The organism is Capnocytophaga sputigena, from assembly GCF_900446695.1.
Classification (GTDB): Bacteria; Bacteroidota; Bacteroidia; order Flavobacteriales; family Flavobacteriaceae; genus Capnocytophaga; species Capnocytophaga sputigena.
In genome coordinates this window covers 1-230,686 of record NZ_UAVP01000011.1, presented here as the reverse complement: position 1 = coordinate 230,686, position 230,686 = coordinate 1, and the positions used below count along the sequence as shown (strand labels likewise).

193 protein-coding genes, 7 tRNA genes and 1 pseudogene (1 of these 201 cut by a window edge) are annotated in these 230,686 nt (G+C 36.0%); 124 read left to right on the top strand and 77 right to left on the bottom strand.

The genetic code is table 11. From position 1 onward, the window contains the following. From gmk to DR017_RS13005, 13 genes are all read right to left on the bottom strand, one after another. Positions 1-107: the 5' portion of a guanylate kinase gene (gene gmk / locus DR017_RS13065; protein WP_002678115.1), read on the bottom strand. The gene continues 460 nt to the left of window position 1, outside the view; only the first 107 of its 567 coding nucleotides appear in the window; its start codon is at positions 105-107; its stop codon lies off the left edge, out of view. A 27-nt stretch (positions 108-134) separates the two neighbouring features. Beyond that, the gene (locus DR017_RS13060; RefSeq protein WP_002678248.1) at positions 135-989 is read right to left on the bottom strand and encodes a YicC/YloC family endoribonuclease; all 855 of its coding nucleotides are present in this window, start codon (positions 987-989) and stop codon (positions 135-137) included. Positions 990-994: 5 nt separating this feature from the next. Continuing rightward, positions 995-1,948, bottom strand: a complete 954-nt coding sequence (locus tag DR017_RS13055; protein ID WP_002678081.1) for a transketolase family protein — start codon at positions 1,946-1,948, stop codon at positions 995-997. Between the two features lie 71 nt (positions 1,949-2,019). Further along, positions 2,020-2,550, bottom strand: a complete 531-nt coding sequence (gene rimM, locus DR017_RS13050) for a ribosome maturation factor RimM (protein ID WP_002678153.1) — start codon at positions 2,548-2,550, stop codon at positions 2,020-2,022. A 9-nt stretch (positions 2,551-2,559) separates the two neighbouring features. Continuing rightward, positions 2,560-3,093, bottom strand: coding sequence for a 30S ribosomal protein S16 (locus tag DR017_RS13045; RefSeq protein WP_002678283.1), 534 nt, complete (start codon positions 3,091-3,093; stop codon positions 2,560-2,562). Between the two features lie 96 nt (positions 3,094-3,189). Further along, a complete protein-coding gene (locus tag DR017_RS13040; RefSeq protein ID WP_002678169.1) occupies positions 3,190-5,706 on the bottom strand; it encodes a TonB-dependent receptor in 2,517 nt (838 codons plus the stop codon). A gap of 75 nt (positions 5,707-5,781) precedes the next feature. Next, a complete protein-coding gene (locus DR017_RS13035) occupies positions 5,782-7,953 on the bottom strand; it encodes an endonuclease MutS2 (RefSeq protein WP_002678165.1) in 2,172 nt (723 codons plus the stop codon). Further along, positions 7,954-8,550, bottom strand: a complete 597-nt coding sequence (locus tag DR017_RS13030; RefSeq protein ID WP_002678119.1) for a lipoprotein signal peptidase — start codon at positions 8,548-8,550, stop codon at positions 7,954-7,956. 9 nt (positions 8,551-8,559) lie between these two features. Continuing rightward, positions 8,560-9,582 carry a uroporphyrinogen decarboxylase gene (gene hemE / locus DR017_RS13025; protein WP_002678214.1) on the bottom strand — a complete coding sequence of 341 codons (1,023 nt, stop codon included), beginning with the start codon at positions 9,580-9,582 and terminating at the stop codon, positions 8,560-8,562. A gap of 179 nt (positions 9,583-9,761) precedes the next feature. Continuing rightward, a complete protein-coding gene (gene tpiA / locus DR017_RS13020; protein WP_002678074.1) occupies positions 9,762-10,511 on the bottom strand; it encodes a triose-phosphate isomerase in 750 nt (249 codons plus the stop codon). 31 nt (positions 10,512-10,542) lie between these two features. After that, complete coding sequence (gene ychF / locus DR017_RS13015) at positions 10,543-11,634, bottom strand: redox-regulated ATPase YchF (protein ID WP_002678189.1); 1,092 nt, start codon at positions 11,632-11,634, stop codon at positions 10,543-10,545. A 61-nt stretch (positions 11,635-11,695) separates the two neighbouring features. Then, a complete protein-coding gene (locus DR017_RS13010) occupies positions 11,696-13,087 on the bottom strand; it encodes an MATE family efflux transporter (RefSeq protein ID WP_002678257.1) in 1,392 nt (463 codons plus the stop codon). A gap of 95 nt (positions 13,088-13,182) precedes the next feature. Continuing rightward, on the bottom strand, positions 13,183-15,318 hold the full coding sequence (locus DR017_RS13005; protein ID WP_040360844.1) for a S46 family peptidase: 2,136 nt from the start codon (positions 15,316-15,318) through the stop codon (positions 13,183-13,185). Positions 15,319-15,504: 186 nt separating this feature from the next. Here DR017_RS13005 and gldA point away from each other — a divergent pair, with 186 nt between their 5' ends. Further along, positions 15,505-16,404, top strand: a complete 900-nt coding sequence (gene gldA / locus DR017_RS13000; RefSeq protein WP_002678287.1) for a gliding motility-associated ABC transporter ATP-binding subunit GldA — start codon at positions 15,505-15,507, stop codon at positions 16,402-16,404. Positions 16,405-16,438: 34 nt separating this feature from the next. Here the strand turns inward: gldA and DR017_RS12995 are convergent, their stop codons facing one another. Beyond that, on the bottom strand, positions 16,439-18,028 hold the full coding sequence (locus DR017_RS12995) for a peptide chain release factor 3 (RefSeq protein WP_002678154.1): 1,590 nt from the start codon (positions 18,026-18,028) through the stop codon (positions 16,439-16,441). 177 nt (positions 18,029-18,205) lie between these two features. Between DR017_RS12995 and DR017_RS12990 the strand changes: the two genes are divergently transcribed. The 4 genes from DR017_RS12990 to DR017_RS12975 all read left to right on the top strand — a co-directional run bounded on the left by DR017_RS12990 (position 18,206) and on the right by DR017_RS12975 (position 24,038). Further along, positions 18,206-18,649, top strand: a complete 444-nt coding sequence (locus tag DR017_RS12990; RefSeq protein ID WP_002678276.1) for a hypothetical protein — start codon at positions 18,206-18,208, stop codon at positions 18,647-18,649. Positions 18,650-18,786: 137 nt separating this feature from the next. Beyond that, positions 18,787-20,232 carry an SWIM zinc finger family protein gene (locus DR017_RS12985; protein ID WP_002678101.1) on the top strand — a complete coding sequence of 482 codons (1,446 nt, stop codon included), beginning with the start codon at positions 18,787-18,789 and terminating at the stop codon, positions 20,230-20,232. Between the two features lie 134 nt (positions 20,233-20,366). Then, the gene (locus DR017_RS12980) at positions 20,367-22,196 is read left to right on the top strand and encodes a HEAT repeat domain-containing protein (RefSeq protein WP_002678035.1); all 1,830 of its coding nucleotides are present in this window, start codon (positions 20,367-20,369) and stop codon (positions 22,194-22,196) included. A gap of 9 nt (positions 22,197-22,205) precedes the next feature. Further along, positions 22,206-24,038 (top strand): HEAT repeat domain-containing protein, encoded by a 1,833-nt coding sequence (locus tag DR017_RS12975; RefSeq protein ID WP_002678061.1) that lies wholly within the window; start codon positions 22,206-22,208, stop codon positions 24,036-24,038. Positions 24,039-24,069: 31 nt separating this feature from the next. Here DR017_RS12975 and uvrA read toward each other — a convergent pair whose 3' ends face one another. The 13 genes from uvrA to DR017_RS12910 all read right to left on the bottom strand — a co-directional run bounded on the left by uvrA (position 24,070) and on the right by DR017_RS12910 (position 39,315). Next, positions 24,070-26,907 carry an excinuclease ABC subunit UvrA gene (uvrA, locus tag DR017_RS12970; RefSeq protein ID WP_002678083.1) on the bottom strand — a complete coding sequence of 946 codons (2,838 nt, stop codon included), beginning with the start codon at positions 26,905-26,907 and terminating at the stop codon, positions 24,070-24,072. Positions 26,908-27,032: 125 nt separating this feature from the next. After that, positions 27,033-28,004 carry a hypothetical protein gene (locus DR017_RS12965; protein WP_002678227.1) on the bottom strand — a complete coding sequence of 324 codons (972 nt, stop codon included), beginning with the start codon at positions 28,002-28,004 and terminating at the stop codon, positions 27,033-27,035. 115 nt (positions 28,005-28,119) lie between these two features. After that, positions 28,120-28,800, bottom strand: a complete 681-nt coding sequence (locus tag DR017_RS12960) for an Imm43 family immunity protein (protein WP_002678144.1) — start codon at positions 28,798-28,800, stop codon at positions 28,120-28,122. 92 nt (positions 28,801-28,892) lie between these two features. Next, positions 28,893-29,525, bottom strand: a complete 633-nt coding sequence (locus DR017_RS12955) for a hypothetical protein (protein ID WP_002678080.1) — start codon at positions 29,523-29,525, stop codon at positions 28,893-28,895. A 5-nt stretch (positions 29,526-29,530) separates the two neighbouring features. Next, on the bottom strand, positions 29,531-29,812 hold the full coding sequence (locus DR017_RS12950; protein WP_002678172.1) for an immunity 17 family protein: 282 nt from the start codon (positions 29,810-29,812) through the stop codon (positions 29,531-29,533). Positions 29,813-29,926: 114 nt separating this feature from the next. Beyond that, positions 29,927-33,259 carry a transcription-repair coupling factor gene (gene mfd / locus DR017_RS12945; RefSeq protein ID WP_002678032.1) on the bottom strand — a complete coding sequence of 1,111 codons (3,333 nt, stop codon included), beginning with the start codon at positions 33,257-33,259 and terminating at the stop codon, positions 29,927-29,929. Positions 33,260-33,275: 16 nt separating this feature from the next. Beyond that, positions 33,276-34,178 (bottom strand): NifU family protein, encoded by a 903-nt coding sequence (locus tag DR017_RS12940; protein WP_002678149.1) that lies wholly within the window; start codon positions 34,176-34,178, stop codon positions 33,276-33,278. Between the two features lies 1 nt (position 34,179). Then, the gene (locus tag DR017_RS12935) at positions 34,180-34,821 is read right to left on the bottom strand and encodes a ribonuclease H1 domain-containing protein (protein WP_002678211.1); all 642 of its coding nucleotides are present in this window, start codon (positions 34,819-34,821) and stop codon (positions 34,180-34,182) included. Between the two features lie 78 nt (positions 34,822-34,899). Next, on the bottom strand, positions 34,900-36,591 hold the full coding sequence (ettA, locus tag DR017_RS12930) for an energy-dependent translational throttle protein EttA (RefSeq protein ID WP_002678046.1): 1,692 nt from the start codon (positions 36,589-36,591) through the stop codon (positions 34,900-34,902). 107 nt (positions 36,592-36,698) lie between these two features. Continuing rightward, positions 36,699-37,535 carry a hypothetical protein gene (locus DR017_RS12925; RefSeq protein WP_002678037.1) on the bottom strand — a complete coding sequence of 279 codons (837 nt, stop codon included), beginning with the start codon at positions 37,533-37,535 and terminating at the stop codon, positions 36,699-36,701. 26 nt (positions 37,536-37,561) lie between these two features. Beyond that, the gene (queA, locus tag DR017_RS12920; RefSeq protein ID WP_002678200.1) at positions 37,562-38,611 is read right to left on the bottom strand and encodes a tRNA preQ1(34) S-adenosylmethionine ribosyltransferase-isomerase QueA; all 1,050 of its coding nucleotides are present in this window, start codon (positions 38,609-38,611) and stop codon (positions 37,562-37,564) included. Positions 38,612-38,637: 26 nt separating this feature from the next. Further along, entirely contained in the window at positions 38,638-39,204 is a 567-nt protein-coding gene (locus DR017_RS12915) for a hypothetical protein (protein WP_002678120.1), read from the bottom strand. 38 nt (positions 39,205-39,242) lie between these two features. Continuing rightward, positions 39,243-39,315, bottom strand: a tRNA-Pro gene (locus DR017_RS12910). 263 nt (positions 39,316-39,578) lie between these two features. Between DR017_RS12910 and mgtE the strand changes: the two genes are divergently transcribed. Then, positions 39,579-40,934 carry a magnesium transporter gene (mgtE, locus tag DR017_RS12905; protein WP_002678011.1) on the top strand — a complete coding sequence of 452 codons (1,356 nt, stop codon included), beginning with the start codon at positions 39,579-39,581 and terminating at the stop codon, positions 40,932-40,934. Positions 40,935-40,975: 41 nt separating this feature from the next. On the opposite strand, the gene DR017_RS12900 is transcribed toward mgtE, so the two are convergent. The 9 genes from DR017_RS12900 to DR017_RS12860 form a co-directional block, all read right to left on the bottom strand. Further along, the gene (locus tag DR017_RS12900) at positions 40,976-42,190 is read right to left on the bottom strand and encodes a bifunctional folylpolyglutamate synthase/dihydrofolate synthase (RefSeq protein WP_002678089.1); all 1,215 of its coding nucleotides are present in this window, start codon (positions 42,188-42,190) and stop codon (positions 40,976-40,978) included. A gap of 102 nt (positions 42,191-42,292) precedes the next feature. Further along, a complete protein-coding gene (locus DR017_RS12895) occupies positions 42,293-43,117 on the bottom strand; it encodes a TonB C-terminal domain-containing protein (protein ID WP_002678076.1) in 825 nt (274 codons plus the stop codon). 8 nt (positions 43,118-43,125) lie between these two features. Next, a complete protein-coding gene (locus tag DR017_RS12890) occupies positions 43,126-43,512 on the bottom strand; it encodes an ExbD/TolR family protein (protein ID WP_002678130.1) in 387 nt (128 codons plus the stop codon). Positions 43,513-43,536: 24 nt separating this feature from the next. After that, positions 43,537-44,235 (bottom strand): MotA/TolQ/ExbB proton channel family protein, encoded by a 699-nt coding sequence (locus DR017_RS12885; protein ID WP_002678171.1) that lies wholly within the window; start codon positions 44,233-44,235, stop codon positions 43,537-43,539. Between the two features lie 169 nt (positions 44,236-44,404). Continuing rightward, a tRNA-Val gene (locus DR017_RS12880) sits at positions 44,405-44,479 on the bottom strand. Positions 44,480-44,517: 38 nt separating this feature from the next. Next, positions 44,518-44,595: transfer RNA gene (locus DR017_RS12875), tRNA-Val, on the bottom strand. 34 nt (positions 44,596-44,629) lie between these two features. After that, positions 44,630-44,704: transfer RNA gene (locus tag DR017_RS12870), tRNA-Val, on the bottom strand. A 119-nt stretch (positions 44,705-44,823) separates the two neighbouring features. After that, the gene (locus DR017_RS12865; protein ID WP_002678105.1) at positions 44,824-45,081 is read right to left on the bottom strand and encodes a hypothetical protein; all 258 of its coding nucleotides are present in this window, start codon (positions 45,079-45,081) and stop codon (positions 44,824-44,826) included. Further along, complete coding sequence (locus tag DR017_RS12860; RefSeq protein ID WP_040360845.1) at positions 45,042-45,566, bottom strand: putative periplasmic lipoprotein; 525 nt, start codon at positions 45,564-45,566, stop codon at positions 45,042-45,044. The genes DR017_RS12865 and DR017_RS12860 overlap by 40 nt, the downstream gene beginning before the upstream one ends. A 298-nt stretch (positions 45,567-45,864) precedes the next feature. On the opposite strand from DR017_RS12860, the gene DR017_RS12855 reads away from it, so the two are divergent. Next, positions 45,865-48,243, top strand: a complete 2,379-nt coding sequence (locus DR017_RS12855) for an alpha-ketoacid dehydrogenase subunit alpha/beta (RefSeq protein WP_002678059.1) — start codon at positions 45,865-45,867, stop codon at positions 48,241-48,243. 50 nt (positions 48,244-48,293) lie between these two features. Here the strand turns inward: DR017_RS12855 and DR017_RS12850 are convergent, their stop codons facing one another. Continuing rightward, on the bottom strand, positions 48,294-48,677 hold the full coding sequence (locus DR017_RS12850; RefSeq protein ID WP_002678233.1) for an RNA-binding S4 domain-containing protein: 384 nt from the start codon (positions 48,675-48,677) through the stop codon (positions 48,294-48,296). 86 nt (positions 48,678-48,763) lie between these two features. On the opposite strand from DR017_RS12850, the gene DR017_RS12845 reads away from it, so the two are divergent. Both DR017_RS12845 and DR017_RS12840 read left to right on the top strand, forming a co-directional pair. Further along, complete coding sequence (locus DR017_RS12845; RefSeq protein ID WP_040360846.1) at positions 48,764-49,600, top strand: FKBP-type peptidyl-prolyl cis-trans isomerase; 837 nt, start codon at positions 48,764-48,766, stop codon at positions 49,598-49,600. 1 nt (position 49,601) lies between these two features. Then, positions 49,602-50,306: a CDP-alcohol phosphatidyltransferase family protein gene (locus tag DR017_RS12840; protein WP_002678275.1), complete on the top strand. Its 705-nt coding sequence runs from the start codon at positions 49,602-49,604 to the stop codon at positions 50,304-50,306. Here the strand turns inward: DR017_RS12840 and DR017_RS12835 are convergent. The 20 genes from DR017_RS12835 to cdd form a co-directional block, all read right to left on the bottom strand. Next, the gene (locus DR017_RS12835) at positions 50,292-52,202 is read right to left on the bottom strand and encodes a ComEC/Rec2 family competence protein (protein ID WP_002678072.1); all 1,911 of its coding nucleotides are present in this window, start codon (positions 52,200-52,202) and stop codon (positions 50,292-50,294) included. The two genes, DR017_RS12840 and DR017_RS12835, sit on opposite strands and share 15 nt — an antisense overlap. Next, positions 52,199-53,074: a C40 family peptidase gene (locus tag DR017_RS12830; RefSeq protein ID WP_095909081.1), complete on the bottom strand. Its 876-nt coding sequence runs from the start codon at positions 53,072-53,074 to the stop codon at positions 52,199-52,201. The genes DR017_RS12835 and DR017_RS12830 overlap by 4 nt, the downstream gene beginning before the upstream one ends. A 21-nt stretch (positions 53,075-53,095) precedes the next feature. Next, entirely contained in the window at positions 53,096-55,633 is a 2,538-nt protein-coding gene (locus tag DR017_RS12825; protein WP_002678017.1) for an ATP-dependent Clp protease ATP-binding subunit, read from the bottom strand. Between the two features lie 99 nt (positions 55,634-55,732). After that, positions 55,733-57,631, bottom strand: coding sequence for a RecQ family ATP-dependent DNA helicase (locus DR017_RS12820; protein WP_002678263.1), 1,899 nt, complete (start codon positions 57,629-57,631; stop codon positions 55,733-55,735). Between the two features lie 10 nt (positions 57,632-57,641). Then, positions 57,642-58,403 (bottom strand): endonuclease I family protein, encoded by a 762-nt coding sequence (locus DR017_RS12815; RefSeq protein WP_002678027.1) that lies wholly within the window; start codon positions 58,401-58,403, stop codon positions 57,642-57,644. A 49-nt stretch (positions 58,404-58,452) separates the two neighbouring features. After that, complete coding sequence (locus DR017_RS12810; protein WP_002678085.1) at positions 58,453-59,496, bottom strand: heparan-alpha-glucosaminide N-acetyltransferase domain-containing protein; 1,044 nt, start codon at positions 59,494-59,496, stop codon at positions 58,453-58,455. 111 nt (positions 59,497-59,607) lie between these two features. Next, positions 59,608-61,239, bottom strand: coding sequence for a mechanosensitive ion channel family protein (locus DR017_RS12805; protein WP_050772785.1), 1,632 nt, complete (start codon positions 61,237-61,239; stop codon positions 59,608-59,610). A gap of 123 nt (positions 61,240-61,362) precedes the next feature. Beyond that, positions 61,363-63,456 carry a carboxy terminal-processing peptidase gene (locus DR017_RS12800; protein WP_040360864.1) on the bottom strand — a complete coding sequence of 698 codons (2,094 nt, stop codon included), beginning with the start codon at positions 63,454-63,456 and terminating at the stop codon, positions 61,363-61,365. Positions 63,457-63,554: 98 nt separating this feature from the next. Continuing rightward, positions 63,555-64,505 (bottom strand): hydrogen peroxide-inducible genes activator, encoded by a 951-nt coding sequence (locus DR017_RS12795; RefSeq protein WP_002678255.1) that lies wholly within the window; start codon positions 64,503-64,505, stop codon positions 63,555-63,557. 13 nt (positions 64,506-64,518) lie between these two features. Next, on the bottom strand, positions 64,519-65,586 hold the full coding sequence (locus tag DR017_RS12790; RefSeq protein WP_002678126.1) for a YARHG domain-containing protein: 1,068 nt from the start codon (positions 65,584-65,586) through the stop codon (positions 64,519-64,521). A 4-nt stretch (positions 65,587-65,590) separates the two neighbouring features. Continuing rightward, the gene (locus DR017_RS12785; RefSeq protein WP_002678221.1) at positions 65,591-66,505 is read right to left on the bottom strand and encodes an LLM class oxidoreductase; all 915 of its coding nucleotides are present in this window, start codon (positions 66,503-66,505) and stop codon (positions 65,591-65,593) included. A gap of 84 nt (positions 66,506-66,589) precedes the next feature. Beyond that, the gene (locus tag DR017_RS12780; protein WP_002678117.1) at positions 66,590-67,651 is read right to left on the bottom strand and encodes a nucleoid-associated protein; all 1,062 of its coding nucleotides are present in this window, start codon (positions 67,649-67,651) and stop codon (positions 66,590-66,592) included. Positions 67,652-67,665: 14 nt separating this feature from the next. Then, positions 67,666-68,175: an IS1096 element passenger TnpR family protein gene (locus DR017_RS12775; protein ID WP_002678228.1), complete on the bottom strand. Its 510-nt coding sequence runs from the start codon at positions 68,173-68,175 to the stop codon at positions 67,666-67,668. Positions 68,176-68,206: 31 nt separating this feature from the next. Further along, on the bottom strand, positions 68,207-69,337 hold the full coding sequence (locus tag DR017_RS12770) for a peptidylprolyl isomerase (RefSeq protein WP_002678250.1): 1,131 nt from the start codon (positions 69,335-69,337) through the stop codon (positions 68,207-68,209). A gap of 28 nt (positions 69,338-69,365) precedes the next feature. After that, positions 69,366-69,938, bottom strand: coding sequence for a gliding motility-associated peptidyl-prolyl isomerase GldI (gene gldI / locus DR017_RS12765; RefSeq protein WP_002678223.1), 573 nt, complete (start codon positions 69,936-69,938; stop codon positions 69,366-69,368). 9 nt (positions 69,939-69,947) lie between these two features. Next, a complete protein-coding gene (locus DR017_RS12760) occupies positions 69,948-70,955 on the bottom strand; it encodes a DHH family phosphoesterase (protein WP_040360869.1) in 1,008 nt (335 codons plus the stop codon). A gap of 71 nt (positions 70,956-71,026) precedes the next feature. Beyond that, complete coding sequence (gene rlmD, locus DR017_RS12755) at positions 71,027-72,439, bottom strand: 23S rRNA (uracil(1939)-C(5))-methyltransferase RlmD (protein ID WP_002678045.1); 1,413 nt, start codon at positions 72,437-72,439, stop codon at positions 71,027-71,029. Between the two features lie 31 nt (positions 72,440-72,470). Beyond that, positions 72,471-73,646: an alpha-hydroxy acid oxidase gene (locus tag DR017_RS12750; RefSeq protein WP_002678184.1), complete on the bottom strand. Its 1,176-nt coding sequence runs from the start codon at positions 73,644-73,646 to the stop codon at positions 72,471-72,473. 27 nt (positions 73,647-73,673) lie between these two features. Continuing rightward, on the bottom strand, positions 73,674-74,636 hold the full coding sequence (locus DR017_RS12745) for a KpsF/GutQ family sugar-phosphate isomerase (protein ID WP_002678106.1): 963 nt from the start codon (positions 74,634-74,636) through the stop codon (positions 73,674-73,676). Between the two features lie 27 nt (positions 74,637-74,663). After that, the gene (cdd, locus tag DR017_RS12740) at positions 74,664-75,146 is read right to left on the bottom strand and encodes a cytidine deaminase (RefSeq protein ID WP_002678225.1); all 483 of its coding nucleotides are present in this window, start codon (positions 75,144-75,146) and stop codon (positions 74,664-74,666) included. 455 nt (positions 75,147-75,601) lie between these two features. Between cdd and DR017_RS12735 the strand changes: the two genes are divergently transcribed. The 7 genes from DR017_RS12735 to DR017_RS12705 all read left to right on the top strand — a co-directional run bounded on the left by DR017_RS12735 (position 75,602) and on the right by DR017_RS12705 (position 82,050). Next, on the top strand, positions 75,602-76,549 hold the full coding sequence (locus DR017_RS12735; protein ID WP_002678176.1) for a polyprenyl-phosphate transporter: 948 nt from the start codon (positions 75,602-75,604) through the stop codon (positions 76,547-76,549). Positions 76,550-76,552: 3 nt separating this feature from the next. After that, entirely contained in the window at positions 76,553-77,881 is a 1,329-nt protein-coding gene (locus DR017_RS12730; protein WP_002678281.1) for an MFS transporter, read from the top strand. A gap of 2 nt (positions 77,882-77,883) precedes the next feature. Continuing rightward, positions 77,884-78,105, top strand: coding sequence for a hypothetical protein (locus DR017_RS12725; RefSeq protein ID WP_002678124.1), 222 nt, complete (start codon positions 77,884-77,886; stop codon positions 78,103-78,105). A 182-nt stretch (positions 78,106-78,287) separates the two neighbouring features. Next, positions 78,288-79,724, top strand: coding sequence for a copper-containing nitrite reductase (nirK, locus tag DR017_RS12720; RefSeq protein ID WP_040360871.1), 1,437 nt, complete (start codon positions 78,288-78,290; stop codon positions 79,722-79,724). An 85-nt stretch (positions 79,725-79,809) separates the two neighbouring features. Beyond that, entirely contained in the window at positions 79,810-80,508 is a 699-nt protein-coding gene (locus tag DR017_RS12715; protein WP_002678098.1) for a formylglycine-generating enzyme family protein, read from the top strand. A gap of 460 nt (positions 80,509-80,968) precedes the next feature. Continuing rightward, the gene (locus DR017_RS12710) at positions 80,969-81,418 is read left to right on the top strand and encodes a hypothetical protein (protein ID WP_002678043.1); all 450 of its coding nucleotides are present in this window, start codon (positions 80,969-80,971) and stop codon (positions 81,416-81,418) included. Next, on the top strand, positions 81,418-82,050 hold the full coding sequence (locus DR017_RS12705; RefSeq protein WP_002678179.1) for an SCO family protein: 633 nt from the start codon (positions 81,418-81,420) through the stop codon (positions 82,048-82,050). Before DR017_RS12710 ends, DR017_RS12705 begins: the two co-directional genes overlap by 1 nt. Positions 82,051-82,127: 77 nt before the next feature. On the opposite strand, the gene typA is transcribed toward DR017_RS12705, so the two are convergent. From typA to DR017_RS12685, 4 genes are all read right to left on the bottom strand, one after another. Further along, entirely contained in the window at positions 82,128-83,933 is a 1,806-nt protein-coding gene (gene typA, locus DR017_RS12700) for a translational GTPase TypA (RefSeq protein ID WP_002678025.1), read from the bottom strand. 92 nt (positions 83,934-84,025) lie between these two features. Beyond that, the gene (locus DR017_RS12695; protein ID WP_002678112.1) at positions 84,026-84,151 is read right to left on the bottom strand and encodes a FeoB-associated Cys-rich membrane protein; all 126 of its coding nucleotides are present in this window, start codon (positions 84,149-84,151) and stop codon (positions 84,026-84,028) included. Positions 84,152-84,158: 7 nt separating this feature from the next. Beyond that, the gene (locus tag DR017_RS12690) at positions 84,159-84,836 is read right to left on the bottom strand and encodes an SIMPL domain-containing protein (RefSeq protein WP_002678114.1); all 678 of its coding nucleotides are present in this window, start codon (positions 84,834-84,836) and stop codon (positions 84,159-84,161) included. 85 nt (positions 84,837-84,921) lie between these two features. Then, positions 84,922-86,970 carry an HD family phosphohydrolase gene (locus DR017_RS12685; RefSeq protein ID WP_172458411.1) on the bottom strand — a complete coding sequence of 683 codons (2,049 nt, stop codon included), beginning with the start codon at positions 86,968-86,970 and terminating at the stop codon, positions 84,922-84,924. A gap of 416 nt (positions 86,971-87,386) precedes the next feature. Between DR017_RS12685 and DR017_RS12680 the strand changes: the two genes are divergently transcribed. The 17 genes from DR017_RS12680 (at position 87,387) to DR017_RS12600 (ending at position 107,766) form a co-directional block, all read left to right on the top strand. Beyond that, positions 87,387-90,113 (top strand): putative LPS assembly protein LptD, encoded by a 2,727-nt coding sequence (locus DR017_RS12680; RefSeq protein WP_050772787.1) that lies wholly within the window; start codon positions 87,387-87,389, stop codon positions 90,111-90,113. 37 nt (positions 90,114-90,150) lie between these two features. Beyond that, positions 90,151-92,142 (top strand): NAD-dependent DNA ligase LigA, encoded by a 1,992-nt coding sequence (gene ligA / locus DR017_RS12675; protein ID WP_002678147.1) that lies wholly within the window; start codon positions 90,151-90,153, stop codon positions 92,140-92,142. Positions 92,143-92,216: 74 nt separating this feature from the next. Then, positions 92,217-93,332, top strand: coding sequence for an N-acetylmuramoyl-L-alanine amidase family protein (locus DR017_RS12670; RefSeq protein ID WP_040360847.1), 1,116 nt, complete (start codon positions 92,217-92,219; stop codon positions 93,330-93,332). A 22-nt stretch (positions 93,333-93,354) separates the two neighbouring features. Continuing rightward, on the top strand, positions 93,355-94,305 hold the full coding sequence (locus DR017_RS12665; RefSeq protein ID WP_002678062.1) for an MlaD family protein: 951 nt from the start codon (positions 93,355-93,357) through the stop codon (positions 94,303-94,305). Between the two features lie 8 nt (positions 94,306-94,313). Beyond that, the gene (locus DR017_RS12660; RefSeq protein ID WP_002678252.1) at positions 94,314-95,630 is read left to right on the top strand and encodes a 4Fe-4S dicluster domain-containing protein; all 1,317 of its coding nucleotides are present in this window, start codon (positions 94,314-94,316) and stop codon (positions 95,628-95,630) included. Between the two features lie 91 nt (positions 95,631-95,721). Next, complete coding sequence (locus DR017_RS12655) at positions 95,722-96,417, top strand: cell division ATP-binding protein FtsE (RefSeq protein ID WP_002678073.1); 696 nt, start codon at positions 95,722-95,724, stop codon at positions 96,415-96,417. Between the two features lie 42 nt (positions 96,418-96,459). Then, the gene (locus DR017_RS12650) at positions 96,460-97,419 is read left to right on the top strand and encodes a D-2-hydroxyacid dehydrogenase (RefSeq protein ID WP_002678078.1); all 960 of its coding nucleotides are present in this window, start codon (positions 96,460-96,462) and stop codon (positions 97,417-97,419) included. An 8-nt stretch (positions 97,420-97,427) separates the two neighbouring features. After that, positions 97,428-97,823: a DUF937 domain-containing protein gene (locus tag DR017_RS12645; RefSeq protein ID WP_002678182.1), complete on the top strand. Its 396-nt coding sequence runs from the start codon at positions 97,428-97,430 to the stop codon at positions 97,821-97,823. A gap of 72 nt (positions 97,824-97,895) precedes the next feature. After that, complete coding sequence (locus DR017_RS12640) at positions 97,896-98,330, top strand: nucleoside deaminase (RefSeq protein WP_002678202.1); 435 nt, start codon at positions 97,896-97,898, stop codon at positions 98,328-98,330. Next, complete coding sequence (locus DR017_RS12635) at positions 98,327-100,213, top strand: BamA/TamA family outer membrane protein (RefSeq protein WP_002678008.1); 1,887 nt, start codon at positions 98,327-98,329, stop codon at positions 100,211-100,213. The genes DR017_RS12640 and DR017_RS12635 overlap by 4 nt, the downstream gene beginning before the upstream one ends. A 281-nt stretch (positions 100,214-100,494) precedes the next feature. Then, positions 100,495-101,370, top strand: coding sequence for an IS5/IS1182 family transposase (locus tag DR017_RS12630; protein WP_002678186.1), 876 nt, complete (start codon positions 100,495-100,497; stop codon positions 101,368-101,370). Between the two features lie 246 nt (positions 101,371-101,616). Continuing rightward, positions 101,617-102,600 (top strand): nucleotidyltransferase domain-containing protein, encoded by a 984-nt coding sequence (locus DR017_RS12625; protein WP_002678075.1) that lies wholly within the window; start codon positions 101,617-101,619, stop codon positions 102,598-102,600. Then, positions 102,527-103,522, top strand: coding sequence for an S-4TM family putative pore-forming effector (locus tag DR017_RS12620; RefSeq protein WP_040360849.1), 996 nt, complete (start codon positions 102,527-102,529; stop codon positions 103,520-103,522). Before DR017_RS12625 ends, DR017_RS12620 begins: the two co-directional genes overlap by 74 nt. 317 nt (positions 103,523-103,839) lie before the next feature. After that, entirely contained in the window at positions 103,840-104,127 is a 288-nt protein-coding gene (locus DR017_RS12615; RefSeq protein ID WP_002678235.1) for an ATP-dependent Clp protease adaptor ClpS, read from the top strand. A gap of 47 nt (positions 104,128-104,174) precedes the next feature. Further along, positions 104,175-104,951 carry a 3'-5' exonuclease gene (locus tag DR017_RS12610; RefSeq protein WP_002678103.1) on the top strand — a complete coding sequence of 259 codons (777 nt, stop codon included), beginning with the start codon at positions 104,175-104,177 and terminating at the stop codon, positions 104,949-104,951. 72 nt (positions 104,952-105,023) lie between these two features. Further along, on the top strand, positions 105,024-107,222 hold the full coding sequence (locus tag DR017_RS12605) for a RelA/SpoT family protein (protein ID WP_002678047.1): 2,199 nt from the start codon (positions 105,024-105,026) through the stop codon (positions 107,220-107,222). A 1-nt stretch (position 107,223) separates the two neighbouring features. Then, complete coding sequence (locus DR017_RS12600) at positions 107,224-107,766, top strand: RNA methyltransferase (RefSeq protein ID WP_002678141.1); 543 nt, start codon at positions 107,224-107,226, stop codon at positions 107,764-107,766. 63 nt (positions 107,767-107,829) lie between these two features. Here the strand turns inward: DR017_RS12600 and DR017_RS12595 are convergent. From DR017_RS12595 to DR017_RS12565, 7 genes are all read right to left on the bottom strand, one after another. Then, positions 107,830-107,902, bottom strand: a tRNA-Gly gene (locus DR017_RS12595). 113 nt (positions 107,903-108,015) lie between these two features. Then, a complete protein-coding gene (locus DR017_RS12590; protein ID WP_002678108.1) occupies positions 108,016-108,429 on the bottom strand; it encodes a hypothetical protein in 414 nt (137 codons plus the stop codon). Positions 108,430-108,436: 7 nt separating this feature from the next. Next, the gene (locus DR017_RS12585) at positions 108,437-108,967 is read right to left on the bottom strand and encodes an STM3941 family protein (protein ID WP_002678198.1); all 531 of its coding nucleotides are present in this window, start codon (positions 108,965-108,967) and stop codon (positions 108,437-108,439) included. Between the two features lie 4 nt (positions 108,968-108,971). After that, positions 108,972-109,919: an NAD(P)H-dependent flavin oxidoreductase gene (locus tag DR017_RS12580; protein WP_002678039.1), complete on the bottom strand. Its 948-nt coding sequence runs from the start codon at positions 109,917-109,919 to the stop codon at positions 108,972-108,974. A gap of 91 nt (positions 109,920-110,010) precedes the next feature. After that, positions 110,011-110,544, bottom strand: a complete 534-nt coding sequence (locus DR017_RS12575; protein WP_002678170.1) for a hypothetical protein — start codon at positions 110,542-110,544, stop codon at positions 110,011-110,013. 6 nt (positions 110,545-110,550) lie between these two features. Further along, the gene (locus DR017_RS12570) at positions 110,551-111,720 is read right to left on the bottom strand and encodes a hypothetical protein (RefSeq protein WP_040360852.1); all 1,170 of its coding nucleotides are present in this window, start codon (positions 111,718-111,720) and stop codon (positions 110,551-110,553) included. 72 nt (positions 111,721-111,792) lie between these two features. Further along, complete coding sequence (locus tag DR017_RS12565) at positions 111,793-113,277, bottom strand: cellulose synthase family protein (protein ID WP_002678183.1); 1,485 nt, start codon at positions 113,275-113,277, stop codon at positions 111,793-111,795. A 395-nt stretch (positions 113,278-113,672) separates the two neighbouring features. Here DR017_RS12565 and gyrA point away from each other — a divergent pair, with 395 nt between their 5' ends. From gyrA to murC, 8 genes and pseudogenes are all read left to right on the top strand, one after another. Further along, positions 113,673-116,186 carry a DNA gyrase subunit A gene (gene gyrA / locus DR017_RS12560; protein ID WP_002678087.1) on the top strand — a complete coding sequence of 838 codons (2,514 nt, stop codon included), beginning with the start codon at positions 113,673-113,675 and terminating at the stop codon, positions 116,184-116,186. A gap of 106 nt (positions 116,187-116,292) precedes the next feature. Beyond that, positions 116,293-118,632 (top strand): hypothetical protein, encoded by a 2,340-nt coding sequence (locus DR017_RS12555; protein ID WP_002678253.1) that lies wholly within the window; start codon positions 116,293-116,295, stop codon positions 118,630-118,632. 15 nt (positions 118,633-118,647) lie between these two features. Continuing rightward, positions 118,648-119,868: pseudogene (locus DR017_RS12550) on the top strand (alpha/beta hydrolase). 130 nt (positions 119,869-119,998) lie between these two features. After that, positions 119,999-120,715, top strand: a complete 717-nt coding sequence (locus DR017_RS12545) for a copper homeostasis protein CutC (protein WP_002678208.1) — start codon at positions 119,999-120,001, stop codon at positions 120,713-120,715. 44 nt (positions 120,716-120,759) lie between these two features. Next, on the top strand, positions 120,760-121,971 hold the full coding sequence (locus DR017_RS12540) for a metallophosphoesterase (RefSeq protein ID WP_002678095.1): 1,212 nt from the start codon (positions 120,760-120,762) through the stop codon (positions 121,969-121,971). Between the two features lie 9 nt (positions 121,972-121,980). Further along, positions 121,981-123,060: an undecaprenyldiphospho-muramoylpentapeptide beta-N-acetylglucosaminyltransferase gene (gene murG, locus DR017_RS12535; RefSeq protein ID WP_002678209.1), complete on the top strand. Its 1,080-nt coding sequence runs from the start codon at positions 121,981-121,983 to the stop codon at positions 123,058-123,060. Continuing rightward, a complete protein-coding gene (locus DR017_RS12530; RefSeq protein ID WP_002678014.1) occupies positions 123,057-123,902 on the top strand; it encodes a hypothetical protein in 846 nt (281 codons plus the stop codon). The genes murG and DR017_RS12530 overlap by 4 nt, the downstream gene beginning before the upstream one ends. Further along, positions 123,899-125,245 carry a UDP-N-acetylmuramate--L-alanine ligase gene (gene murC / locus DR017_RS12525; protein WP_002678143.1) on the top strand — a complete coding sequence of 449 codons (1,347 nt, stop codon included), beginning with the start codon at positions 123,899-123,901 and terminating at the stop codon, positions 125,243-125,245. The genes DR017_RS12530 and murC overlap by 4 nt, the downstream gene beginning before the upstream one ends. A gap of 62 nt (positions 125,246-125,307) precedes the next feature. Here murC and DR017_RS12520 read toward each other — a convergent pair whose 3' ends face one another. Both DR017_RS12520 and fumC read right to left on the bottom strand, forming a co-directional pair. Beyond that, the gene (locus tag DR017_RS12520) at positions 125,308-128,235 is read right to left on the bottom strand and encodes a M16 family metallopeptidase (RefSeq protein WP_002678137.1); all 2,928 of its coding nucleotides are present in this window, start codon (positions 128,233-128,235) and stop codon (positions 125,308-125,310) included. A 96-nt stretch (positions 128,236-128,331) separates the two neighbouring features. Beyond that, on the bottom strand, positions 128,332-129,729 hold the full coding sequence (gene fumC / locus DR017_RS12515) for a class II fumarate hydratase (RefSeq protein WP_002678021.1): 1,398 nt from the start codon (positions 129,727-129,729) through the stop codon (positions 128,332-128,334). A 174-nt stretch (positions 129,730-129,903) separates the two neighbouring features. Between fumC and prfA the strand changes: the two genes are divergently transcribed. Then, on the top strand, positions 129,904-130,977 hold the full coding sequence (gene prfA, locus DR017_RS12510) for a peptide chain release factor 1 (protein ID WP_002678204.1): 1,074 nt from the start codon (positions 129,904-129,906) through the stop codon (positions 130,975-130,977). 95 nt (positions 130,978-131,072) lie between these two features. On the opposite strand, the gene DR017_RS12505 is transcribed toward prfA, so the two are convergent. The 4 genes from DR017_RS12505 to DR017_RS12490 form a co-directional block, all read right to left on the bottom strand. Continuing rightward, positions 131,073-132,977 (bottom strand): S9 family peptidase, encoded by a 1,905-nt coding sequence (locus DR017_RS12505; RefSeq protein WP_002678187.1) that lies wholly within the window; start codon positions 132,975-132,977, stop codon positions 131,073-131,075. Next, positions 132,974-134,113 carry a heparan-alpha-glucosaminide N-acetyltransferase domain-containing protein gene (locus DR017_RS12500; protein ID WP_002678019.1) on the bottom strand — a complete coding sequence of 380 codons (1,140 nt, stop codon included), beginning with the start codon at positions 134,111-134,113 and terminating at the stop codon, positions 132,974-132,976. The genes DR017_RS12505 and DR017_RS12500 overlap by 4 nt, the downstream gene beginning before the upstream one ends. Before the next feature lie 149 nt (positions 134,114-134,262). Further along, positions 134,263-134,808 (bottom strand): DUF4199 domain-containing protein, encoded by a 546-nt coding sequence (locus DR017_RS12495; RefSeq protein WP_002678168.1) that lies wholly within the window; start codon positions 134,806-134,808, stop codon positions 134,263-134,265. A 28-nt stretch (positions 134,809-134,836) separates the two neighbouring features. Beyond that, positions 134,837-136,105 carry an acetyl-CoA hydrolase/transferase family protein gene (locus DR017_RS12490; RefSeq protein ID WP_002678044.1) on the bottom strand — a complete coding sequence of 423 codons (1,269 nt, stop codon included), beginning with the start codon at positions 136,103-136,105 and terminating at the stop codon, positions 134,837-134,839. Positions 136,106-136,220: 115 nt separating this feature from the next. Here DR017_RS12490 and DR017_RS12485 point away from each other — a divergent pair, with 115 nt between their 5' ends. Beyond that, on the top strand, positions 136,221-136,631 hold the full coding sequence (locus DR017_RS12485) for a BrxA/BrxB family bacilliredoxin (RefSeq protein ID WP_002678174.1): 411 nt from the start codon (positions 136,221-136,223) through the stop codon (positions 136,629-136,631). 82 nt (positions 136,632-136,713) lie between these two features. Here DR017_RS12485 and DR017_RS12480 read toward each other — a convergent pair whose 3' ends face one another. Beyond that, positions 136,714-139,890, bottom strand: coding sequence for an efflux RND transporter permease subunit (locus DR017_RS12480; RefSeq protein ID WP_002678107.1), 3,177 nt, complete (start codon positions 139,888-139,890; stop codon positions 136,714-136,716). A gap of 333 nt (positions 139,891-140,223) precedes the next feature. Between DR017_RS12480 and lon the strand changes: the two genes are divergently transcribed. Then, on the top strand, positions 140,224-142,680 hold the full coding sequence (gene lon / locus DR017_RS12475) for an endopeptidase La (RefSeq protein WP_002678236.1): 2,457 nt from the start codon (positions 140,224-140,226) through the stop codon (positions 142,678-142,680). Between the two features lie 37 nt (positions 142,681-142,717). Next, entirely contained in the window at positions 142,718-143,389 is a 672-nt protein-coding gene (gene folE, locus DR017_RS12470) for a GTP cyclohydrolase I FolE (RefSeq protein WP_002678274.1), read from the top strand. A 56-nt stretch (positions 143,390-143,445) separates the two neighbouring features. Here the strand turns inward: folE and DR017_RS12465 are convergent. Continuing rightward, positions 143,446-143,519, bottom strand: a tRNA-Ala gene (locus tag DR017_RS12465). Positions 143,520-143,610: 91 nt separating this feature from the next. Here DR017_RS12465 and DR017_RS12460 point away from each other — a divergent pair. The 31 genes from DR017_RS12460 (at position 143,611) to DR017_RS12305 (ending at position 177,903) form a co-directional block, all read left to right on the top strand. Next, on the top strand, positions 143,611-144,378 hold the full coding sequence (locus DR017_RS12460; RefSeq protein ID WP_002678185.1) for an enoyl-CoA hydratase/isomerase family protein: 768 nt from the start codon (positions 143,611-143,613) through the stop codon (positions 144,376-144,378). Further along, the gene (gene alr, locus DR017_RS12455; RefSeq protein ID WP_002678030.1) at positions 144,375-145,484 is read left to right on the top strand and encodes an alanine racemase; all 1,110 of its coding nucleotides are present in this window, start codon (positions 144,375-144,377) and stop codon (positions 145,482-145,484) included. Before DR017_RS12460 ends, alr begins: the two co-directional genes overlap by 4 nt. A 69-nt stretch (positions 145,485-145,553) precedes the next feature. Further along, a tRNA-Met gene (locus DR017_RS12450) sits at positions 145,554-145,626 on the top strand. Between the two features lie 124 nt (positions 145,627-145,750). Continuing rightward, positions 145,751-146,974 carry a tyrosine-type recombinase/integrase gene (locus tag DR017_RS12445; protein ID WP_232755726.1) on the top strand — a complete coding sequence of 408 codons (1,224 nt, stop codon included), beginning with the start codon at positions 145,751-145,753 and terminating at the stop codon, positions 146,972-146,974. Between the two features lie 1,051 nt (positions 146,975-148,025). Further along, entirely contained in the window at positions 148,026-148,406 is a 381-nt protein-coding gene (locus DR017_RS12435) for a hypothetical protein (protein ID WP_002678242.1), read from the top strand. After that, positions 148,387-149,898, top strand: a complete 1,512-nt coding sequence (locus DR017_RS12430) for a relaxase/mobilization nuclease domain-containing protein (RefSeq protein ID WP_002678099.1) — start codon at positions 148,387-148,389, stop codon at positions 149,896-149,898. The genes DR017_RS12435 and DR017_RS12430 overlap by 20 nt, the downstream gene beginning before the upstream one ends. A 1-nt stretch (position 149,899) precedes the next feature. Further along, on the top strand, positions 149,900-150,538 hold the full coding sequence (locus DR017_RS12425; protein ID WP_002678284.1) for a ParA family protein: 639 nt from the start codon (positions 149,900-149,902) through the stop codon (positions 150,536-150,538). Beyond that, entirely contained in the window at positions 150,525-150,809 is a 285-nt protein-coding gene (locus DR017_RS12420) for a hypothetical protein (RefSeq protein WP_040360857.1), read from the top strand. The genes DR017_RS12425 and DR017_RS12420 overlap by 14 nt, the downstream gene beginning before the upstream one ends. Positions 150,810-150,820: 11 nt before the next feature. After that, on the top strand, positions 150,821-151,357 hold the full coding sequence (locus DR017_RS12415) for a hypothetical protein (RefSeq protein ID WP_002678175.1): 537 nt from the start codon (positions 150,821-150,823) through the stop codon (positions 151,355-151,357). Positions 151,358-151,383: 26 nt separating this feature from the next. Then, positions 151,384-151,707, top strand: a complete 324-nt coding sequence (locus tag DR017_RS12410) for a DUF4134 family protein (protein WP_040360859.1) — start codon at positions 151,384-151,386, stop codon at positions 151,705-151,707. 14 nt (positions 151,708-151,721) lie between these two features. After that, positions 151,722-152,030: a DUF4133 domain-containing protein gene (locus tag DR017_RS12405; RefSeq protein ID WP_002678238.1), complete on the top strand. Its 309-nt coding sequence runs from the start codon at positions 151,722-151,724 to the stop codon at positions 152,028-152,030. A 2-nt stretch (positions 152,031-152,032) separates the two neighbouring features. Then, positions 152,033-152,473, top strand: coding sequence for a DUF3127 domain-containing protein (locus DR017_RS12400; RefSeq protein WP_002678093.1), 441 nt, complete (start codon positions 152,033-152,035; stop codon positions 152,471-152,473). An 18-nt stretch (positions 152,474-152,491) separates the two neighbouring features. After that, the gene (locus DR017_RS12395; RefSeq protein ID WP_002678240.1) at positions 152,492-155,524 is read left to right on the top strand and encodes a TraG family conjugative transposon ATPase; all 3,033 of its coding nucleotides are present in this window, start codon (positions 152,492-152,494) and stop codon (positions 155,522-155,524) included. Further along, entirely contained in the window at positions 155,505-156,170 is a 666-nt protein-coding gene (locus tag DR017_RS12390; protein ID WP_002678188.1) for a hypothetical protein, read from the top strand. Before DR017_RS12395 ends, DR017_RS12390 begins: the two co-directional genes overlap by 20 nt. Beyond that, positions 156,170-156,871, top strand: a complete 702-nt coding sequence (locus DR017_RS12385) for a hypothetical protein (protein ID WP_002678230.1) — start codon at positions 156,170-156,172, stop codon at positions 156,869-156,871. The genes DR017_RS12390 and DR017_RS12385 overlap by 1 nt, the downstream gene beginning before the upstream one ends. After that, positions 156,868-157,548 (top strand): hypothetical protein, encoded by a 681-nt coding sequence (locus tag DR017_RS12380; protein WP_002678194.1) that lies wholly within the window; start codon positions 156,868-156,870, stop codon positions 157,546-157,548. The genes DR017_RS12385 and DR017_RS12380 overlap by 4 nt, the downstream gene beginning before the upstream one ends. Positions 157,549-157,558: 10 nt before the next feature. After that, positions 157,559-158,401, top strand: coding sequence for a hypothetical protein (locus DR017_RS12375; RefSeq protein WP_002678052.1), 843 nt, complete (start codon positions 157,559-157,561; stop codon positions 158,399-158,401). Between the two features lie 4 nt (positions 158,402-158,405). Then, the gene (locus DR017_RS12370; RefSeq protein ID WP_002678023.1) at positions 158,406-159,737 is read left to right on the top strand and encodes a TraJ family protein; all 1,332 of its coding nucleotides are present in this window, start codon (positions 158,406-158,408) and stop codon (positions 159,735-159,737) included. Between the two features lie 15 nt (positions 159,738-159,752). Next, a complete protein-coding gene (traK, locus tag DR017_RS12365) occupies positions 159,753-160,367 on the top strand; it encodes a conjugative transposon protein TraK (RefSeq protein ID WP_002678207.1) in 615 nt (204 codons plus the stop codon). A gap of 1 nt (position 160,368) precedes the next feature. Next, entirely contained in the window at positions 160,369-160,806 is a 438-nt protein-coding gene (locus DR017_RS12360; protein WP_002678180.1) for a hypothetical protein, read from the top strand. After that, entirely contained in the window at positions 160,803-162,017 is a 1,215-nt protein-coding gene (gene traM, locus DR017_RS12355; RefSeq protein ID WP_002678012.1) for a conjugative transposon protein TraM, read from the top strand. The genes DR017_RS12360 and traM overlap by 4 nt, the downstream gene beginning before the upstream one ends. After that, positions 162,007-162,888 (top strand): conjugative transposon protein TraN, encoded by an 882-nt coding sequence (traN, locus tag DR017_RS12350; RefSeq protein ID WP_002678288.1) that lies wholly within the window; start codon positions 162,007-162,009, stop codon positions 162,886-162,888. Before traM ends, traN begins: the two co-directional genes overlap by 11 nt. A gap of 39 nt (positions 162,889-162,927) precedes the next feature. After that, positions 162,928-164,922 (top strand): type IV secretion system DNA-binding domain-containing protein, encoded by a 1,995-nt coding sequence (locus DR017_RS12345; RefSeq protein WP_172458413.1) that lies wholly within the window; start codon positions 162,928-162,930, stop codon positions 164,920-164,922. 28 nt (positions 164,923-164,950) lie between these two features. Continuing rightward, positions 164,951-165,757, top strand: a complete 807-nt coding sequence (locus DR017_RS14470; RefSeq protein WP_002678205.1) for a M23 family metallopeptidase — start codon at positions 164,951-164,953, stop codon at positions 165,755-165,757. 7 nt (positions 165,758-165,764) lie between these two features. Next, a complete protein-coding gene (locus DR017_RS12335; RefSeq protein ID WP_002678111.1) occupies positions 165,765-165,965 on the top strand; it encodes a hypothetical protein in 201 nt (66 codons plus the stop codon). 6 nt (positions 165,966-165,971) lie between these two features. Then, positions 165,972-168,104: a type IA DNA topoisomerase gene (locus tag DR017_RS12330; RefSeq protein WP_002678088.1), complete on the top strand. Its 2,133-nt coding sequence runs from the start codon at positions 165,972-165,974 to the stop codon at positions 168,102-168,104. After that, positions 168,101-168,391, top strand: a complete 291-nt coding sequence (locus DR017_RS12325; RefSeq protein ID WP_002678286.1) for a hypothetical protein — start codon at positions 168,101-168,103, stop codon at positions 168,389-168,391. The genes DR017_RS12330 and DR017_RS12325 overlap by 4 nt, the downstream gene beginning before the upstream one ends. Positions 168,392-168,403: 12 nt before the next feature. Continuing rightward, positions 168,404-169,102 carry a hypothetical protein gene (locus DR017_RS12320; protein ID WP_002678067.1) on the top strand — a complete coding sequence of 233 codons (699 nt, stop codon included), beginning with the start codon at positions 168,404-168,406 and terminating at the stop codon, positions 169,100-169,102. 20 nt (positions 169,103-169,122) lie between these two features. Beyond that, complete coding sequence (locus DR017_RS12315) at positions 169,123-171,144, top strand: hypothetical protein (protein ID WP_232501545.1); 2,022 nt, start codon at positions 169,123-169,125, stop codon at positions 171,142-171,144. 18 nt (positions 171,145-171,162) lie between these two features. Beyond that, positions 171,163-171,831 (top strand): hypothetical protein, encoded by a 669-nt coding sequence (locus DR017_RS12310; protein WP_002678077.1) that lies wholly within the window; start codon positions 171,163-171,165, stop codon positions 171,829-171,831. 9 nt (positions 171,832-171,840) lie between these two features. Continuing rightward, complete coding sequence (locus DR017_RS12305) at positions 171,841-177,903, top strand: DUF8464 domain-containing protein (protein WP_002678050.1); 6,063 nt, start codon at positions 171,841-171,843, stop codon at positions 177,901-177,903. 46 nt (positions 177,904-177,949) lie between these two features. Here DR017_RS12305 and DR017_RS12300 read toward each other — a convergent pair whose 3' ends face one another. Beyond that, positions 177,950-178,546 carry a hypothetical protein gene (locus DR017_RS12300; RefSeq protein ID WP_002678177.1) on the bottom strand — a complete coding sequence of 199 codons (597 nt, stop codon included), beginning with the start codon at positions 178,544-178,546 and terminating at the stop codon, positions 177,950-177,952. Positions 178,547-178,882: 336 nt separating this feature from the next. Between DR017_RS12300 and DR017_RS12295 the strand changes: the two genes are divergently transcribed. The 48 genes from DR017_RS12295 to DR017_RS14535 form a co-directional block, all read left to right on the top strand. Beyond that, on the top strand, positions 178,883-179,950 hold the full coding sequence (locus DR017_RS12295) for a PKD domain-containing protein (RefSeq protein ID WP_002678277.1): 1,068 nt from the start codon (positions 178,883-178,885) through the stop codon (positions 179,948-179,950). Between the two features lie 25 nt (positions 179,951-179,975). Next, positions 179,976-182,453, top strand: coding sequence for an AAA family ATPase (locus DR017_RS12290; RefSeq protein WP_002678192.1), 2,478 nt, complete (start codon positions 179,976-179,978; stop codon positions 182,451-182,453). A 5-nt stretch (positions 182,454-182,458) separates the two neighbouring features. Next, positions 182,459-183,097: a C40 family peptidase gene (locus DR017_RS12285; protein WP_002678065.1), complete on the top strand. Its 639-nt coding sequence runs from the start codon at positions 182,459-182,461 to the stop codon at positions 183,095-183,097. Between the two features lie 78 nt (positions 183,098-183,175). Then, positions 183,176-186,550 (top strand): type VI secretion system Vgr family protein, encoded by a 3,375-nt coding sequence (locus DR017_RS12280; RefSeq protein WP_002678270.1) that lies wholly within the window; start codon positions 183,176-183,178, stop codon positions 186,548-186,550. Positions 186,551-186,633: 83 nt separating this feature from the next. Beyond that, on the top strand, positions 186,634-187,422 hold the full coding sequence (locus tag DR017_RS12275; protein WP_174888850.1) for a hypothetical protein: 789 nt from the start codon (positions 186,634-186,636) through the stop codon (positions 187,420-187,422). Between the two features lie 30 nt (positions 187,423-187,452). Then, positions 187,453-187,806: a DUF4280 domain-containing protein gene (locus DR017_RS12270; protein WP_002678173.1), complete on the top strand. Its 354-nt coding sequence runs from the start codon at positions 187,453-187,455 to the stop codon at positions 187,804-187,806. Between the two features lie 61 nt (positions 187,807-187,867). Beyond that, a complete protein-coding gene (locus DR017_RS12265) occupies positions 187,868-188,806 on the top strand; it encodes a type VI secretion system baseplate subunit TssG (RefSeq protein WP_002678196.1) in 939 nt (312 codons plus the stop codon). Next, positions 188,803-189,771, top strand: coding sequence for a TssN family type VI secretion system protein (locus tag DR017_RS12260; RefSeq protein ID WP_002678128.1), 969 nt, complete (start codon positions 188,803-188,805; stop codon positions 189,769-189,771). The genes DR017_RS12265 and DR017_RS12260 overlap by 4 nt, the downstream gene beginning before the upstream one ends. A 53-nt stretch (positions 189,772-189,824) precedes the next feature. Further along, complete coding sequence (locus DR017_RS12255) at positions 189,825-190,976, top strand: hypothetical protein (protein ID WP_002678295.1); 1,152 nt, start codon at positions 189,825-189,827, stop codon at positions 190,974-190,976. Between the two features lie 29 nt (positions 190,977-191,005). Further along, complete coding sequence (gene tssO, locus DR017_RS12250) at positions 191,006-191,527, top strand: type VI secretion system TssO (protein ID WP_002678041.1); 522 nt, start codon at positions 191,006-191,008, stop codon at positions 191,525-191,527. Positions 191,528-191,553: 26 nt separating this feature from the next. Continuing rightward, complete coding sequence (locus DR017_RS12245; protein WP_002678166.1) at positions 191,554-192,114, top strand: hypothetical protein; 561 nt, start codon at positions 191,554-191,556, stop codon at positions 192,112-192,114. Positions 192,115-192,127: 13 nt separating this feature from the next. Continuing rightward, complete coding sequence (locus DR017_RS12240) at positions 192,128-192,826, top strand: hypothetical protein (RefSeq protein WP_002678110.1); 699 nt, start codon at positions 192,128-192,130, stop codon at positions 192,824-192,826. Between the two features lie 103 nt (positions 192,827-192,929). Further along, complete coding sequence (locus DR017_RS12235) at positions 192,930-194,840, top strand: type VI secretion system Vgr family protein (protein WP_095909085.1); 1,911 nt, start codon at positions 192,930-192,932, stop codon at positions 194,838-194,840. A gap of 2 nt (positions 194,841-194,842) precedes the next feature. Beyond that, entirely contained in the window at positions 194,843-195,967 is a 1,125-nt protein-coding gene (locus tag DR017_RS12230) for a DUF2931 family protein (RefSeq protein WP_040362006.1), read from the top strand. A 5-nt stretch (positions 195,968-195,972) separates the two neighbouring features. Continuing rightward, a complete protein-coding gene (locus DR017_RS12225) occupies positions 195,973-197,112 on the top strand; it encodes a DUF2931 family protein (RefSeq protein WP_002682201.1) in 1,140 nt (379 codons plus the stop codon). Between the two features lie 16 nt (positions 197,113-197,128). Further along, entirely contained in the window at positions 197,129-199,105 is a 1,977-nt protein-coding gene (locus DR017_RS12220) for a phospholipase effector Tle1 domain-containing protein (RefSeq protein WP_002682190.1), read from the top strand. A 2-nt stretch (positions 199,106-199,107) separates the two neighbouring features. Then, positions 199,108-199,707, top strand: a complete 600-nt coding sequence (locus tag DR017_RS12215) for a hypothetical protein (RefSeq protein WP_002682187.1) — start codon at positions 199,108-199,110, stop codon at positions 199,705-199,707. After that, positions 199,668-202,055, top strand: a complete 2,388-nt coding sequence (locus DR017_RS14440) for a polymorphic toxin type 23 domain-containing protein (RefSeq protein WP_002682203.1) — start codon at positions 199,668-199,670, stop codon at positions 202,053-202,055. The genes DR017_RS12215 and DR017_RS14440 overlap by 40 nt, the downstream gene beginning before the upstream one ends. Beyond that, positions 202,052-202,729: a hypothetical protein gene (locus DR017_RS12205; RefSeq protein WP_002682195.1), complete on the top strand. Its 678-nt coding sequence runs from the start codon at positions 202,052-202,054 to the stop codon at positions 202,727-202,729. Before DR017_RS14440 ends, DR017_RS12205 begins: the two co-directional genes overlap by 4 nt. Positions 202,730-202,920: 191 nt before the next feature. Next, positions 202,921-205,119, top strand: coding sequence for a PA0049 C-terminal domain-containing protein (locus tag DR017_RS14435; RefSeq protein ID WP_002682191.1), 2,199 nt, complete (start codon positions 202,921-202,923; stop codon positions 205,117-205,119). Continuing rightward, entirely contained in the window at positions 205,106-205,609 is a 504-nt protein-coding gene (locus DR017_RS12195; protein WP_002682193.1) for a hypothetical protein, read from the top strand. Before DR017_RS14435 ends, DR017_RS12195 begins: the two co-directional genes overlap by 14 nt. A 117-nt stretch (positions 205,610-205,726) precedes the next feature. Then, positions 205,727-206,746, top strand: a complete 1,020-nt coding sequence (locus tag DR017_RS12190) for a hypothetical protein (RefSeq protein WP_232755727.1) — start codon at positions 205,727-205,729, stop codon at positions 206,744-206,746. 201 nt (positions 206,747-206,947) lie between these two features. Beyond that, the gene (locus tag DR017_RS14130) at positions 206,948-207,121 is read left to right on the top strand and encodes a hypothetical protein (RefSeq protein WP_157753333.1); all 174 of its coding nucleotides are present in this window, start codon (positions 206,948-206,950) and stop codon (positions 207,119-207,121) included. Between the two features lie 27 nt (positions 207,122-207,148). After that, a complete protein-coding gene (locus DR017_RS12180; protein ID WP_002682310.1) occupies positions 207,149-207,577 on the top strand; it encodes a GPW/gp25 family protein in 429 nt (142 codons plus the stop codon). Between the two features lie 41 nt (positions 207,578-207,618). Continuing rightward, the gene (locus DR017_RS12175) at positions 207,619-209,445 is read left to right on the top strand and encodes a type VI secretion system baseplate subunit TssF (RefSeq protein WP_002682302.1); all 1,827 of its coding nucleotides are present in this window, start codon (positions 207,619-207,621) and stop codon (positions 209,443-209,445) included. Positions 209,446-209,689: 244 nt separating this feature from the next. Then, entirely contained in the window at positions 209,690-210,130 is a 441-nt protein-coding gene (locus DR017_RS12170; protein WP_002682314.1) for a hypothetical protein, read from the top strand. Positions 210,131-210,162: 32 nt separating this feature from the next. Continuing rightward, complete coding sequence (locus DR017_RS12165) at positions 210,163-211,530, top strand: DUF5458 family protein (RefSeq protein ID WP_002682304.1); 1,368 nt, start codon at positions 210,163-210,165, stop codon at positions 211,528-211,530. Between the two features lie 137 nt (positions 211,531-211,667). Next, positions 211,668-212,054, top strand: a complete 387-nt coding sequence (gene tssD / locus DR017_RS12160) for a type VI secretion system tube protein TssD (RefSeq protein ID WP_009411176.1) — start codon at positions 211,668-211,670, stop codon at positions 212,052-212,054. A gap of 51 nt (positions 212,055-212,105) precedes the next feature. Next, positions 212,106-212,492 carry a type VI secretion system tube protein TssD gene (tssD, locus tag DR017_RS12155; protein WP_016479764.1) on the top strand — a complete coding sequence of 129 codons (387 nt, stop codon included), beginning with the start codon at positions 212,106-212,108 and terminating at the stop codon, positions 212,490-212,492. A gap of 91 nt (positions 212,493-212,583) precedes the next feature. Continuing rightward, on the top strand, positions 212,584-212,979 hold the full coding sequence (tssD, locus tag DR017_RS12150; RefSeq protein ID WP_095909087.1) for a type VI secretion system tube protein TssD: 396 nt from the start codon (positions 212,584-212,586) through the stop codon (positions 212,977-212,979). Positions 212,980-213,017: 38 nt separating this feature from the next. Beyond that, a complete protein-coding gene (locus DR017_RS12145) occupies positions 213,018-214,916 on the top strand; it encodes a type VI secretion system Vgr family protein (RefSeq protein ID WP_232755728.1) in 1,899 nt (632 codons plus the stop codon). Between the two features lie 11 nt (positions 214,917-214,927). After that, positions 214,928-215,989 (top strand): LysM peptidoglycan-binding domain-containing protein, encoded by a 1,062-nt coding sequence (locus tag DR017_RS12140; RefSeq protein WP_002682339.1) that lies wholly within the window; start codon positions 214,928-214,930, stop codon positions 215,987-215,989. A gap of 28 nt (positions 215,990-216,017) precedes the next feature. Then, positions 216,018-216,626, top strand: a complete 609-nt coding sequence (locus tag DR017_RS12135) for a hypothetical protein (RefSeq protein WP_002682328.1) — start codon at positions 216,018-216,020, stop codon at positions 216,624-216,626. 61 nt (positions 216,627-216,687) lie between these two features. Next, positions 216,688-217,278, top strand: a complete 591-nt coding sequence (locus DR017_RS12130) for a hypothetical protein (protein ID WP_040362039.1) — start codon at positions 216,688-216,690, stop codon at positions 217,276-217,278. A 98-nt stretch (positions 217,279-217,376) separates the two neighbouring features. Then, positions 217,377-217,754 (top strand): hypothetical protein, encoded by a 378-nt coding sequence (locus DR017_RS14430; protein WP_256587582.1) that lies wholly within the window; start codon positions 217,377-217,379, stop codon positions 217,752-217,754. Between the two features lie 142 nt (positions 217,755-217,896). After that, entirely contained in the window at positions 217,897-218,466 is a 570-nt protein-coding gene (locus DR017_RS12120) for a hypothetical protein (RefSeq protein WP_002682341.1), read from the top strand. 14 nt (positions 218,467-218,480) lie between these two features. After that, complete coding sequence (locus DR017_RS12115) at positions 218,481-219,716, top strand: hypothetical protein (protein WP_002682336.1); 1,236 nt, start codon at positions 218,481-218,483, stop codon at positions 219,714-219,716. Between the two features lie 110 nt (positions 219,717-219,826). After that, on the top strand, positions 219,827-220,222 hold the full coding sequence (gene tssD, locus DR017_RS12110) for a type VI secretion system tube protein TssD (protein WP_088594442.1): 396 nt from the start codon (positions 219,827-219,829) through the stop codon (positions 220,220-220,222). Between the two features lie 38 nt (positions 220,223-220,260). Further along, the gene (locus tag DR017_RS12105; RefSeq protein ID WP_232755729.1) at positions 220,261-222,153 is read left to right on the top strand and encodes a type VI secretion system Vgr family protein; all 1,893 of its coding nucleotides are present in this window, start codon (positions 220,261-220,263) and stop codon (positions 222,151-222,153) included. Between the two features lie 19 nt (positions 222,154-222,172). Then, the gene (locus tag DR017_RS12100) at positions 222,173-224,836 is read left to right on the top strand and encodes a zinc metalloprotease (protein WP_002682179.1); all 2,664 of its coding nucleotides are present in this window, start codon (positions 222,173-222,175) and stop codon (positions 224,834-224,836) included. After that, positions 224,827-225,513 carry a hypothetical protein gene (locus DR017_RS12095; protein ID WP_040361995.1) on the top strand — a complete coding sequence of 229 codons (687 nt, stop codon included), beginning with the start codon at positions 224,827-224,829 and terminating at the stop codon, positions 225,511-225,513. Before DR017_RS12100 ends, DR017_RS12095 begins: the two co-directional genes overlap by 10 nt. Positions 225,514-225,560: 47 nt before the next feature. After that, positions 225,561-226,178, top strand: coding sequence for a hypothetical protein (locus DR017_RS12090; protein WP_002682176.1), 618 nt, complete (start codon positions 225,561-225,563; stop codon positions 226,176-226,178). Continuing rightward, positions 226,169-226,561 carry a hypothetical protein gene (locus DR017_RS12085; RefSeq protein ID WP_040361996.1) on the top strand — a complete coding sequence of 131 codons (393 nt, stop codon included), beginning with the start codon at positions 226,169-226,171 and terminating at the stop codon, positions 226,559-226,561. The genes DR017_RS12090 and DR017_RS12085 overlap by 10 nt, the downstream gene beginning before the upstream one ends. A 126-nt stretch (positions 226,562-226,687) precedes the next feature. After that, positions 226,688-227,503: a DUF7738 domain-containing protein gene (locus tag DR017_RS12080; protein WP_002682181.1), complete on the top strand. Its 816-nt coding sequence runs from the start codon at positions 226,688-226,690 to the stop codon at positions 227,501-227,503. Between the two features lie 6 nt (positions 227,504-227,509). After that, positions 227,510-227,944: a DUF7738 domain-containing protein gene (locus DR017_RS14425; protein WP_002682180.1), complete on the top strand. Its 435-nt coding sequence runs from the start codon at positions 227,510-227,512 to the stop codon at positions 227,942-227,944. Beyond that, positions 227,901-228,326 (top strand): hypothetical protein, encoded by a 426-nt coding sequence (locus DR017_RS14420; RefSeq protein WP_232501572.1) that lies wholly within the window; start codon positions 227,901-227,903, stop codon positions 228,324-228,326. The genes DR017_RS14425 and DR017_RS14420 overlap by 44 nt, the downstream gene beginning before the upstream one ends. A gap of 65 nt (positions 228,327-228,391) precedes the next feature. Further along, positions 228,392-229,519: a LysM peptidoglycan-binding domain-containing protein gene (locus DR017_RS12070; protein ID WP_002682169.1), complete on the top strand. Its 1,128-nt coding sequence runs from the start codon at positions 228,392-228,394 to the stop codon at positions 229,517-229,519. 11 nt (positions 229,520-229,530) lie between these two features. Beyond that, positions 229,531-230,686, top strand: a 1,156-nt coding sequence (locus DR017_RS14535; RefSeq protein WP_111944748.1) for a DUF4280 domain-containing protein, incomplete at its 3' end; no start/stop codon positions are given.

The following is a 230,686-nucleotide window of genomic DNA, read 5'->3' as shown; positions in this document are numbered from 1 at the left end:
GCCGAAATAGAAAAGGCTAAGTTAAGATTTTCAAGAGATAACAAGTGTTTTACTATGGTAGTTTTGCCACTCCCTGAGGGGGCTGAGAAAATAATTAGTTTGTTCATTTTAGGTGTCAGGTGATAGGTGTCAGGTTACAAGACGTTTAATACTTGTTCTTTAATTTTTTCGAGTTCGTCTTTCATTTGGACAACTAACTGTTGCATAGGGGCAAAGTTAGCCTTAGATCCTAAGGTATTTACCTCTCGTCCAATTTCTTGTGCAATAAAACTCAGTTTTCGTCCGTTAGATTCTTCGCTATGGAGGGTTTCTAGAAAATAGTCTAAGTGCTTTTTGAGTCGGATTTTTTCTTCGGTAATATCCAATTTTTCTAAATAGAAAATAAGTTCTTGTTCAAAGCGATTGGCATCTACATTTTGGATATCGGCAACTGCTTTTTCAAGTCGTTCGCGTATCAAAGCTAAGCGCTCTTCATCAAGACCTTGTACTTCTTGTAATAGGCGGTTGATATTGTTAATACGCAAAATAAAATCCTTTTCTAACACTTTACCTTCCTGAGAGCGAAAGTTTTGCAAATCGGTAATGGCAAGGTTGATATGTTGAAAAATAACAGAAAGTTCTTCTTCAGAAATACTTTCGGAAGTGGTTTGCAAGGCATCAGGCATACGCACTGCCATTTTAAGCAACTCGGTAAGGTCGCCATCCACAATCGTACGCATTTGTTCTATGTACGATTTTACGATGTTAGGATTGATTTTAGAAGGTGTTTGAGTACCTGTATTTTCTATGAAGATGCTAAAATCTACTTTTCCGCGTTGCAATTGTTCAGCAATAAGTTTGCGAAAGTCGAGTTCTTTTTCGCGATATACCTGAGGAATACGTGTGTTGATATCAATACTCTTGCTGTTTAAAGATTTGATTTCTATACTAATATGTTTATCGGCAAGAGATAACACGCTCTTTCCGAATCCTGTCATTGATTGTATCATACTATTTATTTTCTTTTCAGTACTTTTTGAACTGCTTTTAAAATACCCTCTTTGTCTAACCCATATTTTTGCATAAGCTGAGCAGGCGTACCGCTTTCACCAAAGGTGTCGTTTACGGCAACAAACTCTTGTGGAGTAGGGTAGTGTTGTGCAAGTACACGAGCTACACTTTCACCCAGACCTCCGTAGTAATTATGTTCTTCACAAGTAACGATTGCTTTGGTTTTCTTTACAGAATTGAGGATGATTTCTTCGTCTAAAGGTTTGATAGTATGGATATTAATCACTTCGGCAGAGATGCCTTGTTGTTCTAAGGCTTCACAAGCTAAAAGCGCTTCCCAAACTAAATGACCTGTAGCAACGATGGTAACATCAGAACCTTCGTTTAGCAAGATTCCTTTGCCTATTTCAAAAGTTTGGTTTTCGGGAGTAAAGTTAGCTACGGTAGGGCGACCGAAGCGGAGGTATACGGGACCTACATAATCGGCAATAGCAAGGGTTGCAGCTTTAGTTTGATTATAGTCACAAGGATTGATAACCACCATATTAGGCAACATTTTCATCAGTCCGATGTCCTCCAATATTTGGTGAGTAGCTCCGTCTTCGCCTAAGGTAAGTCCGGCGTGAGAGGCGCATATTTTTACATTTTTATTAGAATAGGCAATTGATTGACGTATTTGGTCATAAACACGACCTGTAGAGAAAGCTGCGAAAGTGCCTGTAAAGGGGATTTTACCACCGATAGTAAGACCAGCAGCAATGCCCATCATATTAGCTTCAGCAATACCTATTTGGAAGAAACGGGTAGGGTTTTCTTCGATAAATTTTTCCATTTTTAGAGAGCCAATCAAGTCGGCACAAAGGGCTACTACGTTAGGGTTTTTGCGACCTAATTCGGCAAGTCCAGCGCCGAAGCCACTTCGGGTATCTTTTTTTCCTGTATCGATATATTTTTTCATTGGAAAAATGAGTGTTAATGTTATTGAGCGACAAAGGTAATGCTTTTTATTAATTTCTCCTAATAAAAAGTTTAATTTACATATAAATCGATAAGACCGTCGGGGGTTTTTACGATGATTTTTTGGTTAGGGCGATCTACTTTTTCAATAAACTCATCGTTCATAGGGATAAGGATTTCTTTGCCTTCTTCATTTTCTATTTCGAATAAGGGTTGGAAAGTAGTATCGTTGATACTCACAATTTTACCTACTTTTCCATAGTTTATATCTTCGACTTCAAATCCTATTACTTCGTGGTAATAGAACTTATTACCCGAAAGTTTAGGAAGAGCCGCTAAGGGCAAGTAGATTTTGTGTTTTAGCAAAGCATCGGCATCGGCTTCACTATTAACTTCTTCAAATTTTACACGGAGTAAATCGGATTTGTGCAAAGAGCTTTTTTCAACAAAAAAAGGAACCAGATTATTGCCTAAAGCAATAAAAACTGATTCCAATTCTTCGTACATTTCGGGGTCGTCAGAATCTAATTTGATGAGCACTTCCCCTTTAAAGCTAAACTTTGACACAATTGTTCCTACATAAAAACAATCTTTAATGGTCATATTATGAGTCTATGCTTCAGTTTCGTTGTTTTCTTCGGCAGGAGCTTCAGCTTCAGCTTGTTCAGCGGTAGCTTCGGCAGCAGCCTCAGCAGCTTTAGCAGCAGCGTCGTTTTTACGTTTTTCGTTAGCTTCTTTTTCAGCACTTAACGCTTTAGCTTTAGCATCTGCTTTTTCTTTAGCTAATTTTTGTTCTTTAGAAGATACTTTGTTAGCTTTTTCGTCTAACCAAGCTTTGAATTTAGCTTCAGCTTGTTCTTCGGTAAGGGCACCTTTGGCAACACCGCCTAACAAGTGATATTTAAGCAATACACCTTTGTAAGAAAGGATACGGCGAGCTGTATCACTTGGTTGAGCACCGTTTTTCAACCATTTTACTGCTGCATCTACATCAATTTCGATTTGAGCAGGGTTAGAAACTGGGTTGTAAGTACCTAATTTTTCAAGGAATTTACCATCTCTTTTCGCACGTGAGTTGGCGGCTACAATCCAATAGAAAGGTTTGCCTTTTTTACCGTGACGTTGTAATCTGATTTTTACTGGCATAAAAAATTTAATTAGTGAGGTTCACGACCTCGGTTATTAATTCGGGCGCAAAGATACAATCTTTTTTGATATGTACAAAACTAAATTGTAAGATTTTTACCAAGTGTAAGTTATACCACCTACAAAGTTGCGTCCGACACCAGGGATAAAGTTTGTTTTATCGACAATGGTGGGGGTAGGTCGCAAGACTCTGTTGCCTACTTTTGCAGGAGGAGGAGTTACTTGGTCTTGAATTAAATAGCTGGATGCATAAACTGTATCGGCTAAATTATTACCTTGGAAGAAGAACGTCCAGTTTCCTTTTTTAAATCCTATTTTAGCGCCTAACAGTTGATAGGCATCTTGGTAATAAGTATTTTTATGGTCGGTAGGGGTATCTTCAGGGAGTGCTTCAACGTTGAACTCGGCAAAGAATCCAGAAGGGTGTTTGTAGTCTAAAGTGCCATAGATGTAATGTTTAGGGATACCTGCTATTTGGTTGCCTTTTAGAGCGCCTCCATCAAAGAAGAAATCGCTGTAATTGTAGTTTACAAAAAGAGTAAAGGCATCGCCTTTGCTTGAAAATACACGTTTAGCAAAGGTAGATTGCAATGACGCCTCAACTCCTCGGTGGACAGTGGTATAAGGAGCGTTTACAGTAATACCATTGATGCCAATTTCGCCATCGGTGAGGGTAAAAATCTCATCTTTTACCCAAGAGTGATAGGCACTTACATTCCACACGAAGACATCATTAATATTTCCTTTAGTTCCAATTTCGGCAGTTTGTGCTTTTTGAGCTTTCAATTCAAAGGCTGCAATATTTTTAGCACTGGAATTGGCATTGCTACTATTAGGGAAAATTACTTGTGTACCACTCATTGCAGCACCTCCTGTTAAGCGAATGATTTCAAGGAAGGTAGGGGGTTCATAACTAAAGCTATAATTACCATATACTTGGGCATTATCGCTAAACTTATAAATCACACCTGCTTTGGGATTGACAGCGTTGTACGTATACTCATTATCAAGTTTTTTTACAGGAGAAGGGCTTTGAACACGGCGTAAATTTTGACCAGCAAAGAAGGATATAGGTCGGCTGCTACCCTCAAATTTATCTTCTACCTTTCGGGTGTCGTAACTACCTTGTACGGCTACATTCACAAGGAATTTATCGGTGATTTTGTATACATCGGAAATGTAGGCTACAGCGTGGTTTGATAAGAGGTCTTGTTTGGCAAATAATGCACCGAAACTTCCTTTTTCGTTGATGTTTCGCAATTGATGCATTTTGCCTTGGCTGAGTTGTACCCCTATTGATAAATCGTTTTTACGAGTATTGTAGTCATAAGTAAGACGCAAACCATAATCGTTGTTGTAATCGTGACGTATATTGGTAGCTATGGGATATACAAAGGCATCATCAGTATATTGGTAATACAAAGTGGCAGTGAGCAAACTATGGTTGTTAAATTTATAAGCCGACTTGCTACCAAAACGTGCGATTTTGCTTGATCTATTAGGTTTATCGCGTTGTACATTAGGTCCAAAAGCATAAGGAACGGTGAGTTTAGGAGCTCCGTTTATTTGTTTGCTATCACTTTCGTATTGTTGTTTGGTAAGAGGACCTGGAATATCGAAATACAAATCAGTAAATGAGGCATATAGGCGAGTTTCAAACTTATTGGTAAACTGTCTGCCAATATTTAGCAATGCATTGAAGCGTTTGGAGGAGTTGTAGGTGCGGTATCCATCACTTTTACTATAGGAGGTAGAAATAAAACCATCGTTTTTGCCAGAGGAGAATCCAGAGGAAAGACTACTGTTGAAGTAATTGAAACTACCCGCTTCCATTTTTACACTAAGAGGAGAGGCGTTATATCCATTTTTGGTTACGAAGTTCATAGCACCTCCTAAGGTAGCTCCGCCATATTCCATAGCATTAGCTCCGCGGTATACTTCTACTAAATTAGAAGCTTGAGGTTCTAAAACACCTATAATGTACGATCCATCAGCGAAATTAATGGGAATACCATCTTGATATAGGGCAACCCCACGCGATTGTGGATTGCTTTGTATTCCTGAGCCTCTGATATTAAGGCGAGGCTGGTCGTTACCACCAAAGAACTCTTGAATAACTACCCCTGGTTGACGCACAAGAGCATCTTTGAGGGTTTGAGAACGCTTTTCGGACAAATCCTTTAAGTTGGCTATATTGGTACCCCCAGGAACTTTATCTAATTTTTTTCGCGATAAACTCTCGGAGTTAGCAATCAAGCTAGGGTTATCGCTCACTACTACTTCTTCCAAAGTAATAGTCTCCTTTGGGAGTGTAAAATCTACGTAAGTGACGCGGTTTTCGTTGTTTTGAAGTGTAACAACGACCGTTTGTTTTTCAAACCCTTCTTCGATAATTTCTAAGGTTATCTCTTTGCTGCTGGGTATAAAGTTGAGGGTATACAGCCCATTAGCATCGGTTTGAGTGGCAATACTAGGGTTGTTTTGCAGTTGGATAATTACCCCAGCTACAGGGAACTTGTTTTCATCTAAAATAGTTCCTTTGATTTTGTGATGTTGCCCAAAAAGCAGTGGGCTGATCACGAGCATTACAAATAATATGATGTGTTTGAACATAAAATATAGTTATTAATTTAGAATGATGCAAAATTAGTAATTATATTTTATGTAGCAAATAAAATTTCGATAAAATTATCTTATTTTTTGTACAAGCTCCAATTCGTCCAAAGAAACAGAGGTAGTAAACGCCCCGTAATTTACTATGGCTTTACCTTTTTCAATCTTATCGATACTTCCCACGCTTCGGCTGTCTTTAATGCGCACACGGTCGCCTACTGAAAGGGCGCGTTGTAGCTTTTCTTTTTCGGCGCGTTCTTGGGCAATGCGCTCTTTCTTCTCTTCTTTGCGTTGCTGGCGGATAGCCTCCATTTGCTTATGAACTTCTTGGGTAGTAGTTTTTTTCTCCTCTTTTTGCTTGGTACGTTCCTCTTTGCTCATTTGTTTGCGCTTGGCATTTTCCATTTCAATGAGTTTAAGAAATTCGGATACCAAAGGGCGACGCTTACCATCGTAGAAATAACGTTCGGCTATCTGGTCTACCTTACTACCTAAGCTAATCATACGTTGGCTTTGGTCATAGAGCTCTTGATAATTTATGAGCTTGCTTTTTATTTTATCATTGAGTTCTTCTAAACGTTTGGCTTCTTCGCGGGCTTTGGTTTCCTCATCTTTCAGGGTTTCGGCAGTTTTTTCCATTTTGGAGCGTTCTTTCTGCAATTTGGCGATAGTGGCATCAAAACGCACTTTTCCTTTCTCTATTTTTTTCTTAGCCCGATTGATGAGGCTAAACGGAATACCGTTTTTCTGCGCCACTTCAAAAGTGAAAGAACTTCCCGCTTCGCCTATTATCAGCTTATAGATGGGTTCTAAGGTTTTATCGTTGAAAAGCATATTGGCATTGCTGGCGTGAGGCAATTCATCTGCCAGCATTTTTAAATTGGTGTAATGAGTGGTAATCACCCCAAAAGCCTTTCGGTAGTAGAACTCTTCTAAGAATATTTCAGCCAAAGCACCTCCTAATTCGGGATCGCTACCTGTCCCGAACTCATCTATCAAAAACAAGGTGCGGTGATTGCACTTTTTGAGGAAGTAATTCATATTTTTGAGTCGGTAGCTGTATGTGCTAAGGTGGTTTTCAATAGATTGGTTATCGCCGATATCGGTAAGAATGCGTTCAAACAAACACATTTTAGAACGATGATGTACCGGAACGAGCATTCCACTTTGTAACATTAATTGCAATAAGCCAATGGTTTTAAGCGTAATACTTTTTCCGCCCGCATTAGGTCCCGAGATGACGATAATACGATTTTCATCATTCAATTCTATGGTTTGAGGGAAGGTAGTAACACCTTTTTTAGCATTGCTAAGGTACAGCAAAGGGTGATATGCTTCACGGAGGAATAGTTCGCGCTCCTGAGTGATTTCTGGCAAAAGTGCGTTCATTTGGTGAGCGTACTTGGCTTTGGCGCAAATAATATCAACGGCTGTGATGTATCGCTGATAGTCTTTCAGCAAATCGGCAAACTGACTGATGAAGGCAGTAAGTTCTCTTAATATACGCTGGATTTCCTCTTTTTCGTCATAAAGCAGATTGGAGAGTTCGCGAGAGTAGATTTCGGTTTGTCGCGGTTCTATATACACTATGCTACCCGTTTTTGAGCTCCCCCATACGGTACCCTGTACTTTTCGGCGGTACATTGCTTTCACTGCCAATACGCGGCGGTTTTCTACTACGGTTTCGCGGATATCATCGAGATAGTCGGCAGTGTTATACTCGGCGAGAGCACGGTTGAAACTTTCGTTGAGTTTTCCTTTCAAGGCGCTCAGCTCGCGACGTATATTGCCAAGTGTAGGAGAGGCTTCGTTTTTTATCTCGCCGTACTTGTCCAGCACTTTATCGATAGCGTTCAGCAGTTCGGTAGTATACTCGATACTATCAGCGGTTTCGAAAAGGGTAGGGTATAGCGTTTTGAACTTCTTAAAGAAGAGAATTTGAGTGTTTACAACCTCGCTGATACGATGAATCTTCCTAATACTCGACACTTCTAACAAGGCGTTTTCAATAGATAGAAGTTTAATTTCGGAAGTGATAGATTCGCAATAGTGTGAAGGGATTGTGTTGTTATTATCAAAAGACGATAGGTATTCATTGGTTTGATTCAGTGCCAATAACAGGCTCTCCTGATTGTCGAAAGGTTTGATATGTAAGGCATATTTCTTGCCGAGTTCAGTAAGGCAAAGGTCAGACAAATGAGAGAGTACCATAGGGAACTCTAAGTCTTCAAGTGTTTTTGTATTCATTTAGTTTTTAGGAAATATCTTTTTGTGATATAAAATCATCAGCCCCACTGCTATACATATTGCAGAGTCAGCCACATTGAACACGGGCTCGAAGAAACGAAAGCGTTCGCCTCCCCAAAAGGGTACCCAGCTGGGAAGTGTAGTATCGATAATAGGGAAGTAGAACATATCCACCACTTTGCCGTGCAAGAGGGTTCCGTAAGGATTTTCGGCAAATAGGGTAGCAATGTTACCATAACTATGGTCGAAAATTATGCCGTAAAACACCGAATCGATGATATTGCCCAGTGCTCCTGCCAATATCAAAGAAATGCAAATGATAAGTATCTTAGGTTGTTGCTTTCTCACTGCCGATACCAGCCAATAGCCGATACCTATTACCGCTACAATGCGAAAGAGGGTAAGAATGAGTTTGCCGTATTCGCCGGGAATTTTAGTACCCCAAGCTGCGCCTTCGTTTTCTACAAAGTAGATTTGAAACCAACTGAAAACGGTTACGGCTTCGTTGAGGATAAAGTGTGTTTTGATGTATATTTTGCTCCATTGGTCGACGATAAGTACCAACAGAATAATAAGGAATGCGTGTTTTAATTTCATATTTTTTTCTTAATGATATTCTTTTACAGCTTCTACAAAGGCGATAGCGTTTTCAATGGGGACATTAGGCAGGATGCCGTGTCCTAAGTTGGCGATGTAGTGGTCTTTGCCAAAAGCATCGATCATTTCTTTTACTTTTTTCTTAATTTGAGCAGGAGGAGCAAGCAATTGTGAAGGGTCGAAGTTACCTTGTAGTACTTTATTGCCACCCGTGAGCTGACGTGCTGTTTTTGGAGCACAAGTCCAATCGACACCTAAAGCAGCGGCTTTAGAAGTAGCCATTTCGGGGAGAGCATACCAACAACCTTTAGCAAATACTATCACTTTGGTAAGCGGAGCAAGTGCTTCTACTATTTGGTTAAGGTATTGCCAAGAAAAAGTACGATAGTCGTCAGGGGCTAAAACGCCCCCCCAGCTATCGAACAATTGTACGGCATCGACACCTGCTTTTACTTTTTCTTTGAGGTAGAGAATGGTAGTATCGGTAATTTTTTGCAATAGTTGATGTGCTAATTCAGGTTGCGTGAAGCAAAACTCTTTGGCAGTAGCATAGTCGCGTGAACCAGCTCCTTCGACGGCATAGCAGAGTATCGTCCAAGGAGATCCAGCAAAGCCGATGAGAGGCACACGATTGTTGAGCATTTGTTTGGTAAGTTTGACAGCTTCTATCACATAACCCAAACGCTCTTGGATATTAGGAATTGTTACTTGCGCTACATCCTTAGCAGTACGAATAGGGTTAGGCAACCAAGGTCCGACACCTTTTTTCATTTCAAAAGGTATATTCATCGCTTGGGGTACTACCAATATATCAGAAAATAAGATAGCAGCATCTACACCTACTATATCGACAGGTTGTATGGTAATTTCGGCTGCTAACTCAGGGGTTTGGCAACGTGTGAAGAAGTCGTATTTGTCGCGTAGGGCTCTAAATTCAGGAAGGTATCTGCCAGCTTGACGCATCATCCACACGGGAGGACGCTGGGTAGTTTCGCCGTTGAGTACTCTAAGGAATAAGTCGTTTTGTAACATTTTTTAGATTTAAGAAAATAGACTTTGAGGCTGTCCAAAAAGTTCTATATTATAAGGGCGTTTGCAAAACGCCCCTACAGAACATACCCCAAAAAGTAATTGATTATTAGAATAATCAACTTTGCCAAAGGTGCGAGCCGCAGAGGCAGGAAACTTTGGCAAAGTTTGTGTATTAACAATTAAATACTTTTGATGATAGTAACAAAATCATCGGCTTTGAGGGCAGCGCCTCCGATGAGACCGCCATCAACGTCTTCTTTAGCGAAGATTTCTTTAGCATTATCAGGTTTTACGCTACCACCATACAAGATAGATACTTTATCGGCTACTTCTTTACCATATTTATCGGCAATAGTTTTGCGGATGAAATGGTGGATTTCTTGCGCTTGTTCTGGGGTTGCAGTTTCGCCTGTACCAATTGCCCATACGGGTTCATAAGCCAATATGATGTGTTGCCAAGCCTCAGTAGGCAAGTGGAACAAGCCGTTTTTGATTTGGCTACCTACAACGTCGAAGTGTTTGTTAGCTTTACGTTCGGCTAATTCTTCACCGATGCAGAATACTACACGCATATTGTGTTTGAGGGCTGTGTCTACTTTTTTAGCCAAATTTTCGTCGGTTTCGTTGAAGTAAGCACGGCGTTCGGAGTGACCTAAAATAGTGGTTTTTACGCCAATACTATTCAACATTTCAGCTGAAATCTCACCAGTATAAGCACCGCTTTCGGCAAAGTGCATATTTTGGGCAATTACTTCGATTTTGCTACCTTTAGCAGCATCTACTGCTGGGATAAGGTTTACAAAGGTAGGGGCAATCATTACCTCGGCATCAGTTTGAGGTACTTTTTTCAATAGGTCGGAAATGAGGGCTAACGATTTATTGAGGTCGTTGTTCATTTTCCAGTTACCTGCTACAATTTTTTTTCTCATATAATGAAATATTTATAATTAGCAATTTTGGTTATACATTGAAGCGGAAGTGCATAATATCACCATCTTTTACAATATATTCTTTACCTTCGACGCGCATTTTTCCAGCTTCTTTTACTTTGGCTTCACTACCATAGGTGATAAAATCATCATAAGCAATTACTTCGGCGCGAATAAATCCTTTTTCGAAATCAGTATGGATAACGCCAGCTGCTTGAGGAGCTGTATCTCCTTTGTGGATTGTCCAAGCACGTACTTCTTTTACTCCTGCAGTGAAGTAAGTTTGCAAGTTTAGCAAATGATAAGCAGCACGAATCAATTTAGAAGCACCAGGCTCGTCCAATCCTATATCTTCCAAGAACATTTGGCGTTCTTCATAGCTTTCTAATTCGGTGATATCAGCTTCAGTAGCTACAGCTAAAACGATGATTTCGGCTTCTTCATTTTTCACGACTTCTTTTACACGTTCTACATAAGCATTACCATTTTTAGCTGATTTTTCATCGACATTACACACGTATAACACAGGTTTAGCAGTGAGCAATTGAAAGCTCTCTAATAATTCTTTTTCATCGTCGGCTACTTGTACAGCGCGGGCAGAAACGCCAGTGAGCAAAGCGTCTTTCACACGATTAAGCAAGTCCATTTCCTTAGCGGCTTTTTTATCGCCAGCTTTGGCAGCACGGGTTACTTTTTCGAGGCGTTTTTCGACAGTTTCGAGGTCTTTTAGTTGTAGTTCTATATCAATAGTTTCTTTATCACGGATGGGGTCTACACTGCCATCGACGTGTACGATATTGTCGTTTTCAAAGCAGCGCAACACGTGAATAATAGCATTACACTCACGTATATTTCCTAAAAATTGGTTGCCTAAACCTTCACCTTTGCTCGCACCTTTTACAAGACCTGCGATGTCTACAATTTCTACGGTTGCAGGTAATACACGTTCAGGTTTTACAAGAGTTTCGAGTTTTTCTAAACGGGGATCGGGTACATTTACTACCCCTAAATTAGGTTCTATAGTGCAAAACGGGAAGTTAGCACTTTGAGCTTTAGCATTTGATAAACAATTAAATAGAGTAGACTTTCCCACGTTGGGCAGTCCAACAATTCCTGCTTTCATATTCGTTTTTTAAATTAAAGAGCGTGCAAAGGTAATAATAATTTGTCAATTAGGCAATTTGTTAATTAGGTAATTTATGGCGGTTGGCGATGAGTCGCAAGCTGATATGGTTGAACCTATACAAGAGGGATATAGCAGCAGCAGTGAGTCCTGTGAGTAATCCTATCCAAATACCCATAGTACCTAAAGAAGTGTGAAGCCCTAAAAAACAAAGAATAGGGAAGGCAATGAGCCAATAGGCTATAAAGGTAATGACCATAGGAATTTTGGCATCTTGGACTCCACGCAATGCCCCAAGAGCTGTAACTTGTAATCCATCGGAGATTTGGAAAATAGCAGCAATCAACAATAGATTGGCTGCTTCGCTTATTACAGCTGCATTGGTAGCTGCTTTTTCGATATTGTCCATCTCTAAATACAATGAGGGTAACCAATCGCGTAATAAGGCTAAGAGTCCTGCAAAAAAGACTTGGGTACACAACACTAATAAGAATACAGAAAAGGCTACCCGACGTAAATTGACATAGTTTTTAGCTCCTAACTGATTGCCGACACGTATCATAGCTGTGATACCTAATCCGTTGGCAACCATAAAGGTCATACTTGCTAAGTTGAGAGCTATTTGATTAGCTGAGAGTTGGTTTTCACCCAATACACCGCTTATCCATATAGCAGCAGAGAAAATACCTGTTTCAAAAATCATCTGTAATCCTGTAGGTAGCCCGATATTACTTATCTTTCTTATCATTGGTTTAGTGATGTTTTTGAAACTGATATGGGTAACGTATTCTTTAGTTTTAGGTAAATACTTGAGCATATAATAGAGCATTATAGGCATTGCTATACGCGAAATGAGCGTTCCTACTCCAGCACCTAATACTCCTAATTTTGGGCAACCCCAATTACCATAGATGAAGAGATAATTACCAAATATATTGATAAGGTTTGCCAATAGGGTAACATACATTGCATATTTAGTCATTGAGAGACCATCGGCGAATTGTTTGAAAGTGCTGAATACACCTAAAGGTATCAATGAAAAGGCAACCAAATGAGTGTAGGGGACTGCTAAAGCAATTACATTTTCACTTTGCCCTGTGATTCTCATCACGGGTTCAACAAAGAACATCAGCAAGAAAAGCACCGTGCTGAGTATGATATTGAGCAACATACTATGGTTGAGAATGGATTGTACGGCTTGTTTATCGCCTGCTTCGTCGTTCATAGCTACCAAAGAAGTAGTAGCCACCGAAAAACCTATAGCGAAAGACATTGCGATAAAGATAGCTGTATTTCCGAGAGCTGCAGCTCCAAGTTCGGTAATACCGACCTTGCCTACCATCACATTATCTACAAATCCCACAAGGGTATGCCCCAACATTCCCAATATGACAGGGTAAGCAATCTTGAAGTTGTATTTAAATTCTTTTGTATAGTTTGATAAGTTAGGCATCAGGTGTTAGGTGTCAGGTATCAGGTGTCAGGTATCAGGTGTCAGGGGATAGGTGTTACCCTATCCTCTAACTCCTAATTTCTAATTTTTACTCTTTATTGTACTGTTTCAATTTCGTTGATGATGTTTTTAGCGTTGGCATATATATCGATTACCCAAAGTACATAGCGGATATCGACATTGATGGTGCGCTGTAGTTTCTTATCGAAAATTACATCGCCTGCCATGGCTTCGATATTACCATCGAAAGCGAGACCTATGAGTTCGCCTTTACCATTCATTACGGGTGATCCAGAGTTGCCACCAGTAATGTCGTTATTGGTAAGGAAGTTTACGTGCATAGAGCCATCTTTGTCTATATATCTGCCGAACTCTTTGTTTTGATACAAATCGAGCATACGTTGAGACATATCAAACTCAGGATCGTCTTTTTTGTATTTAGCTATTAAGGTGTTGAAAGTAGTATAGTAATTCTTTTTCACATCGGGGTTGCGTTTATCTTTTGCTAAAGGAATTACTGTACCATAGGTAAGGCGCAAGGTAGAATTGGCATCAGGGTATAGGATGGTGCTCATTTTACCATCACGCATACCTTTTACGAATTTACGGTAAGCCTTAGCATAACTATCTTCCAAGTTAACAAGCTCTTGAGAGGGAGATCGGAAGTCTTCGACAAGTGCTTCTGCAAGTTGCAATATAGGGTCTTTTAACAATTCTTCTATATTGCGTTGGGTGTTGGTTTGTAAGGCTTCTTTACTGCGGTAAATACTGTTTGCTAAAAGGTCATCTACATACTTGTGGAAGTTACCATTGTATTTTGTTTTGATGTCTTTTAGCATTGTGGGTACATTATTGCCTTTATTAGCATAGAGTTGCAACATATCGGCAAGAATCTCTTTTTCAACGTTTAAGTTTACTTTATCATAATCGATAAGGATGTTATCAATTTTATTTTGCAAGTCATTTTCGGGCATATTTCCACGTTGGGCGGCTGCAATAGTATTGATGTATCGGGAAGGCATTTTGATAAAGAAAGATGCACGAGATAAAATGCTTACATAGTTCTCATCGGCAGAACGCAAGTTTGTCTTTTCAAAATAGTTAGCTAATGTGCTGAGCACCTCGCCATATTCGGCTTTATTTTCAGCTTTCTTAGCCCATTTCCCGAATTTAGCTTCAGCTTTACGTTTCGTAGCAGCTGTTTTATGTGCTGTGAGGGCATCAATCATACCTTGGCGGTTTTTCCAATAGTTAGCTAATTGAGAGTACAAAGAGGCATATTGCAAGCGCACAGCATCGTCCTTATCCATATAACGCTTCATTGCATCCATTGCTGTTTTGGAGGCTTCAACCCAAGCAGGATAAGCATATTTCACCTTTTGATCTACCCAATAAGAACTTTCCCAACGGTTGGTACGCCCAGGGTAGCCCATAATCATCGCAAAGTCTTTATCTTGTACGCCTTTGAGGCTCACTTTAAGGTAACGTTTGGCTTTAAGAGGTATGTTGTTAGGAGAATAGTTGGCGGCATTTCCATCTTTATCAGTGTATACACGGAAGAGAGAGAAATCACCTGTTTGGCGAGGCCATTCCCAGTTGTCGGTATCACCACCAAATTTTCCAATGTTTTCAGGAGGTGTACCTACGAGGCGTACATCTTTGAAGTCTTGATATACAAAGTAATAATATTCATTGCCTTGGAAGAATGAACGCACAGAAACTACATATTTACCACCTTCGCTGTTTTCTTTTTGTATTTTAGACATTTCTTGGTTGAGAGCAGCTTCGCGTTCTTTTTCGTTCATTGAGGGAGTAACAGCAGCCAACATACGGTCGGTTACATTATCCATACGGACGAAGAAACGGACGAATGACTGTTTAGGGGAGAGTTCCTCGGCGTGAGAGCGCGCCCAAAATCCGTTCTTTAAGTGGTTGCTTTCGGGGGTAGAAAGCTGAGCAATATTGCTATAGCCACAATGATGGTTTGTGAGTACTAAGCCATCTTTGGAGATGATGCTCGCAGTACAACCTCCATTGAACTGCACGATGGCGTCCTTAAGGCTGTTGTTGTTGATGCTATAAATTTCTTGAGCAGTGAGTTGTAAGCCTAACTTCTGCATATCTCTTTGGTTGAGACGTTCAATGAACATCAAGAACCACATTCCTTCATCGGCTTTTGCTATGGGAGTGAGCAACAAGAAAGCCAATAACATAAGACTTATTTTCTTCATAAAAAAGTGATATAATGATTTATTAGGGGGCAAAGGTACGAGATAATTAGCAAATTAACAAATGTGCGAGCCGCACAAGCAGATTAATTAGCAAATGAGAAAATTGAGGAGAGGAATTAAAATATATTTAGAAATAATTTGTTAGAATAGAGAAATATTGTACTTTTGAGCCCAAAATAAATAGAAATGTCAGTAAAAGTCAATCAATTAACAAAGATATATGGACAGCAAACGGCTGTAAATGCTATTAGCTTTGAGCTCCAGAAGGGAGAAATTACCGGTTTTTTAGGTCCTAATGGAGCAGGGAAATCTACAACAATGAAGATGATCACGGGGGCTTTGATCCCTACCAGTGGCTCGGTTACTATTAACGGTATTGATATACTTCAGCATCCTATTGAGGCACAGAAGACTATTGGCTATTTGCCTGAACATAATCCTCTGTATACCGAAATGTATGTGAGAGAATATTTGCGCTTCACCGCTGACTTATATTCCAACGTGCCTAAGAGTAGGGTGGAGGAGGTGATTGCCCTTACGGGACTCACACCAGAGAGCAATAAGAAGATAGAGGCACTCTCAAAAGGTTATCGCCAACGTGTGGGACTTGCTTCAGCTCTTATTCACGATCCTGAGATACTGATTCTCGATGAGCCGACAACAGGACTTGACCCAAATCAGTTGGTTGAGATACGCCATATCATTAAGGAGCTTGGCAAAGAGAAGACGGTTTTGCTTTCGTCGCATATTATGCAGGAAATTCAGGCGGTTGCCGATAGAGTAATCGTACTGCATAAAGGCAATATAGTGCTTGATAAAAAGATGAGCGAGCTGCAAGGCAAGGAACAGGTGATAGAAGTAGCATTCGATTTTCGTGTAGAGGAACGCCTTTTACGCGCTTTGCCTAATGTGTCGGCAGCACAAAACGTATACGATTTCTTATATCAAATCACCTTTGACACGGAGGAAGATATGCGCCCTGTTGTGTTTGACTTTGCTAAGGAGAACGGATTAAAAATCCTCCAAATCAACCATAAACATAGAGACTTGGAGGAAACGTTTATTCAGGTAACAGGAGGTAGGTAATAGATGTCAGGTGTCAGGGGACAAGTGTTAGGAATTAGTACTCGGATGTGAAGTGTAGCTTCAGGTTCGGGTATTTTTGTTTTACCATCTCAATAGAGAATGCAGAGTCGGCGAGGAAGACTAATTGGTTCTGTTTGTCGCGTGCTAAGAACTTCTGTTTTACACGTAGGAAATCAAGATATTCGGGGTCTTTAGGGTTTTCGGGCGCTTCTACCCAGCAGGCTTTGTAGATAGGGAAGTTTTCATAACTACACTTCGCTCCGTATTCGTGTTCCAATCGGTATTGAATGACCTCATATTGAAGTGCTCCTACTGTTCCGATGACCTTGCGACCATTGAAATCTAATTTGAAGAGCTGTGCTACGCCTTCGTCCATTAGCTGGTCGATGCCCTTTTCTAATTGTTTGGATTTCAGAGGGTCGGCGTTATTGATGTAACGGAAATGTTCAGGAGAGAAACTCGGTATTCCCTTGAAGTGTAGCATTTCGCCTTTGGTGAGTGTATCTCCTATTTTAAAATTCCCTGTGTCGTGCAAGCCTACAATATCTCCTGCATAAGATATATCCACTACTTCTTTCTTTTCGGCAAAGAATGCATTCGGGCTGGAGAACTTCAGCTTCTTGCTAAGGCGTGTGTGCAAATAGGGTTTATTGCGTTCAAAAGTGCCTGAAACAATCTTCACGAATGCTAAACGATCGCGGTGGTTAGGGTCCATATTGGCGTGAATCTTGAAGACGAAACCTGTGAAGGAGGGTTCATCGGGGTTTACGATACGCTCTTCGCTGGCTTTGGGGCGTGGTGAAGGGGCGATTTCGACAAAGCAATCGAGTAGCTCACGTACGCCAAAGTTGTTGAGTGCAGAGCCAAAAAAAACGGGTTGCTGCTCTCCATTGAGGTAGGCTTCACGGTCGAATTTTGGGTATACTTCATATACTAACTCTAAATCGGAGCGGAGATTTTCGGCTGATTGTTTGGATATTATCTTCTCTAATTCGGGGCTGTTGATGTCGGTAAAGGCGATAGTTTCTTCTATGTTCTTTCGGCTATCGCCAGAGAATAGGTTGATATTCTTCTCCCAAATGTTATAAATTCCTTTGAAATCATAGCCTATACCTATGGGAAAACTCAGTGGAGTTACCTTTAAGCCGAGTTTTTGCTCTACTTCGTCTAAGAGGTCGAAGGCGTCTTTCCCTTCACGGTCTAACTTGTTGATGAAGACAATCATAGGGATGTTACGCATACGGCATACTTCGACAAGCTTTTCGGTTTGCTCTTCTACCCCTTTGGCGACGTCGATGACTACGATGACACTATCGACGGCGGTGAGAGTGCGGAAGGTGTCTTCGGCGAAATCCTTGTGACCAGGGGTGTCTAATATGTTTATTTTGTGCTCTTTGTAGTTAAAAGCGAGTACTGAAGTGGCAACGGAAATGCCGCGTTGTCGCTCAATCTCCATAAAGTCGGAGGTAGCTCCTTTTTTTATTTTATTAGATTTTACGGCGCCAGCTTCTTGTATAGCTCCTCCGAAGAGTAGGAGTTTTTCGGTAAGGGTAGTTTTTCCGGCGTCGGGGTGAGATATGATGCCAAAGGTACGGCGCTTTTGTATTTCTTGTTTTAAAGACATAGTGTTTATTTGTCGATTCGTATATTAGCTGATTTGTAAATTGGGGGCAAAGGTAAGAAATATTTATAAATAGAAAATAAGAAACAGAGTGAATTTATTGATAATTTAAGGGTAAAATTTTGTAATTGAAGATTTTATTATATTTTTTTGCACTTTTTTTAAGTAATAAGTTACATTATGAATAAGGTAAAGATTCTATTATTACTATGTATTGGTGGTCTTTTTGGTTGTCAATGGTTTGGTAGTCAGGAGGCTAAGGAAGGTGTGCCTGATGTTGATTCACTTGTTGTGAAAGATACTTCGGCTTATATCAGTTTAGAAGAAGCTGAGGATAGAGTGCTTGCTTTGCCTTTGGCTAAACGAGTGGGTAAGTATATAGAGATGATTTCGGATGGGAAGAGGGGTATTAGTTATTTTTCGGATGCTGCTACTATTGACGATAAAGAGTTTTATGAAATTAGGATAGGGTACGATAGTTCTATTCGGTTTGAAACGTATTATATTCTTTATGTAAATAGGAATAATGGCAATGATATCCGGATTATAGAGCCTGTTTCGGGGGATATTATCCCTATTTTAGACTTTAAAGACGATAAGAAATATGATGAAATACCTGAATAACATAGGGTTCTATGGGAGGAATCACACATTGGAAGGTTGATTGAAATTAGATAGAGTTCATAAAGAGTAATACTTGCTTTTTAGATTGTTTTTAGTATCTTTGCGCTTTAAAGTATATAAAAATCACAATATAAAATATGATAGAAGTAACGCAACAGAAGATTGAAGAGCTTGCCCCCAATGCAGAGGCGGCTAAAAAAGGACGTGAGTTGGTGAAGAAAAACAAATTTAGCAACTTAAAAATCAACGCAGAAAAGAACCTTATATGGGGTGAATGCGCAGGGAGTGGAAAGAATCCTTACTACTGCTCTGCCGATTATGTAGACCCTAACAACCCTGTATTCCGCTGTAACTGCCCGAGTCGTCAGTTTCCGTGTAAACACTCTGTGGGTTTGCTTTACTGTTTTGAAGCGAATGCAGGTCAGTTTACCGAAGGAGAAGTACCTGAGGACATTCTCTCTAAACGTGAGAAGATAGAGAAAAAACAAGAGAAGAAAGCCCAAGAAAAGGAATCTATCAAAGAGAAAGCCGAGAAACCTAAGAAGGTGAATAAGGCGGCTTTCACTAAGAAGATTGATGCCCAGCTCACTGGTATTGAAACTGCCCAAAAGCTGTTGCGCGATATGGTGAATACGGGGCTTTCATCAGTGGATGCTAAAATGCGTGCGACCCTCAAAACACAGATAAAAGACTTAGGAAACTACTATATAGGCGGTATTCAAACGGCTTTCAACAATCTATTGCTTTCTATTGAGGAGGTAAAGAATGAGGAATATACTGCGGTGGTAGACAACTTAAACTATCTTTCGGCTTTGCTTAAAAAAGCTACTGACTACCTCAAGGCGCGCAAGGAAGACCCTGAAGGAACGCCTGAACTGTCTTCAGCAATTGAAGAGCAAATAGGCTATGTGTGGAAACTCGTTGAGTTGATGCAGTATGGGCAATATGAAGAGAATGCTTCTTTGGTGCAATTGTCATTCAACAGTTATGACAACGAGGCACGCAAAGAGTATGTAGATGAGGGGGTATGGCTCAATCTCAAAACGGGTAAAATCTATAAAACGTTGAACTATCGTCCTTATAAAGCTGCGAAGTATATTAAAGAAGACAACAGTATGTTCAGTGTGTTGCAACTAAAAGACCTTTACATCTATCCTGGAGATACCAATCCGCGTATTCGTTGGGAGGCTGATGGAGCTTCAGAGCGTCCGCTATCACAAGCTGACCTTGCAACAGTGAAAGGTTTTGCTTCGGGGCAATTTGCCGAGACGATAAAGGCTGTAAAGAACACTATTAAGAATCCGCTAATGGATAAACACCCTGTAGTGCTTTTGGCGTTGCATAAGGCTTATAGAGTAGGGGAGGACTTGGTAGTAGAAGATGCTAATGGTTTTGCTATCACCCTAAGAGATATTGAGGAAGGCGCTGTATCACCAACGGGCAATCTGAAGTCGTTTTTGCCAGCAAATGCCGAGGGGCTTTCCCTTGTGGTAATGATGCACAACGATGTAGCCAGCGGATTGCTATCAGCGCAACCTCTTTCACTTATCACAGCAGAGAAAGTAATTAGACTACTCTACTAATACTAAATTATACAATAGCTAAAAAGCCCCCGTTCCCCCGAAGGGGGACAATCCGCAAAAGCAAGAATTTATTAGCAAATAATTATTTTAATGCGGACTTTGGGTTAATTGTTAATTATCAATTGTCAATTATTATGAAGCCTTTATACGATTTACAACAAGAACTGAACCGCTTGTTTATAGCGGGAAGTAAGTTTGCTAAGAACGACCCACGCCTACAGAAGCACGTTCCTATACTGAAAAAGTTAGGTGAAAAAGCTCCTGTATTCAATAAATTAGCCCAAGAAGTAGAAGCTTTGCTACAAGTAGAGAGCACACAAGCTGCCGAAAAACTATTGGGTGTTTCTACTTTGCTCTATTCAGTGCTCTATACTCAAGGCGTTACTGTAGAGGCAGAGGCTACAAAAGAAAGCCAAATCCCTACAATACAATTGGCGAATGTGAATACTACCTATTCCTATTTACAGCTGAAACCTGTACTACAAGCCCTTACCCAAAGCAACTCAGGTCGTTTGGAAATATTGCAAGATGCCTTTGAACGCAGGGTATTTGACGATTCACGCACTTATGGGTACTTGAGTTATGCTTTAGCTGACAAGTATTCAGAGCTCACTTATTACGTTGAAAACACTATCATTCCAGCTTGTGGAAAAGCGATGCTCCCTTTCCTCATTGCCGACTTCCGTTTAGAAGACAAAAATGAGAATGTACGCCGATTGCGCTTGTTACATCAATTAGGATATGCAGAAATAGGCACCTTAGTAGACAAAATATTTAGTGAAAATCTCCCCAATCTGCAAGCAGAAGCTATTAACATTATAGCAGACAAGAAGGATGAACAAACCGAAGCATTTATCATCAGTTTGACGGGTGATAAGAACAAAGCCGTACGAGGGGCAGCATATAGTGCCTTAGCAAAACTCGGTACGCAACGCAGTATTGATAAGCTCTACGAATTGTATAACACCAATAAGCAGAAAGGCAATGCAGAGCTCTTGGCAGAAGCTATCGCCAAAGTAGCTGTTCCTGAGTATTTCCTGCCATTTGTGGAGAAAATTCAAGAACGTTATCAGCAGTTATTAACCATAGATGATTCAGATGAGAAAGCGCTTAGCGCAGCTTTTGAACGCTTTGTTATTGATATAGATATTTTGGCAAATAAGGATTGTGAAGAAGTATATACACTCTTCGCGGAGATGTTGCAGAACAAAGAGTTTAATGCACGACGCAAGAAAGTGTTCAAGAATACGTATGACCCTACCGCTACCAATATGATGGGGGTATTAAATACCTTGAAAAGCGATAAAGTACTCGCCTTTTATGATACCCATAAGCAACTTCTCACCTATACCAATGGCTATAGCGATATGTGGATTAACTATTTCTGTAGTGCTTTCAAGAATGAGAACTATAGTAAAGAAAAGCTCTTTGAGGTATTCAGTTCTCAATTGGGAAAATCAGCTGCTACGGAAGAGATATTACGCGCTTTTAGTGGTATAGAGGGTAGTTATGCTTATAATTCCTTTAAAGAATCAAAAGTGAGAGTGGATAGATTAGACCCTCGCTGGGTAAACACTTTCTATTCTTTTATCGAAAGTCTTAAAAAGCTCAATAATAGTTATACCCATATAGTACTCTTTATACTTGATGCTTTAGAAGGAACAAGCCAAAGATTAGATGATTTGCTATTGAAAGCTCTGTCTCAATCGTATTCAGATGATATGATATGGATGTTCCGCTTGGTATTAAAGCGCAATTTGCCTAATAAGTTCGAATTAATTTATCACTCATTAGAAAAAATAAAAGCAGGTAATTCTTATTACTATCTTTACTATCTTTCTAATTCAGACTTTTGGAATCAGTTTCCTAAGGAATATTTAGAGAAGTTTAGAGCTTTGGCAAAGAAGAATAGGCTAAATGTATTTGAAGACATAGCAGACGAAATTGAGAAATCAGTTAAATAGCAGATTAAAATGAAACCCTTATACGATTTACAACAAGAACTGAATCGCTTGTTTATAGCGGGAAGTAAGTTTGCGAAGAATGATCCACGCTTGCAGAAGCACGTTCCTATACTGAAAAAGTTAGGTGAAAAAGCTCCTGTATTCAATAAGTTAGCCCAAGAAGTAGAATCTTTGCTACAAGTAGAAAGCACACAAGCTGCCGAAAAGTTAGTAAATGTCGCTACTTTGCTCTATTCAGTACTCTACACACAAGGTGTTACTGTAGAGGCTGAAGCCGAAAAGAGCGAGCAGGTTCCCACTGTCGCTCTGGCAGATGTGAATACTACCTATTCTTATTTACAGCTGAAACCCATGTTACAAGCTCTTACTGAGAGCAAATCAGGACGATTAGAGGTGCTTAAAGATGCTTTTGAACGCAAGCTGTTTGACGATTCGCGGACTTATGGTTACTTGAGTTATGCTTTAGCAGATAAATACACCGAACTTGCCGATTATGTAGAGGAAACTATTATCCCTACTTGTGGGAAAGCAATGCTCCCCTTCCTTTTATCAGACTTTCGTTTGGAGGACAAAACAGAACACGTACGCCGATTGCGTTTGCTACACCAATTAGGTTATGAAGGAATAGATGCTTTGGTAGATAAAATATTTGCTGAAAATCTACCTAACTTACAAGCTGAAGCCGTCATTATACTTTCAGACAAGAAAGATGAAAAGACAGAAGACTTTATCATCAGTTTGGCAAGTGATAAGAATAAAGTGGTACGAGGAGCAGCTTATAAAGCGTTAGCCAAACTCGGTACGCAACGCAGTATTGACAAACTTTACGAATTGTACAGCAATAACAAACAGAAAGGAAATGCGGAACTCTTAGCAAATGCTATTGCTACAGTTCCGCTACCCTCGCACTATCAGTCGTTTGTTCAAAAAGTGCGTGAATACTTTGAAGCGTTACTTGCAATGGATGACTCTGACGAGAAAGCAGTAGTAGCAGCTTTTGAACGTTTGCCTATAGAGTTGGAAGTGTTGAAATACAAAGATTACCCTGAGACTTATGCACTTTTGGGAGAAATGTTTGGTAATAAACTCTTCAATGTGATGGCTAAGAAGCGTTCACTTACTAATTATCATATTATACCACGCCTTGTAGATGTATTAGATACATTTAAACAAGAGAAAATCATACCTTTTTATGAACAATACACTGACACATTAGTACATAGTGATTGGGCATATCCTCTTTTTACTGATTATTTTTATCGTATTCTTAACGGAGAAGCCGAATATAGCAAAGAGAAAATCTATGAGATTTTTGCTCCTCAATTTGGAAAGGTACTTGCTCATTATGATGCTATAGAAGGATTAGCAGGGACTAAAGGGGGATATGCCGTAGGTTTTTTCTATAAAAAATTACGTCCTATTACACCTGATAAAATAGACTCACGTTGGGCTGATTTATTCTATAATTATCTGTTAAGCCTTAAGAAATGCGATGATAATTATAGTTTAGAAGCTCTTAAAGTTCTTTCTAATTTAGAAGAAAATAGTTCTCGTCTTAACAAACTTATTTTGGAAATACTTCCTAAAGCATCTATTTATAAGAAAGAAATTCTGTACTATCTTATTGCGAAAAGCAATATACCTAACAAGTTTGAAGTGCTATATGAATCGATAGCAAAGATACCTAAAGGATACCATTATTATTATCATAATATAGTAGAAGATGAAAACTTTTGGAAGCCTTTCCCTAAGGAATACGTAAAGAAGTTCCGCGAATTACACGAGAAAACAAAGAGCGATTTCTTTAAAGATATAGCAGAGCAAATAGAGAAATCTTTATAAAGAAGAGGCGTGCTATTAAAGCACGCCCTTTTTATTTTAGGTACTCAGCAGTGAAACTCTTCTTGTTTTTAGCTACTTCTTCAGGAGTACCAAAGGCTATTACTTCGCCACCTGCTGTACCCCCATCGTGCCCTATATCAATGATATAGTCTACTTTTCTAATAACATCGAGGTTGTGCTCTATTACCAGAACAGTATTGCCCTTATCTACCAAACGGTCGAGTACTTCGAGGAGTACCTTCACATCTTCGAAATGCAGTCCTGTGGTGGGTTCATCTAATATATAAAAAGTATTGCCCGTGTCTATTTTAGAAAGTTCTGTAGCTAACTTCACCCGTTGGGCTTCTCCTCCTGATAAGGTAGTAGATTGTTGTCCAAGGGTAATATAACCTAAGCCTACATCTTCTATAGTTTTTAATTTGCGATATATTTTAGGAATAGGTTCAAAGAATTTTACAGCCTCACTTATGGTCATATCTAGCACATCGGCAATAGATTTTCCTTTGTAGCGCACCTCAAGTGTCTCGCGGTTGAAGCGTTTGCCTTTACAAGTTTCGCAAGGCACATAGACATCAGGGAGGAAGTTCATTTCAATCACCTTTAAACCTGAGCCTTCGCAAGTTTCACATCTACCGCCTTTCACGTTGAAACTAAATCTACCTGGTTTGTAGCCACGTATTTGCGCTTCGGGTACTTGGGTGAAAAGGTTGCGTATTTCACTGAAAACACCTGTATAGGTAGCAGGATTTGAACGCGGTGTACGCCCAATAGGTGACTGGTCGATATCGATTACCTTATCAATATGTTCTAAGCCTTCAATACTTTTGTAAGGCATCGGTTTTTTTACGCCATTAAAGAAATGAGCGTTTAAGATAGGGTACAGAGTCTCGTTAATAAGCGTTGATTTACCACTTCCCGATACACCTGTTACCCCGATCATTACCCCTAAGGGGAATTTTACGGTTACGTTCTTCAAGTTGTTGCCCGTACAGCCTTTTAAGATAATTTCTTTGCCATTGCCTTTGCGCCTTTGGGTGGGTATTTCAATCTTCTTTCTCCCACTCATATAGTCGGCGGTGATGGTATTTGCTTTTAGCAACTCTTTAGGCGTTCCTTGAAAGATGATATCCCCTCCATTTACGCCTGCTTTAGGTCCTATATCTACTACATAATCAGCTTCTTGTATCATCTCTTCATCGTGTTCTACTACGATTACTGAGTTGCCAATATCTCTGAGTGATTTCAGCGAGTTGATAAGCCTTTTGTTATCTCGCTGATGCAAACCAATGCTAGGTTCATCTAGTATATAGAGTACCCCTGTGAGTTGAGAGCCTATCTGCGTTGCCAGTCTGATACGCTGAGCTTCTCCTCCAGACAACGATTTAGAACTTCTGTTAAGAGCTAAATAAGTAAGCCCTACATCTATGAGGAATTGGAGTCGGGTGGTAATTTCTTTGATAATTTCTTCTGCTATTTTGCGCTGTTTGGTAGAGAGATGCTCAGGTAGAGATTTGAACCACGCCAATAAATCTGCAATATCTAAGGCAGATAGTTCAGCTATATTTTTATCAGCTATTTTAAAGTAAAGCGCCTCTTTACGCAAGCGAGTGCCGTGACATTCCTCGCAAGGAATAGTATCCATAAACTCTTCAGCCCAGCGCTTGATAGCTGCCATATCGGCATTTTCGTGCTGGCTTTTGATGAAGTTGATGATACCTTCGAAATCAATTTCAAAATTGCGCGTAATGCCTAATACATCCGATTTGATAGCGTATTTATCTTTACCACCATAGAGAATAATATCTATCGCTTCTTTAGGAAGTGTTTCAATAGGGTCGGAGAGTTTATGACCGAACTTTTGTACAATGAGCTCTAATTGTTTGAATATCCAAGTGTTCTTTTGCTCTCCTACTGCTGTAATCCCGCCATTCTTGATAGAGATAGAAGGATCAGGGATAATCTTGGAGAGGTTGATTTCTTGCACCTCACCCAACCCATTGCAGTGCGGGCACATTCCTTTAGGAGAATTGAAAGAGAAGGTATTAGGTTCAGGAAGAGGATATGAGATGCCCGAAGAAGGACACATCAAATGTCGGCTGAAATAGTGAGCTTTTTTTTGGTCGTGTTCTAAAACCATTAGCACATCGTCGCCGTAGTTCATTGCGATTTTGATACTTTCTTGTAGGCGTTTTTGGGTGTTGTCAGTATCATCAATTAGCATACGGTCGATCACGATTTCAATATCGTGTGTTTTGTATCGGTCGAGCTTCATACCTTTTTCGATATCACGGATTTCGCCATCGGTACGCACCTTTACAAAGCCTTGTTTGGCTATCTGCTCAAAAAGTTCGCGGTAGTGTCCTTTTCTCGATTGAACCACAGGCGCTAATAGGTTAATGCGTTTGCCTTTGTATTCTTTGGTAATGAGTTCCTGAATTTGGCTATCGGTATAACTTACCATTTTTTCGCCTGTAGCATAGCTATAAGCATCGGAAGCACGGGCAAAGAGCAGGCGCAAGAAGTCGTAGATTTCGGTGATAGTACCCACTGTAGAGCGCGGTGATTTGGAGGTAGTTTTCTGTTCGATAGCAATCACAGGCGATAGTCCGTCGATTTTATCTACATCGGGGCGCTCTAATCCCCCAAGAAACTGGCGAGCATAAGCCGAGAAAGTCTCAATATAACGGCGTTGTCCTTCGGCATAAATAGTATCAAAAGCCAATGAGGACTTGCCACTACCAGAAAGCCCAGTGAAGACTACAAGCTTTTCGCGAGGTATGGAAAGGTCTATATTTTTGAGGTTATGCACCCGTGCGCCTTGAACTTCAAGGTTTTCTACAGGGGTGATATTTGTAGTTTTCTTCTTCATTTTGAAATGATGATATTATCGAGGGGCAAAAGTACGGAAAAAATTGGTATAATAAGTATTTTGACAAAAACAAAGGTTTCTCTAAGATAGCTCCAAGGTTCTTCCAAGCTTTCTCTAAGGTAGGGTTAAAGAGTTGTTTTAGCTAAAGAAGGCTGTTTATATATCCAATTATGAGTATTAGCAAATGTTATAAATTTGTCATTTTCTTTTGCATTTTTAAATGTTATATAAGCTACTTTTAAATTAGGAAGTTCCTTTAATCTATAAAAATCTTCAGCTTTAAGTTTCTCTAAATCTGTAATCATCAGATATTTTAGTTGTTTTAGTTCGAAAATAGCTTCTATATTTTCAAGATTCTTAAGATGCACACATTCGAGATGAAATATATTTTCTTTATTTTTAAAAGAAGTAAGCCTTGTAATATGAGGCATATACCTCAATCGCACATCAGAAAGCTGAGGTAAGGACGCAATATTTTCTATACTAACATCTTTACAGTTCTGTAAAGAAATATATTCTATATCAGGAAATTTCTCAGCAATCAAATCACTATGGATAAACTTACTATCAACAGTAAGTTCTTTAATAGGTAAATTATTGAGTTTAGAAAAATCTATCTCTCGAGCGCTCAAATGCTCTAACTTTTCAAATGTATTGAGTACAGCGTATTGTTTTATAGTCAACCCAGTATATAAACTTAAAGACGATAAGTTTTTAAATTTAGCCAAAGGAACTAAGGATATACCTTTTTTTACGTTATCATATATCGTGAACTCCTCTAAATCATCAATATGTGATAACTCCGATAAATCCTCTATAAAGCCATTGAATACGATTATTTTTAGTTTCTTTACATTGGTTAAATAGCGTAATTGTTTTAAATTCTCCTGATTCATCTCTGTACTTTTATTTAAAGACAGCCAAAGTTTCTTATTGTACTTCTTTAAATAGGAATTAATAGATGACAAAAGCTCTTCATCCCCTAATAGGTTACTAATATACAGATGTTCGGCATTTTTTATAGCATCCTCTAAATTAGTAGTGTTATTTAGTTCATTGATATTCAATCTCTGATTGTAATGGGTTGTATTTTGCATATTTATGTTTGTTTTGTTTTATACTATGTACAAAATATTCTTTGTTTCAAACACGATCATATTCTATAGCATCTAATAGGTCAGCTATTTTATTTGAGCTAACATTAATGATGCATTACCACTTTAAACAAGTATTATACACTTCTGGGAACTCACTTACTGAATATATCTCAGGAGCATAGCAGAGCTTTTCTATTTCCTCTTTTAATGATTTTTTAATAACTAAGGCATTTTGATAGCAAAAATAATCATCAGGTAATACATTTCCTAAGACAAAAATATTCCTATCAGTAGGCTCTTTTAAGTGCAAATCAGGATAAAGAAAAGTGTCTTCCCAATCTCTTGCAGCTATTTTTGAGTTCTCATTAAAGGCAAATAATTCGTTATCAGCCCTACAGAAGCGTAGTAAATAATAGGGCTGTTTAGCAATATTTTCTCCTTTAGTATTTACAACATTCAAGGTTGCTTTTTCAAATTGAAGATTTAAGTCATTCTCTATCAGAAGATTTAATAATCTATCAGAGAAAACTCTTATCCCTTCATAATATCCTAAGAAATCAAACAACACTTCTTTCTGTCGTTTTACTACTAAAATCAATTCCTCAGGCAATTTGTATTTCTCTTCTGGAGGAAAAGAGAAATACATAGGAGAGTATTTAATCCATTCTCCACGCTTGATTTTAGTAGGGTTTTTAGGGTAAAATTCTTCTGTAATAGTTGTCATTACAGTAGCAGGAACTCCTTTAGGTAACGCATTGGGGTTTGAATAAAACCATATAAACAATTCTTCTTTCATAATATTCGTGATAATTTCACTTTATTTTTCATTATAAATATACAAGTTTGAGACAATAGGGAAGTAGGATGGTTAGGAGGTAGAGAGGAGGGTTACCATTTATAAAAATAGGATAGGTCACTTGTTTTTAGAGAAAAAGGTATTTGAACTCTATCATAACTATCAAGAGAGATATTAATGCTGTCTTTTATTCTTTCTTTTGAAATAAGTATTAGGATTTTCTCTTCGTATAAGTCTGTAGCTATAATAGGCAAAAAGCAATGTTTTGAAACTATTGTTTTAAAGAATATAGCCTTTATTTCATCTAAATTCTTATCAGAATAATAATCTGATACCATTTTTTCTAATATTTCTATTTTGGAGAAAAAGTCGTCTTGATTTTCTATAAGTATACCCCCTATATTTTGATTGAAAATTCTCAACTTCATTAAACTTTCTAACTCGCCAATAGATAAAGTTGTAAAATCAAGGAAAATAGTTTCGTTTTTTACATTCAATATCTTTTTACTAATACTTTTGAAGGAAAAACCTATGTTTAGAAACGCACCCTTTAACTCAATTATTTTAGGATTTACGTTATTTAAATTGGCGGTATTAATAGCTGAGCTCTTGAGAAAAGCCCAAGAAATATTAGTTGTATTTTGGGCAAGGGTATGTAAATCTTCTATCTTATGGAAAGAATAATAAAGACCTAATGACTGCACCCATTTACAAAAATCTTTCATATTATTTATGCTTTATAGGTAAAAGCTATATAGGAGAAGTAAATTCCTACGATTATAAAGAAAACACCTGTAATAAAACCAATAACACGCGCCATATCATGACCTAAATAACGGCTTATTTGCCCCATAGTCCAATTATTTTGGTAATGTTTATCGGGTTCGTATAGCCAATCCCAGTTTTTTAGAGCGCCTATGATGAGGCAAATACCAAAAGTAGCGAGCAAAAGAGCTACAATACCACCAAATGTAATAGGGTTTTTACCTACCCAATTTTTAAATGTTTCCATAGTGTTTAATATTATAGACAAACAAAAATAATAAACTTATTTTTAGAGGGCGATTGGCAAATCGCTCCTATCATATGCCCAAAAAAGCGAATGATTATCAAAGTGTAACGATACTTATGCTTCTATCATTTGCATAACTTTTAGAGCTTGGTATACACTGTTGATGTTTTCGAAAATAAGCAATAGACGCAAGCCGTTGCGGGTTTCTTTCTCTTGCATACGACACTTATCGGGGTAACGTTGTACAAAGAGCAGTAGCTTTTGGAAGCGCGCACTTTGATAGAACGGACTATTTTGGTCGGCAATGAAATAGCCAGTCATTTTTCCGTTTTTCATTACGAGTTTCTCAATTCCCATACGAGTAGCCAACCATTTTACACGTACGCTATTGAGCAAGTCGATAGCTTGAGGGGGTAACTTGCCAAAACGGTCGATAAGGTTGCGTTCATAGACTTGTAAGGCTTCCTCATTGGGCAGATTACTCAGTTCGTTATAAAGATTGAGTCGTTCGGCTACTCTATTGACATAAGTGTCAGGGAAGAGCAGTTCAAAGTCAGTATCTATTTGAGTATCGGTGAGGTAAGTTTTATCTTCTTCGGCGGTGTGGTATAGTTCAGAAAACTCATTTTCTTTGAGTTCTGTTATGGCTTCTTGTAATATCTTTTGGTAGGTATCAAAGCCTATTTCATTGATAAAACCACTTTGCTCTCCCCCCAAGAGGTCGCCAGCTCCTCTAATCTCTAAATCTTTCATAGCGATATTAAGTCCGCTTCCTAAATCGGAGAACTGAGCTATAGCTTCAATACGCTTGCGGGCATCGTCGCTCATCGCTATCAGAGGAGGCGTGATGAAGTAGCAAAAAGCCTTTTTATTACTTCTACCTACGCGACCGCGCATTTGGTGTAAATCGGATAAGCCAAAATTATGTGCATTGTTGATAAAGATAGTGTTGGCATTAGGAACATCTAAACCACTTTCAATAATAGTGGTAGCAACCAATACATCATATCTACCTTCCATAAAGGCGAGCATAGTCTCTTCTAATTTCTTTCCGTCCATTTGTCCGTGACCAATGGCGATACGAGCATCAGGGAGCAATCGCTGAATCATTCCAGCCACCTCTTGAATATTTTCAACCCTATTGTGCATAAAGAATACTTGTCCGCCACGCTGAATTTCATAACGAATACCATCGCGTATTACCTCTTCATTGAAAGGTACTACTTGCGAATCAATAGGGTAGCGGTTAGGAGGAGGGGTATTGATAACCGAAAGATCGCGGGCAGCCATCAAACTGAATTGTAGTGTGCGTGGGATAGGTGTAGCAGTGAGTGTAAGTACATCGAGGTTTTCTTTGAGGGTTTTGAGCTTATCTTTTACACCTACGCCAAACTTTTGCTCTTCATCAACAATCAGTAATCCTAAATCTTTATAAGTAACCTTTTCGCCTACTATTTGATGTGTGCCGATGATAATATCTAACTGACCTTTAGCTAGTTCTTCTAAGATGATTTTCTTTTCCTTGGCTGTGCGGAATCGGTTGAGATAATCGATGCGCACAGGGAAGTCTTTCATACGCTGGCTAAATGTTTGAAAGTGTTGGAAAGCCAGCACAGTAGTAGGTACAAGTACGGCTACTTGCTTGCCATTATCGACAGCTTTGAAGGCAGCGCGAATGGCTACTTCAGTTTTCCCAAAGCCTACATCACCACACACCAACCTATCCATAGGTTTAGAGCTTTCCATATCAGCTTTTACTTCGGCAGTAGCCTTACTTTGGTCGGGAGTATCCTCATACAAGAATGAGGCTTCCAACTCGTTTTGCATATAACTGTCGTGAGCAAAAGCAAATCCTTGAGCTTCTTTTCGTTTGGCATATAACTGAATGAGGTTGAACGCAATTTCTTTTACACGAGCCTTGGTTTTCTGTTTGAGGGCTTTCCACGCTCCTGAACCTAATTTATAAATCTTAGGAGGTTTGCCGTCTTTTCCGTTATATTTAGTAATCTTATGTAGCGCGTGAATGCTAACGAATAACACATCGCGGTCTCCATAAATCAGTTTGATAGCTTCTTGTTGTTTGCCTTCTACTTCAATCTTTTGTAAACCAGCGAACTTACCAATACCGTGGTCTATATGTGTAACATAATCACCTACCTCTAATTGCATCAGTTCTTTAAGTGTAATGGCTTGTTTTTTGGCATAACCATTCTTTAGTTGAAATTTATAATAGCGCTCAAAGATTTGATGATCGGTGAAAACATTGCATTTCAATTCAGTATCTACAAAGCCAGCGTGTAGCAATAATTGTACCGTTTGGTAAGGTACTTTTTGCTCCATTTCCTCAAAAATATCCTGAAATCGCTTGGCTTGTTGTTCACTTCCGCAGAGGATATAGTTTTGAAATCCTTCTTCGTGTTTGTCGTTGAAGTAACTAATAAGGAGTTCAAACTGTTTGTTAAAAGAAGGTTGCGGGGTGGTATGAAAAGAGAACTCCTTTTTGTTTTTAGAAGTGGGAGTTGTAGCATTGATGTTTACTTGTTGGAATCTCTGGATTTGTTTTAATAAATCTGTTGCTTGACAATAGAGTTCCTCTGGGGGGGTGCGTTTTACTTCATTGGGGAGCTTTTGATAAATATCGGTAGCTTTAGCAAAGAGTTTCTCAATCTTGGCATCAAAAAATCCCATATCCTTACCAATGAATAGCGTCTGCTCACTGATATACTCCAAGAATGACTGTCGAATCTCATCACTTTCTTTGTTTTCTACATTAGGGATAATTGTAATTTTTGATAGTTGAGCAGTAGACAACTGACTTTCTACATCGAATGTACGGATGCTATCAACTTCGTTTCCAAAAAATTCAATGCGATAAGGTTCATTATTTGAAAAAGAAAATACATCTACAATCCCACCACGTACCGAGAACTCACCAGGTTCGGTAACAAAATCAGTGCGGTTGAAATGGTAGCTGAAAAGCACCTCATTGAGGAAATCAATAGTGAGTGAGTCTCCTTTTTGAATTTTTAGCGTATTTTTTTCTAATTGCTTTCGCGTGATGACCTTTTCGAAAAGAGCTTCGGGGTAGGAGACTATGAGCAATGGTTTTGTACTATGACTCAATTGGTTGAGGACTTCAGCACGCAATAACACATTGGCATTATCGGTATCTTCAATTTGATAAGGTCGACGATAGCTATCAGGAAAGAAAAGTACCTGTTGTTCTCCTACTAAGGTTTCTAAATCATTGAGTATGTAGGCACTTTCTTCTTTATCGGGTAGCAGTACTAATAGAGGTCTATGGACTGTATTGAACAAGTTAGTTATTACTATTGACAAAGAAGCCCCTGCCAATCCTGTAACCTCTGCATTTTCTTTTGTTTGTAGGTGTTTTAATAGGGATTGATAGGTACTGTTTTCAGTAAATTGTTGTAGGAATGATTTCACAGTAAATTATAAAATATTAAAGTAGTGCTTCAACGTTGATAAGCGGATTGTTTAACTTGTCTTTCAAAATAACTTCAATGCCTTTTTTTAAGGTTTGAGTAGATGACGGACAGCCACTGCAAGCCCCTTGTAAGAGTACTTCTACGTGATGGGTGTCGCGGTTGTAAGAAATAAATTGTATGTTACCTCCATCAGATGCTACAGCGGGTTTTACATATTGTTCTATGATAGCTACTATTTGTTGCGATATTTCGTCGGTAGTAACCATAGAGAGCAAGCGAGCTTGAGCTTCTTCTTGTCGCCTTTTTATCTCGGAGGGGTTAATGATAGGGCGACCTTCACTTAGGTATTTACGGATATAATCGCGCAAGTCAGCAGCTATCATTTCCCATTCTTCCATACCTTTTTTGGTGAGCGATATATAATTATCATCAAAAAAAACTTCTTCAATAAATGGAAAACGCGTTAAGAGAGTTGCTGCCATAGGTGCCTCTGTGGCTTCTTCTATTGATTTATACTCTATTACAGTAGGTACCAAACGCTTGTTGGCGACGAACTTCATCACGGTGGGGTTGGGAGTTGTTTCAGTATATACAGTAATAGCTTCCCCCATAGGTTTTCTAGCTTCGCCTAATAATATATCTTTACCCGATTGTAAATACACTAATACTTGCTGAGCAACCTCTTCCTGCACTTCTTTCCATTCAACAATGGGAAAGCGTTTCAAAGCAATGAAATTACTCGAAATATAAACAGTTTTTACAAAGGGCAAATAAAAGAGCTCCTTAGCTAAAGGAGCGTTTTTAGCTTCATCTATGTTTTTAAACTCATAACTCCCTTTTACCAAAGGTCTGTTAGCTTCGAGTTTGATGATGTCGGGGTTAGCAGTAGGTTGTATTTTCAGGGTAAGGTCTGTCATTTTATTTGTCTTTACGTCCGAAATCGGCAGGATTTTCGCCCCACGCTTGGGTTTCCCATTTTAAAATAGGGTTAGGATAAGTATTGTTGTGTAGCCATTGTTCAGCACGGGCTATTAATTCAAATATTTTTTCGTTATGAGAGGTGCGTGGCACTTTAGTTTTGCATACCTTTTGGCGCACCCAGCTCATCGCTATTTTGCTATCAGAATAGACCGGTAAGCTGAGGTTGCGTTGCTTCATAAAGGCTAAAGCGTGTACGATAGCCAAAAACTCCCCTATGTTGTTCGTGCCGTCTTTTATTGGTGCAATTCTAAATATTTCGGCTTGAGTTTCGGTATCTACCCCTCGGTATTCCATAATTCCAGGGTTACCACTGCAAGCAGCATCAACAGCTATAGAAGGCAATATGGGAGAACCTATACGCTCTAATTCTAAGGGGGATAGGGTAGGAGAGGAGGCTACTTTCTTGCCTTTGTATTGCTCAAAGCTCTCATTGAAGGCTTTTTCAGCAATTGCTTGACTCTCAAAACTCTTAAATTTAGCATACGGATAACCTTCAACGGCTTTTTTGCACTTATCCCACGAGCTAAAGATACCCGTTTTGTGTCCTTCCCACACTACATAGTACTTCTTTTTTGGCATTTTAAAGGAAGAATATTAAGACTAAAAGAACCATTACGATGGCAATTACTCCGATAATAATATTGTTATCATTTTCTTTCATCGTACCAATTTCTTGTATTTAATCCTTGTAGGTGTTACCTCTTTGCCAAGGCGTTTTTTCTTGTTCTCTTCATATTCTGAGAAGCTACCTTCAAAGAAATACACTTGAGAGTCGCCTTCAAAAGCTAAAATATGGGTGCAGATACGGTCTAAGAACCAACGATCGTGCGAGATTACTACCGCACAGCCAGCAAAGTTTTCCAAACCTTCTTCTAAAGCACGGAGTGTATTTACATCTAAATCGTTGGTAGGCTCGTCCAACAGCAATACGTTACCTTCTTCTTTTAGGGTCATCGCAAGGTGCAAGCGATTGCGTTCACCTCCTGAGAGGGTCGCTACTTTCTTGTTTTGCTCACTACCGCCAAAGTTAAAACGACTTAGGTAAGCACGCGAGTTCACCTGTCTGCCACCCATCATTATCAGGTCTTGTCCACCCGAGAAGTTCTCCCAAATAGATTTTTCAGGGTCTATCTGTTTATGAGTTTGGTCTACATAAGCAATTTTTACAGTTTCGCCTACCAAAAACTCACCGCTATCAGGTTTTTCTTCCCCCATAATCATACGGAAAATGGTAGATTTACCTGCTCCATTAGGTCCTATTACCCCTACAATTCCTGCTTGTGGCAATACAAAATTAAGGTCGTCATATAATAATTTATCACCAAAGGCTTTAGCTACGTGGCGTGCTTCTATCACGTTGGTTCCCAAACGAGGTCCGTTAGGGATGTATATTTCAAGTTTTTCTTCTAATTGTTTTTGATCTTCATTGAGCAGGCGGTCGTAGTTTTGCAAACGTGCCTTTTGTTTGGCTTGTCGCCCTTTAGCGCCTTGTCGTACCCATTCAAGCTCGCGCTCCAACACCTTTTGGCGTTTGCTTTCGGTTTTCTGTTCTTGGGCGAGTCGTTTAGCTTTCTGGTCAAGCCAAGAAGAATAGTTACCTTTCCACGGAATTCCTTCTCCACGGTCGAGCTCCAATATCCAGCCCGCTACATTATCCAAGAAATAACGGTCGTGGGTTACAGCTATCACGGTACCGGCGTACTGTTGCAAGTGTTGTTCTAACCACAATACCGATTCGGCATCGAGGTGGTTCGTAGGCTCATCAAGTAACAAGACATCGGGTTGTTGTAAGAGCAGACGACAGAGTGCTACCCTACGGCGTTCTCCTCCCGAAAGCACTTTGATAGGTGTATCGGGCTCAGGGGTGCGGAGGGCTTCCATAGCTACTTCCAGCTGGTTATCGAGTTCCCAAGCGTTCAAGGCATCAATCTTATCTTGTAGCTCGGCTTGTTTATCCATCAACTTTTGCATCTTATCGGGGTCAGAATAATTTTCTTCCAAGCTAAAAAGGTCGTTGATATGGTTAAACTCATCAAGTAGTTTTACGGTTTCAGCTACGCCTTCGCGTACTACCTCTATCACAGTTTTCTCATCATCAAGGTGTGGTTCTTGTTCCAAATACCCTACAGTGTAGTTAGGAGCGAAAACCACTTCGCCCTGATAGTTTTTATCAATTCCTGCTATAATTTTTAGTAAAGAAGACTTACCAGAGCCATTGAGACCTAAAATACCTATTTTAGCTCCATAAAAGAAACTCAAGTAGATGTCTTTTAGAACTTGTTTATTAGTAGATGAATAGGTTTTGCTTACCTTATTCATCGAAAAAATAATCTTTTTATCGTCTGCCATAATGTAATTAGCTAATATAGTGATTAGTAAATTTGGTGCAAAAATAATAAAAAAACTGGTATAGTTCAAAACTACGCCAGTTTTTATTATCTATCTTATGTGAAATTTTAGAATCTAAAGACGCCGCCAATACCTAATACAGTTTCAAAGAAAAAGAAATCGTGTTTAGCTTTATCGGCTATATCGTAAGTAGTGCGTACGTCGTACATATTGATATAACCACCTTTAAGTTCACCAACTACACGAAAATACTTTAAGAAAGTGAGGTGTAATCCAGCTTTAGCATTTACTCCTACCCCTGCAATGTGAAATTCGTCGTAACGTTCTTTATTAAGAAGTTTGGTGTTAGATTTTGGATATAAAGCACCAAAACCAAGTCCTTCGGTTAAGCTCACTTGTAATATATCAGTGTTACGGATACCAAACAAGCGAGAAATGTCATCAATACGAGCCCCTTCCACTACTACATAGTTGAGTCCATCAGTATGTTCAAAAGTAAGGAAGTCTTCACTGAGCAATTTATCGGCATTGTTATATACACCATCGTGTGAAGTGCCAGATCCATTGATATATCCATTCATTTTCACAGTTTGACCGTTTTTCATTACATATTTCATATGGTCTACTCCTACAGAAACAGTGTAATGATCAGAAATGTAATATCCTATGTGAAAATTGGTTTGAGGGATAGTCATTCGCAAGGGATTGATATAATCGATATGCCAACCTTTAGGACGGTCTACCGCTTCAACATCTTTGATGGTAAAATCGTAGCCATTACCAGTGAAAGTAATATCAGAATTAGAGTACCAGCCGCGATTGCCACCCCAGAAGAAGAAAAATTTACCTTTGTTATGAGCAGTGTAAAGTTCTTTAGGCGTTTCTTGCGCAAAAAATGTTAGGGTGCTCATTCCTAACGCCATAGTGATAAAAAATTTTTTCATTAATGATTATTTTTAGTTATTGATTTTTACAAGATTAGCATTGCATCGCCATAAGAATAAAACTTGTATTTTTGTTCTACAGCTTCTTTATAGGCACGCATAATGAGATCGTGACCAGCAAAAGCTGATACCATCATCAGTAAAGTTGATTTAGGAGTGTGGAAATTAGTGATCATCGCATTGGCCACACTAAAATCGTAAGGAGGGAAAATAAATTTATTTGTCCATCCATCAAACGGATTTACAAAGCAGTCAGAAGATACAGAACTCTCTAAAACACGCATTACAGTAGTTCCTACAGCACAAACACGTTTTTTATTTTCCTTAGCGGTGTTGATGATTTTTGTTTGACTTTCAGGAATATGAATCTCTTCGCTATCCATTTTGTGTTTAGAAAGATCTTCTACCTCCACAGGGTTGAAAGTTCCTAAACCAACGTGTAATGTTACTTCGGCGAAGGTAATACCTTTTATTTCTAAACGTTTCATCAAGTGTTTAGAGAAGTGCAAACCAGCTGTAGGAGCAGCAACAGCGCCTTCGTGTTTAGCGTAGATAGTTTGGTAACGTTCCTCGTCTTCAGGTTCTACAGGACGGGAAATGTATTTAGGTAGTGGAGTTTGTCCGAGCTCAGTGAGATGCTGGCGAAACTCTTCATAAGTACCATCATATAAGAAACGAAGGGTACGACCACGAGAGGTCGTATTGTCGATTACCTCGGCTACTAATTCGGCATTTTTACCAAAGTAGAGTTTATTGCCTATACGTATCTTGCGTGCAGGATCTACAAGTACATCCCACAAACGTTGTTCAGCGCTCAATTCACGTAATAAAAAAACTTCTATTTTTGCTTTAGTTTTTTCTTTATTACCATATAAGCGAGCTGGGAATACTTTGGTGTTGTTGAGTACAAACACATCGCCATCATCAAAATAATCAATTACATCTTTGAACAATTTGTGTTCAATTTCTCCTGTTTTGCGATGTACCACCATTAAGCGAGCTTCATCGCGGTTTTCGCTGGGATATTCAGCTAATAACTCTTTAGGAAGATCAAAATTAAAGTTTGAAAGTTTCATATATTTTCTACAAAATTATTGTTAGTTTATAAACGGTATCCCACTCCTATCGCTATGTGCCCATATTTATAATTATCATTTGGGATACCTTCTTTTCTTTTAGCATTAGGAATATAGAAGTTGATATCTACACTACCTATAAGTCTTTTCCACTCACCATAACCTCCTAAAAACAAGCGTGCATTTACCCCTTTTGCATCTCCAAAGTTGATGTTAGGACCTATGCCTACTTGCAAACCATTAGTTTTGTGCATTCCACCTAAAATATAGAGAAAAGATACTTGATGAATATAATTATAACGATCGTAATCATCATTTTGTTGAGTTTGCAGGAAAGTGTAATCTACACGAGTGCTAAATTTAGATAATTGTCCATACTTTTCGGCATCATATCTATCGGCTTGAACATATATATTTATACGTGGGCGAAAAGATAAAGAAGTTGATGAAGAAGAGTCATTATCTGGTTTTTCTCGATCGTTATTATATAAAAAAGGAAGTTGTGCCCCTATAACAAAATTGTTTTTAAGAGCTTGTGCCTGAGAAAAAAAGGTGAATAGGGAAAATAAAAAAAGAAAATAAACTTTGTTCATTTCTTTATAAAAATAGCTATTGTATAAAAGAAAAAAAGTCGGGATGACTGGACTCGAACCAGCGACCACACGCACCCCATACGTGTACGCTACCAACTGCGCCACATCCCGATTTTTATTTTTCAGAGCGCAAAAGTATTACTTTTTATTGAAACCACCAAATAAATAAATAGAAAAATTTTATCTATGGAGCTTATTTATTTGATAATCTGAAATTACTATCTCAAGTTGGATATATTGAGAAGCTATTTTAACTACATATTCAATACTTAGAATGTAGATTAAGTTCTTAAAAATATAAAATATTTTGAGATTCTTTATTCGGTATTCACAATTATTTTATAATTTTGCAAAAATAGAATTTAGGAGATAATATGACAACTTTTAAGATAACAGATGAGCTCATTGAAAAGATTCAGCAACTCATTGAACAAAAACAAAATAAAGAACTAACAACCCTCCTAAGTGATTTGCACTATGCTGATATAGCAGAAATCATTCACGAATTAGATACTGAAGAGGGAGTATATATTATTCGTCTTATAGATGCACAAAAAACATCGGATGTACTCACTGAATTAGACGATGATTACCGCGAAAATATCTTAAAAAATCTTTCAGCAAAAGAAATTGCTGATGAAATTATCGAGTTAGACACTGACGATGCTGTAGATATCATTTCTGAACTGCCAGAAGATAGAAAAACAGAAGTTATTTCGCATATCAAGGATGTAGAACATGCAAAAGATATCGTAGATTTGCTTCGTTATGATGAAGATACTGCTGGGGGACTAATGGCGAAGGAGCTCGTAAAGGTAAATGAGAATTGGAATGTACTCAAATGTGTGAAAGAAATGCGAGAACAAGCGGCTCATGTTACTCGTGTACATTCTATTTATGTGGTAGATGATAATGATGTGCTAAAAGGCAGACTTTCACTTAAAGATTTGCTTACTACTTCCACACGATCAGAAGTGAAAGATATTTATATTCCAAAAGTAGACTACGTATATGTTACTGATACTGCTGAAGAAGTAGCTCACATAATGAGTAAGTATGACTTGGAGGCGATTCCAGTAGTTGATGAGATGAAACGCCTTGTAGGACGTATCACTATTGATGACGTGGTGGATGTAATTAGAGAAGAAGCTGAAAAAGACTATCAATTAGCAGCGGGTATTACCAATGATGTAGAGGCAGATGATAATATATGGAAACTCACTAAAGCGCGCTTGCCTTGGTTACTTATTGGAATGTTTGGAGGATTAGGAGCAGCGAGTATTATCAATGGTTTTCAGGATACGATGATGGTTTACCCTATATTATTGATATTCATTCCGCTTATTCAAGCTACTGCGGGAAATGTGGGGGTACAATCATCAGCGATAATAGTACAAGGGTTGGCAAATAATTCTATCGATGGCGAACTTATCAAGCGATTGCTTAAAGAATTTCTATTAGGACTCATCAACGGGGGAACTATTGCAGGAATAGTGATATTAGTAAGCCATTTTGCTTTTAAAGCTGAATATTTGGTAAGTATTACAGTAGCCATAGCACTCATAACAGTGATTGTAAATGCTGCTGTGATAGGTACTTTTATTCCGATACTTCTCCACAAACGCGGTATTGACCCAGCGGTTGCTACGGGTCCATTTATCACTACCAGCAACGATGTTTTGGGTATTTTGATTTACTTTTTTATTGCAAAAATGATATTAGGGTTTTAAAACAACCTTTATTTGTTTTTCAATATTCACTTTTTGTTATTTTACACTACTTCTGCAACTACAAAAGTGCTTCCTCCTACAAAGATAAAGTCGGTAGGAAGCGCTTGTGCTTTAGCGACATTTAAGGCTTCTGCAACTGAAGAATACGCCTCTCCTTGTAGTCCTTTTGCAGTAGCAATTTCCTTTAATGTGTTGACATTAAGCCCTCTTGCAATAGCAGGACTACAAAAATAATAGGTAGCTTCTTTTGGAAAAAGTTCTAAAACACTATTTACATCTTTTTCTTTTACAAAACCTACAACTATATGTAAATTTGTATAGGTTTGCTTTTTGAGTTGTTCCATCACATAGGTAAGTCCACCCACATTATGTCCTGTGTCACATACGATAGTAGGGTAGGAGCCAAGGGTTTGCCAACGACCTTTCAGATTTGTATTGTGCACCACGTGTAAAAGCCCTTGTGCAATATTCTCCGGAGTAATATCCCACCCCTGGTGAATAAGCAATTCAATAACAGCTATTACTCCTTTAATGTTTTTCTCTTGGTAAGCACCTTGCAAGTCAGTTGTAAGAGAAGTTTCTATATGATTGGCAAAAATAATAGGAGCCTTTATTTCTTTAGCTCTTGCTGTGAAAACGGGAGCTGTTTCCTCTTGATATTCACTGATTACTACAGGTACATTTTGTTTGATAATACCAGCTTTTTCAAAAGCTATTTTAGGCAATGTATCTCCTAAAATATCTGTATGATCTTTGGAAATATTAGTAATAAGAGAAACTTCGGGAGTGATAATATTAGTAGAATCAAAACGACCTCCTAAACCTACCTCTATTACAGCGATATCTACTTTTTCTTCAGCAAAATAACTGAAAGCCATTCCTACAGTCATTTCAAAAAATGACAATGAATGTTCTTCCAAGAAAGATTTGTTTTTGGTTATAAAGTTTACCACATAGCTTTCGGGGATTTCTTTTCCATCAATTTTAATACGCTCACGAAAGTCTTTGAGGTGAGGAGAAGTATATAATCCTACCTTATATCCTGCCTCTTGTAAAATAGAGGCGAGCATACTGCTGGAAGAACCTTTGCCATTAGTGCCAGCGATATGCAAACTTTTGAATTTTGTTTGAGGGTTTCCTAACGCTGAAGTAAAGGTGAGGATATTATCTAATTTGTTGTTCAGAGCATTTTTGCCTTGTGTTTGAAACATAGGTAAGCGGTTGAACATCCACGAAAGAGTTTCTTGATAATTCAATGTTAAAAATAATTTTTAGTTATTATACAATCAAAAATGAGATAATTAGTTATCATATAACTATTATCTCATCTTGTTATTTATAATTGTTAATTGATTTTTTTATTCTCCAAGTTTAAAGTTAATAACAATAAAACCAATTTGACGTGCAGGGGCATTATCATCGGCATTCCAATGGTGCAAAGCTGCTGTTTTTCGAGCGGCATCTAATAAACAAGGGGCAGAATTAGTAGTTCCTTTTACGCCTGCAGTAGCTTTTACAACTCTACCGCTACGATCTACTTCTATTTGTACAACTACACGTCCTTCTTCATTACAATTTTGAGGAACTTTACCTTGTGAAGCAATGAAGCGCCCATTGAGACCCCAGCCTTTGCCAGAACCGCTGCCACCACCAGATCCATAGTAAGAATTAGCATATTGACTACCATCTATTTGACCTTGATAGCCAGGTTGGTTGCCATCACCTTGTCCTGCAGTTCCACTGCCTCCTGCATTAGCAGCTCCTAAAATGTTAGAAAGTGCATCAGAAGTTTCTCGTGAAGGTTTAGGAGCGGGTTTAGGTGTTTCTTTAGGAGGGTCTTTTTTAGGTGTTTCTTTTTTCTTTTCTTGTTTTTTAGGAACTTCGGGTACAGAAACTTCTTCGTTGTTATCTTGAGCTAAAAGATTCTCTTTCACTTCTTGTGAAGTACTTTGTTCAGGTTGTGTTTGTGGTGTTTGGGTTTCTTCTTGTTTGGCAGCACTTGGGGGAGGGGTACGCTCTCCCATTCCAGTTATATCTACCCCATAGATAACCTCTACCCCATTTTCGGGTGGAGGATCTAAGTACTTCATTCCTGCGAAAAATAGGATAAAGATAACCAAACACATCACAACTGTAGTGAGTGCTAAAGCTTTACGTTTATGTTCTGTATTGAATAAGTTCATATACTTTGCTATTTAGGACGTACAGCCAAAATTACCTTAAATTGATTTTGGTTTGCTACATCCATCACAGTTACTGCATTTTCAATAGGCACACTTTCTTCTACGCGTAAAATAATGGTAGGGTTTTCTACTCCTTTTAGTGCCGACTTGAGTTCTGCATCAAGATTATCTACAGATATAGGTTTTTTGTCGATAAAAAAATTCAAATCTTTATCGATACTTACCGAAACATTTTGTGTATTTGTGCTTTTTCCTTTAGCCTTAGGCAATAACAAATCGAGTGCATTGGGGCTATTGGCAGTGATCATAAAGAATACTAACAACAAGAACACAATATCCGTCATAGACGACATACTGAACTCAGGACTTACTTTATTTCTACCTTTTAATTTCATAATTGTACAAGTAGTTTTTGAAACCTATAGAGGTTCGTTCAACAAGTCTAAGAATTCAACAGCATTGGCTTCCATAAGGTGTACCACTTTATCAGTTTTGACCACTAAATGGTTGTAACCTACATAAGCGATAATCCCTACTATAAGACCAGCTACAGTAGTAGCCATTGCGGTATAAATACCTCCTGCTAAAGCACCCATTTCGGCTTGACCGCCAGCAGACGCCATTTCGTGGAATGACATAATCATACCAACAACCGTGCCTAAGAATCCAATCATAGGTCCAGCCCCTGCAATAGTAGCTAAAATAGCAGTGTTTTTTTCTAGTTTGTACACTTCCAAAGTACCTGCATTCTCAATAGCTTTATTGATATCTTCGAGCGGTTTACCTATACGAGAGACACCTTTCTCAATAAGTCGTGCCACAGAGGTATTAGATTGCACACAAAGCATTTTGGCTGCATCCAACCGTCCAGCAGAGATACAATCACGTATTTTATACATAAAAGTTTTATCCACTTTAGAGGCAGCCTTGATAGCAAAAAGGCGTTCGAAATAGAGGAAAAGAGCTACAGCGAGCATTACGAATAGAATGCCAATAATCACAATATTAGCAGTGCCACCATCTACAATCATATCCATTATAGAAAGTGTTTTTTCTTGAGCTGGAAGAGTGTCGGTTGCAGTTGTAGCAACATCTACAGAAGTTTGTAATCCTAACATATTTTTATAGTTTTCTGTTTAAAAATATCGCAAAAGTAAGAAATAATTATCAATATACAATTATTAATAATTAATTAACAATTATTAAAAATGTAAATATTTGATAATCAATTCTGTATTTAATATATTGCTAATAAAAAAAGCTACTCAATATTCGAGTAGCTTTTAGTGGACTCTACTGGATTCGAACCAGTGACCCTCTGCTTGTAAGGCAGATGCTCTGAACCAGCTGAGCTAAGAATCCTTTTTTTAATTATGAAAACAACAATAAAATCTGAATTTTGGTGGGTCCTACTGGATTCGAACCAGTGACCCTCTGCTTGTAAGGCAGATGCTCTGAACCAGCTGAGCTAAGAACCCCAAAAATAACAATGATAAAAATTTTAAACCTAAGTGGGTCCTACTGGATTCGAACCAGTGACCCTCTGCTTGTAAGGCAGATGCTCTGAACCAGCTGAGCTAAGAACCCTTATGTTTTTAAATCGGGTGCAAAGGTACTACTTTTTTTGAAACCTCCAAATTTTTTTATGAAAAAAGTGAAAAAATATTTATTCTTTTAGCATAAACTCGTACTCTAATCGGTTGAAGTTAGTAATCATATAGGGTATTATTCCATTCACTTTCAGGCTTATTATCATTGTAATTCTCGCGTACTGTATAAATGTTTTTGCCATTAAATCTCTTTTGACCTACTCCTACAAAATAATAAGCATCACCGTTCCAACTACCCTTAATTTTAGGAAAATAAAGCACTAAAGTACGTCGTTTTGTAGGGCAATGGTAAATTACGTGTTTATCTGTAGCTTCTATAAGCTCATAAACATCACTGAATTGATATTTTTCCATACATCCCCATGGAAAGGAAGTGAATCGGGGAATACAATAGGTTTTTCATTTGTTAGACGAAAACTCACTTCGGTAGTATAACAATCGGGGGCTCCACAATCGAAAGTGTGAAGATTGAAAGGCAAATGTACTTTGATACTGTCCTTAGTAGTCTTAGCGAATCCTTGTAAGTAAAACTCTTCTAAACAAGTATTTTTTAGAATACTGTATTTCATTTGTTGCAAAACTAATTTTCGCACAGCTCTCTGGTAACTCTCGTAGTCCTCACCATATTTTTCTTGCAAGATTTTTAATAAGCTATCATTTTTTGAGAGTTTAACTTTAGGTTTAGTGGTATTAGCTTTTGCAACAACAGTGCTATCAATAGACATAACTATAGCAGTGCTACTTTGAGTAGTAGTACCCTTCTGTATGCTAATAGTTTTTTGCTGTTGACAATTTGTCAATAATATTACAAAAACGAAAAAAAGAATTGTATGTTTCATTTGGCAAAGATAAGAAATAATTGAAAATTAACAATTGATAATTGAGTTCATTATATTATTTTATATAAGAGCTTTTATATCAGTGTTTTTTGTGTAGATAGATGATAGTTTCTTTGAGATTTTTCTTTTTCTGAAGCAAGACACTAGTATATATAACTATTACTAAAATCGAAAATTAAAATACTTTTCTTTTGTTTACTTTTAAAAAAGTATTACATTTGCCCAATATTTTTTATTCAAACAAAATAAACCACTCTATATTAATTTTTTTTAAAACTATTAAAAGAGGATAAAACCGATGAAAAAAGAAGATATTCTAGAAGACTATGGCATCGCTGTTCTCAGTAGAGAATGCAGCTTGATGGGAAGAAAAGAAGTGCTTACAGGTAAAGCTAAATTTGGTATTTTTGGGGAAGGAAAAGAGGTGCCTCAAGTAGCTTTAGCAAGAGCTTTTCAAGATGGTGATTTCAGGAGCGGTTATTATCGCGATCAAACACTAATGATGGCTCTTGGCGTACATACTGTAGAGAATTTCTTTGCAGGAATATATGCACACGCTGACATAGAGGCAGACCCTACCAGTGCTGGACGCCAAATGGGGGGGCATTTTGCTACCCATAGTTTAGATGATGAAGGACATTGGAAAGATTTATTAAAACAAAAGAATAGCAGTAGTGATATATCGTGTACTGCTGGTCAAATGCCTCGATTGTTAGGTTTAGCACAGGCTTCTAAAGTGTATCGCGACTTACCTAATGCAGAAAGTAAAGGCTTCTCAAATCATGGTAACGAAGTAGCTTGGGGGACTATTGGTAATGCGAGTACTAGCGAAGGACACTTTTTTGAAATCCTTAATGCGGCAGGGGTAATGCAAGTACCCTTAGTAATGTCGGTTTGGGATGATGAGTATGGTATTTCAGTTCCTAAAGAATTTCACACTATTAAACAAAGTATTTCAGAAGCTTTAAAAGGTTTTGTGCGTGATAAAAAACACAAAGGGTTCGAACTATTTGTTGCTAATGGTTGGGATTATCCTACTTTGTATGACATTTACCAAAAGGCAGCCAAAATAGCCCGTGAGGAACATATACCTGTATTAGTACACGTAAAAGAACTTACTCAACCTCAAGGACACTCAACTTCAGGCTCACATGAGCGTTACAAAAGTGCTGAACGACTTCAGTGGGAAAAAGAATTTGACTGTATTACCAAAATGCGCGAATGGATTATAGCTGAAAAATATGCTACTGAAGAAGAATTGGTAGCTATAGAACAACAAGCTAAGAAACGTGTGAATGAAGGTAAAAAAAGAGCTTGGGAATCTTATATTAAACCTATTGAAAAAGAAAGAAAAGAACTTGTTGCTCTTCTCTCCTCATTGTTAACCAATACGGACGATAATACTATAAAAGAAAGAGTAAAGAGTTTATCAAAATCTCTTTTGGAAATAGCTTTACCTAATCGCAAAGATGTGTTGAGTAGCGCGAGAAAAGCCTTGAGATTGTTATTGCCAGAGGGTCAAAATAAAATACTTCCTTTACAAGAATGGATAAAGAACTATATAAAGGAAAATGAGCCTAAATATAGTCGATTTCTCCACACAGAGAATGAGCAAAATCCTATTCACATAGCAGAGGTACTTCCTACTTATGACGCATCAGAAGAACCTGTAGATGGGCGTATAGTATTGAGAGAGAATTTCGATGCTTTACTTACTAAATATCCTAATCTTTTGATATTTGGTGAAGATGTAGGCAATATAGGCGATGTAAACCAAGGATTAGAAGGTTTGCAAAAGAAACACGGAGCCGTAAAAGTAGCTGATACAAGTATTCGTGAAACAGCTATAGTGGGACAAGGTATAGGTATGGCAATGCGAGGTTTGCGCCCAATTGCTGAAATTCAGTATTTAGACTATATTCTTTATGGATTACAAACGCTAAGTGATGATTTAGCCAGTTTGCACTATCGCACTTTTGGTAAGCAAATGGCACCTCTTATCATCAGAACGAGAGGACATCGTTTGCAAGGTATTTGGCATGCAGGTTCACCTATGGGGGTATTGTTGGCTTCTTTAAGAGGAATGTATATTCTCACCCCACGTAATATGGTGAAAGCAGCGGGTTTCTACAATACACTCTTGGAGGGTAATCAACCAGCTGTAGTGGTGGAATGCCTCAATGGATATCGTTTGAAAGAAGCGTTGCCTAGTAATCTCACTGAGTTTAAGACTCCTATAGGGGTAGTAGAAACACTTCGTGAAGGAAAAGATATTACTGTAGTATCCTACGGGTCTACTTTGCGTATTGTGTGTGAGGTTGCTGATGAGTTGGCTGCCTTGGGTATTGATATTGAAATTATTGATGTACAATCATTAGCACCATTTGATGTGCGTCACGATATAGTGAAGAGCATACAGAAAACCAACAGATTATTAGTAGTTGATGAAGATATGCCTGGAGCTACTTCGGCATATATTTTGCAGAAAATTTTAGAAGAACAAAATGCTTATCAGTATTTAGATAGTGCACCGCAAACTTTGGCGGCAGGTAATCACCGCCCTGCGTATGCAACTGATGGCGATTACTTCTCTAAACCTAATGCCGATAGCATCATTGAGAAGATATACAGTATAATGCACGAAGTTAATCCTACAAAATACCCTACATTGTTGTAGTATTGTATTTTTCACTTTGTCAAAGTTTTAGGACTTTGACAAAGTGAATTTTAATCATCATCTTCTTGAAAATCATTTAAGAGATTATCAATAGCACGACGATCTTTTTTAGTAGGGCGACCTTCTCCTTTTTCACGGTAATAGTCCTGAGCGAGTTTTTGTATTTCGGCTTGCTCAAAAGCTTCAGGAGGTGTGTTATCTTGACGATAAAGGTCTACTAACTTAGCTCCCACACGGCTTTCGGGGATGTCTAAAACCTCTAATTGGTAGTTGATTTGGTTTTTACGTACTACTATTTGGTCGTTTTTATAAATCTCACGTGAAGGTTTTACTGTTTCGCCATTTACTTTGATGTGACCTTTTTTACAAGCTTCAGTAGCAATATTGCGTGTTTTGAAGTAACGTACACACCATAAATATTTATCAATTCGCATTCTTTTATAATTTTAAAAATAACAATGAGGTGCAAAAGTAAGAAATAATTTGTATCTTGCGCCCCAAAAATAAGACAATATTTTATATGATAAACAAAATTCTATTTAGCATTAGTTTAATAGCTTTGTTATTAACTATAGGTTGTAAGAAAAACGACAGTTCTAATGTAACACCACCAAGAGATGTTACAGAAGTGAGGAATGAAAACAATCAAGCTATTGAAACATTCTTAAAAACACATACTTACACATATTCCGCCACGGCAGCTATTTCGGATGCTGTTACCTTCACAAGTACAACTAATGTTTCACAATCCATTTTTAATAATAGTAATCTAAAGAAAATGGAATTAGATGTATTTGATGCCAACAACAATCGCATTCGTCATACCTTGTACTATATGGTATTACAAGAAGGTACTAGCTCCCATACTACTTCTATTGCTGACTCGGTATATGTAAACTATAAAGGTCAGTTACTCAACTTAACTGTATTTGATGATACTACAACTCAATCAGCATCTAATTGGATGGATTTACTGGGAAATATTGTTACCAATCGCCCTTCAGGTACTATCAGAGGATTTAGAGAGGGAGTTGCTCAACTAAAACCTTCAGTAACTAAACTCACACAAAATTCAGATGGTACACTCACCGCTCCTACCGATGGAGGGGTAGGGGTGTTCTTCATTCCATCAGGTTTAGGCTACTTCAATAATAGTCAGGCAAAAATACCAGCTTATTCACCTTTAATTTTTACAGTAAGACTTATCGCTGCTCGTCATGCCGATCACGATCACGACGGCAAACCATCTAAAGATGAAATTGTACGTGATAACTATGGAGTGGTTACTTATCCTGATTGTGATGAGAAGAAAGATCAATCATATCTTCCAGATTATTTAGATGCCGATTGTAAGTAAAATGAAAAAGCATATCCCTAATTTAATTACTTTAGGAAACCTCTTTTGCGGAACAGTGGCAATTATTTTTACCGTGAAGGGGGCACTTGATTGGGCAGCTCTCTTTGTAGCGATAGGTATTTTCCTTGATTTTTTTGATGGTTTTTTTGCCCGTTTGCTACACGTGAAATCAGAAATGGGGTTACAGTTAGATTCTTTAGCTGATATGGTTACCTCAGGAGTAGTACCAGGTGTTGTGATGTTTCAGTTGTTTAACCAAAGTAGTTATGTAGTAGAAAATCCAACAACTTGGGCAGCCTACTTACCTTATATAGGTTTCCTTATCACTTTAGCATCAGCCTATCGATTGGCGAATTTTAACATAGATACGCGGCAAACTTCTGGTTTTATAGGACTTCCTACTCCAGCTAATACAATGTTTATCCTTTCTCTACCGCTTATAATGCAATACCAATCAACAGAACTATTTGATAGTTTATTGCATAATAGTTGGGTTTTATTAGGAATTACATTGTTGAGTGCATATTTACTGAATGCTGAAATAGCCCTCTTTGCATTGAAGTTCAGTGATTATTCATTTAAGAATAATGTATTGAAGTATATATTTTTAGCACTTTGTGTTATTCTACTTGTAAGTTTAAAAATGATTGCTATCCCTATAATCATTTTATTGTATATTATTCTTTCCTTACTACCTAAGCGATAAATCACGCTTCATTCTATCTAAATTGATTTTAGGTTTTTGTAAGAAGATAACACTATCAATAACTACTTGCTTGGATTTTGGGTATACCCCTAAACTATCCATTAGCAAGTAGTTTTTTTGTTTGAAGCGCAATATATAGGGCATTTTGTAAAGTGTAATATCACTGATGCCTTTGTTTTTAATGTAGTTGTTTACCATTGGATTGATAGAAGTTATATCGACCTGATAGACACTCAGTTTATTACCTTGCCTAATAGTGATTATCTTATCTTTGTACTTACTAAATACTAACATTTCTTCGGTAGTTTCTAATTGGTATTTGTGATAGAAAAGTACCCCTTGAAACAAAAGTACAGAAACGAGAAGAGCTACCAATACTTTATATTTCCTATAATGTACAAAGATGATGAGTACTAGTACTATTACTAAAGAAGAAAGAAGTAGGGGAGTTGTGAAAGGTATATTGCGTATGATAAACATTTCTTGATGTGCTATAAAAGCTACTAAAATGTTCATCAGAGTTATTAATTTTTCTAAGACAAAAATTATAGGGTAAGGCAAAATATCTAAACCTCCCAAACATAGAGCAATGATACCTCCTATAAGTATAGGTTGTAACAAAGGTACTACTACCAAGTTAGCAACAAAGAACAAAATAGGAAATTGATGAAAATAGTATAAACTGATGGGCAAAACAACTATTTGAGCAGATAATCCTACCAAAAATAAAGACCAAATCCATCGGATGTATTTATTTTTAGGTAGCCACCATTTCCGCATTACAGGGTAGAATTTCATTATAGAAAATACAGCTGCATAACTCAACTGGAAGCCTACATCATATAAATAATAAGGATTGATAAGCAACAAAAACAACATTGAGAGCATTAAAGCATCGAATCGCCCTTGTTTTCGGCGTATAAGGGTACCCAACCCTACGAAACTAAACATTATAGTTGCTCTCAATACAGAAGGAGAAGCCCCAGCTATTAAAGCAAAAGTCCACAATCCTGCTAACAAGATGAAGTATCGCAATGGGCGATAAAATCCCAAATTAGGCATTTTTTGCAGCAGTAATAGAAGTATAGCCGTGATAATTCCGACGTGTAAGCCCGAAATAGCTAAAATATGTACTGCACCAGCATCTACATATTGTTGATAAATATTTTCATCTAAATCACTACGCTTTCCTAAGAGTAATGTATTTAAGAGAGCAGCAGACTCGCGATTGAAATTTTGGTTGATTACAGCAGTTAGATGAGAACGCATTTTTTCAATATTTCCCATAAAATCTACTGTATTATTTTTAACAATAGAAAATGTTATTATTTCCGCCCGACCCAATACTCCTTTTCGTTCCATATATCGTTTATAATTAAACTGATATGGATTTTTAGGAGGTGGTATAAGTGTATATTTTCCTACAAAAATTAATCTATCGGTTGGAACTAATTGTTTTACATCATCGCTAATTGCTTTAGAAGGGAAAAAACACAAGATTTTACCTTCGGTACTGTTATGATTTGCTGTTAAGAGGTGAGCTTTAAAGGTAGTACCATAATTGGTTTGTGAAATAAGCTCTATTACCTCGGCTTCTAAGGTGTAATATTCATTGGTATTTAATTTTTGTGTGTAATGATTAGGGTTATAAGTAGGAGTGTGAAGGTACGTTATCAGCATACCTACAGCTACAGAAGTGAGACCTATGTGGAATAGAATTCCGTGACGAAAAGCATATCGCTTGGTAGTTAATAGGTAATGTATTGTTAGGGTAGCTAACAAACATAAACTACTACTTATAACAAACAAAAAAGAGGGAACTATTACATCAGTAATAGCAATCCCTCCTATGAGTCCTAATAATATGGTTAATATGGGAATATTTACGAATTTCACATTACACGTTTTGCCATACGAAAGGCTTTTTTGTAATAAGCATCACTCAATGAAGATATTACAACCCCTCTTTTAGAGGAAGAATGAATGAATTTCACATCACCATCTACATCTACTACCATACCAACGTGAGAAATTCTATTTCGGCGAGTAGTTTTGAAGAATAATAAATCACCTACTTGTACATTTTCTAAGCGTATTTTACGTCCTTGGGTAGCCATTTCTTGTGAAGAACGAGAAAGAGGTACAGCTATAGATTTGAAAGTAGTACTTACAAAGCCAGAGCAGTCCATTCCTTTGCGAGTAACCCCTCCGTGGCGATAAGGAGTTCCTAAGTATGAAAAAGCAGTGTCGAGCAATATTTTTTGTTGTTTAGTATCAACTTTACTTTTTGATAGAGCAGGAAGAGCTATATCAGTATTATCTACGATTTCTTCTTCATCAAGTAGTTCTTCTTCTTCCAAATCATCATCTAAATTTTCTTCAGCAATAGCCATATTTTCAGCATACTGTTGACTTGTTTTTTTAGGAGTATATCTCTTATTTGAAGCTACTGCACGTCCTCTTACTGGAGTTTTTCTTTTAGCGGCAACTGCTCTTCTGTTTTTAGCTACAGCTTTCTTTTTAGTACTATGGCTTGCTACTCTATGTTTAGGAGGTGTTTTTTTTCCTTTAGTAGTAGAGACAGCTACCTTAGTTTTTCCTTTTTTAGGAGGGCTGTAAGTTTTCTTTTTAGGTTTTTTACTTGCTATCACAGTATTTTCAGCACTTACTTTCACAGTAGTGCTTTTTTCATTTTTTTGTATGCTTTCTGTAAAAGAAGAAAGGCAAAATAGTAGTGTAAATAGTCCTAAAAGTCTTAATATGTACATAGATAAGGGGTTATAAAGTTATTAAATTAGTGTTTTTTCTGCAATAATTAGGTTTTCACCTTTTTCATCTAAATCAAATACGATGCTGTCGCCTGCGTGTATTTGGTTAGATACAATTTCTTCAGCCAAAGGGTCTTCAATATATTTTTGTATGGCACGTTTTAGAGGGCGTGCTCCATATTGTTTGTCGTAACCTTTATCAGCTATAAAGTTTTTAGCTTTTTCGCTCAGTTCTACGTGGTAACCTAAATCGTTGATACGAGAATAAAGTTTAGAGAGTTCAATATCAATAATTTTGAAGATGTCTTCTTTACTAAGTGGGTTAAAAGTGATGACATCATCAATACGATTGAGAAACTCGGGTGCAAAGACTTTTTTCAAAGCATTTTCAACGATTGATTTTTCATTAGCCTCAGATTGAGCCAATCGCGCAGAAGTACCAAAACCGACACCTTGTCCGAATTCTTTTACTTGGCGAGCACCTATGTTAGAGGTCATAATGATGATGGTATTTCTAAAGTCAATTTTTCGTCCTAAGCTATCAGTTAGGAAGCCATCGTCTAACACTTGCAAGAGCATATTGAAAACATCGGGGTGAGCTTTCTCGATTTCGTCTAAAAGCACTACAGAGTAAGGTTTGCGGCGTATTTTTTCAGTAAGTTGTCCACCTTCTTCATATCCAATATATCCTGGAGGTGCTCCTATGAGTCGAGAGATAGAGAATTTTTCCATATACTCGCTCATATCAATACGCACCATAGCATCTTCAGAATCAAAAAGTTCTTTAGAGAGTACTTTAGCAAGTTGAGTTTTTCCAACACCTGTTTGTCCTAAGAAAATAAAGGAACCTATAGGTTTATTAGGGTCTTTAAGTCCTGTACGATTGCGTTTGATAGATTTTACAACTTTTTCCACAGCTTCATCTTGTCCTATGATTTTAGATTTCATAGCAGTAGATAAGCCAGAGAGTTTGTTGATTTCAGTTTGAGCGATTCTATTCACGGGGATGCCACTCATCATAGAGACGACATCGGCGATATGTTCAGCTGTTACCGTGTCGCGATGTAGTTTAGAATCCTCATCCCATCGTTTGTTGAGATCTATTAATGATTTTTCGATGTGTTTTTCATTATCGCGCAAGCGTGCAGCTTCTTCAAACTGTTGACGAGAAACGGCTCTATTTTTAGCTTGTGTAGCTTGTTCTAATCGTTCTTCTACGTCTAAAATATACTGAGGTACTTTTACCTGCATAATATGGATTCGCGCTCCAGCTTCGTCTAAGGCATCAAGAGCTTTATCAGGTAAATAACGATCGGTGAGGTAGCGATTGGTGAGTTTTACACACGCCTCGATAGCATCTTCGGTATAAATTACATTGTGGTGTTCTTCGTATTTAGCTTTGATATTTTGAAGAATCTGAATGGTTTCGTCTACACTAGTAGGTTCTACCAAAACTTTTTGGAATCGACGTTCTAAAGCGCCATCTTTTTCGATAGATTGTCGGTACTCATCTAAAGTGGTAGCCCCAATACATTGTATTTCGCCTCTTGCCAAGGCAGGTTTGAACATATTAGAGGCATCTAAACTTCCTGAAGCGCCTCCAGCGCCTACTAAAGTGTGGATTTCGTCTATAAAAAGAATGATGTCTCTATTTTTTTCGAGTTCATTCATTATTGCTTTGAGGCGTTCTTCAAACTGACCACGGTATTTTGTACCAGCTACTAAAGAAGCTAAATCAAGAGTTACGACACGTTTGTTATACAATACTCGTGCCACTTTTCTCTGTACGATACGCAAAGCTAACCCTTCGGCTATAGCACTTTTTCCCACACCAGGTTCACCGATGAGGATGGGGTTATTTTTTTTGCGACGGCTCAATATTTGGGATACGCGTTCTATTTCTTTATCTCGTCCTACAACGGGGTCTAACTGACCTTGTTCAGCGAGAGAGGTTAAGTCTCTACCAAAATTATCTAAAACTGTATTTTTTCGTTGGTTGTATTGTCCTTGACCTTGCCCTTGTAAATTTCTATTGTTTCTACTTTCGTGAGGCAAGCGATAGTCTCTATCATATTCATCAACTTCGTTAGTAGGCATTGTAGGGGTAATAAGTTTTGAGTTGTTATCCTCAATAGGTTGAAAGCTGTCGCGAGCAGTTTCGTAGTTTAGTCCTAATTTATTAAAAACTTTTGTAGTAGGGTCGTTTTCGTTACGCAAGATACTCAAAAGTAGGTGAGCTGTGTTTATCACATCAGATTGCATTCTTTTTGCTTCTAAATATGTAGCTTGCATTGCTCTTTCGGCTTGTACAGTGAAGTGAACAGCATTGAAATTAGGAGGGTTGAGACCACGTGCTGAAGTAAGGGTGTGGATGTTTTGCCTGAGTTTCTCCATATCAATGCTTAAGTTGCGCAACAAATTGATAGCACTACCTTCATTTTCTTGAAGTATTGCTAATATGAAATGCTCAGTGCCCACAGTAGATTGCCCTAAACGTACTGCTTCTTCCTTGCTATATGTGAATATTCTTTTAACTCTTGGTGAAAAGTTATCGTTCATAGTAAAATTCTCCTTTTGTATTAAAATCCCATAATAGGGCTAAAACACGGCAAAGGTAGTAAATAATTATCATAAAACAAAATCTTATTAAAAAATATTTCATTTTAAGCACAATTCATTGAAAATGTTGAATGTTATTTTCTTCATTGCAAAAAGTTCGTCTAAGACAGTATTAATCTGTTGCTCAGAATAGGGTAGGGTATTTATTAAATCGTTGCAATTGAGAGGTTTATATGATAATAATTGAAGAATATCAGCTTCTATTTTTTGTTTATCGTTTTTAGGGGAGTGCGTTTGCGTAAGACAATTAGAACATATACCACAATTTTTTCCATTTTTCTCACCAAAATACTCTAATAAGAATACACTTCGACAAGTGCTTTCATCTTCTAAGTATTGATATACTTTGTTTTGTAATAATTGTTTGGTATGATTGTATTCTTTGATATGTTTGCCAATGCTATTGATTGTGCGATCGTCGTCACGAGGCACGTTGAAAATAAGTTGTATATCGGCAGTTTCACATTTTAAAATACCTATTCCATCATTGTGTAGAGTTTCTAAATATCCCATAATTTCTTTGTGAGATTTTTCGGTACGTTCCATCAATTTAGCCATTTCTAACTCTACTGGGAAATGAAAAATTAGTTCATAGCATCTCATAAGATAAATTGTTATATTTTTGATATATCGATGAGTAGTTATATACTTCACTAATTGTTCTGGTGAAGCTTTCATTTGGAAAGTAACCTTGTTGTAGAAATGGTGGTTGAAGGAAATGATAGAAAACCTATCTAATACTTGTAAAGCATTATAAGTTTTTAAAGGCAATAAGTTGTAGCGTTTGCAAAAATCGGGAAATAGGAAGCTATAAGTGTTTTCAGTACCTTCTCCTATGGCTATTTGAAAGTAACTATTGAGTTTACTATAAACAATTTTTAGATAAGGAATGTCTATAAGATATTCATTTAGAAGTTTTTCGGCATTTTTTATATCTACCTCGTTGTAGAAAACGATAGCCTCGGCAGGGTTGCCATCTCTACCAGCACGTCCTGCCTCTTGGAAATAATCTTCTAAGGTTTGAGGGATATCCCAATGAATCACCCAACGGACATCAGGTTTATCAATTCCCATACCAAAGGCATTTGTAGCTACCATTACACGTACATCGTTTAGTAACCACATACTCAGTTTGTTATTTTTTTCTTCAGCTGGGAGTCCACCGTGGAAATAAGTAGCTGAAATATCGTGACTTTCTAACAAATGAGCTAACTGTACACAACCATTTCTACTTCGCAAATATATAATGACTGTACCTTCGGTTGTTCTTAGCAGTTGCAAAAGGTGGTGAAATTTGCTTTTTACTTTATATACTTTGTAGGCTATATTAGGGCGAGCTAAAGAAGTACTAATTACATTTGCTTTTTCGATGCCTAATTGATGTAAAATATCTTGTTGTACTTGAGGGGTAGCAGAAGCGGTGAGAGCTAATAAAGGTATATTAGGGAATTGTTCTTTGAGCCATTTACACTGTAAATAAGCAGGGCGGAAATCCTTGCCCCAGAGCGATACGCAATGGGCTTCATCTATCACTATTAGATTGATAGGCATTACTTTGAGGTAATTACGAACGACTTCTTGTTGTAGACGTTCAGGAGAAAGGTATAAGAATTTGTATTGCCCATAGAGAGCGTTGTTTAGCAGGCGTTCTAACTCGGGGTAGGGTAGACCTCCGGCTAATGATAATGCACGTATTTCTCTGTTTTTAAGCGCTTCAACTTGGTCGGTCATCAGGGCTATCAGTGGAGAGACCACTATACATATACCTTTGCGCATCATAGCGGGTACTTGGAAAGTAATAGATTTTCCTCCACCTGTAGGCAATAAGGCTAAGGTATCATTACTTTCTAAAACTGATTTGATTACAGCTTCTTGAGAGTTGCGAAAATTATCGTATCCCCAATATTTTTTTAGTGTGTATAGAGGTTCATTTTCCATAGTATTACTCTTAGTAATTTTTATAAACAGAGCGTGCTAATTGAGGAAAATCTATAAACGGATTGCGGTTGCCTTGGGCTTGTTCAATTACACTATTACGTTGGCGCTCGAGGTCGGAAACGAGGTCTTCATCATTCCATTTTAAGAGTGTTTCAATTCCCCCTATAACAATTTTATTGTCGATTTTATCGTTATAACGCAAATTGATATACATAATCATTCGAGCGACATCACCTTTCCATTCGTCGCCAGGATACCAAGCGCTATTGATACGTCCAGCTTTTCCAGAGCCATTGGTAAAAGGTATATTTCCTCTACTGCTATTGAGCTTGCTATCACAAGCTTTTAGGTGGTGCAAATCACCTTTAGCATCTCCTTTACTGTATTTTGATTGAGGGAAAATATGTTCGGTGTTGAAAGTTTGAGGTTCATAATTATTGCTACCACTCTTATATTCCTTCCAATAACGCTCTTCCCCAGTGTAGACTAATACTACATTTTCAGGATTTTTAAGACTAGCATCGGCTTTGTATAGGTATTTGTGACGATCATAATAACTTAAAAAATTAGTATGTTTGCTGATAGTAAGTACCGCTAAATCATCGTACAAAGCTTTTCCATTTTTAGCAAAATGAATTCCTTTGTAATAGTTTTGTAGTGCTTTAGGCACTATAATATTATTAGGAGGGGTAACAGGGCGTTCTTGAGCTTGTTCTTTGTTATTGCAAGCTAACAAGAATATTGTAAATAATAAAATGTAAAGCTTTTTCATTTGTATTTAGTTTTAAGTAATTTATGTAAGAAAATTTTTAATTTTTCTATCAATTGTTTTTAGGATATTTTTCTTTTATGTATTTACTGAATTTGTGATAGTAGAACGATACGATGAGTATAGTAATCACAAAGAGAATAGCACCTATTACAGCTTGCTTAGGATTTAGGCTCTTATGAAAATAATGGTCTAAGTTGAAATATGGAATAAAGTGATAGAGCGCAATACTATGGATAATGTAAATAGAAAGAGTATTTTGCCCGATACGCTGTAAGAATTGAGCAGTAAGCACATTTCGCAAGATTACAAATACTGCAAATGTCCAGAGAGTATCACCCATCCTTAAGAAAAGAAAACCATTACGTGCTAAACTTTCAAAATGAGTCCATCCTGTAATACTATATAAGAAGTGAAAGGTGTGGTATTGGAAGTGAAAAATAGCACCAAAAATAATAAGTAGTAAGGTATATACTATATATAGATGTTTGGCATTTCTAAAATAATAGAAAAGAGACCCCATAAAGCCTCCTAAGGTTACGAAACCTAACCACGGAAAAATAGTAAAGAAAGTACCATATTTAGGGGTGAAATAATTTGCTACAACTTGAGGTAACCAAGAGTACTCATATTTGTTATAAGTTTCGTTGAAAGTAAAGAGTATTAGGGTAATAGCAATGAGCATTGCAGGAAGGAAGTGCCTCACGTGATTTCGAGCTAACAAATAAAGTCCCACCATTATAATGAGTGCTAACCCTATACAATGCAATATATCTACAAAATAAATACTTTTACGCAAAATACAAGCTACCACAATAAGCATTAAACCACGTTTAGCTCCTTTTAACACACGAGGATTCTTGAAGCCTACACCACTGCGTTCTCCTTCACGAATGAGTAAATAGGTAAAAATAAATCCAGAGATGGTAAGGAACACAGGAGCAGTAATACCTGTGAAATAATGCCAAATATGATAGTAAGGATTACTTTCGTCACAATATTGTTCAGCGAGTAGGGCAGTAATAAAGTGCCCTTGTAACATCATACAGATGGCATAAGCGCGTATAACGTCTATAAAAATGAGTCGTTGCTTCATTATGAATTTTGTTTTTTAGTATTTGAAAAGGGAGTTCTTATTTCTATGTATTGTGTTGAGAATATCTCTATATTGGCTTGTCTAAAAGTACTTTGGATATTTTTAGTTAGATCAGATTTTATAAAATACATATTTTTCAGGATGAAAAGTATAAGCATTGAGTTCATAAACAGCGTTCAGTTCACTGAGTGAAATTTGGAAAATGTAAGGATGAGGTTTAGGAGAAATACCATTAGTTTTCAAAGCAGCTTCTATAAGAAGTTCTTCTACTAAATTATCAGAATAATCATAACGTACTTTTACCTGTACATTTAGTGCTAAACCTATTTCTTTGCCTATAGAAGTAAAGTTCATAGTAGCACCGCTCAAAATAGCCGAATTAGGGATGGTAATATCTTTGTTGTTGATAGTTTTTAATCTTGTTACTAAGGCATTTTTTTCTATCACTGCTCCGATAATTTCTCCAGATTTAATCCAATCACCTACTTGAAATGGACGCATATAACTGATTACAATACCTGCAATAGCATTGGAAATAGCAGAAGAAGAACCTAAAGAAATCAACACCCCTAAAAAGACAGAAATTCCTTTGAAAGCATCACTATCGGAGCCAGGAAGGTGTGGAAACATTATTACTAATGCTAATACCCATAACATCATACGTGCTAGGACATAAGTAGTATGAGCCCACTCCGGATGAAAGCCTTTTATTTTTAAGATACCACGTTCTATTTCTAAAGCAAAAAAGCGCAATATTTTCAATACATAGCGTGTGATAACAGCAATGATGACTATATAGAACAAATGAGGCAAATACCCAATAATTGCTATACCAACGTTTTTTATAGGTTCAGAAATCCATTGTACTATGATTTTAGACAAATATTGAGTAGAAGGAAAAATGTCAAAAATTAGGGGGATAATTGTTATTAACAAGAAAAGTAGAAATACAATACGCAGTATAGCGAGTAATTTCACTAAAACTTTTACAATTCCTGGTTTTTTGATAAAATCGTAGTTTCTGATACGTATACTTGTAAGGAAGCGATGCTCGGAGTTGAGGGTGATTTTTTTTAAGAAATCGAACAATCGGTTGATAGCCCATACAAGTATAAAGGCAATGAAGAGTACTAATAACAATTCAGCTAAGCGGATTAGGACACTTTTTAAGCTATTTTGTTCTTTATACTTTACAATTGTATTTTTTATTATATTAGCATATCTTTGAGCTAATTCAGTTTGGGAGCTATTTTCCCAAAGCGCATCTACCATTGAAACCCCAGTAATGGTTTTATCGTTATACATTACTGATAAATAGTCGCTAGCAGGTTTTATTTTGATAGAATCGGCAACAAAATAGGGGTCGTTATATAATTCTTTGAGTTTTTCTTCTACGTATTTTACGCGAGTATCAATATCGTAAGGTCCATAAGAAGTATAGAGATAGTATAAGGTATCTTTTTCAAAAACAATAGGTCGCCCACGCATTTTATTGCGTAGTTTTTCTATTTCTTTTTCATTGGTAGTAGAAGAATTAGTAATTGAAGGTGTATTTTTCTCGTTGTTGATGAGCAGTTGAATTTCGTTTAAGAGCATTGCAATACGTATGGAATCCTTCTGGCGGAATTGCTTGATAGTTTCTAACTCTTTGCGAATTTCTTGTTTAGAAAGACTATCTGGTTGCTGTGCTTGTATGTACGCAACGCAAAATAAATATATAAAAACGAAGATTTTCAAATGCATTTTATTTAGCTAAAGGGCAAAATGTAGTGCAAAGATATAACAAAAATATCATATACCCAAAATAAAAAACATTGACAAAGTATTTAGCTTTGCCAATGTTTTTGTAATCTGTTAGTTATTGTTTTATTTATTCAAATCTTCTAAAACTTTTACAGCTTCGTCTATATATACATCTTTTTCAAGACTTTCGTGCCAACGATCACGACGAAGTTTTAATTCTTCACTATTTTTAATTTTAGCTTCATCGGAAGCTACAGAAAAGAATTTTAAGTTAGATTTATAGTCGCTAATTGCTTTGAATTTCTTAGCTTGCTCTTCATTTTTATCTATTACTTTTTTATAAGCCTCATAGTTGAGAGGGAAAACATTATCTTTTTGTTGTTGTTTTACCCATTGAGCATTTTCATCAATTAGCTTTAAGTATTCATTTTCACTTATACGCTTTTTACTGTTTTCGATAGCCATATCAAAATTGGCATTGTTTGCCCAAGGGGTGTACTTAGCAGGTTCTATTTTATCCCAAGGCATAGCATTAGGCATATCACGTTCACCTATATCGATATATTTGTATTTATCGGGGACAACAATATCACTTTCAACTCCTTTGAGCTGGGTAGATCCTCCATTGATACGGTAGAATTTTTGGATAGTGATTTTCAAAGCACCAAGGTCACCGTAATTGTTTTGACGTAGGAACTCGTTTAGGTCTATAAAACTTTGTACAGTACCTTTACCGAAAGTTTGTTTACCACCTATGATAATAGCGCGTTTGTAGTCTTGCATAGCTGCTGCTAAAATTTCAGAGGCTGAAGCAGAAAGTTCATTGGTAAGAATTACTAAAGAACCATCCCATTGGGTTTTAGGGTCGTTGTCAGAAAGGACATCGCGACTACCACGTGATGATTTTACTTGTACGATAGGACCTTTAGGGATGAATAGACCTCCTATATCTACTACAGTTTTTAGAGAACCACCACCATTGGAACGCAAATCGATAATTAATCCATCGATATTTTCTTTTTTAAGTTTTTCAATTTCGAGGGCTACATCGGTAGCAGCATTGCGACGGTTTACATCTTCAAAATCGATATAGAATTTAGGAAGATTGATGAGTCCATAACGTTTACCATTAGCGGTAATCACAGCTGATTTAGCATAAGTTTCTTCGATTTCTACTACATCGCGGATGATAGGAACCACTTCGATGGTACCATCTACACGTTTTACAGTTAGGCGTACTTCGGTACCTTTAGGACCTTTAATGAGCTTTACAGCATCATCTAAACGCATACCAACTACATCAACAGGTTCGGCAGCACCTTGACCTACTTTTAGGATTTGGTCACCTACTTCTAAGAGTTTACCTTTCCAAACAGGTCCTCCTAAAATTACATTAGTAATAGCTATACCATCAGTTTTCTTTTGTAATTGAGCGCCAATACCTTCAAATTTACCAGACATATCGCGGTCGAAACCTTCTTTGATGTCGGGCGCCATATAGTTAGAGTGAGGGTCAAAAGTTTCAGTTATAGCATTCACGAACATAGCGAACCACTCTTCACGAGTAATGTCGTTGTACATACTGAACATATCAGCCAATGTTTTTTGGGTAGACTCTACAGATTCTTTTTTCAGAACCTCGTCACTTTTAGGCTGATATTTAGCATCTTTTTCCTTCTTAGTTGCTTCTTCTTTTTGTTTAGTGATGTAAGTAGAAAGTGTAGTGAAAATGATAACTTGTTTCCATCGATTTTGTAATTCAGCTTTATTTTTTACAAAAGGCAATTTATCATAATCAGTATTGATGGTCTCATTGGTGTTGAGATTGATAGGTTTAGCGAAGATAGCTTTAGTAATGGCTTCAGCTTCTTTCATACGCTGTTTAAGGCGATTGTAAGAAAGATTGAAAAAAGAGATATCGCCTTTTTTCAAATCATCATCTAAACGAGTTTCGTATTTTTTTAACTCATTGATATCAGATTGGAGTAAATAGCGTTTTTGCCCATCAATATTTTTTAGATAACTATCAAATACTTTCTTAGAGAAAGCATCATCCATTTTCACGGGACTAAAATGAGCATTTTCGAGCACGTGCTCAATAATTTCTAATAGTACAGTGTCCTTATCCTTATTAGGATTGTCGAACTTTTTGCTTGTAAAGCTACAAGAAGCAAATGAGATAAATAATAAAAATAATGCTGCTGAAATATTCTTCATCATAAAATGTTATTTGTTTTTATTAGGATGGAAAATAGAAGTTAGCTAATTAGCTAACATTTTTCATATATCCTGTTTTTTTTAATTTTTTGTTTCTATCAAATTTTGTGCCTTTCTCTTATAGGACTGACAATTTTTACATTTTGAAATACAATAGCTCCACGAATTACCCCTGCAATAGTATCGTGTAAAGCTTTGATAATTTGCAATTTCAGTTCATTTTTGTGATAAACTAAGCTAATTTCGCGAGCGGGATAGGACTCGGCAAAATAGTGAATGCGTTTCTTTTCTTCCTCTTTCAGTTCCAAAGAGTGTAGATAGGGTAAGAGGGTCATTCCTAAGCCTTCGTTAGCTAATCGCACTAAAGTTTCAAAACTTCCACTTTTTAGTTGGAAATGTTCTTTAGAGTCGATTACATCTTGGTTGCAGATATTGAGTACGCTATCTTTAAAGCAATGACCATCCTCAAGCATTAAAATATCGTTGATATCTAAATCTTCAGAGTAGATAGTTTTAGAATTTTGTAGACGGTGATTTACAGGAATATAAGCAACAAAAGGTTCATAGTACAACGGGCGTTCTACAATTGATGAATTGTGTAAGGGAGTTGCTAAAATACCTGCATCATAACTACCATCTTCAATTTTCTTCAAGATATTTTCAGTGGTTTGTTCCTCGATTTTTAGGCAAACTTTAGGATATTTGTTAATGAAATTGGTAAGGAACATAGGCAGCAGAGTAGGGGAGACGGTAGGGATAATCCCTACGCGGAACTCACCACCTATATAACCTTTTTGTTGAGCGACGATATCGTTCATTCGCCCAGCTTCGTTTACTATTATTTGGGCTTGTTTGATAATTTGTTCACCTATTTCAGTAACTTGTAGAGGTTTTTTACTTCTGTCGAAAATAGTTACGCCCAACTCTTCTTCCAATTTCTGCACTTGCATACTCAAGGTAGGCTGGGTAACAAAGCTGTGTTCGGCAGCAGTAGTAAAATTTTTATATTTGGCTACTGCTAGCACATATTGGTATTGAGTAATGGTCATAATAAAAAAGGTATTATTTAAATGTATAAATGAGTTGTTTTTCCTCTTCAGTAAGGGCTTCAACTTCGGGTACATAGGAAGGGTTAGGTTGATACCAATCTTCTGTTTTAAAAGCGTCTTGCAAAGTTTTATCTTTGAAAATATACCCACGTCGTGCGAAAGGTAGGTTGCGGATGAGGCGTTTTTCTTCGGGAGTTTTTTCATTGGGGTCTCCTAATTCTTGGTTTTTTCCTAATGAAAAAAGAAATTTTTGTCCACTTTCTTTCTCTTGACAACCCCACGGGCGCATCTCCGTAACATACAATTCATCTTTAGGAGCAAAGTTCTTTCTCTCAAAGGTCAAAATACCTTGTTGAATATAAAAATTAGTGTAATCTTGCTTTTCAGTTACTTTTCCAACCCCATTGAAAATCCAATCATTGCCATTTTTAAAGAAAGTCTTACGGATAGAAGCTGTTTGTATACTTCCCATATCCAAGATCAGGGTAAAATCATCGATTTGCTTGTTAGCCCAGCGTTTGGCAGCGGTAAGCACATAATCGAAATCATAGTAATTACATACTCCTCCTGATAGTTTGTATCTATAGGTGTGCTTTACAATGTTTTTTCCTTTTTTAAACTTTGCCTTGAAATGATAAACATACATAAAATCAATATAATTACCATCGGTTTCTCCTTTGAAAGTTTTCAAGTCTATACTCTCCACATTCCCATTTTTAGCATAAAGAGAATCCGCTACATAAGCTATTTGATAAGGCAAAAAGTTACCGTTAAGTGATACCGTAAAATCAAACATATAAGGATGATGTCCATTGATAGGAGCTCCATCCACATCACCACTGGGGCGTCCAGCCTCAAAACCAACTATGATTTCTTTTGTTTCTTTAGGATTGAAAAACTCGTAATACACTGATACTTCCGCAAATTCTTGTGTTTTTTTGATATACAAAATTTCTTTCTTTACTGAAATATCTGTTTCATTAATAGGAACAAGTTGGTTACCTGCCATATAGAAAGCACCATCATTGGCATATACACCAATGCAAAAAACTAAAAAGTAGAGTAATATAAAATTTCTCATAGTACTATCTGAGTTGTGGCAATACTTCTTTTCCGATTTCTTCAAGTACTTCACCAGCAGGGCGACTACAATACTTGAGTACTAACATAATATGGTTGACCCCTATTTTTCCGAGTTCGTGAAACATATCTACGAGATAATTACGACCAAGACGAAAACCTAAATCCATTTTTTGAGGTTCGAAGTCAGGGTCTTCCATAAGGTCTATATATACAGGTTGTATATAAGGTTTAGCAGGTTCGCCTTCTTTTTTAAGAGCTTCGTGCCAATCTTCTACTATTTTTTTAGTAAAAGCAAAGTCACGAGGATAGTAAATCCAACCATCGGTGTGTTTTGCTATCCAATCTAAATTTACACCGCCTATGTGCCCTGTGGCGTACATTGGTATGTTTTTGTGAATAGGTTTAGGAAGTACATCACCTACTTTTTCCATTAGAGTACCATAGTCGTTATTATAAGTAGGAAAGTCTGTACTCCATAATTTTTTAAGCATTTGAATATGTTCAGCGACGTGAGCACTACGGAGTTCAAAAGGTTTGTTGAATGCGGGGTATTCTACAGGACGGTCGCCTGAAGCTATCCCCAAAACAAAACGGTTAGGGAACAAAACATCAAGACTTGCAGAGGCTTTAGCAACGTGCAAAGGGTGACGCAAAGGCAAAATTACACTTGCTATGCCTATTTTGATAGAGAGTGTGAGAGATGCTATATGAGCTAAATAAATCCAAGGGTCAAACATTTGCCCTACTTCTTTAAAATCGGGGTTGTTGAGGGGGATGTCACGCACCCATACAGTGTCATATCCTAAGGCTTCGGCACGCTGAATAAGTTGCACTTGGTTCTCCATTTTAGGGATAGCCCCTTCGTACGATTCAATAGGCAAAAGAATTCCTATTGACAGTTTATTTGCGTCTATCATAGCTTTATGTTTTTAAGACGCAAAAGTATAAAAAAAAAGGCATATAAAAAACTATATGCCATTTTATTTTTGATAAGATTATTTTTATGAACCTTTTTGTTCTTTGTTAAAATACACTAAATAGTAGTACATTTGTTTTTCCTCATCCCAACCTTTCTCTATGAATTTATCTACTGATTCAGGATTGATGAAGTCCATACGTATTTGAATATTAGTATCTAAATCGATTACGTTTTTAATTTTTTTACGTACATCGGAGACCGCTTTGTTAGCAATGGGGAAGGTTGATACATCTTCTATTTGATACTTAGGACCTTTTTCTACTTTGTAGTGTTTGAACTCAGGTATAAGTTCAGGATTCTCAAAAACTTCATTCATAAATGAGGTTTCTTCAAAATCATCATTCTTAGCAAAGTAGTTGATTGCGCGATTCATAAAGAGTACTTCTTCTTTTTTATCTTCAGCAGGTAAAATCACATCTTTTGCGAAATCTTGACTGAATTTTAAGTACTTTTTAGTGTAGAAGTTGTCATCGACCAAAGCATCCACATTCAAGAAATTTTCTAACCAATACTTAGTGTCATAGCGATTGCTATCAATAGAAAGTATTTTGTAGCCATCTTCTTTATTTACATTGAAAATGATACAACCTTTATCCAAACGATGGATGTTTACACCTTCTTGGATAATCATTTCCAACTGATTACCTTGTTCTTCAAATTGTAGGAAACTATTTTTTACCTCAGATTTGAAAATACCAACAGCTTTTACCTTTTCGTTATCCAAATAAGTATCGTGCAAAAGAGCAATGTAGACTTCTCCGCTTTTGATATGAGGATGATTAGACTGGTTGTACAAGTGTTGAGCAATTTTTCCTGATTGTTCGTGAATTGTACTTTCATCCTCAAAAATAGGGGTTACCAACTGGTAAAGAGTATTGAATTCTACATCGGCATCGTGCACAAAATGGAAGTAGTTTTCTTCTTTTTCACGAAAAGGTTTGAAAAAATATTCTTTAAGCAAGCCTATAATTTCGTCGTTTAACGCATAAGGTTTTTCAGAAAAGAATAGAGGTTCCCCTTTGCTCAAATTACCTACTCTGTGAATAGAAAGCGTTTCGATGTTTGTTGTATATAAGTTAAGCATAGATGTTATCGAAATTAATAGTATTCCTCTTCACTGAAGCTACCATAATCGTCTTCATCGAGGTCGAAATCATTGAACTCATCTTCAAATTCATCAAAATCATCGGCGACAAATGACTTTTCGGGAGCTTCGGCAGGGATAGATCCGTGAGCGTGTATCAAAGCAGGGTAGGATACACCAGATTTTTCCTCCTCAATATCTACCAATTCTACGAAGAATGTCCACATTGACATAAAGTCATACACATACAACAATTTAGGTTCATCTTCACTTACGACAGACTCGATAGTAGTCTCTTCCATTAAGCGTATTTCACCACTCTCGGATACATCGAAAAGGGTGATTTCTTCGCCTTGATTCCAATCATCGTCAGTAAGGTAGAAGGAAGCCATTTCATTGCCAGCAAAGCCGAATGACTGGTTGATTACATTGTGTAAATCTTCCAAAGTAGCATCACCTTGGATTGCAATATCTCTAAAAACGTCTTCTTTAACGTCAAGTATTACTCTGAATTTATATACCATTTTTTAGGTGTGAGTGGTTAGGTTTTAGGGGTTATTTAGCTATGTCGGTGATTTCGATGTCGAAAATAAGGTCGCTATTAGGTGGGATTACCTCACCAGCACCTCTTTCGCCATAACCTAAGGCAGCAGGGATAAATACACGCACTTTATCACCTACTTTCATTTTAAGAAGAGCTTCTTTGAAACCAGGGATAAGAGGAGCATTGGAATTATATTCCATAGGGAATGCTTGGTAGCCGCCTTGTTGCTCACGCATTGCATTGTATTTGCCATAAGTTTCTTCTATTTCTTTTACATTAGAATCGAAGAGAGTACCATTTGCCAAATATCCAGCATAGTTTACCATTACTTGTTGAGTGTGGTTAGGCTGTTTGCCTTTACCTTCTACTAAAGTAAACATTTTTACTCCAGAAGGAAGTGCTTTAGCTTGAGGTTCTTGAGTTTTAACCTCTTCTAAGAATTTAGCAGCTGCAGCTTTGGTTTTAGCTTCTTTTTCTTGTTCTCTTTTAGCGATATCTTTGAAATAGTTTTCAAAAACTTTTACAGCATTGAAGTTTTTAGCGTCTTTACCATTAGCAATGATTGTAATTTTATTGATTTTGATATCTTTTTCAGGTTTATCATTAGCTACAGTTTTAGTATTAGCAATTGCATCGATTACTTCTAAACCTTTCATAGTTTCACCGAAAACAGTATGACGACCATTGAGGTGAGGAGTAGGTACTTGAGTGATGAAAAACTGGCTGCCATTTGTGCCAGGACCTGCATTAGCCATTGATAAAATTCCTTTTTTATCGTGTTGTAAAGTAGGAACAAATTCATCTTCAAAACGATATCCAGGATCTCCCATACCTGTACCAGTAGGGTCACCCCCTTGAATCATAAAATCTTTGATCACACGATGGAAGATCGTTCCGTTGTAGAAAGGTTTACCTTTGTATTCGGCTTTTACGAAAGAGTTTTTACCTTCGGCTAAAGTAACAAAGTTGGCTACTGTTATAGGAGTTTCTTTGTAGTTGAGTTTTACAATGATATTTCCTTGAGTAGTTTCGATATCGGCAAATAAGCCATCACCTAAATCTTTGTAGGCTTTTTTTTGCGAATTACAACTGAAAAATACAAACATTGCAGAGAGCAATGCTACTAAATTGAGTCGTCTCATAATATAATAATTAATTAAAAATGTTTATTTATTCGGGTCGAGGTTTTACATCTTCTTGATTTTTTTCAATCTTGAAGACTTCGATTTTAGCTATAATAGGTTGATTGAAAGAGATTTTATCTTTATCGCCACGATAGCCATAAGCTACACTTGAGGGGAAATAGAAAACTCCACTTTCTTTTTCTTTTAGCAATTTTAATGCAGAACGCAAGCCTTGGAATACTTCTTCTTTATCTACATAATATTTGTATTCACCATCGGGTTTTTCTTGATAAAGCTGGTTACCCTGCAAATCGGAAAGGCTGTAATCATAAGTTACAATATCGCCAAACTGAGCAGTATAATGAGCTTCAGGGTTTTGATTTAGATAGTAGAACTTAAATCCGTGTTGTGAATCTATAAAATTATGTAGCGTATCTTTTTTGATGATAGAATCTATCAGCGCTTCTTCGGAGGCTAATAATGCTTTGTTTTTCATAGCTGATTCTTTTAAAAAAGTACTTGTTTTTTTAGTTATAGGATGACGCGCTTGCCTATCGGCACAACTTGTCAATACTATGCCGATGGCACTTAGAGCTATTATTTTTTTGAGTATATTCATTGTATCGTTTTACATATTTTTGTGGATAAAATCAGGTAACACTTGTTTGAAATAAGCTACCGCTTCTTCTATAGACCCATCAAATCTTCCTCCAGCTGCATTTACGTGTCCGCCTCCATTGAAACATTTTCGAGCAAATAGATTCACATCATTATTACCTTTAGAACGCAAAGACATTTTTACGAAATCACCTTCTTGGATAAAGATGATAGCTAATTTAGTGTTTTTAATAGTGAGCCCATAGTTTACAAATCCTTCAGTATCTCCTTTTTGATGATCGTATTTTTGTAATTCTTCGGAAGAAAGTGTTATATAGGCGGTGTCAAACTCTTTGATATACACTAAATTTTTGAGAGCGGTACTAAGCAATTGCAATTTATTATAAGAATTGTTATCAAATACATTGCTATTGATTTGACTATTATTAGCTCCTTTTTCTATTAAGAAAGCACCGATTTTGAGTGTGTTGCTAGTAGTGATAGGGTATTTGAAATTACCTGTATCCGTCATAATCCCCGTATACAAACAAGTAGCTATATCTTTATCAATTTGATTTTTATTGCCCATTGCATCAATAAAAGCATAAATCATTTCACAAGTAGAACTCGCTTTAGGATTAGAAAAAGTAACTTTGGCATAGTCATCAGGCTCTTGATGATGATCAATCATCACAAAAGTTGCTTTAGAGTTTTCTAGCAAAGGGGTAAGGGAATCCGCTCTTTTAAGAGCGTTGAAATCGAGTGTGAAAATAAGTTTGGAGGCTTCTATCTGCTCTGTTGCTTTTTTGGGATTGTTGTCGTAGATAAGAATCTGATCTGCGGCAGGTAACCATTTGAGAAAGTCAGGAAAATCATTAGGAGAAACCACTGTTACATCACAGTGATGCAACTTGAGATAATGGTAAAGCCCCAAGCAACTACCTATGGCATCACCATCGGGGTTTTTGTGGGGTATAATACTTATTTTAGGTTGCTTTTCCAATAATATTTTGGTAGCTTCTATATCGTATATATTCATAATGGCGCGAAAGTACAACATTATTTTTAATTAGCTGCAAAATGTAACTAAAAACTTTTGTTTTACAGATTTTAGGAGAGATTTCTTTTTTCTAAAAGTACAACATTTTCAACGTGGTAAGTTTGAGGGAACATATCGACGGGTTGTACTTTTGTCACCTTATACATTTCGTCTAACAAAGCTAAATCACGTGCTTGAGTAGCACTGTTACAGCTTACATATACTATTTTAGGGGGGGCGATTTGCAGAATTTGCTCTACCACATCTTTATGCATTCCATCACGAGGAGGATCGGTGATGATTACATCGGGGGTACCATTGGCTTTGATAAATGTATCGTTGAAAACGTTTTTCATATCCCCTACATAAAAACTCACATTCTCAATACCATTAGCTTTGGCATTGGCTTTGGCATCGGCAATGGCTTCGGGTACAGCTTCGACACCAACTACTTTTTTAGCTTTTCTTGCTACAAACTGAGCGATAGTACCTGTACCAGTATAGAGGTCATATACCAATTCATCACCTTTTAAATCGGCAAAGTCACGGGTTATTTGATATAGTTTGTGAGCTTGTTTAGAGTTCGTTTGATAGAAAGATTTTGCATTGATTTTGAAGCGCAAACCTTCCATTTCTTCATAAATACAATCGGTACCTTTATAGATTTTTAAATCTTGATCGTAGATAGCATCGTTCCCTTTGCTATTAATACAATACTGCAAAGAAGTGATTTGAGGGAATGTTTGAGCTATATGTTCTAATAGCAAATTACATTTTTTACTATCACTAAAGAATTGTATTACCAGCATTATTTCGCCTGTAGAAGAGATACGTATCATCATAGAACGCAAGACGCCTGTTTGCTGACGTGGGCTATAGAAAGCTATGTTATTTTCTAAAGCAAAACGTTTGATTTCCAAACGTATAGCGTTAGAAGGGTCTTCTTGTAAGTAACATTTATCAATGTCGAGGATTTTATCCCAAGCACCAGCGATATGGAAACCTAGACCATTGCGTTGTTCAATTGTATCGGCATTTTGAATTTCTTCGGGAGTAAGCCAGCGCATATCGGAGAAGGAGAATTCCATTTTATTGCGATAGAAATAGATATTCTCGGAAGCTACAATAGGCATCAGTTCAGGGATTGTTATTTTTCCTAAACGCACTAAGTTGTTTTCGACTTCTTTTTGTTTGTAGAACAGCTGACTTTCGTAGTTCATATCTTGCCATTTGCATCCACCACAATAGCCAAAATGGGCACATACGGGAGTTACACGGCGATTAGAATACTCGTGGAATTTAGTAGCAAATCCCTCGTAATAAGCCGATTTTTTCTTAGTAGTTTGTACATCGACTACATCGCCAGGGATAGCATTGTTGATAAAAATAATGCGACCATCAGGAGCTTTGGCAACGCTTTTGCCTTTAGCCCCCGCATCGGTAACGATAACATTTTCTATGGTTATATTTTTCTTTTTACTCATTGCGGGGGCAAAGGTACATTATTTTTTTGAATTATCGGTTACTTGGTAGAGGATAAGTACCTTCTACTAAGATACTGCTATCTACATCTTGGAGGTTACGATGACCAGCGAAAGCCATAGTAGTATCCATTTCGTCATAGAGTATTTGCAAAGCACGGGTTACCCCTTCTTCGCCATAAGCACCGAGACCATATACAGGAGCACGACCGAGCATAATACCTTTAGCTCCTAAAGCCCACGCTTTGAGCATGTTTTGACCTGTATAGAAGCCAGAGTCTATCCATACTTCAGTTTGGCTACCTACAGCACTTACGATATCGGGAAGGGCTTTTATAGTGGAAATAGTATCATCCATCTGGCGACCACCATGGTTAGAGACGATGATAGCATCAGCACCGTATTTTACTGCTTCTATAGCATCTTCAGGGGTCATAATTCCTTTTAAGATGATAGGTCCTCCCCAAAGTTCTTTGATTTCAGCAATATCTTTCCAGCTAAGGCTAGGGTCGAATTGTTCTTTTGTCCAAGAAGATAGAGAAGAAAGGTCGGATACGTTTTTAGCGTGTCCAGCAATATTGCGGAAAGTCCATCGGCGGTTACCGAAGACATAGCGCAATCCCCAAGGAATTTTAGTAGAAAGGTTCAACATATTAGGAATGGTGAACTTAGGAGGAGTAGAAAGTCCGTTTTTGATGTCGCGGTGGCGATTACCTAACACTTGTAAATCGACAGTAATCATCAAAGCAGAACATTTAGCTTCTTTAGCACGACGGATAAGGTCCTTCATAAACTCGCGGTCACGCATTACATAAAGCTGAAACCAGAAAGGTTCGACACCAGCTTCTACTAAATCCTCGATAGAGCAGATAGACATAGTAGATAGGGTGAAGGGGATACCGAATTTTTGGGCAGCTTTAGCCATGTGGATTTCACCGTCAGCCCACATCATTCCCATAAATCCGACAGGAGCCGTCATTGCAGGGAATTTAACTTTCTTGCCAAGGAGTGTACTTTCGAGAGTACGGTTGTCCATATCCACTAAGATACGTTGACGGAATTTGATAGGGTTGAAGTCTGAAACATTCTGTTTGTAAGTTGCTTCAGTCCAAGAGCCGGTGTCTACATACTCGTAGAACATTTTAGGAACATTGCGTTTGCAAACAACGCGCAAGTCCTCAATGTTTGTCATTTTGGATAGATCTCTCATTTTTTAAATAATTAATATTCTTAGTTTTTAAATAAGTCCTTCTTGAATAAGGTTATGCAGGTGTATAATTCCCACATATTCACCTTGTTTAGTTGCTAACAGTTGTGTGATTTTATTTTTCTCCATCAGGTGTAGGGCATCAATTGCTAAACAATCGACCTCAATAGTTTTGGGGTTAACGCTCATTATATCTTTAGCGGTAAGCCCTTTGATACTATCCGTTTTACTAAGCATTCGGCGGATATCGCCATCCGTTACTATTCCAACTATCTGATGATTATTGAGCACAGCAGTAACTCCGAGCATTTTTTCAGATATTTCTACAATTACCTTTTTAATATCGGTATCAGGAGAGACCTCAGGTTTTTGGTTATGAGATACAATATCAGACACTTTTAGGTATAAACGTTTTCCTAATGCACCACCAGGATGGTATTTAGCAAAGTCACTACTGCCAAAATGTTTCATTTCCAACAGACAAACTGCCAACGCATCACCTAATACTAATTGAGCCGTAGTACTAGTAGTAGGGGCTAAATTGTTAGGGCAAGCCTCTTTATCGACGTGAGCATAAAGCACACTATCAGCTTGTTGTGCTAAGACAGAGTTTTTATTAGAGGTAATGGCTATCAACTTGTTATTACCGCGTTTGAGCAAAGGTACTAACACTTTTATTTCGGGGGTGTTACCACTTTTAGAGATGCATATTACTACATCATCTTGCTGTATAATACCTAAATCACCGTGGATTGCATCGGCGGCATGCATAAAGATAGCGGGAGTGCCGGTAGAGTTCATTGTAGCTACTATTTTATTAGCGATAATGGCACTTTTACCTATACCTGTAATCACTACACGACCTTTGGATTGCAATATATATTGTACTGACTTAGTAAAATCGTCGTCGATATAATCAATTAGTTTAGCAATAGCTTGAGCTTCTTCAGTAATAGTTTGTTTGGCAGAGGTAATAATTTCTTCTGAGTTCATTCGTTATAGTTTTTAGTTGTTCGTATATTACATCAGGCTCCCATCGAAAAGGAAAGGTAAGAGATCTTTAATAGATTCAGTTTGAACAATTTCACCTTCTGCTCCCATAAAATAGACAGGGATGAGTTTTTTTTGTTTGGTTTCGTATTCGGAGAGTGATTGGCGGCAAGCTCCACAAGGCGATACCGGATGAGCCGTAGGATCCTGTGCAGACCCAGAGATTGCAATCATTTCGATTTCCTCATCGGGATACTGAGTAGAAGCCTGATATATAGCTACTCTTTCGGCACAAAGACCTGAAGGGTAGGCAGCATTTTCTTGATTAGAACCTATAAAAGTTTGTCCATTTTTAAGCAAAACAGCAGCACCCACTTTGAATTTAGAGTAAGGAGCATAAGCCTTTTCACGAGTGGTTATAGCTTGTTTCATCAGATTTTGAGCTTTCTCAGGTAGGTCGGTTAAACTATTAAAAACATTATATTTGATATGTAATTGATGTTCCGTTTTCATAAGAAAATGCTTTTATTTTGCAAAGATACGAAGTAATTAGCAAATTAACAAATTTGATAGTTAGAAAAATTGCAGCTTTCATCACAAACTTTTCCCGAAGGAGAGAATCCAGAAGTGGAATATTATACTAAATTACGCAATAGGCAGCTTTGTTGCAAAAGTTGCGTGCAGATTCTATGGATTTATGCAAAAATGAATTTTGAAGTACTCAGTGGACATCAGAAAAACTCTGATAAGGTGTTTTACCCTTTTTGTGAGGGCGTTTGCAAAACGCCCCTACAATTAAAATCAATTGATTATCAAAATTAATTTAGGGAAAGGTGAGATCAGCACGGGCAAAAACTTTGGTAAAGTGTAAAACGAAAAATTTACAAATCAATACTGATAGACTATTAATTAGCAAAATATTATTATCTTTGCGCCGTTTAAATTAGAAAGAGACATTATAAATTGTTATGAAACGCAATTTTTTAGATTATTTATTTATCACTTCCAAAGGAATAGCAATGGGAGCAGCCGATGTAGTACCAGGAGTTTCTGGGGGTACTATAGCCTTTATATCGGGGATTTATGAAGAGCTTGTAGGGTCTATTAGCAAGATTAATTTACAAGCGTTTAAACTTTTGTTCAGCGAAGGCATTGTAGCTTTTTGGAAGCATATTAACGGTAATTTTTTTGTAGCACTCTTAGCGGGAATAGGGGTTAGCATCCTATCGCTTGCCAAAGGAATGAAATGGCTTTTAGAGAATGAACCTATAATGATATGGGCTTTTTTCTTTGGATTGATGATCGCCAGTGTGCTTTTTTTGATAAAAGAAATTAAGCGTTGGAATTTAGCTACAATACTCGTGATGCTCATATCGGGGGGAGTTGCCTATTTTATTACGATTATTCCGCCCTTAGTGAATGGTGGTAACCAGAATTTGATATTTATTTTCTTCTGTGGTGCTTTGGCTATTTGCGCAATGATATTACCAGGAATCTCAGGAGCCTTTATACTAGTGTTGTTAGGAGCTTATCACACAGTTCTTGACGCTTTGAGTTCGTTGAATTTTAAACTCATAGGTATTTTTGGGATAGGAGCAATTACGGGTATTTTGAGTTTTTCTAAAGCACTGAAATGGTTGTTTGCCAAATACCGCACTCTTACTTTTGCAGGACTGACTGGTTTTATTGTAGGCTCTCTAAACAAAGTATGGCCTTGGAAAGAAGTTTTGAAATGGGATACAGATGCTCAAGGCAATGCTGTAGCTGTGTGGGAAAAGAGCGTATCGCCTTGTGTTTTTAAAGAGATTACTCATAATGAACCACAAATTCTTATTTCATTACTATTAGGAATAGCAGGCTTTTTGGTGATTTATCTACTTGAGAAATGGAGTAGCAAACGAAGCAAAAAACACTAAACTATGAACAAATTAGCAAGAGGTGACAAAAAACTACTCAACGCTTGGGCGTTCTATGACTGGGCGAACTCAGTATATTCACTTACTATTGTATCCACTATTTTTCCTATTTTTTACGGACTATTATTTCGCACTGCAGGACTGACTCATATAGCCCTTTTTGGGATGATAATCAAAAGTACATCGGTAATTGCTTTCGTAACAGCTTTGGCTTTTGCTATGGTGGTGGTACTCTCGCCTATTTTGAGTGGTATAGCCGATTATTTAGGCAACAAAAAGACATTTATGCGCTTTTTTTGCTATATGGGAGCTCTTTCAAGTATAGGTTTGTACTGGTTTTCGTTAGAGCATATCTATTTTAGTTTATTCTGTTATTTTTGTGGTGTGTTAGGTTTTTGGGGAAGTATTGTATTCTACAATTCCTATTTACCAGATATCGCTTTGCCAGAACAATATGACGCAGTAAGTGCTAAAGGTTATAGTTTAGGCTATGCGGGGAGTGTGTTGCTATTGATTTTCAATTTGATAATGGTAATGAAGCCTGAATGGATAGGTTTTACTACTACTAATACCGAAACAACACTCACGACTATGCGGATTTCATTTATCACTGTAGGAATATGGTGGATAGGCTTCAGTAGTATTCCTTTTTACTACCTTCCATCACATAAAAAGAATGGAGCTAAAGTTACAAAAAATATTTTTTTTAATGGGTTTAAGGAATTGCGCAAAGTATGGCAACAACTCACTACTTCACCACGATTGAAATGGTATCTCATTGCTTTTTTTGTATATAGTATGGGGGTGCAAACCGTAATGCTGGTAGCTACCTATTTCGGAGAACAAGAAATACAATGGGCAAGTTCTGAAGAAAGTACTATAGGACTGATAGTGAGTGTACTTATAATTCAATTAGTGGCTATAGTAGGAGCACGACTCACGGTTATTGCTGTGCGCAAATGGGGGAATATTGGGGTATTGATAGCACTCAATGCTATATGGGTGGGGATTTGTTTACTTTCATATTATGTGTACAAACCGATGCAATTCTACATCATTGCTACTTTAGTAGGGCTTGTGATGGGGGGTATACAAACGCTTTCTCGCTCTACTTATTCGGCTTATTTACCTGATACTAAAGATACAACTTCGTTCTTCAGTTTTTACGATGTGACTGAAAAAATAGGAATCGTGATAGGGATGGGAATTTATGGACTCATTGACCAATTTACGAATAATATGCGCAATGCGACTGTCTCATTGATCATCTTCTTCGGACTTGGCATAATTTTACTTTTTAAGACAAACAAACAAGGGGTAACAAATAATTAGATATGATTTCAAAGTTTAGATTTTTTTTAGAGAAATACGGCTTTGCAGTATCGGCTCGATTGGCTGAGAAATTAGGTGTACACGCTAAAGATGTGCGTATTTTCTTCATTTATGGTACTTTTGCTACTTTAGGGGCTGGTTTTGGTGTTTATTTATTATTGGCTTCTTTGTTGAGAATTAAAGATGTGTTTTTTGTGAAACGGACTTCAGTGTTTGACCTTTAGTGGTGAGAGCAGTGGGGTGCGAGCCGCACGGGCAGTTTTAATGGGAGTAATGGGAGCTGGGAGAATAGTGGGAACTAAAAAGCGATATTGGGATAGAGATTATTAGATGAAAAAGTATTATATTTGCCTCATATTTTAATTGGTTCTATATAACTAAATATATAATGATAAGAAAAGATTTTATGAAATACAATTTATTACTGTTGAGTGCTTCTTTATTGTTAAGTGCTTGTAATGAACAAACTACTTATACTTCTACTGCTGACATTCCCGTAGAAGGGGAAATGGTAGCCCAACTTACTTCACCTCCTTTCGTACCTGCCCCAGTAGGCAATCGGAAGGCTACCAAACTGAGTATTACCCTCGAAATCATAGAAAAAGAAGGCGAATTGGCAGATGGTACTAAATACCTTTTTTGGACATTTGGCGGTACTGTGCCAGGGAGTTTTATTCGGGCTCGTGTAGGCGATGAAGTATCGTTTACACTTAAAAATCATCCAGATAACAAATTGGCACACAATATTGACCTTCACGCAGTAACGGGTACAGGAGGAGGAGCCGATGCATCATTGGTAGCCCCAGGGCAGCAACGCACCTTCACTTTTAAATGTTTGAACCCAGGGCTTTTTGTATATCATTGTGCTCAAGCGCCTGTGCCTTTGCATATTGCCAATGGGATGTATGGACTCATATTGGTAGAGCCCGAAGGCGGTCTGCCCCCAGTAGATATGGAATACTATGTGATGCAAGGCGATTTCTATACCGAAGGAGACTATGGAACCCAAGGATTGCAAGCCTTCAGCCAAGAAAAAGCCCTTGCGGAAAAGCCTGATTATGTGCTTTTCAACGGAAAAGTAGGTGCTATTGCAGGCGATAAAGCCCTCACGGTGAATGCAGGTGAAACGGTACGCCTTTTTGTAGGGAATGGAGGTCCTAACCTCATCTCTTCTTTCCACGTGATAGGAGAAATCTTTGACCGAGTGCAGGTAGAAGGAGGCAAGCTCGTAAACGAAAATGTACAGACGACAGTTATTCCTGCAGGAGGGGCAGCTATAGTAGAATTCAAAGTAGAAGTGCCTGGTTCATATACGCTAGTAGACCACGCTATTTTCCGTGCTTTCAACAAAGGAGCATTAGGGCAACTCATCGCGCAAGGGAGAGAAAATCCAGTTATTTACGGCAAGCAAGAGGCAGTGCCTTATCAGGTGACAGGTGTCAGGGAACAGATATCAGGTGTCAGGGAACAGGTGTCAGGAGATAGGGGACAGGAGTCAGGGAATAAGACTTTGGCACAACAGATGGAAGATGGGAAGAAAGTGTATCAGCGTACTTGTGTGGCTTGTCATCAGGCACAAGGGCAAGGGTTGGAAGGAGCTTTTCCGCCTTTGGCAAAAGCTGACTACCTGAACGCTGATGTAGACAGAGCAATAGAGACCGTATTGAAAGGGCATACGGGGGGGATTACTGTGAATGGCAAACAGTACAACAGTATGATGCCTCCTCAACCACTTACCCCAGAACAAATAGCTGATGTGCTCACCTACGTATATCACAACTGGGAGAACAATAAAACCGTAGTAAGCCCTGAAAGAGTGAAGAAAGTAAGAGAAAAACGTTAACTGGGTGATAATGATGAAAAAATACCTTATTAACATAATAACTTTATGCTTTTGTGGATGGCTACTAGGACAAACTTCTACTCCTATGGTAACGATAAAAGGAGGAAGCTATGTGCCTTTGTATGGAGTGAAAGGGGAGGATAAAGCGACAAAGCCCGTAAATGTAAAGAGCTTTCAGCTAGATATATATCCAGTGACCAATGCACAATACAAAGCTTTTTTGGAGAAATACCCCGAGTGGCGGCGCTCTCGAGTGAAGGGAATCTTTGCGCAGAAGAGTTATCTTTCGCACTGGAAGAGCGACTTAGAATTTAGTCCGCTGGAGGCACAAGCTCCAGTAACTCACATTTCGTGGTTTGCTGCCAAGAAATATTGTGAGTGTGAAGGAAAGCGGCTTCCTACCACCGACGAGTGGGAGTACGTAGCCCAAGCCGATGCCCAAAGTATAGATGCACGGAAGAAGAAACATTATCAAGAGTATATAGTGCGGAGCATGCAAACACCCAAAACCTACCTACAGAAAGTGGGGAGCACGCCCAAGAACTATTGGGGCGTGTATGACATGCACGGCTTGGTATGGGAATGGGTGGCGGACTTCAACAGTGTGCTACTCTCGGGCGACTCGCGCAAAGACAAGCAAGGAGATGATGCTCTTTTTTGTGGTGGGAGTGCGCTCAATGCTTCCGACCTTACTAACTATGGAGCTTTTATGCGTTATGCGCTGAGAGGGAGTCTTAAAGCGAACTATACGATGCTGAATATGGGGTTTAGATGTGCTTTATAAATTACGAGTTACGAATGACGAGATACGAAATACGAATGACGAGGGACGAATGACGAGATAACCCCCGAACCCCCGAAGGGGGACAAGCTGCAAAAGCGATTGCTATTTGTCTTAATGGGAATAAATGACGAATTATGAATGACGAGATACAAATTTACGAAATTATAGTTAAACAAAAAATAGATTGTGAATAAAAAAGTTTTCTTTTAGGGGCATTTGCAGCATATACCCAGCTATCGCTGCCTTTCCTAAATAACATACTTTAAAAATAATTGATTATCAGGTAATCATTTTTGATAAAACCTAAAACTTTTGCAAAATGTAGTGATGAAAATTTTGCAAACCAATTCTGACTTACTATAATAATTGACAAATGAGTTTCAGAATTTTTGGAGAGATTTTAAGAAAATAGGAGGAACTCTGAGGATCTCTGGGAAATGCAGAGGAGGTAGCTTTAATAATGAAAGATATTGAGACAAAATATAGAGCTGTTATAGAAGATTGCGAGTTGTTATTAGGTGATAATGACAACTTAAAGAATATGTCATATAACGATATAGACGAAATCTGTAATTATGTGATAGTAGAGGTGTATAAACAATCGGCAGAGCTGACGATTATAGCATTGGTGAATATCTATATCAAGACTATGATTGTAGAAGCTAATGCGGATTATGATATATTGAGAGAATATGTAGAAGAATTTCTATACTATGATGGGACAACAAGCTCGTATGGATATATAAGAGCTAAATTGAAAGAAATAAAAGGGATTATGGAACAAGGAATTGACGATAAATATCTTTATGAGAATTATGAAGATGTAGCCGATGTTTTGGAGGAATTTTTAGAAATATTAGAAGCAAAATATGATAAAATGAAGATAAACCTTAGAAAAAATTACTATTAATGAAAACACTATATTTTATTTTACTGAGTTTGTTATTACTCAATTGTAATAACCACAATAGCAACACTGCTACAACAAATACAAAAGCAGTGGCAGATAGCACTGCTGCAAAGACGACTGATAGTTTTTCGGACTTATCAGTATATCACTTGCCAGCGGTATGGACGACCCAGAATGGGGATAACATAGAGCTTAAAGACCTCAAAGGGAATGTATTGGTGGTGGTAATGATCTACACCTCTTGCAAGACCGCTTGTCCTATCCTTATTAAAGATATGCGCGAAATACGCAAGCGCGTAGATGAACAAGCTGGAGATAAACGCAAACAAGTGAAATATCTTTTGGTGAGTATAGATCCCGAGACGGATACGCCAGAGCACTTAAAAGCCTTTGCCAAAGAAAGGCAAATGGACGACGAACAGTGGCTATTCCTTCGTTCTAATGAAGAACAAACACGAGAGTTTGCTGCAGTACTTGCCGTGAACTACAAGCAAATATCGCCAGTGGATTTCTCGCATTCTAACATCATCAGTGTGTTTAACAAGAAAGGAGAATTGGTATCGCAACAAGAAGGTTTAGGGATTGACTATGACAAGACTGTGGAGGAAACAATAAAACAATTAAACAATTAAAAATTAACAATTAAAAATAAAAAAGAGGTTGCTCAATATTGGGCAACCTCTTTTGTTTTTAGAAAATATTTGCTTAATTATTTAAACTCTTTTTCGTGGCGTTTGCGTTCATTTTCATCTAAGTAGATTTTACGCAAGCGCATATTTTTTGGTGTTACTTCAACGTATTCGTCTTTTTGGATATATTCCAAAGCTTCTTCTAATGAAAACTTAATAGGGGGTGCTAACCTCACTTTTTCATCAGAACCAGCAGCACGTACGTTTGTAAGTTTTTTAGTCTTCGTAACATTCACAACAATATCTCCACTACGAGAGTTTTCGCCAATTACTTGTCCTGTATAGATATCTTCACCTGGGAAGATGAAGAATTTACCACGGTCTTGCAATTTATCGAGAGAGTAGGGGATAGCAGTACCTTGTTCCATAGAGATGAGCGACCCATTGATACGCCCTGCGATTTCACCTTTGAAAGGTTGGAATTCCAAGAAACGGTGGTGGATAATAGCTTCACCAGCAGTAGCTGTAAGCAATTGGTTACGCAAACCGATGATACCGCGAGAAGGAATGATGAACTTGATAATCATACGTTCACCTTTAGGCTCCATACTTAGCATTTCACCTTTACGAAGGGTTACCAAATCGACGGCTTTACCACTTACGTTCTCAGGTAAATCGATTGTGAGTTCTTCTACAGGTTCACATTTTACACCATCGATTTCTTTGATAATTACTTGAGGCTGACCTATTTGTAATTCGTAACCTTCACGGCGCATTGTTTCGATGAGCACTGAGAGGTGTAATACCCCACGACCATAAACAATAAACTTATCGGCACTATCGGTAGGTTCTACACGTAAAGCGAGGTTTTTCTCTAATTCGCGTTCCAAACGTTCTTTGATATGGCGAGAGGTTACGAACTTACCGTCCTTACCGAAGAAAGGAGAATCGTTGATAGTGAAGAGCATACTCATTGTAGGTTCATCAATAGCGATAGTAGGAAGTGCTTCGGGATTTTCATAATCGGCGATGGTGTCACCAATTTCAAAGCCTTCTAAGCCAGCAATCGCACAAATGTCGCCTGCTTGTACTTCCTCTACTTTTTTACGCCCTAAACCATCAAATAAGTGTAGTTCTTTAATTTTAGATTTTACAATACTTCCATCACGTTTCACTAATGAAATATTCATACCAGCTTTTAGGATACCACGGTGCAAGCGACCGATAGCGATACGACCTGTAAAGGTAGAATAATCAAGAGAAGTGATGAGCATTTGCAAGCTACCTTCTTCAATTTGAGGAGCAGGGATGTGCTCTACCACCATATCGAGTAGAGGAGCGATGCTATCTGTTTTTTTGTGCCAGTCTTCAGACATCCAGTTTTGTTTAGCTGAACCATAGACAGTAGGGAAATCGAGTTGCCAATCTTCGGCACCGAGTTCAAACATCAGGTCGAATACAGCTTCGTGTACCTCATCAGGTGTACAGTTTTCTTTATCGACTTTGTTGATTACCACAATAGGTTTCAACTTCATTTCGATAGCTTTTTGGAGTACAAAGCGCGTTTGAGGCATAGGACCTTCAAAGGCATCTACTAATAGAAGTACGCCATCAGCCATATTGAGGACACGTTCAACCTCACCACCAAAGTCGGCGTGACCAGGGGTATCGATGATGTTGATTTTGATGTCTTTATAAACAACAGATACGTTTTTAGAGAGGATGGTAATACCGCGTTCGCGTTCGAGGTCGTTATTATCTAATATCAGTTCGCCTGAATCTTGATTGTCGCGAAAGAGTGCACAATGGTGCAAGATTTTATCAACGAGGGTAGTTTTTCCGTGGTCAACGTGGGCAATAATAGCTATATTTCTAATAGCGGTCATAGATATAATTTATATTTTTTAAAATTGAGGGCGCAAAGGTACGAATAATTTGTCAATTAGCAAATTTGTGAAATAGCATTTTTTTTAATTATTTAGTGTCCGCAGTTGCAATTAGCGCCTCCAGAACAGCCTTTCTTTTTGTTAAAAAACAATTTTTTTACTAAGAAAACAGCTGCTATTGCTACTAAAATATAGGCTATAATTTCTTGTGTTCCCATAGTGAATTTATTTTAAAAGTTCGAATGCTACATTTACTTGAGCTTCTATAGCTATTTTACCTACGGCTAAAGTATTATCACTTCCGTTGGCGGGGCTTCCTAAACTCATTTTGCTCATTCTTTCAACGGGTTGTATATCATTGAAATGAGAGTTTAATTCCTTGATTTTGATAGCTTTGCCAATGTTCTGATCTAAACTTACTGCGTAGAGCAGGGCTTTTTTACGGGCATCGTCAATAGCAGCTACGCGGGCTTCTTGTAAGAGTTTTTCTTTGTTTTTTACTCCAAAACTGATGCCGTCAATTCGGTTTACTCCTGCATCGAAAATAGCATTCATCAAGTTATCGTACTTGCTGATATCTTCTAATTTGATATTGATATTTTGCACGACACGATATTTATTCAGTTTGTTATAATCGTCTTTATAAAGAGATACATAGCTGGTTTGGAAATTCTCCATAGGGAGTTCCTTACTCAAAAGTTGTAATACTTGAGCTACAGCTTCGCCGTTCTTTTGTCGGAGGTTCTTCAAATCAAGCCCTTCTTTTTCGATACTGATAGAGATATTTACCATATCGGGGGTTGCATATACGATACCTTCGCCTACAACTTCGACGGTAGGCGTTTGGTTTTGTGCTATTGCCATTGTTGATATTAGCGAAAATAATACAAAGTAGTGTTTCATATTTTTTTGATGTTTATTTTAGATTTTTAGAATCTCGGAGAGACTTGGAGAGTCTAGGAGAATCGGATGTTAATAAGAGTGCCAATTACTCGGGGTATTCGATACGCACGTGGTAGATATTGGTGAGTTTGTTTTTAAATATGCGTTTGATAGCTTCGATTTCTTTGAAAGATATATCGGAATTAGCAAATTGATTGTCATCTAATTGTTTTTTGATGATACGATCGACGAACTCATTGAGAGCTTCAAAAGTAGGGTTTTTAAGACTTTTGGTAGCGGCTTCCACCGAATCAGCCATCATCAGTATAGCTGTTTCTTTGGAGAAAGGAATAGGACCTGGGTAGCGGAAATCTTCTTCTTTAGTGCCTTCGGGATTTAGATCTAAGGCTTTGCGATAGAAATAATAGGTAAGACTGCGTCCGTGATGAGTTTTGATGAAATCGATGATGCGTTTAGGCAGTTTGTTTTTATGAGCGAGTTCGACACCATCGGCAACGTGTTTGATAATCACCTTAGCACTTTGTTCAGGAGTGAGCTGGTCGTGAGGGTTGAGGCTTGTTTTTTGGTTTTCAGTAAAATAAATAGGATTTTCCATCTTACCTATGTCGTGATATAGTGCTCCTACACGTACCAATAGCGTATTAGCACCAATTTCGGCAGCAGCAGCTTCGGCAAGATTTGCCACCTGCATAGAGTGTTGGAAAGTACCAGGAGCTTTTTCGGAGAGTTGGCGCAAAAGTTTGGTGTTCGTGTCGGAAAGTTCCAAGAGAGAGACATCGGAAACTAAGCCAAAAGTACGTTCATAGATATAGGTAAAAGGTTGTGAAAATAAGATTCCTATACCATTGAGAATGAAAAGAGTAAGCAGAGAGATATCGAGCCCTTTGAGAGTTCCTTCGGTAATGGTATGGAAAGCGATATAAATAATTAAATAGGCAGCCGTGATGAGTCCCGCTGATACAAAACTACTCAATCGGTAGTGCATTCCCTTAGGAGTGAGGATGATAGCCATAGCAGCTACAATTTGTATGAACACAAACTGGAAGCTATTGGGCACAATGAAGCCCGTGATGAGTATGGTGCTGATATATACAAAGAGGACGGTACGCAAATCGAAAAACGACTTGAGAATGAGCACCATCATTCCTACGGGGACAATATAGATATAATCGGGAAAATAGCGAGAGATGAGTCCGACGAAAAGAATCATCGTGAGCATATTGAGCAAGATAACGCTCAATTTGAGGTTGCTTTTGTATATCTTCTTTTCGTATATTTTTAAGTATAAAGCCATTAGTATCAATACCATAGCTACTAATGTGTAATAACCTGAGAGCGACCAATTATAGTTATTTTGACTCCACGTTTGAGTCTCATATTCTTCTTTAAGAGATAAGAGAGTGTTTAGTTTTTCACCTTCTACCAATTCACCTTTGGCAATGATAAGTTTTCCTTTGTTCACCCATCCACGCGTATAGACAATCTCTTTGAGGTTTTGATTTAGGGCTTTTTGGGTAAAATTTTGGTCGATTACAAGATTAGGGGTGAGGATATCAAAGAAAAGGTCGTAGTAATTTTTGAGATGTTCGTTGTAAGGAGCTGTATTGAAATAGTTTTTAATGGCATTATTTAGCTGTTGAAGGTATAATACGCGAGAGGCTGAGACCTCAATAATTTGGTTGTTTTGCTTGATAATTGCGATTTCGGAAGTTTTGAACACAGGAGGGTTGAGCATTATCCCATTGTGATAGCTTTCAGTTAAAAATGTTTCAGCTTTGTCGAGTAAAAGCTCTTTTTTGTGTTTAGACAATTGATTGAAATAGCTATTTTTTTTCTGTTCAAACTTCTGTTTAGCACTTATAAAGGCAGTTGTATCTTGTTTGTAATAAACGGTAGATTGATTGGTAATTTGTTGTTTTTCAGAGTTTATTTGTTGCTCTGTTTTTTTTAGGGGGAAATCAAAAGGAGCATATAGATTGTCGTGTTGCCAAAGTTCACCCTTGCGAAATTCGTATTTGAATTTTGCTTTTTCGGGGAATACTTGCAAGATAAGCACTAAGGCTATGACAAAGGCTAAAATCTTGAAAACAAGGGATTTTTTAATAAATACTTTGATATTTTTGAGAGTCATCATCATTTACTTTGTTAAAGTAAGGGCAAAAGTACAAAATAATTAGGAATTATGAATGAAGAGAGAGATTTTTTTAGGTGATAGGTAATAAAACAAGTAGTGTTCAAATATTTTTAGTTTTACATTATTATCAATGATTTGTTCAATTTGTTAAGTATTCGTCAATAAGTAAAGTATGTATTTTCTTCTTTTATTGTTCGTTCTTTGTTCGTTCATTATTCGTTATTACAGTTATTGCGGAAAATTTAATAAAAAGGCGATTTCGTTATGAATATGATAATTTAAGTAAAAGAGACTAATAAATGGCAGTTTTGGAGGCTAGTAGAGGCATTTCCTATAGTAAGTTGCGATATAGTTCTTGGCATTTCAAAAAAAAGTTGTATTTTTGTCGCCTCAATAAAACTATATTCGGAAAAACTTTGTTACACTATAAACGTCAACTCGCTTTTATTATCAGCTTGTTAGTAGTAAGCTGTTGCTTTTGGTATGCTGAATCATTTGCCTTTAGGACAGGTGGTTTTAACTATACCTATCCTTGGGTAGCACGCGATACTATTAAAAAAGACACTATAGAGCCTAAGAATGACCGTCGTGGACGACGTATCAAGCCCAAAAAGACTTCAGGAAAGGCTAAAGACTCCCTTAAAAACGATACTATTAAGAAACCTAAGAATACTTTGGAAGATATAGTGAAATACAAAGCTAAGGATAGTATTGTGTTCAATAGGGTAAAGAATGAAATCATCTTGTATAATGAAACTAATGTGCAATATACTGATATTGACATTACAGCAGGCGTAGATGTGATTAATTATGAGAAAGGAGAGGTGTATGCTGGACGTTTGAAAGATAGTTTAGGAGAATATAGTCAACATCCTGTATTTAAGCAGGGTAGTGATGTGATAGAGCCTGATTCTATTCGCTTTAACTATCGTAACCAGAAGGCGATTATCCGCAATGCTTATACCAAGCAGGACGAAAATAATATAAAAGGTGAGATCATAAAAAAGGAGAATGACTCTACTTACTTTATGAGAAATGCAATTATCACTACTGCTGAAGACCTTGACGATCCTGATTATTACATCAAAGTACGCAAAGCGAAGTTTGTACCTAAGAAAAAGATTATTGCGGGGTTTAGCAATATGTATATCGTGGATATTCCTACCCCTTTAGCTATTCCTTTTGCTTATTATCCTATGGTATCAGGACGTTCTTCAGGACTTATCTTCCCTACTTTTGGAGAAGTGAATAACCGTGGTTATTTCTTACAAAATATAGGTTATTATTTTGTGATTAGCGATAATTTTGATCTTTCACTTACAGGTGACTATTATACTAATGGCAGCTATGGTCTTAGGGCTCAATCGGCTTATGTGAAACGATATAAGTATTCGGGAAGTTTTAATCTTTCTTTCGAGAATAACATCTATAGTATGAAGGGGTTACCTGATTATTCAGGTAGCCGTATGTATAACATACAATGGTCGCATTCCAAAGATGGGAAAGCCAATCCTAATTCTAATTTTTCGGCTTCAGTAAATTTATCAAGTAATAGTAGGTATTACCAAGAATCCTACAATCAAGTGAACACGTCGAACTTTTTAAACAACACGATGATGTCGTCTATCTCGTATTCCAAGACGTTTCCAGCATATCCTTCAATTAACTTATCACTATCGGCATCACATTCACAAAATACGAATACCAAAAGTATTGATATGACCTTACCTTCAATGCGTGCAAGTATGGAACGCATTTACCCTTTTGCTCGTGAAGGGCAAGCAAAGAAAGGACTTATCAAGAGTTTGAATTTTCAATACAGTATGCAAGCTGACAATCGATTTGCAACTTATGACAGCTTATTTTTTAGCAAAAAGATGTTTGATGATGCTAAGAATGGAGTACGACACTCTATACCTATGAGCACAACAGCTAAACTATTTAAGTATGTTACCTTGGGGTTAAATTCTTCTTTGAACGAAACGTGGCAGTTTAAAACAATTCGCCGCAAAGACTTTAATAGTAATACTGGTAAGGTAGGAATTGATACTCTCAGTGGTTTTGACCGCTTTATGACGTACAACCTCGGGGCGAGTCTTGGTACAACCATCTATGGTACTTTTCGTTTTGGTAAGAATGCTAAAATTCAAGCTATTCGTCACGTAATGCGACCCTCGGTAAGTTATGGTTATAATCCTTCTTTTGACCAATATTATGATTATTACATTTCGGATGCTTATGGTAACCGCTCACAATACACGCGTTTTGAGGGGGGTATCTACGGTACGCCAAGTTTGGGTGAGTCACAATCGATAGGGTTCTCACTTGCAAATACCTTTGAAGCCAAAGTGAAACAAAAAGATAGCACTGATGCTGAACCGAAAAAGGTAATGCTCTTGAATAGTCTAAACTTTAGTTCTAATTATAATGTAATCACTAAACAATTTAGTCCTCTAAATATTACAGGAGGGACTTCATTTTTCAACAATAAACTTGGAGTAAATTTTGGAGCTACTCTAAATCCTTATGCAATAGACAACAATGGACGACAAATGGAGAAATGGAATATCAATAATGGAGGTAGTCTCTTTAGACTTACTAATGCCAATATTTCTACTAATTATTCATTCTCAAACAAAGATAAAAAGGATAAAAATAAAGACAAAAACAAACAGACAGGCACTGTAGCTGGAGGTCGTACAGATGATCTCTTTGGCTCATCAAAACCACTAAGTGAAGTGCAAGATATGGATAAGAACCGCAAAGAAAGCGAAGATAAAGAAGAGAAAAAAACCTACTACAAAGCGGCTATACCTTGGGATATTACTCTTGCACACTCACTTACTTATAGTAATCAAGCACGTGAAAGTACTATATCTAATAATTCTCTAATGTTCTCAGGGAATGTATCACTTACACCTAAGTGGCAAGTGGGGCTTTCCAGTGGTTATGATTTTGTAAATCAAGGTTTCACCTATACTCAAGTACGTTTTGAACGCGATCTGAACAGTTTTCGTATGAGTTTTCAATTTACCCCCTTTGGTTATCGTAGCTCATGGTACTTCTTTATTGGTATCAAAGCTTCAATGCTTTCAGATTTGAAGTGGGAGAAAAACAAAGAACCTGATAGAGTACTAAGATAAATGTGAACTACATAGACAATTATTTAATAACTATGCTATGAAAGAAAAGATACAACAGCTTCGTGAAGAGCTTAATCAACACAATTATAACTACTATATACTAGATAATCCTACAATTTCGGATTATGAGTTTGACCAAAAACTTAAAGAGTTGCAAGCTCTTGAGCAAGCACATCCTGAGTTTTATGATGAGAATTCACCTACTGTACGTGTGGGAGGAACTATAACTAAAAGTTTCCCCACTGTAGTACACGAATATCGTATGTATTCCTTAGATAACTCTTATTCTAAAGAAGACTTAGAGGAATGGGAACAACGTATTATTAAAACATTGGGAAGTGACCAAATCAATTTTACTTGTGAACTGAAATACGATGGTGCTTCTATAGATTTATTATACGAAAACGGCAAGCTTAAACAAGCTACTACTCGTGGTGATGGTATTCAAGGTGACGATATTACCGCTAATGTGCGTACAATTCGTTCAGTACCCTTGCAACTCAAAGGCGATTATCCGGAACGTTTTTATATTCGCGGAGAGATAGTAATGCCTAAAAAAGCCTTTGAAAACCTCAATAAGGAACGTATAGCAGCTGGCGAAGACCCTTTTATGAACCCTCGTAACACCGCCAGTGGTAGTCTCAAATTGCAAGATACTGCCGAGGTTGCTAAACGAGGTTTAGATTGCTTGTTGTACTTTTTGGTAGGGAACACAGGTGTAAAGAGTCAGTTTGAGAGTTTAGAAAAAGCGCGCGAATGGGGCTTTAAAGTACCTAATATTTCCAAATTGTGCCATTCTACTGCCGAAGTAATGGACTTTATCAACGAATGGGATACCAAACGTCACACTTTACCTTATGAAACAGATGGAGTAGTGATAAAGGTAGATAGTATTGCCCAGCAAGAAGAGTTAGGATATACCTCAAAATCACCGCGTTGGGCAATGGCTTACAAGTTCAAAGCAGAACAAGTAGACACTATTTTAGAGAGTATTTCCTACCAAGTGGGGCGTACAGGAGCTATTACTCCAGTGGCAAATCTCAAACCCGTGTTATTAGCGGGAACTGTAGTAAAGCGTGCTTCATTACATAATGCTGACCAGATTGAAAAACTCGATATTCGCATAGGAGACTCGGTATATGTAGAAAAAGGAGGAGAAATTATCCCTAAAATTGTAGGAGTGAACTTAGATAAGCGTGAGGCTGATGCTCAACCCGTGCAATATATCACCCATTGTCCTGAATGTAGTACTGAGTTAATACGTAACGAAGGTGAAGCGCAACACTATTGTCCTAATACCTATAGCTGTCCACCCCAAATTACAGGTAAAATACAACATTTTATCTCACGTAAAGCAATGGATATAGAAGGCTTAGGTGAAGAGACTGTAGAACAACTCTTCCGTGCTGGTATTATCCATACTTATGCTGATCTCTATGAGGTAACAGTAGAGAAATTGTTACCTTTAGAACGTATGGCACAAAAGAGTGCTGAGAATATTGTAAAAGGTATTCAAAAATCAAAAGAAATACCTTTTGAACGCGTACTTTTTGCTTTAGGAATTAGATATGTAGGTGAGACTGTTGCCAAGAAGCTGGCACGTCACTATAAAAATATTGAAGCGCTCGAAAATGCTACGATAGAACAATTAGTAGAAGTAGACGAAATAGGCAACCAAATAGCTACCAGTGTAGTAAATTTCTTTGCAGACGACTATAACCGTAAACTTATTGATAGACTCAAAAGCTATGGATTGCAATTTGCTCTTTCAGAGGAATCTACTGAAGGACATACAGATACCCTTAAAGGACTTACTTTTGTAGTTTCTGGAGTCTTTCACTTATATTCTCGCGATGAACTAAAAGCCCTCATTGAACAACACGGAGGTAAAGTAGGGTCATCTATCTCATCAAAAACTAATTACGTGATAGTAGGCGATAATATGGGACCTAGCAAAAAAGAGAAAGCTGAACAATTAGGAGTGAAAATGATTAGTGAAGAAGAATTTCAATCGTTAATAATCAGTTAAATATCTGTTCAATTTTGGTGTATTAAGGTAAAAATCTTACCTTTGCCGCCTATTAAATGAAAATGTAAGAATTGATGAAATTTGTCCATTATATCTTCTTATGGGTACTATGTACATTACCAATGTTGGGACTATCTCAAAAAACACCTGTATTTAAAGTAGTTTTAGATGCTGGGCACGGAGGTAAAGACCCTGGCAAGGTAGTAAATAAAAACATTTACGAAAAAGATGTAGTACTTAAAATAGTATTATTAGTAGGCAAAAAGTTAGAAGCCTATCCTGATATAAAGGTTATCTACACACGTAAAACCGATGAGTTGATTGATCTTTATGAACGTGGTGCTATTGCCAATAGAAATAAAGCTGATGTGTTTGTTTCTGTACATTGTAATGCTCACGAAACTCAAGTAGATGGAGCAGAAACCTATGTATTAGGGCTACACGCCAATGAGCAAAACTTTGAGGTTGCTAAAGCCGAAAACTCAGTAATTTATTTAGAAGAAGATTACAAAAAGAAATACGCTAAATACAACATCAACTCTCCAGAATCAGTGATAGGTGTTTCTATTATGCAAGAGGAATTTTTAGAACAGAGTATTCAGCTGGCTAAAATAGTACAAAATCAACTTACAGGAGTTATGAAACGTACTAATAGAGGAGTGAGACAAGCAGGGTTTATTGTACTACATCAAACTTATATGCCTAGTATCCTAATAGAAACTGCTTTTTTGACTAATAATGAAGAACGCAAGTTTCTCACTTCGCCTAAAGGACAAGAAGAGTTCGCTGAAAATATAGCAGAAGCGATTCTTGCTTATAAAAAGTGGGTACAAGGTAAAAGCTCTTATATTGCACCAGATGATAGTGTTTCTCAAGTAAGAGGGAGAGGCTCAAAACAAGTCATTACTAATAATAGAATAAACAACAATGAGTTGAGTTATAAAATACAGATTTCTTCAAGTCCTAAGAAATTAGAAACTAAACCTTTTAACTTCAAAGGACTCTCTCCTATATCTGCAGAAAAAGATGGAAATGTATATGTGTATTATTATGGAAATGCATCTAAACACCGAGACGCACTTGATTTACTAAACAAAGCAAAAAAAAAAGGCTATAAAGATGCTTATATTATAGCATTTTATCAGAAAAAACGCATTACAATAGAGAAAGCTAAACAATTAGAAAAGTAAAACTTATTGAAAATAGAAACAGATGAAACTATCTAGAGAAATAAAAACAGCAATTATAGTAGTAGCGGGTATTGTCGCTTTCTATGTAGGCTTCAACTTTTTGAAGTCTAAGTCATTATTTAATAAAACGAATACTTATTACGCTTATTTTCCTCATTCAGGTGGATTGAAAACTGGTACACAAATCACTGTGAATGGAGTGAAAGTGGGAAGCGTAGAAGCGGTAGACTTAGAAGAAAAAAGTGCTAAGATAAAAATTACTATGGAGTGTTCAGATGATTTCAAATTCTCTAAAAATAGTGTAGCTGAACTCTACAATAGTTTGCTTGGAGGAGCAGGATTACAAATTATTCCTGCTTTTGATAATGCACCCACAGCTGTATCAGGTGATATATTAGAAGCACGTGTACAAGAAGATATGTTAGCTTCTCTCTCATCATCAATCAAACCTACACAAGATAAACTCAATCATCTTTTAGGGCAAGCTGATACTACCCTTACAGGAGTTAATAGTATTTTAGATGCTAAAACTACTAACGATTTGAAAAATGCAATAACTGAACTCAGTGCAACTATGCGCAATCTCAATCAAGCTTCAGCTACCCTCAACAAAATGTTAGTTGCTAATCAAACTAATTTGAATGCTACTTTAACCAATGCTAATAAAATCACTACTGATTTATCAAAAGTATCAGGACAGCTTTCAGAAGCTGAACTCAACAAAGTAATTGCCAATGCTCAAACTACACTTACCAATCTCAACACTCTTTTGGCTGATGTAGAAGGAGGTAAAGGCACTATTGGTAAACTACTAAAAGATGAGGCTCTCTATAAAAATTTGGATAAATCGGCTAAACAACTTGAACTACTATTACAAGATTTGCGTTTGAATCCTAAACGTTACCTTCACTTCTCTGTTTTTGGTAAAAAAGCTAAAGTATACGAACCAAACGACGAAGAAAAAGCTGAATAAACATATTGATGAGCTTCCTTCCTAACATAGTATTTTTAATACTTCTCTGTATAGGAGGAGGCTTTTTTATTTATAATATACGCAAACTTATTAGGAATATCCGTTTAGGAAAAGCTGAAAATACCTCTGGTAATCACAAAGAGCGACTCAAGAATATGTTATGGCTTGCCTTAGGACAACAAAAAATGTTAGTACGTCCCATAGTAGGAATACTACATATTGTTGTATATGCAGGTTTTTTGATTATCAATATTGAGTTGTTAGAAATTCTCATAGACGGTATTTTGGGTACTCATAGAGTATTTGCTCCTTTAGGAAAATTTTATAATTTTCTGATAGCTTCTTTTGAGATATTAGCTCTTTTAGTAATTGTTTCAGTAATTGTGTTTTGGATAAGAAGACATATCCTAAAAATACCTCGATTTCACAAAACAGAACTCAAAGGTTGGGCTAAAAAAGATGCAAGTAATATCCTCTATGCCGAAATGCTAATGATGAGCCTTTTCTTGCTGATGAATGCTGCCGATGCCCAATTACAAGCACTGCAACTACCTCATTATATACAAGCAGGAACTTTCCCCATAAGTCAATGGCTACACCCATTATTACAAAATATTTCTGTAGGAACTCTTATTATCATAGAACGCAGTTGTTGGTGGTTACATATCATTGGGATATTGTGTTTTTTAAACTACTTATATTATTCTAAACACCTACATATTCTATTAGCATTTCCTAATACTTATTTTGCTTCTATGCGTCCGTTAGGCACCTCTAAGGTAAACCCTGTGGTAACACAAGAGGTGAAACTAATGTTAGACCCTAATACCGATTCTTTTGCAATGCCTCAAGATACTAACCCTCCAGATAAGTTTGGAGCTTCGGACGTAACCGATCTTACGTGGATACAACTGATGAATGCGTATACTTGCACCGAGTGTGGGCGTTGTACTGATGAGTGTCCAGCGAATCTCACAGGTAAAAAACTTTCTCCTCGCGCTATTATGATGAAAACTCGTGACCGATTAGAAGAAATAGGTCGCAATATCGACAAGCACGACACTTTTCAACCTGACGGCAAACAATTGTTAGGTGATTATATTACTCCTGAAGAATTATGGGCTTGCACTACTTGTAATGCTTGTGTAGAAGTCTGTCCTGTAGGAATTAACCCACTATCTATTATTATGGATATGAGACAATATTTAGTAATGGAACAATCAACAGCTCCTGCCGAACTCAATGTAATGATGACTAATATAGAAAATAATGGAGCTCCTTGGGCATACAGTCAAGCAGATCGTGCTTTAGTTTTTGATGAATAAAAGTCTGCTTATATTTCTGTTATCTAAATAATTTTACTACCTTTGCAAGAATTTTTTAAAGTAAAACACACAACTTTTAGTATTTATATCAATGGAAAATCCAGTATTACATTTAAAAGAAGTGTCTGTATATCAGAAAAATAATATTATTTTATCCAATGTAAATCTCACTGTTGGAAAAGGAGAATTAGTATATCTCATCGGTAAGACAGGCTCTGGAAAAAGTAGCTTAATCAAGTTACTTTATGGTGATTTACCCCTTACTAAAGGACAAGGAAAAGTAGTAGGTTTTAATCTTAAAAATCTTACAGAAGATGAAATTCCTCTGCTTCGCCGTAAGTTAGGGGTAGTATTCCAAGATTTTAAATTACTTACAGATAGAAGTGTATATGATAATCTTGCTTTTGTTCTAAAAGCTACAGGATGGACTGACAAAACTAAAATAGATAAACGCATTGAGGAAGTACTCGCTAAGGTGAAAATGCAGAATGCAGGATTTAAATTTCCTCACGAACTCTCAGGGGGTGAACAACAAAGAGTAGCCATTGCACGTGCCTTATTGAACAATCCAGAACTTATTTTAGCCGATGAGCCTACAGGTAATTTAGATCCTGAAACCAGCGTTGAAGTAATGCAAGTACTCAAGGAAATTAATGCCTCAGGGCGCACTATACTAATGGCAACTCACGACTATGCTCTTATTCTTAAATTTCCATCTAAAACATTAAAATGTGATGGTGAACGTATCTTTGAAGTAGTACAAAGAAGAGTAAAAAGCGAAGAATAAAAAATAAATAAAAATATAGTATATTTAAATAGACAGATAATAATGGCAATAAAAATATTAGCAAATGATGGCATTTCCGATTCAGGAAAAGAAGCATTGGAAAAAGAAGGTTTTGAGGTAATCACTACAAAAGTAGCTCAAAACCAATTGATAGATTATATAAACAAATACGCCATTGATGTACTTTTAGTGCGTTCAGCTACTCAAGTGCGCAAGGATATTATCGATGGTTGCCCTTCACTGAAACTCATCGGTAGGGGAGGAGTAGGTATGGACAACATAGATGTAGATTATGCTCAAAGCAAAAATCTACACGTAATCAATACTCCTGCTTCTTCAGCTAACTCGGTAGCAGAACTCGTATTTGCCCACCTTTTTACAGGAGTGCGCTTTTTGCACGATGCTAACCGCAATATGCCTTTAGAAGGTGATACTCAGTTCAACGAACTGAAAAAAAACTATACCAATGGTACTGAACTTCGTGGTAAAACCATAGGTATTATAGGTTTTGGACGTAGTGGGCAAGCAGTAGCTCGTATTGCTATAGGTTTAGGAATGAATGTATTAGCTTACGACCCTAAAGTAAAAGAAGCTATAGTAACACTTGATTTTTTCAATGGACAAACCATACCATTCACCATCAAAACGGTAGAAAAAGAACGTTTATTGATGGAATCTGATTTTATTACCCTCAATAATAGTCCAGCTCAAGGAGGTTATGTGCTTGATACTCCTGAATTTAACTTGATGAAAGAAGGGGTAGGTGTAATAAACTTGGCAAGAGGAGGTGCCTTAAATGAGGTAGCTCTTATAGAAGCCTTGGAGCACGGCAAGGTAGCTTTTGCAGGTTTAGATGTGTTTGAAAACGAACCTAACCCCGCTATACAAGTACTAATGCATCCTCAAATATCACTCACCCCACACATAGGGGCATCTACTAACGAAGCTCAAAATCGTATAGGTTTTGAATTAGCTTCACAAATTGCAACCTTATTAAAATAATTTATACTATGGCAGGAATTTTAGATTTTTTAGGAGGTGATAACCTCCAACAACTCGTGAAAGGATTGAGCGAGAAAACAGGTATTGGTGCTGATAAAGTAAGCTCAGTAGTAGATTCATTCAAATCTATGTTTGGCAATGCTGAAGGCAATGATATCTTAAACAAACTCACTGGCGATGGTAAATCGTCTACTTTGAACGCTATCAGTGAGAAAACAGGCGTTTCATTAGATGGTGTGAGTAAAATTTTTGAGAATTTAACCCCAATGATTTCTAACTTTTTCTCAGGTAAAGGTGGAAATATTGGTGAAATGATTACTTCTTTCTTCGACAAGAACAAAGATGGCAATGTAATGGATGATATAATGGGAGGTATAGGTAACCTATTTGGAGGAAACAAATAATAATTCTCATACACTAAAATCTTATTACTTTGGCAGAGTTTTTGTACTTTGCCAAAGTAATTTTTATTTCAGATGAATACTGACGAGTACTTTATGCAAAAAGCTTTGGAGGAAGCTCAAATCGCTTTTGAAGAAGACGAAATCCCTGTAGGAGCTATTATAACAATTGACAATAGAATTATAGCCAAGGCTCATAATCTTACTGAACGCCTAAAAGATGTAACTGCACATGCCGAAATGCAGGCTATAACTATGGCTGCTCACTATTTGGGAGGTAAATATCTCACAGATTGTACTATGTATATCACTTTAGAGCCTTGTGCAATGTGTGCAGGAGCTCTGTATTGGAGCCAGTTATCGCGATTAGTTTATGCTGCTGATGACCCTCATAGAGGTTTTAAAGCAATGGGAGGTAAATTACATCCTAAAACAGAGGTTGTTATGGGTATTTTATCTGAAGAAGCTACTACTTTATTAAAGCAATTTTTTCAGCAAAAAAGGAAATGAGAAAAACCTTTACTCTTATAGCACTCTTTCTCTTGGGAATGAATTATCTTCTTTCTCAAGAAATAGATACTTTAAGAGGAAAAGATTCTCTACCACAAGGCATTTCTCCTCAAAGAGAAATGAAAAACAGAGCATTTTATAAAAAAATAAAAAACTTTTTTGGAAAATATAAACTCACTAAGAACTTAAATGATCTTATTGTTATTGAAGAAAAAAAAGTTCCTGAAGGAATAAGTATATTTACTATTACATCTACTACAATTATTACCCCTAAGAAAACTTTTTCTTATCAAGGGAAAATCATTAGAAACATTGTTATCACTACCTTAGATCCTTTTGGTTTTGATGAAAGAGATTTGAGCAAATCTACTCGTACTCGGTTAGAACGTTATGGCAATGCTTTACATATAAAAACCCGTGAGAGTACAGTGCGTAGGATGCTTTTGTTTAAAAAGGACAAACCTTTAGACACTCTTCTACTGAGTGAAACTGAACGTATATTGCGTAATCAACGGTATATTCGTAGAGCACAAGTGAAAGCAACGCCTATAGAAGGAACTTCCGATTCCATAGATGTACAAGTAAATGTGCTTGATAGTTGGTCTATGTACTTTGATGGAGATTTAGCAGGCAATAGAGGCTGGACAAGGCTTACTGAACAGAATCTCTTCGGGATAGGACACGAACTTTCGCTTACTTATCAACAATACTTTTCAGGGATTGAAAACAATGGTAAAGGATTCAATTATGTAGTGAGAAATATCAGAAATTCTTATATCAATGTACGAACAGGTTATTATTCTGATTATGAAAATGAGTTTTCAAAAAATATACAAGTAGAACGACCTCTCTATTCACCTTTAGCACGTTGGTCGGGACGTTTAGGATATTATGAGAATCGTTTTAAAGATGAAGGTATTAGGTATCGCGATTCTGTTTATACCCTTACGTTAATGACACGAACTTTCGATGCTTTTGGTAGTTGGGTAAAACCTATTAAAAAAGGAGATTCTAAACTCATTCACAATTTTATTGCAGCAGCAAGATTTCGCAATATCAGTTATTACGAAAAACCTTCTTTAGATATAGATCCAAAACAATATTACAGCAATGAAAATTTATATCTCACTCAATTTAGCTTAAATAGTACAGGATTTATGAAAGAACGTTATATTTTCCGCAATGGTGATATTGAGGATGTAGGGATAGGACATTCTATATTTCTCACTTCAGGTATTTTATGGAAAAATAAGGCAACATTACCATATCTTGGAATTGGATTTACCTCAGCAAACTATAATAAAAAGGGCTATCACTCTATAAATTTTGAAGTAGGATCTTTCTTTGAAAATGGTAATAGTAAAGAAACTATTCTACGAGGACAAGGCACCTATTTTACTAAGTTATTTACAATAGGCGATTGGCATTTTCGTCAGTTTTTACGTTCTTCATTCGTAATAGGATTCAATGGAAGTATATACCAGCGCAATAATATCAACTTAAATGATTCTAATGGTATTTTAGGTTTCAATAGTAGTGAAGTATATGGCACACGTAAACTAATTTTTACTTCTCAAACACAAGTTTATGCACCTTTTCAGTTATTAGGTTTTAGGTTCAGCCCATTCCTATCAGCCGATGCAGGTTTTATAGGTAGAAATAATACAGCTTTTTTAAAAACTGAAGTCTATTCTAAAGTATCTTTGGGGTTCTATATATCTAATGACTACTTACCCTTTGGTGCTATAGAGTTTTCATTTGGGTATTACCCTAATATACCTGGAACGGGTAGGAATATCTTTAAATTTACAGGGATTACCAACGACGATTTTAGATTACATAGTTTTTCTCAACGATTACCAAATGTTGTATCGTTTAGGTGATAAACGGGTTATAAGAATAAACTATATTAGGAAACCAATAACTTTATTCAAAAGGTGATAAGCTCTAATAGAGAAAAAAAATTTAATAATTTATTAAATAAATGTGATTTAAATGCTAAATTTTTACTGATAATAATACAAAATGATTTTGAAAAGTGTAATAAGTACTTTCACAATCAAAATTTTAGGATGCTTACAAAATAATATTTTAGGTGTTAACATTGAAGCTGTTTAAACTTTTTCCTATAATAAAGTAAAAGTTCACGAAAATTAGTAATTTTGTGTTTGAGAAAAAACACCAAAATTCAGGAACTTTGGGCAAAGATAAAATAAATAATTGGATTATTCCTTTTTTAAGTGTAGGAAAAAGAGGATTTAAAAGTAATTTTGATTTAGCTTCAATATTTTTATTGATTCTCAAGAGATTAAAAACAGGGGTGCAATGGAGAGAACTTCCAATTGAGAGCTATTTTGAAAAAGGAGAAATCTCTTGGCAAAATGTCTATTACTACTTCAATAAATGGAGTAAAGATGGTAGTTTTCAGCGAGTATGGTTGAATCTATTAAGCAAGAAGAAAAGAAAATTAGATATGTCTTGCGTTCAATTGGAAGGTAGTCATACACGTTGTCGCCAAAAAGGAGAATCTGCAGGTTATCAAGCAAGAAAAAAAGCCGTAACTACAAATAGTATTTTTTTGTGTGATAATAAAGGGCAAATGATAGCTATGGGAAGCCCTAAAGCTGGAAATTACAATGACCTATATGAAATAGAAGAAGTACTAAAAGAAATCTTAGCTTTATTAGAAGAAGCAGGGATAGAACACAAAGGTCTGTTTCTCAATGCTGACACAGGATTTGATAGTAAGTCTCTTAGAGAGTTTTTAGAAAGTAAAGAAATTATAGCAAATATTAAACCTAATCCCCGAAATGGAGAGCAAGCAGATGTTTATTTTGATGAAGAATTGTACAAAAATAGGTTTAAAATTGAACAAGCAAATGGTTGGCTTGACGGATATAAAGGTTTGATAATGAGATATGAGTATCTTGATATAACTTGGATTAGAATGCTCCTATTAGGGTTTATCTCCAAGTTCCTCAAAAAGTTTAAACATGTTTGTGGTCATAACTTTTTTTTTGCAAAGATAATACTTACATAGTATTCTTACAAAAAAACATAGTTAAAAATCAGTGCTTTATAAATCTTCCTTACAGTTTTGGTTTCAAACTTTGGCAATCTTTTTAATTGGAGATAGTAATATTTGTTGATTAGAGAATAATATTTTTAGAAAATAGTAATCATATTTTTTCCTGTTGAAAACTTTGTTGATAACTTACAAAATGAATGTGATTTTAATGCTCAGAAATTATTTACTTTTGCAACCAAAATAATAAAATATTATCTTATGGCAAAGACAGTTGGAAGTGCGTTTGAAGAGTTTAATAAAGAGGTTGTTAATTTAGCTCCTGATAGAACAAAGAAAGCAAGAGATAGTAGAGATTGGTTAATAAAGAAATTAAGTAATTTTGACCAAAAAGAAGGTCTTTACTTTCCTTTTGAATATGCAGAAAAACATATAAAATTTGGTTCTTTTGCTAGAAAAACTAAAATTAGAGAATTAGATGATATAGATTTAATGTTTTGTTTATCGGGTAATTATGCTACGTATTCATATAACGATGGAATATATTATATTCATACAGAAAATGCAGGAGATAGATTAAAAAAAATATCTGATAATAATATTTTGAATTCTACAAGAGTTATAAATAAATTTTTATCAGCCTTGTTAAATGTTGAGCACTATAGTTCAGCAGATATACACAAGAGAGGAGAGGCCGCAACATTGAAATTAACTTCTTATGAGTGGAATTTTGATATTGTTCCTTGTTTTTATACAGATAAGAACTTCTATTTAATTCCTGATGGGAAAGGAAATTGGAAAGCTACAAATCCGAATATTGATCAAGAATTAATAACTAATGTGAATCAAGAATATAATGGACTGGTTTTGCAATTAATAAGAACATTGAAGTATTGGAATAGACATAATTCAACAAATACGATTGGGTCTTATTTATTTGAACAGATTGTTATAAATTTTGTAAAGCAAAAAACAAAATTATCACAATGGATAAACTTTGATATTCGTGATTTTTTCTCTTATTTGTCAAATAATATTTTTAGTCCTGTTTATGATCCTAAAAATATTCAAGGAGATATAAATGATTTAACCATTGGAGAACAGATTTTAATTTCGATAAAAGTAAATTGGGCTTTCACTAAAGCAAATGAAGCTATTTTTGCAGAAACAAATGAAAAAAATCAAGAAAAAGCAATCAATAAATGGAGAGAAATCTTTGGTAATAAATTCCCTAAATATGAATAAAGGAAAAGAAATATTAAAACAACAAAATACAGAAACTAATATAGATAAATTACTTGCTCAAAGGAGATTATATTCTAAGGCAAAAACTTTTAAATGGTCATTTGTATTAATAACAATTATTTTTCCTATAATAATTTCTCTTTTGGATAATTTTAGAGTTGTGGAAATAAAAGAATGGAAAAATATTTATATTATTTATGTGGTTATAGCTTTTATTATAGGTATAATATTTGATAATCTTACAAATAATTATAAAGATATAGCAGCTGTAATACAAGAAGAATTTGATATTTCTGTTTTTTCTATACCCAAAAGGAAATATCTCATTAATATGATAGATGCTAATCCAAATATTATTAGGAAATACTCAAAAAAAGATAAAGAAAATACAAATAAAGTTGAAGCTGTTAAAAATTGGTATCCAACAGAAATTAGAAAAGTTAAAACAAGTATATCTATTTTATTATGTCAAAATGCAAATGTTAATTATGACAAAACAGTGAGGATAAGATATAAAAGAGGTCTTATTGTTTTATCAATACTGAACTTTATCGTATTATTGTTTATGTCTCTTATAAAAGGATTTACTATAGAGGCATTGTTATATAAAGTGCTTATTCCAATGTTACCAATAGTATCATTTTTATATGAAGAAATAAAAGAAGTAAATACTTCAATAAATAACTTAAAGAATCTAAAAGAAAAAATAGAAGGACTATTAGAAGGATTATCTATAGATGGAATAATTGAGACACAGGATTTACGAGAAGTTCAAGATATGATTTATTACAATAGGAAATTAAGCGTTTTAATACCTGATTTTATATATAAAATATTTAGAAATGATTCAGAAGATGAAATGAATTATAGTATTGAAAAAACAATTGAGAAATTAAAAGAAAGAACAAAAAAAATAGTTTAACAATTATTTCTTTTGTCAAAATATTTACTTCTTCAAATAAAACTATCAATTCATTGCATTATTAACTTTTTAAGTATTGGAAATTTGATAAATGTTACTTTATCAGAAAGTGATAAAGGAAGTGTAAAAACAAAACTTTTAGAAATGTAATTTTTTAATAGTGATATCATAATAAAATAATAAATAAAGCACTAAAGGAAGACCTTTTCTTTTAGTGCTTTTAAGTTTATAATCTTTGTTATTTTTTTATTATATCTATTAAACATTTGCACAATTCATTTATTTACCATACTTTTGTATCATTATAAAAGCAAATTATGTTACAAAATAATTACCAAGAAGAAACCTTTGCTGAGGAAGACGTGATAGAGCTTATAGATGATGAATGTCATCTCATTTTATACAATGATGATGTCAATACTTTTGATCACGTTATCGATACCTTAGTAGAGGTTTGTCATCACACTTTTGAGCAAGCCGAGCAATGTGCTATTATTGTGCATTTCAAGGGAAAATGCGATGTAAAAACAGGAAGTTATGAATATCTAGAACCTCTTTGCACCGCGCTTCTTGATGCTGGACTCTCTGCTCAAATAGAAAATTAATAATTACCATTTTAAAAATTATTCACCTTTAACTATTCACTAAAATCGTGGAACTAAAACTATCAAAACCTATTTGTTTTTTTGACCTTGAAACTACGGGCATTGATATTACCAAAGACCGTATCGTTGAAATATCTATTTTAAAAGTCTACCCCAATGGCAATAAGGAAAGTAAAACATGGCTCGTAAACCCTACTATTCCTATCCCAAAAGCTGCCTCAGATGTGCACGGCATTACCGATGAACGTGTTGCGTGTGAGCCTACTTTTAAAGAACTCGCCAAGCAAATCCATAATATGATAAAAGATTCCGACCTTGCTGGCTACAATTCCGACCGATTTGATATTCCTTTGCTTGCCGAAGAAATGTTGCGTGCTGAAGTAGATTTTGATTTGGGAAACCGCGTATCGGTAGATGTACAAACTATTTTTCACAAAATGGAACAGCGTACCCTCTCGGCAGCCTATAAGTTCTATTGTGGTAAAGACCTTATTGATGCGCATACAGCTTCGGCAGATACTAATGCCACTTATGAAATCCTCAAAGCCCAGCTCGACCGTTATGACAGCTTAGAGAACAATATCAAAAAACTCAGCGAGTTTACTTATCGCAAACAAATAGCCGACTTTGCTGGGTTTATTGGCTATAATGACAAAGGTGAGGAAATCTTTACCTTTGGGAAACACAAAGGCAAACGTGTAGAAGATATTTTTGACGAAGAACCAGGATATTTTGGTTGGCTTCTCGGTGCCGACTTCCCATTGTATACTAAAAAAATCCTTACGGCTATCAAGCTCCGCAAATTATCGGCTACTATTAAATAAAAAATAGTTCTAAAACTTCAGTAAAGTTCCAAATTTTGCTAAAGTTAGATTTTTCTACATTCATTTTTATTTATGGAAACAAACACCGACTTAGAAGAAGAAAACAAAGCCATTGCCCGCGAGTATAAAGAACTCTTGCGTATTAGTTATCAAACCTTGAGTGATGAAGATAAAAAACTCATTCGCTTGGCGTTTGACACCGCTGTTGATGCGCACAAGAATCAACGCCGAAAAAGTGGGGAGCCTTATATTTTTCACCCTATTGCCGTAGCTAAAATTGTTGCTTCACAAATAGGATTAGACGCTATAGCCATTGCATCTGCTTTGTTACATGATGTAGTAGAAGATACCGACTATACAATTGAAGATATGGAACGGCTTTTTGGTAAAACTGTAGCTCATATTGTAGAAGGACTTACCAAAATTTCGAGTATGAGCCGCGAAAATGACATCTCTTTACAAGCCGAGAACTTCCGAAAGCTCCTTCTTACAATGAATGACGATGTGCGCGTGATTCTCATAAAAATTGCTGACAGACTCCACAATATGCAAACAATGGATTCGATGGCAGACTATAAACAAGCCAAAATAGCTTCCGAAACACTCTATATTTATGCCCCTATTGCTCACCGCATTGGATTGTATAACATCAAAACAGAATTAGAAGACCTCGCCCTTAAATATACTGACCCCGAACGCTACAATAGTATCCTAAACAAAATGGAGGAATCCAAAGAAGAACAACAGGAATACATTGAGGCGTTTACCAAAATAGTAGAAACCTCTTTAACACAACAAAAAATTGATTATTACATTAAAGGGCGCCCCAAATCAATCTATTCTATTTATAGGAAAATGGAATCGCAAGGTGTGAGTTTTGAAGAAGTTTACGATAAATTTGCAATTCGCATCATCTATAAAAGTGAACCAGCTGAAGAAAAGTTTTTGGCTTGGAAAATATACTCTATTGTTACCGACCACTTCCGTCCTAATCCCACCCGATTGCGTGATTGGATTTCCTCACCTAAATCTACAGGTTATGAAGCCTTACATATTACTGTAATGGGTCCAAAAGGCAAATGGGTAGAGGTGCAAATACGCAGCGAACGTATGCACGAAATCGCTGAAAAAGGTTATGCAGCCCATTTTAAGTATAAACACGGCGACCAAAAAGAAGAAGGCATCGAAATGTGGCTTAATAGGTTGCAAGAAGTCTTTGAAAACAGCGAGGCAAATGCTGTAGACTTTGTAGAAGATTTCAAACTCAACTTGTATTCTAAAGAGATTTTCGTCTTTACCCCTAATGGTGAGATAAAATCTCTCCCGAAAGGTGCTACACCACTTGATTTTGCTTTTTCAATACATACAGGAGTGGGTTTAAAAACACGTGGAGCCAAAGTAAACAATAAATTAGTGCCCCTAAACTATGTATTAAAGAGCGGTGAAACAGTAGAAATTATCACTGCTGAAAATGCCAAACCCACTAAGAACTGGTTAAACTATGCTACAACGGCTAAAGCACGTAGTAAGATAAAAAATGCTTTGAAAGAAGAAACAAAAGCTGTTGCTGCTGAAGGAAAAGAGATTTTAGTTCGAAAATTAAAGCAATTGAAGGTTACTCTTAATGAAGAAGTAATGAATGAGCTAGTGAGTTACTTCAAAACAAAGACTAGTTTAGATATTTACTATCAAGCAGGAACGGGAGAAATCAGCAACCAAATGCTGAAAGAATTTGTGTCTCATCGCACGTCTTTCTTTGGCTTATTCAAAAATAAAGTAGTTAAAAAACCTACCGACGAACCTATTTATTCGCCCAACGTTCACTATGATAGCATTGTGTTTGGTAAAGAAGAAGAATCTTTAGACTATACTTTTTCAAAATGTTGCAATCCTATCCCTGGTGATCCTATTTTTGGGTTTGTTACTATCAATGAAGGGGTAAAGGTACATAAAAAAACTTGTCCGAATGCCATTTCGATGCAATCGAATTATGCTTATCGTATTATTCAAGCTAAATGGGTAAAATCTGATGAAAGAGATTTCAAAGTGAGTCTTAGAATTAGTGGTATTGACCGCGATGGACTTATCAGTGATATCTCAAAAGTGATTTTGGATAGCAAATTTGTAAAACTTACCAATATTAATATAGATACAGAAGGTAATGTATTCAGTGGAAAAGTCTCTATTTCAATCAACAACAATGCTACTTTAAAAAAACTGATGCAAGATATTAAGAACATCAAAGGAGTAGATAAAGTAAACAGACTGTAATATGCGTAAATTAGCGAATAATGAACTCAATAGATTGGATATTGAGCAATTTAAGAAGGCAGAAAAGACACCTCTAATAGTAATTTTGGATAATGTGAGAAGTTTGAACAATATAGGTTCTGTTTTTCGCACTTGCGATGCTTTTTTAATTGAAAAGATATACCTCTGTGGGATTACCGCCACTCCTCCAAACAAAGAGATTCATAAAACAGCTTTGGGTGCGACTGATAGTGTGGCGTGGGAATATGTAGAAAACACACTTTCGGTAGTAGAAAAGCTAAAAGAGCAAGGGGTTTATATTATCAGTATTGAGCAAGCTGAAAATTCTACAATGCTGAATGATTTTCAATCTAACGGAAAGCAAAAATATGCTATTATCTTTGGCAACGAGGTAAAAGGAGTGGAACAAGAAGTAGTATCAGCTTCTGATGAGGTGATAGAAATCCCACAGTATGGCACTAAACATTCCCTGAATATTTCGGTGAGTGCAGGAATTGCTATTTGGGAGTTAGCAATGAAGCTCAGGAACTATACAATGTTATAAAAATAAAATTAGAAATGATAAACAAAAAGCCTGATAACATATTGTTATCAGGCTTTTTTATAGAGCGGGAGACGAGGTTCGAACTCGCGACATTCAGCTTGGAAGGCTGACGCTCTACCAACTGAGCTACTCCCGCAATTATAATGATATAGATAATTTTTCGAGTGCAAATATACGGGCATTTGCTATTATATTCCAAATTTTTTTAATACTTTTTTTGTTGAGTTTTCTGTAAATAAAAGTAAACACTTATAAATCAATGCTTTTTTTCTTATTATTTTTCTTTAGATAAAAGTAAAGACAAATGTATGAAGATAAATACCCAGCATTTATGGATAATAATAATAAAGTTCCACGTAAAGGGTGAGTCCAACTACCTATAAAACTTTCATCAATAGCATAAATCAACAATATAATATAAGGAATCCAAAATAAGATTGTTTTTTTTAAGAATAAAAAGCTACTGATAAGCAAACATAAAGGTAAGGCATAAAATAATATAAGTCCCACTGTAAAACCCCACCCCCAAGCTTTGTTTGTATCAGCTTTTAACCAATCGATATAAGCTTTTTCTCCAAGTATATAAACTAAGAATGCTATACAAGTTGCAAATATAACAAATGACAATAGTATAATTACTTTGCATAAAGTTTTAAAGTGCATATTCTTACTAATTTTTATCTTTATAAGTAGCAAAACTTACTAAAAGTAGCGAAAAAAGTTCTTTATGACTGATTTTCATTGTAGAACTTGCAATACTAATAGGAGATCCATAGATTTTCTGACTCCATTGCATCATCTTTTTTACAAAAAAGTTCTTTTCATTAGCAATAAGAGTTTCTGGATTTTTGACTTGTATCAAAATACTCTTATTCCCTTTGATCTCTAATTCTTGAAAGCCTATTATTTCTTGCCAAGGAATAAGATAATACTTTTGTATTCTTATATGTAGGGCTTTTTCATCTATAGCAAGTACCCATTGATTGTTTAGCAAGTTTTTTATAATAAAAAATAGAACTGTTAAAGCAAAAACCATAACGATAATACTTATAACTTCTATAAAAACAATGCTCCTTTTGCCATCATTAGATAATTCATTAGCATTTAGGAAACAAAATATCCCTACGGCTAAGAAAATAATGACTAAGAATAGTAAAAAGATGTTTTTCTTTTTACTAGTAAAGATTTCTATTCGCTCCATTGTTTTATTTTAAAGCTGTAAGTCTTTCTATACCTTTATGATACTCTGTTATAATCTCATTGATAACTTCTTGTACACTTTGTACTTTAGTGATAAGTGAAGCTACTTGCCCTATTTCCAATTCCCCTTGCTCCATATCTCCTTCAAACATTCCTTGTTTGGTACGACGACTACCTACTAAGGCTTTTAGGTTCTCAATAGTAGCTTTTTGGGTATTGTATAGCTCTTTCACTTGTTCATAAAAACCATTCTTTAGTAATCTCACAGGGGCTAATTCTTTTAGTGTAAGTTCTGTGTCTCCTTCACCAGCTGCTATAACCTTCTCTTTGAATGCGGGGTGTACAGACGCTTCAGTAGTAGCTACAAATCTACTACCTATTTGCACACCATCAGCTCCCAATGCTATTGCAGCTAACATACCACTACCTGTAGCGATTCCTCCCGCTGCAATAAGTGGAACTTCTAATACTCTACGCACCGCAGGAATGAGCACCATTGTGCTGGTTTCTTCACGTCCATTGTGGCCACCTGCTTCAAAACCTTCTGCTACTACCGCATCAACACCTGCTGCTTGTGCTTTGAGGGCAAACTTACTACTACTCACTACGTGAGCTACTTTTATACCTTCTTTTTGTAATAAAGAAGTATAAGTAGCTGGATTTCCTGCTGAAGTAAATACAATTTTTACTCCCTCGCGTAAAATCACTTCAATAGCCTTATCCATTTCGGGGTACATAATTGGTATATTTACTCCAAAAGGTTTATCAGTAGCCGCTTTGCACTTGCGTATGTGTTCTACAAGGGTTTCGGGATGCATAGAGCCTGCGCCCAATAGTCCCAAACCGCCTGCATTGCTCACTGCTGAGGCTAATCGCCACCCACTTGCCCATATCATTCCTCCCTGAATGATAGGATATTGAATATTAAAAAGTTCTGTAATACGTGTTTTCATTGTCTATAATTTAAAATTATTATTATCATCAAGTTCCTAAAAAGGATTATAACTAACTTCAAAATACTTTACTATTATACTCTTAACTTCCTTACTCTTTCCACTCGTATATAGGATATTTTGATTTCTTTATATCTATACTATCAATAAGCATATTATAAAGACTTTTATCATGTTGCAAATTCCAAATAAACCTCTTCTTTTTATCCTTTTCTATTATGGTATTTCTATACCATTCAAGAGTTAGTGTATTCCATTTAATAAGTTGATTTTCTTCAAAATCTACATAAGAGCTTTCTTTACTTGATGTAAAATATATCTTGGTATCTCCTTGTTCAATACTATCTATATTGATAAGATAGTAATCCATACTCAATTTATCTATTATATAGTCTTTGTAAATTGTTAAGGAAGATAGAGTATCTATTTCAATCCGTTGTTCATTAGAAACTAAGGCTCTATAAAAAACTTTTATTGGAATCTTTTTTAAAACACTATCATTATTTACTACTATTTCCTTAATACTATCCTGTTCGTGGTTTATTGTGTTATTCTGTACATTAGATGATTGTCCACAAGCGGTAAAAAGCAATAAAAATGATATATAAAAATATTTTGCGATCATTGTATTCTAACGTTTATTTAAATTTTCCTTATGCGGGTAATAACAATTACCAAACTTATCAAACACATTATCAACTTCCTCTGTAATATCCGATATTACATACCATTGTTCCCAAACATCACCCAAAAAATTATGTGCTCCCGTTATAATCCACGCTATCTCTCCTTCTACCCCAAATCGCGGACTGAGTTGTATATGGTTAAGCACTTCTTCACCTACTAATTTAGGAAAGTATTGCTCTTGATAAGCCTTTGCTATTTTTAGTGCTTTTCCTTTGCTTAGGTGTATCCTTCTGCCTTTAGAGAAAAGTTGTTTATCATACGAATCTTTTTTAAATCCTTGAGAAAAGTAAAGTATATAACGCAAACATTCCATCTCGTATTGCAGTTTCTCATCAGCGAATCCCTCTGAGGTATGTATATCCTTGCCATCCATCTGCATCTTTACATCTATCACATCAATCACTGGTTGCCAAATAGTGCTTTCAAAACCTCTTTCCTTTCTGATACAATATTGTAACAATACCTCTAAAGCCCTTAGCAATTCATAAATAGCTTTTTCCTCAAAATCTGTCTTATCTAGGATTTTCTTATCAATACCTTGTAGAACTTCATAATATTGTTGCATCTTTTCTTTGTTCCACAAACTATTCTCATCTATTACCTGCCATAAATAATCCAAAATATCCCTTAAGCACGCTACTTCTTCTGTATCAAAAAAGATAGTTAATACATCACTACACCTCTCCCATAGTCTTTCTACTATCCAGCACCCCCAAAAAAGCAGATTATATTCTGGAATACTTGCAGTCTCTCTTCTGATTAGTTTTGTATAACTGTCAAAATCCTTGATAGAAATCTCAACCTGCCATACTTCAGCACGTATATTCTCAACTACCATCCCTAAGAAATCTTTCTGCTCAGGGAAAAATACTCTTATCTTCATTAGATAGTAAGCAAAATTATAGTATACTTCCCTATAAAAAGGAGCTTCAAATACATTCTGCTGATGAGAAATATCAATCCTATCTACCATATCAAAAAATAAAGTAGGGTGCTCTTTGATTTCCTTTTCCCAAAAATTCATAAGGAACTTTATATAATGGCACTCTTTCTCTATATCCAAAAAAGTACCCTCCTTACTAAACGCTTCATATAATCCAACCAGTCCTTCCATAAAATTCTAAAAAAGGGTCGCCTTTTTTAATAGACAACCCTTTTTAATTTATATTCTAATTTACTAATCTAATCAGGCTTTTGAGGTAAGTGATTTGAAAAATACGAATCCAAAACCTAAAGTAAGCATACAGTGGAAAGGAAACATACCAAAGTCATTGAGACGAACAGCACTATATAATCCAAAAGCAAAGTACAACATTAACAAAAACTCTACTATCATATTAGGTGATAGTTTGGTGTTGATATATTTATTGTTTTTCCAGCTATCACTTAGCGAACTGATGTTGAACTTAGGGGTACGTACAAACTCGCTGCGTTTGCCACTATGTCCTTCAAGTACAGCAATAGTATTGTGGAAAGAAAATCCTAAAGCCACTGAGAAGAATGTAAAGAATAGCTTCACATAGTTCAAAAAGTCATCAAAAGTCTTCCCTTGCAAGTTCTTATAAGTAAACCAATAGCAGATAAACAAAATAATAGTACTTGTAATAAAGAAACTAGTGAAGTGGAATATCCATCCTAAATGACCATATTGATTTTTGAGGTATAACATTGGGATACTGAAAATAGCAGTGATAAACACCCATAAAAACATTGAACTATTCAAGAGGTGCATTACTCCGTGAAATTTAGTTTTCCATCCAATATTTTTAGCAGCAAGTAAACGACCTACACTTTTTCGGAAGTTTTCAGCTCCTCCTTTGTTCCAACGGAATTGTTGTGAGCGTGCTGCCGAGATAACTACAGGAAGTTCAGCAGGAGTTTCAACATCTTCCAAATATTTGAATTTCCAATTTTTCAATTGAGCGCGATAACTAAGGTCAAGGTCTTCGGTTAGAGTATCACCTTCCCAGTTACCTGCATCATATATACACGTTTTGCGCCAAATACCTGCAGTACCATTGAAATTGATAAAATAGCCTTTAGAGTTACGCCCTACTTGTTCAAGAGTGAAGTGAACATCAAGAGCTAGGGCTTGTATTTTAGTAAGGATAGAGTAATTACGATTGATGTGTCCCCAACGGGTTTGCACTACCCCTATTTCAGGATCTTTGAAGTAAATAACAGTACGTTTAAGCCAGTCAGGTTGTGGTAAAAAATCAGCATCGAAGATAGCTATAAAATCACCTTTAGCAATAGCTAAACCTTCTTTTAGAGCTCCAGCTTTGAAACCTTGACGATTTTCACGTCGTATATGCTGAATATCTAAGCCTGTAGCTTGCAAATTTTTGATAATTTCAGCTGTTTCAGCTACTGATTCGTCAGTAGAATCATCAAGTACTTGTATTTCAAGTTTAGTACGTGGATACTCTAGTTTTGCAATATTTTCAAGTAAACGAGGTACTACATACTTTTCATTATAAAGTGGTAGTTGGATGGTTACATAAGGTATCTCTTTAGGGTCAAGGAGGTTAAACTTAGGAGACTCATCATTTTGTTTGCGGTGTTTTAAATAGTTCAGTAGCAAACTAAGCATTGAAAGACTATATAAAAAAATGCCTATCAAAGCTGTACAATAGATAATAATAATTGTGTAATTAATAAATGTTGCCATAAATTATTGTTTTATGTTCTTTTATTTTGCAAAAGTACGTGTTTTTTTGAATACGCCAAGAAAAAAAAGAATTATTTTTTAGAAAACATTTTTAAATAACTGATTTTTAAAGTGTAAAAAATTAACTAATCTTGTAAATCAGGCTATTACCTATTTCAAAACAGAACCTCATTTTTCTTTGTATATTCCGCAGAAATAGCCATTTAACTTCCATCTAATTTGCTAAAATATTTTAGCTAATCGCTAATAGAAAATTATTAATTACATATTGAATATCAAAAACTTAAAAAAAAATCAAAAAAAAAACATCAACTTTTTTATTGCTATCTCAAAAAAACTTTGTATCTTAGCCCGCTAATTGTAATAAAAACCTTACTTTTATATAGTAAATAATTATGACAGAAGGAGAAAAATTGATTCCTGTTGATATCAGCGAAGAGATGAAATCCGCTTACATCGATTATTCGATGTCAGTAATCGTTTCGCGCGCACTACCCGATGTGCGTGATGGGTTGAAACCTGTTCACCGTCGCGTGCTCTATGGTATGTTCGATATGGGCGTACTCAGCAATCGTCCCTATAAAAAATCAGCTGCTATCGTAGGTGATGTGCTCGGTAAGTACCACCCACACGGCGATACGGCTGTCTATGACACTATGGTGCGTATGGCACAAGAATGGAGTCTACGCTATAGGCTCGTAGACGGACAAGGTAACTTCGGTTCTATGGGGGGCGACCCTCCCGCAGCTATGCGTTATACCGAAGCCCGTATGCGCAAACTCTCTGAAGATATGCTTATTGATATCGACAAAGAAACAGTCGATCACCAGCTTACTTACGATGACTCACGCGAAGAGCCTACCGTACTCCCTACTCGTATCCCTAACCTATTAGTAAATGGTTCTGCAGGTATCGCTGTGGGTATGGCTACCAATATGGCGCCTCATAACCTTTCTGAGGTAATCGATGGTACTATAGCTTATATTAATAATAACGATATAGAAATTGACGAACTTATCAAATATATCAAAGCTCCTGATTTCCCTACAGGTGGTATTATCTACGGCTACGAGGGCGTAAAAGAAGCCTTCAAAACCGGTCGCGGTCGTGTGATTGTTCGTGCTAAAGCTGAATTTCAAGAGGTAAGAGGCAAAGAATGTATAGTCGTTACCGAAGTACCTTATCAAGTAGATACATCTATCTTACTGAAAAAAACCTCCGATTTGGTAAAAGAAGGTAAGTTAGAGGGTATTACTGATGTACGCGATGAATCAGCTCGTGGTAAGATTCGTATTGTTTATATCCTAAAGCGCGATGCTGTACCTAATGTGGTGCTGAACAACCTTTTTAAACATACCGAACTACAAACTTCTTTCAGTATCAATAATATTGCTTTAGTAAAAGGTCGCCCAGAGCAGTTAAACCTCAAAGACCTTATTTATCACTTTGTAGAGCACCGTCACGAGGTAGTGTATCGTCGCACTGATTACGAGTTGCGTAAAGCTAAAGAACGTATCCATATCTTGGAAGGTTTTATGAAAGTGATGGCTACAGAAAATACAATGGGTAAAGCTATTGAAATCATCCGTTTTCACGATAAACCTAAAGAAGATTTGATAGCTGAATTTGATCTTACAGATATTCAAGCCGAAGCTATCTTAGCCTTAGCTCTACGCCGTATCAACAAAGCGTTAATCTTGCAAACTAAAGAAGAATACGAACAAAAGTTAGCAGAAATACGTGATTTAGAAGATATCTTAGCTCGTAAAGAACGTCGAACTGAAATTATCAAAGAAGAACTTCTTGAAATAAAAGAAAAATACGGCGATGCACGTCGCTCTACTATTGAGTATGCAGGAGGCGAGTTTAGTGTAGAAGATATGATCCCTGATGATAAAATGGTCATTACCATTTCTCATGCAGGTTATATCAAACGCACTTCCCTCAGTGAGTATAAAATACAAAGTAGGGGAGGGGTAGGTCAAAAAGCCTCTACCACTCGCGACCAAGATTTCTTAGAACACCTATTTGTAAGTTCTAATCACCAATATCTATTGTTCTTTACCCAGAAAGGTAAATGTTTTTGGATGCGTGTCTACGAAATCCCTGAAGGTAGCAAAACTGCCAAAGGTCGTGCTGTACAAAATCTTATCAATATAGAACAAGATGACAAAATTAAAGCCTTTGTGAGCGTTCAAAATCTCAAAGATGAAGAGTATATCAATAATAACTACCTCATTATGGCTACCAAACAAGGTACTGTAAAGAAAACCTTGCTCAAAGAATACTCCCGTCCACGTCAGAATGGTATCAATGCCATTACTATTAAAGAAGGCGATGAGCTTATCGAAGCTAAACTTACCTCAGGCAGTAGCCAGCTGATGTTAGCAGTGAAATCAGGTCGTGCAATACGTTTTGGAGAAGACAAAGTACGTGCTGTAGGGCGTAATTCTCAAGGAGTACGTGGTATCGACCTCGACACCGAAAACGATGAAGTAGTAGGTATGATAGCTATCGAAAACCCACGCGAAGAAACCGTATTAGTTGTCTCTGAAAACGGTTATGGAAAACGTTCATACATTGATGAACCCGAAACACACGAAGCGGTATATCGTATTACTAACCGTGGAGGTAAAGGGGTAAAAACTATTTCTATTACTGAGAAAACAGGTCAGTTAGTTGCTATCAAGAGTGTTTTGGAAGGCGAAGATTTAATGATTATCAACAAATCAGGTATTGCAATACGCCTCTCCATCGATACACTGCGCATCTCTGGACGTGCTACTCAAGGTGTAAAACTCATCAACATCAAAGGTAAAGACTCTATTGCTGCTGTTACCAAAGTAATGAAAGAAGACGATGATGAAACCGATGCTGCTGAGGAAGTAACACCTCCTACCGAAGAATAAAAATCTGTGTTCATAATTAATAAAGAAAGGTCAAACGGAAGTTACTTCATTTCTCTTTTGGTAAGAACTTACTTCCGTGATTACCTTTCTTTTTTTATTTTATACTATGGGAAAAACAATCAACATACAAAAAGTTGCCCTTAGGCAAAACGCCCTTTATATTCCTCATACTATGGTCTCACAAAGAGCCATACAGCCAGGTACCTTGGAACTAGTAGCTGCCCTACGACAACATGGCTTTGGGGTTACTGAAGACCTTTTGCATGCTATCAATGGTACTAATAGCGAGTTTCGTCAAGAGGTGATACGCATTATTAAAGAAGTACTCAATGTCAATCTCAATTGGACTCCTCTCATTAAGAATTGGGAAGTACCTACAGGCGAGAGTGCAATAGATCATATCATCACTGCTTTCTACAATCAGTATCCTGACCTAATAAAATATGATGATGAGTACTCTAGCTATTATTACGATTACTATCAAGACGAAGATGAAAGATATAACGATTCTTACATACCTAAACACGAGCGATTTTTAGCTTGTGGACACTATATTCCTTATGGTACTTTCCCTTTGTGGCGTTATAATGGCTGTCCTTTCTGTGGCACACCTTTTGAGTCAGGTAAGATAGAACATACCGAGCAAGGTAGCAAACTCAAAATTCTAGACCTTTGGAGAGAGGGAGAGGCTAATACATATTACCAAAATCTATTAGCTTCCAAAACTGCTTTAGATGCTACCCAATCCGATTCTCTTAAGCTCTTGTTGCCTTACTTCTCAGTAGCCAAAGAAACAACTATCCAGATGAAAGAAACACTCATCTTAGTAGTCGATAGTTACTTATCTGAAGGAAAAGAAACTGAAGCAGGCACTTGTTTTCGTACCCCTACCGATATTTTACGCTATTTGTGGTATAAAAAAACAGGCTTCTTACAGATAATCCCTCCTAAAACAATTGTTGCTAAAAATGCTAAAAACAACCAGCATATAATGCGTCAATTAGATAAGAGTGAGCAAGCTACAACTGAAGCAAAACAAGCTCTTAAACTCAAGTACTCTCGTGAGGAATGTACCCGAGTAGCACGCTGGCTAAATAATTTGTCTCTTTCAGCTGAGAAGGCTTGTGAATTAATGCACCCTAAGCGCGAAATGTGGGTGCGCTTTATTCGTGCCTTGCGTTTAGCCGAGTATAGCAAGAAAAAAGGCTTTGAAAAGCTTGCTACACTATTAGATATTTTCTATCATCAGAAATACGAAGTGTGGCAAGGCAAGGTTCAACAGGCTTACTTAAATGTAGATACTGATACTGTTTTAGAATATCTAAAAGAACGCCCTTCCGAGTTTGCACGTTCGCTATTCGCTACTATGTTATGGGTGGGTGCAGATGATACGATTATCGCCTTCAAAGAAGTAATAGACCAAGTACCTATGCGTTTGCTCTTTACCCTTAATAATTATGCCGACCTTTACTTTACATCACAGGGTACACGCCCTATAAAAATCATCACAGGTGATTATATAAATGCTCCTAAAAATCAATGGGTAAATTTAGGTTATAACGAAGAGCAATTAGCCCAGATGAAAACAGCTGTAGAAGACCTTTGTTTGTGGACAATACGCCGAAAGTTTGCTAAACAACCCAATCCTCATAAAACGATATTTATAGATGAACAGCTGTATCATATCCCTTTGCCTATAGGTGATAGAAGCAATAATATACACGACTTCAATGCAACCCTAATGGGTACGAAATTTCCTTTAGAAGGCAACGAGATACGCCTTTTTATGCAATGGGGTAAAGACCTCCCTGCCCAACATCTCGATATGGACTTGTCTTGCTATATTACCTTTGACGAAGAATGTAGAATGGAAAATGAGATCTGCTTTTTTGGTAGACTTACCGCTACGGGTTGCCAACACAGTGGTGATATTCGTAGTATTCCTAATAAAGTAGGTACCGCCGAGTATATCAATATCGATGTAAATATCTTGCGCCAAAAGAAAGCTAAGTACGTAACCTTTGTATGCAATGCTTATTCTAATGGAGCTCTATCACCTAATTTAGTAGTAGGTTGGATGGATAGTAAGCATAAAATGAAAGTATCTGAGCGTACAGGGGTAGCCTATGATCCTTCTACCGTGATTCATCAGGTGCGTATCGCTCAATCATTACAAAAAGGACTCATCTTTGGTATCTTAGAGGTAGAGGCTAAAGAGATTATTTGGATGGAACTCCCTTTCCAAGGACAGCTTGCTAATGATCTATCTCTCGATACTGTAAAAGCTCTACTCAATAAATTAAATGCTAAAACTACTATCGGCAACCTGCTAACCCTCAAAGCCGAAGCTCAAGGATTACAGGTAGTAAGCGATAAAGCTCTCGCCGATGAAGTGTATGATATGCAATGGGCAGAATATGGGAAAGTAAATGAATTGTTTTTATAGTTAAAATAAACAGATATGAAAAAATACATACTATTCAGTGCTATAACCTTATTTGTTATAGGGCTACAAGCACAAAACAAATTCAAAGTAACGCCTGATGAGGCACGTAATGGTTCGTATACTATTAGCCCTACTTTACCTAAGGACGGAATGGTAAAAGCAGGCACGGTTCTTACACTCAAAGCAACCCCTGCCACTGGCTATATTTTTGATAGTGGCTATTACTCCTTACCAGAATAGTGGGGGGCTATGTTTTATGAACAATCTACACCTGAGTTCAAAGTGAAAGTAGACAAAGATATGAATGTAGGAGCTTGTTTTGTACCTAAAAAAGCGGAAGCTAATCTGAAAGTAGTGCAAGATATTGTTTATGCTAAACCGGGAGTAAAACTGCTAAAATACGATGTATATAGTCCTAAAGGTAAGCAAAACCTACCTTGTGTTGTAATTATCCACGGAGGTGGATGGAGCTCCAATACTGAATCGGTGATGAGAGGTTTGGCACGCGAATTAGCAAACAGTGGCAGATATGTGGTTTTCAACATTGATTATCGCTGGATAGACAAACTAGACGGAGATAGTACTCCTACTCAATTGCACCAAATTATAGAAGATGTGTATGGAGCTTTGTTACACATTGCTGAAAACGCTGCTAAATATGGAGGCGATAGCAGTAAGTTATTCCTTACAGGTGATAGTGCGGGAGGACATCTATCTGCCTCAGCAGCTAACTTTGTAGAAAGTATAGGTGATAAAGGTTTTGGTAAAATACAAGGTGTGTATGAGTTTATGCCTACCTATATGCCTAAAGGAAAAACAGTAACTCAAGTGCGTGATGAGTTAACTAATGCTATCAAAGCTGCTGCCCCTAGTTATGGAGTTTTTCGTCCAGAAACTCTTGCTTTTATGTTTAAGAACTATCCTTTTTTGAACGAAATAGCTCCTATCAATAATATTCCCGAGGCTTCTAAAAGAGCTATACCCCAATTATTGTTTAGAGGTTCAGAAGATGGACTTATAAAAGATGAAGAGGTCAAAGCTTACGAACGCGCCCTTTCCAAATCCGGTCAGAGGGTGGAGTATATACAAGTAGGAGGTGCCAATCACGCTTTCTTCGATTGGAAACCTGATACTAAAACACAAGCAACTTTCAACAAATACGGCAAATACCACGCTCACGAAATGTTATTGTTCTTTGATTCAGTATTAGAAGATCTTAACAAAACTAACAACTAAAGAAACATCTTCAAATATAAATATCGGAGGAAGTATAATACTTTTCTCGGATATTTTTATATTAATTACTCATTCTTCATTGCTAATTATCAATTGTTTTGTACATTTGCGCTCTAAATTAACAAAGACTATGATTTATGAAATATGTGCCAGCTCTTTTGAGTCGGCTAAAAATGCTGAAATATCAGGTGCTACCCGTATAGAGTTGTGTAGCGAATTAGGTGTAGGAGGGGTAACCCCCAGCTATGGATTAATTAAAAAAGTAATGGATGAACTCTCTATCGGTAACTGTGTACTGATACGTCCTCGTAGTGGTAATTTTACTTATACCGATGAGGAGTTTGATGTGATGTTACGCGACATCAATCTCTGTCGTGAATTAGGTTGCCAAGGAGTAGTAACAGGAGTGTTACATCGCGATAACACAATTGATGAAGAACGTACTGCACGCCTCAAAGAAGCTGCAGGTACTATGGAATTTATCTATCATCGTGCTTTTGATTGTGCTCCCGATCCCATTGCTGCAATTAAAACCCTAAAACGTTTGGGAGTTGAACGTATTCTTACCTCAGGGGGTAAAAAATCAGCTATCGAAGGATTAGAGCTACTTAAAGAACTCAACCGCATAGCTGCAGGTCAACCTACAATTATGCCTGGGGGAGGTATCAATCCACAGAGCATTATACAGATAAAAGCTGCTGGTTTTACCCAAGTGCACTTTTCAGGTACAGTTTTTGAGGATTTGGGTACATCTTTGCCTTTCTCATTTAAAACAGAGGCGTTTTTAGACGAAACAAAACGCCCTATTTCTAATGTTGAAAACATCAAAAAAATTATGAATAATTAGCCAGTTTGTTGTCAATTAGCAAATTGGTAAATTGACAAATGAATATGGTTTATATAATTCTTATTGGTATTTTTATCATTTATTTTCTACTAACATTTTATGCAAGTAGAAGTTTAAAAACCCTCAAAGTTCCCCGTTGGGTAGAATGGCTATTTTGGCTCATCACAATAGGAGTGGTAATTCACTTGTTGTACCATTGGTTCTGTAGAGGAAAAGTTGTATGGAGTGCCCCTCAACAATATGCTATTGCAGGGCTACTTACGTGGCTTATTATCTGTTTGTTTGTAACTCTTCCTTTGTTATTAGAAGATATTACACGACTTATAAAAGCTATATTTCGCAAACCTACTAATGCACCACGTATTCCTTCTCGTCGTAAGTTTGTAAGTACTTTAGGTTGGGGATTGGCAGCTATTCCTTTTGCTTCTATCCTCTATAGTATTTTCAAAGGAAAATATAACTATAAAGTTTGGAAATACACATTGTATTTCGATAATCTCCCTAAAGCATTTGATGGCTATCGCATTACTCAAATATCCGATATTCATTGTGGTAGCTTTGACAACTATGAGAAAATACGCTATGGAGTAGAGCTTATCAACTCACAAAAAAGTGATGTAATCCTTTTTACTGGCGATTTGGTAAATAATTTAGCAAATGAGGTACACAATTGGAAATCACTTTTTGCTACTCTCCAAGCACCTGATGGAGTATTTTCTATTATGGGTAACCACGACTATGGTGATTATTCCTCTTGGGAAACTCCTGAAGCTAAACAACAGAATTTAGAGCATTTATTCCAATTACAAAAACAAATGGGATGGCAACTATTGCTTAACAAACATTGTTATTTAGAACGTAATGGCGAAAAAATAGCTTTAATAGGGGTAGAAAACTGGGGACACGGTCGATTTTCTAAATATGGCGATTTGAATAAGGCTATGGAAGGTGTAAATACCGAAGATTTTAAAATATTAATGAGTCACGATCCAACTCATTGGCAAGAGGTTGTGTTACCTGAAAATAAAGATATTCAACTTACTCTCAGTGGTCATACACACGGGATGCAATGCGGTATTGAAATACCTGGGTGGCTAAAATGGAGCCCTTCACAATATATTTACAAATATTGGGGAGGAATGTATGAGGAGGATGGTAAATACCTGAATGTAAATAGAGGTTTTGGTTATCACGCTTTCCCTGGTCGTTTAGGAGTATGGCCTGAAATCACAGTTATTGAACTAAAAACTAAATAACTAAATTCTATGAAAAAATTTATTATCTCAGGAGGTGGTACTGGCGGACATATATTCCCTGCCATCGCTATTGCCGATGAAATAAAAAAACGTTTACCTGAAGCCGAAATACTTTTTGTAGGGGCTAAAGATCGTATGGAAATGCAAAAGGTACCTCAAGCTGGTTATCCTATTGAAGGCTTGTGGATTTCAGGAATTCAACGTAAACTCACTTGGCAAAATTTGATTTTTCCACTAAAGTTTATCCATAGTCTATGGAAATCCCGACAAATCATCAATCGTTTTAAGCCTGATGCCGTCATAGGTACAGGAGGGTTTGCTAGTGGAGCTGTAGTGAAAGTAGCAGGACAAATGGGAATCCCTACTTTTATTCAAGAACAAAATTCCTATGCTGGCATTACCAACAAGATGCTTGCCCAAAAGGCAAAGAAAATATGTGTTGCTTATGATTGTATGGAAGTTTTCTTTCCAAAAGAGAAAATCGTAAAAACGGGTAATCCTATTCGTGGAGGTTTATTAAATATAGAGCAACATCGCGAAGAAGGTTTATCGTATTTCCAACTTAATTCTCATCAAAAAACACTTTTGATATTAGGAGGAAGTTTAGGAGCACGACGCATTAATCAGTTAGTAGAAACACAGTTGCCTTTATTTGAAAAGTTAGGTGTACAAGTACTATGGCAATGTGGCAAACTTTACTATGATGAATACAAAAAGTACAATAGTCCACAAGTGCGTGTTTTAGCTTTTATTGATCGTATGGAACAAGCTTATGCCGTTGCCGATGTAATTATTTCACGAGCAGGTGCAAGTTCTGTAAGTGAATTATGTGTAGTAGGCAAACCAGTAATATTTATTCCCTCACCTAATGTAGCCGAAGATCATCAAACTAAAAATGCACGTGCTATAGCTGATAAACAAGCTGCTATTTTAATAAAAGAAAATGAATTAGATAGTAAATTTGCAGATACTTTTAGCAGCTTGATAACTGATGAAACTCAACAGCAAAATCTTTCGTCTCATATAAAAGCGCTAGCTCAACCCAATGCAAACAAAGAAATTGTAGATTTAATAATAAATAACAGATGACTAAATTTTTAACCTTTATAGCTCTCTTAGGAGGAGGAGTGCTTTCTATAGCACAAACTACCTTAAAACCCTCTGTATTTATAGATACTAAAAGTGATGATTTCAAAAAAGGTATTGTAGAAATCAAAGAATATACAAACTATGAAGTATATCAACAATTACAACGCAATCTCAAATCAGGTAACTCAGCTGCTATCAATGCTGATATGATACGTCAGGCATTTATCACGAGAAAGATAGCTTTACAAAAAGGTACTTACATCATTGATAACAACGAACAACATTTCGAGTTTGAAATAGGTAATAGTGGTCAATTAGTAGGTGAAGGTAAATTTGTAAATAAAAAGCGTAACATTCCTTCTACTTATATTTTTAACAATGGAAAACTTGCTGAAATTCATATTTTTACTCCTGAAGGAAGATTACGCAAAAAAAATATCTTCAAAGGTAATACTATAGAAGGATTGGTGTATGACCACGCTGGAAATATTGCTCAAAAAATAGAAATATACACTAATTTAAAAGAAGGCGCTGACCAAATAGTAACTAATTATCACAAGAATGGCAACCCCAGTAAAGAAGTAAATACTATTAAAAACACTACCAAAGAGTATTATCAAAATGGCAAACTCAAACTCGAACAAATAAATAGTAAAACTACTACCAAATATGACCCTGAAGGGAAAATAACTGAAAAATGGTATGTTACTGAAAAAGGTAACTGCAAAGAGTTATATGAAAAAGGGGTAATTTCTCAAAAAATATGTGAAGATCGCAGTATAAAAGAAACCACTGTGAGCACTTATAAAAATGGTAAATTATTAGAAACAAGGAAATTATGAATTTACAACCAATAACAAACGTTTATTTTATAGGTATTGGAGGCATAGGAATGTCTGCCCTTGCACGTTATTTCAATACCAATGGTAAAGTGGTAGCTGGCTACGATCGTACTCCTACCGATATTACTGAAATGCTAGAAAAAGAAGGTATAAAAGTACACTTTACCGATGAGTTAGATGCTATTCCTAATTCATTTAAAAATGTAGAAACTACTTTAGTGGTATATACCCCTGCTGTTCCTAAAGATCATAAAGAGTTAGTTTTTTTTCAAGAAAATGGCTACCAAGTAGTAAAACGCTCAGAAGTGTTAGGATTTATCACAAAAAACACTTTTTGTTTAGCTGTCGCAGGTACTCATGGTAAGACAACTACATCAAGTATTTTAGCCCATATTATGGTAGAAAGTGGAGCTTCAGTAAGTGCTTTTTTAGGAGGTATAGCTGAAAATTTCAATAGTAATTTGGTGCTCAAAGGTAGTGAATATACAGTAGTTGAAGCCGATGAGTTTGACCGTTCATTTTTGCGACTTTCACCTAACATTGCTTGTATTACCTCTATGGACGCTGATCACCTCGATATTTATGGTGATGAGCAACATCTTATAGAAGGTTTTCACGAATTTGCTGGAAAAATTAAACCAGGAGGCAGTCTCATTGTGCGCAATGGACTAAATATAGCTGGTGAAACGTATGGTTTAGAAGATAATTCTGATTACAGTTTCCAAAACATTCATATTGTAGATGGTATTTATCATTTTGATTTCAAATATGCAGGAGGTATTTATAAAGATATTACCTTTATGAAACCAGGGCGACACAACTTACTCAATGCTTTGGCAGCTATTGCTATGGCTGTAAAAGCAGGAATTGCTCCTGAAAAATTGTTGCCTCACTTAGCTACTTTTAAAGGGGTAAAACGTCGTTTTTCATATATCATTAAAGAAAAAGACTTTGTTTTCATTGATGATTATGCCCATCACCCTTCCGAAATCAATGCACTATATCAAGCAGTAGCCGAAATGTATCCTAATACTCCTAAAACTATTGTTTTCCAACCTCACCTTTTCACTCGTACACGTGATTTTATGGATGATTTTGCAAAAAGTCTATCACAATTTGATGAGGTGATATTGCTAGATATCTATCCTGCACGTGAATTACCTATAGAAGGAATTACTTCACAAGTTTTATTAGAGAAAATTACTACTCCTAAAAAAACTTTAGTAAACAAAACTGAACTTATTCCTCTTCTACTCAAAAAACATCCTCAATTATTATTAGCTGTAGGAGCAGGTGATATAGGAGCTGAAGTAGCTCATATCAAAGAAGCTATGAAAAAGTAAAAACTGAAGAAAATAACAAAAAAAATGAGGCTCACCTTTTTTGATGAGCCTCGTTTTTATTTTTAGTATCCGAAGAGTTCTTCTAAAGAGAGTTTTTTGAAATCTCCTATTTTTTGAAGTTCATCTTTTGAAAGTTTCTTTTCAGAAGCTAAAATCACATAAGTATAAGGTTTTTTAGAAAGGTATTTATCGTGGAAAGTTTTTATCTCTTTCATTGTAATACCATCTATATTTTGATATACTTGCTTGCGTATATCATCCTTAAGACCTAATTCTTGTGCTGCTAAATAGCTATAAATAATGCCGTCCTGTGTAATACGCTCAGTTTCTATTTCTTGTTTGATTTGTAGCTTGGCTAATTCGAGATTAGCTGGTAATTCAGGCATTGTATTGAGCAGTTCATTCATAGCTTCTACAGCTTCTTTAAATTTGTCAGCTTGCGAACCTACATAGGCAAGCACATAGTATTTATCAGTTTTCTTTCTTGGTGAAGCATAATAACCATAAGTACTATATGCTAACGCTTTACTTTCGCGAATGGTTTGGAATACCAAAGACCCCATACCTCCACCAAAATAGTTGTTGAATGCACTAATTACAGTACTTTCAGCAGGGTTGAAAGGAACAGTATTGCGCACCCAGCGTGTTTCAGCTTGTACCATTTCATAATCAGTAAAGAGTACTTGGTTTTTAGTCTGTTCTACTTGTTTAAACTCTTTTTTAGGAGCTACTTTAGCGAACTTAGTTGGTACTTTATGTAAAGGTTTTAGTTTAGTTGTAAGTTCTGAAAGTGTAGCAGGTCCATAATAAATAACGGTTTGCTCTACATTATTCAAATTTTTAACTCTATCTACCAGTTCCTTTGCACTAATCGCATTAATTTCGGTATTAGAAAGTACATTGTTCACCTTATTTTTAGAACCATAAAGAGCATAATTAGTAAGTGCTTGCATAATAGCTCCACGATTAGCTTTTACATCTACACGTGATTTAGCAACACGTGCTTTAAGTGCTTGTAATACTTGTTCATCTGGTTTAGCATTGAGAACTAAATCTTCATAAAGTTTAACAGCAGCTTCAAAATTCTCTTGTAAACCTTCTATTGATACATAAGTATATTCTTCTTCTGTAGAGATTTGGAAGCTGGATGCTATCTTATAAAATTCTTTTGAAATTTGTTCAGCTGATTTCTTATCAGTTCCTAAAAATTGGATGTATTGGGCTGCTATAGGCATTTTCAAATCATTAGCTGAACCTATTTTGTAGCGGAAACTCAAACGATACAACTCATTATCTTTATTTTGCACATACAATACTTCGGCATTACCTAATTTACCTTTTTGTAAATCTTTACTGTAATTTAAGAATACAGGAGCTACCGGAGTACTTGGCATCTCGTTGATCATTTTCACAAAAGCTGATTGTTTATCGGCATTAGTTTCAACAGGAGTGATAGCAGGTTTTTCAATTTTTTCTACATTGGTACGTTGTCCTTTCTCTTTATAAATAGCCACATAGTTATTACCTAAGTATTTATTAGCAAAAGCGACAATATCGGCTTTAGTAAGTTTAGAAAGATTATTTACATAAGCTACTTGGTCTTTCCAGTTGAGATTATCAGTAAAAGCTGCCATCAACATATTAGCACGATTGCTATAAGATTCGGTTGCTTGAATTGTTTGTTTTTTCAAATTGTTGATAATAGAAGGGATGAGATCATCATCAAAATTACCTTTTTTAAGGTTTTCTATTTGTCCTAACATAAGATCTTTTACTTGTTCTAACGACTGTCCTTGTAAAGGAGCTCCTGATAGATATAGTACTCCATAATCTATAAGTGTATAAGCAAAGGCACTAGCTTTTAGTAATTTTTGTTTCTTTACAAGATTCAAATCGATAAGCCCTGCATTGCCATTGGTGAGGATTTCACCTACTAAATCAGCTAATAGAGCATCTTTATCTTGGTTACCTGGCAAACGGAATGCTATAGAAACACTTTCAGCATCAGGACCTACTACTTTTTTGATGATAGGGGCAGTGATAGGCGCTTCTTTCTCAAAAGTATATTGAGGTACAGGTTTAGGTTGCATATAGCTAAAAGCCTTATCAATTTCAGCAATAGCTTTATCAGGATTGAAATCACCAGCCAATATTACTGCCATATTATTAGGTACATAATAGGTTTGGAAGTACTTGCGGATTTCTTTTAATGAAGGATTTTTTAAATGTTCTACCGTACCAATAGTAGTTTGCAAGCCATAATTGTGTTTTTTGAACAACTCAGAGAAGAGAGTTTCAAATACTTCACTATTATCGCTATCCAAAGAGCGATTTTTTTCTTCATATACAGCTTCTAATTCGGTATGGAAAATACGAAGCACAGGATTGCGAAAACGTTCAGCTTGTACAGCAATATACTTATTGATAGCATTTGCTGGTACATCATCAGTATAAACAGTTTTCTCAAAAGAAGTAAACGCATTAGTACCTTGTGCTCCCATAGCAGTCATCATCTTGTCGTACTCATTAGCAATTGCATACTTGCTAGCTACCCCCGATACTGAATCAATTTTCTTATAAATAGCCTTACGTTTAGCAGGGTCTTTGGTGTGATTGTACTCTTCATAAAGGGCATCAATTTTGTCTAATTGTACCTTTTCTTTGTTCCAATCAAGAGAACCATATTTGTCAGTACCTTTGAAGAGCAAGTGCTCTAAGTAGTGAGCCAACCCTGTATTGGTAGCAGGGTCGGTTTTACTACCTGCTTTCACTGCTACATAACACTGAATGCGAGGTTCTTTATTAGTAGGACTTAAGATGACTGTAAGTCCATTTTTCAAGGTATAGAACCTTGCATTGGTGGGGTCGTGGGTTACATATTTGTAAGTATACCCGCCACTTTGGGCTTCTTTCCACTCATAGTTTTGAGCAGTAGCCCCAAACGATATGGCTATAGTAAACAGCCATAAAAATAGATTTCTTTTTAGCATAAAAATATAGTTTTAAGATGTGTATTAAAAGAAAAGGGTATCTAAAAAGTTGTTTCCAGATACCCTTTATTTGTTATATAAGTTATTACTTATTAATTATTTAAGGCTTCCTACCATATCTTCAGGACGTACCCATTTATCAAAGTCCTCAGGAGTAACATAGCCAAGACGTACAGCTTCTTCTTTGAGGGTAGTACCATTGCGGTGCGCTGTTTGAGCAATTTCGGCAGCTTTGTAATAACCTATTTTAGTATTAAGAGCTGTGACAAGCATCAACGAGTTGTCTACTAATTCTTTAATACGCTTGTAATTAGGTTCAATACCACTTGCGCAATGTTCTTCAAATGATACACAAACATCACCTAACAACTCAGCTGATTTAAGGAAGTTAGAAGCCATTAATGGTTTAAATACATTCAATTCGTAATGACCTTGAGTACCACCTACTGAAATAGCTACATCGTTACCCATTACTTGTGCTGCAACCATTGTCATCGCTTCACATTGGGTAGGATTCACTTTACCTGGCATAATAGAACTACCTGGTTCGTTAGCAGGGATGAGAATTTCACCAATACCAGAACGAGGTCCTGAAGCCATCATACGAATGTCATTTGCAATCTTGTTTAATGATACAGCTAATTGCTTGAGGGCACCATGGCTTTCTACAATGGCGTCGTGAGAAGCTAAAGCTTCAAATTTGTTAGGAGCAGTTACAAAAGGTAGACCGGTGAATTTAGCAATATACTCAGCTACTTTCACATCATAACCTTTAGGAGTGTTGAGCCCTGTACCTACAGCAGTTCCACCTAAAGCGAGTTCTGAGAGGTGTGCTAAAGTATTTTTGATAGCGCGAATAGCATGATCAAGCTGAGCTACATAGCCTGAAAGCTCTTGTCCTAAAGTAAGTGGTGTAGCATCCATAAGGTGTGTACGACCTATCTTTACAACATCTTTAAAGGCTTCAGCTTTAGCGGCAAGGGTATCGCGTAGTTTTTGAACCCCAGGAATAGTTTTTTCAACTACCATTTTGTAGCAAGCAATGTGCATACCTGTAGGGAAAGTATCGTTAGAAGATTGTGATTTATTCACATCATCATTAGCCTTTAATACGGGGTCTCCTTCTCCTATTTGTTTGCCAGCTAACACTTGAGCACGATTGGCAATTACCTCATTCACATTCATATTAGATTGAGTACCTGATCCGGTTTGCCAAATTACCAATGGGAATTGGTCATCAAGTTTGCCTTCGAGAATCTCGTCACAAACTTGAGCAATAGCATCGCGTTTTTCGGCAGAAAGTACGCTTAAATCGAAGTTAGCGTATGCAGCAGCTTTTTTAAGATAGGCAAAGCCGCGGATAATTTCAATCGGCATAGAAGCAGGTGCACCGATTTTGAAGTTGTTACGTGAACGTTCTGTTTGTGCTCCCCAATATTTATCGGCAGGCACCTTCACTTCACCCAAAGTGTCTTTTTCAATTCTATAATTCATTTTGTTTGTATTAGTTAAAATAATCTTCTTTTAAAAAACGCTACAAAGGTATATTTTATTTTCTAAATATTAAAATTTTTTTAAGAGTTTTTTTATAGCGATAATTCTGCAATTTGCTAATTAGCTAATTAATTGTTACCTTTGCGCCCTCAAAAAGATTATTATTAGAATAAAATGCTTGATAAATTAAACATTGTTAAACAACGCTTTGATGAGGTATCGGATTTGATTATCCAACCTGATGTGATAGCCGACCAAAAACGTTACATTCAACTTAATAAGGAATATAAGGACTTAAAAGAGTTGATGGACAAGCGAGAAGAGTACATCAATGTGACTGGTAATCTCGCTGAAGCCGAAGAAATCATTGCTGATGGTAGTGATGCCGAAATGGTGGAAATGGCTAAGCTGCAATTAGATGAAAGTAAAGAACGCTTACCTCAATTAGAGGAAGAAATCAAATATATGTTGATTCCTAAAGACCCTGAAGATGCGAAGAATGCTGTAATGGAAATACGTGCTGGCACAGGTGGAGATGAGGCTTCTATTTTTGCTGGCGACCTCTATCGTATGTATACTAAATATTGCCAAAGCAAAGGATGGAGTACATCAGTAATGGATTTCAATGAAGGAACTGCAGGGGGCTACAAAGAGATTATTTTTGAAGTTACAGGTGATAATGTATATGGTACTTTGAAGTTTGAAGCAGGAGTACACCGTGTACAGCGTGTTCCTCAAACTGAAACGCAGGGACGTGTACATACTTCAGCTGCTACTGTGATGGTATTGCCAGAGGCTGAAGAGTTTGATGTAGAACTCAATATGGCAGATGTGAATATTATTCGTACAACCTCTACAGGACCTGGTGGACAATCGGTGAATACTACTTATTCTGCTATTCAACTCCAGCATATTCCTACAGGTATAGAGGTACGTTGCCAAGATGAAAAATCTCAACACAAAAACCTTGAAAAAGCATTAAAAGTATTGCGTTCTCGCCTCTACGAATTAGAGCTTGCTAAAAAAATGGAAGCTGATTCTGCTCGCCGTAAGTCAATGGTATCCAGTGGTGACCGTTCAGCTAAAATACGCACTTACAATTATCCTCAAGGTCGCGTAACTGACCACCGTATCGGGCTTACTCTCTATGATTTACAGAATGTTATCAATGGAGATGTACAACGCCTCATTGATGAATTACAACTTGCTGAAAACGCTGAAAAACTCAAAGAAGGTGATGTGTTTTAAAGAAATAAGATAACAAGTTAAATTAAGTTACTAATGAATAAAAAGCTGACTAAGATTTATTTCTTAATCAGCTTTTCTATTGTTGTTCTATTATGTTATAGTGTTTCTTTCAACCATTTAAAGAAAGTTCGTTGCCATAACAATCCGTTTTGAGGTTGTAATACCCAGTGGTTTTCATCAGGAAAATAAAGTAACTCACTTCTAATGCCTTTTAATTGTGCGGCAGTAAAGGCTTGAAATCCTTGTTCTTCAGGTACTCGGTAATCTTTACCTCCGTGAATAATTAGTATGGGAGTATCCCAATTATTAATTTTCTTTATAGGGTTAAACTCTTTATACGATTTTTGAGCTACTGCATTACGCTCTTCCCAATAAGCTCCTCCTATTTCATTATTGTTAAAGAAAAGCTCTTCAGTAGTGCCATACATACTTTCTAAATTGAAAACCCCACAATGGGCAATAAATGTCTTAAAGCGTTTTTGATGAATACCTGCTAAGTAATAGATTGAATATCCACCATAACTTGCCCCTACAGCTCCTAATCTATCTTTATCTACATAAGGCTCTTTAGCAATATCATCAATAGCCGATAGGTAATCACGCATTGGCTGTCCGCCCCAATCTCCACTGATTTGTGCATTCCATTCTACTCCAAACCCTGGCAAACCACGTCTGTTAGGGGCTATCACTATATAACCTTGTGATGCCATTAGTTGAAAATTCCAACGAAAACTGTAAAACTGACTTACAATTGATTGTGGACCTCCTTGGCAGTAGAGTAGGGTAGGGTACTTCTTATTAGGATCAAAGTCTGGAGGGTAAATCACCCAAGCGTGCATATCTTTGCCGTCAGTGGTCTTGATGATACGTTCCTTTATAGGGCATTGAGCTATCTGCTTATATTGTTCATCATTAAAGTGTGAGAGCTGTGTGAGAGATAGATATTCTTTTTTCTTCTCTTTTAAGCTAATAGTATATAGTTCTGCTGCGTGGTTCATATCCGTACGTATCACAACCAATTGGTCGCCTGCTTGTCCTACTATACTATTAACGTCAAAAACGCCTTGTGTGAGTTGTATTGGAGTGGTATTTTTACTATAAACATCTACTACAAATAGCTGTTCAGTACCTTGAGTAGGAGCTATTAAATAAATTCGTTTACCGTCATTACTCCAGCGGTAACTAAATATGGTGTTATCCCATTGTGCAGTAAGGTTGATGCGTTTGCCGTTCTTTAGTATATATAGGTCATTCTTATCAGATTCATTCCCATTGTGTGCCATACTGAGCCACGCCAATACGCCCTCTTTACTATACTGAGGGTTAGTGTCATACCCCATCATTCCTTCGGTAAGGTTTGTTGTTTTTTTGGAAGTGAGGTCGTATTCATAGATATCAGTATTAGTGCTCAGTACATAATCTGTACCCACTTTGGCTTTGGTAACATAAAGAACCTTTTTACCATCGAGACTCCATATATAATCCTCATCACCTCCAAAAGGCAACTGCGGACAGTAATAAGGTAATCCTTCCATTATATCAGTTTGTTTACCATTACTATCTTCTATCATCACGTGATTGTAACTACCTTCATTCCATGTGTCCCAATGACGGTGATCTAAGTTACTGTATAGTTTCCCTGATGATTTATCTAAATCAGTATAGATATCTTTCCCTAAAACCGACTTTAATTTTACTTCCTTATGAGTCAGCTTTAGGCTTTTATCAGTATTGTATTTAGCCGTGAGCTTTTCTACCTCTTCTTTGCTTATAGGAATGGGTACACCTCCTTTTACAGCAAGTTTATAGTATTCTTTGTTAAAAGTATTTTCCTTTACATTTGGAGTACTCACACTCACCAATACATATTGTTGATCGGGAGTAAGTGCTATGGCACTCACCCGATGTAGTTCCCATAGTTTTTCAGGAGTAAGTGGTTGTTGTGCCTGTAAACCATTCAATGTCATAACTGAAGCCAAAATAATTAGATGTTTTTTCATTCCTTAACAAATAAGGCGAGAAGCCTTTCTAATAGTTTTACAATAAATTGATAACTTTCTATCAAGAATGCTCTTATTTCTTTGAGTACAAAAGCAAGACCTGATTTAATAACAGGTTTTATACGATTATAAATAAATGACAAGCATACACATACAGCTATAAAGGTAGGTGCTCCTAAAAATAATTGATAAGGTTTTAGTTGCCCGCCAAAGTGCTGTATAAGTCCGTAAGAAGTGATACTACCATATATGATAAAGCAGTGTATCACATAAATTGATAAGGTATTTTGCCCAATAGTTTTAATGAGTTGTGAAGTAATCACATTGCGCATTAAGGCAAAAAATCCAAACACAAGTAACACATTGCCTAAACGCAAATAAACAAAGTCCTGCATTAATCGCTCAAAAAATGGAGAATGGTTGATATAGAACAGTTGTTCTATCATAAAGTGAAAGCCCCATAACAAGAATGCTCCTACACTTAAGAATAATAGAATAGCATTGCGGTATAGGTGAGGGTGATTTTTATTTCGCTGAAATAAATATCCCATAAAGCCACCAAATGATACATAACCATACCAAGGAAATATCGTAAAGAGAGTACCGTGTACTTTTGTGAAGTAATTAGCAATAGGCAGTGGTAGCCAGCTAAAAGCAAATTCTTTATAAAAAGGCTCAAAGGTAAAAGCCAATATAGTAGTAGTAATGAGTATGGTAGGCATCACCCATGATTTTCTGTTGTATGAAATGAGGTATGTAGCAATCAGCATCAGAAGCGAAAGACCTATACAGTGCAGTACATCTACACTTTGGAAACTCATACGTAAGAAGTAAGCAATACCAATAAGCAATAAACCACGACGTATTCCCTTCATTACACGAGGGTTATTCCATCCTATTTTGGTAATATCACTTTCTTTCACTAATAAAAAGGTGAAGATAAATCCTGAGACGGTGAAGAAAACAGGAGCTGTAATACCTGTACAATAATGCCAAAACCAATAGATAAGATTGTTTTCATCACGATAACGTTCAGCAATAAGTCCATTTACAAAGTGCCCTTGTAACATCATACAAATAGCAAAGGCACGAATTACATCAATGAAATCAAGTCTAAATTTCTTTATTTTTTCCATAATTATAATGTCATAAAGAGGCTGCAAAGGTACAAAATAATTGGTAATTAGCAAGTAATAGCTAAGAAGTTATCTTTTTTATAAACAAAAAAACTTTGCTAAAATCCTTAGATTTCAGCAAAGTTTAATTTAAGTTATTTTGTTGCTTTTTAAAGAGACATTGGCTGTTCTTTTTTCTTCACAGCTCCTACAATAGCTGAGATGATGAGTCCTCCAATAGCCGAAAATATTACAGAAGTAGAAAATGATGAAACGATAGAAGGTTTGTTAGCATACATTTTATCTTGGAACTCTTCCATCTGTTCTTCGGTAAAATTAGAAGTTATCCCACTCATTTTCTTCATTGTAACTTCTACAACCTTTTCATAATAATCAGGATCAATAATAGTAGTATATATCACTTGATAAATAGCACCTATCACTCCTGCTATGACAGCTACTACTACCCCTACTTTTATAGCTTCTCCTATAGAGAGAAACCCTTCATTAGCTTTTTTGTATTGTTCTATAGCCATTATAATAAAAACTACAGAAATAGCTGTAGCTACCAACCAGGTAAGAATACCCATCAAAGTACTATCAGTGTACAAAAGGTCAGTTACATACAACACTACATTAAAGGCTACTGAAGCAAGCCCTAATAAAAGTCCATTTTTAAGTACAATACTTAAGAAGTTTACATTTTTTGTTTCCATAAGCAAATCAATATTTAAAGTTAATTATTTACTTGTACATTTCAAAAGCTGCTCTTTCCAAGGCTTCCCTATAATTAGGGTGAGCTATAGCTATTAATGCTTTAGCACGATCTTTTAAATTTTTACCAAATAGTTCTGCAACTCCATATTCGGTTACTATGTACTGCACATGTGCTCGGGTAGTAACTACACCTGCTCCTTGTTTGAGAAAAGGTACAATCTTACTTTCTCCCTTGTTGGTTACTGAAGGGAATGTAATAATAGATTTACCTCCTTCACTTAACATTGCTCCACGCACAAAATCTATTTGTCCTCCAAAGCCTGAATAGATAGTTGTCCCTATAGAGTCAGCACATACTTGCCCTGTAATATCTACCTCTATAGCTGAATTGATAGAAATCATCTTAGGATTCTGACGAATAACAGATACTTCATTAGTATATGAAGCCTCAGCCATTTCTACCGAGGGATTATGATCTATAAAATCGTATAACTCTTGTGACCCCATTGCGAATGAGGCAATAATTTTACCTTTATCAATCTTCTTTTCATAACCATTAATAACTCCTTTTTTCACCAAATCAAGTACACCTTCAGTAAGAAGTTCTGTATGAATCCCCAAATTTTTAAGGTGCCCCATTTCACCTAAAGTAGCATTGGGTATATTACCAATACCCAATTGCAAAGTACTACCATCTTCTATAAGAGGGACTATATGTTGAGCTATTTGTTTTTCTATAACATTGGGTTCTGAGAGGTGTAGGGAGAAAATAGGAGCATCATATTCCACTAAGTAATCTATCTCATCTATGTGAACAAGAGCATCACCATAGGTACGGGGCATTTTCTTATTTACTTTTGCAATAACGTATTTAGCATTGCGAATAGCTGACTTACAAGCCTCTACACTTACCCCCATAGAACAAAATCCAAACTTATCAGGGGGAGATACTTGTATTAGAACTACATCCACTTTTACATGTTTTCGGTCGAATAGTAGTGGCATATCACTTAGAAAAACAGGAGTATACGACCCATTACCTGCTTTTATTATATGTCGTACACTTTTAGACAAAAAGAAAGAATTTATGTAGAAACTATCTTTATACTTAGGATCAGCAAAAGAAGCTTCTCCTTCTATATGGATATGCCCAATAGTAATATTTTTTAGTTCAGGAGCTCGTGCAACAAGCGCTTCTACTAATATTTCTGGCACAGCAGCTCCTCCGTGTATATACACAAAATCACCATTTTTTACTACTTTTAGGGCTTCTTTAGCTGTTGTAATTTTTGCCATTGAAAATTAATGCTTTATTAGTGGTTCAAAAGTACAACATAATTTCTAATTGACAAAATAATTTGTGATATATTTTTTTTTATTACCTTTGCACCCAATTTAAAAATGAAGTATTATGTATCCACCTGAATTGGTAAAACCAATGATAGAAGAACTAACAAATGTTGGTTTTAAAGAATTAAAAACAGTTGAAGCTGTAAAAAATGCAATTGAACAAGAAGGAACTACACTTGTAGTGGTAAATTCTGTTTGCGGTTGTGCAGCTCGCAATGCACGACCTGCAGTACTTTACAGTTTGCAAAATGCAAAAAAACCTGATCATCTCACTACAGTTTTTGCAGGGGTTGATAGAGAGGCCACTGAAGAGGCACGCCAATATATGCTACCTTTTCCTCCTTCTTCTCCAAGTATTGCTTTGTTCAAAGATGGAGAATTGGTGCATATGCTAGAGCGTCACCATATAGAAGGTCGTATGGCTGAAGTAATAGCAGAAAATCTTCAACAAGCTTACGATGAATTTTGTTAACTAGAAGCTTAACTATAAGATATAAAAAAGGGGTACCCTCAATTGGGTATCCCTTTTTTCTTTTTATAAAGATAAATATTTGTTATATTTCGTGTTCTCCTTTGATATCTATATGGTCGTAATCAGCAATCATCAGTTTTTCGTAATCAGTTTTAGTGCCTTTACCAAAACGTTTGCTTATATTGTCAAAAATGAGATATACCAAAGGTACCACAATTAAAGTTAGGAACAGTGAAGATAACAATCCTCCAATAGTTACAATAGCCAAACCATTATTTACTTCAGCTCCCGCACTACTTGCTATCGCCAAAGGTATCATTCCTGCTACCATCGCAATAGTTGTCATTAATATCGGGCGCAAACGAGCGTGATTTGCCTGTATCAATGCAGTTACAGTATCTTCTCCTTCTTGCTTACGATGGTTAGCAAAGTCAACTAACATAATCGCATTCTTAGCAACTAGCCCAATGAGCATAATCATACCTAAAAGAGTAAAGGTATTGAGAGACATATTAGCTAATGCTAAAGCTACCAAGGCTCCAATAAAAGATAATGGGATAGAGAATAATACTACAAATGGACGTGAAAAACTGTCATATAATACAACCATTACCATATATACCAAGAGAATAGCTGCAAAAAGTGATACAAACAAAGTGCCAAAACCTTCATCTTGCATTTCTTGGTCTCCCGTAAATACAAAATGTACATTAGTTGGTTTTTCTAATTGGTTTATTTTGCTCTTCCATTCTGAAACTATAGTACCAGTAGGACGACCTACCGATTGAGCTTGTACTGTTACTGATGGAGATTTGTCATAACGTTCTAATTGCGTAGGACCTGAAGCGTAAACAATAGTTGCAAATTGCGATAGCTTTATCTGTTGTCCTACTGAATTGATGAACATCATATTCTCTATATCATCCATTGATTGACGGCTGCCATCTTCAAATATTATATTGATATCATATTCAGAATCTCCCGTGCGAAACTTACTATCATCATTACCATTAAAAGCAGTTCGTATTGTTCCTCCTACAGTAGCAATATTGAGTCCTAACATCGTCATTTTATCACGATCTAACTGTACGCTTATTTCAGGATTACCTGATTCTGAGGTAAGTTTTATTTCGGTAGCTCCTTCTATAGTTTTAAGTAGTTCTGCCGTTTTTTCAGCATATTGTTGAGCTGCTTCTACATTGTCAGAAGTAACCACAAGAGCAATAGGGGCTTGTTCAGCTCCCATCATTCCTACTGGTACTGTTTTTACTTTAGCTTCTATTAAAAACTGACTCAATTCGCGTTTTAACTTTGCTGCAATCACATTAGTTGATTCACTACGCTCTTTTTTATCAATTATAGTAAGTTGTATTTCTGATTTATAAGCTGTTGCTTGTGAAGCCCCCATACCGCTAGTAGATTGCCCTACAGTAGTAATCATACTTTCTACCAAAGGTTTATCTGTACCTTTTACTTTCAAGTTACGAAGATAGTTCTCTGCTTTTTGAGTAATGAAGTTTGTTTGTTCAAGAGAAGCATCTTTATTCAATTCAAATTGTATTAAAAATTTGCCTCTATCCATATTAGGCATAAATTCAGTCCCTACAAATCCTGTAGGAATCAATGAACAAGAACCTATAAAAAGAAAAAATACTAAAATAATAGTTTTCCATTTATTAGCAAATACCCATACCAATAGGTCTGAGAAAAATTGTGTAAAACGCTTAAGATACCCTTCAAATCCAATAGATACCTTTCCTAACAGAGAATTAGAGTTAGCATGTTCTAACTTCCCAAAACGTGAGTACAGCCAAGGTACTACTGTAAATGACATTAACAATGATAGCATTGTAGCAATGGCTACCGTCATACAAAACTCTCTTACGATATTTACAACTATGCTATTCCCTATAGAAATTGGTACAAATACTACTACAATTACTAAGGTAATAGCCATTACAGTAAGTACAATTTCCTTAGATCCGTCAAAAGCAGCACGAACTTTATTCTTACCCATTTCCATATGGCGGTGAATATTTTCTAATACTACAATAGCATCATCTACTAATATACCTACTACCATTGAAAGGGCTACCAAACTCATCAAGTTCAACGTAAATCCAAAGAAATACATACCTATAAAAGTAGCAATTAATGAGGTAGGAATAGATACCATTACAATAAGAGCATTACGCAAACTATGAAGAAAGAAAAACATTACTACAGCTACCAACACAATTGCTAATACTAAGTCAAACATTACTGCATTTGATGCTTCTAACGTAAATTCACTAGTATCTTCTGCTAATAGCATTTTCACTCCTTCATTTTTGTAAGTCTGCTCTACTTGATTCATTTTTTTTCGTACCAATTCACTCACTGATACAGCATTAGCATCAGTTTGTTTGAGTACTTGCAACAAAAGAGTATTTTCTTGGTCTATACGAGCTATCTTTTCAGCCTCTTCTTCTGTATCTTGTACATCAGCTATATCCGAAAGACGTATTTCTACTCCGTTTTGTGAAGCAAGTATAAGGTTACGCAACTGATCTACATCTTGTATTTTACCAAGCAAACGTATAGAAGTACTATTCTCACGAGTCTTGATTTTACCCGCAGGAATTTCCATATTTGAAGCAGCAATCAATTGTTGTACTTGAGCAATAGAAAGCCCATAACCTTCTAATTTCTTAGCATCAATACTCACACGTATTTCGCGTTTCCGACCACCTATTATATTTACTTGTGCTACCCCTGGTACACGTGAGAGTTCAGGTTGTATCTTCTTATCTACTAAGTCATACAACTCTTGAGCAGATAACTTAGAAGTCACCCCTATAGAAATGATTGGTAAATCTGAAAGAGAAAATTTACTAAGTGAAGGTTCTTTAGCATCAGTAGGTAGGTAAGCACGAATAGCATTAATTTTTCTTTGTGCCTCATTAAGAGTATTATCTACATTAGCATCATTAGTAAGCTGTACTACTACCACTGAAAGACTTTCATACGAATACGATTGTATTTTCTTAATATTTTCTAAGGCTGAAACCGCATCCTCAATCCTTTTGGTAATAGTACTCTCTATCTCAGATGGTGAAGCTCCAGCATAGACAGTAGAGATTGTTACTACATTTACCTCAAATTTAGGAATCAACTCATAATTCAGCAACTTATAAGAATAAAAACCACCTATAAGTAATAAGGAAAGCATTACAATAAGCACACTAGGGCGCTTAATAGAAAGTTTAATTAAATCCATTTGTTTATTTGTTCTAAATCGGCGGCAAAAATACAATAAAAAAACTTAATAAACAAAAAAAGTTTCCAAAAATATATTTTTATTAGAGAATATCTTATTTCTTTATTAATTGATTGAAAAAGCTACTAAAGATTCTAATTCCTATAAAAAGTCTCCTATTTCAACCTATAATGAACTTAGTTATTTCCTAATCTTGGCACATCTATTGCAATATATCTCCGTAACATTAGTTTTTTTTATTTAGAGTCTTGTTTGTCAGTATGGTAAATATTATAATCTCATTTATATAAAACAATAACTACTGACAAAATGACACTTACTAACAATATAAATATGAATATAGGAAATTTTGACAGCCTTGTTGCTGAACATATTGATGAAGATACTGAATTTATACCACTTCTCACTTTGGAAGATGAGGAAGAAATAGAGCGTGAACGCATTCCGCATGTATTACCAATTCTTCCCTTGAAAAACACTGTGCTTTTTCCAGGGGTAGTAGTACCTATATCTGCTGGACGTGATGCTTCTATTCATCTAATTAATGAAGCCTATGCTACTACTAAAACAATTGGAGTAGTTGCTCAATTAGACGAAAAAACCGAAATACCTGAAGGAAAAGATCTTTTCCGTTTCGGTACAGTAGCTCGCATTCTTAGAGTACTAAAAATGCCTGATGGTAATGTAACCATTATTATTCAAGGTAAAAAACGTTTTGAAATAGAGAGTATTGTAGAAGAAAAACCCTATATCAAAGCAGTGATCAAAGAGATGTCTGATGTAAAACCTGAACCAAACGATAAAGAGTTTGAAGCGACTATTGATGCTGTAAAAGACCTCTCTATCAAAATTATACAGGAAAATCCAAATATCCCTTCAGAGGCTGCTTTTGCTATTCGCAATATAGAAAGCTACTCATTCCTCATCAACTTTATTTCCTCTAATATGAATGCCACTGTTTTAGAAAAACAAGGTGTATTAGAGATTGATGAACTTAAAGAACGTGCTACAGCGATCTTAAAATATCTAAATATTGATTTGCAACGTCTTACCTTGCGTAATGAAGTGCAATCTAAAACACGTTTTGATATAGACCAACAACAACGTGAATACTTCCTGCACCAGCAGATGCGCACTATTCAAGAAGAATTAGGGGGAGTATCGTATGAGCAAGAGATAGAAGAACTCAAAAAGAAAGCTAAGACTAAGAAATGGGATGATAATATAAAAGAACTTTTTGAAAAAGAACTCAGTAAATTACAACGAACTAATCCTAATAGTCCCGACTATGGTATTCAACGAAATTACTTAGAAGTGCTATTAGAATTACCTTGGAATGAATATTCTAAAGATAACTTCGACTTAAAAAGAGCTCAGAGAATTCTTGATAAAGAACATTATGGATTAGAAGAGGTAAAACGTCGTATCATAGAGTATTTAGCAGTACTCAAACTCCGTAATGATATGAAATCGCCTATTTTATGTTTCTATGGACCTCCTGGGGTAGGAAAAACCTCCTTAGGTCGCTCTATAGCTAAAGCCTTAAATCGTGAGTATGTTCGTATGTCGTTAGGAGGTTTACACGATGAGGCTGAAATACGTGGACATCGTAAAACTTATATAGGTGCTATGCCTGGTCGTATCCTACAACAACTCAAAAAAGCCAAAACTTCTAACCCTGTTTTTGTTTTGGATGAAATTGATAAATTAGGCAATAATAGTTACCATGGCGATCCTTCTTCAGCAATGCTCGAAGTACTTGACCCTGAACAGAACAAGGAATTTTATGACAATTTCCTCGAAATGGGATATGATCTCTCTAAAGTAATGTTTATTGCTACTGCCAATGATCTTTCCACCATACAACCAGCGTTACTAGACCGTATGGAACTCATCAATGTAACAGGCTATACTATAGAAGAAAAGACTGAAATTGCTAAACGTCATTTATTGCCTAAACAATTAGAGGAGCATGGCATGAAAGATACTGATTTGCAGTTAGGTAAAAAAGAAATAGAACGTATTGTAGAAGGCTACACTCGTGAATCTGGTGTACGTGCTTTAGAAAAAGAAATTGCTAAAGTAGTACGTTATGGAGCTAAAAATCTTGCAATGGAAGAAACCTATGACCCTAAAATTACTATAGAAACTATAGAAAAGATATTAGGACCAGCTCGTTTAGAACGTGATAAATATGAAGACAATGAGGTTGCAGGTGTAGTTACAGGATTGGCGTGGACGAGTGTAGGAGGTGATATTCTTTTTATAGAATCTGCCTTATCGAAAGGTAAGGGGGGGCTTAATATCACGGGTAATTTAGGTCAAGTAATGAAAGAATCAGCAACCATCGCTTGGGAATATCTAAAAGCAAATGCCGAAAGATATAACCTTAACCCTAAGCTTTTTAGCAATTACGATGTACATATACATGTACCAGAAGGAGCTACTCCTAAAGATGGTCCAAGTGCAGGTATTGCAATGCTCACCTCTCTAATGTCTCTCTTTACTCAAAAACGCGTGAAAAAGCACCTTGCTATGACTGGAGAAATTACCTTGCGTGGAAAAGTACTTCCCGTAGGAGGTCTCAAAGAAAAAATTCTAGCAGGAAAACGCGCTGGTATCAAAGAATATATCTTATGTAAAGACAATAAGAAAGACATTTTAGAAATCAAACAAGAATACCTTAAAGGACTTACTTTTCACTATGTAACTGATATGGAAGAAGTAATACATTTAGCTATTACTAACCAAGATGTAAAACACAAAAAAGTTTTAACTTTTGATGAATAATTAGTAACTTTGCACTTTCATAATATAAAAATAAGTAATGAATAAAAATCAAAAAGAAGATATATTAGGTGACAACCATATTGCTACTTCAGCTGTCACACCTCTTAGAGCAGATGCTTTTCAGTTAAATGAAACTGAAAAAATAGCTGAGATAGAAACGCATGTACGTGCTATCCTCCACACTTTGGGAATGGACTTAAATGATGATAGTTTAAAAGGTACCCCAAAACGTGTAGCAAAAATGTTTGTAAAAGAAATTTTTGGAGGTTTACTTCCTGAACGAAAACCTTCAATGTCTACTTTCAATAATTCTTACCACTATGGGGAAATGTTAGTAGAGAAGAATATAGTAGTATATTCCACTTGTGAACACCATTTGTTACCTATAGTAGGACGTGCCCATGTAGGTTATATTTCTAATGGTAAAGTCTTAGGGCTTTCTAAGATGAATCGTATAGTAGAGTATTACGCGAAACGTCCACAAGTTCAGGAGCGGCTTACAATGCAAATTGTACAAGAAATGCAACAAGCTTTAGGAACCGAAGATGTAGCTTGTATCATAGATGCTAAACACTTATGTGTCAATTCTCGTGGTATAGAAGATATTGATAGCAGTACTGTTACTGCTGAGTTTGGTGGTAAGTTTAAAGATCCTGAAGTTAGAAAGGAATTTTTAGAATATATCAAATTAGAAACAAGATTTCACTAATTTTAAATGTAATTGAAAAATAAAAAAGCTATCCCAAAGGATAGCTTTTTTATTTGTGGAGAAGATGGGGCTCGAACCCACGACCTTTTGGCTGCCAGCCAAACGCTCTAGCCAACTGAGCTACATCCCCATTTGCGCGGCAAAGGTAAAATATTTTTTTGAATTACCAAACCTATTTATAAAAAAAGTTTTATTTTTGCCCCCAAATTATACAATAATATATGACTGATAGATTACAAGGTTCTTTATATACAAAAATAGATAAACAGCTAGCTGTTACTACTTTTGGACATCCAAATGCAAACTCCTTCCCTCTAGAGCTACTTAACAGACTCACTAAAGAAATCAATATTCTTTCTGAAAATGAAGAGGTAAGTGTTATTCTACTCAAAAGTGAAGGAGATGGAGCTTTTTGTGCAGGCGCTTCTTTTGATGAGCTTTTAGCGGTTACAAATGAAGAAGAAGGTAAACAATTTTTTGAGGGCTTTGCTCACCTTTTTTTAGCAATACGTCGTTGCAAAAAACTCATTATTGGTCGTGTACAAGGTAAAGCTGTTGGAGGAGGAGTAGGGTTACTCGCTGCATTAGATTATGTGTTTACTACCGAAACTTTAAGTATCAAACTCTCTGAACTATCATTAGGTATAGGTCCTTTTGTAATAGCTCCTGCCATTCTTCGAAAAGCAGGACAATCAACTCTCAATGAACTATTTATGGCTCCTGATCAATGGAAAAGTGCATACTGGGCTCAACAAAAAGGACTGGTAGCTCGCGTATTTGAAAATACAAAAGATATGGATGAAGCTATAGACCACTTCATAACCACCTTGCTAAAATCTAATCCTATAGCTTTGTCTGAAATGAAACGTATTACTTGGCAACACACTGAACATTGGGAAAAAGAACTGATTGATAATGCTGCTATTTCAGGTAGATTAGTACTTTCAGAACAAACAAAATTAATGTTAGAAAAATTAAAGAAAAAATGAAAACAGAAGAAACCACTTTAGAAATCAACCTTACTGCCTTAGAAAAAAATATTCATTACCTAAAAAACCGACTTAAACCTACAACTTTGTTCTTAGCTGTAGTGAAAGCCTCTTCCTATGGAAATAATTCTGTAGCTATAGCTTCTCATTTGCAAAAAAAAGGATTAGTTAATTATTTTGCAGTAGCTTATACTTCTGAAGGAATTGCTCTTAGAAAAGCTGGAATAACTCTTCCTATTTTAGTATTACATCCACAACCTATAAACTTTAATGATATTGTAAAATATAACTTAGAACCTACTTTATATTCACAGCGTATTGCCCAATTATTTTTAGACTATGCTAAAATTCAACAGTTAGCAAATTATCCAGTACACCTTAAATGTAATACAGGACTCAATCGTTTAGGTTTTGACTTAAGTGAAATAGAAGAAACACTTGCTCTGTTAAAAAACAATACTACTGTAAAAGTGAAAACTGCTTATTCTCATTTAGCTGCTTCTGAAGATATGAATGAGAAAGAATTTACAGAAAATCAAATCAATACTTTTATAGCTTTTCAAGAAAAAATAAACAAAACATTTACTCATAAAGTAATCTATCATCAATGCAATACTTCAGGTATACTAAACTATCCTCAAGCACAATTTGATATGGTGCGTTGTGGTATAGGTATGTATGGTTTCGCTAATGATGTCAAATTGCAGCAATATCTTACACCTATTATGACGCTGAAAAGTGTTATTTCACAACTACACACTTTGCAAATAGGTGAAAGTTTGGGCTATAATCGAGGATACATTGCCGATCATATTACCAGAACTGCTACAATTCCTGTAGGTCATGCAGATGGTATCAATCGTATTTATGGCAAGGGGAAAGGTTTCGTATTTATCAATGGAAAAAAAGCTTCTATCATAGGTAATGTGTGTATGGATATGATCTTAGTAGATGTTACTGAAATTTCTTGTCAAGAAGGTGATGAAGTAATTGTATTTGATAAAACTCATACAGCTGAAACTTTAGCCGAATCAGCAGGTACTATTTCTTATGAATTGATCACCTCTATGGCACACAGAATCAAGAGAATATATTTAGAAGATTAAAAAAGTACAAAAAAAGTTTTCCAAAAGTTTGGTATTTAAAAAAAAGGTTGTACTTTTGCACCCAGAAATCGCGGGATAGAGCAGTAGGTAGCTCGTCGGGCTCATAACCCGAAGGTCACTGGTTCGAGTCCAGTTCCCGCTACTAAACTAAAAACCTAATAAAAATACGCCTTAGAGCGTATTTTTTTATGTCTACACTTTACCAACTTATACAAAGCGAGTATAAAACCGAGTATATTTCCGAGTATACAAAATTGAAAGAACTTATGAAGAAGAAATATTCTGCCCCTAAAATTTATCCAAAAATTATTTCTGAAAAAAGACTTTCAGCTTTTTCTGAAAGAGAAAAAGAAGAGATTCTAAAAAAGCACAAACGATGGTATGTTTATTACTATTTCAGAAATGAAGATGGCAAAATGATAAAACAGCCTTCTATCTTCTTTAAGATAAACCAAGAGCACAAGGATTTTGATAGCAGGTATATAAAAATCCACTCTTTGCGAAATATCATAGAGAATATTTTGGAGAGTGGTTATACTCCTAATGCTGAACAACCTGAAATTAGTCCTGAAACCATTGCTCAAAACAGTGGGTATACTGCAATCTCAGCCCTTGATTTTGCTTTAAACCTAAAGAAAAGTAGTGTTTCGGACAAGACCTTTTCCGATTACAAATATAGGATAGGTCAGTTTCAAAAGTTTCTAAAAAGTAATGGATTAGAAAATACTCCCATAGGTAATATTACTAAGAAAGAAATAAATGACTTTCTCAATTCAGTACTGTTAAAATCAAGTCCTCGTAACCGAAATAACACTCTTGCGGTACTGAATGCCATTTTTAGTACATTAGAAGAAAATGAGATTATTCAGCATAATAATGTTGAAAAAATCAAGAAGTTACAAGCTAAACCTGAACGTAACAAAACCTATACTCAAAATCAGCAAGACGATATTTTTACTCTTATGGAAGAAAAAGATAGAGATTTACTACTATTTGTAAAATTCGTTTCTTATAATTTTTTGCGTCCTATTGAAGTTTGTAGATTACAAGTTAAGGATATTGATTTTGATGGTGCTAAACTAAACGTGAGAGCTAAAAATAAGTTGGTAAAAATAAAAATCATACCTGAAATTTTGCTCAATGAAATACAACATTTTAAAGGACTTAGCCCTAATCATTATTTATTTACTCCTACTGGTGTAGGAGATTGGCAGACTGAAGAAATGAATAAACGAGATTATTGGACTAAAAGGTTTAAGAAAGTAAAAGACGAACTAAATTTGGGTAAAGATTATGGTCTTTATTCTTTTAGACATACCTTTATCACGAAACTATATCGAGAGTTACGCACACAATATTCTCAATATGAAACTTATGATAGATTAATGCTCATTACAGGGCACGCTACCCTTTCAGCTTTGCAACAATATTTGAGAGAAATAGATGCAGAACTTCCTGAGGATTACTCTCACTTATTACAAAATTCTTAAGACCTGCGTAAAATAGTGCAGGGTATCCCTAAAGGGTGCGTAAAATAATATAGGGTCAATCCCTATCCTGCGTAAAATAGTACAGGGTATCCCTAAAGGGGTGCGTAAAATAGTATAGGGTCAATTGCTAACCTGCGTAAAATAGTGCAGGGTATCCCCAAAAGGGTGCGTAAAATAGTATAGGGTCAATTGCTAACCTGCGTAAAATAATGCAGGGTATCCCCAAAAGGGTGCGTAAAATAATATAGGGTCAATTGCTAACCTGCGTAAAATAGTACAGGGTATCCTCAAAAGGATGCGTAAAATGATATAGGGTTAATTGCTAACCTGCGTAAAATAGTGCAGGGTATCCCTAAAGGGGGCGTAAAATAATATAGGGTCAATTGCTAACCTGCGTAAAATAGTACAGGGTATCCCTAAAGGGGTGCGTAAAATAGTATAGGGTCAATTCATTAAACTTCTGGCTTATAAGTGTTTATAAAATTTACAAGAAAATTCCTATATTATTATATATTATATTTATATAAAAACATATAGTACACCGACCTCCCATTTCTTCTTTTTCTGCAACTAAAATCCTCTAAAACTATAACTCATTATTAATCAACAATATTCTTCAATTCTGTATTTGGTCGCGGTTTTGGGAGCAAGATGTGTCTTTGTATATACACAGTTTTGAAAAAACGGTATACAAAGACTCATCTTGCCTTTTAGCTTCTTTGAAAAATTTGCCTATCGTCTGCATTTTTACAAAGGAAGCTAAAAGGGGAGAAAAACTGCGGAACTTGTTTTTCTTTCTGCAACGGAAATAGAAATCATACATCAAAAAATCTTCAAAAACCCAATATTTTACGTTCTAATACGTACCAATAGAATCCAATAAACACCAATACCGTCTATTTGTGTCTATTTATGTATAAAATAGTCTATTTTTTAAAAAGTTACGTCCATTTGTGCTGTTTATAGTCTATTATAGTCTACACCCCCTCTTCACCTATTGCGCACCTTAAAAAACCTCTCTTACTTTGCCAAAAATTTAAACCTAAAGACGTTGGAAAAGACAGCTCTTAACAAATCAAAATACCTTATTCTTAGAATTACTGAAAGTCAGAAAGAACGGTGGAAAAGGTTAAGTGCAGAAAGAAAAACTACCCTCACCGATTTGATAATATCAGCAGTGGAAGGTAATATAAACGTACAAGAACGACGTGAGGTTTTAAAGTTTATTGAAAAACAAGACAACATCTTTGCTAAGATTGAAAACAATATCAATCAGTTCGCTTATGTAGCCAACGCCAAGAAGGAGGTACACCGAGCAGAGCTCATTGCCTTTACTCAGCGTTTAGACGAGATTGTAAAGCTCAAGGCTGAACAAAACCAAATCTTTAGGCAGATATATAAACTCATTGCGAATGATAGTAAAAATTCTTAGCTCAGCAAGCAGGGACTTTCACGGAGTAAAGTACAACGACAAGAAAGTACATAACGAGAAGGGCGAGCTAATGCTGATGAAAAACTTTCCTTCATTTATCAATGAGAGCAGCTCTCAAGAGGAGGTAAGAAATTACTTTAAAGCCATCTCAGAAAGTGAACGCACCCGAAAACCACAATTTCACGCGGTAATATCAACAAAGTACCAAGAACACAGTAAGGAGCAGCTCACTGAGATAGCCGATAATTTTATGCAAGAGATGGGCTATGGACAGCAACCTTATCTTGTAGTCTTTCACAAGGACACCGAAAACAACCACGTGCATATTGTTTCTACCCGTGTAGATAAAAACACAGGCAAGAAGATAAACGACAGCTTTGAGCGACTTAAATCCCAACAAGCCTTAGCAAAGGCAATGGAAAAGGTATTAGGCACAAATCATCAAGCTACTATAGAGAAGCTTTTGCAATATAGGTTTAGCAACCTTCAGCAGTTAGAAATGCTACTCACACGTAATGGTTTTAAACTAGTTCAAAGTGATGACACCCCTAATCAGGTGGATATATTGTACAATGGTGTTGTTCAGAAAACACTTTTCAGTGATAAACTCCATTACCAAGAGAAGCAAAAAGGCGATAAGCGCATTAAGCAAATCAAAGCCTTTATAGATAAGTACAAAGACTTGTACAGCAATAAAGTTTTTAAGGTGATAGATGATAGAGTTCAACAGGGACTATACGAACGAAACATTCTATCGCAAGAGCCTATTCCGCCACAGATAGAATATGTGAGTGAGTTACAAGAAAAACTGTGCCAAATCTTTGGGATAGACATCGTTTTTCACTTTAAAGACGATAAACAGCCTTTTGGTTATACGCTTATTGACAATAAAAACCAACAGGTGTATAAAGGCAGTGAGATAGCTAAGATGAAAGACATCTTTGACTTTACAGAAAATAGTATTGACAAAAGAGAGTTTGAACGCCTAAAGGACTACAATCTGAGAAGCGATAAAGAAAAGCAAATACTTATACAGTACTTGCTCAAAGAAGGAGTAGGAGTTAAAGATTTTATGTTGTTTGAAAACAAACGCTTTAAAAGCAAAGAGAGCAATCCTGATTTTCAGCAGCTCAAAGAAGATGTAAGACAACATATTCATAATGCACAGGACGATGATTTTGTCATTTTAGAGCAAGACGATAACGGAGCGTATTACACTATACACGAGCGTTATCACCAAATACACAAGCTATCCTTTCTTTTAGATAAAGAGGAATACCAAGCATTTATCGTAGGAACATCCATACACAGTACCTCTGAGATTAGAAGCCAAACTGACCTCAAACACAGCCCAAGCGGAAAAATCTCAGAGGTTTTAAACGATGTAGCAGACATCTTTAAAGCTTTGGGTAAAAGTACTTATGCTCCACGCAATACCACAGAAGACGAATTAGATAAACAATTAAAAAAACGACGTAAAAAACGAAAATAAAATGGTTATAACATTTGCTACCCAAAAAGGAGGGGTAGGCAAGACTACCTTAGCGGTTGCTTTTGCTAACTACCTCACCTTAGTAAAGGAGAAAAAAGTAAAAGCTTTTGACTTTGACTTTCAGAAATCTTTCCATCAAAAATGGGAAGAAGATAAAATGCTTTCTATCCCCCAACTCTATGAGGTAGAGGTGATAGGCGACGACAACCAAGAGAGTCTTTTAGATTTTCAGACCTTAATGGATATGAAAAAAGAAGAGACAGTATACCTCTTTGACTTAGCAGGAACATTAGACGAGCGTTATATTGATTTGCTCATATACAGTGACTTTATCATCATTCCTTTTGAGTATTCTGATGTATCGGTAAAATCTACAATGGTATTTATCAATCTATTGGGAATGATAGAAAGCCAAGCAAATAGGGTATTTGTGCGTTCTAAGTACGACAAAGGATATTTTTACCGCAATCAGCAAGCAATGGACGAGGAGATTGGCAAGTATGGTAGATTATTACCTACGCCTATCTACAAGCGCAATGACTTGCAGAGCATTAACACTCGTCTCCTTTCGTATGGACAAAAGAATGCTGTTAAACAAACCTTTGAAGAATTAACCCAATACATCAATGAAACCATTTAAACTGCCTTTTAACATACAATTGGAGCGGAAATACAACGAAATAAACACGGAGGACTTCCTCAGAGACTGGATAGAAAATGAGGAAAATAGGCGTGATAGAACCATTAGTATGAGCAATGATTTACACATCGAATTGGTGAAGTTTGGCACTTTTGAAGTAGACCTCAATGAAATCATTGATATAGGTTTGCGCTATGCCCTTAGCAAACGAGAGTTTAGAGGTATGATAGCACAACTGATTGCCTATAAAAGTAGTTACTTAACCCATTAATTAATACACTAATGACAACATTTTTTCAAATAGTAATTATTGTTTACATCCTTTATTATGCAGGGAATATCCTATACGACTTGTACTTCAAAAAAGAAAAACTTCCTATAGAGGAGGAAGACAAACAAGAGTTTTCTCTATCGGGGATAGGACAGGAAAACAAAGTCACTAATATAGACTTTAGCGATGTCGAAGAGATGGCAACCAGCAGTAGTACAGAAATAGATGAGAATGATTTATTTCCTTCTACTGCTAATGAAACTGCCACAGCACCTGACGAAGTGTTGAAAGCGATGATGAGAAAACACCAAGAGGAAGAACAACTCAACACTAATGAGGCTGATAATACCGACACCCATACAACTCCAGAAAATACTGGAGACGAAAGTACAGAGCTTACCAAAGAACAGAAGCAAGAGTACTTAAAAGCTAATAGAGAGCGATTTAAAGACATTTTGAATATGGCAGAGACCAGTGTACAAGTCGTGGTTAGTGGAGAGGGAGATGATGGGATTAAGGTATACAAAGCCTCTGTACAACCTAAATAAAAAAAACTAATTTTAATTTTTTGTATATGTTAAACATTCAAAAATCTGTAACGAGGAAGCAACTACTACTCTTGTTACTTTTAGGAATCTGTGTCACGACTCCTATACTTGCACAAGGTGCAGGTGCTATTACTGATGCTGCCAATAGTATTAAGAGCTATTGGGGGCCTTTGAAAATACTCATTATGATGATTGGAGGTATTGTAGGTCTCATTGGAGGGTTACGTATCTACAACAAGTGGACAAATGGTGATCAAGACATCAACAAGGAAATCCTCGGTTGGGGAGGTGCTTGTTTGTTCCTCATCTTAGTGCCTATTTTCGTAGGAGCATTCTTTGGTCTCAACTAAAAAAGTATCAACCTATGGGCTTCTATCTGTACAAGGGGCTTAAAAAACCCCTTGTCTTTTTCGGACTCAAAGATAAGTACATCTATTACGCTTTAGGATCAGCCTTAGGAGGACTTATCTGTTTAGCTTCCTTACCCTCTTTCATTGGCTTTTTTGGAGCTCTTATAGGAGCAGGTATAGGCATAGGAGGGGTATGGTACACCTTTCACAATCAGAAGACGAAAGGTTTGTATAACAAGATGAGAAACAATGATGAAATACACATCTTTCCTAAAAAATTCAGAAAATCATCACAAAAGAAACAACAAATTAAATCATTATAACTATGGAAATACAAGGACGTATTAAAGAAATTTTTTCTTTAGAGACAGTTGGTAGCAATGGCTTCCAAAAAAGAGATTTAGTTATCATCACAGAAGAGCAATACCCTAATGATATTATCATTCAGTTCACACAAGGGCGTTGTGCACTTTTAGACAATTTGCAAAAAGGACAGTTAGTAAAAGTACATTATAACCTTAGAGGGCGTGAATGGGTATCTCCTCAAGGAGAGGTAAAGTATTTCAACACAGTAGAAGGTTGGAAAATAGACCTTATACAAATGCAACAGGTGTCTTACAACCCAAGCCAAGGACAATTTGTTCCTGCACAAACACAAACACAGACAACGCCTTTTCCAATAAATCAACAAGCACAGCAGGGAGAGTTTTTTAACGCTTTTGGACAAGCACTTGCAAATCAATCAGATGATAACGTTCCTTTTTAACAAGAAAAGAATATCAAAATGAAGACAAAGGCTTTTGAATTTCCTTTTATAGGGTACGACTATGGCAGTGAACACGGTTGGAAGTACGATGTGCTCATTGGGCAGTATGGCAATCCTGTGATAGGCATTCGTATTAAAAATATAGTAGAACAATACTCAGCCGACCCCGAACGTTATGAGCAGTTTCACACTATTCTCAATCAAGTAATTGCTATTGTAGGAGAAGGACACATCGTGCAGAAAGTAGATATTTTTGCCAAAAAGCGATATGTATCTGAAAAAGAAAATACCTATTTACAACAGAAATACTCTGACCATTTCAACGGACGCATTTATAAGACCATAGACACCTTACTACTTTTCACCGATTTATTGGATAAGAAGAAAAGCAAATATAAATTTTCAGAAAGGGCTTACAAGGAGCTACGAGACAAGTGCGAAAAGGTCTATATGTTGTTAGAGCAAAATGAATGTGACCCCGATTGGTTATTTGAGAAAGATTTTGAGTATTACATCGGAGGTACTCTCACAATGCAGTTTGCTGAAGTACCCGTGTTTGACAATATCAAATCTACCAATGAGTATTTGCGCATAGGCAGCTCATTTGTCAAAACAGTCTCTTTCGTGGATGTAGAAAACATAGAGTTACCTAATGAAATAGAAACCTATTCACGCTTAGGCGGTAGCAGTACAGTAGCCTATTTAGCAGTAGATAATTTTTCTTTTCTCAACGAGTTAGAAGCATATCAAACAATTGTCTACAATCAAGTAATTGCTATTCCTCCCCAAGTATCACGCCAACGAGAGTTAGAAAAGAAAATGAAAAAACACGATGGAGTAGCTAAAAATGCCCCTTCCAATGCTATAGTAGCCCAAGAAATTCAGGAGCTTTTGCACGATATAGCTGTCAATGGACAGATTATAGTAGACGCTCACTTTTCGTTAGTTTTTGCTTGTGATACCTTGGAGAAAATGGAGAAAACACAATCCACTATTGAGAGCAAACTCTTTACCAAGGGAATCATCATTTCTAAGAATGCTTACAACCAAATGGAGTTATTTCGGTCAGCTATTATAGGCAATGCGGTAGAGTTGCAGGACTACGATTTGTTTACCACGACGAGCGAAGCGGGCTTGTGTTTTTTTTTTAAAGAGAGCTACCCAATAAGTGAAAAATCTAATTTTTACTTGCGTTTTGCTGATAGACAAGGAGTACCATTAAAGGTAGACACTTCAGATTTACCTTACCAAACAGGACGAATCAACAATCGCAACAAGTTTGTTTTAGGACCTTCGGGAAGTGGTAAATCGTTCTTGATGAACAATATTGTAGAGCAATACCTCACTTATAACTACGATGTAGTAATCGTAGACACGGGTGATTCTTATTCAGGTACTTGTTCCTATAAAGGAGGTCGCTATGTGCAGTATACAGAGGAAAAGCCCATTACAATGAATCCTTTTGCAGTAGGCAAAGAAGAGTTTAACATTGAAAAAACTGAATTTCTCACCAATCTCATTTTCTTAATATGGCAAGGAGCTGATGCAACAATGTCCCCCGCTCAGAAATCCATTATAGACAACGCGCTCCTTGCCTACTATCATCAACATTTTGAGGGAGATACCCAGTGGTACAAAGCCAAAACAAATGAGGAGTTATTGCTCTATCTCAATAAGTTCAACATCTATGAAGAAGATTTAGACAACAACGAGGAAGAGACTTTCTATGATATACTGGGACTTCCTTTAGATGCCAGCACTGAAGAGATAAAAGAAAGAGGGCGCAAACTTTTAAAAGAGTATCACCCTGATAAGCGCAAAGAAAAGTTAGATGTTAATACGGACGACTTGTTTTATAAAATATATGAAGCTTACGACACTCTTTCTGATGAAAAAAGGCGCAAAGCCTATAATGAAAGTGCAGCTCTTATTACTGTAAAACGAGAAATAATCCCCTTAGATGATGAAGAATTAGAGACTGATAGACAAAGACAAGCAATTGTAAAACGCGTGAAAAAGGTAGCAGAAGAATTTAAAATACAAGAGCTATCGTTTAATACCTTCTACGACTTTTGCGAGAAGTTCCTGCCTGTGTATATGAACAACAAGCACCACCGCATTACGGAACAAGAGTTTAACCTGCGTACTTTTCTCTTTGTACTCAAAGATTTTTACAGAGGTGGACGCTATGGTACCACACTCAACGAAAATGCCGATAGTTCTTTGTTTTACGAGCCATTTATTGTCTTTGAGATAGACAACGTGAAAGACAATCCAAAGCTGTTCCCCATAGTAACACTCATTATTATGGATACGTTCATTCAAAAAATGCGTTTGCGCAGTGATAGGCGTAAAGCCCTCATTATTGAGGAAGCGTGGAAAGCCATTGCCTCTAAACTAATGGGAGGTTATATACTCTATCTGTACAAAACAGTGCGCAAGTTTTGGGGTGAAGCGGTAGTAGTTACCCAAGAGTTAGACGATATCATCGGTAATACGGTAGTAAAGGACTCTATTATCAATAACTCCGATACGTTCATACTACTTGACCAAACCAAGTTTAAGGACAATTTCGACCGTATAGCAGCTTTATTGTCGCTCAACAAAGTAGAGCAAAACAAAATCTTTACGATTAATAACCTAAACAACAAAACAGGTAGAGGGCGTTTTAAAGAGTTTTATCTAAAGCGAGGGGCTAAAGGAGAGGTATATGGTAACGAAGTATCTATGGAACAATATCTTACCTATACTACTGAAAAGCCTGAAAAATCAGCTATTCTGTACTATGTAAAAGCATTAGGTAATTACGACAAAGCCTTAGACGCTTTTGTAGCCGATGTAAAAAAATACAAAGAAAAGACAGATGCCATATTTGCCTTGGTAAACCTCTATAAAAAGCCTTTAGATGAAAAAGTAGTAGCATTCTTTAAGGAGTTCAAGAAGGAGCACCCTAAAGATACCTTAAAGAAATTTGACCAATATGTAAAAGACAGAGAATTACCCTTATCTGAACTTATAAACACACAACAGTATGAAAAACAAGCTATTTAAATTATTACTTACCACAATGTTGTTGCCTGCGATAGGAGAGGCACAAACCATTTATTTTGATCCAGCTGTTACAGCCTCAATGGCAGGTTATGCTATTTCGCTTAAAAATGGTCAGAACAAAATTGCCGATGAGCAAACCAAATTGCAAAAAGCGCAAACCTTTATAAGTGGTCAAATGGCATTGGTTAATCAGGTACAAGAAAAAGTATATAAAGGACTTACAGAAGTCTCTACTACCATTACCAACGGAATGCAACTCAAAAATATATGGGAGCAACTCAAGCAATGCCAAGAGTATTCTTCTAATGTACTCACCCTTGCTAAGAAACATCCTCAGTACGCTGTCTTTGGAGTAAAAGCAAGTGAAAAGGCTTACGAGGAAATACTCAAGCTCACGGCAGAGATTAACAGCGTGATTGATAGTAAGGGTAAAAACCTAATGACAGCTGGTGACCGTTATAGGTTATTAGATTCTATAGAGAGCAAAATACGTTCCTTTAAACTATGGCTTTTGACCATTCAAATAGGAATGGAAAATGCTCAGCGTATTGGCTTTTGGAGGGCTATCAGTCCTTTCGACCAATATATCAATACCGATAAGGATATAGTAGAAAACATAATGCGAAAATTCAAACACACTTTCTAATGAAAAAGGTTATTTATCTCATCGGAGTATGTACTCTAGGTTTTTGGCTCAGCTCTTCAGGAGGGAGAAGTAGAGCTCCTTTGGAAAAAGAATCGTTATCCCCCGTAATGATTAACAACGAGGTAGAACGGTCAGTAGATGAAAACGAGCGACAAAAAACGCTGAACAACAAACAAACGCTCAATACTACTACTGAAGCACTTAATAGAAGTCAATGGGAGAAGTATAAGGAAACAGGTCGCAAGATACAAGACCGCTTGCGGATAGTAGATTTTACCCTACAAGCAATTCCTACGGGCTATGTAATAAGTGAGCGAGCCAAAGAAATAAAACAAGTGCAACAGAAGATTTACAGAGAAATGCACAATGCACCTGATGTTTTTAGAGAAGCTTTTCCTATTATCCTGCCCAAACAAATCAATTTTATAGACGATTTGCAAATGGTTACCCGATTTTTAGCAGGTATAGTACTCTCTTACGGGGCTATCAACCAAATGGAACGGGCTGAACGCCAAATATTATTGGACTATGCTCTCAGTGAAGTTGATAGACTCTATAATGATTCTTATGCTACTCTTACGGTCATTCGTGAGACAAGTTATGCTATACAGCGCAGAAGAAGCTTATTTCAGTACTATATAGACCGAGATAAGGAGTTAGCACAAGATATTTTAAAAAATGTAAAAAGCCTTGGTATATGAAACAAATTATCCAACTATCTGTATTGCTTTTCTTTTCTGCAGTAACTACACTACAAGCCCAAAGCTACTATGAGACGGTGATCAATAGTTCCTTATTGGCACATATCAGTGCCAATCACGTAACAAGGGAAGCGAGTTTAGCAAACTTTAATAGTATCTTTAAAAAACAGAAAGAGTTTTATGAAGAGTCTAATAAAAAAATAGTACAAGTAGTAGCTATCCACGAGAAAATTTACCAAAATCTATATAATGTTAATTCTCTTTTTGGTCAAAGCAAGCAAATCAAATATATAAAAGATTATGTTTTTAGTGTTATAGGGAATCTTAGAAAGATGAACAGATTAGCTGTAGAAAACCCTCAATACAGTTTTTGGATCAAAAAAGAAACAGATCAAGTGTATTCTAAAGTATTGTCAATTATTGAAGAGCGGAAAGCTTTCTTAACAGAAGACAGAAAACGATTGATGGACTCAGCCGATAGAGATGCACTTCTCGACCGTATATATATGAAGTTACGTTTATTAAATGTGTCTATTTTAAACGTTATCAATATCATAGAGTTTAACAAGAGTCGTGCTTACATCTATTCTATACCTGTATTCAACAACTTTGTAGAACACGACAAACAACTTGTTGAAGAGATTATGCAAAAGTATAGACGTTATAAACATTATTAATATTAATACGATGAAACAAACTATTCTTTATGTGTGCCTATTAGCTTCTACTGTGGTCTTTGCTCAGTATAAAATTACCAAGGTAAGAGATGAAGCCCTCAATGCACAAGAAAAACGGCAGGTATTTCAACAGTGGGGAGATTTTAAGCCCGAAGCAGAGTATTATACAATATTTGGGACGAAGGTTGGTCCTCAATTGAGCAAGAACCATTCAATGGTATGGGGATGGCTTTCTTACAACGGGCGCAAGTATAACCACCGTTATATGGATGGTGAGGATATCCGTCCGCTCAGTGCTACAGGCTTAGAGACACAACGGCAGCTCAAAGCTATAGTAATGCAAAGAGAAGCAGAAACCATCAAAAAGCACGTAGATAGTATTTATAAACGCAGTCTCAGTGATATGGCACATTGGACATCTTTAACCGTCAAAGCCGACCCATTATTCTTGTTGTACTATAAAAGAATGCTCACCCCTCTTAAAGAGTTTCCAGACAAACCTGAGACTTATTCACAATGGGGTTTTAAAGATGAAAAAGCGTTTGAGAATGCTAAACACACAGGACAATTACAGCCTTTGCAAGAGAAGTTAGACATCATCAAAGGAATTTACGAAAAGGCAACTACATTGGATATGCCACGAGGCAAGCGATTTTTAATGTATCACAAAGCACTGATAGGCTGGCGAGAATTTAAACGTATGCTACAGAACACGGGGAATATCAATCAGTGGTTTTTAGAAACAGAACGACTCCTCAATGATTCTTATAAGGCTACCGATGAAATAGCTCCTTATGTTGAAGATGTACAAATAATGAAAGGTATAATGCGACAATACAAACATAAATTCTAAGTATATGAACTTAAAGAAAATTACAATCATTATAGCAAGTTTGCTCTTTATATTAGCAACTCCTGCTTCTTTAGCACAACCCAGACCTCCTTATTCAGGGGCGGGCTCATCTATAATAGGCCCGCCACCACCTAGTATGGAACAAGGAGATAAAACCGTAAAGTTTATGAAAGGTAGTGGCGACTTTGAAGAGTGGTTTATGGAAGCCTTTACGCACTTGGATACTTTTATAGAAAGTTACGCCTACCAAGCCTCTATACTGGGAAAAGCTATCGGAGCACTCGGAATGCTTATTTACTTTTCAATCATAGGTTTTAGAATGCAAAGCGGAAGTGCCGAATGGGACGTAGAGCCAATGATTAAACCCGTTATCATAGGACTTATACTCATCTACTGGGTACCTTTCACCCAAATGGTACAATATCCTTTTCTAAAACTTGCTGAAATGCCCAAGGGTGTTTTCCAAGAGATAGAGAAGACAACCAATAATCTTCGGACAACTCGCTATACCAAACAAATGCAAGTATTAGATGCTACTATCAAAGAAAGAGCAGCTCTTATGGCTAAAAAGCAGGACTTTTGGACAAAAGTAGGCAATGGTGATGTAGGAGAAGCTTTTGGCGATCAATGGGATAAACTTACAGCACCTATTGAAGATGGATTGGAGAGACTCAATTATAAAATGCAAAAAATCATAGGAGAAGCTATTGAGTTAATATGTTTAATGATTTTAAGGGTGGGGGTCTATCTCATCTTCTTTATACAAAAGGTATGGTCGTATATACTGATAGTTTTAGGGCCTATAGCCGTTGGGATGTCGCTCATACCAGGTTTTGAAAGTTCGCTGACGAACTGGGTTTCTAAGTTTATCAATATCAATCTATACACTTTTATAGCCTATACGATTATCAATATAGGGCAACAGATTATAATGGCAGGCTACACTATGGATATTACACGTCTTTCAACGATAGTCGATGCCAATGGCAACGTGATCAATCAAGGACTTCTAATGGCATATACCACCTATGGCGGTATGATGAACTCTGTGATTTTCCCTTGCGTAGGCTATGTAATAACTGGATTAGCCGTACTAATGACACCTACTATTGCCGACTCAGTAGTTTCAGCTGGAGGAGCTAGTATAATGACCAAAGCCAAAGGAGCAGCAAGCAAAGCAGCTAGTGCAGTTTCAGCAGGTGGTAAGGCTGTAGGAGGTACTGTAAACGCGGGACGTTCACTAGCAAATAGCGTGAAAAACTCAGTAGCAAATAGTACTTTTGATGCTGTTAGCAAGAATATCAACAGAATGCCTGATGTACCTAAATCTAGATAACAAATTCAATTCACAATGATAGTAAAAAACATAGAAAAACGTATCAAAATCAACAAAACAATGGCTATAGCTACCGTGATATTTGCTATTGTTATCGTGATCGTAGGGTTTAGCTATTCCTACAAAATCGTGCAGGACTCTCGAAAGTCTATCTATATCTTAGACAATGGAGTACCCGTGTTGGTCAAACAAACTGATGAACTCCTAAATCGCCCCGTAGAGTACAAGGCACAAGTGGAACTATTTCACCGCTTATTTTTCACTTTAGCTCCTGATGATGAGTATATCAATAAGAATATTGATAAAGCACTCTATCTTATGGATGATTCAGCAAAAAAAGAGCGAAGTAACTTAACCGAAAAAGGTTGGTATAACCAAATCATCTCCTCTAATGCAACTGTGTCCATACAAACAGACTCTATCAATATTGATTTGAACAGCAAAAGGTTTATGTACTATGGTACACAGATGATTAATAGAAAGACAAGTCTTATCATACGAAAGCTCATTACACAAGGTACTTTTAAGGATATACCCAGAACGCCTAACAATGCACACGGAGTGCTCTTAGAAAACTGGAATATCTTAGATAATACTGAACTATCTGTCAAACAAAAATACAGCTATTAGAATGGAAAAAGAAGTAGAACAAAACACCTCAATAGAGCCTCAAACAGAGGAACAAGAACAGCAACCTAATAAAAAGCTCAAAGAAAGACTCAAAGAGAGATTTAAAGAAACCTCAGTAGGTAAATGGTTGTATGCCAATCCTAAAAAGTTTTATTTCTATGCGATGACTTTCTTAGTGCTGTCGTTTATAGGAAGTACTATTTGGGATATACGTTTGTCTCAGCAAGCTAACAATGGTATGATACCAATGCTTTATGAGCAAAGTAGCAAAATTATCAGGCAAAACGAGAACAGACAAGAGCAAATGCAAAACATTACTGAGGAACTAAAAGGATATAAAGCTAAACGCGAATTAGGAGAGCTCACCCCTTCTGATAGCCTTAGAATTGAGTTTTTATATCAGCAGTATCAAACCCTACAAAACCAAAGTCAGCAATGAAAAAAATCAACTTCAAGCAACCCAAGTATATCTTTCCTCTCATTGCTTTGCCTTTTGTGTGCTTCATAGGTTATCAAGCAATAGACCTATTTAGTAAAGACGATAAAAAGGAGCAAGCACAGAAAGACCTGAGTACCTCTTTAGGAAAGGTGGAAACGCCCATAATGAACAAAAACGACGCTTACGACAAGATGTTTGAGAATACAAACGATAGTCGTTCTATGATTCAAGATTTTGAGAAGGAAAGCGATAGCCTTTACAACTACTCCGACAATTTGAATGATGCTCAAAAGCGTTATTTGGATTCTTTGGAATACGAGCGCAAGCGCAACGCTAATAGCAAAGTTACAAAGATAGGAGATAACACCTATTACCGCCCTAACAACAGTGCTTTTTCTCAATCTTCATTGCAATCACAAGACGATAAAGATTATGAACGTTCTAAAGAGATGATTCGTATGCTTAATGAGTCGCAACAGCCTACAGCGAGTAGCAAGCAAGAAAAAGAGGAGAAAGAGTACGATCCTGTAAAGGGCTTACGAGAGCAGATGTTATTCTTAGACTCATTGGAGAAATCTAAAGACCCTGAAGCAATAAGGCAGAAAGCAGCTTCAGAGCGTTTAAAAGCCAATAAAGAAAAACGCGAAGCCTTTCTCAATCGCAGTTTAGAGGTTACCAAAGCAAATAACTTAGGGAATTTTAATCATATCTCTAAAGAGAAAGAGGGTAACAACATCAAAGCGGTAATAGATGAAAACATCAAAGGCTATTTAGGAAGTCGCATTCGTATACGCCTTTTGGAAGATATTTTCATAGGTAAAAAGCAGAAGAGATTGGTGAGAAAAGGTAGCTTCCTATATGCTGAGATTGCAGGCTTTTCACAACAGCGCGTTTACCTGAGTATCGTATCGATAATGACCAATAATGAGATTTACCCTATCAATCTTTCCATTTACGATATGGACGGGCTCAAAGGGCTATACGTGCCTGCGAGTGCCTTTAGAGAAATGATTCGAGAGTTAGGAGCGAGCTCCGTACAAGGAGTGAATGTAGAAACAGGTCAAGGTTTCTTTACCAGCCTTGCCTCTAATCTATTCCGTTCTACCTCCGAAGCTGTAGCAGCTATCATTCGCAAGAATAAAGTAAAACTCAAGTACAACTCTTACATCTATTTAATTAACGAACAAGATTTAAACAAAAATGAAGAATAATATCATTACAAAACTCTCTATAGCATTATTTGCCATTCTTGGGGGAGGACAAGCACAAGCACAAACCCTTGTCAATCAAATTAATGTAGATAACCTCCCCATTATCTTTATGGGTAAAGAGGTAAATATTCACATCATCGCCCCCGAACCCATTCAGTTTGTAGACCTCTCTACCAACTACCTCATAGGTGATTTGCCCTCTGAGAACATTGCCCGCATTAAAGTGGAACAGAGTGGAGATGAATTAATCGAAAATGCAACTCAAAAAAAGGAATTGCGTTCAGGAATGGATATAGGGATTATCACAGTAGTAGGACAATCGTTTTTAGCGCAATACCGCGCCATTTACCAAGAGCAAGAGCACAACTGGTTAGCCTCTAATATTCATATCAAAGCCGAAGATATGCAACCATTAGAATATCCTAAACTCAAATACTCTAATTACGAGCTCAAACGCTTTGCCTTGGATATTCAAGCAAAGAAAATCAAGAAGCCTATTCGCAAGAAAAAGAAGCTGAAACTCAAAATGCTACTAAACAATGTTTATGTGATAGATGATTACATCTTCTTAGACATCAGTATCGAAAACCTTACTAACCTACCTTGCAATATCGACGCTATGAAGTTCAGTATCGAGGATAAAAAGATTTACAAAGCTACCAACAACCAAAGTATTTTGCTAACCCCTTTATATGCACTCAATAATCAAACTAAAATACGCAAGAACTATCGCAATATTTTTGTGTTTGAGAAATTTACTTTTCCCAATAGCAAAATACTAAAGATACGCCTTATCGAGGAACAAATCTCAGGGCGTGTGATTGATATGAAAGTCAATTACTCCGATGTATTACAAGCCGATACTTTCTAACCCCTACAACCTGAAACCTAAAACCTGAAGCCTATGAGTATGCAAGAACAACAAAACCAAATCAAAATATACGACTTCTTCCAAAAAATGGTCTATGGAGTCGTAACCTTGGATTGCCTAATTCTTTTCTTTCAAAATGCCGAGATACCTGTGCTATCTAATATCTTGCAAAGCTTTGCAAAGATGGGCGTATTCTTTCCTCCTATCAATGCCAAGCAGAGCACTCTTGTACTAATTACCTTGGTAGCTATAGGCACACGAGCTAAAAAGAAACGCGACTTAGATGCAACCAAAGAAATCTTTTTGCCCATATCTGTGGGACTGATAATGATCATAAGCTCTTTAGCCCTTGTATGGGGAGCGGGCAATCCCAATTTACCTTATGTAGTGCCCTATCTCAATGGTTATCAATTAGGCTACCTCCTGCTTTCGTATGCAGGGACGATGATCACTCAAAAAGGTGCTGATAGTATTTCTAAACTAATGCAAACTAAAATGGATAAAGACCGTTGGAATACCGAAGAGGAGAGTTTCGACCAAAATAGGGAACTTGTAGAAACACCTACCTCTGTAAACATCCCTTACAAGTTCCGCTACCAAAAACAAACGCACCAAGGCTGGATGAATATCGACCCTTTCCGTGGTTCAATGGTCATTGGAGTCCCTGGTTCTGGTAAGTCCTTTGGGGTGATTAACCCTGCTATTCGTCAGTTGGTAGGCAAAGGTTTTTGTTTGTGTATCTACGACTTTAAGTTTCCAAGCTTAGGCGAAATTGCCTATTACCACCACTTACTAAAGAAGAAAACCGACCCTAACTACAAGCACAAATTTCACGTGGTAAACCTTGATGAGGTAGAGTACTCCCGAAGAGTAAATCCTTTTAAAAAAGAATATATCAACACCTTAGCACAAGCCCAAGAAATGGCTGAATCTATGGTAAGTGCCTTGCAAAAAGGAGGCAGTTCTGGCGGGGGTGGCTCTGAACAGTTCTTTACGCAGTCAGCGGTGAATTTTCTTGCCTCTACTATCTATTACTTTGCTACCTATGAGAATGGCAAATACTCTGACCTACCTCATATATTAGCCTTTATGAATCGCAGTTACGAAGAGATATTCGATACTCTCTTTACCAATGAAGAGTTAGTATCGCTTATGTCGCCTTTCAAATCAGCCTATGAAAACAAAGCCTTTGACCAGCTTGAAGGACAAATAGGCACTATAAAGATTTTCCTATCTCGCTTGGCAACCAAAGAAAGCTTTTGGGTGTTCAGTGGCAACGAAGTGCAACTCAAAATATCCGATCCTGAAAATCCCTCTATCCTCATTCTCGCCTCCAACCCGCGCACACAGGACATCAATTCAGCTTTGTATTCAGCAGTGCTCAATAGAGTGATAAGTCAGATAAACGACAAAGGTAATCTCTACAGCGGACTTATCGCCGATGAGTTCCCTACTATCTATATTCACAAGATAGACAACCTCGTCGCTACTGCACGTAGCAATAAAGTAGCAGTAATGCTTGGCTTACAAGAGCAGCCTCAATTGCGACAATTCTACAAAAAAGAAGTAGCCGAAACCATTTCAGCTATTATGGGGAATATCCTCTCAGGAGCTGTGCGCGACAAGGGTACCCTTGATTGGCTTGAAAAACTCTTTGGTAAAATCAAACAAAAAAGCTACTCGGAATCTATCTCCAACCAAGGTACCAATATGACCATCAGCGAAAAGATGGATGTAATGATACCCGCGGGCAAAATTGCAGGGCAACGCACAGGTGAAATGGTAGGTATGGTCGTACAAGGCGAAGACAATGCCACCGAAGAGTTTAAAACATCAGCTATTTCAGGTAAAATCAACCTTGATATGAAAGCTATCAAACACGAGGAAGCCAATTACGTGAAAATGCCTACCTACTATTCATTCAAAGACAATGCAGGCAACGACCGCAAAAACGAAATCCTTATGACCAATTTCCGTCGTATCAACAAAGAAGTTGAAATAATGATTAATGAAATTAGAGAAGCTGTAGCCTAACTGACACCTAAAACCTAACACCTGAGGAATGCAACCCAATAAAAAACATATCAAAACAATTGCCCTATACCTTTTCCTTTCTGCAATAGGTAGCACTTATGCGCAGTTCAATACACTCACCCCAAAAGTAGCGCCCGAAAAAGAGTACCAGAAATTTAGAGTAGTAGAGAATAATGAACTAAGTGATAGCAATGTAAGTGCAGAAAAAAAAGGCAGTGGCGTGTGGAAGCGATTGTTTCGAAGTGAAAAGGCAGCCCTTCGCAAAGAGGTAGATTCGCTGAAGACACTTATCCGTCAATCACAACCTACTGCACCTAATATCCTCAAACAGGTGCAAGACTCTATTATCTTATCCCTTGCTAAAAAGGCAGTAACTGAAACACATACCAAACAGCAGGACAATGAGCAACCTACTCCTACCAAAGAAGCCGTACGGCTCTCACTGCCTCTGAAGGGAGAATTGTACGTTACCTCTCATTTTGGAGAGCGTTTTCACCCCATTCTAAAGCAAGAGCGTATGCACAACGGCATTGATTTAAGGGCTAACTACCAACACATATACGCTGTTTTAGACGGGGTAATTAGCGGGGTAGGCAGGGATAGCAAAGGCGGAGGCGTATACATCAAAGTTAAACATCAGAATTTTGAAACAACCTACTGTCACCTATCTGAAGTCTATTACCGAGAAGGAGAAGCCGTAAAAGCGGGGTTTATCATAGGAAAAAGCGGTAATACCGGACTCTCTACCGCACCTCATTTGCATTTTTCAGTGAAACAGAATAATAAATATATCAACCCAGTAACATTTCTAAACAATTTAATATCTCTAAAATAACAAAACTATGAACGAAGAACAAAAAGAATATTTAGACAATCTTAAGCAAGAGGCGTTAGATGCCGTAAAAAATCTATTGGGATATCTAAAATCAATGCGCCCTAATGGTTTTATCTCTACAGAAGGAGAAATAGACGCAAGAGATGTATATGTAGATATAATGTATCATTTACGTGATTTTATCTACAAAAGAAACTCTATAAAATAATTGATTATGTCTAAAACCCTAATCATAGCCGAAAAATCAACTCAAATGCGTGAGTACGCCCGCGCATTAGGTTTTACCCTCAAAGGAGGCCATTACGAGAAAGGCGATACTATCCTTTCCTGTGCAGCTGGACACTTGTTAGAACTTGCTGAAGATACCGCCTATCGAGGGGAAGGAAAATGGGATAAATCCTATTTGCCCCTGCTCCTGCAGATAAAAGATTATAAGTACGTACCTAAGAAAGAGGAGAACCGACAAGCCCAACTCAACAAGTTAGGCAGCTTACTGAACAGTCCTGAAATCGGTAATATCATTGTTGCTACTGACTCCGACCGCGAGGGAGAGCTTATTTTTAGGTACATCTACAACTATTTTAAGTGCAAGAAACCCTTTATTCGTGTGTGGGTATCGGCATTAGTTGATGAAAATATTCGTGAAGCCTTTGCCCACCCTATCTACAAGCAGGGTGACCCATTTTTGGAAAACCTTTGTAAAAGTGGCTATGCTCGTACTTTTACCGATTGGCTCATTGGCGTAAACGCCACCCAAGCAGCCACCCTCCAATTAGGGCAAGGTAAATTGCTATCGATAGGACGCGTACAAAGTACTATTTTAAAGATTATTTGTGATAGGTACATCAAGAATAAGGGGCACGAAAAAACCTATACTTACAAAATTATCACTAATCATTCTTACAATGGTACTACCTATACGACCGAGAGCCCCATATATGAGAGCAAAGAGCAAGCCCAAGCCGTTTTTAACGGACTTTTGCCCGCTCATAGCTTTGTGTCTCACGAGGTGAAAAAAGTGTCTAAAAACCCGCCTCTATTGCATACGTTGGACAGTTTGACGATTGTAGCTAACAAACTCTATAAGTACACGCCCGACCAAGTGTTGGCGTCTGCTCAAAAGCTGTATGAAGGTAAATATTTGTCCTACCCGCGTACTGAAGACCCCTATATCACTGAAGAAGGATATTACAACCTCCAAAAGTTCTTTGTCGGTTTGTGTAGAGATTTTTTGGGCGTTACCAACTTTTCTTTTATGGGAAAACCCAAATCGGTAGATGATAGCAAAATAACAGGTTCACACGATGCTTTAATACCTACAGGTTACACCAATGGTTTAGAGAGTTTAGCCGAGCGGGAACGCCGTGTATTTGAACTTATCCTATATCGCTGTTTAGAGAGCTTTTCCGAGAGCTCTCAATATGAAAAAGGAATATATCTTTTTGACAATCAAGGAACGCCTTTTAAAACCAATACTAACAAACTGTTATATGCAGGTTGGGAGCGTTACACGCCTAAAAACAAAACAGCAGCTACTGATGAAGAGGGTGAAGCAGACGATGAAAAAATTACTGTTTTGGATCTACCTTACAGGCAGGGCGACGCGGTCGCTATCGAGGCGAAAAACGTTCGTGAAATTGAGAGCAGACCTCCCGCTATATACACACCTGCAACCCTTACCGATGATTTATGTAACTTGGACAAGTTCCTACAAGAACAATCGCCCGAATTACACAAGAAATTATCATCTCAGTTTGAACTAAAAGGCTTACAAATTGGTACCAAAGGAACTCGCCCTGGCATACTTGATACACTTATTCAAAAAAGGCAGTTTATCACCTTGCAGAAGAACAAGTATTTGCCTACAGAGTTGGGGCTACAGTTTTACAATGCTATCAAAGATTTAGAAGTGGTGAATGTAGCCCAAACGGCTCGCCTTGAGTATCAGCTAAAGCAGATAACAGAAGGAAAGTTATTAGTAACACAGTATTACAATAACCTATTGCAATACGTGCAGAATATGGTACATAACATCTTTAGCATTGAGGCTACTGTTAAGGTGGAACGCCCTACCTTGGGAACTTGTCCCAAATGTAAACAAGGGCAAATCGTGGAGGGTAAAAAAGCCTTTGGCTGCACCAACTATAAAAACGGTTGCGACTTTACCATTTGGAAAGAAGTAGCCCATAAAACCATCACCGCCAAGCAAGTGGCCGACCTTATTGCCAAAGGCAAAACAAGTTTGCTAAAAGGCTTTAAAAGCAAGGCGGGTAAAGACTTTGAAGCGTACTTAGTACTCAAAAATTATAAAGTAGATTTTGAATTTAAAAACAATAAGAAAAAATGACAAAACAACAGAAATTAGAAATTATTTGCAACGTTATATTACTATTGATTTTTATAGTAATTGTTGTATCAGTAGTTTATTTTAATAGCTTGGTTGTAGGTACTTTACAATCTATCGATGATTCGACTCTCATTACCTCTAAAGAAGCTCAAATGGCTAATGAGTTAGCTATTCTTATTAAAAAATCTATAGCTCCTGTTAATCTAATGTTGGGAGTATGTATAGGGCTATTAGCTCCTGAATTAATCAAGATGGTGAAACAGTTAATTAAATTTAAAAACAAATAAATCAGTAACAATATGAACGAACAATTACCTACATTAGACCTAAAAGAGTATGGTATTATGAGTGAAGACAATACCTTCTCTAAAAAGCTCTCCAACAAGGATATTGAAAATTTCCTTAAAGGACACGCTATGATTGCCGATAATGGTAAAGACCGTTTGATTTTCCTCCTGACGGATAACAAAACTCGTCTAAATGTGAATATCTATCAGCGTGACAAAACCATTGACGAGATTGTAAAACAAAGTCAAAAGGAAATTGTCTATAGTCAGCTAAATGAACTCACCAATAGTAAGTCCATAGATATTGAGAAAAAAGCCTTTATCTACGACCAAAAAACACAACAAGTAACCGAATATGACCTGCTCAAGGATACTGAGAAAATCGCTCAAGTGGTTGCAGAAAAAAAAGATATTCAGGAAAGTAACCGTTTTAAAAATGAGCTTCTCAAACTCAAAGGCTATTTCCAGGATAAAATTGACAAGTTCCCTGAGATTGGCAAAGAAATCACCAATAATCTAAACATTGTATCCAAAACCATCAGTACCATAGACGATACTACACCTAATGAAAGCCAATCACAAAAGCAACAGCAGTCTAAACTCTGTTTAGATGTGAATGACGACGACCTCTATCAAGATGCTAATCGTCACCGTGAACGAGAAGAGCAACAAGAACAAGAACAACACCGCCATCGTGGTTTTAGAAGATAATAACCTAAAAAACTAATCAAATGCAAGACATACAAATCAGTATCGGACAGCAATTCTATTCCAAAGATTACGATGAAACACTACAAGTGCATAGTATCCGTGAGCAACCCAACCCTAAAATCTATCTAAGTGGTACCTCTTCTAATAGAGAAGTTACTCTTTATAAGTCTGACATTGTGCGACTTCTTAATGAAGAGAGATTAAAAGAGGTGAATACACCTAAAAAATCTTTAAATACCGATATTCTCAATAGTTTTATGGGTGATTTAGCTTGGGGAAATGATACTGAAATGAACAGACTCAAGCAAGTCTACCTATCATTTTCTCCTCAAGAGAGAGATTTTGTAGATAAAAACGCTGTGAGAGAAGGTGCAAACTCTATTGAAGAAGTCTTTGAAAAAGTACTATCAAAGGACGAAAAAGAGAAATTAGAAAACAAGATTAATAACTTTTTAAACACTGTAAAACAAATGGAAACAACAGAACAAAAGGAAGCAAAACAACAGCCTACAATAGACTTGCAAATAGGTCAAAAACTCCATTACCAAGAGGACGTTTTTGAAGTAACAAAATTTGCAAAAGATAAAAATGGCCAAGATATGGTCATTCTAAAAGACCCTTCTATAGGAAGTGGAATAGAAATCCCTTGGTATCGGTCAAAATTAGAAGAAGTAATAAATAACGGGCAATACAAACTTGCCGAAATAAATCCTATCAAACAAATGAATACAGCAGAACAAGAAGTAGCCGAAAAATTCAAAGAAATGCCTAAAGAACTCTATCCTTTAGCAAAAGCTTATGCTCTTTCTGAAGACCAAGAGTTTGATAATTATAATGCAGACTGGGGTAATACTAAATCTGACAAAATTGAAGCATACAAAGCTTTAAAACAAAACTTCCCTGAAGAAGTTGTAAAGAGTGTAGAAAAAATGGTTGATGACAATACCTATACACAAAGCAAAGAAGTTAATAAAGTATATGTAGCCAACATTGTAGGCATTCTTGACAACATTGAACAGCAACAAAGTCAAAACAATGATGTAAAAGTAGGTCAAAAATTCCAATTCAAAGAGAGTAACTCAGTTTTAGAAGTTGTTAAGATTGATAAAAATGCTCACCGAGATGGTAGCGATGAGCTAACAATGAAACCTATAGGCGTAAATGTAGGTAACCAAGAGTTCAACTGGAGCAAGTTAGCTTTAGATACTGCCATTAAGGAAGGAAAAGTGGTAGAGATTACCCAGCAACAAGCACAATCCTCTCCTCAGCTTTCAGAGCAGCAATCCAACCAGCTAAACTACCTCAAAAACCAAGTAAAATATCTTGGTTTAGGCGAAGACACTAAACTGCACAAGAACTTAGAGAATGCTATACTATCTCCTGAAGATAAAGTAACTGTTCGCGCTGATTACAACTACCCCGACCGACTGATGAAAGGAAATACCGTCTCATTCGACTTGAACCTCACTAAAACCGAACAAGGAGGCGTGTTTTTAAACTCTTATCGCGCAAACCTCACCACTAAAAATGGCGAGGAACGCTCTCAAACCTTTAAAGTGCAGAAAGAAAACAACATTACTGCCAAAGAAGCTATCAACTTACTTGAAGGGCGCTCAGTAAAAATAGAGCACGATGTAGTGAATAAAGAAACGGGAGAGCTTTCACGTACGGAAAGCTTTATCAAACTCAATATGAAAGAGCCTAAAACAGACTATGGCAACTACAAATACGAGTGGTACAACAAGAATGCCTATGGTGTGGATATAGATAACATTATGCAAAAATCCAACTTAACATTTGCTAATGATATTGAGAGAGAACGCACTAAAAAACATTTGGAAAAAGGCAATATCACTCAGGTAACTTTCCAACAAGAAAACCGTCAAATACAAGGTTTTGCAGTGTTAAACCCTCAGTGGAAAATGCTCAATTTGTACGACAGCACTATGAATAGGCTAACTATCCAAAATCAATTGGTAAAACCCGAAGTTACTCAGTCTCAACAAAAGAACAACGTTCCTGAACATAGTATTTCACGATAACACTTTAATTGATAAACAATGAAAAAAACTCTTTTTCTCTTTTCTGCATTGCTGTGCTTTTCTTGTAGTAAAAAGGAGATTAAAGCCGAAAAGGGAGGTATTGATATAGTGTCCAACATCTATTTCAATGCCTCCAAAGGCTTAGATGATATGAAAAGCGTTGTTATCTCTAAACTCAATTACAAAGGTGACACCCTTGTAGAACTTGTTCCTTATGTTGATGAACCTGAACTCACTGAAAAAATCTTTATCATTACCGACTCACTTGCCTTTGATATCACTGACAGAAACCCTCAGCAGTTCATATTTTCAACGCTTTCTAATGTTCCTTCTATCCCTAAACACAAAAAAGAACAAGGAGCAGTATTCAAATCGCAACACCTTTTGAATTTCGATTACCGAAAAGACCTCAGTGATACTATTCTTTTTAAAAAAGAATACAAGCGTTTTAGGATAATTACTCCTGAGAATTACACAACTTATTATATTCATCCAACTGATACCCTTTTACCTTACACACTATATAAAAAAGAAGGGGATAAATATGGAGGGCGTATAGAGCGTATAGATTTATACAACAAACTAAACGATGTGTTTATATCCTTACAACTCCTCCCTCGTAAAGAGTGGGATAGTAAGGCTAAAAACATTTTTGAGTTCAATGATTTTATAGAAAAACACAAATAAATTTATCCTATGGCTACATTTTCACCACAAGATATTGAAAATATTGTGAATAACACTTCCATTGTCGACTATTTCTTCTACCTTGAAAGACAAGGCAGAGTGAAATTTGACCGCCAACGCGGACACGACTACTATTTTCTTACGGATAACGAGAAATTTTCAGTAGATGAAAAAGGCTATTATGACTTTAAAGCGGGTAAAGGCGGTCAAATTTTCAAAGCTGTAATGGAGCTTGAAAAGAAAACTTGGAAAGAAGCTGTTGAGTTTCTGAAAGACTTTTCTAATACTACTATTAGCCAAAGTGTTAAAAATCAAAAAACAGAAAATAAAAGACCTACTCCCACTCAGCATTACACAGAAAAAGCCCCCAGCACTAAGATTACTCAAGTGACTATACCTAACAATGATAAGTTGTTAGAATACTTCGCAGGGCGTGGTATCTCAAAAGAAATTCTACAACAATACGCTCAACAGGTACATTACCGCAATAATAGTGATGGTAAAAACTATTTTGGTATTGGTTTACGCAATCAATCAGGAGGTTATGATGTACGTAATCCTTATGTCAAAGCCAAAGTAGGAGCAAGTGATATAAGCATTATAACTGGTACTCGCAATGAAATGGTTGTCTTTGAAGGAATGACCGATATGTTTTCTTATCTGCAAATGGCTAAAGATAATGGCAAACCTAACGACCGTACATTGGTAGTGCTAAACTCTATTACCAACACAGGTACTTTTATTGAGCAATTTCAAAACTATACAGGTAAAATACATTTGTTTTTAGATGGAGATAAAGCAGGTAACGATGCTACTCAAAACATACTCAACAATCTGAAGAACAGCATAGACCAAAGAGGGGCTTATGGAATAGGTAAAAGTGAAGTAAAAGACTTGAACGACTATCATTTAAAAGTTTTTAACTACAAGAAAAACATAGAGCAAAGTAATGCCTCTGAAGAAATAAAATTACAAAAAGGAATGAAAGCGGTAAACAAAAGTACGAATGAGACTTTTGTCATTAGCTATACAGCTGATAATTATATAGATTTGAAACGTGAATACGATAGTCATATCGCTAAAGTAAATAGCGTTCATTTTCATCAACTCAGTGAACTTTTCAACGATTATGATTTTTTTGATTTTAACAATAAAAGATTGTTTCTTTCTTCAAAAAACACTATCTTTGCCGATAATAATAACATACAAATTCACACACAAAATGGAAGCACTACAATTGAACCCAATCGAGTATCCTCATCTCAGCCAATGGGAGAGCAACCACTTGAACCAAACCTTAGAGAACCTCTCACGCCAAGCCAATCCCAGCAAGAAGGAGATAACCCAAGCCGACAAGCAATGGGCAGCGACAATGTTGGAAATGGACTTAGCAGCTCAGAGCGGAGCTATTTGGGAAGACGAACAGGAAGACCCCAAATGGGCAGCCACAACGGAGCACAACCGCAAATTCTACCTAATCAAAGACCTCTTTCAACAGAAGAACATCAAAGCTCTGGAAGAGATATTCCAAACGGAGACCGATCTCAACCTCAAGGAGATGGCAAACAATTACCTAAAGAATCTGTACGACCTACCCTTTTAAACAAACCTAACAACACGAAAGTCAGCAACGAGGAAATAACAACCTTAGTCAATTCGCTGACTTTCGTTGCTGATGATAATACTATCCAACTCAATGAAGGTATACAAATCACTGATGAGATAAAAAACACCATTAGCGAATATAAAAGTGGCGGTATTACCAAAGATAATCGCGGGGTATTAGATGAATACTACACCGATGAAAAGTTAGTGAATGCTGTACGCAACCTTATCAAAAACAATTTCTCAGGTAAGCAGTCTATCAATGTATTAGAACCCAGTGTAGGTACGGGTAACTTCTTGCATGCTACCGATAATTTAGGACTAAAAACCAATGTCTCTGCCTTTGAAATCAATGAAACTACTGCCAAAATAGCCAAACTTCTACACCCCGAAGCCTCTATCAATCTACGTTCCTTTGAAACGGAATTTATAACCGATAAAGGTATTAAAAAAGACTTTTCTCCTCAATACGATTTAGTGATAGGTAACCCTCCTTATGGAAACCATAGAGGACTTTATTTGGGTTTAGGTGAAGAAACTAAACTCCCCCGCTACGAAGATTATTTTGTAAAACGCTCCCTTGATGTAATGAACGAAGGGGCTACTCTCGCAATGGTACTTCCTTCAGGTTGGCTCAATAGACAGGATAAACTCTCAGGTGCTGAACTCTCTGAGGCGTATCGTCTGCCTAACGGAGTTTTCAAAGCCACCGATGTAGGTACTGATATTGTAATTCTTAGAAAGAATAGTCAGGCGCAAACCCAAAATATCAGCAACTATTTTAAGGAACACCCTCAACAGATATTAGGTGATACTTTACAGCGCAAAAACCGCTTTGGTCGTGAGGAGGACTACGTGAAAGGCAACTTAGATGATGCCCTTACACGCCTACAAGAGTTTACTACCAAAAAAGTCATACAACCTGAACAAACTCAAACAACACGAGAGGTACAACTTGATATGTTTTCAACTTTTGAGAGTGCTCCTGCCAAAGAACCTATTGCAGAAAAAGAAGAAGATGTTGTTGTGACTACTGTCCCTAATGAAGAGTATAACAATTTACTTGTTGAAGCTAAAGAAAAAGTAGGACAAGCAATTAATATCTTTAGGAATATCAAGTTTAAATCATTAGCAGTCATTACTGAATGGGATAATTATGCTGCCTTACTGAGAAAACTCGATAGAAAAAATACTAAATTTACCAAAGAAGAACTTTCGGATATTAGCAAGAAAGCGGATAGCATTATTCAAGAGCATACCCCGAAATTTAAAAAGGCACAAGAAGCAACGGATATTGAAGTTGTTGCTAAAAGCAAAAAACAAGCCATAGAAAATACTGGTGAGTACAAAGTACAATCCACTCCAGAGATTAGCAAAAAGACACTCAAATATCATTTTGTAAAAGATGATATCGTGGTAGATACAGCTTTACAGAATAGTCATAACATCACTCCTGAGCAAGTAAAAGCCTTTACTGATACCAATTACAATGGCGAAATAGCCAATCCTGAAATACACGCCCAGTATGCTAATTATTACAAGGGAAAGTACATTCACGATTTTTACTATGCCGAAGGAGATATTTACGAAAAATTAGAACGTCTAACAGTTGATTTTGCAGGTAGATTAGATGATGAAAAACTAAAAGCACAATATAACAAACAAAAATCTCTCTTACAAAGCGTTTTACCTCCTAAAAAACAGTTAGAAGATATTATCATTTCACCTAATCACGAGTTTGTACATAATTTTGATTTAGGAAAAGTGGAGAAAGAGGTCTATAACAGCTATATGAGGCGCTATGATATGGTCAAAGTAGATTATAATTTAGCGGATAAGTTCAAAGACTTTGTTTTAAAATTACCAAGCCAAGCCCTTGAGCCCTCTTCTTCTTGGGAGGTCAGAGAATTTGTAGACAACCAGGCGGTAACAGGTAGTGATAAAGAGCGCAATGCTTTGATACGTGAACGCCGTAAAGAAGTGGCTAATAACCTCTTTCAAAAGTTTCTACGTGAAGAACTTCCTAATGGCCTTAAAGAGCGTTTTGTAAACGAGTTCAACCGCAAATACAACAACCTCCATATACCTGACTATTCTCAGTTCCCTTTGTTCTCTAAAATAAACCAAAACTTCAAAGGCAAACCTTTAGAGCTAACAGAAGTTCAAAAAGCGGGTATCGGTCGTCTTACTACCAAAGGAGTTGGGCTATTAGCCCACGAAGTAGGATTTGGTAAAACCCTTTCAGGGGTACTTTCTATGCACGAGGCTATGGAGCGTGGCAATGCCAAACGTCCTCTTATTGTCGTACCTAATGATAGTATCTTAAAACAGTGGGTAGAAACTATTTTTGAAGCTATTCCTAATGCCAAAGTGAATGTATTAGGCAACCTTGGTAAAGATTACGATTTGTCTCATTTTGACAATAAAGACGGTGAAATAACCTTAGTAACTTACGAGGGGTTTCAGAATATCGGCTTTAGTGATGAAATTACCCAACGATTGGCTGAAAAATTCTCTTATATCAACAAAAAGGATGTTGATAGCTTAGAAAATCCTATTACGGGAGGTGTTTCCGATGAAACGATGCGTGAGATAGAAATAGCTATTGCAAAAAAAAAGAAAATGCAGGGAATAATGAAACGAGGCAAGGTATACGACTGGGAAGATTTTGGTTTTGACCACCTTACTTTTGATGAAGTACACAACGCCAACCATATCGTAGATAAGGTACGTATCGAGGATAGGCGTTTTGCCTCCGATTTCCGCAGTCAGAACCAACGCCCATCAAAATTGGGACTCAACACTTGGGTAGCTTCTCAGTATATACAAGAAAATTACGATGGGCGTAATGTTACTTTACTTTCTGCAACTCCTTTCACTAACAAGCCGTTAGAGTATTATTCTGTATTATCCCTTATTGCCAATCAGCGATTAGAAAAATCAGGCTATTTCAATGTAAATAACTTTTTTGAGACCTTTATGGAAGCCGACAACGATATGGAAATTGATGCCAAAGGTGATGTAAAGTTTAAAACCAATGTACGCAGGTTTAAGAACAACGCGCTGTTTCAACAACTTCTATCCGAGTTTATTGATATTAAAGGCGAAGAGGATAACCCGCAATTGGTACGCCCTAACCGTATCAATAAGGAATACAAGATTGAACAAAATGAGTTTACAAGAAAAGAATATGACACCCTAAACCTCCTTTTTGACGAAAGTGAAGAAGGGGCTATTCTTTCTCACATCCTCAATGCAAGACTCATCGCTTTTTCTCCTTACCTCTCTAAAAATTACGAAGGTGATGTAGACAAAGTAAGTACTAAAGATTTTATAGAGAACTCTCCCAAACTCAAAACTACAATGGACTTAATTCGTCAGAACAAAACCGACAAGCCTGAAGCGGGGCAAATCATCTATTCTGAGTTGGCAGTACAACAATTTCCTCGTCTCAAAGAGTATTTGGTAGACCAAGTAGGCTACAAATCCGATGAAGTAGGTATCATCACTGGGGCTACCAACAAAAACCAACGTTTGGATATTCAAGAAAAATTCAATGCGGGTAAGATAAAGATAGTTATTGGCTCAGAAGCTATCCAAGAGGGAATGAACTTGCAAGAAAACACTACCGATATGTACCTTTTAACGCTACCTTACAACTTTACCTCTTTACGACAAACAGAGGGACGAATGTGGCGACAAGGCAACAAATGGGAAAATGTACGTGTGAATTATATGCTCACCAACGATAGTATTGATGTGTTTATGCTCCAAAAACTACAAGCCAAGCAATCTCGTTATATGGAAGCTATCAAAAAAGGGGCAAATATCATTGATGTGTCTGATGTGGATACACAGGAACTCAAAACTGCTATCATCACCAACCCCGAAACACGGGCTGAAATTGAAGTAGAGTTAATGAAAAAACGCTATGAGAATGAGAAAACCAAACATGCTGCCGATTTAGGTTTTATCTCTCGCAAATTTGAGGAATACAACAAAGTGTACGAAGTATATGTAAACGCTCAAAAGCACTATAAAAGAGTAAAAGATTGGGCTAAAGAAGAAGCAAGTGATTATTGGAAAGAGAAAGTACCTTATGAACAACTACAAGTAGAAAGGGCTAAAAAAGAAATCGAGCAAGTAATTGAAAAACTGGCGAAAAAGGGTGTCAATATAGCCGATTTTCAACATCAGCAAGAGATTGTAGAAAATAAAATAGCCTCTATAGACAAAGCAATCAATGAGGAATTACCGATTATCCGCGAAAGACTTATTACGCAGTACAAACAAGAAAAGCAAGAGCGCCTCAATGCCCCGCAAATAAACTTTGTAGAAGAACGGGCTGAAGAGAATAAAACATTCTTTAAACTTCGTCCAACTGCTGAAAATCCTGAGAATAAGGTTGTAGAAAATAAAACATCTCAAGATGAGCAGCAGCGCACTTACAAAGCTTTTAAACGATAATAAAATACCCCTGACAAGCTTATACTTATCAGGGGTATTTTTATATCTATTGGCGTACAAGATTGTACTTATATTTGTACTTGTAGGCTAAACCATATTTTAATTGCAATTCTATTAGCTTGTTAGCGTAGTCAGGAGCTGTTGTGTCTAACTGTGCAAATTCCTTTAGATATTCTTCGGCATTAGTTAAATTATCCAAATTAGTATCTGTTATTAAATAGAAAAAGTCTGTGTTTTCAGCTAATAATCTGTTATTCTCAATAGAATAAGTAGCTAAAGGCAACTTATTTTCTTCATTAACTATTTTGTTGCCTAAAGTTGAGTATTTTATTTCTTGAAAAGAATACTGCCCCGTTTTATCGGTGATTTTTAGTCTCTTTTCATTGTCAAAAACTACTTTAACTGTATAGGTTTGATAATTACTTTCAGGACTACCTAATAAAGCTCCATACGATTTTTTAAAAAGTTCTAATACTTTACTTTGTTGTGCAGGTTTTTCTGCAATAACTTCTGCTGTACCTACCCAAGTTCCTAGCAGCTTATTGTTATCTCCATTATTAGTATTAGTAGGAGTGTCGTCAGACTTAGAGCAGGCAGTCATTCCAATTGCCATAAAGGTGAGTAAAAATATTTTCTTTACCATTGTTGTTAAGTATTAAAATGTTAATGTTAAGTTATTGATTTGATTGTGCAAAGATACACATTTAATTAGTAATTTCAAAAAAATATTCTTTTAGATTACATATAATCAGAGATAAAACAAAAAATATTAGAAAAATCATCTTAAAAGAAAGTACCTATAGAACATCTATAAGTAAAAAATACTTTAATTCCTTTGTTTTACATTTAATTAATATTCAACATTTTAAAATTTAATTACCTAAAAAACTGAAAAATATTTTCTTTTTTGTTGGTTGTTTCGTCAAAAAATATTAATTTGCGCCTCTAAATTACTATTGTTTCTTTAATAAGAAGATATATGAATTATAATTCTACTGGTTTTTTTCCTAAATTTGACCCTAAAATCTATTGGAGTTTTGGAGTACTCCTTTGTCTTGGTATTTTCTTATTCATTTTCCAATGCTCTCGTCACGTAGATTGCGAGGAGGCTAACTTCTATGTCTTTGCTGATAACTATGCTGTGAAGGAAGTCATTGAGTTTGGTGATAAAACAAAAAATGCTAAATCGTGGAAATGGGATTTTGGCGATGGTTCTCCTGCCGATTTTAGACAGCGTACTTTTCACACCTATGAAAAGACTGGAGAATATGTGGTAACTCTTACTATCAACGGCTCTTGTACTTCTCAAAAGGTGCTTACCATTACCTCTCTCAATCAACAAGTAGGCTACCTGCCTACCATCAAAGCTCCTGATGTGGTCTTCTTAGGTGAAACCACTAAATTCATAGGACAAAAACAAGGAGGCATCTCATTTGAGTGGAGTTTTGGAGAAACTTCCTCTACTGATGCTGTGGGTGATTCTGTAACCTATAAGTTCAAACGCGTAGGACAAAAGAAGATAACTCTTATCGTCAATGGCGATTTAGACCACATTGCTACCAAAACTATTTATGTAGCCCCTAAACACGTAGTGGCTAAAGAGCCTATAGATATGGAGAGTTATGTATATGAACAACCTCATAGCAATTTTTCGCTGCCTATGGGGAAAGCACAGAAAGACCCCTTGGTAGATATGCTTACCAATATTCCCGTAGCTCCAAAAGCTCCTAAAAAAGAGGACACACCTCCTTCTGCAAAAAAAGTCCCTGATATCTCTAATGAACAGTTTATCCTACTTCTCAATGGGGTAGCCTCTCAAGCTAAAACCAAAGATGATTTCAAAGACTATCTTTGTGAGAACTACCAAGTCCCTGTAGTTATCAATGACGATAAAATCGTACCCTTTGCACAGTTTTGCAAAGAAATTTCTGGAAAGAAAGTAAAAATAGAAAATTTGCGCCTGCAAAAGGACGTTAATAACGCTTGTATCCAAAATATATATGTTTATTACAAAGTAAAAGGAAAAATATTTTGGAAAAAAGGATAATAACAATCATAAAAAATACAAAACAATGGAAGAAAAGAAATTGAGCTATGCCCCAGAGGTTACTAAAGCATTAGAGATAGCACAGAAAATAGCTCGTGAAAATATGAATGCTCGTTACTCTGGCGGGCACTTATTGAAAGCCGTTCTCAACAGAGATTTACCACTCTTAAAGCTCTTGGAATCTAAAGGTGTCGATGTGTTCTATTTAGAAGAATGGGCTGAAGTGCGCATTGAGGAAGCTCTAAAAGCTACCAACACTTATTCCTGTGACCCCGATGAAGTGATAGACACTATCTTCACTGAAGCAGAAGCTATTCGAGAAATTTTAGATGAGGAGGAAATCTCCTTATGGGATGTATTTATAGCATTGAGTACTCAAGGAGTAGCTTTTAATTTCGACCAAATGAAAACCTATCCTGTAACTCGTGCTGAACTCTTAGAAACGACCCCTCTTCCTGCTGCCTCTGCCGAAAAACCTTTTTCTTCTGCTCCTCTTTCTTCCACGGCTAAAGGGTTTTTGCAAAAATATTGTGTTAATAAAAAAGATGTCCTCAAAGCTAAAGCCTCAAAAGAAATACCTGTTGGCAGAGTTGCCGAAACTCAAAAAATTACCGAAATACTGTGCAGATTTAGCAAACAAAATGTGCTTATCATAGGCGATTCAGGTATAGGAAAAACTACCCTTATCAATAGTTTTGTACAGAAGGTTATATCTAACCAAGTCCCCGATGTGTTGTCTAACTTAGCTGTATTTGAATTGGATATGGGAGCCCTCATAGCAGGAGCTTCCTATAAAGGTGAAATAGAAGACCGTATCAAGAACATAGCCCAAGAACTCAAGCAATATCCTAAATCAGTACTTATCATCGAGGAATTACACGCACTTTTAGGTAACTCTTTTGATTCCTCTATGGCAAATCTACTTAAAAGTGAACTTACTAAAGGACTCACTGTCATAGGCACTTCTACTATCGATGAATTTACCAAAAAAATAGAAAAATCAGGTTTAGAACCTTTGTTTGAAAAGGTAGAATTGCAAGAAAGTGATGATGAAACCCATTTTAGAATGTTGCGTCAAACCCTTTCAGCTTATGAAAACCACCATCATATAGCCATAACCGATGAGGCAATTTGGGAAGCCATACGTCTTTCTAAAAGGTATTTAAAAGAGAAAAGTCTGCCTGCCTCAGCGATAGACCTCATAGACCATACAATGTCAGTTGTGAAAACAGCAGGAGCATCTTTCTTAAAAGAAAAAAATGCCTTGCTTACACAAATAATTCACTTGGAGGACAATACACAAGGTTTTACAGAAGAGCAACGCAAAAAGAACGCTGCTTGGTTATTGAATGATATCAAACAGCGCATTCCCTTTTTGTTAGATGCCTCTACCCTTTTAGAAGAGGAACAAACTACTACTTTTGAAACTGCTGATAACCTATTGAGCTATGGACGCAAACTCATTACCGAAGCTGAAAAAGTAGCTCAAGAAAAACGTTCTCACATCACCGAATGGGATTTAGCCGTACTCATCTCTCAAAAAACGAATATTCCTATAGGCAAACTCAAAGAAGAAGAAAAACAGCGTTTGAGTGATATGGATGCTATTCTTTCCGAACGGGTAGTAGGGCAAGACCACGCTATTGCTATTATCAGTGAGGCTGTACTCGAAAATCGCTCCGGATTGAGCAAAGCAGGACAACCGATAGGTTCTTTCTTCTTTTTGGGACCTACAGGAACAGGGAAGACAGAATTGGCTAAATCTTTAGCCGAATTCCTTTTCCAAGATGAGAACGCCATTATCCGTTTTGATATGTCTGAGTTCAAAGAAGAGCACTCGGCAGCCTTACTCTATGGGGCACCTCCAGGGTATGTAGGCTATGAGGAAGGTGGTTTATTAGTGAATAAAATCCGACAAAAACCTTACTCTATCGTACTTTTTGATGAGATAGAAAAAGCCCACGCCTCTGTATTTGATGTATTCCTACAAATAATGGACGAAGGGAAGTTGCACGACCGTTTGGGTAAAGAAGGCGATTTTTCTAATGCCATTATCCTCTTTACCTCCAATATAGGCTCTGACTTTATTGTCAAATCCTTTACTGAGGGGAATATTCCTTCCTCATCTACTCTTTTGGAGATAATGAGTCGTTATTTCCGACCAGAGTTTTTGGGACGTCTTACCGAGATAGTACCTTTTGCACCTATTAGCAAAGAAAATGCTCTAAAAATCTTTGAAATACATTTGAAAAAAGAGCTTTTAAACCTAACAGAGGGTATAAACATCTCACTCAATATTGCTCAAGAAGTAAAAGAGCATTTAGCAGAACAAGGCTATGATGCCACCTATGGAGCTCGTCCTTTAAAAGGTATCATTCGTGCTAAGTTACGTCGTCCTTTGGCTAAGAAACTTGTAGCAGGTGAATTTAAAGAAGGAGATACTATAGAGGTACTCTGGGAAAATAATGAAGTCGCTTGGAAAAAATCGAACATAACCGAATAAATAGAATGAAACACTTAAAAATACTTTTCGTTACTTTTAGTACAATTGCATTATCATCTTGCTCATCAAGCCGTTACCTTGCTGAGCTTCCTTATCATTACCCTACCGATGCTTTCTACAAAGCAGTATTAGCCCAAAAGAAACAAATCAATGAGCAATATACCTTGGTAGATGATAAGGGAGAAAACCTATCCGATAAGGAATTAGCCTTAAGAGAGAAATACTCCATTATTTTGGCTGTACCTCCTAAAAAAATCACTAATTATAAGCTCTATGCTTTTATAGATGAGTGGATAGGAACACCTTATAAGGAAAAGACCTTAGAAAAACAAGAGGGGGCAGATGCTTCTTACTTTATACAAGCCTTGTTCAGTGAAGTGTATGAAACTACTTTTCCCAAGACTCCCGATGGCATCTTCCGCTCTAAGGATTTACAACTTTTCACAGGGCGTACTTACTTGAAAGAAGGTGATATTTTGTTCTTTAGATACGATAAGTTCAAACCTATTTCCGATGTAGGCTTATATTTAGGAAATGGCAGGATATTGGCTTGTACCACACAAGGGCTAAACATCTATGACTTCAATGATGAGTACTTCCAAAAACGCTATACAAGTGCTGGAAGGCTCAAAGAGAAAAAGTAGATTTTTTATTCAACCCCTTGTCCATTCAAAAAATCTTTCGTACATTTGTCCTCAACAAACACAATAAACTAACTACCAATGGAAAACAACACTCACAACACCTCATCAGTCCCAGGCCGTGTGAACGACCCTCAAACTCTTGCCCGCTTTGCTTCCATAAAAAGTTATGACGACTATGTAAAGGACAAAAACAACCCCGTGGTAATGGTTACCCTCACCCTCGGCGACCAACCCTTTCTAAACAAAAACCACTTCGAAACCTTCCTTACCCAGCACACCAATGCCCACGACGAATTTACCATCGTAGTAAGTGATACCGCTATCGATGATTTTTACGGGCAAGTGATGAAAAACTCCAAAAACCTTCTGGGAGAAAAAATTACAATTCATTTTCACCAAAAAGGCAACATTGTACAATCCTTCAAAGGAATTATAGCCAATATCTGCAATAAGAAAAACGAAGGAGGTGGCTACGGTAATTTATATATTTCAGGCTTTGCTCCCAGTATATTGTTAGACAGCGGAAAAGAATGCCAGTCGTATGAAAATAAAACCCTCAAAGAAATAGTAGCACAAGCTACTGAAGAATATAAAGAAGTAACTATCAACACCGATGGCTTACTCAACACCAATTACCAAATCCCCTATGTAGTACAATACAAAGAATCCGATTATCAGTTTATCCAACGCCTTGCCCGTCGTTACGGTGAGTTTTTCTATTACAATGGCACCCAGTTGATGTTCAACAACGAAACTCAAAAAACAGTAACTCTTTTAGAGGGAGGAGACCTGATAAATGTAGAGTTTGAACTAATGATCAAACCACAAAATTTCTCTTATATTTCTTACGATGTAGAAACAGGCAATACCGAACAGAAAACAACCCAAGAAGTCCATTTGCAGGACAAAATAAACCCTTTCCAGTATGCCGCAATCAAAGCATCTGAAAAGGTATTTACCAAGAAACCAACAATTCCTTATAATGCAATCTCCGAACAATTTAGAGGTGATTATTTAAAAGATGTAGTTCGTCGTGAGAAAGAAAGCCGTGAGCAACTGATGCAAGTACGAGGCAAAAGTAGAAATCCACATCTGCGCATAGGAGGCTTTATAAAGTTAAAGGATATCAACGATAAGCCAATGGAAAGCTATCGCATTATCGACATCAAGCACCACCAGTCGGGGTATGATTATGAAAACGAGTTTATCGCCATCCCCGATGTGTATATCGCTTACTATTACGACGAACAAGCCCTCCCACGAGCTGAACAGCAAGTAGCCCGAGTTACCGATAACAACGACCCTAAAGGCTTAGGGCGCGTGCGTGTACAGTTTATCTGGCAAGAAAAACATCAAACCAAAACCCCTTGGATACGCGTAGTACAACCCCACGCAGGAGGTGGCAAAGGCTTTTACTTCATCCCCGAAATAGGTGAAGAAGTATGGGTAGACTTTGAAGACCAAAACGCCGAACGTCCCTTTGTAGTAGGCAGTAACTACAACGGTAAGGAATACAGTCCTTTCCACAACACAAACAACGATATCAAAGGCATACAAACCCGTAGCGGACACAAACTCGTCTTCACCGAAGACGAAAGCATTTTACTCTCAGATAAGAACGGCAATACCCTAAGATTCGACACCCAAGGCAAGAACATAGAGATTTCTGCCCCTGAGAATATCTCATTGTGCGCAGGTAAAGACCTCAATCTTAGTGCCGGCAACAATTTAGTGATGGACGTAGCCAACACAGCTTTCTTCAATGTATTACAACAAATGCTGGTAACTACTCCATTTATGAAACAACTCATCGCCGACTATTTCCACACCCAAGCTGGCAAAGCCCTAATAAACTCCGACCAAGAGATAAAGATAGAAGCCCGAGAAACCAATGTAGCAGGTACTGAAAAACTCTTTATCCACTCCGATGAGTTGGCAACGGTAAACTCTAAAGGGCTGCTTGAGGTGAAGGGAGAGCAAGGAACAAAGCATAGTAATAAGGCGGAAAGCCTTGCTCAAGACCCCGTTGTAATTGAAGGCAAAGCCTTAGTAATGTTTAGACCTAATAGCGATTGGGAAGATGACTCTGCCTCAAGTGATAACCCTACTTATGGCTTTGATTGGTATAGAGAAAATGACACTAACCTAATAGGTGATACAGCACAAATAGACACGCTTATGGGGTTCTATCACAATAATGACACTAATACTCCTTTTCAGCCTGAGAGTAGTACTGCGGTAATCGAAAAATTTAAAAGTGAGTATAGAAATGTAACAATAGATCGCGATGGCACACCATATAGGTATTTTGTGCCTAAACTTATCCTATATAAGAATGAAAATGAACAAGTAAGAAGTGTAGCAGTTCTTGATATCATATATGATGTGTATGAAGAGCCTAACAACCTCTTTATAGAATATGAGAGTCAGTTTTTTAATATTAGTGAACAAGGTGTTACTGTAGGACCTCCACCACCACAACCCCCTCTCCCAGAGGTAGCTTACACACCACCAGAAGGATATAACATATTTAAAATATCCTCAAAATCAGTTGGAAATCATAAAAGCATTACTGTTGAAATAGAGTGCTTAAAGCCTTTTGGAGATTTAAACGGAAAACAGATAAAAGCGTATGCTCTTACAGAAGGTACTAATGGGCAACCTGCGCAGAAAAAGATAGTAGGTGTCTTGGACGTAATGCCTAATAGCAAAGCCAATCGCAAAGTGGTAAAACTGCTAATGGTGAATGTGATCACGGATGTAGACTACAATGGAGTAGCTGAAAAAGGATATGAAGTAGCAAAGCTGTTAGAACAAAAAAAATACTTACGTAAGTATTTAAGAAATTCCTTAATAGATCCTATATTTAAAAAAGTAGATTTAGATTTGAGTGGTATAACACTTAGAGATCAGTTTAATAGAGCCTATACTCGTAACAACAATTTATTATATAATACACCTACAGGTCATCAACATTTAAGTACTTATTTAAAGGAAAATCTTAAAAAAAAGTTAAAAGCTATATTAAATGAAAGATTAAGGGGAAAAACAGTCAATCTGGAAGCAGAGTATAATAAAAGATATAAGGATTACCTCCCTATATTCTTTTTCTCTCAAAGATATTTTGATGATAGTCTAACTACGACAGCTTATTATACCCCTAATAAGGCAGTAGTAACTACAAGCCGTATAAAGCCATTTGTGATAACACACGAAGTATACCATAGTTTGGGTTTACCTCATTCCTTTGAGAATAGAAATCATATTCCTCAAACTCTTCAAGGAGGAAATAGAGAAATACAAAGTAATGGAGAATATTCATTTGGATACCAAATGACCACCAATATTATGGATTATTCAGATCACAGGAATAATCTATTCTATTGGCAAATAAAAATAGTTCGTAGCAAAGCGGCTCCAGAACCTAACAATTATAGACCTGAACAGTTATGAAAAAATTGATCACAATTAGTTGTTTACTATTGGTAAACCTTAGTAATGCACAAAATATTTATGAGTTAAAAATTGATAAAAAAATGGATAAGAACAATCGCCCAACAATAGATAGTGGATTTGATATTCTTCATTTAGAAGAATATAAGGATTATTTAATCAAAGATCCAGATAATATTGATAAAGATGTTTATGAAAAGAAAACCTCTTCAGGGAAAATACAAATAGAAGGAGGTTATGGAAATGATTATACTTACGAAAAATATTTTAATAATTCAAGTTATTGTATATTTAAGGTATATGATGCAAAAACATTGAAGATAAAAAGAAAATGCCTTTTAACACGTCCCGTAGATATCTTTCTTGGCAAAGAGTATCGCTATGATAGTAATGCTACCCTTATCAAAACCATTGAACACGATAAGGGATGGAATTTTAGTTATGAAGATGTGATTAATTATTTATATGACAATATAGAAGATGAAGTAGAAATATTCATTTCTTCTATCAAAAAAAGAGTATACCAAAATAGAAATTATTGGCAAGTAGAAACTAATACAAGTTTTTGGAGAAATAATCATTTTTTGCGTATAGATGGTAATACAGGTGAGATACTGTGTCATCTTGTTTTGTATACAAAAGAAAACGCTCCTGCAATAAATGTGCTTAAAACTATTGTTCCTAATAAGATAGATAAACTTCCTCCTGAAGAAAATAAATATCTTCATTGGATAGATGAAAATGGCAAAAAGTATCAAACCCCAGACACAAGGCGGAAAGTCAATGGTATTTCATATACCGAAGAAGAATGGAAAGCCTATGAGGAAGAACAATGGCAACGCTATCAGAAAAATAAAGGAAAAAGTTGGTAGGAGCGATTGTTTAGTTAAAATATATGAGTTATGCCACAAATCATCACTAATACTGCAGAACTCAGTTGCAATCAAGGTACTGCAACGAGTAAACTCAATGTTACAAGTCAAGATTTTGTAACTATTGAGGGTAAAGCTATGGCTACTGAGGACGACAAACAAGCTAATGTGAATATAATGCCTTTTGGTCAGTGCAAGCTAAAGCCTACGTCAAGTGGTTATTTGCCTTGTATGCCTGCTCCTACAAAATGGGAACAAACAGCTGAGAAAGATACCATCAACGATTTAAAAATCCTCACAGAGAAAAGCACCTGCCAGTGTGCTGTAGGTGGTAAAATATCTGTTACCCATAAAGGACATAACGAACAACACGAAATAGAATAAAAACAAAAATTTGCGCTTTTGTATTTTTTTTGTACATTTGCAACGTTGAAAAACTATCAAAATGGAACACCTAATAGGAGTTATAAATGAGATAAATCACTTACCTTATGATATAAGGGCAGAAGTGCTATTAAACCATTTGTTAGACAAAGGAATTATCTCTGACAACGAATATATAGTAAAACACCAAGGGCAGTTTGTACGCGGTTATCGCGCCGATGTACTAAGTGCAAAACTTACTGATTTCAACTACGATCCTACCCAATTGATAGAGGTAAGCCTTTCTCGCGATAGTTTGTACGATATACTCCCCGAAAGTGTCGCTCATCATACCAAGAATGAAACTCAAGGCAAGGGAGTAGAAACGATGCTCAAAGATTACAGAGAAAGGAAACAAGAAGAAAAAGCAGCTCGTACCTTTTTTAGTCCTTTTGAGAATGAGATTTTTAAGTTAGGAGTAGAAATAGAATCCTTTGAACAAGATAGCTTTAAAGAGCTTAATGCCAACGAAATTTCTACATTATTCTATGAACTTTGGGGCATTTCAAAAGATTTTCCTACTTTCTTAGTCTCTAAATTCATAAGGTTGTTACCTTATAGCTACAAAATAGTAGGCAATATTCCTCTTACAGTGCAAATACTCTCAAAACTTTTAGGAGAAGAAGTACATATTAAAGAAAAAGAGTTTGCTACTTATTCTGATGAATCACAAGGTTTTTGCTTGGGAGAAGACATCTACTTAGGAGTAGATATGATCACAGGTACAGCCTATGAAGATTATACTAAACACCTAACCCTTGAGATAGGTCCTTTAAAGCATTCTGCTTTTACCGATTACATTCTTGGGGGCAATAAAGAAAAATTCGTTATAATGTTCTGTGAGCATTTTTTTCCATTAGAAGTGGAAATCCAGTTAAGTGTATTGCTCTCAGAAGAAGAAAGCCAATTTGAATTAAAAGAAAACAACGACCCTATTTTAGGTTATAACACTTGTATATGAAAGAGTTAAAAAATTACTTTATCAATTTGTTCGACCCTCGTCTATTGGTAATATTATTGTTTTTAGTAGCTATGTGTATAGCTATTACCATCATTTTTTCAAAGAAAGTACCTGAGTTCAAACAGTATAAAACCAATATCTACATCTATCTGTTCTTAACAGTATTGGTGTACTCAGTCATTGCCTTTTTAGGATATAGCCGCCTCTTTGAAGGGAAAACCCTAAGTGAATTTGTCTTCTATCAAATTTGCACCTTAACACTTGGCTTCTTTCATTGTTATTTTTATCGTTTGTTTTTCAACAAATTCAAACTGGAGGACGATGTGTTCAAAGAACTATTTTTTGCCTTATTAGTCGTGCTATATGCCGCAGTACCTTTTTTGTTAATTTACACTTTTTTAAACGGAATGTACTATATGCCCCTAATGATGGGCAATTTTATAGTCTTTTTCATACCTACTTTAGTAAATGCGAGCTTCAATCATTCTCTAAAGATACCACCTAAAATCTACACCACTTGGCAATTCCCCGAAAACTACAAAGAATTAGTAGGAGTGAGCGATGATGAGATGCGCGATTTAGTAGTATTCACACTAATGATAAAAAAAGAAGAAAATGATAAAGACTACACTTTATATCGTGCCAAAGGTCCTACCCGAATAGATTTCGGGCGCTTGTTCTACAATTTTGTAGAAGATTACAACGAGCGTTTTGCCGATGCCCCTATCGAGATACAAAATGAAGAAGGCTTTTATAATTGGGTATTCTTCAAACAACCTAAATGGTACGAATCCACTAAATATATAGACCCTAAGTTTACCCTATATATGAATGGAATAGAAGAGAATAGCTACATCATTTGTATGCGAACACTCGTTTCCGACACCGCAATCAATAATAGTGACCAAGAAACAGATTTTGAATACAGTAAAGAAAAGGACAATGAACGAGTTCAAGCTTATTAGCCTCACTTTACTTAAGATAATAACTCAACAGATATAAAATAAATAGAATAACAATGACAGAAAAACTCACCCATTTGCCAGTGAACTTTATTGATGGAATGAAAATCAATAAAAGGTATTTTATAGATATTCAAAACTTCGTCATCGATTCGGTGCGCGATGCTATAGGGGTACATACCTCAATGCTTACCTATGGATTGTTGCCCGTCAATGACCCACTGAGAATGAATCTGTCAGTAGACACCCATAAAAACCTCCGACTCCGTATAGAAGAATGCCACGCAATTACTCCTAATGGCTCTCGAATAGACATCAGTTCTAACACGGAACAGAGTACGCTCTCTTTTTCATATCCCGAAATTATCAAAGAGATAAAAGAAGATGAGGTTGCGTTATTAGCTTGTATTTCTGTCAATCCATTCAAGCGTGTCCCTTGTGGAGACCCTGACCCTGAGGAGAACCCACCACGCGACCCTTATACCGAACCTGAGTATTACCTTTCTTTAGTGAAGGAAGAGGAACTTAGAAAAGATATGGGCGTAGGAGGGCATTATCTCATTGTAGGAAAAATATGGGTAAGTGGTGGTAATACCAATCTTGATAGTTCTTATATACCACCTTGTGTACTGGTAGCTTCTCATCAAAAACTACAGCAGTTATACAACGAAATCGACCGTTTCTATGGTCAGATGGAAATTTATGCTATCCAAATCGCTCAAAAAATACATACTAAAAACCAGACCAATAAATTAGCTACTATCATAGAGCAAATGACCGATAGAATGCTCTACTACTTAGCTACTGAAATCAATCATTTTCGTTGGCTTACTCTCTACAGTACCCCTGCCGAAATGTTAGTGTCAGTAGTAGGTTTTGCAAGAGTGCTTAAGAACTTTATCGATGCTCGTTCAGGAGTGGGTAAAGAGGAATTGCTCAATTACTTTGCCGATTGGTGTAATGTAAGTCAAGGAGAGTTTGAAACAGTCTTCTCTGAGGTAATCAATACAGAATACAACCACAATCAAATAGGAGACTCTGTGGTGAAAGTAGAACGTTTTATGAAAACCTTAGAAGATTTATTCGCTATTCTAAACCGCTTAGACTTCATTGGTAAGAAACGTGATGGCAGCATTTTCGTATCTGAAATCACAAATGAAAAAAGCTCTCTACAACCTGAGAGAAGCAAGACTTTCTTAGCCGATTAATAGAAATTAACAACAAAAAATAAACCTATATGGAAATATTAAATCAAAAAGAACGCACAAAAGCATTAGGCTTTTTCGTGTTATTTTTCGCTCTTGCTGTATTTGTTATAATTTTAGCACTCATTGTCAATATCTACTTCCCTTTCAAGGAAAATGATTTGCTCAAACAAGAAAATGCTCGCATACAACGAGAAATGAAATTTCAAGATGGCTTTTCTTTTCAGTTAGAAAAAGTAAAAGTGGCTGTAGATTCTATAGGAACACCTCAAGGGGGCTATAAAAACGATTTTTTCAACGAGAAATTAGCCCTTTCTATCCTTGCCGATATGTACAAGCAAATCCCTAAAGACTCTCTTAGAAATAAAAATATGTACAACAATACTATCTTGGTATACAAAGAGCTCATTGATGCTAAGAAACAAATAAAACAACTTACCATCAATCAAAAAACCTTAGATAGCCTTAGTACTATCAACAAAACCTTAAAAGAGGAATATGATAAGATGAAAGTAGATTTAGAAGTTTGCAAACAACTATACCAACAGGAATAAAGTAACTATAAAAAGACAAATTGGATATGTTAAAAATATATTTACTTTCATTCATAAGTTTTATATGCTTTTCTTCTATTACTTTTGCTCAAGAAGAAAAAAAGCAAGATAGCTTGCAAATCATCTCAAAGAACCCCAAAGAGCCTGTTACTATCAATTGCAAGATAGTACAAGGTCATAAAAAACTAAAAGGAAGACATTTTGCAAGTGCACAACCTTTATATCTGCGTGCTAATAAAGATACACTCACTTATGGAGTGTTTCAGTTTGGCAGAAGAGGAAAAGATTTATTCCTATATGTCAAAATATTAGACGAATCTGTTTGCTTAAAAAAAGAAGAAGATTTTGATATGTTCTTTGCTTCAGGAGAAAAGATAACCCTAAAAAATCAATTTCCCATCAATTGTGAAGGAGCTTTTGCGCATAAGCTAAATGCCAAAGAAATAGATGAGATTATTTTTAAAGAAATAACCAAAGTCAGTATTTATACCTATCATAAAAACTATGAGTTTTTGATAAGTCCTAAACAAAGTGATGATATCATTACCCTAATACAATGTCTAAGAAGGTATAAACAGTTGAAATAACAAAAAAAATACTATGCCACTACCCGAAATAAAACTAACACTACAATATGAAGACCGCTTTCTCTCAGAAAAATGGGAAGATAGAAACGAAAATAAAGTAGTGGTACGTACTGATACCCATTTTCAAAAACATACCATTAGTATCCTCATCTCAGAACAACCCATAGGAAGCGTTCAACTAAAAATAGACGACCATTGGGTAGAACTTCCTACCTACAAACTTACGGTTACAGACGACAAAACTGAAGAAATAAAAACTTTCCAAGTAACTCGTGACTTCCTTGCCTTTAAAAAAGAAACTACCCAAAAGAGCTTTTTTTCATTCTTAGGTATCAAACGCTTTGATAAAACCTCTTTCCTGTATGAAAACATAGCCTTTGAACCCGAAAAAGACAGTATAGAGAGTTTCGAACTATCGCGTTATCGCAAATTGTCCAACAATTCTTTGTCCTATCAATTTCAAAGTGGAGATAAGAAACTCCTTATCTATGCAGGGAGCTTAGAAAACTTTGCAAAACCTACAGATATAGATAGTTACTTTATCATAGTAGATAGTAATGAAGGACAAAGTTTTATAGGAGATATTTCCTATCGAGAAAAGATGCTAAAGCTCACCCCTAAAGTAACATTGCAAGTTGTCAAACGCACAAAAATAGCCAAAGAATTCTCTTTTGATAGCAAAGGAAAAGTTCAAAAACTCATTTATTTGTAAACTCCTAATCTTCTAAAATTCAAAAGATTTTTTTATTCAAAAACTTGTTTTTTCAAAAAAACTTCCGTACATTTGTCCGCAGCAATACAAAAGCTAACTAGCAATGAAAAATAATAACAACAACACCTCATCTGTACCAGGTCGTGTGAACGACCCCAAAACCTTTGCAAAATTTGCTTCGGTGAAAAGTTTTCAAGATTTTTTGAAAGATAAAGATAATCCTGTAGTGATGATTACCCTTTCTCTCAATGGTAAAGGATTTTTAGACACTGCCACTTTTTCTTTACAACTTTCACAGCACACCAATGCCCACGACGAATTTACCATTGTGGTCAATGATACAGCTATCGACGACTTCACAGGGCAAGTGATGAAAAATTCCAAAGATCTTTTAGGAGAGAACATTACTATTCATTTCCATCATCACGGAAGTATTGTACAATCTTTCAAAGGAATTATAGCCAATATCCGCAACCGCAAAGACGAAGGTGGCGGACACGGCAGGCTCTATATCTCTGGCTATGCACCAAGTATCATTTTAGAAAATGGTAAAGACTGTCAGTCGTATGAGAACAAAACCCTTCCTGAAATCATCGCCGAAGCCACCACTGAATACCCCCAAGAAGCCAAGGTAAATACCGAAGGAATGATCAATACCAAGTATAAAATTCCTTATGTGGTACAATACAAAGAATCCGATTATCACTTTATCAGTAGGTTAGCCCGCCGTTATGGCGAGTTTTTCTACTACAATGGCACCCAGCTCATTTTCAGCAACGAAGCACAGAACACAGTAGAGCTTTTTGAAGGAGATGATATGATCGATGTAGAGTTTGAACTAGTGATCAAACCTCAAAACTTCACCTATTTGTCCTATGATGCCGAAACAGCAGGTACCGAACAAAAAAAGACCCAAGAAGTACACTTGCAGGACAAGGTAAATCCTTTTCAGTTTGCAGCTATCAAAGCCTCAAACAAAGTCTTTACCAAAGTGCCCGAGATGCCTTATGTAGCTATACCCGAACAGTTTAGAGGTGATTATTTAAAAGATGTAGTACGCCGTGAGAAAGAAAGCCGAGAACAGCTGATGCAAGTACGAGGCAAAAGTCGCAACCCCCACGTGCGCATAGGGGGCTTTGTAAAACTCAAAGACATCAATGGTAAACCAATGGAAACCTACCGAGTGATAGACATCAAGCACTATCAATCAGGTCAAGACTACTACAACGAGTTTATCGCCATCCCCGATGTGTATATCGCTTACTATTACGATGAAGAAGCCCTCCCACGAGCCGAACAGCAAATAGCCCGAGTTACCGATAACAACGACCCTAAGGGCTTAGGGCGCGTGCGCGTACAGTTTATCTGGCAAGAAAAATACAAAACCCAAACCCCTTGGATACGTGTAGTACAACCCCACGCAGGAGCCGACAAAGGCTTTTACTTCATCCCCGAAGTAGGCGAAGAAGTATTAGTTGATTTTGAAGACCAAAATGCCGAACGCCCTTATGTAATAGGCAGTAACTACAACGGCAAGGAATTTAGTAAATACCATACCTCAGGCAACGACAAGAAAGTGATACACACCCGTTCAGGTACTAAAATCATTCTCAATGATGGGGAAGGTAGTGTATTTATAGAAGACCCTAGTGGTAATACTTACCTAATGGATGGACAAGGAAATATCAATGTAAGTGCTCCTAAGAATATTAGTTTTACAGCGGGAGAAAATGTAAATATCAAGGCGGGAACTAATTGTATTATGGAAGTAGGGAACGATATGTTCACTACAGTACAAAATAACAATAGTGTAGAAATTGTTAATAATCATAGTTTTAGATCTAAGGACTATAAACAGACAGTACAAGGAGCTAAAACAATAGATATTGAAGGTAATTTAGTAGAAAACACAGCAGAGACTACCCATACAGCAAAGAAAGGAAATATTACCATACAGAGTGCGGGTGTTTCTAAGGTGTTAGGTAAAAAAGATGCTATGGTCAATAAAGGATAGTTATGAAAAAGATATTATTATTTTTACTCTTAACCCTGCAGCTCGCTAGCTGTCAAAATCATAATAGCAATAATAAGAATATGAATGAACAAGAATATGAATGGGGCATAGCGGTGAATACTCCCATAGGCTACCCTATACGTTTTTATGCCGCTATGGTGGGAGGAACTCCCATTGTAAGAGAGTTATACACTAAAAAAGAAGAACCCGATTGGGGAAATGCTTTTGGTTATGAAAGCACTTCAATGGACAAACTACCTAAAAGCGTAGATATGGTATGGCTGTCCTATAAAGAAGATTGCTTCTATAGGCTCAAAACCGCTATTGATTACGAAAAGGTAGAGAAACTTTTTAGAGAAGGTTTTAATCAAAGAGTCCCTAATGGAGAAGTAAGACATAAAACCTATGATACTATAGTAGTGGGTATTGCCCCTGGTGGCGTAGTAGTGTTATGGGTGGGGTATGGTTATTTTCCTCTTACAGAAATAGGAAGATACCAAGCTGAAAAAATAGATTTGAAAGAGCCACCTGGGTTAGATAGTCACGAACGTCTCATTTTTAGTAAAGAGGATAGAGAAGAGGTTTTAAATAGTGACTTAACAATTCCTAAAGCGGTACGTGAAGCCAATAAAAACAAACCTATCCCCTTTGGCTTATGGGATAGTTATAGATACCATCAATACCAATGGTTCCCTGTCTATGAAATTCCTGATGGAAAAATAGGTGATGTAGACTATCGCTATTGGAATGGAGAAGCAGGCACTACCTTGTATACTGATTTCGCTTCCTATATGGGTAAAGAAGATTTCTTCTATTTAGAAGAACCTATTCAAAAACGTCCCTTGTTTAAAGAATTAGTTATCTCTTACAAAGCTGAAAGCGGACAAAAATATTTAGCAAAAGTTTGGTTTGATTGGGAAGCAGTAGTAACTGCTTATCAAAAAGTCTTTCGAAAAGAAGCCGCTCAAGTAACGGCTCACTTAGATATTCGCGTAAATCGCGCTAATACCTACCTCACCTTTCAATTGATAGGCGATAATGGTGAACAAACTTTTTTAGAACCTAAAGAATTAAAATTTTATAAGCTTTCCGATAAAAATTTTATAACCCCCACCCCTTTAGACTAAAAAATATGCCACAGAAATTTGTAATAAAACCATTATTATTTTTACTCTTAACTCTGCAATTCGCTAGCTGTCAAAACCATAACAACAATAATAAGAATATGAATGAACCACAATACGATTGGGGCGTAGCGGTGAATACCCCCATAGGTTACCCTATACGTTTTTATGCCGCTATGGTAGGTGGAAGACCCATTGTAAGAGAGTTGTACACTAAAAAAGAAGAACCCGATTGGGGTAATGCCTTGGGGTATGAAAGCCATTCAATGGCATACTTGCCTTCAAGTGTAGATATGGTATGGCTGTCCTATAAAGAAGATTGTTTTTATAGGCTCAAAACAACTATTGATTATAAAAAGATAGAAAAACTTTTCAGAGAAGGCTATAAAGAAAGAGTTCCTAATGGAGAAGTAAGACATACAACCTATAATACTATAGTAGTAGGGGTAGCCCCTGGGGGTGTAGTAGTGCTATGGGCAGGTAGAGGCTATAAAAAAACTACTGAAATAGGAAAATACCAAGCCGAAAAAATAGAATTGAAAGAGCCTCCTGGGTTAGATAGCCACGAACGCCTTATATTTAGCAAAGAGGATAGAGAAGAGGTTTTAAATAGTGATTTAACAATTCCTAAAGTAGTACGCGAAGCCAATAAAAACAAACCTATCCCCTTTGGCTTATGGGATAGCTATAGAGACCATCAATACCAATGGTTCCCTATCTATGAAATTCCCAATGGAAAAATAGGTGATGTTAGGGTGAGATATTGGAATGGAGAGGCAGGCACTACCTTGTATACTGATTTTGCTTCCTATATGGGCAAAAAAGATTTCTTCTATTTAGAAGAACCTATTCAAAAACGTCCCTTGTTTAAAGAATTAGTCATCTCTTACAAAGCTGAAAGCGGACAAAAATATTTAGCAAAAGTTTGGTTTGATTGGGAAGCAGTACTAACAGCTTATCAAGAAGTCTTTGGAAAAGAAGCCAATAAAGTAACGGCTCATTTAGATATTCGGGTAAATCGAGCCAACACGAACCTTACCTTTCAATTGATAGGTGACAATGGCAAACAAACTTTTTTAGAACCTAAAGAATTAAAATTTTATAAACTTTCCGATAGAAATGTCATAACCCCCACTCCTTTGGATTAAAAAAAGAAACTTAATTATGGCACAAACATTTGTATACAACTCAGGAACTTACCAAGAAACCAACTTTGGAACAATTCACTTAGAGTTTGGATTATTTTTTGATGGCACTCTCAATAATAAAGATAATACCGATTTGCGCCTAAAAATGCTTAATCAAGAAGATCTCAAAATTCTTCCTTCTGATAATGTTAATACAGTGACGCAAAAAGAAGAGTTAATAAAAAAAAGAAGAGAACGTTTTGAAAATGACGAACTTACAAATGCTGACAAATGGCATTTAGGATTGGATTTTAAAGATATTAAGACATTAGAACAAACACTTGAAAAAGAAAAGCAAGCAGGTTCAGAAGTCCCTGAAATATTAAAAGAAATCGTCGGTTATTACAATGCTGATAAGAGATCGTTGGCTGATAAACAAGGGGTTGATAACAGTCTGATGAACGATTATACCAATGTAGCCCGTATGTGGGCGTGTTGTAATGAGACCTATGCCATCTATATAGAAGGCATTGGTACTCTCAATTGGCAAAAAGATATAGATGCAGGTTTTCAGTTTGGTTCAGGAGATACAGGTATCAGAGGAAAAGTACGTAGAGGTTGTTATGAATTGGGTATGAAAATTAAAGAGAAATTACCCGAAGAAACAGATGAGGTTATTAAGGTTACTTTAGATGTCTTTGGTTTTAGTCGTGGGGCAGCAGCGGCACGCAATTTTCTTTATGAAATAAATATTTCTAACAAGAGAGAAGAGGATACTAAATTAGATAAAAGATTTGAAAAGACAGGGAGAAGACTATATAATGAGGGTAATCGTTATGGTTATAATGAGTATGCTTATTTTTATTATGACAAGGATAATGTAAGAGTAAATATAGATTTCTTTGAGGAAGGTAAATGGCCTAAATATGGCTATTTAGGATATTATCTATTAAAAGAAGGAATAAATCCTAAAATATTAGATAAGATAAGCTTAGAGATACGATTTGTAGGGATTTATGACACAGTTTCTTCCTATGAAGAATTTGGAAATATAAAGGGTATTTCTCTAAAAATAAAAGGTATAGAACAAGCCTCTTACCTTAAAGATTATTTTAAGGATGATGTAAAACAATTGCAACTAAATAATATCGGAAATTTTGGAAAAGCAGTTCATTTTACAGCAATGGATGAACATCGCGAAAATTTCTCCTTAACCAAATTGCGTCCACAAGAAAGTAATTGTAATTATATAGAAAAAGTTTTTCCAGGAGTCCATTGCGATATTGGGGGAGCGTACGAAACAGGTACTGAGTATGTTGATGAGATAGATAACAGTAATTATAATTCTGGCTTAGATACACTTCGTGAGGATTTGATAGCCAAACATTGGTATACAAGGGAACAATTAAATATCCCCTTTTTCAAGCTTTCAGGGACACGTTTTTTACGAAAAGAATATAGTTATATTCCTCTACATTTTATGCAACAGTTTTTTAATGATATTTTAGGGAATAGCTACGCAAATGTAATTAGTAAAAATGTTGTTACTGATTATCCTATTTCAGACCCTCAAGATAAAAAACTCATAGACGCTAAAGAGCGTTTGAGAAAATATGTTTTTAGAGATGAGAATAAAAAAGAAGAGGAAAGATCAGAAGAGGAAAAAGAATGGCGCTTTCTACCAGATGAAAAAGTAAAAAAACTACTTCAGGAAGAAGGGGAAAAAGTAATTAATGAGATTAAAAGCAAAAGAAAAAAAGAACAGGAAAAGAAAAAAGAAAAAGATCAAAATATGATGCTTTTAGAAGGAGGTACATATAAAAAAACGGTTACTTTCGATAGTGAGCCAAAGATTGATTACCCAAAAGTTTTACAAGAAGTAAATAAAAGAAACCCAATCTTTGAAACACAAGATGTTTTAAGAATATTACGTAACAAATACCTCCATTGGTCAGCTAATAGAGATTGGTTTGGTATGGATCCAACTCCTGATAGAATACGCAAAGAATATTAGAGATGAAAAATGAAAAATATCTCATAGAAAGTATTGTAAATAAGGATTATAATACACCTTATGCTCAAGAGAATACTTATAAACGTCTTATAGAGATTTGGTATTTAGGTAAAAAAGCAAATTTAGCTTATTACCAAGTAATGACTATAAAGTATCTATTTCCTGAAGAAAATACACTGAATACTTTATTGCGAAAAATAGCCTCTACTTTCAATTATTTGGAAGTAGGTACCAATGAAGAAAATAGAATAGCTAAAGTATTCAATCTTTCTGCTATTAAAATCAAATGGAAAAAAATACAACTATCTATTACTACCATTCATAAAGGTTATGAAATAGAGAACTATTGCACTTCTATTACTAACCTACTAGAAGATGAACAAAGTTTTATTACTTTCCTTAATCAAAATAATATGTTAGGATTACTTTTTAATGGACATCCCAAAGAGGAAAACAAAGTAATTCGCAATGGTGAAGACCTTCTTGAATATAGAAATAGTATTCTTATAGAATCTATTGTAAATGAAATAAACAACAACACAAATTTAAAATACTCATTGTTATGGCTTGGTTCTTTGGAAATAAACAACAAAAATACATAGACAATTTAGAGAAGAATAATAAAAAGCGTCAAGAGGCTGAAATCATTACCATTGGTAAAGCAACTCCAGAACAACAAGAGGAACGAGCTTCTCAAGTTGTAGCTCAGCGTAACCAAAAAAGAATGGAAGCTATTGAAGAAGAGCAAGAAAAAGAAGATAAAGCTCAAGAAGACCAGCTTTTTGTTATTAATGGAGCCAAGGTAAAATTTGGTCCTCATATAGGAACATTTAAAGTGCTAAGTGACACCCCTACCATCCAAAGTAAAACTGTAGGTACTGAAATAGAAAAAAGCCCTGCCAACTTTACATTTATGGATGGATTTCAGCTATTGACCCTAACGCAGTGGCAAGAGGTTGGAACAGCCAAATACCAAGATAACTTAGCTCTTATTAAAAAATCTACTATTGTAAGCACAGGTAAGATGTCTCCAGCCAATGCTCCTATTGAAAGTGGTAAAATAGAGTTCATAAACTCAGGACAAATAAATGTTCCTGAAAATATAGATACTACAGGAATGCCCTTGCCTTTATTTAACCAAACTATTGAAAAAAGTGAATATTCTCTTGAAAGCAATTATTTTCATAATCACTTATTAGAAGTAGCTAAAGAGGTAATGTCAAATATCGATGAACCAGATAGCTACGTATATAAATTTTATAAAAAAGTTATTGAAAATCAAATTAAAAATCCTGAAATAGAGGTTGTCAAAGATTTATTTTCTGACAAATGGGGAAAATATGATTCCTTTTCTGAGAAAATACAAATATCTGAGAAACAACTGGCTGATATTGAAAAAGATAACGATCGAAAAATTCAACTTATTACAGTTTTAGGAGAATGTTATGCTAAATATATAGAAGGGGTTGTAGAAAATTTAATAGATGATACTACTATCTTAGATTTGTTTGAGTATGAATTTCTGCGTTTTGATGGTTTTGGGAATACTTGTAATATCCCAATTGCAAAACTCACAACACCCCAAAAAGAGATACATACACTAAATATCTGTTTAGAGGTTCCTGAAGAGATACTCCAAGACTGCTCTATTGAAAGTTCTGTTTATGATGACATGATGACAGAAATACCTTCTTCAGAGCCTCGTCAAGGTGATAGTACTTTTCCAACGATATTAAGCTATCCTACGCCTCCCCCACCAGAGACTCCTATATTACCTAATATTGGATTTAAATTTTCAATGGCTTGGAAAGGAAATGGAACTCCTGCTTGCTCTTTTACAGTATATGCAGGATTACAAAAAGAAGTGGCTAAAGATCTTAAAGTGCCATTGATAGGACCAACTAGTGTTATGATAGGATTAAATCTTGCCACAACACTTTATCAAGGCACTCCTGGTACATCAGATCTTAGTCCTCAATTAGCAACACTAAGTGCAAGTCCCTCTCTTACTATAGGCTCAAAGACAGGGAATTCCTGCTCTTTAAATTTATTTAATCAGTATACGGGGACAGGAGTTTATAACCCATATAAATATGCTTTTTCATTAGGAGTAACAGGAGTATTAAGTACAGGTGATGTTTCTAAAAACTTCGATGAAGAAGGAAATCTTATAAAAGATGAATATAATACTCATGACCATAATCATCGTCATCAAATATTAGGTGGAGCAGCTATTAAAGCTGGAAATTTTATAATAGCTTCATATAATGATGTCTGTAAAATCCCATTTTTGGGGATAAATTCTGATCAAAATTGGTCAGCTGGTGCTAATATAAAATTTAAATTAAGAGAAAATTTAAATTTCTCTTATGCCTTTGATTTGTATTATGGAAAATCAAGTAATAAAAGACCTTTGAATAAAGATGTAATGATTGATGGACAGAACTATGACCTACAAAATCTGTTCGAGTTAACCCTAAACAGAGGGCAAGAAACTTTTACTATGACGGATGATTATGGCAAGGTGTTGGGTAATAATGATGTTTTTGGTTATGGCTGTTTTTGGCCAAGCAATAATATGCATAATGCAATTACTTGGCCTGAAAAAAAACCTCAGGAACCTAAAAGACCTTTGAGAAGTGATTATATAAAAGAAGAAGATTTTGAGAAAGCTAAAGCCGATTATGCAAAAAAAATGAGAACTTATAGAAGAGACTTAAATGATTACAATTTAAGTCAGGAAATTACAGACAAAACAAAATATAAATATCCTTTTTGGAAAAGACCTTTTAAAACGAATGGAAATGAACGAGTACCTAATCCTACTTTTCATTGGTTATTTTCTATCTACAATAAAAACAATAAAATAGATTGGGAAAGAGTAAAAGAATATTTCAATGCAAAACAAGCGCAAGATATTTATTTAAATCAACAAAATTTAAGAAAATGAAAAATAAGATTGTTTATACAATAAGTTTTATACTCCTGCTGCTTTTTGTTTGTTGTAGAACAGGAAAAGAAGATCGCAAAAATGTTAGATTTATGAATTATCTAATATCTCGCGGAATAGATCCTGATACCGTAAAAGTATTTTCAAGGTACTATGAAGACCATTTTGAATATCTTCAAGAACAGGAACGACAAAAATTACTAAAAAATCCATATGTAAAAATAAACAAAGTTTATTTTTACAACTATGGAGAGATGAATTTGGTACTGTTCTCAGATGATGGAGAAATGTATCGTAACAAGTTTACAATCAATAATCGCTTTATGGATATCATAGGTGATACTTTAGTCAGGATAAAGCAACCTATAGAATTGTGGTCGTATGCAGATTTCAAGTTGGTAGATAGTGTATTATACACTTTAACCAAAGAACGGGCACCTTATAAGGAGTGGTATCAAACAACCTCTTATTTCTTTAAAAATGATAGCATTATTGCTGATAAAACCTATAAGTCAAATTGGTCTTATGAAAAGAAAAAAATTGCTACTACTCATAAGGCTTATAATATAAGAATGGTCTGTAAACCTACACTTGAAGTGGAAGAGAAATTTAGAACTATAGAAGGACATAAAATTAAACATTACATTGTTACTGGAGAATTTTTACTGAAATAGGAAAACAAATACTATCCTAAACTATTTTTTAAGAATCTTTCCCCCTATACTCCCTCTTCTTTTCTAATCAGATGGGCTAATTCGGGGTCGTTTTCAATGCGAGAGAGTTCGTCAGTGATGAGTTATAGTATTCTTATAGAATCTATTGTAAATGAAATAAATAACAACACAAATTTAAAATACTCATTGTTATGGCTTGGTTCTTTGGAAATAAACAACAAAAATACATAGAAAATTTAGAGAAGAATAATAAAAAGCGTCAAGAAAAGGAGCGTGAAGAGGCTGAAATCATTACCATTGGTAAAGCAACTCCAGAACAACAAGAGGAACGAGCTTCTCAAGTTGTAGCTCAGCGTAACCAAAAAAGAATGGAAGCTATTGAAGAAGAGCAAGAAAAAGAAGATAAAGCTCAAGAAGACCAGCTTTTTGTTATTAATGGGGCAAAAGTAAAATTTGGTCCTCATATAGGAACATTTAAAGTGCTAAGTGACACCCCTACCATTCAAAGTAAAACCGTAGGAACTCAGATAGAAAATGCCCCTTTGAACTTTACTTTTGAAGATGGCTTTCAGCTCTTGACACTGACTCAGTGGCAAGATATGGGAGATGCTAAGTTTCAGGGTAATGTAGCTCTAATAAAGAAATCTACTATTGTAAGCACAGGTAAGATGTCTCCAGCCAATGCTCCTATTGAAAGTGGTAAAATAGAGTTCATAGACTCAGGACAAATAAATATTCCTGAAAATATAGATACTACAGGGATGCCTCTGTTAGCAAATAATAATCCTCCTTGTATAAAGGAAGTCATTTTTTTTACTTCTGATGGCAAGGAAATTCTCAAAAATGGCAAAACACATAACCTCTGTTATGGGGAACCTTTTTATATAGAAGTAATCACTGAGAACATTCCTGATGACACTCCAATGACAATCACTCTAAAAGATACAAAGATTAGTTTTGAGGGGCAACTTAAAGAAAACAAAATAAAAACAACACTTCTTTCTATTCCTATATCTTGTTATGATGAGTCTAAAGAGAACTATATCTATGAAAAATACATAACAGAAGTAAAACAATATCAAGCTTTTGAGGTGGAAATTAAAATACAAAGACACCCTATGAGTGCAGATAACAATGAGCTTATACCTTACACTTATCATAGAAATTATGAGGAATTAGTGGGGTTGTTTGCTAAAAGTAATAACGGAAATAAGGATATAAAAGAGAACTATGAGAATGAATTTATTGATAATAAAGAATTCCAAATAAAAAATATTGTTGAAAATTTCACTAATTATTTAGAAAATAGCAACCTAACTATTGAAGATATAAAGGAACAAGTAGAGAAAGAAGCTAAAAAACTTTGGGAAGCAGCCATTATAGGAGTACAGAAAGGTAATTTAGACGATCGCCCCTTGTATTGGGCAAGAAATAAAATGCAAGTAGCTCTAAAACGGCATTATTTGTTTAAAAATGATATTGATTTTGAGAAAAGTATAGTGAAGAAAAATACTAATTTGGAGAAAATAATCACTACTTTTGAAGAGAAAAGCCGAAATTATACAGGAATTGATTTTTCAAAAGCTCCTAAAGGAACAAAAAAAATATTGATAACTGGGTTTGACCCATTTGTACTTAATCAGTTTAAATTTAATAAATTAGGTGCAGATATTAATACTCAAAATCCTTCTGGAATTACCGTTTTATATTTTCACGGGAAAACGATAGGAAAAGCCTATATTCAAGCAGCGATAGTTCCTGTAAGATATGAAGATTTTGATAATTGTATTGTAGAGAATTTAGTAGAAAAAAACATAAACAGTTTTGATATAATGATAACAATGAGTAGGAATGATGAAAATTTTGATATTGAAAGATTTGCTTGTAAATTTAGGGGAGGGTATTTTGATAATATGTGTATTGGAGACACCTCTAATATCCCAATAGAAACATTGAAGTATTTTGAAATGGAAGCTACTGATTGGGATAGTTCAAGATTTAAGCAAATTCCTAATGGAAAAGAGTTCTATGAAACCTCTTTACCGATTGAGAAAATATTACGAGGAGATTTAGCTCCCGATAAAAATATAGTGTTTTTTGATCAATCAATCATAGATGATAATGGATTAAAAATATTTCATCCTAATAAAGAAGGAAAAACTAATACGACAAGTAAATATTTTACAATTAATGATATTAAAGGGAAGTCTATAGAAGGATCTGGTGGAGATTACTTGTCCAATGAAATAATGTATCGAGCAACCCGAAAAAGAGATGAAAAGGGAATGAATAAAATAAAAAGTATTGGACATATCCATATCTCTGACAGTATGGAGTACAAGAAAATTTTTGAAATAATAATTAAAATTTTTGAAAATGCAACAAATTAAATATATTCTTTTCTTTTTAATCATAAGTTTGAAAATAGAAGCACAACCGAGTTTTAAATATTCCTTAATTAATTTAGAAATCGAAGTGTTGGACAATAAAAACGATGTAATTCTTTTTTATAAGAAAGCGGATAAACTTTATTCTAATTTAGGATATAGTGTAGAATTTACAAAAAATCGTAAAATTAATAGATATAAAAAAAGTTCAGATGAGTCTAATATAAAAATAGAAAAAACTCCTGAAAAAGATATTTTTATAAAACAAGATAAGATTTGTATTCTATTAGGAAGGACAAATTACGATAATACAATATTTGATAGGATACTTATTACCAATAACAAGGAGGAAAAAATGATTATTAATTTTATTTTTTATCCATTTAAAAGAGAAAAATACAATATAAGTATAACAATTCCTTTCAAAAAAGGTATTTATGAGATTAAAAATCCAGATAACCCACAAATAATAGAAAAAATAGATGATAATTAATTTTTTACAAATAGAAATGTCATAACTCCCACCCCTTAGACTAAAAATATGCCACAGAAATTTGTTACAAAACCATTATTATTTTTACTCATAGCTAAATTCCTAACCTCTTGTTCTATGTTCACACCCAAAGACGACAATATGAAATGGACTGCCCAATACAACTTTATGGATTTGTATAAGCAAAAAGTATATGAAGGTTATTTTAATGCAGGGGCAGCTATTGAGATAAATGGCATTGCAGTAATCAACAGCCAAACTATTTTATTGGGAGCAGAAAAAGATTTGCGAGCTTTTGATCCTGAAATTTTGGAAAAACAAGCGGTGCTTTTTGTCTCTACCGACAAAGGTAAAACCTATAAGGAAATCCTCTTAGAAGGAAATTACTTTGATAGTTTTTACAAAACTGAGAACTACTGCATTATAGAGACTTCGGGAGAGCATCATTTTATTTATCTATTTAACAATAAAACACTTAAGGTGGAAAAAATAGATGAGTGTGATAATGATTTGAGTATATGGTATGGTATTTTTGACGGCAGATATATTATGTATAGCAACAAAGAAAATGAATATGTAATGGATATATCAAACCGAAGCAAAATGTATGAAATACCCAAAGCAATTAAAAATATACCTACTTATCCTATCAATCAGAATGGAGATTTGATTTATATGAAAAACAATGATTTGTATATTTACAATGTCATCTCTCAACAAGAGAAGTTATATAAGAAACTCAAAAATAAATATGATTACTTTTTACCTATAGATGAGGCTGATAGTCCGCTAACATTACAGCAAGTAAAGAATGAAGATGATGAGGAAAAGTATGAAGAAAAGATTTATAATTTAGATGAAGAGTTGTTGTATGTTATCAATAAGGACAATAGGCAAAAACATTACAGATACAACAATTTTATTTGCGACTATTCAGCCTTAGGTACCTCTCCCGAAATTCGTTTTTCTTATGATTATGGCAAAACTTGGAAAACACATAATGTAAAAGGTTTTTCTATCTTACAAAGTACTTTTGGCTTTTATAAAGATGAATTTTTGGTAACCGAAGGCATATTCTTTCGAGGAGATTCTCCCGAGAGTGGTGGGCGCATAATGGTAGGGGAATTTCAGAAGTAACAAAAAATCTAAAAGTAACCAGCGACAAGCAATACGCTAAAAGCAGTGGAAGTGAAGAACAATACCAGCAGTATTGCAAAAACATTTTCCAAAAAGAACAGCAATACATCGCCCAGAATGCCGAGTATTACATCAATCGCGTAAATAGGAGACGCAACAATCACTCCTTTTTAGTAGAACCCGATAAAAGAAATGCCTAAAATGAAAAAAGTATTAATTATTCTTATTGTAGCCTTTATTACCATTGCCTGCAACGGACAAGCTACTCTTGATGCTCAACGCAAAGAAGCTATTGAATTCTTTAAAAAACAAAAACATCGTTTTGAGATCAAAGGGTATAAAATATATTATCGGAACTTAAACAATACAAAGTAGAATAATCAAATACCCACAACAAACTGTATGAAAGGAATATATTACAAACTCCCTATTGATTTTGGAGGTCTAATGAAAAAACAAGACCTTGCTAAAATAGCTTTAGAAGATTCTATCTCTCAATCAATTTTCACCTTGATGACAACTGTTTTTGGAGAATGTAAGTTCGATGAAACCTATGGTTGTGAATTATGGGATACTGATTTTGACCTTCTCAAAAGCGATGACGAGCTAAAAGTTTTTGTCGCCAAAAGTTTAAAAAATAGTATCATTCAACACGAAAAACGAATTTTTCTACAAGATATAGAAATAAAAATTTCAGAACAAAACTTAGGAGAAATAAACAAAAAGCGAATAAAGAAAAAAGTATTAGTATCTGTAAGAGCCATTGTTTTAGAAACCAATCGCCCTTTTGTTTATGATTTTTCTTTTTTTGTAAGCCCCTTGTCTTATTAATATTTTAGCATAATTATACACTATAAATCACATAATTATAGATGAATCAGGAACAAATAAAAAATAGAATGATAAAAAGAGCTTCACGAATGTGGGGCTATAGTGAGTTAGAGTCCGAAAGTGCTTTCGACCCAGTTTTAGAATTGCTTCTTTCAGCTTGTGCTTCAGAACTTGAAAAATTGCGCTTTGAACAAGAAAATTCCCGCGCACGAATTACAGATCGAATCCTTGAGATTATTTTCCCCAATCAAATAGTAGGAGTGGTACCTTCTCAAACATTGTTACAACTCACCCCTGTAGAAAATAACGTCCAGCTCTCTCGTTATAATCATTTCAAGGCTATCAAAAAAACTCAAAATATATACGACCCAACTCAGGTAAATACAAAAGACATCTATTTCAGTCCTACTTTAGAAATGAAACTTACCACTGCTCAGGTAAAATATTTGCTCTATGGCAATAAAGTGCTCCAGCAAGAAAGTTTTTTCTATCAGGAAGAGATAGCTCGCTCAGAGAGGAATATCCCTTCAGGTGAGTTTTGGATAGGAATACACGCTCCAGGAGTAGAAAAATTAGAAGATTTGTGTTTTTACATAGATGTAAATAACAAAGAGCAAAAAGAGTTTTTTACCTATTACCTTCAACAAGTAAAAGTCTTTTCAGAGGGCAAAGAATATGAATTGGTAGAAGGATATAACACACCTACTAATAGTATTGAATACGAAAACATTATCTCTAAGAATTACACAGGTATAGATGCTATATACAACGAAGTAAATCAATTCTATCAAGCAAATTTCTTTACTCTAAAAGGTACTATTTATCCTAAAACAGAAGAAGAAAAATCGGTAGCAACTACTTTATTAGAAAACTACTTCCTCGATCATAAGTTTATTACAGAGAAAGATATTATATGGTTACAGTTCAAATTTTATGAAGTCATTACTCCTAAAGTCCTAGAAAATGTACGTATTGCTCTAAATTGTGTGCCTGCTATCAATATACGTAATACCGAAGATTACAAACGTATCAAAGGACAGCTTACTATTTACCCTATTACTGGAGAAGATTCCTTCTTAGATATAGATTATATATCTGATAACTACAAAAAAAGATATGATGTAAAGAATTATTTATCAGATGATAATATTTCCATCGTGTTAAGACGAGGAGGCGTAGCTCGCTTTGACGAAAGAAATGCCTTAGAACACCTGCAACACCTCTTAGGTCTTATTAGAGAGGAAACCGCTTCTTTTTCAGCTATAGGAAATGATTTCGCTATCGAAGAAGAACTCAAACAAATAGGTCAAAACTTAGCCTCTATCTATCAAAATATAAAAGAAAAAAATCTATCACTAAATCCCAATCCATATCTAATATTCTCTTCTAATAATAAAGAAATGGATATGAATTTTACTATTTCCTATTGGCATACAGCCGCAGAAGAAGGAAATGATATAAAAACAGGTATCTCATTAGTTTGTGATAGTGAAAACAAAACAGCCATTAGCAAAGCTATTGTTGTAAAACCTTCCTTTGGAGGTAGACGCGGACTTACTACTTCCGATAAAATTTTAGAATATCGCAATGCATTGCTTTCACGAGGTAGAATTGTTACCATTGCCGATGTAAAAACCTTTGCCAAAAGCCATTTCAAGCACACAATCAAAGGATTAGAGGTACAAAAAGGCACTAAAAAAGAGGTCTCACTAAAAGGAGGCTTTAAAAGAACTATAGATATTTACCTAAATAAAAATAAAGAGGTAGAAGTAAGTGAAACAGAATGGGAATACTTAAAGGATAGTTTCTTGATTAAATTAGAAAAAGCCTCTACAAATATTTATCCCTATAGGATTTTTGAGAAGTAATTCAACATCACCGTGTAAAACTATACATTTCTTTTACAGAAATATATCAAAAAAAGCATCTTCTTTAGGTGCTTTTCTATTTTTTTACCTAAAAACATTTTTTATATTCACTTGTTTTACAATAGATTAAAATACATTTCAAAAATAATTTGAAAAATATTTGAATGAAAATTTGCTTTGTATTTCAATTTTAACTACATTTGTCGCGTAATCAAGTTTGATAAAAATTTAAAAACATCATTCAATGCTAACAAACAAAGGAATAGGAGGCAACGAAGTGCCTATAGACGCTAGTGAAGCTATTTTAGAGATAGCTCCTAATCGCACATTGATAGCTCAAAAGCTCAGTGCAGAAAACCCCGTAAAACCCGAATTAGTGGAAGGTCTCAATACCTTAGACAAGGTATTCGAGCACTTCAAGCCTACTATGAAAGTAGATTTTGAAGACAGTGAAGGAGCTACCAAAGTAGAAGAATTGACCTTTAAAAACTTGGGAGATTTTGGTACCAAAGGAATTACAGCCCAAAGCGCTTTCCTCACGGGATTGGCTACTGAAAAAGACCAATATCAGAAAATAATCAAACAACTCAAAACAAACAAACTCCTTAAAGCAGCCTTGGAAGATCCTGATGCTAAAAAAGCCCTACAGGACACTTTAGAAGCTCTAATAGCTGAGTTGAGTTAATTTCCCAATATTACAATTAAATATTTGAAACAATGTCAAATAAAATAGAAACAGCAAATACAGCATCACAAGCACAGGAATCTGTTAAGAAATCACCTATTTCATTAGAAAAGTCATTAGATAAATTAGTGCGTTATGGAGGTTTTGATTTGTTAGAAGCATCCATAGAGAATGTACAAAATGTAAATCCTGATAGGAATGCTCGTAGAAAGATATTCCTTACCGAAAGTAGCAAGCAAAAAGAAAGAGATACCCTAAAGAAAACATTAGAACTTTGGGCAAGTGTCTTAAAACAAAGTGATTCTTTGGTTGAAATGGTAGCACATTGTGAAGACCAACAAAAATCAGCAGAAGAGTTGCTTTCTAAAAACTTATACAATGCTGTAGAGGCTACTCGTGAGTTAGAAACAAACTATCGAACTATAGCTTTGTTTTACAAAAATACTGAGGAAGACAAAATCAAAAACGTTACAGTGATGAACGCTTCCTTAGAGCAACTCAAAGACCTTGATAACACGCGTTTTATTGATACCATACACGCCGAACTTTCTGATAACTACGACCGTTTAGACCTTAGAAATAACTATGGGTTGTTAGTGATTCCAGGTTATTTAGGCTCTAATATGGTAGTCGAAAAATGGGCAAAAATCGCTCACGAAAATAAAGTAATGCTTGTTACTGACTTTGAACACTTGGACGAACCCGATGATGTAATGGAGATGTTCGACGAAGCAAACCTCACAGGTGGCGATGTGTATCGTGCCAATGTACTAATGACCTGCAACTGGCTAGTAGGTAGAGGCCGTTTCAATGAAATAGGCGAAACAACCGATTTGTTTGTCCCTCCTTCCGCTGCTTTAGCTGGAAAAATCTACAAAACATTGATGTCTCAGGTAACTGCAGGAAAGAAATTTGGAGGTATCAACGAAGTAGAAGGTGTACGTTTCGACTTGAAGAAAAGCGAAATAGCCAACTTAGAAAGTTTAGGACTTATTCCTATGGTAAATGAATACGGAAAAGTAATGGCTTTCTCAGGCAAAACATTGTTCAATGGAGATAACTTAGGACTACAAACGTATTCTGTGGTACGTGTGTTCGACTATGTGACCAAAGTACTAATGGATTTCCTTAACCGTAGAGCTTTTGAGAATTTTACAGCGACTACTCGTAAGGATATTATGAACCAAATTGTCCAATTCTTGGATAGCATTACAGGTCCTAAAAACCTTATTGAGAATTTCGAGATAAGACGATTTGAACAAGACCCTAAACAAAAAGACAGAATCTATTTAGACATTCATATGAAACCTTATTTCCCCGCTAAAAACTTCCTTATCAAAATGGATGGACACAAGGGAACTGATGCTAATGAATGGGATACTGAATATGAACAAAAGTAAAGTACCTCTTATGAAGGGATGATTCACCTTAAACAATAAAAAAAAGGTTTAGACTTCCAACATAAGGCATTGGAGACATTTTATATATATTTCCATAATTGGTATTATTGAGTATTAAATTTTAATTTATTTTAATTATGTCGTTTAAATGCAAACTGAATGTTGCTGGTAAAGAACGCAACATCGTTTCCGTGGACTACGGAATGTTACAAGAAACCGACGTCACAGGTAGACCTTCTTCGGTTACCAGAGGTGGCAAAATTACTATCACCGTCGAAAGCACTGGTGATACCGACCTTTTTGAGTGGATGACCAACTCCTTCGAACGCAAGGATGGAAGCATCATCTTCCTCAAAAGAGACAGTGAGGCTACTTTGAAAGAGCTGAAATTTAAAGAAGCTTACATCGTGAAGTACAAAGAAGATTTCGATGCAGCAGGTGATAATCCGCTGACAGAAACCTTTACACTCTCTGCCAAAGAGATTGAAATGGGTACAGCCAAACATACTAATGAATGGGTGTAATCTTCTTTTGATTTTTTAATGTAATTATTAATCTTTTAAATTTTTAAGCGTATGTCTTTCAAAGCCAAACTTAAAGTAGCTGGCAAAGAATATAATGTTCTTAGCGTAAGTTATGCATTGTTCCAAGAAACAGATGCAACAGGTCGTCCTTCTACCGTTACACGTGGTGGAAAAATTGATGTAATAGTCGAAAGCACAGGAGAAGCAGACTTCTTCGAGTGGATGACAAATTCTTTTGAACGTAAAGACGGTAGTATCACTTTCTTAAAAAGAGATAGTGAAGCTACCCTAAAAGAATTGAAATTCACTGAGGCTTATCTTGTAAAACATCGAGAGCATTTTGATGCCTCAGGAGAAAAACCCCTCACTGAATCCTTTACTATTTCTGCAAGGAAATTAGAAATGGGTACAGGTGCCTACGAAAATGAGTGGGTGTAAGACTTATGAAAATTGGGTAGTGCTTTAGAGTGCTGCCCAATTTTTGTAAAAAACAAAAAGAACTAAGTTTAATTCATAAAATAAAAAGAATATGTCATTCAAAGTTAAATTAGAATTAGAAGGTAAAACCTACAATGTATTAGCTTGTAAATATAATTTTACACAAGATGTAGATCAAACAGGACTACCTAAAGGAATGCCAAGAGGTGGTGAGATCTTTATTCGTTTGGAAAGTACAGGAGAACCTGACTTGTTCAAATGGATGAATAGCGTTAGTGAAACCAAAGATGGTAAGATTATTTACTATCGTAGAGATGCAATGAGCAAATTGCAGGAACTTTCTTTTAAAAAGGCTTTCTGTGTAAGTTTTACAGAAGACTTTAATGCTAATAGCACAGAATCCTTGCAAATTGAACTTGTTCTATCTGCTCAGCAACTCATTGTAAATGGAGTACCACATAACAAACAATGGAAAATGGGTATTTAAATTTGTAATCTCAAATTTCATCCATAAAAAAGAATCTTATGAATAACAACACCTCATCTGTCCCAGGTCGTGTGAACGACCCCAAAACCTTTGCAAAATTTGCTTCGGTGAAAAGTTTTCAAGATTTTTTGAAAGATAAAGATAATCCTGTAGTGATGATTACCCTTTCCCTCAATGGTAAAGGATTTTTAGACACTGCCACTTTTTCTTTACAACTTTCACAGCACACCAATGCCCACGACGAATTTACCATTGTGGTCAATGATACAGCTATCGACGACTTCACAGGGCAAGTGATGAAAAACTCCAAAGATCTTTTAGGAGAGAACATTACTATTCATTTCCATCATCACGGAAGTATTGTACAATCTTTCAAAGGAATTATAGCCAATATCCGCAACCGCAAAGACGAAGGAGGCGGACACGGCAGGCTCTATATCTCTGGCTATGCACCAAGTATCATTTTAGAAAATGGTAAAGACTGTCAGTCGTATGAGAACAAAACCCTCCCTGAAATCATCGCCGAAGCCACCACTGAATACCCTCAAGAAGCCAAGGTAAATACCGAAGGAATGATCAATACCAAGTATAAAATTCCTTATGTGGTACAATACAAAGAATCCGATTATCACTTTATCAGTAGGTTAGCCCGCCGTTATGGCGAGTTCTTCTACTACAATGGCACCCAGCTCATTTTCAGCAACGAAGCACAGAACACAGTAGAGCTTTTTGAAGGAGATGATATGATCGATGTAGAGTTTGAACTAGTGATCAAACCTCAAAACTTCACCTATTTGTCCTATGATGCCGAAACAGCAGGTACCGAACAAAAAAAGACCCAAGAAGTACACTTGCAGGACAAGGTAAATCCTTTTCAGTTTGCAGCTATCAAAGCCTCAAACAAAGTCTTTACCAAAGTGCCCGAGATGCCTTATGTAGCCATACCCGAACAGTTCAGAGGTGATTATTTAAAAGATGTAGTACGCCGTGAGAAAGAAAGCCGAGAACAGCTGATGCAAGTGCGAGGCAAAAGTCGCAACCCGCACGTGCGCATCGGAGGCTTTGTAAAACTCAAAGACATCAATAGCAAACCTATGGAAACCTACCGAGTGATAGACATCAAGCACTATCAATCAGGTCAAGACTACTACAACGAGTTTATCGCTATTCCTGATGTATATATCGCTTACTATTACGATGAAGAAGCCCTCCCACGAGCCGAACAGCAAATAGCCCGAGTTACCGATAACAACGACCCTAAAGGCTTAGGGCGCGTGCGCGTACAGTTTATCTGGCAAGAAAAATACCAAGCTCAAACCCCTTGGATACGCGTAGTACAACCCCACGCAGGAGCCGACAAAGGCTTTTACTTCATCCCCGAAATAGGCGAAGAAGTATTAGTTGATTTTGAAGACCAAAATGCCGAACGCCCTTATGTAATAGGCAGCAACTACAACGGCAAGGAATTTAGTAAATACCATACAGCAGGCAACGACAAGAAAGTGATACACACCCGCTCAGGTACTAAAATAGTATTGAACGACAAACAAGGAAGTATAAATATAACAGACCGAGGTACCGGGGATATTACTATTGATGGTGGAGGTAATATTATTAGCAATAGTAACAAAAGTAATATTATCAATGTAGGAGCAGATGAACAAGGAGCTCCCATATCTTATGTAGCAATTGATGCTGAAGGAAATATTTTAATGAATACTGAAAATAGGATCTGTTTTCAGGTAGGAGATAACAGAATTTCTCTTTCAAAAGAAGGTTTAGAAATCGATATTAAAAATGGAAATATTAATGTTAATTCTATTGCTGGTTCAACAACCTTTTTGAGTAATAGAGCTTTTTTAATTGATAGTAATGATTTCACAGTTAAGTCAAAAACTATAGTTGATGTAAAAGCTCTTGAGATAAATCTTAACTAAAAATAAGAACTATGGAATATATAATATATGAAGTAAAGGCAGATGAAAAACTTGAAGATATTGCAGAAAAACACAGAGTTTCAACTGAAGATATAAAGAAAATTAACCCTAATGTAAGATTCTTTAAATCTTTTTGGGGAGATGAAATAGTAGGTTGTTTACAACAATTGAAAATACCTCAAGAAAATGCTCCTGTCATAGTGGGAAAGATTGTAAAAGAAGATTCTCTTTCTTTTGAAAAAATTGCAAGATTTAGATGTGAACAAACTAATATTACTAAAGTTTTAGATAACATTACTTTTTCATCTACAATCAAAACACAATATTTGCTTTCAGAAGCTAAAGAAAAACTTTACAAAGCTCTACATATATTGTTAGAAGACTATATTCCTCAAGTCAATCCTAATGAATTAGAAGTATCTTTTGAGTTAGTTAAACCCATAGAATTTTTTAAAAACAATATAAAACTGATATTAGATACTAATGGTGATATTGATAAAATAATCAATTTCAAACAAATAGAACGGGAGTGGATAAGATTCAAAAAGAATGAATTACCTAACATCAATTTTTTCAACCAAATAAAAGCACAAAGTGAAGAATCAGCTCGCGATTTTATCAAAATGGGCAATATAGAGTTTTCAAATGAATCAAAATTTAAAGAGGTTCTTTGTAAAAATCTTTTCTACCATATTTTTTTAAAAGCCAATAGGGGAGAAAAAATAGAAGGTTACACTTTTTCTCAAGTCTCTCAGTTATTTCCTAATCAAGAAATAACAGTAAAAGTTAATAAAACAATCGTATCTGAAGATGAGAATACAATAGTTTTTAGGCTTGTTGGTAATTTAGAAAAGAATAAAATCTCTACAGAAGAATTAGAAAAACAATACAATGAAATATATAAACCAATGCTAAAATATTCCTTTACCGACTATGATTATATATATAGAATCACTTATACTTTAAGCAAAAGTACTGGAGTATTATTAGATGGTAAGGTATTGTTAGATGAGAAAATTAAAAATAATTTTGAGTGTATCACCCAATTTGATATTAAACAAGTAGAATTGTAAGAATTATATAACCTAAACGCCTATAAAAATGAATTTTAGAAAGAAAAAAGACAATACTATCAAAAAACAAACAAATCAAGATAAAGAATTAAGTTTTTTTGCAATTTCTGTATGGGAGTGTATTTTTCTTTTTATAGCAATTGTTTTCATAATATTCATTTTTGTAGAAGAGATTATTTACCCTGCAACACTACTTATTTTATTTATGATGAGTTTGGCACTCATAATAATAGGCTTATTTTTTTCTAAAAGGAGTAAAAAAATTTTTATAAAAATAAATGTTGTAGAACATCAGTTTATTTATGACATCAATGGTGAATCACACACTTGCTTTTTTGAGAATGCAAAAATCTTTAGAGGTAAACTACTATTTAAAATAATAGGTTATATATTACGTATTGATAATTGTTTATACTTACTCCACGATGGGAATACCTTTCCTGAAAAACTTGAAGTCAAACAATTTAATTCAGAAGTAGAGATTTTAAGGAATATTATTAATAGTAAATCGAAAAATAAATGGGTTGATATTGTGCCTATTGCAATGAATTTCTTTTTCAATATTTTAGTCTTAGGAGGTGCTTTAGCGGGAATAGTAGGTATGTTTTACATAATTGCTATTTTTATTTATGGATAATTATTCTAATAGCTCTTTTCACAGATAATACACATTGGTTTGACTTTCTAAAATCTTTATTATGAGTGTATCTACCCAATCAAAAACATTTAAATTTTCAGTATTGCCTTTGCGGGAGAGCTTTGCCGTTTTTTTGGTGTTTACTTTTTTGTTTGTTTTCCCCTCTCTTTATTTTCCAAAATGGGCAGGCATCATTATCCGTATATATGTTCCTTTGTTGTGCTTTTGTGCTTTGGGATATTGTCGTATAAGGTCTAAAAAACTTTCTATTGAAATAATTGATAATGATAAACTTAATTGCAGAATCAATAATAAATCATTAGTAGTTCCTTGTAACGAAAACAAAATTTTTTATATAAGGTTATATAAACGTAGAACAGCGTCTATGATACGAATTAAAAACGAACTGTTTTATATTTATACAGAAGATTTTAGTAAAGAAAATATAAAGGAATACGATTTGAATATTAAAGAGTTACAAAGTGTAATTGGCAATAATCCTAACCGCAAACCTATTGATTGGATACCATTTATAATTATCTGGACTATTTACGGCACACTACTTATATGTCTTTCTTTTGCACTTATTTTCTTTATTGCCCTTTTTACAGATAATTTGCATTGGTTTGACTTTTTAAAATCTTTATTATGAGTCTATCTTCCAAATCAAAAACATTTGAATTTTGGTCAATATCCTTATGGGAGGGGATTATTGTTTTTATAATATTTATTATTTTGTTCCATCTACCAATGTTCTATACATCTGAACTTCAGAAATGGTGGGGTATAGTTATTCGTTTATATCTTCCTATGGTGGTTTTATGTACTTTAGGATATGTTAAACTAAGAAGTAGAAAGCTTATTATTGAAGTAAATAAAAAAAATCAACGAGAGTTTATTTACACACGCAATAACGAGCAATTATTAACTGAATTTGAAAAAGTAAAGATTTTTTATCTCAAAAGTTTGAAAGGTAAAATAGGGCGCATATTGCGTATTGAAGGTACATTATATTTTATTTACTCGAAAAATCCTTTTAGCAAAGAGGTCGCAAAACAGTATAAATCAAAAATAGAAGAGTTGCAAGATATTATTGGCAATAATACTAAAAAGAAAGAATTGATTTAGTGCCTTTGAGTATCAATTTATTAATTGATGTCGTACCATTTATTATCATACTATTAGCAATTCTTTATTTAATAGCTCTTTTCACAGATAATACACATTGGTTTGACTTTTTTAAAGAAATGTTTTCCTAGAATAAAACTATATGAGCAAGCATAAAATTCAAAAAACAGAAAACAATCAAATACAAGTTTATCCATTAATAACAACACAAATTATTATGTTTTTAATGTCTCTTGCAACTGTTCTAGTTTATTTCTATCTTCATTCGATGGGAATAACTGTGATTTTTTTTATCTTAATGTATTTTTTTTATTACAAAATACAAGTTCTATTAAGTAAAAATCTGGTTGTTGAAATAACAGATGATAAAATGTTTTTTGTTTTAGATGGAAAGAGAATAGTGTTGAAAAGCTTAAAAATATATGAATATAGGTTTCCTAGAGTTATGGAAAATATCGTGAGATTCAATAATAGTATCGTTATGGTAACTGTTAAAAAAGCTAATATAATGGGAAAGCCTAGCGAAAAAGAAAAGATGCTATTAAAACAATGTATTGAAACTATAAAGACGCATAACAAAGTAGATAGAAGAATAACGTTAGACTTGATACCTATACTTTTTATGTTCGGCACTCACACTATAGTTTATCTTGCTCTCATTTCTATTGTATTATTTATTGTGTTTGCTATTTATTTTATATTCACCTTGTAATATTTATCATTCTTATGAGTATATCATATATACCTAAAGGCACTTTTGCTGTCTGTACTAATCAACTAAATGCTACACCAAGAGAATTTATCACAAGTCGTGGGGAGGTTTCTGTTTTTCATAATGGGAATCCTTTGCTTACAGTGGAAGATAGAAAATTAAAATCTAATTTTACTTGTAAGTCTCCTGTTAATCTAGGCGCTTCTTTTCTTGCTTTTGGAGCAGGTTTAATAGCTGCAGCGTTATTATTTTCTACCCCTCTTGGATGGGGAATATTCTTTTTTGCACTTGGCTTGGGGATTACTTTTTTACAAATCACTCATAGTTGTACTTCTCCAATGCAAAGTGGTAATGGTTGGATCTTACCTCATTCTACTACAAAATTTGACGGCTATAATGCTATAACCCAAATGTCAATGCTCAGTTGTAATAATGGAGGTGTTTTAAAACCTTTCTTTAGTTATTCATTAGCTTGTAAAGCTTCGGTGGAGATTAGAAATAACAATTATACTGAAATTGGAATAAATGTAATTGTATCATTTTTTACAGGTTTATTGTTGCCTGAAGCTTTTTCAACAAAGGGAGTATTTAAAGTTTTACGTACAAATGCAATAGGTTTAGGAGTTACTTGGTCTATTCAATATGCTCAAAGAGGATATATGCGTAGAGATGAAGAGCTTTCTGATAATCTAGTATATCAAAATATGAATGAATCTGTAGATAAGAATATGTTTTTCCCTGATAAAAATCCTATTTCAGATTATTCAAAATTTCCCAACCCCTCTGACTTAAATGATATTGCGAGTCTTGAAAGTTTCAAAGATGCTGTTAAACAAGGTAAAATAACTTCTAATAACTCTTATGCACAGGGTCAGTTAAACAAATTTAGTAACTATACTACTAATCAATTAAAAAATAGCACTGAATTTCAAAAATTTTTAAGCGAAATTGATAAAAATACTTATGGAAAAGATTTAAGAAAATCTATGTTTAGTGATTTTAGAGATTCCTCTCGCCGTAATAACAAATTAAAATCTACAACCAAAGCAGTTCGAAATGCAATTGCTCAAAATCAAATTGATATTAAAAGATCTTTTTATGGAATGTTGAGGAAAGCAGGTGAAGGTTCTCTATTCTTCCTACCTTTTGTCTCTACTTATTTTTCTGAAAATATGAGAAAATATTTTGCAAAAGAAGCTTTCAAAGATATGAATAATGGAATAAATGTAGTGTCTCAGAACCCTCTATAAAACCATAGAGCTTTAAAAACTTTACTACCGCTACATATAAGCTTTAGAGTGCTGCCCAATTTTTGTAAAAAACAAAAAGAACTAAGTTTAATTCATAAAATAAAAAGAATATGTCATTCAAAGTTAAATTAGAATTAGAAGGTAAAACCTACAATGTATTAGCTTGTAAATATAATTTTACACAAGATGTAGATCAAACAGGACTACCTAAAGGAATGCCAAGAGGTGGTGAGATCTTTATTCGTTTGGAAAGTACAGGAGAACCTGACTTGTTCAAATGGATGAATAGCGTTAGTGAAACCAAAGATGGTAAGATTATTTACTATCGTAGAGATGCAATGAGCAAATTGCAGGAACTTTCTTTTAAAAAAGCTTTCTGTATAAGTTTTACAGAAGACTTTAATGCTAATAGCACAGAACCCTTGCAAATTGAACTTGTTCTATCTGCTCAGCAACTCATTGTAAATGGAGTACCACATAACAAACAATGGAAAATGGGTATTTAAATTTGTAATCTCAAATTTCATCCGTAAAAAAGAATCTTATGAATAACAACACCTCATCTGTACCAGGTCGTGTGAACGACCCCAAAACCTTTGCAAAATTTGCTTCGGTGAAAAGTTTTCAAGATTTCTTGAAAGATAAAGATAATCCTGTAGTGATGATTACCCTTTCCCTCAATGGTAAAGGATTTTTAGACACTGCCACTTTTTCTTTACAACTTTCACAGCACACCAATGCCCACGACGAATTTACCATTGTGGTCAATGATACAGCTATCGACGACTTCACAGGGCAAGTGATGAAAAACTCCAAAGATCTTTTAGGAGAGAACATTACTATTCATTTCCATCATCACGGAAGTATTGTACAATCTTTCAAAGGAATTATAGCCAATATCCGCAACCGCAAAGACGAAGGAGGCGGACACGGCAGGCTCTATATCTCTGGCTATGCACCAAGTATCATTTTAGAAAATGGTAAAGACTGTCAGTCGTATGAGAACAAAACCCTCCCTGAAATCATCGCCGAAGCCACTACTGAATACCCTCAAGAAGCCAAGGTAAATACCGAAGGAATGATCAATACCAAGTATAAAATTCCTTATGTGGTACAATACAAAGAATCCGATTATCACTTTATCAGTAGGTTAGCCCGCCGTTATGGCGAGTTTTTCTACTACAATGGCACCCAGCTCATTTTCAGCAACGAAGCACAGAACACAGTAGAGCTTTTTGAAGGAGATGATATGATCGATGTAGAGTTTGAACTAATGATCAAGCCTCAAAACTTCACCTATTTGTCCTATGATGCCGAAACAGCAGGTACCGAACAAAAAAAGACCCAAGAAGTACACTTGCAGGACAAGGTAAATCCTTTTCAGTTTGCAGCTATCAAAGCCTCAAACAAAGTCTTTACCAAAGTGCCCGAGATGCCTTATGTAGCCATACCCGAACAGTTCAGAGGTGATTATTTAAAAGATGTAGTACGCCGTGAGAAAGAAAGCCGTGAACAGCTGATGCAAGTGCGAGGCAAAAGTCGCAACCCCCACGTGCGCATAGGGGGCTTTGTAAAACTCAAAGACATCAATGGCAAGCCAATGGAAACCTACCGAGTGATAGATATCAAACACTATCAATCAGGTGATGAGTATTACAACGAGTTCATTGCCATTCCTGATGTATATATCGCTTACTATTATGATGAAGGAGCCCTCCCACGAGCTGAACAGCAAATAGCCAGAGTAGTGGACAATAACGACCCTAAGGGCTTAGGGCGCGTACGCGTACAGTTTATCTGGCAAGAAAAATACCAAGCTCAAACCCCTTGGATACGAGTAGTACAACCCCACGCAGGAGGTGGCAAAGGCTTTTACTTCATCCCCGAAATAGGCGAAGAGGTATGGGTAGACTTTGAAGACCAAAACGCCGAACGCCCCTTTGTAGTAGGAAGCAACTACAACGGCAAGGAATACAGTCCTTTCCACAACACAAACAACGATATCAAAGCTATACAAACCCGCAGCGGACACAAACTCGTCTTCACCGAAGACGAAAGCATTTTGCTATCCGACAAAAACGGTAATACCTTAAGATTCGATACCCAAGGCAAAAATATAGAGATTTCTGCCCCCGAAACAATAAGTATAAGGTGCAAAAACTTCGAGCTAAATGCTTCTCAAAACATTAAAACAGAGGCAGGTCAAGACCATATAGAGACTATCACCAAAGATAAGAGAACTACAATAAGCCAAAATTTCTCTGTAGAAGTTACGGGTGATATGATTGAACATATCTCAGGAAGTATAGATTCCCACACCGACCAAGAACGAAAAATATCATCTAATGATATGGGTATTGAGTCTAAGCATAATATGCGAGCTAAAGCCTCTGGTAAAACACAGCGTTTTAGTGGAGAACAAACTATGGACAACTAACATATAAAAGAAAAAAGCGATGAGCAAAATAACTATATGTGAAGGAAATATCAAATGGACGAGCAAGGGAAACACCGTGCTCCACGCTTTCGATGGCGACATTTCTTTCTCTGCAGGAGAATGCAATATATGGAGCGGTGAGCAAGGTAACGAAACTGGTGAATACATCGCAGAAGTGGTTGGTCATCAGAATGAAAAATTTATTGCTTGTATTGATTTCTATCGTTCTCGTGAACATTCTGAAGGTAAATATGGAAAATTAGACACTCAATACAACGGAGAGTTTGGTTTTGATAGATTTGACTCTAAAGTTTGTGCTGAAGGGCTTTTTTCAGAATATGAGAAAATAAGAACCGTCTTAACTTCAGAAAATACCTATGGAAAAGAAAAAGTATACCTATGCCCCTATTTGAGCATTTGGCCTCCTGAAATTAAAGTGGACGGAAAAACAATCAAGAAAAAAAATGAAGTAACCCTCTTTGTAAAAGCAAATAAAGCAACCGATATAAGCAAGAAAAACGAGAGAGCTACTAAAGCAACTATTGTGTTTAGTTTAGAAGGAGAAAATTTAAAAAATGAAATAGTAATTTCTCCTAATAAATTAGACTTGGAAATAGGAAAAGAAGCTATGCCTATTTCTATAAAATGTAATGCTCCTTTCAAAAAGGATATAAAGCTAATTGCTAAATCTGTTGATGAAGGTCAAGTTTTAGGGCAATTAATAATAAAAGCCAACGCTGTTGTTTACCAAACTACTTTGCAACCCATAGAAATTATTTTTGGTAGTGCAAATAAGGATATAGCAAATGATTTGCCTACTACTATAGATAATAATTTCTTTATAGAACTGGTGAATTTTTTAAATACAAAATCTCTCAACCAAGCATACATACACATCACCTTAGCCTCTACTATTAAGCAAGTTACCTTTTCAAAACAAGAGTTCGAAGGTAAAGGTCTTTTTTATACAAAAGATGGAAATACATATTTAAAAATGGGAGCTAATGATGACAATGATGAATTAAATAATAACAAAGATGAATTAAATAAATTAAACAAAAAAAAGGATCAAAGTAAAGCTTCAGAATATAGTATTTTAGTAGAAAATAGATACGTTGCAAGACTTAATAACCTCCAAAACAAACAAAATCAAAAAGAGAGAGCGGATAAAAAGAAACAAAACTTCATAAATGAATTAAAAAAATATTACAAATATGAAAGAGGAGATAAATTAAAGAGAGTGTACAAATGCCATTCCAAGAAAATGGTAAAAACGATATGGGAAAAAGAAAATATCACAACTCTATTTGAAGAGTGGAAAAAAGAAGAAGAAGCTTATCTACAAATGCAATCAAATATATCTTTAGATAAAAAAGGGAAATTACACGCTTTTTTCACTAAGGATATTCTTACAGCAGGGAATCCTGATAGAAAGACATTAGCTTATTCTAAAATAGGATCTGGAGTATCTCATATTTTTAAAGAAGCTTTCATAAACGCTGATGAAAAAGCTTTTGCAACTATTGCTCACGAGTTAGGCCATGCTCTTGAATTAGAGCATACTTTTAGTGATAAGTTAGGAGTATATATAAAAGGGCAAGAAGATGATGAGAATGAAATAGGATCAGAAAAGAATAACATAGAACAAGAAATTAAAAATTTTGAAGAAATTATAAAGAATATTGAAGAAGAAAAGAATTTTTGCCGAAGAAAGAAAATAGGAAAACAAGGATATCTGCTGTTAAAAGAACTGAGAAGTTACTATGAAATAATATGTAAATACATAGTATTTTCGACTAACCCAAATCTTTCAGTAGAAATTTTTGAAAAAACAATAAATGATATTATAAACAAAGAAGAAAGTGAAATTGTAGAAGAAGATGTAGAAACACTTATAATTTCATTAGAGAATAAAAAACAAAATTCAGAAGATAGAATAAGTGAAGAAAAAAATAAGTTAAAAATAGTCCAAGCAGAGAAACCTAAAGCAAGTACTAAAACAGTGGAATACCCAAAATACAAAGAACAATCTACAACATTAGAAAATTTTATGGATTACGAACAATACGAAAATAGCATTGAGAATAATAAAAATTTCTTGCGAAAGACCTTTTATCAATGGCAATGGAAAGAAATGCAGGAAGCAGGGATTAAAGAAGTCTTAAAAATCCTTACCTTGCTCGTACTTTTGTTACTCTCATCTTGTTCTATTAAAAAACAATACTATGCTTATGAGAGTGAACAGAAAGATAAAGAAGGAAGACCTTTGCAATATTATACATTAGAACATCAGTCAGGACGTAGATTCAAAACAAACATTATACGTTTTTCGGATTTAATGACTTATAATATCTTTGTAATGATAGAAGCAGGTGAAGATTATACTTTTTTTGCTTGGAGTGTCGATACAAGTTCCACAAGAAAACCTTATTATGAAACACGTACAGCTGCTATGTTTAAACAAACCATCTTTGAAAAATTATATAGTATTGATGCTAAAAAAGCGATATTTAGATATAAAAATGATGTTGAGTTCAGTAGAAAAATCTTTAACGAAACAGCAGACTATTTACTCAAAGAACGTTTTTACACTTATGATCTTTGGTTTCCTCCTGAGATGAAAAGAGTAAGGAGAATTGATGAGTCTAAATTTCCTAAAGGTAGTGTAATCAAATGGAAATAAAAAAACAATCTACAACATTAGAAAATTTTATGGATTACGAACAATACAAAAACAGTAATCCTAATACAGATTTCATGCGAAAAACCTTTTATCAATGGCAATGGAAGAAAATGCAAGAAACAGGATTTTCAAATAGTTTTTTAAAAACAATTTCAATACTAATATTTTTCTCTGTTTTCTTATCTTGTAAATCACTTTATAGTACTCAGTACAAATACTATGTATATGAAAGTGAGAAGAAAAATGAGCAAGGACTCCCAATGCAATACTATGCTTTACTATATAATGATCCTCATTTTATAAAGTTACGATTTTTTGACTATACAAATTGTGATAGTGGAACTATCATAGAAATATCTACTACAGAAGAAGATGCTTTTTTCTTTTGGATAGATTCTTCTCTTACAACTAATGTATCTCTTGTGCAAGACACAATTTTTAGAAAACTATATTTTGTAGAAGATCAAAAGGCTACACTTAGATTTAAATATAGTAAACAACAATTTTATGAGTTGAGTAGAAAAATTATTGATGAATCAGATGACTATATACTAAAAGAAAATTTTAACACTTTTTGCCTTTGGTTCCCTCCTGAAATGAAAAGAGTAAAGAAAATAGATGAGTCTAAATTCCCTAAAAGAAGTATGAAAGTTATGAAGAAATTTTTCAATAAATAATGATACTTCCTATAAAAAAGAAAATTTGTGATTAATTAGAAAATTTTATGGATTACGAACAATACGAAAATAGCATTGAGAATAATAAAAATTTCTTGCGAAAAACCTTTTATCAATGGCAATGGAAGAAAATGCAAAATATAGGATTTTCAAATAGTTTTTTAAAAACAATTTCAATACTAATATTTTTCTCTGTTTTCTTATCTTGTAAATCTTTTTATAAGATTCAAGATGAATATTATGTATATGAAAATATAGAGGAAAACAAAACATCTGTACAATACTATGCTTTAATATATACATCTGCAGGAGAGACCATATTGCAATTTTCAGATCCTATAAACTATCCTATTACTCCTATGATAAGAATTTATTCAATAGATCTTGGAACGTCTTTAGTTAGCTTTTATAAAGATATTAATGACCAGTATGTGACTTATAATGTGGGAACTAAAGATACTATTTTTAGTAAGTTATATGTGAAGTATCGAAGTGAAGAAATCAAGCTTAGGTATGATACTAATCAATTAAATAAATTGATTAGTAAAGAAGCAAAAGAAGTACTTATTTGGAATACAAATTTTTGGTTTCCTCCTCAGATGAAAAGAGTAAAGAAAATAGATTATTCTAAATTCCCTAAGGATACTGCAATCAAATGGAAATAAAAGAACAATCTACAACATTAGAAAATTTTATGGATTACGAACAATACGAAAACAGAAATCCTAATACTGATTTCTTGCGTAAAACCTTTTATCAATGGCAATGGAAAGAAATGCAAAATATAGGATTTTCAAGAAAATATTTAATAAAAACTATTTTTATATTATTACTTTTTTGTGTTTCATCTTGTAAAACTACTCATCAAAGTTTTGTAAAATATTATGCTTATGAGAGTAAAGAAAAGTTTAGCAATGGTCTACCAGTACTATATTATACGTTGGAAAGTAGTCCTAATAAACAAATTATACGTTTTTCGAGCTCACAAGAGTATGATGAAGCTTCTGTCCTAAAAATATATGGAGAAAAAAGTTTCCGACTGGGCTAAAGAGAATAAAACCAAATTAGAAAAACTCTGCGAGCCTACTATTGCAACACATACACATAAGATAGCAAAAAGAGAAATAAGCAAATGGTTAAATAAAATAAAGGAAATAAAAAAATACTTTAGCAAATGAAACAATTAGTAATATTTTTAGCTATAAGTGTAGTCTGCTTATCCTGTGGACAAGAAAAAAAACAAATGATAAATACAGATTTTCAAATTACAGAGTGTAGTGCTTTGTATAAAGGGAAACCATTGCCCTTTGGCAAACCCATTGAAGAATGGGAGAAGATATTTGGTAAAGTTTCAAGAAAACAGTATGAATGTGTTTATATTTGGGACGATTTAGGTATAGCTATAGAGAATCCTACGACTACTAATAGCGATCCTTATGACCCCTCACCTAAAACAAGAAAATACGATGTTCTCTATATCTTTTATGCCAACTTAGATAGCCCTGCTGGAAGAAAGGAAAAATTGTCTTTTGCCCCAAGTTATTGTAGTGATGCAATGGAAAAATATGAAGAGAAATACAATCTTACTCATGATGAGGTTTGGGATAAACTAAATTATAAGCAAGGAGAAGGGTATACCAATATTAGAATTTTAAAAGAATTCTTTTTCCTGCCCTACAATATATATGATAAATCAGTTACCATAGATGGGGCAGAGGTAAAGGCAGGAATGTCTCTAAAAGAGTTTAATAAAAATCGTAGAGCCTTAGGGATTAATATGTTTACTTTTCGTGATGTAAATATGAATTTGATTAATGAACACGGGAAAACGGAAGGAGACGGCGAGTTTTGGGATGATTATCGAAAAAATTTCTGTGAAGAACAAGGGCATTATATTCTTTGCAGTCTTCAATATAGCGATAATGCTTTGGAATATATTAAAATAGGCTATGGAATCAACGGAGATGATGAAAATATGTATTCATTCTAACTATTTATGAAACAATTAGTAATATTTTTAGCTATAAGTGTAGTCTGCTTATCCTGTGGACAAGAAAAAAAACAAATGATAAATACAGATTTTCAAATTACAGAGTGTAGTGCTTTGTATAAAGGGAAACCATTGCCCTTTGGCAAACCCATTGAAGAATGGGAGAAGATATTTGGTAAAGTTTCTAGAAAAGAGTCGTTTGGACGTATTTTTATTTGGGACAATTTAGGTATATCTATAGTTAATTTTGCTGTTGCTGGTGAGCCTTATGACCCTTCACCTAAAACAAGAAAATACGATGTTCTCTATATCTTTTATGCCAACTTAGATAGCCCTGCTGGGAGAAAGGAAAAATTGTCTTTTATCCCAACAGATTACCTTGAAGCAATGGAAAAATATGAAGAGAAATACAATCTTACTCATGATGAGGTTTGGGAATAAACTAAATTATAAGCAAGGAGAAGGGTATACCAATATTAGAATTTTAAAAGAATTCTTTTTCCTACCCTACAATATATATGATAAATCAGTTACCATAGATGGGGCAGAGGTAAAGGCAGGAATGTCTCTAAAAGAGTTTAATAAAAATCGCAGAGCCTTAGGGGTTAATAAGTTTACTTTTCGTGATGTAAATATGAATTTGATTAACGAACACGGGAAAACGGAAGGAGACGGCGAGTTTTGGGATGATTATCGAAAAAATTTCTGTGAAGAACAAGGGCATTATATTCTTTGCAGTCTTCAATATAGCGATAATGTTTTGGAATATATTAAAATAGGCTATGGAATCAACGGAGATGATGAAAATATGTATTCATTCTAACTATTTATGAAACAATTTACAATCCTTATCATATAGAGTTAGTATTAATTGGATGAAAATAAAAATTGAGCACTCATAAATTACACATAGTACAAAAAGGTGAAACCTTACAAAGCATTGCTGAAAAGTACCACATTTCAGTAGAAGCTCTTCGTAGGTATCATAACACCTATTGTGAACTGTCAGATTTGATAGAAGAGAAACTCACACATCACAAAAAAATATTTATACCTCAGTCCGCCCCTGAAAACACCAACAAAAATATTACTCCAACAGCCAAAAAACCTATTTTATCATACAACCCACATCATTGTCGGTATCAATATGGAGTAACAATCACCATAGAAGAAGCAGGCAAAAAAGACGAGTTGAAATATGAAGTTGCTGTCAAATGGATACAAAAATATGAGGAATATCACATTTTTGAAATCGACAGAAACTCAAAAATATACATCAATGAAGAGGAAACCAATCTCATTGCAGATGTATTGGCATATAAAACCTCAAAAGTGCTCTATCCAATGCACATTTTGGTAAGTGATAAAGCCGAACTGGTAGATATCGCCACTTATAATAAGTACAGAGAACGTTGGAAAACAGTAAAAGAAGAAGTACTTAAAGAGTTTACAGGAGAGGTGGTAACCTCGTACCTCAAAAAAATAGAAGATATACTTAAAGAACCCAGTTTATTGATGTTGTATCTATCAGGCGATTTCTTTTTGCGAACCTTATTTTTAGGTTATAGCGAAAATTTCACTCAGAGCAATATTTTTGAAAAAGATATTCATTATCCTATTGTAAAAAATACCAAAGAACCTAACTATAAAGCACAACTAAAATTAGCCGAAGCCTTAGATGAGTATAACTTATTGCATTTAGAAATCAAAGGTTCTTTAGACGACAAGCGTTCTAAAGAGGATTTTATAAACGGTTATCTCTTCCCCAATGAGGAAGAAGGAGTTATGGGTACAAAATCAGAAGGACAGTTGTATGGCAGCTATTTTCTAAATCCCAATAATGGTATGCCCGAGGCATTACAACTTGAGGTGAGTATAGGTTTAGCTACCGAGAAAAAAGTAACGGTAATGATAGCTAATACAGTCGATGAAAAAATAATTTTGAGAGATCCTAAGAATAGTGTATATCAAGAACAAAATACCACTTGGGTAAGTATCAAAGATAAACTAAAATAAAAACACTCGTTATGGCAGAAAAACATATTGTAGTACAAGGAGCTATTTGTAAATGCCAATACGGGCAAGCTCCCGATACGCTAAAAGTCCTTTCTCACGACAAGGAATATGCAAACGATAAGGACGCTTCCAAAAAGCGCATTGCCACCACTAAAGAGATAGGAGGAGCAACCTTAGAGAAAAACACTTTTGGCAACTGCTTGAAAATAGGAGGAAATCCCCCGCCGCCTTGTAAACCAGTGATTACAGAGTGGAAGGATTTCTACAACAAAGTAACCCTTAGCAATGGAGGCAATATCTTGTTAGAAGATAGCAAAGCCGTATGTGCTATAGCGGGAACTCCTTGCATTGAAATTATCGATCACGGACAACGAACCGAAGCCAGTGCCCAAAATTTCAAAAATGTCAATAAAGAAATTCAACGACAAATAAATCCATTGGTAAACCCTCAGGAATTATTTCAGCGTATGGAATTGGAAACAGGCTACGGAATGAGTTTTCAGGAGGAAGAGAAGTTTTGGGAAGAAAGCGTTGATGATAAGCAGGAGGAAACTATCGTAACTATAACTATTACTAACATTTCCTTAGGAAAAACAAAAATAGGTGTGATAGGAAGTGAAGCATATAGCAATTCTGGAAAACGGATACAATTAGATGTGGACTATTACAAAGTAGTAGTTGAAGATAACAAAAGTAAAAGTAAAAATATATACCATGTAACTCGCGATGCACCAATTATGGATACAGATAACCCTATAACCAGAAAGAAAATTAAAAGAAACTTGGATAATAAGGTAATAGAGCAAGAATATCTAAATGTTATAAATTCAGCTTTTGAACCTATGGATGAATTCGAATTTAAAGTTGCCGTTGTCCCTAATTATCATGGGGCCAATGCATTTGCTCTTAAGAATTCAAAGGGAGATAATAAGTTGAAAGCATACCCCGTATCTTTACCAAGTGATAAGTCGTGGGATTTTTATAGACGAAAAGACAGAAATTATGCTTCCGAAGTGATGATTCACATAGGAGGAGCTTTAAATTCGTCAGGAAGTACTATGGGGTCTGTAGGTTGTTTTACAGCAACTAATAAAGACGCAGGAGTAAACGGAATGACCAATTTTTTTAATGATATTAGAAAAAGAGCTCCGAAGGATAGGCTTATTA

What these genes read in the sequence shown, in the direction of transcription:
- DR017_RS13060 (WP_002678248.1), bottom strand. Translation starts at nt 989, where the DNA reads ATGATACAATCAATGACAGGATTCGGAAAGAGCGTGTTATCTCTTGCC.
- DR017_RS13055 (WP_002678081.1), bottom strand. Translation starts at nt 1,948, where the DNA reads ATGAAAAAATATATCGATACAGGAAAAAAAGATACCCGAAGTGGCTTC.
- rimM (WP_002678153.1), bottom strand. Translation starts at nt 2,550, where the DNA reads ATGACCATTAAAGATTGTTTTTATGTAGGAACAATTGTGTCAAAGTTT.
- DR017_RS13045 (WP_002678283.1), bottom strand. Translation starts at nt 3,093, where the DNA reads ATGCCAGTAAAAATCAGATTACAACGTCACGGTAAAAAAGGCAAACCT.
- DR017_RS13040 (WP_002678169.1), bottom strand. Translation starts at nt 5,706, where the DNA reads ATGTTCAAACACATCATATTATTTGTAATGCTCGTGATCAGCCCACTG.
- DR017_RS13035 (WP_002678165.1), bottom strand. Translation starts at nt 7,953, where the DNA reads ATGAATACAAAAACACTTGAAGACTTAGAGTTCCCTATGGTACTCTCT.
- DR017_RS13030 (WP_002678119.1), bottom strand. Translation starts at nt 8,550, where the DNA reads ATGAAATTAAAACACGCATTCCTTATTATTCTGTTGGTACTTATCGTC.
- hemE (WP_002678214.1), bottom strand. Translation starts at nt 9,582, where the DNA reads ATGTTACAAAACGACTTATTCCTTAGAGTACTCAACGGCGAAACTACC.
- tpiA (WP_002678074.1), bottom strand. Translation starts at nt 10,511, where the DNA reads ATGAGAAAAAAAATTGTAGCAGGTAACTGGAAAATGAACAACGACCTC.
- ychF (WP_002678189.1), bottom strand. Translation starts at nt 11,634, where the DNA reads ATGAAAGCAGGAATTGTTGGACTGCCCAACGTGGGAAAGTCTACTCTA.
- DR017_RS13010 (WP_002678257.1), bottom strand. Translation starts at nt 13,087, where the DNA reads ATGCCTAACTTATCAAACTATACAAAAGAATTTAAATACAACTTCAAG.
- DR017_RS13005 (WP_040360844.1), bottom strand. Translation starts at nt 15,318, where the DNA reads ATGAAGAAAATAAGTCTTATGTTATTGGCTTTCTTGTTGCTCACTCCC.
- gldA (WP_002678287.1), top strand. Translation starts at nt 15,505, where the DNA reads ATGTCAGTAAAAGTCAATCAATTAACAAAGATATATGGACAGCAAACG.
- DR017_RS12995 (WP_002678154.1), bottom strand. Translation starts at nt 18,028, where the DNA reads ATGTCTTTAAAACAAGAAATACAAAAGCGCCGTACCTTTGGCATCATA.
- DR017_RS12990 (WP_002678276.1), top strand. Translation starts at nt 18,206, where the DNA reads ATGAATAAGGTAAAGATTCTATTATTACTATGTATTGGTGGTCTTTTT.
- DR017_RS12985 (WP_002678101.1), top strand. Translation starts at nt 18,787, where the DNA reads ATGATAGAAGTAACGCAACAGAAGATTGAAGAGCTTGCCCCCAATGCA.
- DR017_RS12980 (WP_002678035.1), top strand. Translation starts at nt 20,367, where the DNA reads ATGAAGCCTTTATACGATTTACAACAAGAACTGAACCGCTTGTTTATA.
- DR017_RS12975 (WP_002678061.1), top strand. Translation starts at nt 22,206, where the DNA reads ATGAAACCCTTATACGATTTACAACAAGAACTGAATCGCTTGTTTATA.
- uvrA (WP_002678083.1), bottom strand. Translation starts at nt 26,907, where the DNA reads ATGAAGAAGAAAACTACAAATATCACCCCTGTAGAAAACCTTGAAGTT.
- DR017_RS12965 (WP_002678227.1), bottom strand. Translation starts at nt 28,004, where the DNA reads ATGCAAAATACAACCCATTACAATCAGAGATTGAATATCAATGAACTA.
- DR017_RS12960 (WP_002678144.1), bottom strand. Translation starts at nt 28,800, where the DNA reads ATGAAAGAAGAATTGTTTATATGGTTTTATTCAAACCCCAATGCGTTA.
- DR017_RS12955 (WP_002678080.1), bottom strand. Translation starts at nt 29,525, where the DNA reads ATGAAAGATTTTTGTAAATGGGTGCAGTCATTAGGTCTTTATTATTCT.
- DR017_RS12950 (WP_002678172.1), bottom strand. Translation starts at nt 29,812, where the DNA reads ATGGAAACATTTAAAAATTGGGTAGGTAAAAACCCTATTACATTTGGT.
- DR017_RS12940 (WP_002678149.1), bottom strand. Translation starts at nt 34,178, where the DNA reads ATGACAGACCTTACCCTGAAAATACAACCTACTGCTAACCCCGACATC.
- DR017_RS12935 (WP_002678211.1), bottom strand. Translation starts at nt 34,821, where the DNA reads ATGCCAAAAAAGAAGTACTATGTAGTGTGGGAAGGACACAAAACGGGT.
- ettA (WP_002678046.1), bottom strand. Translation starts at nt 36,591, where the DNA reads ATGGCAGACGATAAAAAGATTATTTTTTCGATGAATAAGGTAAGCAAA.
- DR017_RS12925 (WP_002678037.1), bottom strand. Translation starts at nt 37,535, where the DNA reads ATGAAAAAATTTTTTATCACTATGGCGTTAGGAATGAGCACCCTAACA.
- queA (WP_002678200.1), bottom strand. Translation starts at nt 38,611, where the DNA reads ATGAAACTTTCAAACTTTAATTTTGATCTTCCTAAAGAGTTATTAGCT.
- DR017_RS12915 (WP_002678120.1), bottom strand. Translation starts at nt 39,204, where the DNA reads ATGAACAAAGTTTATTTTCTTTTTTTATTTTCCCTATTCACCTTTTTT.
- mgtE (WP_002678011.1), top strand. Translation starts at nt 39,579, where the DNA reads ATGACAACTTTTAAGATAACAGATGAGCTCATTGAAAAGATTCAGCAA.
- DR017_RS12895 (WP_002678076.1), bottom strand. Translation starts at nt 43,117, where the DNA reads ATGAACTTATTCAATACAGAACATAAACGTAAAGCTTTAGCACTCACT.
- DR017_RS12890 (WP_002678130.1), bottom strand. Translation starts at nt 43,512, where the DNA reads ATGAAATTAAAAGGTAGAAATAAAGTAAGTCCTGAGTTCAGTATGTCG.
- DR017_RS12885 (WP_002678171.1), bottom strand. Translation starts at nt 44,235, where the DNA reads ATGTTAGGATTACAAACTTCTGTAGATGTTGCTACAACTGCAACCGAC.
- DR017_RS12865 (WP_002678105.1), bottom strand. Translation starts at nt 45,081, where the DNA reads ATGGAAAAATATCAATTCAGTGATGTTTATGAGCTTATAGAAGCTACA.
- DR017_RS12860 (WP_040360845.1), bottom strand. Translation starts at nt 45,566, where the DNA reads ATGAAACATACAATTCTTTTTTTCGTTTTTGTAATATTATTGACAAAT.
- DR017_RS12855 (WP_002678059.1), top strand. Translation starts at nt 45,865, where the DNA reads ATGAAAAAAGAAGATATTCTAGAAGACTATGGCATCGCTGTTCTCAGT.
- DR017_RS12850 (WP_002678233.1), bottom strand. Translation starts at nt 48,677, where the DNA reads ATGCGAATTGATAAATATTTATGGTGTGTACGTTACTTCAAAACACGC.
- DR017_RS12845 (WP_040360846.1), top strand. Translation starts at nt 48,764, where the DNA reads ATGATAAACAAAATTCTATTTAGCATTAGTTTAATAGCTTTGTTATTA.
- DR017_RS12840 (WP_002678275.1), top strand. Translation starts at nt 49,602, where the DNA reads ATGAAAAAGCATATCCCTAATTTAATTACTTTAGGAAACCTCTTTTGC.
- DR017_RS12830 (WP_095909081.1), bottom strand. Translation starts at nt 53,074, where the DNA reads ATGTACATATTAAGACTTTTAGGACTATTTACACTACTATTTTGCCTT.
- DR017_RS12825 (WP_002678017.1), bottom strand. Translation starts at nt 55,633, where the DNA reads ATGAACGATAACTTTTCACCAAGAGTTAAAAGAATATTCACATATAGC.
- DR017_RS12820 (WP_002678263.1), bottom strand. Translation starts at nt 57,631, where the DNA reads ATGGAAAATGAACCTCTATACACACTAAAAAAATATTGGGGATACGAT.
- DR017_RS12815 (WP_002678027.1), bottom strand. Translation starts at nt 58,403, where the DNA reads ATGAAAAAGCTTTACATTTTATTATTTACAATATTCTTGTTAGCTTGC.
- DR017_RS12810 (WP_002678085.1), bottom strand. Translation starts at nt 59,496, where the DNA reads ATGAAGCAACGACTCATTTTTATAGACGTTATACGCGCTTATGCCATC.
- DR017_RS12805 (WP_050772785.1), bottom strand. Translation starts at nt 61,239, where the DNA reads ATGCATTTGAAAATCTTCGTTTTTATATATTTATTTTGCGTTGCGTAC.
- DR017_RS12800 (WP_040360864.1), bottom strand. Translation starts at nt 63,456, where the DNA reads ATGAAGAATATTTCAGCAGCATTATTTTTATTATTTATCTCATTTGCT.
- DR017_RS12795 (WP_002678255.1), bottom strand. Translation starts at nt 64,505, where the DNA reads ATGACCATTACTCAATACCAATATGTGCTAGCAGTAGCCAAATATAAA.
- DR017_RS12790 (WP_002678126.1), bottom strand. Translation starts at nt 65,586, where the DNA reads ATGAGAAATTTTATATTACTCTACTTTTTAGTTTTTTGCATTGGTGTA.
- DR017_RS12785 (WP_002678221.1), bottom strand. Translation starts at nt 66,505, where the DNA reads ATGATAGACGCAAATAAACTGTCAATAGGAATTCTTTTGCCTATTGAA.
- DR017_RS12780 (WP_002678117.1), bottom strand. Translation starts at nt 67,651, where the DNA reads ATGCTTAACTTATATACAACAAACATCGAAACGCTTTCTATTCACAGA.
- DR017_RS12775 (WP_002678228.1), bottom strand. Translation starts at nt 68,175, where the DNA reads ATGGTATATAAATTCAGAGTAATACTTGACGTTAAAGAAGACGTTTTT.
- DR017_RS12770 (WP_002678250.1), bottom strand. Translation starts at nt 69,337, where the DNA reads ATGAGACGACTCAATTTAGTAGCATTGCTCTCTGCAATGTTTGTATTT.
- gldI (WP_002678223.1), bottom strand. Translation starts at nt 69,938, where the DNA reads ATGAATATACTCAAAAAAATAATAGCTCTAAGTGCCATCGGCATAGTA.
- DR017_RS12760 (WP_040360869.1), bottom strand. Translation starts at nt 70,955, where the DNA reads ATGAATATATACGATATAGAAGCTACCAAAATATTATTGGAAAAGCAA.
- rlmD (WP_002678045.1), bottom strand. Translation starts at nt 72,439, where the DNA reads ATGAGTAAAAAGAAAAATATAACCATAGAAAATGTTATCGTTACCGAT.
- DR017_RS12750 (WP_002678184.1), bottom strand. Translation starts at nt 73,646, where the DNA reads ATGAGAGATCTATCCAAAATGACAAACATTGAGGACTTGCGCGTTGTT.
- DR017_RS12745 (WP_002678106.1), bottom strand. Translation starts at nt 74,636, where the DNA reads ATGAACTCAGAAGAAATTATTACCTCTGCCAAACAAACTATTACTGAA.
- cdd (WP_002678225.1), bottom strand. Translation starts at nt 75,146, where the DNA reads ATGAAAACGGAACATCAATTACATATCAAATATAATGTTTTTAATAGT.
- DR017_RS12735 (WP_002678176.1), top strand. Translation starts at nt 75,602, where the DNA reads ATGAAACGCAATTTTTTAGATTATTTATTTATCACTTCCAAAGGAATA.
- DR017_RS12730 (WP_002678281.1), top strand. Translation starts at nt 76,553, where the DNA reads ATGAACAAATTAGCAAGAGGTGACAAAAAACTACTCAACGCTTGGGCG.
- DR017_RS12725 (WP_002678124.1), top strand. Translation starts at nt 77,884, where the DNA reads ATGATTTCAAAGTTTAGATTTTTTTTAGAGAAATACGGCTTTGCAGTA.
- nirK (WP_040360871.1), top strand. Translation starts at nt 78,288, where the DNA reads ATGAAATACAATTTATTACTGTTGAGTGCTTCTTTATTGTTAAGTGCT.
- DR017_RS12715 (WP_002678098.1), top strand. Translation starts at nt 79,810, where the DNA reads ATGGTAACGATAAAAGGAGGAAGCTATGTGCCTTTGTATGGAGTGAAA.
- DR017_RS12710 (WP_002678043.1), top strand. Translation starts at nt 80,969, where the DNA reads ATGAAAGATATTGAGACAAAATATAGAGCTGTTATAGAAGATTGCGAG.
- DR017_RS12705 (WP_002678179.1), top strand. Translation starts at nt 81,418, where the DNA reads ATGAAAACACTATATTTTATTTTACTGAGTTTGTTATTACTCAATTGT.
- typA (WP_002678025.1), bottom strand. Translation starts at nt 83,933, where the DNA reads ATGACCGCTATTAGAAATATAGCTATTATTGCCCACGTTGACCACGGA.
- DR017_RS12695 (WP_002678112.1), bottom strand. Translation starts at nt 84,151, where the DNA reads ATGGGAACACAAGAAATTATAGCCTATATTTTAGTAGCAATAGCAGCT.
- DR017_RS12690 (WP_002678114.1), bottom strand. Translation starts at nt 84,836, where the DNA reads ATGAAACACTACTTTGTATTATTTTCGCTAATATCAACAATGGCAATA.
- DR017_RS12685 (WP_172458411.1), bottom strand. Translation starts at nt 86,970, where the DNA reads ATGATGACTCTCAAAAATATCAAAGTATTTATTAAAAAATCCCTTGTT.
- ligA (WP_002678147.1), top strand. Translation starts at nt 90,151, where the DNA reads ATGAAAGAAAAGATACAACAGCTTCGTGAAGAGCTTAATCAACACAAT.
- DR017_RS12670 (WP_040360847.1), top strand. Translation starts at nt 92,217, where the DNA reads ATGAAATTTGTCCATTATATCTTCTTATGGGTACTATGTACATTACCA.
- DR017_RS12665 (WP_002678062.1), top strand. Translation starts at nt 93,355, where the DNA reads ATGAAACTATCTAGAGAAATAAAAACAGCAATTATAGTAGTAGCGGGT.
- DR017_RS12660 (WP_002678252.1), top strand. Translation starts at nt 94,314, where the DNA reads ATGAGCTTCCTTCCTAACATAGTATTTTTAATACTTCTCTGTATAGGA.
- DR017_RS12655 (WP_002678073.1), top strand. Translation starts at nt 95,722, where the DNA reads ATGGAAAATCCAGTATTACATTTAAAAGAAGTGTCTGTATATCAGAAA.
- DR017_RS12650 (WP_002678078.1), top strand. Translation starts at nt 96,460, where the DNA reads ATGGCAATAAAAATATTAGCAAATGATGGCATTTCCGATTCAGGAAAA.
- DR017_RS12645 (WP_002678182.1), top strand. Translation starts at nt 97,428, where the DNA reads ATGGCAGGAATTTTAGATTTTTTAGGAGGTGATAACCTCCAACAACTC.
- DR017_RS12640 (WP_002678202.1), top strand. Translation starts at nt 97,896, where the DNA reads ATGAATACTGACGAGTACTTTATGCAAAAAGCTTTGGAGGAAGCTCAA.
- DR017_RS12635 (WP_002678008.1), top strand. Translation starts at nt 98,327, where the DNA reads ATGAGAAAAACCTTTACTCTTATAGCACTCTTTCTCTTGGGAATGAAT.
- DR017_RS12625 (WP_002678075.1), top strand. Translation starts at nt 101,617, where the DNA reads ATGGCAAAGACAGTTGGAAGTGCGTTTGAAGAGTTTAATAAAGAGGTT.
- DR017_RS12620 (WP_040360849.1), top strand. Translation starts at nt 102,527, where the DNA reads ATGAAAAAAATCAAGAAAAAGCAATCAATAAATGGAGAGAAATCTTTG.
- DR017_RS12615 (WP_002678235.1), top strand. Translation starts at nt 103,840, where the DNA reads ATGTTACAAAATAATTACCAAGAAGAAACCTTTGCTGAGGAAGACGTG.
- DR017_RS12605 (WP_002678047.1), top strand. Translation starts at nt 105,024, where the DNA reads ATGGAAACAAACACCGACTTAGAAGAAGAAAACAAAGCCATTGCCCGC.
- DR017_RS12600 (WP_002678141.1), top strand. Translation starts at nt 107,224, where the DNA reads ATGCGTAAATTAGCGAATAATGAACTCAATAGATTGGATATTGAGCAA.
- DR017_RS12590 (WP_002678108.1), bottom strand. Translation starts at nt 108,429, where the DNA reads ATGCACTTTAAAACTTTATGCAAAGTAATTATACTATTGTCATTTGTT.
- DR017_RS12585 (WP_002678198.1), bottom strand. Translation starts at nt 108,967, where the DNA reads ATGGAGCGAATAGAAATCTTTACTAGTAAAAAGAAAAACATCTTTTTA.
- DR017_RS12580 (WP_002678039.1), bottom strand. Translation starts at nt 109,919, where the DNA reads ATGAAAACACGTATTACAGAACTTTTTAATATTCAATATCCTATCATT.
- DR017_RS12575 (WP_002678170.1), bottom strand. Translation starts at nt 110,544, where the DNA reads ATGATCGCAAAATATTTTTATATATCATTTTTATTGCTTTTTACCGCT.
- DR017_RS12570 (WP_040360852.1), bottom strand. Translation starts at nt 111,720, where the DNA reads ATGGAAGGACTGGTTGGATTATATGAAGCGTTTAGTAAGGAGGGTACT.
- DR017_RS12565 (WP_002678183.1), bottom strand. Translation starts at nt 113,277, where the DNA reads ATGGCAACATTTATTAATTACACAATTATTATTATCTATTGTACAGCT.
- gyrA (WP_002678087.1), top strand. Translation starts at nt 113,673, where the DNA reads ATGACAGAAGGAGAAAAATTGATTCCTGTTGATATCAGCGAAGAGATG.
- DR017_RS12555 (WP_002678253.1), top strand. Translation starts at nt 116,293, where the DNA reads ATGGGAAAAACAATCAACATACAAAAAGTTGCCCTTAGGCAAAACGCC.
- DR017_RS12545 (WP_002678208.1), top strand. Translation starts at nt 119,999, where the DNA reads ATGATTTATGAAATATGTGCCAGCTCTTTTGAGTCGGCTAAAAATGCT.
- DR017_RS12540 (WP_002678095.1), top strand. Translation starts at nt 120,760, where the DNA reads ATGGTTTATATAATTCTTATTGGTATTTTTATCATTTATTTTCTACTA.
- murG (WP_002678209.1), top strand. Translation starts at nt 121,981, where the DNA reads ATGAAAAAATTTATTATCTCAGGAGGTGGTACTGGCGGACATATATTC.
- DR017_RS12530 (WP_002678014.1), top strand. Translation starts at nt 123,057, where the DNA reads ATGACTAAATTTTTAACCTTTATAGCTCTCTTAGGAGGAGGAGTGCTT.
- murC (WP_002678143.1), top strand. Translation starts at nt 123,899, where the DNA reads ATGAATTTACAACCAATAACAAACGTTTATTTTATAGGTATTGGAGGC.
- DR017_RS12520 (WP_002678137.1), bottom strand. Translation starts at nt 128,235, where the DNA reads ATGCTAAAAAGAAATCTATTTTTATGGCTGTTTACTATAGCCATATCG.
- fumC (WP_002678021.1), bottom strand. Translation starts at nt 129,729, where the DNA reads ATGAATTATAGAATTGAAAAAGACACTTTGGGTGAAGTGAAGGTGCCT.
- prfA (WP_002678204.1), top strand. Translation starts at nt 129,904, where the DNA reads ATGCTTGATAAATTAAACATTGTTAAACAACGCTTTGATGAGGTATCG.
- DR017_RS12505 (WP_002678187.1), bottom strand. Translation starts at nt 132,977, where the DNA reads ATGAAAAAACATCTAATTATTTTGGCTTCAGTTATGACATTGAATGGT.
- DR017_RS12500 (WP_002678019.1), bottom strand. Translation starts at nt 134,113, where the DNA reads ATGGAAAAAATAAAGAAATTTAGACTTGATTTCATTGATGTAATTCGT.
- DR017_RS12495 (WP_002678168.1), bottom strand. Translation starts at nt 134,808, where the DNA reads ATGGAAACAAAAAATGTAAACTTCTTAAGTATTGTACTTAAAAATGGA.
- DR017_RS12490 (WP_002678044.1), bottom strand. Translation starts at nt 136,105, where the DNA reads ATGGCAAAAATTACAACAGCTAAAGAAGCCCTAAAAGTAGTAAAAAAT.
- DR017_RS12485 (WP_002678174.1), top strand. Translation starts at nt 136,221, where the DNA reads ATGTATCCACCTGAATTGGTAAAACCAATGATAGAAGAACTAACAAAT.
- DR017_RS12480 (WP_002678107.1), bottom strand. Translation starts at nt 139,890, where the DNA reads ATGGATTTAATTAAACTTTCTATTAAGCGCCCTAGTGTGCTTATTGTA.
- lon (WP_002678236.1), top strand. Translation starts at nt 140,224, where the DNA reads ATGAATATAGGAAATTTTGACAGCCTTGTTGCTGAACATATTGATGAA.
- folE (WP_002678274.1), top strand. Translation starts at nt 142,718, where the DNA reads ATGAATAAAAATCAAAAAGAAGATATATTAGGTGACAACCATATTGCT.
- DR017_RS12460 (WP_002678185.1), top strand. Translation starts at nt 143,611, where the DNA reads ATGACTGATAGATTACAAGGTTCTTTATATACAAAAATAGATAAACAG.
- alr (WP_002678030.1), top strand. Translation starts at nt 144,375, where the DNA reads ATGAAAACAGAAGAAACCACTTTAGAAATCAACCTTACTGCCTTAGAA.
- DR017_RS12445 (WP_232755726.1), top strand. Translation starts at nt 145,751, where the DNA reads ATGAAGAAGAAATATTCTGCCCCTAAAATTTATCCAAAAATTATTTCT.
- DR017_RS12430 (WP_002678099.1), top strand. Translation starts at nt 148,387, where the DNA reads ATGATAGTAAAAATTCTTAGCTCAGCAAGCAGGGACTTTCACGGAGTA.
- DR017_RS12425 (WP_002678284.1), top strand. Translation starts at nt 149,900, where the DNA reads ATGGTTATAACATTTGCTACCCAAAAAGGAGGGGTAGGCAAGACTACC.
- DR017_RS12420 (WP_040360857.1), top strand. Translation starts at nt 150,525, where the DNA reads ATGAAACCATTTAAACTGCCTTTTAACATACAATTGGAGCGGAAATAC.
- DR017_RS12415 (WP_002678175.1), top strand. Translation starts at nt 150,821, where the DNA reads ATGACAACATTTTTTCAAATAGTAATTATTGTTTACATCCTTTATTAT.
- DR017_RS12410 (WP_040360859.1), top strand. Translation starts at nt 151,384, where the DNA reads ATGTTAAACATTCAAAAATCTGTAACGAGGAAGCAACTACTACTCTTG.
- DR017_RS12405 (WP_002678238.1), top strand. Translation starts at nt 151,722, where the DNA reads ATGGGCTTCTATCTGTACAAGGGGCTTAAAAAACCCCTTGTCTTTTTC.
- DR017_RS12400 (WP_002678093.1), top strand. Translation starts at nt 152,033, where the DNA reads ATGGAAATACAAGGACGTATTAAAGAAATTTTTTCTTTAGAGACAGTT.
- DR017_RS12395 (WP_002678240.1), top strand. Translation starts at nt 152,492, where the DNA reads ATGAAGACAAAGGCTTTTGAATTTCCTTTTATAGGGTACGACTATGGC.
- DR017_RS12390 (WP_002678188.1), top strand. Translation starts at nt 155,505, where the DNA reads ATGAAAAACAAGCTATTTAAATTATTACTTACCACAATGTTGTTGCCT.
- DR017_RS12385 (WP_002678230.1), top strand. Translation starts at nt 156,170, where the DNA reads ATGAAAAAGGTTATTTATCTCATCGGAGTATGTACTCTAGGTTTTTGG.
- DR017_RS12380 (WP_002678194.1), top strand. Translation starts at nt 156,868, where the DNA reads ATGAAACAAATTATCCAACTATCTGTATTGCTTTTCTTTTCTGCAGTA.
- DR017_RS12375 (WP_002678052.1), top strand. Translation starts at nt 157,559, where the DNA reads ATGAAACAAACTATTCTTTATGTGTGCCTATTAGCTTCTACTGTGGTC.
- DR017_RS12370 (WP_002678023.1), top strand. Translation starts at nt 158,406, where the DNA reads ATGAACTTAAAGAAAATTACAATCATTATAGCAAGTTTGCTCTTTATA.
- traK (WP_002678207.1), top strand. Translation starts at nt 159,753, where the DNA reads ATGATAGTAAAAAACATAGAAAAACGTATCAAAATCAACAAAACAATG.
- DR017_RS12360 (WP_002678180.1), top strand. Translation starts at nt 160,369, where the DNA reads ATGGAAAAAGAAGTAGAACAAAACACCTCAATAGAGCCTCAAACAGAG.
- traM (WP_002678012.1), top strand. Translation starts at nt 160,803, where the DNA reads ATGAAAAAAATCAACTTCAAGCAACCCAAGTATATCTTTCCTCTCATT.
- traN (WP_002678288.1), top strand. Translation starts at nt 162,007, where the DNA reads ATGAAGAATAATATCATTACAAAACTCTCTATAGCATTATTTGCCATT.
- DR017_RS12345 (WP_172458413.1), top strand. Translation starts at nt 162,928, where the DNA reads ATGCAAGAACAACAAAACCAAATCAAAATATACGACTTCTTCCAAAAA.
- DR017_RS14470 (WP_002678205.1), top strand. Translation starts at nt 164,951, where the DNA reads ATGCAACCCAATAAAAAACATATCAAAACAATTGCCCTATACCTTTTC.
- DR017_RS12335 (WP_002678111.1), top strand. Translation starts at nt 165,765, where the DNA reads ATGAACGAAGAACAAAAAGAATATTTAGACAATCTTAAGCAAGAGGCG.
- DR017_RS12330 (WP_002678088.1), top strand. Translation starts at nt 165,972, where the DNA reads ATGTCTAAAACCCTAATCATAGCCGAAAAATCAACTCAAATGCGTGAG.
- DR017_RS12325 (WP_002678286.1), top strand. Translation starts at nt 168,101, where the DNA reads ATGACAAAACAACAGAAATTAGAAATTATTTGCAACGTTATATTACTA.
- DR017_RS12320 (WP_002678067.1), top strand. Translation starts at nt 168,404, where the DNA reads ATGAACGAACAATTACCTACATTAGACCTAAAAGAGTATGGTATTATG.
- DR017_RS12315 (WP_232501545.1), top strand. Translation starts at nt 169,123, where the DNA reads ATGCAAGACATACAAATCAGTATCGGACAGCAATTCTATTCCAAAGAT.
- DR017_RS12310 (WP_002678077.1), top strand. Translation starts at nt 171,163, where the DNA reads ATGAAAAAAACTCTTTTTCTCTTTTCTGCATTGCTGTGCTTTTCTTGT.
- DR017_RS12305 (WP_002678050.1), top strand. Translation starts at nt 171,841, where the DNA reads ATGGCTACATTTTCACCACAAGATATTGAAAATATTGTGAATAACACT.
- DR017_RS12300 (WP_002678177.1), bottom strand. Translation starts at nt 178,546, where the DNA reads ATGGTAAAGAAAATATTTTTACTCACCTTTATGGCAATTGGAATGACT.
- DR017_RS12295 (WP_002678277.1), top strand. Translation starts at nt 178,883, where the DNA reads ATGAATTATAATTCTACTGGTTTTTTTCCTAAATTTGACCCTAAAATC.
- DR017_RS12290 (WP_002678192.1), top strand. Translation starts at nt 179,976, where the DNA reads ATGGAAGAAAAGAAATTGAGCTATGCCCCAGAGGTTACTAAAGCATTA.
- DR017_RS12285 (WP_002678065.1), top strand. Translation starts at nt 182,459, where the DNA reads ATGAAACACTTAAAAATACTTTTCGTTACTTTTAGTACAATTGCATTA.
- DR017_RS12280 (WP_002678270.1), top strand. Translation starts at nt 183,176, where the DNA reads ATGGAAAACAACACTCACAACACCTCATCAGTCCCAGGCCGTGTGAAC.
- DR017_RS12275 (WP_174888850.1), top strand. Translation starts at nt 186,634, where the DNA reads ATGGATAAGAACAATCGCCCAACAATAGATAGTGGATTTGATATTCTT.
- DR017_RS12270 (WP_002678173.1), top strand. Translation starts at nt 187,453, where the DNA reads ATGCCACAAATCATCACTAATACTGCAGAACTCAGTTGCAATCAAGGT.
- DR017_RS12265 (WP_002678196.1), top strand. Translation starts at nt 187,868, where the DNA reads ATGGAACACCTAATAGGAGTTATAAATGAGATAAATCACTTACCTTAT.
- DR017_RS12260 (WP_002678128.1), top strand. Translation starts at nt 188,803, where the DNA reads ATGAAAGAGTTAAAAAATTACTTTATCAATTTGTTCGACCCTCGTCTA.
- DR017_RS12255 (WP_002678295.1), top strand. Translation starts at nt 189,825, where the DNA reads ATGACAGAAAAACTCACCCATTTGCCAGTGAACTTTATTGATGGAATG.
- tssO (WP_002678041.1), top strand. Translation starts at nt 191,006, where the DNA reads ATGGAAATATTAAATCAAAAAGAACGCACAAAAGCATTAGGCTTTTTC.
- DR017_RS12245 (WP_002678166.1), top strand. Translation starts at nt 191,554, where the DNA reads ATGTTAAAAATATATTTACTTTCATTCATAAGTTTTATATGCTTTTCT.
- DR017_RS12240 (WP_002678110.1), top strand. Translation starts at nt 192,128, where the DNA reads ATGCCACTACCCGAAATAAAACTAACACTACAATATGAAGACCGCTTT.
- DR017_RS12235 (WP_095909085.1), top strand. Translation starts at nt 192,930, where the DNA reads ATGAAAAATAATAACAACAACACCTCATCTGTACCAGGTCGTGTGAAC.
- DR017_RS12230 (WP_040362006.1), top strand. Translation starts at nt 194,843, where the DNA reads ATGAAAAAGATATTATTATTTTTACTCTTAACCCTGCAGCTCGCTAGC.
- DR017_RS12225 (WP_002682201.1), top strand. Translation starts at nt 195,973, where the DNA reads ATGCCACAGAAATTTGTAATAAAACCATTATTATTTTTACTCTTAACT.
- DR017_RS12220 (WP_002682190.1), top strand. Translation starts at nt 197,129, where the DNA reads ATGGCACAAACATTTGTATACAACTCAGGAACTTACCAAGAAACCAAC.
- DR017_RS12215 (WP_002682187.1), top strand. Translation starts at nt 199,108, where the DNA reads ATGAAAAATGAAAAATATCTCATAGAAAGTATTGTAAATAAGGATTAT.
- DR017_RS14440 (WP_002682203.1), top strand. Translation starts at nt 199,668, where the DNA reads ATGGCTTGGTTCTTTGGAAATAAACAACAAAAATACATAGACAATTTA.
- DR017_RS12205 (WP_002682195.1), top strand. Translation starts at nt 202,052, where the DNA reads ATGAAAAATAAGATTGTTTATACAATAAGTTTTATACTCCTGCTGCTT.
- DR017_RS14435 (WP_002682191.1), top strand. Translation starts at nt 202,921, where the DNA reads ATGGCTTGGTTCTTTGGAAATAAACAACAAAAATACATAGAAAATTTA.
- DR017_RS12195 (WP_002682193.1), top strand. Translation starts at nt 205,106, where the DNA reads ATGCAACAAATTAAATATATTCTTTTCTTTTTAATCATAAGTTTGAAA.
- DR017_RS12190 (WP_232755727.1), top strand. Translation starts at nt 205,727, where the DNA reads ATGTTCACACCCAAAGACGACAATATGAAATGGACTGCCCAATACAAC.
- DR017_RS14130 (WP_157753333.1), top strand. Translation starts at nt 206,948, where the DNA reads ATGAAAAAAGTATTAATTATTCTTATTGTAGCCTTTATTACCATTGCC.
- DR017_RS12180 (WP_002682310.1), top strand. Translation starts at nt 207,149, where the DNA reads ATGAAAGGAATATATTACAAACTCCCTATTGATTTTGGAGGTCTAATG.
- DR017_RS12175 (WP_002682302.1), top strand. Translation starts at nt 207,619, where the DNA reads ATGAATCAGGAACAAATAAAAAATAGAATGATAAAAAGAGCTTCACGA.
- DR017_RS12170 (WP_002682314.1), top strand. Translation starts at nt 209,690, where the DNA reads ATGCTAACAAACAAAGGAATAGGAGGCAACGAAGTGCCTATAGACGCT.
- DR017_RS12165 (WP_002682304.1), top strand. Translation starts at nt 210,163, where the DNA reads ATGTCAAATAAAATAGAAACAGCAAATACAGCATCACAAGCACAGGAA.
- tssD (WP_009411176.1), top strand. Translation starts at nt 211,668, where the DNA reads ATGTCGTTTAAATGCAAACTGAATGTTGCTGGTAAAGAACGCAACATC.
- tssD (WP_016479764.1), top strand. Translation starts at nt 212,106, where the DNA reads ATGTCTTTCAAAGCCAAACTTAAAGTAGCTGGCAAAGAATATAATGTT.
- tssD (WP_095909087.1), top strand. Translation starts at nt 212,584, where the DNA reads ATGTCATTCAAAGTTAAATTAGAATTAGAAGGTAAAACCTACAATGTA.
- DR017_RS12145 (WP_232755728.1), top strand. Translation starts at nt 213,018, where the DNA reads ATGAATAACAACACCTCATCTGTCCCAGGTCGTGTGAACGACCCCAAA.
- DR017_RS12140 (WP_002682339.1), top strand. Translation starts at nt 214,928, where the DNA reads ATGGAATATATAATATATGAAGTAAAGGCAGATGAAAAACTTGAAGAT.
- DR017_RS12135 (WP_002682328.1), top strand. Translation starts at nt 216,018, where the DNA reads ATGAATTTTAGAAAGAAAAAAGACAATACTATCAAAAAACAAACAAAT.
- DR017_RS12130 (WP_040362039.1), top strand. Translation starts at nt 216,688, where the DNA reads ATGAGTGTATCTACCCAATCAAAAACATTTAAATTTTCAGTATTGCCT.
- DR017_RS14430 (WP_256587582.1), top strand. Translation starts at nt 217,377, where the DNA reads ATGTTCTATACATCTGAACTTCAGAAATGGTGGGGTATAGTTATTCGT.
- DR017_RS12120 (WP_002682341.1), top strand. Translation starts at nt 217,897, where the DNA reads ATGAGCAAGCATAAAATTCAAAAAACAGAAAACAATCAAATACAAGTT.
- DR017_RS12115 (WP_002682336.1), top strand. Translation starts at nt 218,481, where the DNA reads ATGAGTATATCATATATACCTAAAGGCACTTTTGCTGTCTGTACTAAT.
- tssD (WP_088594442.1), top strand. Translation starts at nt 219,827, where the DNA reads ATGTCATTCAAAGTTAAATTAGAATTAGAAGGTAAAACCTACAATGTA.
- DR017_RS12105 (WP_232755729.1), top strand. Translation starts at nt 220,261, where the DNA reads ATGAATAACAACACCTCATCTGTACCAGGTCGTGTGAACGACCCCAAA.
- DR017_RS12100 (WP_002682179.1), top strand. Translation starts at nt 222,173, where the DNA reads ATGAGCAAAATAACTATATGTGAAGGAAATATCAAATGGACGAGCAAG.
- DR017_RS12095 (WP_040361995.1), top strand. Translation starts at nt 224,827, where the DNA reads ATGGAAATAAAAAAACAATCTACAACATTAGAAAATTTTATGGATTAC.
- DR017_RS12090 (WP_002682176.1), top strand. Translation starts at nt 225,561, where the DNA reads ATGGATTACGAACAATACGAAAATAGCATTGAGAATAATAAAAATTTC.
- DR017_RS12085 (WP_040361996.1), top strand. Translation starts at nt 226,169, where the DNA reads ATGGAAATAAAAGAACAATCTACAACATTAGAAAATTTTATGGATTAC.
- DR017_RS12080 (WP_002682181.1), top strand. Translation starts at nt 226,688, where the DNA reads ATGAAACAATTAGTAATATTTTTAGCTATAAGTGTAGTCTGCTTATCC.
- DR017_RS14425 (WP_002682180.1), top strand. Translation starts at nt 227,510, where the DNA reads ATGAAACAATTAGTAATATTTTTAGCTATAAGTGTAGTCTGCTTATCC.
- DR017_RS14420 (WP_232501572.1), top strand. Translation starts at nt 227,901, where the DNA reads ATGAAGAGAAATACAATCTTACTCATGATGAGGTTTGGGAATAAACTA.